This is a genomic window from Alcaligenes parafaecalis (assembly GCF_026344135.1).
In the GTDB taxonomy this organism is placed as follows: Bacteria; Pseudomonadota; Gammaproteobacteria; order Burkholderiales; family Burkholderiaceae_B; genus Alcaligenes; species Alcaligenes parafaecalis.
In genome coordinates this window covers 518,132-748,817 of record NZ_JAPKNA010000002.1, presented here as the reverse complement: position 1 = coordinate 748,817, position 230,686 = coordinate 518,132, and the positions used below count along the sequence as shown (strand labels likewise).

At 56.6% G+C, this 230,686-nt stretch carries 198 protein-coding genes and 2 tRNA genes (2 of these 200 cut by a window edge); 83 read left to right on the top strand and 117 right to left on the bottom strand.

The features are described 5' to 3' along the window. Positions 1-385: the end of an orotidine-5'-phosphate decarboxylase gene (gene pyrF / locus OSH09_RS10275; protein ID WP_207875667.1), read on the top strand. It extends 437 nt beyond the left edge of the window; the window shows 385 of its 822 coding nt (coding positions 438-822); its start codon lies off the left edge, out of view; it ends in the stop codon at positions 383-385. A 227-nt stretch (positions 386-612) separates the two neighbouring features. Here the strand turns inward: pyrF and OSH09_RS10270 are convergent, their stop codons facing one another. Further along, on the bottom strand, positions 613-1,857 hold the full coding sequence (locus OSH09_RS10270) for a CaiB/BaiF CoA transferase family protein (protein ID WP_266120917.1): 1,245 nt from the start codon (positions 1,855-1,857) through the stop codon (positions 613-615). 25 nt (positions 1,858-1,882) lie between these two features. After that, positions 1,883-2,869 carry a Bug family tripartite tricarboxylate transporter substrate binding protein gene (locus OSH09_RS10265; protein ID WP_266120916.1) on the bottom strand — a complete coding sequence of 329 codons (987 nt, stop codon included), beginning with the start codon at positions 2,867-2,869 and terminating at the stop codon, positions 1,883-1,885. 149 nt (positions 2,870-3,018) lie between these two features. Here OSH09_RS10265 and OSH09_RS10260 point away from each other — a divergent pair, with 149 nt between their 5' ends. Beyond that, the gene (locus OSH09_RS10260) at positions 3,019-3,819 is read left to right on the top strand and encodes an IclR family transcriptional regulator domain-containing protein (RefSeq protein WP_207871893.1); all 801 of its coding nucleotides are present in this window, start codon (positions 3,019-3,021) and stop codon (positions 3,817-3,819) included. Between the two features lie 17 nt (positions 3,820-3,836). Here the strand turns inward: OSH09_RS10260 and OSH09_RS10255 are convergent, their stop codons facing one another. Genes OSH09_RS10255 through ribBA form a run of 6 tightly spaced genes read right to left on the bottom strand, consistent with a single transcriptional unit; the run spans position 3,837 to position 8,015 of the window. Then, positions 3,837-4,343 (bottom strand): CinA family protein, encoded by a 507-nt coding sequence (locus tag OSH09_RS10255; RefSeq protein WP_207871895.1) that lies wholly within the window; start codon positions 4,341-4,343, stop codon positions 3,837-3,839. After that, complete coding sequence (locus tag OSH09_RS10250; protein ID WP_207871897.1) at positions 4,340-4,861, bottom strand: phosphatidylglycerophosphatase A family protein; 522 nt, start codon at positions 4,859-4,861, stop codon at positions 4,340-4,342. Before OSH09_RS10250 ends, OSH09_RS10255 begins: the two co-directional genes overlap by 4 nt. Before the next feature lie 9 nt (positions 4,862-4,870). Next, positions 4,871-5,833, bottom strand: a complete 963-nt coding sequence (thiL, locus tag OSH09_RS10245) for a thiamine-phosphate kinase (RefSeq protein WP_266120915.1) — start codon at positions 5,831-5,833, stop codon at positions 4,871-4,873. A gap of 13 nt (positions 5,834-5,846) precedes the next feature. Further along, positions 5,847-6,362 carry a transcription antitermination factor NusB gene (nusB, locus tag OSH09_RS10240; protein WP_042488795.1) on the bottom strand — a complete coding sequence of 172 codons (516 nt, stop codon included), beginning with the start codon at positions 6,360-6,362 and terminating at the stop codon, positions 5,847-5,849. Beyond that, complete coding sequence (gene ribH, locus OSH09_RS10235; protein WP_009454781.1) at positions 6,316-6,834, bottom strand: 6,7-dimethyl-8-ribityllumazine synthase; 519 nt, start codon at positions 6,832-6,834, stop codon at positions 6,316-6,318. Before ribH ends, nusB begins: the two co-directional genes overlap by 47 nt. A 14-nt stretch (positions 6,835-6,848) precedes the next feature. Then, positions 6,849-8,015, bottom strand: coding sequence for a bifunctional 3,4-dihydroxy-2-butanone-4-phosphate synthase/GTP cyclohydrolase II (gene ribBA, locus OSH09_RS10230; protein WP_207871899.1), 1,167 nt, complete (start codon positions 8,013-8,015; stop codon positions 6,849-6,851). Positions 8,016-8,130: 115 nt separating this feature from the next. On the opposite strand from ribBA, the gene OSH09_RS10225 reads away from it, so the two are divergent. Both OSH09_RS10225 and OSH09_RS10220 read left to right on the top strand, forming a co-directional pair. Beyond that, positions 8,131-8,958, top strand: coding sequence for an IclR family transcriptional regulator (locus tag OSH09_RS10225; RefSeq protein ID WP_266120914.1), 828 nt, complete (start codon positions 8,131-8,133; stop codon positions 8,956-8,958). Positions 8,959-9,077: 119 nt separating this feature from the next. After that, positions 9,078-10,607 carry a CYTH and CHAD domain-containing protein gene (locus tag OSH09_RS10220; protein ID WP_266120913.1) on the top strand — a complete coding sequence of 510 codons (1,530 nt, stop codon included), beginning with the start codon at positions 9,078-9,080 and terminating at the stop codon, positions 10,605-10,607. A 163-nt stretch (positions 10,608-10,770) separates the two neighbouring features. Here the strand turns inward: OSH09_RS10220 and ftsY are convergent, their stop codons facing one another. Then, on the bottom strand, positions 10,771-11,850 hold the full coding sequence (gene ftsY / locus OSH09_RS10215; RefSeq protein ID WP_323178749.1) for a signal recognition particle-docking protein FtsY: 1,080 nt from the start codon (positions 11,848-11,850) through the stop codon (positions 10,771-10,773). A 511-nt stretch (positions 11,851-12,361) separates the two neighbouring features. On the opposite strand from ftsY, the gene rsmD reads away from it, so the two are divergent. The 3 genes from rsmD (at position 12,362) to OSH09_RS10200 (ending at position 13,861) form a co-directional block, all read left to right on the top strand. Continuing rightward, positions 12,362-12,991, top strand: a complete 630-nt coding sequence (gene rsmD, locus OSH09_RS10210; RefSeq protein WP_207871905.1) for a 16S rRNA (guanine(966)-N(2))-methyltransferase RsmD — start codon at positions 12,362-12,364, stop codon at positions 12,989-12,991. Positions 12,992-13,011: 20 nt separating this feature from the next. Then, positions 13,012-13,518 (top strand): pantetheine-phosphate adenylyltransferase, encoded by a 507-nt coding sequence (gene coaD, locus OSH09_RS10205; RefSeq protein ID WP_266120911.1) that lies wholly within the window; start codon positions 13,012-13,014, stop codon positions 13,516-13,518. Between the two features lie 85 nt (positions 13,519-13,603). Next, positions 13,604-13,861, top strand: a complete 258-nt coding sequence (locus OSH09_RS10200) for a YfhL family 4Fe-4S dicluster ferredoxin (RefSeq protein ID WP_207871909.1) — start codon at positions 13,604-13,606, stop codon at positions 13,859-13,861. A gap of 74 nt (positions 13,862-13,935) precedes the next feature. On the opposite strand, the gene OSH09_RS10195 is transcribed toward OSH09_RS10200, so the two are convergent. Beyond that, complete coding sequence (locus OSH09_RS10195) at positions 13,936-14,334, bottom strand: MOSC N-terminal beta barrel domain-containing protein (protein ID WP_266120910.1); 399 nt, start codon at positions 14,332-14,334, stop codon at positions 13,936-13,938. Continuing rightward, positions 14,331-17,057, bottom strand: a complete 2,727-nt coding sequence (locus OSH09_RS10190) for an AsmA family protein (protein WP_266120909.1) — start codon at positions 17,055-17,057, stop codon at positions 14,331-14,333. Before OSH09_RS10190 ends, OSH09_RS10195 begins: the two co-directional genes overlap by 4 nt. Positions 17,058-17,330: 273 nt before the next feature. On the opposite strand from OSH09_RS10190, the gene OSH09_RS10185 reads away from it, so the two are divergent. After that, a complete protein-coding gene (locus tag OSH09_RS10185) occupies positions 17,331-18,611 on the top strand; it encodes a bifunctional O-acetylhomoserine aminocarboxypropyltransferase/cysteine synthase (protein WP_207871915.1) in 1,281 nt (426 codons plus the stop codon). A gap of 146 nt (positions 18,612-18,757) precedes the next feature. Here OSH09_RS10185 and OSH09_RS10180 read toward each other — a convergent pair whose 3' ends face one another. Next, on the bottom strand, positions 18,758-19,174 hold the full coding sequence (locus tag OSH09_RS10180; RefSeq protein WP_207871917.1) for a YidB family protein: 417 nt from the start codon (positions 19,172-19,174) through the stop codon (positions 18,758-18,760). A 222-nt stretch (positions 19,175-19,396) separates the two neighbouring features. On the opposite strand from OSH09_RS10180, the gene OSH09_RS10175 reads away from it, so the two are divergent. Continuing rightward, positions 19,397-20,317: a delta(1)-pyrroline-2-carboxylate reductase family protein gene (locus OSH09_RS10175; RefSeq protein ID WP_266120908.1), complete on the top strand. Its 921-nt coding sequence runs from the start codon at positions 19,397-19,399 to the stop codon at positions 20,315-20,317. 111 nt (positions 20,318-20,428) lie between these two features. Beyond that, positions 20,429-21,169: a flagellar brake protein gene (locus OSH09_RS10170; protein ID WP_266120907.1), complete on the top strand. Its 741-nt coding sequence runs from the start codon at positions 20,429-20,431 to the stop codon at positions 21,167-21,169. A 12-nt stretch (positions 21,170-21,181) separates the two neighbouring features. On the opposite strand, the gene OSH09_RS10165 is transcribed toward OSH09_RS10170, so the two are convergent. Next, positions 21,182-21,784, bottom strand: a complete 603-nt coding sequence (locus OSH09_RS10165) for a nucleotidyltransferase family protein (protein ID WP_266120906.1) — start codon at positions 21,782-21,784, stop codon at positions 21,182-21,184. 158 nt (positions 21,785-21,942) lie between these two features. On the opposite strand from OSH09_RS10165, the gene OSH09_RS10160 reads away from it, so the two are divergent. From OSH09_RS10160 to OSH09_RS10150, 3 genes are all read left to right on the top strand, one after another. After that, positions 21,943-22,197 (top strand): type II toxin-antitoxin system prevent-host-death family antitoxin, encoded by a 255-nt coding sequence (locus tag OSH09_RS10160; protein WP_266120905.1) that lies wholly within the window; start codon positions 21,943-21,945, stop codon positions 22,195-22,197. Between the two features lie 2 nt (positions 22,198-22,199). Continuing rightward, positions 22,200-22,619: a type II toxin-antitoxin system VapC family toxin gene (locus OSH09_RS10155; protein ID WP_266120904.1), complete on the top strand. Its 420-nt coding sequence runs from the start codon at positions 22,200-22,202 to the stop codon at positions 22,617-22,619. Between the two features lie 648 nt (positions 22,620-23,267). Next, a complete protein-coding gene (locus OSH09_RS10150; RefSeq protein WP_266120903.1) occupies positions 23,268-26,570 on the top strand; it encodes an autotransporter outer membrane beta-barrel domain-containing protein in 3,303 nt (1,100 codons plus the stop codon). 454 nt (positions 26,571-27,024) lie between these two features. On the opposite strand, the gene OSH09_RS10145 is transcribed toward OSH09_RS10150, so the two are convergent. From OSH09_RS10145 to OSH09_RS10130, 4 genes are all read right to left on the bottom strand, one after another. Continuing rightward, entirely contained in the window at positions 27,025-27,648 is a 624-nt protein-coding gene (locus tag OSH09_RS10145; protein ID WP_222668715.1) for an N-carbamoylsarcosine amidohydrolase, read from the bottom strand. Beyond that, the gene (locus tag OSH09_RS10140) at positions 27,635-28,687 is read right to left on the bottom strand and encodes a M29 family metallopeptidase (RefSeq protein ID WP_207871933.1); all 1,053 of its coding nucleotides are present in this window, start codon (positions 28,685-28,687) and stop codon (positions 27,635-27,637) included. The genes OSH09_RS10145 and OSH09_RS10140 overlap by 14 nt, the downstream gene beginning before the upstream one ends. An 81-nt stretch (positions 28,688-28,768) precedes the next feature. Then, complete coding sequence (locus OSH09_RS10135; RefSeq protein ID WP_266120902.1) at positions 28,769-29,593, bottom strand: alpha/beta fold hydrolase; 825 nt, start codon at positions 29,591-29,593, stop codon at positions 28,769-28,771. A 60-nt stretch (positions 29,594-29,653) separates the two neighbouring features. Then, positions 29,654-31,912 (bottom strand): xanthine dehydrogenase family protein molybdopterin-binding subunit, encoded by a 2,259-nt coding sequence (locus OSH09_RS10130; protein WP_266120901.1) that lies wholly within the window; start codon positions 31,910-31,912, stop codon positions 29,654-29,656. A gap of 401 nt (positions 31,913-32,313) precedes the next feature. Here OSH09_RS10130 and OSH09_RS10125 point away from each other — a divergent pair, with 401 nt between their 5' ends. Beyond that, complete coding sequence (locus tag OSH09_RS10125) at positions 32,314-32,790, top strand: (2Fe-2S)-binding protein (RefSeq protein WP_207871939.1); 477 nt, start codon at positions 32,314-32,316, stop codon at positions 32,788-32,790. Next, positions 32,787-35,627: a c-type cytochrome gene (locus OSH09_RS10120; RefSeq protein WP_266120900.1), complete on the top strand. Its 2,841-nt coding sequence runs from the start codon at positions 32,787-32,789 to the stop codon at positions 35,625-35,627. Before OSH09_RS10125 ends, OSH09_RS10120 begins: the two co-directional genes overlap by 4 nt. Before the next feature lie 228 nt (positions 35,628-35,855). Here the strand turns inward: OSH09_RS10120 and OSH09_RS10115 are convergent, their stop codons facing one another. The 5 genes from OSH09_RS10115 to OSH09_RS10095 form a co-directional block, all read right to left on the bottom strand. Next, positions 35,856-36,404, bottom strand: coding sequence for a DUF924 family protein (locus OSH09_RS10115; protein ID WP_266120899.1), 549 nt, complete (start codon positions 36,402-36,404; stop codon positions 35,856-35,858). A gap of 48 nt (positions 36,405-36,452) precedes the next feature. Next, the gene (locus OSH09_RS10110; protein ID WP_266120966.1) at positions 36,453-37,187 is read right to left on the bottom strand and encodes an ABC transporter ATP-binding protein; all 735 of its coding nucleotides are present in this window, start codon (positions 37,185-37,187) and stop codon (positions 36,453-36,455) included. A gap of 41 nt (positions 37,188-37,228) precedes the next feature. After that, entirely contained in the window at positions 37,229-37,996 is a 768-nt protein-coding gene (locus tag OSH09_RS10105; protein WP_266120898.1) for an ABC transporter ATP-binding protein, read from the bottom strand. Next, positions 37,993-39,888 carry an ABC transporter permease gene (locus OSH09_RS10100; protein WP_222668720.1) on the bottom strand — a complete coding sequence of 632 codons (1,896 nt, stop codon included), beginning with the start codon at positions 39,886-39,888 and terminating at the stop codon, positions 37,993-37,995. Before OSH09_RS10100 ends, OSH09_RS10105 begins: the two co-directional genes overlap by 4 nt. Before the next feature lie 67 nt (positions 39,889-39,955). Further along, entirely contained in the window at positions 39,956-41,173 is a 1,218-nt protein-coding gene (locus tag OSH09_RS10095; protein ID WP_266120897.1) for an ABC transporter substrate-binding protein, read from the bottom strand. Between the two features lie 475 nt (positions 41,174-41,648). On the opposite strand from OSH09_RS10095, the gene OSH09_RS10090 reads away from it, so the two are divergent. Further along, positions 41,649-44,081: a penicillin acylase family protein gene (locus tag OSH09_RS10090; protein ID WP_266120896.1), complete on the top strand. Its 2,433-nt coding sequence runs from the start codon at positions 41,649-41,651 to the stop codon at positions 44,079-44,081. 73 nt (positions 44,082-44,154) lie between these two features. Here the strand turns inward: OSH09_RS10090 and OSH09_RS10085 are convergent, their stop codons facing one another. Both OSH09_RS10085 and OSH09_RS10080 read right to left on the bottom strand, forming a co-directional pair. After that, positions 44,155-45,267 carry a GGDEF domain-containing protein gene (locus OSH09_RS10085; RefSeq protein ID WP_266120895.1) on the bottom strand — a complete coding sequence of 371 codons (1,113 nt, stop codon included), beginning with the start codon at positions 45,265-45,267 and terminating at the stop codon, positions 44,155-44,157. 115 nt (positions 45,268-45,382) lie between these two features. Continuing rightward, positions 45,383-46,297: a LysR family transcriptional regulator gene (locus OSH09_RS10080; RefSeq protein WP_207871959.1), complete on the bottom strand. Its 915-nt coding sequence runs from the start codon at positions 46,295-46,297 to the stop codon at positions 45,383-45,385. Positions 46,298-46,403: 106 nt separating this feature from the next. Between OSH09_RS10080 and OSH09_RS10075 the strand changes: the two genes are divergently transcribed. Together OSH09_RS10075 and OSH09_RS10070 are read left to right on the top strand one after the other, a co-directional pair. Next, a complete protein-coding gene (locus OSH09_RS10075; protein WP_266120894.1) occupies positions 46,404-47,993 on the top strand; it encodes a sulfatase family protein in 1,590 nt (529 codons plus the stop codon). Between the two features lie 37 nt (positions 47,994-48,030). Further along, a complete protein-coding gene (locus OSH09_RS10070; protein ID WP_207871966.1) occupies positions 48,031-49,002 on the top strand; it encodes a Bug family tripartite tricarboxylate transporter substrate binding protein in 972 nt (323 codons plus the stop codon). A 484-nt stretch (positions 49,003-49,486) separates the two neighbouring features. On the opposite strand, the gene OSH09_RS10065 is transcribed toward OSH09_RS10070, so the two are convergent. The 4 genes from OSH09_RS10065 to OSH09_RS10050 all read right to left on the bottom strand — a co-directional run bounded on the left by OSH09_RS10065 (position 49,487) and on the right by OSH09_RS10050 (position 53,069). Continuing rightward, positions 49,487-49,621 carry a hypothetical protein gene (locus tag OSH09_RS10065; RefSeq protein ID WP_266120893.1) on the bottom strand — a complete coding sequence of 45 codons (135 nt, stop codon included), beginning with the start codon at positions 49,619-49,621 and terminating at the stop codon, positions 49,487-49,489. Positions 49,622-50,253: 632 nt separating this feature from the next. After that, entirely contained in the window at positions 50,254-51,228 is a 975-nt protein-coding gene (locus OSH09_RS10060) for a Bug family tripartite tricarboxylate transporter substrate binding protein (RefSeq protein ID WP_266120892.1), read from the bottom strand. 21 nt (positions 51,229-51,249) lie between these two features. Then, the gene (locus OSH09_RS10055) at positions 51,250-52,143 is read right to left on the bottom strand and encodes an MBL fold metallo-hydrolase (RefSeq protein ID WP_222668726.1); all 894 of its coding nucleotides are present in this window, start codon (positions 52,141-52,143) and stop codon (positions 51,250-51,252) included. 179 nt (positions 52,144-52,322) lie between these two features. Then, on the bottom strand, positions 52,323-53,069 hold the full coding sequence (locus tag OSH09_RS10050) for a GntR family transcriptional regulator (protein ID WP_207871972.1): 747 nt from the start codon (positions 53,067-53,069) through the stop codon (positions 52,323-52,325). 195 nt (positions 53,070-53,264) lie between these two features. On the opposite strand from OSH09_RS10050, the gene OSH09_RS10045 reads away from it, so the two are divergent. Continuing rightward, positions 53,265-56,876, top strand: a complete 3,612-nt coding sequence (locus tag OSH09_RS10045) for an AAA family ATPase (RefSeq protein ID WP_266120891.1) — start codon at positions 53,265-53,267, stop codon at positions 56,874-56,876. A gap of 100 nt (positions 56,877-56,976) precedes the next feature. Here the strand turns inward: OSH09_RS10045 and OSH09_RS10040 are convergent, their stop codons facing one another. Then, positions 56,977-58,581 (bottom strand): phospholipase D family protein, encoded by a 1,605-nt coding sequence (locus OSH09_RS10040; RefSeq protein WP_323178747.1) that lies wholly within the window; start codon positions 58,579-58,581, stop codon positions 56,977-56,979. 152 nt (positions 58,582-58,733) lie between these two features. On the opposite strand from OSH09_RS10040, the gene OSH09_RS10035 reads away from it, so the two are divergent. Further along, positions 58,734-59,660, top strand: coding sequence for an EamA family transporter (locus OSH09_RS10035; RefSeq protein WP_207871978.1), 927 nt, complete (start codon positions 58,734-58,736; stop codon positions 59,658-59,660). Between the two features lie 9 nt (positions 59,661-59,669). Here the strand turns inward: OSH09_RS10035 and OSH09_RS10030 are convergent, their stop codons facing one another. The 11 genes from OSH09_RS10030 to OSH09_RS09980 form a co-directional block, all read right to left on the bottom strand. Then, positions 59,670-61,154, bottom strand: coding sequence for an NAD(P)H-hydrate dehydratase (locus OSH09_RS10030; protein ID WP_266120890.1), 1,485 nt, complete (start codon positions 61,152-61,154; stop codon positions 59,670-59,672). 184 nt (positions 61,155-61,338) lie between these two features. After that, positions 61,339-62,361: an XdhC family protein gene (locus OSH09_RS10025; protein ID WP_266120889.1), complete on the bottom strand. Its 1,023-nt coding sequence runs from the start codon at positions 62,359-62,361 to the stop codon at positions 61,339-61,341. Between the two features lie 24 nt (positions 62,362-62,385). Further along, the gene (locus tag OSH09_RS10020; protein ID WP_266120964.1) at positions 62,386-64,059 is read right to left on the bottom strand and encodes a TRAP transporter large permease; all 1,674 of its coding nucleotides are present in this window, start codon (positions 64,057-64,059) and stop codon (positions 62,386-62,388) included. 11 nt (positions 64,060-64,070) lie between these two features. Next, positions 64,071-64,679, bottom strand: a complete 609-nt coding sequence (locus OSH09_RS10015) for a TRAP transporter small permease subunit (protein ID WP_207871989.1) — start codon at positions 64,677-64,679, stop codon at positions 64,071-64,073. Between the two features lie 38 nt (positions 64,680-64,717). Beyond that, on the bottom strand, positions 64,718-65,479 hold the full coding sequence (locus tag OSH09_RS10010) for an ABC transporter permease (RefSeq protein WP_222668734.1): 762 nt from the start codon (positions 65,477-65,479) through the stop codon (positions 64,718-64,720). Next, on the bottom strand, positions 65,472-66,251 hold the full coding sequence (locus OSH09_RS10005; protein ID WP_207871996.1) for an ABC transporter ATP-binding protein: 780 nt from the start codon (positions 66,249-66,251) through the stop codon (positions 65,472-65,474). Before OSH09_RS10005 ends, OSH09_RS10010 begins: the two co-directional genes overlap by 8 nt. Continuing rightward, positions 66,251-67,270 (bottom strand): ABC transporter substrate-binding protein, encoded by a 1,020-nt coding sequence (locus tag OSH09_RS10000; protein WP_266120888.1) that lies wholly within the window; start codon positions 67,268-67,270, stop codon positions 66,251-66,253. The genes OSH09_RS10005 and OSH09_RS10000 overlap by 1 nt, the downstream gene beginning before the upstream one ends. 44 nt (positions 67,271-67,314) lie before the next feature. Continuing rightward, entirely contained in the window at positions 67,315-68,502 is a 1,188-nt protein-coding gene (locus OSH09_RS09995; RefSeq protein WP_266120887.1) for a xanthine dehydrogenase family Fe-S subunit, read from the bottom strand. Positions 68,503-68,505: 3 nt separating this feature from the next. Then, entirely contained in the window at positions 68,506-69,342 is an 837-nt protein-coding gene (locus OSH09_RS09990; RefSeq protein WP_207872006.1) for an FAD binding domain-containing protein, read from the bottom strand. Then, positions 69,339-71,741, bottom strand: a complete 2,403-nt coding sequence (locus OSH09_RS09985; protein WP_266120886.1) for a xanthine dehydrogenase family protein molybdopterin-binding subunit — start codon at positions 71,739-71,741, stop codon at positions 69,339-69,341. Before OSH09_RS09985 ends, OSH09_RS09990 begins: the two co-directional genes overlap by 4 nt. Before the next feature lie 24 nt (positions 71,742-71,765). Further along, positions 71,766-72,863 (bottom strand): TRAP transporter substrate-binding protein, encoded by a 1,098-nt coding sequence (locus OSH09_RS09980; RefSeq protein ID WP_207872015.1) that lies wholly within the window; start codon positions 72,861-72,863, stop codon positions 71,766-71,768. A 379-nt stretch (positions 72,864-73,242) separates the two neighbouring features. On the opposite strand from OSH09_RS09980, the gene OSH09_RS09975 reads away from it, so the two are divergent. From OSH09_RS09975 to OSH09_RS09960, 4 genes are all read left to right on the top strand, one after another. After that, complete coding sequence (locus OSH09_RS09975) at positions 73,243-73,557, top strand: non-heme iron oxygenase ferredoxin subunit (RefSeq protein WP_207872018.1); 315 nt, start codon at positions 73,243-73,245, stop codon at positions 73,555-73,557. Between the two features lie 33 nt (positions 73,558-73,590). After that, a complete protein-coding gene (locus tag OSH09_RS09970; protein ID WP_266120885.1) occupies positions 73,591-74,868 on the top strand; it encodes an NAD(P)/FAD-dependent oxidoreductase in 1,278 nt (425 codons plus the stop codon). A 66-nt stretch (positions 74,869-74,934) separates the two neighbouring features. Beyond that, the gene (locus OSH09_RS09965) at positions 74,935-76,224 is read left to right on the top strand and encodes an aromatic ring-hydroxylating dioxygenase subunit alpha (RefSeq protein ID WP_207872024.1); all 1,290 of its coding nucleotides are present in this window, start codon (positions 74,935-74,937) and stop codon (positions 76,222-76,224) included. Positions 76,225-76,237: 13 nt separating this feature from the next. Then, a complete protein-coding gene (locus tag OSH09_RS09960; RefSeq protein WP_207872028.1) occupies positions 76,238-76,756 on the top strand; it encodes an aromatic-ring-hydroxylating dioxygenase subunit beta in 519 nt (172 codons plus the stop codon). A 1,143-nt stretch (positions 76,757-77,899) separates the two neighbouring features. Here the strand turns inward: OSH09_RS09960 and OSH09_RS09955 are convergent. The 4 genes from OSH09_RS09955 to OSH09_RS09940 all read right to left on the bottom strand — a co-directional run bounded on the left by OSH09_RS09955 (position 77,900) and on the right by OSH09_RS09940 (position 81,442). Then, positions 77,900-78,523, bottom strand: a complete 624-nt coding sequence (locus OSH09_RS09955) for an N-carbamoylsarcosine amidohydrolase (protein WP_222668715.1) — start codon at positions 78,521-78,523, stop codon at positions 77,900-77,902. Beyond that, a complete protein-coding gene (locus OSH09_RS09950; RefSeq protein ID WP_207872034.1) occupies positions 78,510-79,562 on the bottom strand; it encodes a M29 family metallopeptidase in 1,053 nt (350 codons plus the stop codon). The genes OSH09_RS09955 and OSH09_RS09950 overlap by 14 nt, the downstream gene beginning before the upstream one ends. A gap of 81 nt (positions 79,563-79,643) precedes the next feature. Then, complete coding sequence (locus OSH09_RS09945) at positions 79,644-80,468, bottom strand: alpha/beta fold hydrolase (protein ID WP_266120884.1); 825 nt, start codon at positions 80,466-80,468, stop codon at positions 79,644-79,646. Positions 80,469-80,470: 2 nt separating this feature from the next. Continuing rightward, positions 80,471-81,442, bottom strand: a complete 972-nt coding sequence (locus OSH09_RS09940) for an amidohydrolase family protein (RefSeq protein ID WP_207872041.1) — start codon at positions 81,440-81,442, stop codon at positions 80,471-80,473. 290 nt (positions 81,443-81,732) lie between these two features. On the opposite strand from OSH09_RS09940, the gene OSH09_RS09935 reads away from it, so the two are divergent. Next, positions 81,733-82,293, top strand: coding sequence for a MarR family winged helix-turn-helix transcriptional regulator (locus OSH09_RS09935; protein WP_207872044.1), 561 nt, complete (start codon positions 81,733-81,735; stop codon positions 82,291-82,293). A 15-nt stretch (positions 82,294-82,308) separates the two neighbouring features. On the opposite strand, the gene OSH09_RS09930 is transcribed toward OSH09_RS09935, so the two are convergent. From OSH09_RS09930 to OSH09_RS09915, 4 genes are read right to left on the bottom strand one after another with little or no spacing between them, the layout of a single operon-like run. Continuing rightward, a complete protein-coding gene (locus OSH09_RS09930) occupies positions 82,309-83,076 on the bottom strand; it encodes an ABC transporter ATP-binding protein (protein ID WP_207872047.1) in 768 nt (255 codons plus the stop codon). Beyond that, positions 83,073-84,089, bottom strand: a complete 1,017-nt coding sequence (locus tag OSH09_RS09925) for a FecCD family ABC transporter permease (protein WP_266120883.1) — start codon at positions 84,087-84,089, stop codon at positions 83,073-83,075. Before OSH09_RS09925 ends, OSH09_RS09930 begins: the two co-directional genes overlap by 4 nt. After that, on the bottom strand, positions 84,086-85,165 hold the full coding sequence (locus OSH09_RS09920) for an ABC transporter substrate-binding protein (RefSeq protein ID WP_266120882.1): 1,080 nt from the start codon (positions 85,163-85,165) through the stop codon (positions 84,086-84,088). The genes OSH09_RS09925 and OSH09_RS09920 overlap by 4 nt, the downstream gene beginning before the upstream one ends. Positions 85,166-85,203: 38 nt before the next feature. Further along, complete coding sequence (locus OSH09_RS09915) at positions 85,204-87,249, bottom strand: TonB-dependent receptor plug domain-containing protein (protein WP_266120881.1); 2,046 nt, start codon at positions 87,247-87,249, stop codon at positions 85,204-85,206. Between the two features lie 363 nt (positions 87,250-87,612). Here OSH09_RS09915 and OSH09_RS09910 point away from each other — a divergent pair, with 363 nt between their 5' ends. Continuing rightward, positions 87,613-88,926 (top strand): short-chain fatty acid transporter, encoded by a 1,314-nt coding sequence (locus OSH09_RS09910; protein ID WP_207872059.1) that lies wholly within the window; start codon positions 87,613-87,615, stop codon positions 88,924-88,926. Between the two features lie 284 nt (positions 88,927-89,210). Here OSH09_RS09910 and OSH09_RS09905 read toward each other — a convergent pair. The 6 genes from OSH09_RS09905 to OSH09_RS09880 all read right to left on the bottom strand — a co-directional run bounded on the left by OSH09_RS09905 (position 89,211) and on the right by OSH09_RS09880 (position 95,630). Beyond that, positions 89,211-89,285: transfer RNA gene (locus tag OSH09_RS09905), tRNA-Val, on the bottom strand. Positions 89,286-89,379: 94 nt separating this feature from the next. After that, complete coding sequence (gene dnaQ, locus OSH09_RS09900) at positions 89,380-90,105, bottom strand: DNA polymerase III subunit epsilon (protein WP_207872072.1); 726 nt, start codon at positions 90,103-90,105, stop codon at positions 89,380-89,382. A gap of 90 nt (positions 90,106-90,195) precedes the next feature. Continuing rightward, positions 90,196-93,273 (bottom strand): efflux RND transporter permease subunit, encoded by a 3,078-nt coding sequence (locus OSH09_RS09895; RefSeq protein WP_266120880.1) that lies wholly within the window; start codon positions 93,271-93,273, stop codon positions 90,196-90,198. 9 nt (positions 93,274-93,282) lie between these two features. Further along, the gene (locus tag OSH09_RS09890) at positions 93,283-94,329 is read right to left on the bottom strand and encodes an efflux RND transporter periplasmic adaptor subunit (RefSeq protein WP_207872079.1); all 1,047 of its coding nucleotides are present in this window, start codon (positions 94,327-94,329) and stop codon (positions 93,283-93,285) included. Positions 94,330-94,428: 99 nt separating this feature from the next. Then, positions 94,429-94,872: a ribonuclease HI gene (gene rnhA, locus OSH09_RS09885; RefSeq protein WP_266120879.1), complete on the bottom strand. Its 444-nt coding sequence runs from the start codon at positions 94,870-94,872 to the stop codon at positions 94,429-94,431. Next, a complete protein-coding gene (locus OSH09_RS09880; RefSeq protein ID WP_207872085.1) occupies positions 94,869-95,630 on the bottom strand; it encodes a class I SAM-dependent methyltransferase in 762 nt (253 codons plus the stop codon). Before OSH09_RS09880 ends, rnhA begins: the two co-directional genes overlap by 4 nt. 23 nt (positions 95,631-95,653) lie before the next feature. Here OSH09_RS09880 and gloB point away from each other — a divergent pair, with 23 nt between their 5' ends. The 10 genes from gloB (at position 95,654) to OSH09_RS09830 (ending at position 106,430) form a co-directional block, all read left to right on the top strand. Next, positions 95,654-96,463 carry a hydroxyacylglutathione hydrolase gene (gloB, locus tag OSH09_RS09875; protein ID WP_376912182.1) on the top strand — a complete coding sequence of 270 codons (810 nt, stop codon included), beginning with the start codon at positions 95,654-95,656 and terminating at the stop codon, positions 96,461-96,463. Positions 96,464-96,473: 10 nt separating this feature from the next. After that, positions 96,474-97,883, top strand: coding sequence for a transglycosylase SLT domain-containing protein (locus tag OSH09_RS09870; protein ID WP_207872090.1), 1,410 nt, complete (start codon positions 96,474-96,476; stop codon positions 97,881-97,883). Between the two features lie 31 nt (positions 97,884-97,914). Next, the gene (gene fabI / locus OSH09_RS09865; RefSeq protein WP_207872093.1) at positions 97,915-98,700 is read left to right on the top strand and encodes an enoyl-ACP reductase FabI; all 786 of its coding nucleotides are present in this window, start codon (positions 97,915-97,917) and stop codon (positions 98,698-98,700) included. Positions 98,701-99,072: 372 nt separating this feature from the next. Next, entirely contained in the window at positions 99,073-100,044 is a 972-nt protein-coding gene (locus OSH09_RS09860) for a tripartite tricarboxylate transporter substrate binding protein (RefSeq protein ID WP_207872096.1), read from the top strand. A 9-nt stretch (positions 100,045-100,053) separates the two neighbouring features. Then, on the top strand, positions 100,054-101,046 hold the full coding sequence (locus OSH09_RS09855; RefSeq protein ID WP_207872099.1) for a substrate-binding domain-containing protein: 993 nt from the start codon (positions 100,054-100,056) through the stop codon (positions 101,044-101,046). 13 nt (positions 101,047-101,059) lie between these two features. Continuing rightward, positions 101,060-101,935, top strand: coding sequence for an FAD binding domain-containing protein (locus OSH09_RS09850; protein ID WP_207872102.1), 876 nt, complete (start codon positions 101,060-101,062; stop codon positions 101,933-101,935). Next, positions 101,928-102,437 carry a (2Fe-2S)-binding protein gene (locus OSH09_RS09845; RefSeq protein ID WP_222668761.1) on the top strand — a complete coding sequence of 170 codons (510 nt, stop codon included), beginning with the start codon at positions 101,928-101,930 and terminating at the stop codon, positions 102,435-102,437. The genes OSH09_RS09850 and OSH09_RS09845 overlap by 8 nt, the downstream gene beginning before the upstream one ends. After that, positions 102,430-104,790 carry a xanthine dehydrogenase family protein molybdopterin-binding subunit gene (locus OSH09_RS09840; protein ID WP_266120878.1) on the top strand — a complete coding sequence of 787 codons (2,361 nt, stop codon included), beginning with the start codon at positions 102,430-102,432 and terminating at the stop codon, positions 104,788-104,790. The genes OSH09_RS09845 and OSH09_RS09840 overlap by 8 nt, the downstream gene beginning before the upstream one ends. A 15-nt stretch (positions 104,791-104,805) precedes the next feature. Further along, the gene (locus OSH09_RS09835; protein ID WP_207872111.1) at positions 104,806-105,600 is read left to right on the top strand and encodes an SRPBCC family protein; all 795 of its coding nucleotides are present in this window, start codon (positions 104,806-104,808) and stop codon (positions 105,598-105,600) included. A 269-nt stretch (positions 105,601-105,869) separates the two neighbouring features. Beyond that, complete coding sequence (locus OSH09_RS09830) at positions 105,870-106,430, top strand: MarR family winged helix-turn-helix transcriptional regulator (protein ID WP_207872114.1); 561 nt, start codon at positions 105,870-105,872, stop codon at positions 106,428-106,430. 54 nt (positions 106,431-106,484) lie between these two features. Here the strand turns inward: OSH09_RS09830 and OSH09_RS09825 are convergent, their stop codons facing one another. After that, positions 106,485-107,825, bottom strand: a complete 1,341-nt coding sequence (locus OSH09_RS09825; RefSeq protein WP_266120877.1) for a sigma-54-dependent transcriptional regulator — start codon at positions 107,823-107,825, stop codon at positions 106,485-106,487. A gap of 2 nt (positions 107,826-107,827) precedes the next feature. Continuing rightward, positions 107,828-109,684: a sensor histidine kinase gene (locus tag OSH09_RS09820; RefSeq protein ID WP_266120876.1), complete on the bottom strand. Its 1,857-nt coding sequence runs from the start codon at positions 109,682-109,684 to the stop codon at positions 107,828-107,830. A gap of 268 nt (positions 109,685-109,952) precedes the next feature. Here OSH09_RS09820 and OSH09_RS09815 point away from each other — a divergent pair, with 268 nt between their 5' ends. Then, positions 109,953-111,350, top strand: coding sequence for a dicarboxylate/amino acid:cation symporter (locus tag OSH09_RS09815; protein ID WP_207872121.1), 1,398 nt, complete (start codon positions 109,953-109,955; stop codon positions 111,348-111,350). Positions 111,351-111,473: 123 nt separating this feature from the next. Here OSH09_RS09815 and OSH09_RS09810 read toward each other — a convergent pair whose 3' ends face one another. Then, complete coding sequence (locus tag OSH09_RS09810) at positions 111,474-112,157, bottom strand: glutathione S-transferase (RefSeq protein ID WP_266120875.1); 684 nt, start codon at positions 112,155-112,157, stop codon at positions 111,474-111,476. A 143-nt stretch (positions 112,158-112,300) separates the two neighbouring features. Then, positions 112,301-113,308 carry an oxygen-dependent tRNA uridine(34) hydroxylase TrhO gene (gene trhO / locus OSH09_RS09805; protein ID WP_207872123.1) on the bottom strand — a complete coding sequence of 336 codons (1,008 nt, stop codon included), beginning with the start codon at positions 113,306-113,308 and terminating at the stop codon, positions 112,301-112,303. Between the two features lie 213 nt (positions 113,309-113,521). Between trhO and OSH09_RS09800 the strand changes: the two genes are divergently transcribed. Then, positions 113,522-114,616 carry a metal-dependent hydrolase gene (locus OSH09_RS09800; protein ID WP_266120874.1) on the top strand — a complete coding sequence of 365 codons (1,095 nt, stop codon included), beginning with the start codon at positions 113,522-113,524 and terminating at the stop codon, positions 114,614-114,616. 162 nt (positions 114,617-114,778) lie between these two features. Here the strand turns inward: OSH09_RS09800 and OSH09_RS09795 are convergent, their stop codons facing one another. Both OSH09_RS09795 and OSH09_RS09790 read right to left on the bottom strand, forming a co-directional pair. Continuing rightward, positions 114,779-115,162: a DUF4168 domain-containing protein gene (locus OSH09_RS09795; RefSeq protein WP_222668768.1), complete on the bottom strand. Its 384-nt coding sequence runs from the start codon at positions 115,160-115,162 to the stop codon at positions 114,779-114,781. A gap of 116 nt (positions 115,163-115,278) precedes the next feature. Next, a complete protein-coding gene (locus tag OSH09_RS09790; protein ID WP_153230992.1) occupies positions 115,279-115,698 on the bottom strand; it encodes a DUF411 domain-containing protein in 420 nt (139 codons plus the stop codon). Between the two features lie 117 nt (positions 115,699-115,815). Between OSH09_RS09790 and OSH09_RS09785 the strand changes: the two genes are divergently transcribed. Next, the gene (locus OSH09_RS09785; RefSeq protein ID WP_207872125.1) at positions 115,816-116,301 is read left to right on the top strand and encodes a YbaK/EbsC family protein; all 486 of its coding nucleotides are present in this window, start codon (positions 115,816-115,818) and stop codon (positions 116,299-116,301) included. Positions 116,302-116,324: 23 nt separating this feature from the next. On the opposite strand, the gene OSH09_RS09780 is transcribed toward OSH09_RS09785, so the two are convergent. Genes OSH09_RS09780 through OSH09_RS09765 form a run of 4 tightly spaced genes read right to left on the bottom strand, consistent with a single transcriptional unit; the run spans position 116,325 to position 120,878 of the window. Then, positions 116,325-116,891: a cysteine dioxygenase family protein gene (locus OSH09_RS09780; protein WP_222668770.1), complete on the bottom strand. Its 567-nt coding sequence runs from the start codon at positions 116,889-116,891 to the stop codon at positions 116,325-116,327. A gap of 55 nt (positions 116,892-116,946) precedes the next feature. Further along, positions 116,947-117,699 carry an enoyl-CoA hydratase/isomerase family protein gene (locus OSH09_RS09775; RefSeq protein ID WP_207872127.1) on the bottom strand — a complete coding sequence of 251 codons (753 nt, stop codon included), beginning with the start codon at positions 117,697-117,699 and terminating at the stop codon, positions 116,947-116,949. A gap of 43 nt (positions 117,700-117,742) precedes the next feature. Continuing rightward, positions 117,743-119,845: an acetate--CoA ligase family protein gene (locus tag OSH09_RS09770; RefSeq protein ID WP_266120873.1), complete on the bottom strand. Its 2,103-nt coding sequence runs from the start codon at positions 119,843-119,845 to the stop codon at positions 117,743-117,745. A 34-nt stretch (positions 119,846-119,879) separates the two neighbouring features. Beyond that, positions 119,880-120,878, bottom strand: coding sequence for a Bug family tripartite tricarboxylate transporter substrate binding protein (locus tag OSH09_RS09765; RefSeq protein ID WP_266120872.1), 999 nt, complete (start codon positions 120,876-120,878; stop codon positions 119,880-119,882). 340 nt (positions 120,879-121,218) lie between these two features. Here OSH09_RS09765 and acuI point away from each other — a divergent pair, with 340 nt between their 5' ends. The 3 genes from acuI to OSH09_RS09750 are packed head-to-tail and all read left to right on the top strand — an operon-like array spanning position 121,219 to position 124,151. Beyond that, positions 121,219-122,205, top strand: coding sequence for an acrylyl-CoA reductase (NADPH) (gene acuI, locus OSH09_RS09760; protein ID WP_266120871.1), 987 nt, complete (start codon positions 121,219-121,221; stop codon positions 122,203-122,205). Positions 122,206-122,250: 45 nt separating this feature from the next. Next, positions 122,251-123,402 (top strand): CaiB/BaiF CoA transferase family protein, encoded by a 1,152-nt coding sequence (locus OSH09_RS09755; protein ID WP_266120870.1) that lies wholly within the window; start codon positions 122,251-122,253, stop codon positions 123,400-123,402. Then, a complete protein-coding gene (locus OSH09_RS09750; protein ID WP_266120869.1) occupies positions 123,399-124,151 on the top strand; it encodes an enoyl-CoA hydratase/isomerase family protein in 753 nt (250 codons plus the stop codon). The genes OSH09_RS09755 and OSH09_RS09750 overlap by 4 nt, the downstream gene beginning before the upstream one ends. A 182-nt stretch (positions 124,152-124,333) precedes the next feature. Here OSH09_RS09750 and OSH09_RS09745 read toward each other — a convergent pair whose 3' ends face one another. Further along, positions 124,334-125,083 carry an IclR family transcriptional regulator gene (locus OSH09_RS09745; protein WP_207872133.1) on the bottom strand — a complete coding sequence of 250 codons (750 nt, stop codon included), beginning with the start codon at positions 125,081-125,083 and terminating at the stop codon, positions 124,334-124,336. 283 nt (positions 125,084-125,366) lie between these two features. Between OSH09_RS09745 and OSH09_RS09740 the strand changes: the two genes are divergently transcribed. After that, the gene (locus OSH09_RS09740) at positions 125,367-125,912 is read left to right on the top strand and encodes a DUF2478 domain-containing protein (RefSeq protein ID WP_266120868.1); all 546 of its coding nucleotides are present in this window, start codon (positions 125,367-125,369) and stop codon (positions 125,910-125,912) included. On the opposite strand, the gene OSH09_RS09735 is transcribed toward OSH09_RS09740, so the two are convergent. From OSH09_RS09735 to OSH09_RS09725, 3 genes are all read right to left on the bottom strand, one after another. After that, on the bottom strand, positions 125,909-129,235 hold the full coding sequence (locus OSH09_RS09735; RefSeq protein WP_266120867.1) for an autotransporter outer membrane beta-barrel domain-containing protein: 3,327 nt from the start codon (positions 129,233-129,235) through the stop codon (positions 125,909-125,911). The two genes, OSH09_RS09740 and OSH09_RS09735, sit on opposite strands and share 4 nt — an antisense overlap. A gap of 225 nt (positions 129,236-129,460) precedes the next feature. Then, a complete protein-coding gene (locus tag OSH09_RS09730; protein ID WP_207872136.1) occupies positions 129,461-130,483 on the bottom strand; it encodes a zinc-binding alcohol dehydrogenase family protein in 1,023 nt (340 codons plus the stop codon). A 31-nt stretch (positions 130,484-130,514) separates the two neighbouring features. Beyond that, positions 130,515-131,615: an alkene reductase gene (locus OSH09_RS09725; RefSeq protein ID WP_266120866.1), complete on the bottom strand. Its 1,101-nt coding sequence runs from the start codon at positions 131,613-131,615 to the stop codon at positions 130,515-130,517. A gap of 182 nt (positions 131,616-131,797) precedes the next feature. Between OSH09_RS09725 and OSH09_RS09720 the strand changes: the two genes are divergently transcribed. The 5 genes from OSH09_RS09720 to OSH09_RS09700 all read left to right on the top strand — a co-directional run bounded on the left by OSH09_RS09720 (position 131,798) and on the right by OSH09_RS09700 (position 138,493). Next, positions 131,798-132,742: a LysR family transcriptional regulator gene (locus tag OSH09_RS09720; protein WP_266120865.1), complete on the top strand. Its 945-nt coding sequence runs from the start codon at positions 131,798-131,800 to the stop codon at positions 132,740-132,742. An 82-nt stretch (positions 132,743-132,824) separates the two neighbouring features. Then, on the top strand, positions 132,825-135,071 hold the full coding sequence (locus OSH09_RS09715; RefSeq protein ID WP_266120864.1) for an alkaline phosphatase family protein: 2,247 nt from the start codon (positions 132,825-132,827) through the stop codon (positions 135,069-135,071). Between the two features lie 11 nt (positions 135,072-135,082). Continuing rightward, a complete protein-coding gene (locus OSH09_RS09710) occupies positions 135,083-135,319 on the top strand; it encodes a hypothetical protein (RefSeq protein WP_207872140.1) in 237 nt (78 codons plus the stop codon). 73 nt (positions 135,320-135,392) lie between these two features. After that, on the top strand, positions 135,393-137,540 hold the full coding sequence (locus tag OSH09_RS09705) for a phosphocholine-specific phospholipase C (RefSeq protein WP_266120863.1): 2,148 nt from the start codon (positions 135,393-135,395) through the stop codon (positions 137,538-137,540). Positions 137,541-137,599: 59 nt separating this feature from the next. After that, positions 137,600-138,493: a LysR substrate-binding domain-containing protein gene (locus tag OSH09_RS09700; protein ID WP_207872142.1), complete on the top strand. Its 894-nt coding sequence runs from the start codon at positions 137,600-137,602 to the stop codon at positions 138,491-138,493. A 76-nt stretch (positions 138,494-138,569) separates the two neighbouring features. On the opposite strand, the gene phnX is transcribed toward OSH09_RS09700, so the two are convergent. From phnX to phnD, 5 genes are read right to left on the bottom strand one after another with little or no spacing between them, the layout of a single operon-like run. After that, positions 138,570-139,412, bottom strand: coding sequence for a phosphonoacetaldehyde hydrolase (phnX, locus tag OSH09_RS09695; RefSeq protein ID WP_207872143.1), 843 nt, complete (start codon positions 139,410-139,412; stop codon positions 138,570-138,572). Between the two features lie 46 nt (positions 139,413-139,458). Then, positions 139,459-140,571 (bottom strand): iron-containing alcohol dehydrogenase PsrA, encoded by a 1,113-nt coding sequence (gene psrA, locus OSH09_RS09690; RefSeq protein WP_207872144.1) that lies wholly within the window; start codon positions 140,569-140,571, stop codon positions 139,459-139,461. Between the two features lie 25 nt (positions 140,572-140,596). Beyond that, positions 140,597-141,412 carry a phosphonate ABC transporter, permease protein PhnE gene (phnE, locus tag OSH09_RS09685; RefSeq protein ID WP_376912170.1) on the bottom strand — a complete coding sequence of 272 codons (816 nt, stop codon included), beginning with the start codon at positions 141,410-141,412 and terminating at the stop codon, positions 140,597-140,599. 2 nt (positions 141,413-141,414) lie between these two features. Continuing rightward, on the bottom strand, positions 141,415-142,236 hold the full coding sequence (phnC, locus tag OSH09_RS09680) for a phosphonate ABC transporter ATP-binding protein (RefSeq protein ID WP_266120862.1): 822 nt from the start codon (positions 142,234-142,236) through the stop codon (positions 141,415-141,417). Further along, positions 142,233-143,084: a phosphonate ABC transporter substrate-binding protein gene (phnD, locus tag OSH09_RS09675; protein ID WP_266120962.1), complete on the bottom strand. Its 852-nt coding sequence runs from the start codon at positions 143,082-143,084 to the stop codon at positions 142,233-142,235. The genes phnC and phnD overlap by 4 nt, the downstream gene beginning before the upstream one ends. A gap of 152 nt (positions 143,085-143,236) precedes the next feature. Here phnD and OSH09_RS09670 point away from each other — a divergent pair, with 152 nt between their 5' ends. Then, positions 143,237-144,121, top strand: coding sequence for a LysR substrate-binding domain-containing protein (locus OSH09_RS09670; RefSeq protein WP_207872148.1), 885 nt, complete (start codon positions 143,237-143,239; stop codon positions 144,119-144,121). A 140-nt stretch (positions 144,122-144,261) separates the two neighbouring features. Continuing rightward, positions 144,262-145,908, top strand: coding sequence for a long-chain-fatty-acid--CoA ligase (locus OSH09_RS09665; protein WP_266120861.1), 1,647 nt, complete (start codon positions 144,262-144,264; stop codon positions 145,906-145,908). 245 nt (positions 145,909-146,153) lie between these two features. On the opposite strand, the gene OSH09_RS09660 is transcribed toward OSH09_RS09665, so the two are convergent. Both OSH09_RS09660 and OSH09_RS09655 read right to left on the bottom strand, forming a co-directional pair. After that, entirely contained in the window at positions 146,154-147,458 is a 1,305-nt protein-coding gene (locus tag OSH09_RS09660; protein ID WP_266120860.1) for a hypothetical protein, read from the bottom strand. 302 nt (positions 147,459-147,760) lie between these two features. Further along, the gene (locus OSH09_RS09655; RefSeq protein ID WP_266120859.1) at positions 147,761-148,378 is read right to left on the bottom strand and encodes a LysE family translocator; all 618 of its coding nucleotides are present in this window, start codon (positions 148,376-148,378) and stop codon (positions 147,761-147,763) included. A 363-nt stretch (positions 148,379-148,741) separates the two neighbouring features. Here OSH09_RS09655 and OSH09_RS09650 point away from each other — a divergent pair, with 363 nt between their 5' ends. The 5 genes from OSH09_RS09650 to arsH all read left to right on the top strand — a co-directional run bounded on the left by OSH09_RS09650 (position 148,742) and on the right by arsH (position 152,672). Beyond that, positions 148,742-149,599, top strand: coding sequence for a LysR substrate-binding domain-containing protein (locus tag OSH09_RS09650; RefSeq protein WP_266120858.1), 858 nt, complete (start codon positions 148,742-148,744; stop codon positions 149,597-149,599). A gap of 217 nt (positions 149,600-149,816) precedes the next feature. Then, positions 149,817-150,140 (top strand): ArsR/SmtB family transcription factor, encoded by a 324-nt coding sequence (locus OSH09_RS09645; protein ID WP_207872158.1) that lies wholly within the window; start codon positions 149,817-149,819, stop codon positions 150,138-150,140. An 83-nt stretch (positions 150,141-150,223) separates the two neighbouring features. Then, entirely contained in the window at positions 150,224-151,513 is a 1,290-nt protein-coding gene (locus OSH09_RS09640; RefSeq protein ID WP_266120857.1) for an arsenic transporter, read from the top strand. A gap of 24 nt (positions 151,514-151,537) precedes the next feature. Continuing rightward, complete coding sequence (arsC, locus tag OSH09_RS09635; protein ID WP_207872160.1) at positions 151,538-151,969, top strand: arsenate reductase (glutaredoxin); 432 nt, start codon at positions 151,538-151,540, stop codon at positions 151,967-151,969. Then, positions 151,956-152,672 carry an arsenical resistance protein ArsH gene (gene arsH / locus OSH09_RS09630; RefSeq protein ID WP_266120856.1) on the top strand — a complete coding sequence of 239 codons (717 nt, stop codon included), beginning with the start codon at positions 151,956-151,958 and terminating at the stop codon, positions 152,670-152,672. Before arsC ends, arsH begins: the two co-directional genes overlap by 14 nt. A gap of 59 nt (positions 152,673-152,731) precedes the next feature. Here the strand turns inward: arsH and OSH09_RS09625 are convergent, their stop codons facing one another. The 4 genes from OSH09_RS09625 to OSH09_RS09610 all read right to left on the bottom strand — a co-directional run bounded on the left by OSH09_RS09625 (position 152,732) and on the right by OSH09_RS09610 (position 158,235). Then, complete coding sequence (locus OSH09_RS09625) at positions 152,732-154,240, bottom strand: GMC oxidoreductase (RefSeq protein ID WP_266120855.1); 1,509 nt, start codon at positions 154,238-154,240, stop codon at positions 152,732-152,734. Positions 154,241-154,357: 117 nt separating this feature from the next. Beyond that, positions 154,358-155,608, bottom strand: coding sequence for an MFS transporter (locus tag OSH09_RS09620; RefSeq protein ID WP_266120854.1), 1,251 nt, complete (start codon positions 155,606-155,608; stop codon positions 154,358-154,360). 130 nt (positions 155,609-155,738) lie between these two features. Continuing rightward, a complete protein-coding gene (locus tag OSH09_RS09615) occupies positions 155,739-157,532 on the bottom strand; it encodes a thiamine pyrophosphate-binding protein (protein WP_266120853.1) in 1,794 nt (597 codons plus the stop codon). Between the two features lie 37 nt (positions 157,533-157,569). Further along, a complete protein-coding gene (locus OSH09_RS09610) occupies positions 157,570-158,235 on the bottom strand; it encodes a ThuA domain-containing protein (protein ID WP_266120852.1) in 666 nt (221 codons plus the stop codon). Positions 158,236-158,709: 474 nt separating this feature from the next. Between OSH09_RS09610 and OSH09_RS09605 the strand changes: the two genes are divergently transcribed. Both OSH09_RS09605 and OSH09_RS09600 read left to right on the top strand, forming a co-directional pair. Next, complete coding sequence (locus OSH09_RS09605; protein WP_266120851.1) at positions 158,710-159,798, top strand: LacI family DNA-binding transcriptional regulator; 1,089 nt, start codon at positions 158,710-158,712, stop codon at positions 159,796-159,798. A gap of 24 nt (positions 159,799-159,822) precedes the next feature. Further along, positions 159,823-160,626 carry a helix-turn-helix domain-containing protein gene (locus OSH09_RS09600; RefSeq protein WP_266120850.1) on the top strand — a complete coding sequence of 268 codons (804 nt, stop codon included), beginning with the start codon at positions 159,823-159,825 and terminating at the stop codon, positions 160,624-160,626. Between the two features lie 126 nt (positions 160,627-160,752). Here OSH09_RS09600 and hisD read toward each other — a convergent pair whose 3' ends face one another. The 7 genes from hisD to tyrS form a co-directional block, all read right to left on the bottom strand. Then, complete coding sequence (gene hisD / locus OSH09_RS09595; RefSeq protein WP_266120849.1) at positions 160,753-162,042, bottom strand: histidinol dehydrogenase; 1,290 nt, start codon at positions 162,040-162,042, stop codon at positions 160,753-160,755. A 300-nt stretch (positions 162,043-162,342) separates the two neighbouring features. Then, positions 162,343-162,433 (bottom strand) — tRNA-Ser (locus OSH09_RS09590). A 242-nt stretch (positions 162,434-162,675) separates the two neighbouring features. Then, positions 162,676-163,824, bottom strand: coding sequence for a bifunctional diaminohydroxyphosphoribosylaminopyrimidine deaminase/5-amino-6-(5-phosphoribosylamino)uracil reductase RibD (ribD, locus tag OSH09_RS09585; protein WP_207872170.1), 1,149 nt, complete (start codon positions 163,822-163,824; stop codon positions 162,676-162,678). Positions 163,825-163,828: 4 nt separating this feature from the next. Further along, on the bottom strand, positions 163,829-164,290 hold the full coding sequence (gene nrdR / locus OSH09_RS09580; protein ID WP_207872171.1) for a transcriptional regulator NrdR: 462 nt from the start codon (positions 164,288-164,290) through the stop codon (positions 163,829-163,831). A 36-nt stretch (positions 164,291-164,326) separates the two neighbouring features. Then, positions 164,327-165,577: a serine hydroxymethyltransferase gene (glyA, locus tag OSH09_RS09575; RefSeq protein ID WP_207872172.1), complete on the bottom strand. Its 1,251-nt coding sequence runs from the start codon at positions 165,575-165,577 to the stop codon at positions 164,327-164,329. Between the two features lie 183 nt (positions 165,578-165,760). Then, positions 165,761-166,396, bottom strand: a complete 636-nt coding sequence (locus OSH09_RS09570; protein ID WP_207872173.1) for a YbhB/YbcL family Raf kinase inhibitor-like protein — start codon at positions 166,394-166,396, stop codon at positions 165,761-165,763. Between the two features lie 19 nt (positions 166,397-166,415). Continuing rightward, positions 166,416-167,642, bottom strand: a complete 1,227-nt coding sequence (gene tyrS / locus OSH09_RS09565) for a tyrosine--tRNA ligase (RefSeq protein WP_207872174.1) — start codon at positions 167,640-167,642, stop codon at positions 166,416-166,418. Between the two features lie 380 nt (positions 167,643-168,022). Here tyrS and OSH09_RS09560 point away from each other — a divergent pair, with 380 nt between their 5' ends. The 4 genes from OSH09_RS09560 to OSH09_RS09545 all read left to right on the top strand — a co-directional run bounded on the left by OSH09_RS09560 (position 168,023) and on the right by OSH09_RS09545 (position 172,453). Then, positions 168,023-169,252, top strand: coding sequence for a M23 family metallopeptidase (locus OSH09_RS09560; RefSeq protein ID WP_376912181.1), 1,230 nt, complete (start codon positions 168,023-168,025; stop codon positions 169,250-169,252). A 4-nt stretch (positions 169,253-169,256) separates the two neighbouring features. Further along, positions 169,257-170,354, top strand: coding sequence for an anhydro-N-acetylmuramic acid kinase (locus OSH09_RS09555; protein WP_266120847.1), 1,098 nt, complete (start codon positions 169,257-169,259; stop codon positions 170,352-170,354). A 278-nt stretch (positions 170,355-170,632) separates the two neighbouring features. Further along, a complete protein-coding gene (locus tag OSH09_RS09550) occupies positions 170,633-171,589 on the top strand; it encodes a DNA cytosine methyltransferase (RefSeq protein WP_266120846.1) in 957 nt (318 codons plus the stop codon). Beyond that, the gene (locus OSH09_RS09545) at positions 171,590-172,453 is read left to right on the top strand and encodes an NgoMIV family type II restriction endonuclease (RefSeq protein ID WP_266120845.1); all 864 of its coding nucleotides are present in this window, start codon (positions 171,590-171,592) and stop codon (positions 172,451-172,453) included. Between the two features lie 126 nt (positions 172,454-172,579). Here OSH09_RS09545 and erpA read toward each other — a convergent pair whose 3' ends face one another. The 7 genes from erpA to pmbA form a co-directional block, all read right to left on the bottom strand. After that, positions 172,580-172,948, bottom strand: a complete 369-nt coding sequence (erpA, locus tag OSH09_RS09540; RefSeq protein ID WP_003801826.1) for an iron-sulfur cluster insertion protein ErpA — start codon at positions 172,946-172,948, stop codon at positions 172,580-172,582. 80 nt (positions 172,949-173,028) lie between these two features. After that, a complete protein-coding gene (locus OSH09_RS09535) occupies positions 173,029-173,766 on the bottom strand; it encodes a DUF6776 family protein (protein ID WP_207872177.1) in 738 nt (245 codons plus the stop codon). A 35-nt stretch (positions 173,767-173,801) separates the two neighbouring features. Continuing rightward, positions 173,802-174,866 (bottom strand): N-acetyl-gamma-glutamyl-phosphate reductase, encoded by a 1,065-nt coding sequence (gene argC, locus OSH09_RS09530; protein ID WP_266120844.1) that lies wholly within the window; start codon positions 174,864-174,866, stop codon positions 173,802-173,804. A 159-nt stretch (positions 174,867-175,025) separates the two neighbouring features. After that, positions 175,026-175,418: a 30S ribosomal protein S9 gene (gene rpsI / locus OSH09_RS09525; RefSeq protein ID WP_189392419.1), complete on the bottom strand. Its 393-nt coding sequence runs from the start codon at positions 175,416-175,418 to the stop codon at positions 175,026-175,028. 9 nt (positions 175,419-175,427) lie between these two features. After that, on the bottom strand, positions 175,428-175,856 hold the full coding sequence (gene rplM, locus OSH09_RS09520; protein WP_094197715.1) for a 50S ribosomal protein L13: 429 nt from the start codon (positions 175,854-175,856) through the stop codon (positions 175,428-175,430). Between the two features lie 330 nt (positions 175,857-176,186). Continuing rightward, complete coding sequence (locus OSH09_RS09515) at positions 176,187-177,290, bottom strand: TRAP transporter substrate-binding protein (protein ID WP_207872179.1); 1,104 nt, start codon at positions 177,288-177,290, stop codon at positions 176,187-176,189. A 283-nt stretch (positions 177,291-177,573) separates the two neighbouring features. Continuing rightward, on the bottom strand, positions 177,574-178,941 hold the full coding sequence (gene pmbA / locus OSH09_RS09510) for a metalloprotease PmbA (protein ID WP_207872180.1): 1,368 nt from the start codon (positions 178,939-178,941) through the stop codon (positions 177,574-177,576). 67 nt (positions 178,942-179,008) lie between these two features. Between pmbA and yjgA the strand changes: the two genes are divergently transcribed. Both yjgA and OSH09_RS09500 read left to right on the top strand, forming a co-directional pair. Then, the gene (gene yjgA, locus OSH09_RS09505; RefSeq protein WP_207872181.1) at positions 179,009-179,563 is read left to right on the top strand and encodes a ribosome biogenesis factor YjgA; all 555 of its coding nucleotides are present in this window, start codon (positions 179,009-179,011) and stop codon (positions 179,561-179,563) included. Beyond that, entirely contained in the window at positions 179,560-180,228 is a 669-nt protein-coding gene (locus OSH09_RS09500) for an alpha/beta hydrolase (protein WP_266120843.1), read from the top strand. The genes yjgA and OSH09_RS09500 overlap by 4 nt, the downstream gene beginning before the upstream one ends. Before the next feature lie 69 nt (positions 180,229-180,297). Here OSH09_RS09500 and OSH09_RS09495 read toward each other — a convergent pair whose 3' ends face one another. Together OSH09_RS09495 and OSH09_RS09490 are read right to left on the bottom strand one after the other, a co-directional pair. After that, the gene (locus OSH09_RS09495) at positions 180,298-182,376 is read right to left on the bottom strand and encodes a CocE/NonD family hydrolase (RefSeq protein WP_266120842.1); all 2,079 of its coding nucleotides are present in this window, start codon (positions 182,374-182,376) and stop codon (positions 180,298-180,300) included. 186 nt (positions 182,377-182,562) lie between these two features. Then, complete coding sequence (locus OSH09_RS09490) at positions 182,563-185,034, bottom strand: bifunctional acetate--CoA ligase family protein/GNAT family N-acetyltransferase (RefSeq protein ID WP_266120841.1); 2,472 nt, start codon at positions 185,032-185,034, stop codon at positions 182,563-182,565. Between the two features lie 749 nt (positions 185,035-185,783). On the opposite strand from OSH09_RS09490, the gene mgtA reads away from it, so the two are divergent. From mgtA to gltX, 4 genes are all read left to right on the top strand, one after another. Then, complete coding sequence (mgtA, locus tag OSH09_RS09485; RefSeq protein WP_207872184.1) at positions 185,784-188,486, top strand: magnesium-translocating P-type ATPase; 2,703 nt, start codon at positions 185,784-185,786, stop codon at positions 188,484-188,486. 130 nt (positions 188,487-188,616) lie between these two features. Further along, the gene (locus OSH09_RS09480) at positions 188,617-189,696 is read left to right on the top strand and encodes a sensor histidine kinase (RefSeq protein WP_207872185.1); all 1,080 of its coding nucleotides are present in this window, start codon (positions 188,617-188,619) and stop codon (positions 189,694-189,696) included. Then, positions 189,693-190,334 carry a response regulator transcription factor gene (locus tag OSH09_RS09475; RefSeq protein ID WP_266120840.1) on the top strand — a complete coding sequence of 214 codons (642 nt, stop codon included), beginning with the start codon at positions 189,693-189,695 and terminating at the stop codon, positions 190,332-190,334. Before OSH09_RS09480 ends, OSH09_RS09475 begins: the two co-directional genes overlap by 4 nt. 104 nt (positions 190,335-190,438) lie before the next feature. Then, a complete protein-coding gene (gene gltX / locus OSH09_RS09470; protein ID WP_266120839.1) occupies positions 190,439-191,848 on the top strand; it encodes a glutamate--tRNA ligase in 1,410 nt (469 codons plus the stop codon). A gap of 905 nt (positions 191,849-192,753) precedes the next feature. Here gltX and OSH09_RS09465 read toward each other — a convergent pair. The 6 genes from OSH09_RS09465 to OSH09_RS09440 all read right to left on the bottom strand — a co-directional run bounded on the left by OSH09_RS09465 (position 192,754) and on the right by OSH09_RS09440 (position 199,364). Next, a complete protein-coding gene (locus OSH09_RS09465) occupies positions 192,754-194,145 on the bottom strand; it encodes an amidohydrolase family protein (RefSeq protein WP_266120838.1) in 1,392 nt (463 codons plus the stop codon). Between the two features lie 17 nt (positions 194,146-194,162). Further along, positions 194,163-195,551, bottom strand: coding sequence for a nucleobase:cation symporter-2 family protein (locus OSH09_RS09460; protein WP_207872189.1), 1,389 nt, complete (start codon positions 195,549-195,551; stop codon positions 194,163-194,165). Between the two features lie 133 nt (positions 195,552-195,684). Beyond that, positions 195,685-196,494, bottom strand: coding sequence for an alpha/beta fold hydrolase (locus OSH09_RS09455; RefSeq protein WP_266120837.1), 810 nt, complete (start codon positions 196,492-196,494; stop codon positions 195,685-195,687). Continuing rightward, positions 196,494-197,558, bottom strand: a complete 1,065-nt coding sequence (locus OSH09_RS09450) for an aromatic ring-hydroxylating oxygenase subunit alpha (RefSeq protein WP_266120836.1) — start codon at positions 197,556-197,558, stop codon at positions 196,494-196,496. The genes OSH09_RS09455 and OSH09_RS09450 overlap by 1 nt, the downstream gene beginning before the upstream one ends. A 32-nt stretch (positions 197,559-197,590) precedes the next feature. Continuing rightward, entirely contained in the window at positions 197,591-198,346 is a 756-nt protein-coding gene (locus tag OSH09_RS09445) for an SDR family NAD(P)-dependent oxidoreductase (protein ID WP_207872191.1), read from the bottom strand. A gap of 43 nt (positions 198,347-198,389) precedes the next feature. Then, on the bottom strand, positions 198,390-199,364 hold the full coding sequence (locus tag OSH09_RS09440) for a PDR/VanB family oxidoreductase (protein WP_266120835.1): 975 nt from the start codon (positions 199,362-199,364) through the stop codon (positions 198,390-198,392). A 115-nt stretch (positions 199,365-199,479) separates the two neighbouring features. On the opposite strand from OSH09_RS09440, the gene OSH09_RS09435 reads away from it, so the two are divergent. Next, positions 199,480-200,385, top strand: coding sequence for a LysR family transcriptional regulator (locus OSH09_RS09435; RefSeq protein WP_207872193.1), 906 nt, complete (start codon positions 199,480-199,482; stop codon positions 200,383-200,385). Here OSH09_RS09435 and OSH09_RS09430 read toward each other — a convergent pair. From OSH09_RS09430 to OSH09_RS09420, 3 genes are all read right to left on the bottom strand, one after another. Next, positions 200,360-200,908 (bottom strand): YaeQ family protein, encoded by a 549-nt coding sequence (locus tag OSH09_RS09430; RefSeq protein WP_266120834.1) that lies wholly within the window; start codon positions 200,906-200,908, stop codon positions 200,360-200,362. The genes OSH09_RS09435 and OSH09_RS09430 overlap by 26 nt on opposite strands. Positions 200,909-200,984: 76 nt before the next feature. Continuing rightward, on the bottom strand, positions 200,985-201,497 hold the full coding sequence (locus OSH09_RS09425) for a hypothetical protein (protein ID WP_266120833.1): 513 nt from the start codon (positions 201,495-201,497) through the stop codon (positions 200,985-200,987). A 99-nt stretch (positions 201,498-201,596) separates the two neighbouring features. After that, a complete protein-coding gene (locus OSH09_RS09420; protein WP_009460635.1) occupies positions 201,597-202,055 on the bottom strand; it encodes an Lrp/AsnC family transcriptional regulator in 459 nt (152 codons plus the stop codon). A gap of 112 nt (positions 202,056-202,167) precedes the next feature. On the opposite strand from OSH09_RS09420, the gene OSH09_RS09415 reads away from it, so the two are divergent. The 4 genes from OSH09_RS09415 (at position 202,168) to OSH09_RS09400 (ending at position 209,048) form a co-directional block, all read left to right on the top strand. After that, on the top strand, positions 202,168-205,626 hold the full coding sequence (locus tag OSH09_RS09415; RefSeq protein WP_266120832.1) for an indolepyruvate ferredoxin oxidoreductase family protein: 3,459 nt from the start codon (positions 202,168-202,170) through the stop codon (positions 205,624-205,626). A 468-nt stretch (positions 205,627-206,094) separates the two neighbouring features. Beyond that, on the top strand, positions 206,095-207,000 hold the full coding sequence (locus tag OSH09_RS09410) for a histone H1-like repetitive region-containing protein (RefSeq protein WP_456151371.1): 906 nt from the start codon (positions 206,095-206,097) through the stop codon (positions 206,998-207,000). 114 nt (positions 207,001-207,114) lie between these two features. Continuing rightward, positions 207,115-207,678, top strand: coding sequence for a YggT family protein (locus OSH09_RS09405; protein ID WP_207872198.1), 564 nt, complete (start codon positions 207,115-207,117; stop codon positions 207,676-207,678). 137 nt (positions 207,679-207,815) lie between these two features. Next, a complete protein-coding gene (locus OSH09_RS09400) occupies positions 207,816-209,048 on the top strand; it encodes a methylated-DNA--[protein]-cysteine S-methyltransferase (RefSeq protein ID WP_266120830.1) in 1,233 nt (410 codons plus the stop codon). Between the two features lie 51 nt (positions 209,049-209,099). Here the strand turns inward: OSH09_RS09400 and OSH09_RS09395 are convergent, their stop codons facing one another. From OSH09_RS09395 to OSH09_RS09360, 8 genes are all read right to left on the bottom strand, one after another. Next, positions 209,100-209,591 carry an outer membrane lipoprotein gene (locus OSH09_RS09395; RefSeq protein ID WP_045929654.1) on the bottom strand — a complete coding sequence of 164 codons (492 nt, stop codon included), beginning with the start codon at positions 209,589-209,591 and terminating at the stop codon, positions 209,100-209,102. Positions 209,592-209,648: 57 nt separating this feature from the next. Further along, entirely contained in the window at positions 209,649-210,590 is a 942-nt protein-coding gene (locus tag OSH09_RS09390) for a carbohydrate kinase family protein (protein ID WP_266120829.1), read from the bottom strand. 8 nt (positions 210,591-210,598) lie between these two features. Beyond that, positions 210,599-211,900, bottom strand: coding sequence for a zinc-ribbon and DUF3426 domain-containing protein (locus OSH09_RS09385; RefSeq protein WP_266120828.1), 1,302 nt, complete (start codon positions 211,898-211,900; stop codon positions 210,599-210,601). A gap of 24 nt (positions 211,901-211,924) precedes the next feature. Then, entirely contained in the window at positions 211,925-212,845 is a 921-nt protein-coding gene (gene prmA / locus OSH09_RS09380; RefSeq protein WP_266120827.1) for a 50S ribosomal protein L11 methyltransferase, read from the bottom strand. A 95-nt stretch (positions 212,846-212,940) separates the two neighbouring features. Further along, positions 212,941-214,290, bottom strand: coding sequence for an acetyl-CoA carboxylase biotin carboxylase subunit (gene accC, locus OSH09_RS09375; RefSeq protein WP_207872201.1), 1,350 nt, complete (start codon positions 214,288-214,290; stop codon positions 212,941-212,943). 4 nt (positions 214,291-214,294) lie between these two features. Next, a complete protein-coding gene (gene accB / locus OSH09_RS09370) occupies positions 214,295-214,735 on the bottom strand; it encodes an acetyl-CoA carboxylase biotin carboxyl carrier protein (RefSeq protein WP_266120826.1) in 441 nt (146 codons plus the stop codon). 86 nt (positions 214,736-214,821) lie between these two features. Further along, positions 214,822-215,256, bottom strand: coding sequence for a type II 3-dehydroquinate dehydratase (gene aroQ, locus OSH09_RS09365; protein WP_207872203.1), 435 nt, complete (start codon positions 215,254-215,256; stop codon positions 214,822-214,824). 161 nt (positions 215,257-215,417) lie between these two features. After that, positions 215,418-215,915: a TlpA family protein disulfide reductase gene (locus OSH09_RS09360; protein WP_207872204.1), complete on the bottom strand. Its 498-nt coding sequence runs from the start codon at positions 215,913-215,915 to the stop codon at positions 215,418-215,420. 108 nt (positions 215,916-216,023) lie between these two features. Here OSH09_RS09360 and mpl point away from each other — a divergent pair, with 108 nt between their 5' ends. The 8 genes from mpl (at position 216,024) to OSH09_RS09320 (ending at position 224,542) form a co-directional block, all read left to right on the top strand. After that, a complete protein-coding gene (mpl, locus tag OSH09_RS09355; RefSeq protein WP_266120825.1) occupies positions 216,024-217,388 on the top strand; it encodes a UDP-N-acetylmuramate:L-alanyl-gamma-D-glutamyl-meso-diaminopimelate ligase in 1,365 nt (454 codons plus the stop codon). Positions 217,389-217,415: 27 nt separating this feature from the next. After that, positions 217,416-218,003, top strand: coding sequence for a YqiA/YcfP family alpha/beta fold hydrolase (locus OSH09_RS09350; protein ID WP_266120824.1), 588 nt, complete (start codon positions 217,416-217,418; stop codon positions 218,001-218,003). 41 nt (positions 218,004-218,044) lie between these two features. After that, a complete protein-coding gene (locus OSH09_RS09345; RefSeq protein WP_266120823.1) occupies positions 218,045-219,934 on the top strand; it encodes a ribonuclease catalytic domain-containing protein in 1,890 nt (629 codons plus the stop codon). Between the two features lie 5 nt (positions 219,935-219,939). Further along, positions 219,940-220,809 carry an energy transducer TonB gene (locus tag OSH09_RS09340; RefSeq protein ID WP_266120822.1) on the top strand — a complete coding sequence of 290 codons (870 nt, stop codon included), beginning with the start codon at positions 219,940-219,942 and terminating at the stop codon, positions 220,807-220,809. A gap of 106 nt (positions 220,810-220,915) precedes the next feature. After that, entirely contained in the window at positions 220,916-221,767 is an 852-nt protein-coding gene (gene aroE, locus OSH09_RS09335) for a shikimate dehydrogenase (protein WP_207872209.1), read from the top strand. Between the two features lies 1 nt (position 221,768). Beyond that, a complete protein-coding gene (gene mtgA, locus OSH09_RS09330; RefSeq protein WP_222668817.1) occupies positions 221,769-222,488 on the top strand; it encodes a monofunctional biosynthetic peptidoglycan transglycosylase in 720 nt (239 codons plus the stop codon). Positions 222,489-222,541: 53 nt separating this feature from the next. Further along, positions 222,542-223,702 carry an LPS export ABC transporter permease LptG gene (lptG, locus tag OSH09_RS09325; RefSeq protein WP_266120821.1) on the top strand — a complete coding sequence of 387 codons (1,161 nt, stop codon included), beginning with the start codon at positions 222,542-222,544 and terminating at the stop codon, positions 223,700-223,702. Between the two features lie 3 nt (positions 223,703-223,705). After that, positions 223,706-224,542 carry a symmetrical bis(5'-nucleosyl)-tetraphosphatase gene (locus tag OSH09_RS09320; protein ID WP_266120820.1) on the top strand — a complete coding sequence of 279 codons (837 nt, stop codon included), beginning with the start codon at positions 223,706-223,708 and terminating at the stop codon, positions 224,540-224,542. A gap of 19 nt (positions 224,543-224,561) precedes the next feature. On the opposite strand, the gene OSH09_RS09315 is transcribed toward OSH09_RS09320, so the two are convergent. The 4 genes from OSH09_RS09315 to OSH09_RS09300 all read right to left on the bottom strand — a co-directional run bounded on the left by OSH09_RS09315 (position 224,562) and on the right by OSH09_RS09300 (position 226,572). Continuing rightward, positions 224,562-225,323 carry a lysophospholipid acyltransferase family protein gene (locus OSH09_RS09315; RefSeq protein WP_376912180.1) on the bottom strand — a complete coding sequence of 254 codons (762 nt, stop codon included), beginning with the start codon at positions 225,321-225,323 and terminating at the stop codon, positions 224,562-224,564. Positions 225,324-225,349: 26 nt separating this feature from the next. Continuing rightward, complete coding sequence (ruvX, locus tag OSH09_RS09310; protein ID WP_266120818.1) at positions 225,350-225,781, bottom strand: Holliday junction resolvase RuvX; 432 nt, start codon at positions 225,779-225,781, stop codon at positions 225,350-225,352. Continuing rightward, entirely contained in the window at positions 225,774-226,295 is a 522-nt protein-coding gene (locus OSH09_RS09305; protein ID WP_376912179.1) for a YqgE/AlgH family protein, read from the bottom strand. Before OSH09_RS09305 ends, ruvX begins: the two co-directional genes overlap by 8 nt. 112 nt (positions 226,296-226,407) lie before the next feature. Then, positions 226,408-226,572, bottom strand: a complete 165-nt coding sequence (locus tag OSH09_RS09300) for a rubredoxin (RefSeq protein ID WP_009460582.1) — start codon at positions 226,570-226,572, stop codon at positions 226,408-226,410. Between the two features lie 140 nt (positions 226,573-226,712). Here OSH09_RS09300 and OSH09_RS09295 point away from each other — a divergent pair, with 140 nt between their 5' ends. From OSH09_RS09295 to hemL, 3 genes are read left to right on the top strand one after another with little or no spacing between them, the layout of a single operon-like run. Next, on the top strand, positions 226,713-227,522 hold the full coding sequence (locus tag OSH09_RS09295) for a bifunctional hydroxymethylpyrimidine kinase/phosphomethylpyrimidine kinase (protein ID WP_222668821.1): 810 nt from the start codon (positions 226,713-226,715) through the stop codon (positions 227,520-227,522). Next, entirely contained in the window at positions 227,515-228,201 is a 687-nt protein-coding gene (thiE, locus tag OSH09_RS09290) for a thiamine phosphate synthase (RefSeq protein ID WP_207872215.1), read from the top strand. Before OSH09_RS09295 ends, thiE begins: the two co-directional genes overlap by 8 nt. Positions 228,202-228,245: 44 nt before the next feature. Continuing rightward, positions 228,246-229,529, top strand: coding sequence for a glutamate-1-semialdehyde 2,1-aminomutase (hemL, locus tag OSH09_RS09285; protein WP_207872216.1), 1,284 nt, complete (start codon positions 228,246-228,248; stop codon positions 229,527-229,529). A 54-nt stretch (positions 229,530-229,583) separates the two neighbouring features. Here the strand turns inward: hemL and OSH09_RS09280 are convergent, their stop codons facing one another. Beyond that, positions 229,584-230,686 carry the 3' portion of an AMP-binding protein gene (locus tag OSH09_RS09280; RefSeq protein ID WP_222668823.1) on the bottom strand. 547 nt of this gene lie beyond the right edge of the window, so only the last 1,103 of its 1,650 coding nucleotides appear in the window; its start codon lies off the right edge, out of view; its stop codon occupies positions 229,584-229,586.

Below are 230,686 nucleotides of genomic sequence, written 5' to 3'. Positions count from 1 at the left end.
CACCTCCAACCCCGGTGGCTCGGACCTGCAATTCATGGAAATGGCTGACGGCACCCCTCTGTACCTGCACGTGGCCAGCCTGGTCGCGGAGAAATGGAACAAGAACGGCCAATGCGCCCTGGTTGTGGGGGCAACCTTCCCAGAGGAAATCGGCAAAGTGCGTGCCCGTATTGGTGATATGCCTTTATTGGTGCCCGGCATTGGCGCACAAGGTGGCGATGTGGTGGCTACTGTTGCAGCCGGTATGGACTCGCAAGGCAATGGCATGATGATCAACTCGTCGCGCGCTATTCTGTACGCCAGCCGTGGGCATGATTGGCGTGATGCTGCTCAAGCCGCGGCGATTGCTACACGCAATGCCATTAATGATGCACGGAACAAATAAGACTAAATGACGAACTTCCCGGTCTGATAAACAGAGCGGGAGGTGGCGGCAGCCTGTAACTGTAGCGACAGCGACAGCGACAGCGACAGCAATTAGTTTAAATACAAGAAAGCCCCGTTCATTTGGATTCAATCCTGAATGAACGGGGCTTTTTTATCGAACTACGAAGGCTAAACCCGGCTCCGCTTCAAGCAAATGCTCTGCTTGGCCCCAGGCTTTGCGTCCGCCTAGCGACTACGCCACTGCTTCAGCTCCGGGCTATCTACCCCCAGCAAACTCTCCAAAGCCTGATCGGTATGCTCACCTAACTGCGGCGGAGCCATGCGATAGGACACCGGACTATCCGAGAAGCGCATCGGGCTGGCCGTCATGCTGACCTTCCCCGCCTGGCTATGGTCCAGTTCAATCCGCATATTCCGCGCCTGAACCTGCGGGTGCGAGAACACGCCATGCAGATCATTGATGGGCCCGGCTGGCACGCCAATCTTGTCCAGCGTCTCCAACCAGTAAGCGCTAGGGTGCTTTTGCATTGCCGCGCTCAGAATCTGCTCCAGCTCATCCCTGTGCTTGACCCGTTGGCTATTGATGCGGAAACGCTCATCCTCCACCACTTCCGCGTGGCCAATCGCTTCGCAGTAAGCCGCGAACTGACGGTTATTGCCAATCGCCACAATGATGTGACCGTCCTGGGTCGGGAATACCTGATACGGCACCAGATTCTGGTGTGCATTGCCAGCCCGCTTCGGTGCCTGCCCGCTAACAAGATAGTTCATGTTCTGGTTCGCCAACATGGCCACCTGACAGTCCAGCAAGGCAATATCGATATGCTGGCCCAAGCCGCTGCGTGAACGCTCGAACAAGGCAGCCAGAATGCTGCTGGTGGCATACATGCCCGTCATCAAATCCGCGACAGCGACCCCGGCCTTCTGGGGGCCGCCACCGGGCTTGTCGTCACGCTCGCCGGTCAGGCTCATCATCCCGCCCATGGCCTGAATCATGAAGTCGTAACCGGGGCGCTCGGCATAAGGGCCAGTCTGCCCGAATCCGGTGATCGAGCAATAGATCAAACGGGGGTTAATCGCTTTCAGGCTGGCATAGTCCAGGCCGTACTTGGCCAGACCACCCACCTTGAAGTTCTCCACCAGAATGTCGCATTCCCGTGCCATGGCACGCACCACATCCGCCCCTGCCTGGCTGGCTATGTCCAGGCTGATCGACTGTTTATTACGGTTGGCCGACAAGTAGTAGGCCGCTTCAGCCGTATCTTCCTGCTCGGGCGTCTGCAAAAAGGGCGGCCCCCAGGCACGGGTATCGTCGCCGGTTTCAGGCTTTTCGATCTTGTAGACATTCGCCCCCAAGTCCGCCAGGTTCTGCGTACACCAGGGGCCAGCCAGAATGCGGGTCAAATCCAGAACCCGGATACCTTCCAAAGGGGCAGGACGACTGGCCTGCGGGGCGTGCTGATCGCTCACGTTAAGGTACTCCATTCAAAAACGATTAGTCCAACGTGATATCGGCTTGCTTGATCAGGCTGCCAAACTTCTCGTCTTCCTGGCGCAGAAACTCGGCGTACTCGGCAGGGGTCGAGGAAATGATATCCACACCCTGACGACGGAAGGTTTCCACAAACTCGGCGTTCTCGCTGACGGTCTTCATGGACAGGCTCAGGCGTTCCACGATGTCGGCGGGTGTACCACTGCTGACGTGAAAACCGAACCAGGCAGTGACGTTATAGCCCTGATCCAGACCCAGCTCTGCAAAGGTAGGCACATTGGGCAACAGCGAGGAGCGCTCGGGGCCCGAGACAGCCAAAGGACGCACGGTATTGGCATTGATATGCGTGATAGCTGTGCCCATGCTGTCAAACATGAAGGAGATATGGCCGCCCAGCAGATCTGTCATGGCAGGCGCACTGCCACGGTAAGGAGCGTGAATGACGTCGATATTCGCCATTGTGGTGAACGCCGCTGCCGACAAGTGGGACGAGGAACCGTTCCCAAAGGAAGCGTAGGTCAAGTCTTCAGGCTTGGCTCTGGCGTGGTCGATCAGCTCTTGCCCCGTGCTAAAGGGGCTTTGCTTGGCGTTAACCACCAGGACGTTCTGCCCTTCTGCCACCAACGAGACGGCGGTCAAATCCTGTGCAGGGTCATAAGGCAGTTTTTTGTACAGGTGATTATTGACGACCGCCTGACCCACTGCAGCCAACAGGACGGTGTAGCCATCAGGAGCGGATTTGGCTACGAAGTCGGTAGCGATAATGCCGCTGGCACCCGGCTTGTTTTCCACAATGATGATCTGGCCCAGATCCTTGGACATTTGCTGTGCAACACCTCGGGCGATCACATCGGTCACACCGCCTGGCGTAAAGGGCACCACCAGGCGAATCGGCTTGTCCGGATAGGCTGCTTGTGCAGTCAGGGAACAAAACATCAAGCCCATTCCGGCTAGAAGAGGAGCCACTTTATGGGCCAGAACTTTTTTCATGAATCACTCCAAACTTATTTTGTTCGATAATCGAACTTGATTATTAAATTGCTAAGTCTTGTTTTTTTTACAATTTATCATCGATAATTCTTGATAATCCCTACAGGTTCGGTAATCGAACAAAACTAGACTCTGAGCCCAATTCAGCCATGACGACCAACAAAGAGACAAGCCCCGCCGCCGACAGCTACAAAGGTGACCCGGATTACATGCAGTCGTTGGCCCGTGGCCTGCAAGTGATTACGGCTTTTTCAGACCGAAGACGGCCTTTGCGGGCAGCAGAAATTGCTCTGAAAACGGGCCTGGCGCGGGCGGTGGTTCAACGCTGCCTCTACACGCTGCAAGCCTTGGGTTATGCGGAACAGGAAGGTGCTTTCTGGAAGCTGCGCCCAGCGATTTTGCAGTTGGGCCATGCCTATTTTTCCTCAACGTCCATCGTCAGCCTGGCCCAACCCATACTGGATGATTTAAGTGACCGTGTAGGCGAGACCTGTGCTCTGGCTTTGCTGGATGGAGACGAAATTCTGTATCTGGCTCGTGCTCAGCGACAACGTGTTCTGACCGTATCCCTGGGACTGGGAAGCCGCCTGCCTGCGCACTGCACTTCGATCGGGCGCATGATGCTGTCCCAGCTTCCACAAAACAGGCTGGATGCGTATCTGGAACTGGCTCCCTTCAAGATCATGACGCAATACACCGCCCATACCCGCGAGGCTTTGCTACGCGAGTTAAAGCAGGTGCAGGAGAAGGATTATTCCTTGATCAAGGAGGAGCTGGAACTGGGTTTGACGGCGATTGGCGTGCCAGTACGCAGCGCCAGCGGACGTGTCGTCGCGGGGATGAGTATCAGCATCAAGGATTGGCAGGACTCTGAAGAAAAACTGATCCAGCGCTGCCTGCCCGAACTGCGTTCGAGCGCCAGGCAGCTAGGTTTGATGTTGCCAGCCTAAGGTGGGCGATCTGGCGATCAGGCAGGATTGAGCATGGTCAGTGCGCTGCTCAAGGCGTATTCCACGGCTTGCTGACGAATTTCAGCACGATCCCCGTTAAAAATACGGGCGGCTGCGCGGGTCACAATGCCATCGCCCCGGCGTTGCGCAAAACCGAAGCACACCAAGCCAACCGGCTTGCCCGGTGTGGCGCCATCAGGGCCAGCAATCCCCGTGGTGGAAATAGCCAGTTCTGCATCGGCTGTGGCTTCCAGCGCCCCTGCCGCCATTTCCATCGCGGTTTCTTCACTGACCGCACCAAAACGGTCCAGGGTGTCCTGGTTCACGCCCAGCTCCTGCACCTTGGCCTTATTGCTATAGGTGACAAAACCGCGCTCAAACCAGGCACTGGAACCGGGCAAATCCGTCAGGGAAGCAGCCAGAAGGCCACCCGTACATGATTCGGCGCAGGCGACCATCCAGCCTCGATCTTTAAGGGCTCGTCCTAATTCCAGGGCGGCATTGCCGTGCTCGTATTCGCTCATGAGAAGACTCCAAAACGTACCAAGACAGCCATCAGCAACAAGGTATAGCCTGCGGCCAGAAGATCGTCCCACATAACGCCAAAACCGTTATGCAGATGACGATCAAAATAGCGGATCGGCGCAGGTTTGAGAATATCAAAGAAACGAAATAACACGAATGCGATGCCCTGTGCCAGCCAGGTTTGCGGAATCAACCACAGCACCAGCCAGAAGGCGACCATCTCATCCCAGTTCATGCCGCTGTGATCGGACACGCCCAGATCGTACCCGGTGCGGTGGCACGCCCAGCAGCCAATGAAAAAAGTGACGGGCAGGAAGATCGCCATTTGCATGTCGGTCAGTACATGCAAACCCAAGACCCACAAAACCCAGGCCAGAACCGTACCCCAGGTTCCCGGCCCCGGACGCAATACGCCCGTACCGCCACCGAAGGCGATCAGACGCCAGGGCTTTTTAACCACCCAATCCAGGGTAGGACGCTGAATAGGATTCAAGGAAGGATCAGGAAATGTGCTCATGACACAGACTCAGCCACCAAAATGGTCGAAACCGCCCTGGGCAGGGGCAGGATGCAGACCCTGTTGATCACGCACATGAACCCCGTTGCCAGCGTGCATGGAGCCAATACGGCTTAGCTGAACGCCTTCGCGCTGGGCCAGCGCCATGATGGACTCCCGTTGTTGGGGAGCACCTGTAAAACACAGTTGAAAAACATCACCACCGACCAGGACTGCTTCACGTTGCAGCTCGGCAGGCAAATCTTGCAGGGATGGGTCCAGCGGCAAAGCATCCCAATCCAGATGGGCTGCGCATTGACTGGCTTTGGCGATATGGCCCAGATCTTGAACCAGGCCGTCAGAGACATCAATGGCCGCATGGGCCAAACCGGCCAGGGCATGGCCCAGACGATACGGAGGCCAGGGTTGCTCCAGAGCACCACGGCTGGCAGCCAGCCGCTGCGGATCAGCGCGAAGACGGCCTTGCAGGAGGCGCAAGGCAATATCTGCTGCTCCCAATGTGCCCGTCAACCAGATATCGTCACCAGCTTGGGCGGCACTGCGTTGCAAAGCTTGCCCTGCCGGGACTTCACCCAGAACGGTAATACTGATGACCACGCCCTGCTTGCTGCGCGTGGTGTCTCCACCGATCAAGGGGCATTGCGCCTGATCAGCCAGTTGGAACAAGCCATTTGAGAACGCTTCCAGCCATTCGGGTCGGACTTCAGGCATGGACAAGCCCAGGAGGCAAGCTCGTGGTTTGGCCCCCATCGCACCCAGGTCCGACAAATTCACGGCCAGTGCTTTATGCCCGAGCAGAAAGGGATCAACGTCAGGAAAGAAATGCTGCCCCTCGATCAGAAGATCGACGCTGCTGGCCAGTTGCCAGCCCGGCTTCGGGGTGAAAAGTGCGCAATCGTCACCCACTCCCAAATATCCTTCGGGAGCGGGGCGATTGAAATACTGCTGGATAAGACCGAACTCGTTCAGCACGGCACGCCCCGTTTTAGCGGCGGGCCTGCTTGGCAACTTCAGGAGCGCGTACGTCGGCAGCCAGCTTGTCCAGTACGCCGTTAACGAATTTAAAGCCGTCGGTACCGCCAAAGGATTTGGCCAGTTCGACTGCTTCGTTAATGGCAACGCGGTATGGCACTTCTACGTGATGCACCAGTTCGTAGCTGCCAATCAGCAAGATGCCGTGCTCGATGGGAGAGAGCTCTTCCAAAGGGCGGTCAACATAAGGCAAAAAGCGTTCGCGCAGCACTGGGGCTTCGCGCATTACGCCGAACAGCAAGGTTTTGAACCAGGCTGCATCAGCTTCGCCAAACTCCTCGTCGCCCCGGATATGGGCGTCGATGGAGGTGGCTTCCTGCAGGCCATCTGCCCCTCGCAAAAGCCAGGAGTAGATGCCCTGCAGGGCAAATTCGCGCGAGCGGCGGCGCGCGGATCGTCCGTTGGCCTTGCTGGCCGGGACTTTATTTGTCGTCGTCAAGATCTTCGTCCTCGTAATCTTCGTCCTCATCGTCGTCCAGCTCGGGTTCGAGGACGGCGATAAGATTGCCCAGCTCGACCGCTGTACGGGCGCAATCGCGACCTTTTTCAGCGGCACGAATTTCAGCCTGTTCATCTGTGTTGGTGGTCAGTACACCGTTAGCAACCGGAATGCCGGTAGCCAGGGAGACTTGTGTAATAGCCGAAGCGCTTTCGTTGCTGACCACTTCAAAGTGGTAGGTATCGCCACGGATGACGGCACCCAGTGCGATCAGAGCATCGAATTCGCCTGTTTCGGCCATTTGGCCCAGAGTAATACCCAATTCCAGCGCGCCAGGAACGGACAGAACCGTCACATCACGCTCGTCCACACCCAAGGCTTCCAGCTCTTTCAAGCAAGCTTCCAGTTCGGTCAGGCCGATGGATTCGTTGAAACGTGCACGCACAATACCAATGTGCAGACCTTCCCCGTTCAGGTCAGGGGTAACAATGTAAGGATTCATGTTGGAAGCTCCGCTTAGGATTGAGAATCTGGTTCGCTATGGTAACCCGTCACGGTCAATGCAAACCCGGCCATGCTTGGCATTTTACGTGGTCGCGACATCAAACGGGCTTTGCCAACATTGAGGTCACGCAAAATCTGTGCACCAATTCCATAAGTGCGCAAATCATTGCGGCTGGGACGACCGCGTGGAGTCTGTGCCGGGCTGTCCTCGCTCCAGGCGTGAATCTGCTCGAAACTCTCTTCTTCAGAGTTCTGGCAGTTCATCAGCAACACGACGCCGCTGTCGGATTTGGCGACAGTGCGCAGTGCCGTCGGCAGGGTCCAGCTATGGCCGACGCTATCTTCAACCAGGACGTCCAGAACCGTGGTGGGTTCGTGCACACGCACCAGCGTTTCAACATCAGGGCTGATTTGGCCGTGGACCAGTGCCAGATGCAAACCGCCGGAAGACAAGTCGCGGTAAGCATGGCACTCGAATTCGCCGTAAGGAGTCTTGACGGGTTTCTTGTGCAGACGCTCGATCATGGATTCATGTTCGCTGCGGTACTGAATCAGATCCGCAATGGTGCCCACCTTGATGCCGTGTTCGCGGGCAAACACCAGCAAATCGGGCAAACGGGCCATGGAGCCATCGGGATTCAGCACTTCGCAAATGACGGCGGCCGGAGTCAAGCCTGCCATCGCAGTCAGATCGCAACCAGCTTCGGTGTGACCGGCACGTACCAGCACGCCACCTTTGGCCGCTTTCAGCGGGAAAATGTGACCAGGTTGAACCAGATCAATCGGACGCGCATCGCGCGCAACCGCCGCTTGCACGGTGCGGGCACGGTCAGCAGCGGAAATACCGGTTTCCACGCCTTCAGCCGCTTCAATCGACACCGTGAAGTTGGTGCCAAAGCGCGTACCGTTGCGGGTAGCCATCAAAGGCAGGTCCAGTTGGCGGCAACGCTCTTCGGTCAGGGTCAGGCAAACCAGACCACGACCATGTGTCACCATGAAGTTGATCGCTTCGGCATTCACGAATTCAGCGGCCATGACCAGGTCGCCTTCGTTTTCGCGGTCCTCTTCGTCAACCAGAATAACCATGCGCCCTGCGCGCAGCTCTTCAACAATCTCTGGAACGGGAGCGATTGGACTGGCGCCCAGTTGACCAGCGTCGGACTGAATTTCTTGATTCATCGTGCTCTTTGCTCAGACAGATAATAATTAAGACCATTTTACGACACCCAGGCCCCGGCGGGCAGCTTCATTAGTCGGTACACTTGAAGACCGTGCCAAACCGCCCCAAGCCCCTATGACCGAACCCATTTTGCCTGCGCTGGACGAAAAACGTCGCCGTATCCAATCCATTGAAACGGGTTTTGGCCTGTTGAAGGTACTGGTAGACAGCGGCCAGCCCATGATGTTGCGCGATCTGGCGACCCAGGCGGGCATGAGCTCAGCCAAAGCCCACCCCTACCTGGTCAGCTTTACCAATGTAGGACTGGTACAACAGGCGCCCGCTACCGGTTTGTACGAACTGGGGCCCTTTGCCTTGCAGATGGGCCTGGTCAGCCTGCAAAGTCAGAACCCGGTCAAGATTGCCCTGCCACTGGTACAGTCCTGGGCCTCACGCATTGGGCATACCCTGGGTTTGGCCGTGTTGGGGTCACATGGCCCCACGATGGTGCATATCAGCGAGGCCAGCTACCCGGTCCACGTCAATATGCGCTGCGGCACGGTGATGTCCATGTTGCATACGGCCACCGGCCACGTCTTTGCCGCCTGGCTGCCGCCGGAAGTCGCTCGCCACTATATTGAGCGTGAAGCGGGCGACAGCGCTGTGGTCACCAGTATCAGCCCCTTGCGCCCCAGCCCTAAAGAACTGGCGGCCATGCTGGAGAAAATCCGCGAGCAAGGCGTGGCTCAGGCACTGGGTAATCCCCTGCCCGGCATCGATGCTTTGTCCGTGCCTGTGTTTGATCATTCCGGACAGATTGTGCTGGCCCTGACCAGCCTGGGCCCCAGCACCCTGTTTGATGCCAGTATCGACAGCCCTATCCTGGCGCAGTTGCGACAGTGCGCCAACAGCATTTCACATCAGTTGGGCTGGCGCGAGCCGCTGGGCACCCCCCCTTTATAAAACTTGACATGACTACACACATTTCCAGGGGTGTGACCACTTCAAGTTTGGCCGGTTTACATGCAAAATAATCGTTTTATCCGCCCACCTGTTGTGGGCGACATCTCGAGTGCGATGCTGTGCTAGAACAAGAGCTGAAATTTTTTGTGCCCGAGAGTGCCCGTCCCGGTTTGTTGACCGCTTTTGACGTTGTACGCACGGGTAGCATTACCTTAAACGCCATCTACTTTGATACGCCCGAACGCGATCTGGCGCGGACCAGTATCGCCCTGCGTTTGCGCAAGGAAGGCGAGCAATGGGTGCAGACCGTCAAACTGCCCGGTCCTGATACTCTGTCCCGAATTGAAATCAATCACTCCCGGCCTGGCCCGGAACTGGATCTGGACCTGTATCAAGGCACGGCCGCCTACGCTGCGCTGGCCCCTTATGCTCAACAGATCCAGGCCCGTTACCAGACCCGAATACAGCGCGAACTAGCGCTGATCAAGCAAGGCCAATCGGAGCTGGAGCTGGCCTACGATGTAGGTCACATCGAATCCAATGGCTTGAAGCTACTAGTTAACGAGCTGGAAATTGAGCTGATCAGCGGTGAGAGCCTGACCATGTTTGAGGTCGGCCAACGCTGGCTGTACAAGCATGGCTTGATTCTGGAGATGCGCAGCAAATCCGAACGAGGCGATGCACTGGCCAGTCTGGCAGATCGCCGCCGGGCCAAATCCGAGAGCCTGGACCTGTCGCCCGAGCAAGTGGCGGCCGCCTTGACGCGCAAAGCCTACGATCTGCCCAAACCGCATTTTGTTGATACCGAAGATCTGGAGCAGTTTTACAGCTTGAGCGCGACCATGAGCCTGGAGCAAGTGATCCGCAATGCCGCCCTGCTGGCGGGGGTGGATGGCATACGCCCGGACTCCTCCCGTCAGGCAGACTATCTGGCCTTGATGCGCGTGGGTCTACGCCGTCTGCGTTCCTGCCGCAAGCTGTTCAAAATGTGGCTGTCAGCTAGCGAAGGCTATGCCAATACTCGTCTGACGCATTATTTTGGTCTGTTTGGTCAGGCGCGCGATCAGGATCTGGTGCATCTGGAGATCACCCCCTTGCTGTTGCAAGCGGGCATGCCCGGCCCGGCGCCGGAGCCCGCACCTGCGCATCTTGAGCATGACCCGGTCCAACTGGCCAGCGCCGCCGAGTTTCAGTCTTTGCTATTAAGTAATCTGCAAAGCCTGATTTGTGGTCCCACGCTGGAGCTGCAAAGTGCACCACAAGCCGAGCATCTGGTTGAAGCACGCATCAGCCGTTGGTTCCAGACCATTCAACTGCGCAGCCAGCGCTTCGCACAGATCAGCCAGGACAAGCAGCACCGGCTGCGCAATCGCATCAAAAGCCTGCGTTACTGCCTGGAGTTTTTGCCCAGCGCCGCTGATAAACAAGGACTGCACCGGGTATTGCGAGAGTGTCAGGCCTTGATTGGCGCCGTTACTGATGTTGATGTAGCACTGGACTGGTACGCCCAACATGCCGCCAACCCTGAGCAAGCGCAGTTTGCACGCGACTGGCTGACCCATGCCCGCCACGGCCGTGCTGCCCATGCACAACATGCGCTCAATGCCTTGGATCAACATCAACCGCAAACCGAGTTGCTGCGGCGCTAAACGGTAAGGATCCCCAAGCTACGCCCAAGGCTTGTTGCCCCCCCCTAAAGGGACGCTTTTCACCGGGGGCGCCGAGCCTTAGGGCTGTCCGGCGGTCAAAAAAAACAAAAAACCGGCGATACCTTCAGTGGCATCGCCGGTTTTTTTATAGACAATCTTGGCCTTAAGCGTTCATACCCAACAAGGCGGACGCAAACTCACGGGCGACAAAGGCTTGCAGATCCTGCATACCCTCGCCCACACCAATCCAGTAGACCGGGATAGGACGTACGCCTTGGGCACAGGCAGCCACTGCAGCCAGCGTACCGCCCTTGGCCGTACCATCCAGTTTGGTGACAACCAGGCCAGTCAAGCCTAAGGCTGCGTCAAAAGCGCGGATTTGCGAAATCGCGTTCTGGCCGGTGTTCCCGTCAACAACCAACAGAATTTCGTGAGGAGCCTGGCCGTCTGCCTTGCTAATCACGCGTTTGATCTTCTTGAGCTCTTCCATCAAGTGCAACTGAGTCGGCAAGCGGCCAGCCGTATCCACCATGACCACATCCATATCGCGGGCACGGCCTGCGTGCACGGCATCGAACGCCACTGCGGCCGGGTCGCCACCATCTTGAGCAATGACGCTGACGTTATTGCGGGTGCCCCACTCGATCAACTGCTCACGAGCCGCGGCGCGGAAGGTATCACCGGCGGCCAATAGCACTTTGGCGCCCTGCTCCTGGAAGGTATGAGCCAGTTTGCCGATGGACGTGGTTTTACCCGCGCCATTCACACCAGCAATCATGACGACCAACGGCTTGCTGGAGCCCAGCGGAAAGGATTTCTCCAAAGGCTTCAAGTGATCCGTCAGGATGTCACAGAGGATTTGTTTGACCTGCGCAGCCTCGGTCACTTTTTCTTTGCGAACACGGGCACGCAAAGCGGTGATCAGTTTTTCTGTTGCTTCGACACCGGCATCTGCCATCAACAGGGCATCTTCCAGTTCCTCAAACAGAGCTTCATCAACCTTGGCACCGACGAACAGGCTGCTAAGACTTTGACCCGTGCGCGACAAACCTTGTTTCAGGCGGGACATCCAGGAGGTCTTGGTGACCACAGGAGCCTGCGCTTCTGGCTCGGGAGCTCGTACCGGCTCGGGCTCGGGCTCGGGCTCGGGCTCGGGCTCGGGCTCTGGAGCCGGGGCCGGCGTCGGCGTCGGCACAATTTCCGGTTCCGGTACGGGAACCACAACCGGCTCTGGTGCAGGCATCACCTCAGGTTGTGGAATTGGCGCAATCTCAGGCACAGGAGCCGGAGTCGGCTCTGGCATCGGCACAATTTCAGGCTCAGGTACGGGAACTACCTCTGGCTCAGGAGCAACTTCAGGCACGAAGGCAGGAGCAGGCTCCGACACAGGCGCTACTTCAGGTGCAGGCGCGGGCACAGGAACGCTGGCAGGCGCAGGCGGTGGCACCTCCAGCGGCGAGGGCGTAGACTCGGGGGCGGCTTGATGTTCAGCCTGGCTTTCAGGTTTGCCATCCAGAACCACGGCAGGCTGCACGGCCGGTGGCGTCACCGGTGCACTGGGTTCCTGCCTTACAGCGGGGGGGGGGGGCGCCGAGTCGGCCTGAGGCTCGGACTGGGCAGGAGAAAGCGGCTCGGTCAGCTCCGTAGGAGTGGCTTGCGGCTCTGGCTTGGCCTTCTTTCTTTTAAAAAAACTGAACATACGATTTACACTAGAAAATTCTGTTGAATGACCACATTATCCGATCAAAGCGCGAATGAGAAAACATGCTGTCCGTATTGTAGGTGGTGATTACCGCCGCACACCGATTTCAGTTGTCGATGCACCCGGCCTGCGGCCTACCCCGGATCGTGTGCGTGAAACCCTGTTTAACTGGCTTAACCACTTCTGGGGCGCACAGTTCAGCGATAAAAACGTACTGGACCTGTTTGCGGGCAGTGGCGCTCTGGGTTTTGAAGCAGCCTCGCGCGGTGTGGCCTTTGTACAAATGGTGGAGCGTCACGCTCCCGCTGTTGCCAATTTGCGCGCCCTGCGCACCAAGCTTAAAGCCGAACACGTCCGTATCCATGCAGGTGACGCCCTCCATATTCTGGAGCGCAGCCAGATGCGCTACGATCTGGTCTTCATAGACCCGCCTTTTGCGCGCGACTGGATGGAACGTATCTGGCCCTTGCTGCCCAATGTGCTGGCACCGGACGCACTGGTTTACATTGAGTCCGAAACCCCTATACAAGCCCCAGATCAATACGGGATACTACGACAGGATAAGGCAGGGCAGGTACATTATCATTTGTTGCGATTTGCTGCGATGCAAAAAACAGTCAATAATGCCGAATTTTCCGGGACGCCTGCGCCGCTCCCCCCGGACTCCGACCTGCCAACTTGAACCATTTACGCGGATGCACCATGATCACTGCTGTTTACCCCGGCACCTTCGACCCCCTGACCCGAGGCCATGAAGACCTGGTCCGGAGAGCCGCCAACCTTTTCGATCACGTTGTGGTCGGTGTGGCCTCCAGCCAGAACAAGCGCCCTTTCTTCACGGTTGAAGAGCGTGTTGAGATCGCTTCCGAAGTGCTCAGCCACTATCCCAACGTGGAAGTAAAAAGCTTTTCCGGCCTGCTCAAGGACTTTGTACGCGAACAAAATGGTCGCGTTATCGTACGTGGCCTGCGCGCCGTGTCTGATTTTGAATATGAATTCCAAATGGCTGGCATGAACCGCCACCTGCTGCCTGAAGTCGAGACCATGTTCATGACTCCTTCGGACCAGTACCAGTTCATCTCCGGCACCATCGTGCGCGAGATTGCCATTCTGGGTGGCGATGTAGGCAAATTTGTCTTCCCGTCCGTGGAGCGCTGGCTACAAACCAAGGCCAAAGAACGCAAGCAACAAGCGGTTTCAACCACCTGAACTCGCCCTGCGTAGCGGTCCGTACTACACTGTAAGGTGACCGACTGGTCAAATTCCAAGACCACGCTTATCAGGACACTGCGCTATGGCACTGCACATTACAGAAGAATGTATTAACTGCGACGTTTGTGAGCCGCAGTGCCCTAACCTGGCTATTTACATGGGTGAGGAGATCTACGAGATCAATCCCAACCTGTGTACAGAATGCGTTGGCCACTTTGATGAGCCACAGTGCGTCGTGGTGTGCCCGGTTGAATGTATCGAGATTCACCCTCAGCACCAGGAGAGCCAGGAAACCTTGCTGGCCCGCTATCACCGGCTGCAATCCGAGCCCACGACCTGATTGGAATCACAAAAAAAGCCCTGCCATGAGCAGGGCTTTTTTATATGCAGATGGACATGACAGCCAACACTGCGTTAAGCCGACTCTGGCAAACGCTTTAACAAACGCAGTGGCTGGCCTGCGTAGCGCGTAAACCACTCTGCAGGCAAATCCCCTTCATCGACCAATTGCACGGACTGACCATTCTCCTGCCAGGTGGAGAAGGAATCAGGATCGTCCTCGATCACATCCGCTTCTATATCCAGACGCAACATGCCGGGAGCACGCAGTACCAGTTGGCCAAAACGCAGCTCTATGCTCAGTTCTGACAAGGTGGGCAGCGCATCTGCTGCCAGAATCTGCCCCTGCTCGTTACCCAGTACCCAACGCCCCGTACAGGCCAGCGCCTTGCTATCACTCAAGGCCGGGCCACCTTGCAATAGATAGACCGCGTCCTGAGAGACTACCGTGTTCATGACTGGGCCTGTGCTCATGGCTTGAACCATTGCTTCATGGCCTCGCCCACGGTTTGCGGGACTTTGGCGCCCAGCTCGTCCTTGATGATCTGCTTTACCTCGGACTTGACGTCAACATTGGCATTATTCTTGGCTTCCGTGGCCTGCTGGCTCAACAAATCCAGCAAACCGTCTTGCAGCGCTTTTTTGATCGATGTGCTGGCAATTTCTTTCCATTGAATCTGGTAGGACAACTCGGCCCAAGGACCAGAAATATGGATAGGAATCAGGACATTGCGCAGATCCTGGAAGGATTTACGTTCCTCGGCGGCCAGATTGTTATGGTTCAAGCGCGCCTGCAAAGTCACATCCGCCTGTTGCGTCACCAAATCCAGTGTGGAGCCTTTCGCGGTTGTGACCGTCAGAATCGGGGTCGTAGCGCGGAAGTTACGGAAACTGGCTTGCCCTTTCTTGATATCCAGGCTGCCTTGCAGACGGCTCAGAACAGTACGACGCAAGGGGTCTGACTCTGGCAATAGCAAGGGAATCTGACCACTAAAGGCATTGCGTACCGCTTCGTTGATATCGCGCACGCTCTGGTCCAGATCAACGCTGCGCCAGCTACCTTCGTGCAAATCTACGGTCAGCCCGCCTTCCAGGGCATTCAGACGCTCTTCTTGTGTGGCACCTTGCGCCTTCAAGTTCAAGTCCACATTGCCCTTGCCTGCCAGATAATCGTTGCCGAAGGCATCCAGCAAGAGCGAACCCACTTGCATTTGCTGCAACTTCAAACCCAGTTCAAAACGCTTGCCGGGCTCGACCTTGGCCTTGGCCTGAAGCTGGCCTTCATAGGCCTGTGCATTGAACTGCGACAGATTAATGAGCTGACCTTGATTCTTGACCTGCGCCTTGACCTGCTCCAGCACCACACCCAGGCTGCGGAGTTTCTCAATTTCAAAACGCAGATCAAACGTCAGCGCATCCAGCCAAGCGTAAGACGATTCCTCGGTAGCAGGTTCTTCGGCTTCAGGAGTAGCTTCTGCTTGCTCTGCCTTGGGCTGCTCCGCCTGCTCAGCCTCTTCAGCGGCGGGCTCCTGCTCCGACTCAGCAGCCGCTTCTGGTGCTTCGGCAGCGGGTTCAGGATCAATCGGGGTGACAACTTCTGGAGCGGTCGCCCAGAAAATGGAGCGCAACTCGTCCAGATCCAGCCTGTCTGCCTTCAGCACTGCCGCCAGCAAAGGACCTTTACCCTTGTCTTGCAGTGTCAGATCCAGACTACCCTGGGCCTGCTCGGTGCTGCTACTTAGCTGTGCGCTGTATTCCTGTTTGCCTTTATTCAAATCCGCCTGACCCGTGACAGGCATCTCAAAGCGGCTGCCCGCATCGGCCTCGTCCTCGACTCGCACATTGGCTTGAATATCCGGCAAACGCAGCCACTCATTGGAGGGTTGCCATTGCAGGGGCGAAGCCGCCTTCAATTGGGCGACACGGCTACCTTGCTTCAGCGCCCCTTCCAGCTTGGCCTGCTCAAACAGCAGTTCTTGGCTGTTACCGGACAAACCTTGCAGGGTCAGGCCCAGCCCCAACACCTTGGGACCGCTAACTTTCAGGCTGGCGACCACAGGCGCACCTTCAGCTTCGGCGGGCGAAACCTGAATACGCGGGACGTCTAAAGCCAAATCCAGAGTCTGATCTTCATTCTTGCCACGGATGCGCAGCGCCAGTTTCTCGAAAGAAACCAGGTCACTAAAGCTGTCGATCTGCATCTTGGGCGTGTTCAGCGATGCATTCAAATCGCTGACCGGGTAAGCACCCAGCCACTGGCCTTGCAATTGTGTATCCAGGTTTGTGGCGCTGAACTGACGCTGGGCGGACTTATAGGTCACATTGCCTTTAAGCGTCAGGCTTTGCGCTTGCAGCTCGTCCAGATTACCCACAAAGCTCAAGTTCAGTTTTTGTGCACCATAGGATTTGGACGCAGGGTCCAGGCTCAATTGCCCTTGTCCTTCAAGAACGCCATCGGCCACGGGGTAATCCCCGGACAGACGGCTCTTGAAGGCCACATCAAAAGGCTGACCAAAGGTCATGCGGCCTGTGTTCACTTCCAGTTGCAACAAACGGCCAATCATATTGCTGCGTTTGCTGAAGTAATGGATTTCACCACCCTTCAAGCTAAGGCCAGCGATATCAATCTGGAAATCTGTTTCGCTGCCAGAACGCTTGGCAATCAATTCCGGGACGGGCAAGGATTCGGGAGCTGCTGCAGGCTCGGCAGGTTTATCCTGCGGGGCCTCGGCCGCTTGAGCGGCGGGCAGCAAGGACACGCCGGAGCGGGCTACAGGCAGTTGAGGACCGGCAGGCGGGGCTTGCAACAAGTCATCAAAATTGAGCTTGCCGTTTTCATCGCGCACAATCCAGGCCTTGAAGCCTGTGACCGCCACGTGGTCCACCACCAAGCGGTTATTGATCAAGGGCCACAAGGCCACCGCAAAACGGGCGCTCTCCAAAGAGGCGAAAGGATCTTCCGAATTACGGTCAGACAGGGACAGCCCCTGCACGGACAGGCCAATGCGGGGAAAGAGAGAAAGTTCGATATCACCGTCAATCTTGAGCGTACGTTGATACTTTTGCTGGACGATGTCCGCCAGCTTCTGTTTGTACGAATTGGGATTGAATGTCAGCAGGAAAATTGCCCCGCCAACCACCGTGACAATAGCCAAAACGACGAGGCTGAATAAGCCCCGCTTAAACCATACTTTCATGTAAGCCTCTAGGACCTCGGGGAAGGATGCAACACGCCATCTGCCCGGATACGAAATGCTAACCCATGTAGGGCCATTGCGAAGTAACGAAAATAAGAAATATCCACCTGCTATTTAAAAAGCAGAGCCCACCATCAATGACAAGCCCTTATTACCTTGAGGAATAAAGGCATAGTTTTAATGTCTGCGCCCTTAGATGTATTTCTCGGCATACAGGGGTTATGCTTGCTCTGTCTTATATAAGCCACTTGATAATCAATTTCAGAATTAACCATGAAACTAGAGACTCTTGCCATTCATGCTGGCTACCAGCCAGATCCGACCACAAAAGCTGTTGCTGTCCCGATTTACCAGACCACTTCCTACGCTTTCGACAATACGCAACACGGCGCGGATCTGTTTGACCTGAAAGTACCCGGCAATATCTACACCCGCATCATGAACCCGACCAATGCCGTGCTCGAAGAGCGTGTTGCGGCCCTGGAAGGCGGGATTGGCGGCTTGGCAGTAGCCTCTGGCATGGCGGCCATCACGTATGCTATCCAAACGATTGCTGAGGCCGGCGACAACATTGTGTCCGTCAGTAAGCTGTATGGCGGAACGTATAACCTGTTCGCGCACTCCTTTCCGCGTCAGGGCATTACCGTCAAATTTGCCCAGCCCAACGACATTGAAGCGCTGGAAGCCCTGATTGACGACCGCACCCGCGCCGTTTTCTGCGAAACCATCGGCAACCCGGCTGGCAACATCATTGATATCCGTGCGCTGGCTGATGCCGCTCACCGTCATGGCGTGCCCCTGATTGTAGACAACACGGTGGCATCCCCTGCCCTGTGCCGTCCTATCGAACACGGTGCCGACATTGTGGTGCACTCGCTGACCAAATACATGGGCGGTCACGGCACGACCATCGCAGGCATGGTGGTGGACTCTGGCAAATTCCCTTGGGCCGAGCACAAAGAGCGCTTTGCCATTCTGAATACACCTGACCCTTCCTACCACGGCGTGGTCTACACCGAAGCCTTCGGCCCGGCTGCCTTTATTGGCCGCTGCCGCGTGGCTCCGCTGCGTAACACCGGTGCTGCTCTGGCTCCCTTTAGCGCCTTCCAGATTCTGCAAGGCATCGAAACCCTGCCTTTGCGCATGGAACGCCACACGGAAAACGCCCTGAAAGTGGCCGAGTACCTGAACAAGCACCCGCAAGTATCCTGGGTCAAGTACGCCGGTCTGAGCGATCACCCTGATCACGAGCTGGCCAAGCGCTACATGGGCGGCAAACCCGCAGCCATTCTGTCCTTTGGTATCAAAGGCGGCATCGCAGCCGGTACACGCTTTATTGACGCGCTGAACCTGGTCCTGCGACTGGTCAATATTGGTGATGCCAAATCTCTGGCGTGCCATCCAGCCAGCACCACGCACCGTCAACTGAACGCCGAAGAACTGGCGGCTGTGGGCGTAAGCGAAGACATGGTGCGCCTGTCCATTGGTCTGGAACACATCGACGACATTCTGGCCGATCTGGAACAAGCGCTGGAAGCAGCCGCACGCGGCTAAAGACGGGAGAACCTGTACAGAGTCTGTACAGGTTTTGCTGCATCAAGCCATAAAAAAAGCCTGAAACCGGTATTGCACCGATTTCAGGCTTTTTTGTATTCTGTGCGCCGCAAACCATTAGCAGGCGGCGTCACCGTCGCAAGGGATCAAGACTTGCGAAACAACTGCGTCAAACCGCCCAGCAAGCTGCTGGCATCGGTAATGTGGGATGGATCAAACTGGCCATTCGGGCTGGCTTGATTGATCAGGGATGGCAGCATGATCTTCAGATTGTCCAGCACGCTTTGCTGATTCAAACCCGACAGATCCACCAATTGCTTGATGGCAGGCTGACCCATCACGCCCAGCAAATCCTGCTGACCGATTTCCTGATTGCTGCCCTGCGAGATCCAGGACGACACCACATCACCAAAACCGCCGGTACGAAAGCGCTCGATCAAGCCGCTCAAGCCACCGGGATAAGTGCTGACCACTTGAATCAAGGCAGGCAACAAAGCGCCCTGTTCTTTAGATTTAGCGTCCGTCGACGACAAGGCCGACACAACAGAATTAAGCAAACTCATTATTTTTCTCCCCAATGCACGGCACCGCGCGCGGGCAGGTGCGGATATCAGGCCTCATTATGCCGTGACAGCCCGCCAGAAGGGTCGGATTAATTGTCAAGGTGGGTCAATAGATCACTGGCGGAAAGGCCCTATTGCCCTGGGCTGGGCCTACGCTACACTGGATTATCGATAGTCCCGCACTATGCGCTGCCCACAGACCGACTCCATGGAGACCCTGGAATGACGCAAGCTTCCTATACCGTCCTGTCCTCTGAAGAGACTGCTCGTGCTCTGCCCTATCCCGAGCTGGTCGCCCAGCTAGGTAAAGCCATGGCCCAATATGCCGCTGGCACTATCGTCGCCCCAACCCGTCAGGTTCTGAACTATCCCCAAACAGGGCAAATGCTGTCCATGCCTGCCGTCTCACACGATATAGGGGTACATAAGCTGGCCAATGTGATGCCGGACAATCAGCAACAAGAGCAGGACATTATCCAGGGCTTGGTCAGCGTGTACGACGCCCAAAATGGCCTGCCTTTGCTCATCATGGATGCGCCCGTCCTGTCCGAACGCCGCACCGCAGCGGTATCCATGCTGGGGATTCAGGCACTGTGGTCCCAGGGCCCCGAGCACATTACCCTGCTGGGTTACGGGCGACAAGCCCTGGCGCACTGCGATGCCATCATGACGCTCTATCCCAAGGCTCGCGTCACCCTGACAGGTCGCAATCACGAGCGTGCTCAGTCCGTGGCCAAATCCCTGCAAGCGCAATTCGGAGACCGAATCCAGGCGGCGGCCGCTGTGCCTGACAAGACCGATGTATTGATTGCCCTGACATCCAGCCTGACACCCGTCTATCACGAGCCCGCCCGTCAGGATCGTCTGCTGATTGGCCTGGGAGCTTTCAAACCGGACATGGCTGAATTCGAGGCCCATACCCTATTAGCCAGCCGTCTCTATGCGGATGACGTTGCGGGTGCTCGCCAGGAAGCGGGGGACCTGATTCAGGCCCAGGTGGACTGGAGCCAGGTCCATAGCATTCACCAGGTGCTGCGAACCCCGGCCCCAAAAGACAAGCCGCTCTTCTTCAAATCCGTAGGCTCTGCTGCCTGGGATCTCGCCGCCGCACGCTGTGCCCTGCAGCATATAAACCAAGCCTAAATACTTAGGCAACTAACTAGCAGACTTCACCTTTCAAACCGCGCCCAGAGTGTTACTCTGGCGCGTACAATCCCTTACAGTCACTTACCGATCTTTTTTGCCTCGCCATCCATGACTTCTCCTCTTGATCCCATCGAAGACGATCCGTACCAGATCCAGTCCAAATTTGAAATTCTGCGTGTTTTACGGGCTATCGAAAAAGGGGGCCTGCTATTGCACATGGAAGCCAATCAGGGCAATGACCGGATTGTCACCACCATTCTGGACATTGATCTGGACAACAATGTTGTGGTGATTGATACCGCCAACAAAGAAGAAAAAACCCGCAATCTGCTGCAGTCCGAACGCACCAGTTTCGAGACCTCGCTGGACAAGATCAAGGTGACCTTTCAGGGGCCCACTCCCGAAATGGTTTCCTACGAAGGGCAGCCAGCACTGGCCATCCCCATCCCGGAATCCATTCGACGCTTGCAGCGACGCGAATTCTTCCGCGTCAATGTGCCCGTCAGCGAACCGGCCATGGTGATCTTGCGACTGAATAACGAAACCAAGAGCTTTTTACTGCACGATATCAGCGGCGGTGGCTTGTCCTTGGTGGACGAATCTCAAAGCCTGGCAGAAGTCATAGGCACGCATAAAACCGAGTCCCTGCTGGAACTGCCGCAAGCAGGTTCTTTCGTCGTTGCGCTGCAGGTAGCGCGTACAGAAACGCAGCAGCTAGCCAATGGCAAACAGATTCAGCGTTTGGGCTGTACCTTTATTGACCTGTCTGCCTCCACGCAGATGGCCATTCAGCACTACATCAGTCGCCTGGAACGTCAGCAGATCGCCAAACAGCGCGGGCACGGTTAATTGAGCAGATGCCTAGGACATCCCCAAATCACTTGGGGTGTCCACATCGCGCAAAATCCCCTCGTCAAGCAAAGGCACAAACAAAGTCTGATCTTTATTGGCTTGCAACAAACCACGCGCGCCCTGCTCATCTGAAAGCTCCAGAAGCTGTTGACGCCACGGCAGCCCAAAGCCAATAGGATTGCCGGGCTGAGTATTCAAAACGGGACGCACAATCCCTACCCCATCCTGCACCGCCTGAGCCACCGCTGCGACAGTGCTAGGCCTCACCCAAGGCATATCTGCCAGCAGCACCACATAGCCATACTGCGGCTTGCCAGCCTGTATCCCCGCTTTCAAACTGACGCCCATGCCTCGAATGGCGTCCGGAGCCTGAACGAACTGAATAGGCAGATCACTTAATTCCTGACGCAAAAGCGGCTCATGGACATCACAAACAAGCAGCACCTCGTCCAGAACAGACAAAGCCGTTTCACAGACACGGCGCACCATCGTTTTGCCGTCGTCCATCCTGGCCAACAACTTCAAGCATTGGCCCGAAGGATCGAAACGACGCCCCAGCCCCGCTGCCAGAATAATGCCCGTCACCCCTGATACATGCTGCTGCCCTGCCATTGATTCACCTTTCTAATCCGGTGTGAGCTCTTTGTCACACATAGTCTTTTCACGTCTCTGACTAAAGGATAAATTTATTGGTGCAAACAAGCACCACAAACCAAGTAAAACAAAATGTAGTAACATAGCTACATTAATAAACTACAGGAGGGTGCACCATGACTATCACCACTCTTTCAAGCCGGGAATTCAACCAGGCTACCAGTGAAGCTAAAAAAGCCGCTACCAATGGACCAGTCATCATTACAGACCGTGGCCGCCCCTCGCATGTACTAATGACATTCCAAAGTTACCTGCACCTGACTGAGCAGCGCCGCAACATCATCGATGAACTCGCCATGCAGGACGACGAAGCCGATATCGACTTTGAACCTACTCGAAGCACTATCACCACCCGCCCTGTTGATTTCTGACCATGTACCTTCTGGACACCAACGTCATCTCCGAAATACGGAAAATGAAATCCGGCAAAGCCGATGCGAACGTCACCGCCTGGATTCGCAGCGTCAACGCTGCCACCCTGTACATATCCGTCATTACCGTCCTGGAACTGGAACAAGGCATCCTGGGCAAAGAACGGGAGGATGCCGCCCAGGGAGCCATACTGCGCAATTGGTTTGAAAACCAGGTACTACCCACATTCTCCGACTTCACCTTGAACATCGACGCTGCCGTTGCACAACGCTGCGCCCAACTACATGTTCCAAACAAGAAAGGCGAGCGAGACGCTCTGATCGCGGCAACCGCCCTGGTGCACGACATGACCATCGTCACACGCAACACCAAAGACTTCAAAGACACCCCTGTCGCCCTGCTCAATCCCTGGGAGCGCTGACCCCGAACAGCTCTCTTTTCCTCCGCAGCAGTGCCGTTTGGGCTTTAACCCTAGCTGCGTGTTTTCTTGTGGGGCCCGGGTTCGGCTTGTCGGGCGAGTCAGGGCCCTTGCCGCGGGCAGGGTGTCGGGGCGGGATACAAGGGTCGTGCTGTTTGAGGAGCACGCTTGCGGTTTGTCCGGGGGACAAACCGCGCTCCGAGTTCACGACCCGCCCGCCCCGATGCTCTGACAAGGGCACCCACGCGCAGCGTGGGCAAGGTCCCCGCCAAGACAAGCCGAACCCGGGCCCCACAAGAAAACTACTCACCGCCCTCACGCAAAGCCCAAACGGCACGACCAGAAGAAAGCCGCCCCAAAAAAAGCGACTCCCCCTCAACCCTGCAACCCCAGAACTCAAAAAAAACTCAAAGCACAAAGCTCAAAAAAAGCAAATAAGCCCCGTTTAAAAACAAAGCCAAGGGTTTAAAACCATCAATGTCCATTTGACACCATCTGCTATATTTTCCCGACGCAGGCCAAGGGCATCCCCCTTCATCAGCCTTGCCTCAATGCAGCAACAATGAACGCCCACTCTAATCAAACTGTTTCCTCTACCTCAGGGGCCATTCAGTGCAAACAATATCTCGCGCATTCAACACCTGCTCAACAATGAAACTAACAAAACTGTATGCCGCCCTGGCACTCGCCATTGCCCCACTGTCTGCTCACGCCCTGGAAGACAGAGCCGTCACAGACGCATCGGGGCGCACCGTCTTTATCGCGCGGTTTTTTGACATGGGCGATGGCCCATTCGACGAACGCCACAACACGTCCTTCTGGAGCTGGCAAGGACATGATGCCTACAAAAACGAGATCGTTGACGGCCTGAGCTATTGGGCTGAAATACTCCAGATCCAGGGGAACAATCCCCCAACCATCGTCAATATCGGTACGAGTGACGAGGCAGGCAACGCCTACGGTGGCTCGCCCGCCGCCAATGACGGCCAAAGCTCCTTGACGCAAATGCAGCAGAACATCTTCGGCCTGTCGCCTGCCGAAGGTACGCTGCCACTCGGCGGACATGGTTTTTTTGGCCTGGGCCAAGACGACTACGCAACAAACCCGGCATTTACACAAACGCCCCTTACCGGTAAAGACAGCGTACTTCTGACGGCCATACACGAAATTGCCCATGGGCTAGGCGTGTTAAGCAGTGTGGAAGACAGGGGCGGCATAAATGACACACAACCGTATTTCGAAGACCAACTGAATAGCTGGACTCAACTACTAAGAGACGACAACGGCAATCCAGCACAGGCAGACCAGAAGATTCTGTGTAATGGCTGCAACACCTCCTACGACCCTGATGCCTTCGACTTGCGTCAGGACAAGGGCTTTCTGATCGGTGCCAATATCGAGCAAGTTCTGGCCGGTGGCCTGCGTGGTGTCCCCGTAAAAATACTGGGAGAAGACGGCAGCATCGATAACAACTTCATGAGCCATATCGAGCTTCGAAACAGCGTCATGAGCCATCAGAACTACCGCAACTATTCAGGCTTCATGGAAGCTGAACTGGCGGTACTGCAAGATATTGGCTACACCATTGACCGGGCCAACTTCTTCGGACGCTCGATCTACGGCGATGGCCTTGAGCTGGTGAATACACAAGGTTTCTTTGCACGCAATGCCGAGGGCACGCAATACCTTCCAGGCCAATACAACCAATCCACACTAGGTCTGGGCCTGCATATCTACGGCAGCAACAACCAGATCCGACAAGCTGCAGACCTGCTGGCAGCAGGATCAGGCGGTGCAGGCATACGGGTGGATGGCGAGAACAACACCCTTGTCATCGACCCAGGCGTCAAAATCTACGCCGATGGTTTGAACGGGCAAGGCATTCAATTTGCTTACGGCCGTGGACATACACTGGTTCATCGCGGTGACATCCAGGCTACCGGCCCTCAGGGCGTAGGCCTGCGTTTCGATTTTGGCACCAACTCACTGGGCAACGAAGTCGAGCGTCGTGGCTCCTACATACGCAGCAGCGGGGGCGCTAATCAAACCCTGCTGCCGGAACTGAACGGCCCATTGGTTCAACAAGCCGACATTAGCGGGCGAGTCGCAGGCAAAGAAGCGGCCATCCTGATTTCTGACAACGCCTACGTAGAGCGCATCAACCTGATGCAAGGCGCCCAGATCGAAGGCGATATTATTTCGCGCTATGCAGAACGTGACGACAACAATCAACTACGTCTGACCACCCTCTCTTTTGGCCAGACGGCTGACAGCCAGGGCCGCAGCATAGACCAGCCCGACGCAACATTCCACCTGAGCTACGCCGGTAACATCACCGGCAAAGACAATCTGGCCCTGTCGTTTGACGGCGGCACCACGCAACTGAACGGCACCTTGCAGGTCTACAGCGCCACCGTCCAGGAAGCAGCGACATTAGGTGGCAATGCCAACTTCGATCTGGCCAGCGGCAGCGCCCTGATCAACGCTGGCACCTTGACGCCCGGCAACTCAGCCGGACGCATCAGCGTCAACGGAGATTTCCAGCAAACATCGACGGGACGCCTGGTCGCCGAATTTGACGGCAAAGGCAGCCACGACGTGCTGGCCGTCAGCGGCCATGCAGACCTGGACGGCACGCTGAAGCTGGAACCCTTGGCCGACTGGTATCAAAACTCCTGGTCAGTCGACACTGGCTCGCTGGTAGAAGCAGCCAGTCACAGCGGCAACTTCAGTACTACCCAGATCGCTCATGTATCACCCACCTTGCGGTTTGATGCTGCGGCCCTAGGCAGTGAACGCTACCGCTTGTCTGCCACCCGTGCCGACAATGCCTACAGCCAGTATGGCAACGATGCCAACCAGCGAGAGGCCGGGAACGCCTTGTTCAAGCTGGCTGCCGCCGCGCCCGCATCCGCGCAAGCACTGTTTCAGGCACTCGACTTCTCGGCCACAGACGGCTCACAAATACCCACTGCCCTGGACCAGATTTCACCGGCTGGCTACAGCGCTGCCATGGCTGCTTCCCTGATGCATGAGCGCTCAATCATGCAAACTGCCCGTCAAGGCCTGAGCCAAAGCCTGCTGCGGCCTGGTACGGAATGGCAAGGCTACGCCTTGGTATTTGGCGCAAACGCCGATCAGAACACGCGTGGCTCCATGCTGGGCTACGACGCTAATAGCTATGGCTTGATCGTTGGAGCTGGGCGCGCGCTGGAATCGGCTCCCGACTTCGCCGTCGGCGCCCAACTTGATATTTCAGACCTGTCAGTCAAACCGGATGCCCCTTACTCTGGCAAGAGCAAAGCCACCGCATTTGGCCTTGCTGCCCACCTGCAATACCGTCCTGGAGCAAAAGAAGGCCTTGTTGCTTTCAGTGGGCTGCGTCTGGGCCTGGAGCAAGCTGATATGCGCAGACAGATTGCTATTGGTGACTACCAGGCGAGCCACTCATCCGACTGGACCGGGCGCAATCTGTCGCTTGATGCAGGCACAGGCTACCTTTGGGAGCTGAACCCCTCTTTATCGGTAGGCCCCTTTGTCAGCATGAACTATGCCTCGGTGTCCCGGCCCTCTATCGACGAATCGGGCAACGCGGCAACGCGCCTTCACCTGGACAGCAAACGCGTCGACGCCTTGCGCTCCAGCCTTGGGCTGACCGCCACCTGGAATCGCGCCCTGAACGATGGCAGCAACTTGGCCATGAATGTCGACGTGGGCTGGAATCATGAATGGCTGAACCGCGATCTGACTCAAGCGGCACATTTCGCGATTGCGTCCACGGATACCGCGTTTGATACCCGCAATAGCGTGCTGCCCCGCGACACAATGAACCTGCGAGCAGGCCTGACCTGGCAACGCAGTGAGCGCCTGTCGATTGGCACCGGCATCAGCTCACAGTTCGGAGGTGGATATTCATCGCTACAAGGACAGGTGAATCTGCGCTGGGCGTTTTAAAAGTCGACGCTTGCCAGGAAACCTGACAGTTGCTTGAAAAGGTTGGAAGCGCTGATGCGTATGTATTAAGCGCTTCCCCAACACCATTTGCACTTTCACTAATGCTGCTTGTTTTCTTGTGGGGCCCGGGTTCGGCTTGTCGGGCGAGTCAGGGCCCTTGCCGCGGGCAGAGCATCGGAGCGGGATACAAGGGTCGTGCTGTTTGAGTAGCACGCTTGCGGTTTGTCCGGGGGACAAACCGCGCTCCGAGTTCACGACCCGCCCGCCCCGATGCTCTGACAAGGGCACCCACGCGCAGCGTGGGCAAGGGACCCGCCAAGACAAGCCGAACCCGGGCCCCACAAGAAAACTTTCCACTGCCACGCAAAGCCAAAAAAAGCCCCTGGGAGTCGCTCGACTCCCAGGGGCACAGGTCCGATAGCCTGCCCCCAAGCGGCAGGCCACCGATACTCGATCAAAGACCGATCAGCTTCATCGCCTCTTCACGCGTCGCCACGGTGGCGTACTTCTGGCGCATGTCGAACAGGTTGGCCTCATGCGGGCCAATTGCACGATCACCCACGCAATCAGATACCACCAATGGGCGGAAGCCCAGTTGCATCGCATCGACCACGCTGGAACGCACGCAACCGCTGGTGACCGCACCGGCGACCAGCAGCGTTTGCACACCACGTTGAGTCAGCCAGGCCGCTAAAGGCGTACCGAAGAAGGCCGAAGGCACGTTCTTGCGAACCACAAACTCGCCCGGTGCAGGGGCCAGTTCAGGCACAATGTGGCTGTTGTGCGCGTCTTCTGTCAAACCCAGCATGCCAGGAACTTTGATGCTGAAGATATTGTTATCAGCGCCATCATCGGCATAAACAATGCGAGTATGCGCAACAGGCCAGCCCTGTTCGCGTGCCGTTGCCAGCAAGGTCTGCGTGTTCTCGATAGCCTCAGGGATATTGCCGCCACCAAATACCGCCGGGTCGGCAAAACCGTTCACCAGATCAATAATCAGCAGCCCATAGGGAGCTTTAGGCTCCAGTGTCGACCCAAACCCTTGTTGAGCGTAAACCGCTCCTTCATTCGTACTCACCAACGCCTCCGTCCAGTACTTTGCCATCACGCACTACGGCGCGGCCATCCAGGCTAACCGTGCAATTGCGCAAAGGAATATCAATGTGGCATGCCGTTGTCCGCTTGCCGCCAGCTTCATTATTCGGTCCCAAGGAGAACAGGAAGTTACCCTCGAAGGCGCGCGCATCCATACCAATCGTGTTCTCACGCGAGTACAGACCCAAAGTGGACCAGTGAGCACGCGGCTGCAGACCCCAACCAATATGGGAAATCGCGTAGCCTTCAGGATCGTTGAAAGTCTTCATGTACTCGTCCAGCAGCTCGGCTTCGATACCACCTTCAATCTTGGTGGCGTAGCCGTTTTCTACCGTCAGAATGATCTGCTCAGTCGAGTACTTCTTTTGTGGCAACAGGATGTCGCCCTTGTCGATCACGATGGTGCCGTTGGTACCCAACTCATTAGGCCAGGTCAGCACAAAGCCGCTAGGCCAGTGGTCCCAACGGCCGGGCTCGTCCACAAAACCGTACTCGCGAATCGCGGGGAATTCACCCAGCGGGCAACGCAAATCCGTACCGGCAGCCGAGGTAATGCTCATTTCCTTGGCGGCCTTGATCAAAGCGGCGGCTGCGGTCACGCGTGCACGATCTGCTTCGGTTGGCACAGTGCGAACCAGAATTTCGGGTGGCTCTACCGCCAACAAAATCTTGGTACCGGACTTCAGAATGTCGATCTGCTCGGGCGAGAACAACAGGGTCATCAAATCCAGAACCAGATCGCTGGCCTTCAAGGCCGCAATCGCCGCTTCATTACCTGTCAGCGGAGTCGTACCCAAGTAGGCCAACGAGTCACGGCTCAAGGCTTTTTCCGCATTGACCGGCAACAAATCCAGGCGATTCACAATCGCACCCATAGACTGAGCCGCAATCTGTGCACACTGCATCGTCTGCGGGTGTGTGGTCGAGCTGGTCAGCAAAGTCACTGTCTGACCGGCTTGCAGCTTGGACAGACGCAGCACTTCCTGCCACGCCTCGATAAGTTGGTAATCACTTACTGCCATCTTGTCTCTCCTTGTGAAAGGTTCCGACACTGACGCGGAACCTCTGCATCACGACGGGCCACCCATGTGGCCCTTTCAACATCACACCAAGCGCTGGCCCAGGAAATCACCGAAGGCTTCGTAGAAACCAGCTTCGTTATCCCAAGGAATCATGTGACCGGCATTGGGCACGCGTACGTGCTGAACGCCAGAGGCCAGTTGCTGAATCTCGGCTACGTCTTCATCACGCACCACGTCGCCACGCTCGGCGGTCATCAGCAAAGCGGGGACGTTCAGATGCGGGAAGTCGACGTGAATGTCGTCGGTGTGGAAACCTTCAAAGCTGGCCAGAATCGCAGGCTCGTGGCAGGTGTGCAGCCACTGAGCACGCAATTGCAGTTGCTCTTGGGTCCAGGTCGGGCAGAAGGCACGCATGTCTTCTGCGGTGCAGCCTTTACGAGCCATCGCCATGGAATCCACGTACCAAGGCAACTTGGAAGGATAGGCACGGCGATCTGGGCCGGAGACGGGAGGATCAACCATCACCAGACGGTTCAAGCCATCGCTGTTCTTATGCGCCGCACGCAAACCAATGCGCGCACCCATGGAGTGACCAACCACGATGTAGTCTTTCAAACCCAGTTCTTGGGCCAATGCGATCAAGTCATCCGCCTGTGCGTCCAGGCTGTAGTCCATACCTTCCGCTGCTTCGCTCAAGCCACGGCCACGCACGTCCTGAATGTAGGTGTCAAAGTGCTTGCCGAACTGCTCGCCCACAAAGCCCCAGGTCACAGCCGGGCTGGTGATGCCAGGAACGATGATGACGGCAGGACGCTGATCGCGCCCACCGACGGAACCGCCGAAACGCAGGTAATGCTGACGAATGCCATTGGCATGAACATGGCCGCCGTAAAGAAAGGTACTCATTAATCTGTCCTTGGATTGAAACCGTCAGGCCTGGGCCTGACCCATGAAAATTGCTGCTGCCTACGCCGTTTGAGGCGCAGCAGCCAGCGCGGCCCGGACCACATACGGTGTAAAAGGCACCTGCCGAAAACGTCGGCCAGTTGCATCAAATAAAGCATTGGCAATAGCCGAGGCACAGGGCACGGAGGCGGACTCGCCCGACCCCATGGGCGGCTCGGATTGCCTGTCCATCAAAACCACCTCAATAGGCGGGATGCGCGGGAAATCAACAATGGGATAAGCCCCCCACTCCGCGCTCACCACGCCTTGCGCGTTAAAGCGCACCTGCTCATACAAGGTCCGGCTCAAAGACTGAATCACATTGCCGTGAATCTGGTGACGCACACCCGCCGGGTTCACCATCTGCCCAGTATCCTGACCGACATAAATTTGCTCGACCTCGATCACACCCGTTTCGGCATGCACCCGCAGATCCAGCAACCAGGCGGACCAGGCTGCACCAAAACCGGGAAATTTGCTGTGGATATAGCGGGCGTACGACAAGCCACGGCCATACAAATATCCTTGCTCATCCGGCTGCCCACGCGAACCTTGACGCCCCAACTGCCATTGGCCCTTATCAGCCACTGCCTGCAGCAGTTCCTGGGCACGGACGTCCTTATCCAGATAGCGCAAGCGATAGGTCAAGGGGTCGACCTGAGCCTCTACCGACAGCTCGTCCAGAAAACAGTCATGCGCAAAGGAGTTCGGCATGGCCGACACGCCACGCAACCAGGACGCGCGCACAATCGCGGGCATATCCTGGCAAACCACTCGTTGTTTGGGATAGCTATAAGGCGGCAAGGCGGTACGGTCGCCCATTTCCAATTGACGCGGTGCCGCCGATTCACGGCCTGTTAGCAACAAGGCCAGATTCGGTGCATCGTTGGAGGGGTAATGCGTCACAAAATCGTAGTGACGCAACTGCCCTTGGGCATCAATAGAGCCTTCTACATCCATCAACTGGGCGGCCCCTTTGGGCTCCCAGCCGTGTTCCTGTTCACGGGTCAGTTGCACACGCACCGGCGCACCTACCGCCCGCGACATCAGCAAAGCATCGGAGCAAACATCGTCGGCACAATTGCGGCCATAGCATCCTGCGGCCTCGTGACGGATGATCTCCAGACCTGCCTCGTCTTCGTCCAGCAACTGACTTAAATGCACACGCAACATATGCGGGTTCTGCGAGCCCGACCAGATGCGGCTATGACCGGGCTGGTAATCGGCCACGGCGCAAGAAGGACCAATCGAGGCATGTAACTGGAAAGGCCAGATATACGTGCGCTTCAGGCGCTTGCCTTCCGGCGGCAACTCATCAAAACCCGGACCCGTATCTGTCAGCAAACGCTCTGTCATGGGCTGACGACGAATCAACTGCTCCAGATTGCTCATATCCTCCAAAGGAGGAATCGCTTTCCAGCGCACTTTCAATTCTCTTGCGGCACGCATCGCATGCTCTTCACGGCGAGCCACCACACCAATAAAGTCACCCAGCACGACAAGCTGCACATCATCGCCAATATGGCGGATGGATTGCTCGTCGACCGACTCCAGGCTGCAACCTACAAAATCCCCGCTGTCCCGCCCAATATAAGGAGGACGCACGACACGACCATGCAGCATGCCCGGCACGCGCACATCATGTACATAAACCCATTGCCCAGCCACTTTTCCGGGAATATCGACACGCGCCTGGGGTGTCCCTACAATGCGCAATTGCTCGGCCGATTTGGTGGGCGTTTCTTTATCCAGGTAGGCGCGTAGCTCCAGGCCTTCCAGCAATTGCCAATAGCTCAGGCTGCGCCCGTCAGAGGCAATAACGGTGCCGTCCTCGACTCGCAGTTGATCTGCATCCAGCGTCCAGCGCTGTGCGGCTTGAGCCAGCAATAATTGCCGTGCCTGAGCCGCCGCCTTGCGCAATGGCACCGCATGAATCTGGATGGAAGCACTGGCAATCGTGGGTCCCTGATTCGGGGACGCATCGGTATGGCCCAGCACCATTTGTACGCGCGACATGGGTACGTCCAGCTCGTCGGCCACAATCTGGCTCAGGGCCGTTTGAATGCCCGTACCCAAATCCACGTGGCCATGAAATGCGCGCACCCAGCCCTGCTCGGACACCGCGACAAAGATATCGTCGTGCGCCTGCAGATACTCGGACACCACGCCAGGCTGCCCAGGCGAGGGCTTGGGAGGCCGGGCCGGTGCCGCTAAAATCAGCAAGGTGCCGGGCGCCTTGAGCAAGTCTTGCTGCTGGTGGCGCGGCGCATCGTAAGACATCACACTCTCCTGGCTGGGCTTTATCAACAAGGTCTATGGGGGGCCGATACGGATCAGACCCTGGAAAACCCGCCTGAGGCACGCACTAGCAAAACACGAATTACTAGCGCACACGCCCTAATAAAATCAAATACAGTGCGCTAAAACTCATTTACCGCAACTACTATAAAGAGAAAATCAAGGGCTTAATAATCAGTGTAAACCCTATATTAAATAAGAAACACCCGAATTCAAGACCGCTTGCCAAGAGGGCTTTGATTGATGCCTCAAGGGAGTAGTAGAATCTATTTACTCAATAAATTAAAGTGTATACACTTAATTTAAGCATATCAATACCGAGCTGATAAAAGCACCGCACACGCTGTCAGACAACAAGGTGCGATCAACCAAAGGTGAAACCCATGAACCCTTGTACTCGCCCGCACACCTTGCGGGTCAATCAAGAGACCCACATCATCGAGGTGGAACCCGATACTCCGCTGCTTTATGTCCTGCGTAACGATCTGGAACTGAATGGTCCCAAGTTCGGCTGTGGCCTGGGCGAGTGCGGCGCCTGTACAGTGTTGGTAGATGGCGTGGCGGCACGCTCCTGTGTGGTGCCCGTCAGCCTGGTTGAAAACCGGCAGATCACTACATTGGAAGGTTTGGCCCAGGACGGCCAGCCCAATGACGTCCAGCAGGCTTTTATTGATTGCCAAGCGGCCCAATGCGGCTATTGCCTGAACGGCATGGTCATGACCGTGCAGGCTTTGCTGGACCGTAATCCGCAAGCCACTGAAGAACAGATTCGGGACGAGCTGCGTTATAACCTGTGTCGCTGCGGTACCCATGTGGAAATCATGCAAGCAGCACTGCGTGTCGCAAAGGCCCGGCAATGAGTCATTCAGTACAAGATACTTCCCGAGCGCAATGGCCAGAGCTGCCACCCGGCACCCATCTCTTGCACGGGGCGCTTGTGCGCCCTCCTTACTGGTCTTACAAAAACGGGCAGTACCAGGGTGCAGAATTACAAACCGTAGACAAGCAGGCTGCCCTGAAAGTGCCCGGTGTCGTTGCTTGCGTGCATATGGGCAACTTCCTGGGAGTGCTGGCCGTTCAAGTGGAACAAGCCCATCAGGGCGCCGCATTGCTGGATGCCCGCTGGGCCACCCCTGTCCCGTCGAATCAGGCGGCATTATCCGCCAATGAGGCAGCGGCCAAGACCAGCAGCACGCCCGATCACAGTTACGAATGGCAGGCGGCGGCAGATCATCAGGAAACCGCCTGGGCCCGCGCGTGCTATCACGACAAGAAACTCTATGTATGGGCGCATACTCAACGGCCTGCTGCGCTATTGATTGAGCTGCAAGCCCTTAGCGGCCTGCCAAGTGAACAAATCTGCCTGCTAGATATAGCGGGCAATCAGGCGGATGCCTATGACTGCGCAATGGATGCTGCTGTCATGGCCTTTGGTCGCCCCCAGGCGGTACAGGTACGGGCCAGCCACAGCGAAGCCATTATTCGTTTGAGCGTCTATCAGAACACGGCCACTCCCGGTGATCTGGGCGCACACTTGCAAGCCAGCCGCTGGCATCTGAATACTTTGTCAGGTGCCCGCCCCTCTTTGGCAGCCATTCTTTGTGGTCAGCAAGGTCTGCCCAGCAGCGGGCCGGAAGTCAAAAGCGATTACTTTGCGGCACCTGGCCCCAGCTATGATGGCGCCGCTGCCAGCAGCGACCCCGATAGCCTGGCCCAAGCCACCGTCTTTGCACAAGAATCGCAATTCGATCAGGACTGCCACATTCTAGGGCTGGACCCGTTGGAAGCGCGGCTGGAACAGGTACACAGCCCGCAGGGGCGCGATCTGCTGCAACGCGTTGCCGCACAATCAGACTGGTCCGAGCCTTTGCCCACACAACAAGGTCCTTTACGCAAAGGACGGGGACTGGCTTACAGTCATATTGTTGAGCAAGTTCCCGGTCAAGCAGCGCGAGAGCAATGGTCTGCCTGGGCGGTGGATGTCAGCGTCGATACCCGCCAGGGCACGCTTAGCATCGACAAGCTGACCATTGGTCACGACAGCACAGAACTGGGCAACCCCGCCCAATCATCGGAATCTGCACCGGCTTTGGCCGACAGGCTGGGCCGCTGGGCTCAGCAATTACTGAACAGCACCGCAGGCAATAGTGGTGATGCGGCGAACAACAGTGCAAATAAAGACGCGACAGCCAAACCTGCCGTCCAACTGGTCAAACGGGAATCTGCCGTAGGCCAGCCATTGGCCTGGAATCAGGGCGTAGAGCTGCCTGCTGCCGCCGCCATTGCCAATGCCATTTTCAATGCCAGCGGCATACGTCTGACCAGCGCCCCCTTTAGCGAGCAATCGCTGGCGCTGGGCTATCAGGAAGGAAAAACAGGCAGCAGCAAGAAACGCAAAGCCTGGTGGGGTGCCCTGGCCGCAGTAGCGACCGGCACCGTATTAAGCGCCCTGCCCTGGCGTCCAGCCATTGCGCCGGTGGGCCAAGTGGATACCTCCATCTTTTCAGAGCTGGCTATTGAGCGTGGCCGACTGGTTGCCATTGCAGGTGACTGCATGGTCTGCCACACCGCAGAAGGGGGCACACCCAATGCCGGTGGCCTGGGCCTGGATACGCCCTTTGGCACTATCTACACCACCAATATCACCCCCGATAAAGAAACCGGCATTGGCAGTTGGAGCTACAAAGCCTTTGAGCGCGCCATGCGAGAAGGCATTCATCAGGACGGCCGTCATCTGTATCCGGCCTTTCCTTACACCGCTTTTGCCAAGATCAGCGACGAGGACATGCAGTCTCTGTATGCCTACCTGATGACGCAGGAGCCGGTGAGGTCCGAGGTTCCGGAAACCAAGCTGCCTTTCCCCATGAATATGCGGCCTTTGGTGGCGGGCTGGAACATGCTGTTTCACCGCGACCCGAATGCCTACGTCCCTGACCCGACCCAGACGGTGCAATGGAATCGGGGTGCTTATCTGGTCAATAGCAGCGGCCACTGTGCCGCCTGCCATAGCCCGCGCAATATGCTGGGTGCAGAAAAAGGCGGCGAGGCCAATTTCCTGGCCGGAGGCTTTGCCGATAACTGGGAAGCGCCCGCTTTGAACAGCCTGTCCAAAGCCCCCATCCCCTGGACAGAACAGGAGCTGTACCAATACCTGCGCACCGGCTATTCACCCCGCCACGGTGTGGCGGCGGGCCCGATGGGCCCCGTCGTCGCTGGTCTGGCCGAACTGCCTGAGTCTGATGTGCGCGCTATGGCACATTATCTGAGCAGCTTGAATCCGGTTGAGAGTGAGCAAGAGCAAACGCACGCAGCACAAGCCGCCCGTCTGGAGCAGGACAGCCGCAGCAATAAAGAAGTGATGCTGATGCCAGGCGAGAATCTGTTCAACGGTGCCTGTGCTGTCTGTCACGATCCGCGTGGCGGCCCGGTTCTGTTTGGAGCGCGTCCTTCCCTGGCTCTGAACAGTAATCTGCATAGCGAGCACCCGGACAATGCGATTCAGGTCCTGATGCACGGCATTACCCGCCCCGCGCAGCCTACCCTGGGTTCCATGCCTGCGTTCAAGAACAGCATGAACGACGAACAGATGGAAGACTTGCTGAACTATATGCGGGCACGCTTTGCGCCAGAGAAGCCAGCCTGGACTGGCTTGAAAGACAAGATTGCGGCCATACGGGAACAGAAGGGGCACTTGTAGGCTGAGCTAGTCCACAGATAGTGTTGAACACACGGCAAAAAACAAAGGCGGCTTCAAGTTTTCACTTGGCCGCCTTTGTTTTATTGTTCATCGCACTCAGAGCTGGTTAAACCAGAGACTCTCAGTCTGCATTCTTGAGGTTTGAGTGTCTGTTCGGGTTTGAGATCGAAGCATAGATCCGACCCCCAGACTTCCGCTCAAACCCAAAGCTGGGCCCAATCACCCCCATCAACCCGAAAACCCACCTGCCTGCAGAAACTTCTGCTCTTCCTCTGTCGTGCTGCGACCAAAAATCGCATTGCGATGGGGGAAGCGGCCAAAGCGTTCGACCACATCCAGATGCTCTTGGGCATGATCCAGCCAGGGACGGCCAATTTCCTGATTCAAGCGCACGGCCTCTTGCTGATCTGCCAGATTTTCTGCATGGGAATATGGCAGGTAGCAGAACACACGGCGCTCTAGCGGGATCTGCTTATCCTGACCTTTGGCAACCATGGCCTTGGCAATCGCCAAACCTTTATCATCCGTTGCGTACATACGGGTGGTATTGCGAAACGAATTGCGCGGAAACTGATCCAGCAAGATCAACAAGGCATAGCTGCCTTCTGCCGTCTGCGCCCAGTCGTCAAACTCGCCCTTGGCCGCACGCTCGTGCCAATCTAAAAAGCGCTCGCGAAATTCCCGGTCAAAGTCATCGGACTTGCGAAACCATTTCTCCGGTCCTGCCTCAACCCAGAAATCAATCACTGCCTGCGGATTAGGACGTGCATCTGCCATGGTGTTCTCCTGAAGCCGGTCAGGCCTCTACTATCTGGAGGCCTGAAGTTAAACAGACAGGTAAGTGCGCCGCACCTGCTCGTTGGCACTTAATTCCTGCATCGCGCCACTGTACCGTATTTGCCCCTTCTCCAGCACATAAGCCCGATCCGAAACCAGCTCGGCAAAGTGCAGATTCTGCTCGGACAACAAGATACTGACTCCGGCCTGCTTCAGCTCCAGAATCATGTGCACCATCTGCTCCACGATCACAGGGGCCACCCCTTCGGATGGCTCGTCCAGCAAGACCAGATAGGGATTGCCCATCAAGGTACGCGCCACCGTCAGCATTTGCTGCTCGCCGCCGCTCATCTGTCCGCCCGGCCTGTCCTGCATCTGGCCCAGATTCGGAAACAGGCTGTACAAGCGCTCGGGCTGCCAGTGCGGAGCTGCTGTGCCATCCGGCCAGCGTCGTGCTGGTTGACGCCCCACTTCCAGGTTTTCCGTGACACTCAGATCGGTAAAGATCCGCCGGTCTTCAGGCACAAAGCCCAGGCCTGCACGGGCAATCTCAAAGGGCTGCTTGTCGTGGATAGTCTGTCCCATGAATTCGATATGGCCATTGGAGCGCTCCATCAAACCCATAATGGATTTCAAGGTGGTGGACTTGCCTGCGCCATTACGGCCCATCAGCGCAACCACCTCGCCGCGTTGCACGGTCAGAGACAGATCGAACAGAATATGCGCGGCCCCGTACCAGGCATTCAAGCCATCGACACTGAGCAAGGGTTCCTCTGCCGTCATGCCTGCGCTGCTCCGGTCAGAACCGGCTAATAAATCCTGCGTCATGCTGGCTCCTTGTTCTCGAATGTTTTGCCCGTGCCAAAGTAGACCTCCTGCACTTTGGGATGCTGGCGGATATAGTCCGCATCCCCTTCTGCCACCAAGCGACCACGGGCCAGCACCAGCATGCGGTCTGAATGCTCGAACACCACGTCCATGCTGTGCTCGGTGAACAGCACGCCCATATTGCGTTCAACCACCAGTTTTTTGGTCAGACGCATCAGCTCATTGCGCTCTTTGGGAGCCATACCAGCGGTGGGCTCGTCCATGAGCAAAAGACGCGGATCATTGGCCAGGGCAATTGCCAGCTCTACCCGTTTCACATCGCCATAAGCCAGCTCGCTGCAAGGTCGCTCCGCCTGAGCCAACATGCCCACTTGATTCAGCAGATCCAAAGCACGGGCACGCTCGAACTGTGCCGCCCGCCGCCAAAAGGAAAACAGCTTTTTCTGATGCGCCAACAAAGCCATCTGCACGTTTTCCACCACGGTCAAGGAGGCGAAGGTAGCCGCGATCTGGAAGGTACGGCCCACACCCATTGCAGCAATCTTGCGCGGAGCCAAACCCACCAGTTCCTGATCGCCCAAACGCACCGAACCCGCGGTTGGCGTCAACTGCCCGCCTACCATATTGAAAGTAGTGGTTTTGCCTGCGCCATTGGGGCCGATCAAGGCCAGGAACTCCCCGGCCTGCACATCAAACTCAATTCCGTCTACGGCCAGATTGCCGCCAAACGCTTTTTTAAGACCTCGTACTTGCAGCAAACTCATGACGATGCCTCCGGAGCGACGCGGCGATGCGCCCAACGTTTGAAAAAGCCAGCAATACCCTGCGGGAAAGCCAGAACCAGCAGTAGAATCACGCCGCCAAACAAGGCGCGCCAATATTGCGTAATCCCCAGGAAGAAGTCTTGCAGCAAGGTAAACACGGCTGCACCGACCACCGGGCCCACCAGGGTTTGCAAACCACCCAGCAAGACCATGACCAGGCCATCCACGGATTTATTCACCGCAATCACTTCAGGCGACACGCTGCCCTTGGAAAAGACAAACAAGGCACCGGCCAGACCCGCAAAGGTGCCCGCCAGGATAAAGGTCAGCCACTGCACGCGTTTCACAGGGATACCAATCGCCTCGGCCCGTAGCGCCGAATCCCGACTGGCACGCATGGCGTAACCAAAGGGCGAGAACAAAATCCGACGCAACAAGAAGGCGGCTGCGACGACGACAAACAAAGCAAAGTAATAGTAGCGATCACCCGACAGCCACTCGGCAGGCCAGATACCGACCACACCGTTGGAACCGCCAGTAAAGCTGTCCCACTGATACACAATCGACCAGACAATCTGTGCGAAAGCCAAAGTCAGCATGGCCAGATACACCCCAGACAGACGCACGCAGAACCAGCCAAAAACCATGGCTCCCAAACCCGCGACGGCCGGAGCCAAGACCAGAGACCAGCCCATCGACAAGGCGGCCGCCTTAAAGAGCAAGGCCGCCGCATAAGCGCCCAGCCCAAAATAAGCGGCATGACCAAAGGAATTCATCCCGCCTGGCCCCATCATGAAATGCAGGCTTAAGGAGAACAGGGCCAAGACCAGAATATCCAGAGCCAGCACAGGCGCATACGGGAACCAGTCACTCATCAAGGGCAAGGCCGCCATCACACCCAGAACCACCAGCACCATGATCTGGAACGCCCCGCTGCCCGCACGCAAAGGCGCTTCAATCGGAGCGGAGTTACGGCTGACCGCTTGAGCGCGTCCAAACAAGCCCCAAGGTCGGAACACCAGCACCACGGCCATGAAGATGAACTCCACCACCAGCGTCAGTTTCGGAAAGGCAAAGTCCACACCAAAGAAGGTAACGGTGCCCAGAGCGATACACAGAGCCTTCAATTCAGCGACGATCAGGGCAGCCACGTAAGCACCGGGGATGGAACCCATGCCACCGACCACCACGATCACAAAGGCATCCCCGATCACGCTCAAGTCCAGCAACAGATTGGCAGGCTGACGCGGTAATTGAACCGCACCGCCCAAACCGGCCAGAAAGGCACCCAAAGCAAATACACCCGTAAACAGCCAGGCCTGGTTCACGCCCAGCGCACCCAGCATCTGTCTGTCGTGGGTGGCGGCGCGCACCAGCACGCCCCAACGTGTACGAGTCAGCAAGAGCCACAACAAGCCCAGCACCACCGGGCCGATTACGATCAGCACCAGGTCATAAACCGGGAAGAAGCGCCCCGCAATGGAAATAGAACCGTTCAAACCCGGAGCCAGCGGCCCCAGCAAATCTTCCGGCCCCCACACCGCCAAGGCGCCATCGTTGATCACCAGCACCAGGGCAAAGGTGGCCAATAACTGAAACAGCTCGGGCGCTTTATAAATACGCCGCAGCAGCACAATTTCCAGCAAGGCCCCCAGTGCGCCCACCAGCAAGGCGGCCACAATCAAGCCCGCCCAGAATCCCAGTGCCGAACCACCCATGAATTGCACGGTGGAATACGCCATGTAGATGCCCAGCATGTACAGGGAGCCGTGTGCAAAGTTGACGATACGTGTCACCCCAAAAATCAGGGATAAACCCGCCGCCACCAGGAACAAAGACGATGCCTCGGCCAGTCCGTTAAGGAACTGAACCCATAAACCCGATAAGGCCATTACTGCCTCGCGTCAGAAGTGGCGCGCCACACGGCGCGCCGATCTACGAAATACTGCGTTCTTGGAATTATTGATTGGCCGCGGCAGGACGCCACTGGCTGACTTGCTCATCCGTAGGCTGTACATCTTTGCCATCGGCATAACGGATATTGGTCATGATGCCCTTGCCGTCCTGCTTGGCCAGCACACCCACATAGGCCCCCTGCGTGGATTGCTGATCTTGCGTGCGGTACGTGATGGGGCCAAACGGCGTGACCACATCCAGACCACGGAACGCTTTGATCATGGCTTCCGTGTCGGTAGAACCGGCTTTTTCAATACCAGCGGCAATCGACACAATGGTGCTGTAGCCAATAATCGTACCCAGGCGTGGATGCTCTTTGTACTTGTCCTGATAGGCTTTCAGAAAGGCATTGTGCTCGGGCGTGTCAATGGCGTACCAAGGGTAGCCGGTGACAATCCAGCCTTCTGGTGTTTCTTCACCCAAGGGGTCCAGATACTCCGGTTCCCCCGTCAACATGCTGACAACCGGCATGGCAGGGCCGAAGAATTGACGCTGGTTACCAGCACGAACCAGGCGGGCCAGATCAGAGGCGAACAGCACGTTGAAGACGGCATCAGGTTTGGCTTCGGACAAAGCCTGCACCACAGCACCAGCATCGACCTTGCCCAGCGGCGTGGCCTGTTCAGCCACGAACTCGATATCGGGCTGAGCTTCTTTCATCAAGGTCTTGAAAGTGGCGACGGCCGACTGACCATACTCGTAGTTGGGGTACACAATTGCCCAGCGCTTCTTGTTCAGCTTGACGGCTTCGGGCACCAGCATGGCCACTTGCATATAGGTGGAGTTGCGAAGGCGGAAGGTGTAGCGATTGCCATCGGCCCAGACAATCTTGTCGGTCAAAGGCTCGCTGGCCAGAAAGAATACTTTTTTGTGTTTGGCGAAGTCGGTAATGGCCAGACCGATATTGGACAAGAAGGTCCCGGTCAGCACATCCACTTTGTCACGCGAGATCAATTCCTCGGCAGCGCGTACCGCATCGCCGGGGTTGGAGTTGTCATCCTTGATGATCAACTGCAATTGCTTGCCGTGAATTCCCCCGGCTTGGTTGATTTGCTCTACGGCCAGTTCCATCCCGTTCCGGTACGGCCCCAAAAAGGCCGGTTGGGATTTATAGCTGTTGAGTTCCCCAATCTTGATCACCCCCTCGGCGGCAGCGGTGGCCCCCAAGGTTTGCAACATCATTGTTCCAGCCAGTGCTACCCCTGCAAATGTCTTATTCATTGTCTTCTCCGTGGGCTTGTGACGCGAAACACGACTCAGCGACTTGTCTTGTTTTAGTGATTTAAAGTGTACACATGGTATTTTTGCGAGTAAATCGGCCAAGACCTAGGGATATACCCTTGAACACTTTAAACATAAAGCACAACAAGCCACACAGAAAGCCATTAAAGCAAGGAGATCAAGAAAAAATGAGCAGAAAAAGTTGATAGCCTGGAAAGAGAGAAAGCACAGATATACAGTGACTACACTTAATAAGCCCAAAGATTAAAACGCTACCACCCCGCCTGGTTCCTGCACGCGCCGAATCATGGATTTCATAAACTGCTCCATCATATCCGGCAAGCCGCTTTTGTACTGGGGAAATCCTCTAGAAGGTTTCACCTGGAAATATCAAAACCTAAAGAACTTTGACGTTATATTCTCAAGAGATAAAAAAACGGTAGCCCCCCACGGCTACTCTTGAGGAGACCAGATTTTGACTTTCCCCCGTCGCTTCCCATCCCGACTGACCCTTAGCGTGTTGACCACCAGCGTCTTGCTGGCCGCCTGTGCCAGCGCCCCCGTAAGTGAGCGCAGCGTCACCATCAAGCGCGACAGCTATGGCACGCCGCATATCTATGCTGACAGCACCTATGGCCTGTTTTATGGCTACGCCTATGCCGTCGCTACAGATCGTCTGTACCAGATGGAAATTGCCAAGCGCTCTGGCTGGGGAACGGTTGCCGAGGTTCTGGGAGCGGATTTCCTGGAGCTGGATAAAGTCACCCACAACAATATCGACCCGGACTCCATCCGCAAGCAATTGGCCGCACTGTCCAAAGAAGACCGGGCCATGTTTGAGGGCTATGCCGCTGGCTTTACCCAGCGCGTGCGCGAGGTGAAAGCGCAGCGCGATACCCTGATGCCCAAGGAGTTTCTGGACAAAGGTTTTGAGCCTTCTGAGTGGCAGCCCGAAGATATTGCCATGGTCTGGGTGGGCCTGATTCTGAATCGCTTCTTTGCCGGTACAGCAGAAGTGGCCAACCTGAATCTGCTGGAAACCTTGAAGGCAGACCAGGGTGCAGAACGAGGCGAACAGCTCTACAAGCAATTGCGCTGGCTGAACGACCCCACCGCCCCCACCATCATTCCGCAGCCTGACGCCAAGACCGCACTGGCCGACTTGCCTACACATTTGCAGGCCCTGTCCTCACAAGCCGCACAGGACTATTTGCATAAGCAATCCATCGCCCTTGGCCCAACCGTCGCCGCAGGCACGCCTACCGCCAGCAATGCCTGGCTGCTGGGCCCGGAAAAGACAACTCACGGCCACGCCGTGCTGTACAACGGCCCGCAACAAGGCTGGTACACCCCATCCATTACCTATAGCGTCGGCCTGCACGGCGCAGGCTATGACCTGACCGGCAGCACCGCCGTTGCCCTGCCCGCTATTTTGTTCGGCACCAATGGCCAGATTGCCTGGGGCTCCACGGTGGGCTCGCTGGACACCAATGATGTGTACCAACTGCGCCTGAAAGAAGGTGACCCGCACAGCTACTGGTACAACAATGCCTGGCGCCCCATGGAGCATAAGCAGGTACGCATCAAAGTGCGCGGCCAGGACGATGTGATGCTGGACGTTTACCGCGCGGCTCAAGGCTACGTCAGCAGTTGGGACAAGAAGAACAACACCGCCTACGCCAACCGCCGTACCTGGGAAGGCCGAGAAATTGAAACGCTGCTGGGCTGGGCACATGCAGCCAAGGCCAAGAACTGGGATCAATTCATGGCCCAGGCCGCACGCGTCAGCGCGTCCATTACCTGGTTCTATGCCGATACCAAAAACAATATCGGTGCCGCTGCCCTTGGCCTCTTGCCACAGCGCCCTGCCAGCCAGGCCATCCAGTTTCCCGCAAGCGGCGATGGCAGCATGGAATGGCAAGGCTTCCTGAGCTTTGATCACAACCCCAAAGTGCTGAACCCGCAGCAAGGCTATATCGCTAGCTGGAACAACAAGGCCTTTGGCGCTTTGCTGGCCGACAACTCCAACTTCTCGTATGTGGACCGTGTGCAGGAACTGCTGGCACCGCTGCAAGCCAAGCAACGCCTCAGCGACCAGGAAATCTGGGGTATTGATTCCCTGGGAGCACGTTCCGACCTGAATGCGCGTTACTTCGCCTCCATCATCCAGGAAGCTGCCAAGCTGCCACGCGCCAGTGCCTTGGCCCGTCAGGCTGCCGAGCAGCTAAAAGGTTGGGACTACAAGCTGCAAGTAGCCAGCGATAGCAAACACTACGAAGGCAGTGCACCCGCCGTCATGCAGGCCTGGATGCAAGCAGCCGTACCGGTGTTTCTGAAAGGCCGTCTGCCCGACAGCGTCTACAACAACTACACGCAGAGCCTGTACCCCGCCGTGGATGACCCACGCAGCGCCCAGCCTGCTGCCGCTGCCAAACTGATCTGGAACGCTATCCAGGGGCCGGCTGCGGGCGTGCCGCAGACAATTGATTTCCTGCAAGGACGTCCTGCCCAGGAACTGGTGCTGGATGCACTGGAGCAGGCTGCGGCATCGCTGCAAAAATCGCAGGGTGCGCAAGCGCAGCAATGGCGTGCCCCCGCCATCTCCATGTTGTTTGCAGCGCGCAATGCGATTGGCGTGCCGTGGTCCGACCCGGCACACGAACGCCGCATCCTGCCCTATCTGAACACCGGCAGCGCCCGCTTCCAGTACGTGCTGGACCCGACAGGCGTGCGCATGTGCTCGGTCATGGCGCCGGGGCAAAGCGGTTTCATCAACCCCAAAGGCGAAGCAGACGCGCATCACTCGGATCAGCTTGAGATGTTTGCTGCTTTCAAATGCAAGAGCGAAGCCATTAGCGCTCAGGACATAGACAAGGCCAGCCAGGACAGCAAGACCCTGCGCTACTAAGCCACCAGTAGAAAACGGGGCCTGAAGCGTTTAGCGCTCCAGGCCCCGTTTCTTTTTGATCTGCCAGCAAGGCTCAATCCTGTGCCACCACCTGATTACGACCGGCACGTTTGGCTTGATACAAACGCTGGTCCGCCTGCATCAACACATCCTCAATAAGCTGGCCGGGCTGACACAAGGCCAGGCCCATGCTGGCTGTGATCTGGAAAGACTCTCGATCATGGTTATAAAACGTCTGCGCCTGAACCTGTTGCAAGAGCAAGCGGGCAAAACTCAAGGCCTGCTCATCCTTGCGGCCTGCCAGAATCAGGACAAACTCCTCGCCGCCATAGCGCGCGGCCAGATCATCCGGTCCCAGGTGCGCCCTGAGTAAAGAGGCGGTACGCATCAGGACCTCATCCCCCACCGAATGGCCGTGGGTATCGTTGATCTGCTTGAAGTGATCCAGATCCACCATCAGAACGTGCAAGCTCTCCTGCGCCGCCCCCTGCCCCAGTTGACGGCTTAAGGCGCCCCGGTTCAACAAACCCGTCAAGGTATCGTGCGTGGCTTGTCGGTACAAACGCAGCAAAAGCCCCAAGTGGAAATAATTGGCCGTCAAAGCCACCACCAGCAAGGCGCTCAAGAGCCAAAGATCCTGCAAGCCTTTCATGCTTAGCCAGGTTCCCGAACTGACACTGGCCAGTACCTGCAGAGCAATCAAGGCGCCCCCCACCAAAGCGGATTCCAGCAAGGTAAAGGGGAAAATGCTTAAGGTTGCCACCAACAAGAAAGGAATAAAGCCATAACCCAGCACCACGTAATGCCCGGCCCCCGCCAGGGTCAGCAACATATACGCATAAAAAGAGGCTGGCAAAATAAAGACCAGGCCACTTAAAACATAAATGCGAGTAATGCGCTGATGGCCATTAAAAGCCAGCCACACACACAAGATCAGACCACCCAGACTTAAGACACGCACCGCCATCAAGTGGGCGGGCCAACTGGGCAAGACCAGCCAATCCATCAAGGTCCAAAGGGGGGTGAGCAAGGCAAACAGCAAACCAACCAGGATGACGCGACTACGCAAATACTCCATTCGGGCATGTATGAAGTCGCGTGAATGATATTTCCCGCTCAGCGTGTCGCGCACCGAGCTAATACTGATCGCTTGCAAGTTTTTCCAGCCTTCCAGGATTGTTCCCATCAATCAATTCGCTTAGAAGAAACAAAGTAACATATCGGCAATTTTTAGTTACATGAGTTTGAAAAACAAGCTGTCAATTCTTTCAGGGTCAGCAGGCGCTGACCCTGACTTACAATCACGTTGCTTGAGCTTGTTTGCTCATCCAGCTAATTACCTCTTCCAACATCGGTTCGCCCGAATCTTGCGGGCGCCACAACAGACCAAGCTGACCGTGCAAGCGCGGGTCGCTCCAGTCCAATTCCAAAATACATAACTCCGGGTAAACCGGCACCATGCTGCGCGTCATCGGCACTAAAAAGTGGCTATCTACGGCAACACGGGCATTCGTATGTGCGTAGGCGGACTCAATCGCACAGGTGGGATACGGCAAACCCTTGGCATCCAGACTCAATTCAAAACTGCGCCGCATCGGGCTGTTTCGCGGTGGCAGAATCCAGGGGTAATCCAGTGTCTGTTCCCAGGTAACTTCATCTTGCTGTGCCAAAGGATGCTTGCGGCACGCCGCCACGCCCAAAGGCACCATGCCCAGCGGCAAATAGGCCATTGCCGGATTACGGCCTGCCTCATCTACACGGCCAATAACCAGATCCAGTTCACCCTGCTCCAGATTGCGGCTCAGAATATCCAGCGTCCCTTCCTGAATACGGATATGGCATTGCGGATCGCGCTCATGCAAATACACCAGCAACTGCGGTAAATAAACCGCAGCCACCATAGGCGAAATACCCAGGGTAAATTGCTGACGAAAACCTTGCCGGTATTGCTCCAGCGTCGCATTCATGCGGTCCAGACGATTGAGCACCCCTTGGGCCTGAGCCACCAGCGCCAAGGCGGCTGGCAAAGGCTCAATACCGCGAGCATGGCGCTCGAATAAAGGCATGCCTATATTGTCTTCAAAGTCCTTGAGCCATTTTGACAAGGCTGGCTGAGTCATATTGGACTGCCGGGCCACATCGCTCATGCTTTTCTGTTCGCACAAACGAATTAAAACCTGCAGATGCTTTAAGCGAATGCGTTCACTCCAGCTCATGACTTACCTATATGAAAGAGGTATATATACCTGCTAGTTATTCAATTTAACATTATGGCTACTGCTTCCATAATGGGGATACCCAAAGCTACAAAATAGGCACTTCATGTCTCAATCAGTACCCAATTTTTTATTGATTATTGCGGATCAGCTCCGCGCTGACCATTTAGCTTGCTATGGCAATAAAGAAGTAAAAACGCCCAATCTGGATGCTTTAGCGGCTCGCGGTTGGAGTGCTGATCGATTTTACGTCGCCACCCCCATCTGCATGCCAAATCGCGCGTCCTTGATGACAGGCCGCATGCCATCGGTACACGGCGCCCGTCACAACGGGGTGCCCCTGCCGCTGGACTCCAGCACCTTTGTGGATGTCCTGCGTCAGGCGGGCTGGAGTACGGCCCTGGTGGGCAAAGCACACTTGCAAAACATTACGGATACTCCACCGCTGTATCCACGCCCGGATGATCCTCCCACCCAAGGCGAAGCCCGCCCGCCCTTGCCGACCAATGACTACGGTCAGGAATGCGGCCAATGGTGGCGAGATCGCGCAGATCACGGCGTGCAACTGCCTTTCTACGGCTACGAGCATGTAGACCTGGCCATTGATCACGGCGATCAGGTCTGGGGCGATTACGGCCGCTGGTTGCAGGACGAACACCCCGAGATCGCCGCCTTGTCCGGCCCTGAAAACGCCATCCCGACGCCAGACTACGAATTAAGCCGGATTGGCCAAGCCTGGCGCACCCGTGTGCCAGAAGAGTACAGCACCACGGCCTGGATTGGTGAGCGCACCCGCGCAGTGCTGGACAAATATGCCCAGGAGCAACAGCCTTTCTTTATTCAGTGCTCCTTCCCGGACCCGCATCACCCCTTCACCCCGCACGGCCAGTACTGGGACATGTACAAACCTGAAGAGGTCAGCCTGCCCGACTCCTTCCACCTGGGCCCGCATCCCCTGCCCGCCCATCTGCAATTGCTGCATCAGTTGCGTGATGAAGGCAAAGCTATCAAGCACACACCGACGCTGTTTGCCTGCTCCGAGCGCGAAGCCCGCGAGGCAATTGCCTTGAACTACGGTTCTATTACGCATATTGATGCCGAGATCGGGCGCATTCTGGACCATCTGGAGCACACGGGCCAGGCCGAAAACACCATCGTCATATTCATGAGCGACCATGGCGACTTCATGGGCGACCATCAGTTGATGCTGAAAGGGCCTGTGCATTACCAGAGCATTATTCGCAGCCCCTTTATCTGGTTTGACCCCCAGGATGCGAAAGCGCAAGGTACAAGCCCGGCGGTCTGTTCTACCATTGACGTCGCGCCTACGGTTTTGCAGCGTGCGGGGCAGTTGCCCTACAACGGCATTCAAGGCCGCTCCTTGCTGAACGTCATGCAGAACGAGCCTGTGGATTGGCGCAAGGGTGTACTGATTGAGGAAGAAAACCAGCGCAAGCTGTTCAATACACCTATCCGCACCAAGCTGCGTTCGCTGGTCACGCAGCAGCATCGTCTGAGCTTGTATGAAGGTGGTCAGATTGGTGAGCTTTACGATCTGCAAGCTGATCCGCTGGAGCAACATAATTTATGGGACGAACCGGATGCACAGGCGTTAAAAACAACGCTTTTGTGTCAATTGATCGATACCATGATGGCTCACAGTGAAACCAGCCCTCTACCTCTGGCGATAGCGTGAGCTGAATACTTTTAACTACCCTAATCTGGAGACATCTATGCCCACCCTTTCCTTGCTGCGCAAAGTAAGCATTTGTGCGCTGATCTTACCTTTGGCTACGCCAGTCCAGAGTGCCGAGGTGGCCACGATTGTGGTCAGTTCCGTGGCAGGCGGCCCGCTGGATGTCCTGGGTCGTATGTTGGCCCGCGAGGCCACTGAAACTACCGGCCAGACGATTGTGGTAGAGAACCGCGCCGGTGCAGCAGGGACAATTGCTGCTGAAGCGGTGGGCCGCGCCAAGCCGGACGGCAATACCTTGCTGTTGACGCTGGATACGGTTGCCACCGCCAATCCGCATATTTACGTCAACAGCAAATTCAAGATTGGCGAGTCCCTGGAGCTGGTGTCCTTACTGGGGACGTTTGACCAGGTTCTGGTGGTTCCCAGCAAAACTGGCATCACCACACCTGCCGAGTTTCTGGATCGTGCACGTGCCAAGCCCATGAATTACGGCTCCGCCGGTATGGGTTCACCTGGGCATTTGATGATGTCGGCCCTGACGCAAGATAGCGGCATCAAGCTGGATCACATTCCGTATCGCAGCAATAGCGCTGTGGTCAATGATATGTATGGCGAGCGTCTGGACAGCGGCTTTCTGACGATTGCTGGTGTTTTGGGTCCGATCAAGGAGGGTTTGCTGACTCCCTTGGCAACATCTGGCGGCAAGCGCAATCCTTTGCTGCCTGAGGTTCCTACTTTGGCTGAGGCAAAGTTGCCAGGTCTGGAAAACTTTGACGAAAGCTTCTCGTACCTGGTGTTCACCACCAAGGGTTCGCCTCCCGAGAAGATCAAGGCTTGGAATGATTTGCTGAGCGATATCGTGAAGCGCCCTTCCACCGCCGAGACTTTGCGGATGCTGGATATTCAAGCCTACGATTCGTCCAAGGTTTCTCCAGCCCAATGGGTGCAGCAGCGTAGTGCTCGCTGGGAGCAGATTGTGCGGGATAACAATATTCGCTCTGATCAGTAATTGTTGGAATTACAGCCCCTGGTTTCAGGGGCCGTTTTTTTTTGGGGCTGCGTAGGTGTTGCTGAGGGCAGGCTTTCTTCGTGGAGTTGCTTCGGGGAGGCTCAATGCTTGATGGCGAGGCAGCTCGCAAAAAGAAGGGAGCAGGAGCAGGGAGCCGGTTAGTACAGGTGTAGCAGTGGTCGGGCTGAGCACTTGCCGGTGCTGCGCACCGGTGCCCTTGTCAGGAGATAGCTACGGGCGCATCCTGAACTCGCGGGGTGGTTCGTCCCCCGGACGAACCACAAGCGCCCCGCTCAAACAGCAGGATGCTTGCACCCCTACGCTATCTCCTGACCGCGGCAAGTACTCTGATCCGCCCGACCACTGCTACACCTGCACCAACCGGCAGACTCACACTACTCTGTTCCCTTCTGTTTAAGAGCCAACTGAATGGCTTAGTGCGGTATGAGATTTACTGTTTTTATGTCCCGTTGATAGTGCGAGGTCAATGGCGCCAGAAGTGACCACCGACGACAACAACAACAACAACAACAACAACAACAACAACAACAACAACAAATACCAAAGCCAAAGCCAAAGCCAAAGCCAAAGCCAAAGCCAAAGCCAAAGCCAAAGCCAAAGCCAAAGCCAAAAAGAGTAGCGCCCAAAAAACTTAAAGCCCCCTCCGGCATCATAAAAAAGCTACCTAACCCCCACCCACTTTTTCTTCAACTCCAATCACCTCGCCTGTCACCCACGTCTTCAAACCAGGCTCAAGACCCGCCTGAAGCATCCCAAAAAACACGAAATCACCGTTCAACAAATCCAAACCTTTTCTCCTCTCCAGTGCTGTTTGGGCTATGTACACGATGTGGCTTGTTTTCTTGTGGGGCCCGTGTCCGGCTTGTCGGGCGAGTCAGGACTCTTGCCGCGGGCAGTGTGACGGGGCGGGATGCAAGGGTCGTGCTGTTTGAGGAGCACGCTTGCGGTTTGTCCGGGGGACAAATCGCGCTCCGAGTTCACGACCCGCCCGCCCCGTCACACTGACAAGGGAACCCACGCGCAGCGTGGGCAAGGGGCCCGCCAAGACAAGCCGGACACGGGCCCCACAAGAAAACCCTCGCGCTCCCCCGCATAGCCCAAACAGCACGACCAGAAGAAAGCCGCTGCACCGCCCCAGTCACCTAAGTTCTGCCATGCCGCCGCCTTTTAGCTCATCAAGGTAATGACGCCCTTGTGAACCAACAGCAAAAGCAGAACCAGAAACCAGCCTTAATCCAGGCTGATCCCCGCCCGAGTCACAATGTCATGCCAGTAATCCGCCTCCGCAGGCAGCCCTTTCCGAAACTCCTCAGCAGACACCTTGGACAGCAAATACCCCTGATCCAGTAACTTCTTGCGAATCTCCGAATCAGCCAGCACTTTCTCCAAAGCCCCTTCAATCTTGGCCACAATCTCCGCATCCGTCCCGGCAGGAACTGCCAACGCCCACCAGTTACTGATGACCACATCCTTGTAGCCCAGCTCCTCCATCGTGGGGACATCCGGCAAGGCAGGGAAACGCTCCGGCAAAGCCACCGCCAACGCCTTCAAACGGCCTTCTGGCAAAAAGGCCGCCCCCAAACCATAGCTGCTGATAAACATCTGCACTTCATTGCTCAACAAAGCCTGAATCCCCGGCGCCGAACCCCGGTAATGAATACCCAGCATGTCGCCTTCCAGAGCCTCGGACAGCTTCCACGCAGATAACTCTGGCGTCGTCCCCGCCCCCGGCGTCCCGTAATTCACCTGCCCCTTGCGCTGCTGAACATAATCCCGAAACTCAGCCATCGTGTTGACCGGCAACTGCCCATTCACATAAACCAGGGCCGCCGCATCTGCGACCTTGTTGATGACATACAGATCCTTGGCCGGGTCATAGCCCATGTTCTTGTACAGGAACTGATTGATCACAAAATTATTGGTCGCTGAAAACAGCAAGGTGTAGCCATCTGGCTTGGAGCGCGCCACCATTTGCGTGCCGATATTGCCACCCGCCCCGGTCTTGTAATCTGTAATCACCGTCTGCCCCAATTCACGGGACAGCTCAGGCTGCAAAATACGGAAAATAATGTCCCCGGCAGCTCCCGGTGGATAAGGAATCACAACCTTCACCGGATGATCAGGGTAGTCCGCCCAGGCCAATCCCGCCCCTCCCAGGCAAAGGGCAGCCATCAGACCCAACACTGTTTTTTTGATTACTTGCATCTTGTCTCCCCCGCGCGCCTTTTACAGGTCTATGCGCATCAAGTCCGTTGCCAAACGCAAGTCGCCCTTGTAGCTCTTGCGAATATCCCGAGCCACTTCGTCCAGGCGTTCAGGCCCCATCAAATCAACCGGCAAATGATTACCCGCCGCACGTTTAATCACCGGGCTGGTGGAATCGTAATGCCCAAAGTGGGTGGCCACTAAACTCTTCACATTGGCTCGGCGGGCGATTTCACCCAACTGCAAAGGACTGGTATGAGCAAAAGTGCCCACCCCCGATTCCGCACGGTGTTTCAAGAAAGACTCAGGGAAAGTGCACTCGTGAATCAGCAAATCCGCATCCTGAGCCAAGCGGATCATGGATTCACACGGAGCCGTATCGCCACTGAAAGCCACCACTTTGCCCTCGGCCTCCATACGAATACCAAAACAATCCGTAATTTCCGTCGGAATGTGATCCACCACATCAATGTAGATTTTGACGTCCTCATCCTCGTACATCAGACCAGGCTCCACCTCGAACACCTCGGGGCGTACGGCTTCGATATTCTTTTTACGGGCCGGATACGCGGCACGGGCCTGAATATCCACACGGAAAGCGCCGTTCTCGAAAGAGTGATCCACAAAGTCCTGAGTCCCCTTGGGACCAAAAACCTTCAGCCTGCCTTCGCGGTTGAAAACCCAGCTAGACAAGACAAAAAACGGCAAACCGCAGACGTGGTCATAGTGCAGGTGACTTAGAAACACCCAAGGCACATCAGCCGGATTGATATTGGCCTTCACCATCTGACGCGTGGACCCTTCGCCGCAATCAAACAGGTAATTCTTGCCGTTATCCAGCGTCACCAAAATGGACGACTGGGCACGGTCCGGATCAGGCAACGCAGCGCCGGTGCCAAGCATGGTTATCTTCACGTAAAGCTCCTTCAATCAGATAAAAACATCCGGCACCAGAACAGTGCCTCTTCGATAAAGTCATAAAGTTCTATTTTTAGGACTTTATGAAAAAAGTGTACACCTCGTCTTCCAGACCGATAACTTGGTGTTTTTACCTAGAAGTGTCGTAAAGGCGCATGGCGCCTGGGGTGGCAGGCTTAAAAGCCGGGGGAGAGTTCTGTCTGAATGCTCAAGTATTTGGCGGGATAAAAGACCTGCGCCGCATACACCAGTTGATCAGCACGGTTCAGAATCAGGCGAATTACCCGTACAACAGGCATGCCTATGTCCATGTTCAGATGGCGAGCCAAATCCGCATCCGCCACTCGTACCGTCAGTGTTTGACGTATGGTGTGAATCTGCTCGCGAGCCAAACGATTCAGCACCAGCAACACAGGCTGCTGGCTTAATTCAGGCTGCAGGGTCTGCGCCAGGGTGTTCAGAACATAGACCGTGTTCAGGCTGTAAGCCACCCCATCCGCGTAATTGATGCGACTGGTCCACCAGTAATCATCCGGCAAGGACTGGCCCGTAATCTCTATGGGCAAGGCCCCTGTCCCCTGGCCCAGCTCCACCATGACCGAATCCAGACGCGTCAAATGTTCAATCAGAGCGTCCCAGTTGGTGGGTAGCATCAGCCAATGATCCTGGGCTACATCACCAATAACAAAGGTTCCTTTGCCACGCGTGCGTTCAATCAGGCCTTCATTTTCCAGTTCGTCCAGCGCGGCCCGCACAGTTGCACGCGAGACGCCGTATTCCTGCATCAGCTCTTCCAAGGTGGGAATACGCGTTCCCACTGGCCATTCGCCACGCTCCAGGCGCGCTCGCAAGGTATATTTCACCTTGAGCGACAGGGGCAATTTGGACTGTTTGCGCAGCGAAGAACGTGTGGGATCAGCCATACGAAGAGGCGTCTAAGCACAAGAAAGTGACAAGCCCACATCATAGCCTGCGACGGGATAAGCCGGAGATATCCCAAAAAGGTTTAATCTTGAACAAGCAAGGCGTTTATTTTTGCAAAAGTTGGTAAACGAAAATTAAACGGATCGGATACATTATCCCAATCATTGCTTAACTCTTGATACGAGCCCGAGCCCATGGATGTTTTGCCTTCCTCTGCTTCGCACTTGGCCCAAATTTACCTACTCGGTACGTACCGACTACTGGTTCAAGGACAATGCCGCGCACAAATCATTAATTACGATAAAGCGCGTATTTTGTTGTCCATGTTGGCGCTAGCGCAGGGCAAACCGATCAGTCGTAGCCGCCTGGCTGAAACGATCTGGCACGAAGACCCGATCAGTGTGGGCCGTGCTCGTTTGCGCCATGCGCTACATGCCTTGCGCCGCGCCTTTGAAGGCTGTGATCAGGCCCTGCACATTACCAATGACACCTTGGCCCTGGACCCTAGCCGGGCCCAGGTGGATGTGCTGAGCCTGCTGCAACACCCCAGCCAGCCCTCGCTCAATGACCTGGAACGCCTGAATCTGTATCAAGGCCCCTTGCTGGGCCAGGTCAAGTTGCATCATGGCGAACAGTTGCAGGACTGGTTGCAAGATACACAGCAAAACATTCGACAGACTCTGTCGCAATGTCGTGACCGTTACATACAATCCGGCCTGGCTGCGCTACCCACGCCGCAAGCAATCAGTTACCTTAAACGCTGGCTCCTGATCTGGCCGGAAGAAGAAAAGCTGCATCAGGAGCTGATTCGTCTGCTCAAGCAGGAAGGCCAACACGAAGCCGCCTTGCACGCCTACGAGCAATGCTCGGTACTGCTGGCGGATCGTCTGGGTTGTGAGCCTAGCGCCCAAACGCGCAGCCTGGTGGATTTGCCACAGCGCCCTGCAAATCTGCCCGCCACAGCTCTGCCCAAGTCGGTCTCCTTGCGTCTGCGTCCTTTGGCCGCAGTGGGTTTCTGCCTGCGATTTGAACCCGGCCACCGCCATGCTCGCGAGCAAGGTGGCCTATTGCTGGAACGCAGCCGCCAGACCTTGCACCAATTGATTGAGCATCATGGTGGCTGGCCCTGCGAGGCCGGTCCCAATCAGTTGATCGCTTACTTTGGCTATCCCGAGTTGCTGGAGTCGCCCGTCACCCAGGCGGCCCAACTGGCCCGCGTCGCCGCGACCTTGCGCATGGATGAGCACGTCAAGCTGAGCATCGCCCTTCATGCCGATCTGGCAATGGATGACCAAAGCGCTTATCCCGACCCATGGGGCCAATTGGCACAGATTGTGCTGCCCCTGAGTTGGGAGGCTGCACCCGGCGCACCGCGTATCAGTTCGCAAGCTGCGTTGCGTCTGGACATCAAGGATATTCAAGGCCCTCTGGGTCGCCACAATGAAGCCCTGTGGCTGAACCTCAGCCCCTCTGATATTGATCACAGCCGTTTAACCAGCCGCGTCTATGGTCGCTCCCAGGAGTTCGATCATCTGGTGCAAGCCTGGTCACATATCGGGCCTAATCGTGCCTTGCATCACATCGCCATTCACGGCCGCGCCCATATTGGCAAAAGCCTGCTGGTGCAGTCGCTGGCCGACTATGTACAAAAAACGGCCCACCACTGCATTGTGCTGCATTGTCGCGAAGATAAACGCCGCGTGGCCTGGCACCCGATTCGTCAATGGCTGCACGAGCAGATTGGCGATTACCTCACGTCGCAAAGCAGCAAGCCTAGCGACCCCTTTTCTGTGCAGACCTTGCAAGAGGCCCTGGAGATCAGCCCCAAACAGGCCCAGTCCCTGCATCAATGGTTGAACAGCGGACCTGACGAGCAGGACTTGAATGAGCCCTCTACGGCTCATATGGACCTCTTGTTCAATCTGCTCAGCGGCCAGGGCAATTCCCCCCGCCGCCGTTTGCTGATTATTGAAAATGTTCAGTGGGCCGACCCGCCTACCCAGCGTCTGATTCGCTTGCTGGCGCATACTGCACCGCGTCACCCGACCCTCTTGCTGACCACCAGCCGCAAGCCAGGCCATGGTCTGGAACGCGCCGAGCACTTGAGTTTGCGTGCCCTGGATCGCTCCAACATCAACAGCTTGCTGGGCGGCCAACGTGGCCAACGACTGGCCCGTGACAAGCGCAGCCGTCTGGTCAAGTTAAGCGCAGGCAATCCGGGCCACGCCAATGAGCTGCTGCGCTGCCACGAACTGAATATCGAATGCAGCGACGCGCTGTGCCTGACTGATCTGATCTGTACTCAGTACCACAGCCTCTTGCCCGCTACGCGCCACATCCTGCTCAGCATTGCCTTGCATGAGCAAACCATTGCCATCGACGAACTGGCCCTGATGTTGCGCCTGGACCAAGCCGCGCTGAGCAGTGGTCTGGACACACTGGCCACGCTGGACTTGATTGACCTGCATGACGAGAGCGTCTCCTGCCTGCCTCTGGCCGCCCAGGCGCTGGAGCGCGTGGCAATGCGTGAAGAACTGCGCCAGTCCCACCATGCCATCGCCCAGCACGGCATACGCCGTCGCCATGCCCCCGAGCAGATTGCTCTGCATCTATGTGAAGCCGAAAGCGCGGAAGCGGCTTTCTGGTGGCAACGCGCCGCCCGTGAGGCGCTGGCAAAAGACGATCTGCGTCAGGCCAGCCAATACCTGCAACGCTCCTTGAACCGCAGCGAACTGATTGAGGACCTGCAGGTTCGCCAAACCCTGCAGTTTGAATGTCGCATGTTGCAAGGCGCCATTGAATCGGCCCTGTACGGCCCGGCCTCTGCGTCTACCGCCATGGCTTACGAGCTGGGGCATGAGCTGCATGACGAGCATGACTCGGATCAGGTCATGATCAGCTTGTGGACGGCCTGGACGGCGTTTCAAGCCCAGGGCAACTTCGAGCAAGCCTTGCAAAAGGCGCGCCAACTGCTGGCCCTGGCCAATGAAACCAGCCACGATCAAAACCGGAGCTGGGCTCTGTACGCGATTGGCCAGCACGAGCTCTGGAAAGGCAATGTCAATAATGCCGTCCAGACGCTGAACCTGAGCCTGGCCGTGTTTGATGATCTGAAAGAGCAGAACAGTCGTCAGGCCATTGCCGAGCATTTCCCGCAGTCCATTACCTTTGGCACCTTGAGTGTCGCCCTGGCCTTGCAAGGCAATATGGACGCCGCTCAGCAACATGCGCACCTGGCCTTGCAAAGCTTGCGCGCCGATACCGCTTTTTCCCTGCGAGCCATTACCCATCTGTTCGTAATGCAGGCTTACTACCTGATGGAGCAACTGGAAGACTGCCTGCAAGTGGCCGAGCTGTCCTTGCAAGAGCTGCAAAAGTCGCACAACCCCGAGCCCTGGTCTGCGCTTAGCCGCTCTTACCTGCACTATTGCCATGTGATGCTGCATGGCCGCGAGACCAGCCTGCAATCCCTGCTCGACTGCGTGCAAATTGCTCAGTACGGTCTGCCCATCAGCACCGATGGTTTGATGAGCCGGATTGCTCGCGCCATGATTCGCCTGGGTCGCAGCAATGAAGCCATGCCCTGGCTGGACAAGGCTGCAGCACAAGGTCTGCGCTACGACACCAACAGCCTGGGCGCCGAGCTGCACTGTGTACGCGGGGATGCCTGGATGGCATTGGGCGAAAATGCCCAGGCCTTGCAGGAATGGAATTTGGCCGAGCAGCACATGGAAAAACACAGCCTGCATCGTTACGCGGACTGGATTCAGGCGCGTCGACAGGCTGTGCAGAAACTCAAGGTGTAGTTGGCCTCAAAAAAAATCTGCAGACGCATAACCATGCCCCCAAGGATTCAGCTTTATCCTTGGGGGCATTTCACATCCATTGCGCCTGGCAAAGCGTGACTTAGAGCAACCACTCAATCGGCAAGATAGACAGCACACCCACTCCGGCCCGTCGCCAGATACTGGCATTGGGTTCCGTCGTGAACAGGCGCTGGGTGCCGTCTTCATTCAACTGAATCCAGACCAGCTCCCCTTTATCATCCAGCTCGACGCGATAGCTGCGGTAAGGCAGGACTTCCTCAAAACTCTTGGACAAGGCTTGCGCCATTTCCGAGCTTTCAATAATGAAGCCCAGCTCGGTATTCAAATTGACCGAACGCGGATCGAAGTTGAAGGAACCCACAAATAAGCGCTTGCCGTCCACCGCAAAGGTCTTGGCATGCAAAGCCGAGCCGGAACTACCAAACGGCCCGGAGCCGTGGCGAGTCGGCTTATCGTGGGTAGGTCGCAGCTCCCACAACTGCACGCCTGCCTCCAGCAAGGCCTTGCGTCGTTTTGCATAGCCTGCATGCACGGCCGTCACATCCGTAGCAGCCAGGGAATTGGTCAGCACCCGTACCCGCATTCCGGGCCGGGCCATCATGTCCTCAAACGCACGAACGCCCGCAGCGGTGGGCACGAAGTAGGAGGACACCAGATCCACCTGACTAGTGGGTTTGCCCAGCACATGGTCCATTTGCCAGACCAGCAACTGCTCCGGGTTCACGGGACCCAAGGCCTTGGCAGGATCATCGCTGATCATGGTGGTGCGTGCCCACTGGAAGTCCAGCTCGCCCCGCACTAAATGGCTGACCAGATCCGATTCGCGCAACACTTGCTGATAGTCTTTGGCACGCGGTTGCGCTTCGGCTTCTTGCAACTGCTGTTGAAACTTGGCCAAGGCATCCGGGCCGCCCGTCTTGATCAGACTGTCTACCGGATAAGCGGACTGGCTGGCCCAGTAGCGATCAAAATCCTTGGACACATCCTGCACAACCGCGCCAATCGCCATCACATCCAGGTCTGCAAACAGAACGTCCTGGGTGGCACCGAAATACTCATCCCCCACATTACGCCCGCCAATAATGGTGACCTGGTTATCCACGGTGAAGGACTTGTTGTGCATGCGCCGGTTCAGGCGGGAAAAGTCCGTCAGAAAACCCAGCGGCTTGGGCCAACGCAGCACAAAAGGATTGAACAGGCGCACTTCAATATTGGGGTGTGCGTTCAGGGCGGCCAAGGTATCGTCCAGGCCCGTGATGCCATTGTCGTCAATCAGCAAACGCACACGCACACCACGCTCGGCTGCCTGCAACAAGGTGCCCAGCATAAGGGTGCCGGTGGTATCGCCCCGCCAGATGTAATACTGCACATCCAGGGTTTTTTGCGCGGCAAAGGCCAGCAAGGCACGGGCGGCATAGGCGTCGTGCGGATCGAACAGGGGATAAATTCCCGTCAGTCCGGGATGCTGCTGTGCCATGGGGTCCACAGCCTGACCAATCATGGTGTTTTGCGCCTGATCCAGGGGCAAGGCTTCAGTCTGGCTACGCCCTTCCAGCGAGGGCAAGGCACACCCGGTCAAGCCAGCCAGCAAGGCTCCACCGGCAATCAGGCTGCGCCAAAAGAAGGACAAAGGCTGCCCCTTGGAACGGGGAATTGTCGGCTTCTTGCTGGGGTCGATTTTCATGAAAGCATCTCTGTGGACATGGGCATCGCTGCACATAGTAGCACCGCCATCCCGGCAGACCGCTGGCACGTTTCGCAATCAATACTTGCAGCAAGTGACAGGGCGGACAACAATAAAGCACCAACCCATACTTTAAACCTGAAACAAATAGCATGCCGCCCGCAACGTCTTCCGCTTTACTGCCCCGCCACCTTGCCATTATTTTGCTGTTGATGCTGGGCAGCTCCTTCGCCGCCAACCATATTGCGGCCAAAGTGGCGCTGGACCACGGCACCGGGCTCATCATCTCCGTTATTTTCCGCTCGGCCGCAGCCACCCTGGCCTTGAGCATGCTGCTGATCTGGCGCAAGCAAGCCTTGCATGTGCCGCGTCAGTATCTGGGCTGGCAACTGATGCTGGGCGGGCTGATCACCCTGCAGTGCATGCTGATTTACTCCTCTATTGCCCGCATCCCGGTGGCCCTGGCCTTGCTGGTGGCCAATATGTACCCGATTCTGCTGGCCCTGCTGACCTGGGTACTGGGTGGGCACAAACCGACTCGCAAGACCTCCATCATCATGGTGGCGATTCTGGTCGGTCTCTTGCTGGCACTGGATACACCTAGCCTGATCAAGGGCGCAACGCTGGATGCGCAATGGGTGCTGGGCGTGGTATGCAGCCTGCTGACTGCCCTGACCTTTGCCATTGGCCTGTGGATTACAGAAAATAAACTGGCGCCCCTGCCCGGTCTGGTACGCAGTTTCTGTACCATCAGCCAAACTCTGGTCTGCCTGATTGCCCTGAGCCCCTTGGGGCTGCTGCCCGGTGGCTCATCCCTGCCCCACGATGCTGTTGGCTGGATTGCCCTGTCGCTGGTCTGTGCGCTGTACACCACGGGCTTTGTAACCCTGTTTGTACTGGCCCCACGGCTGGACATGACGCGCAACGCACCCTTCATGAATATGGAGCCGGTGGCTTCCCTGATTCTGGGTTGGCTGATTCTGAAGCAAACCTTGAACTCCACCCAATTGCTGGGTGGGGCCGTGGTGCTAAGCGGGATTATTGCCCTGGCTTACCAACGCGCACCCCGTAATAAATAACAGCAGAAACTAGGCTCTGGACAGAAGCCGCTGCCAAACGCGCGGCAGCACCTGCAACAGATCTTCTGGAATCAGGCCGGGGCCAAACTCCAGGGCGGCTTGTGAATGAAGCCAGACGGCAGCGCCTGCTGCCTCAAAAGCAGGCATGCCCTGGGTCAACAAGCCGCACACCAAACCGGCCAATACATCACCGCTGCCTCCTGTCGCCAACCAGGGGGGCGCGCAGGCATTGATCAAGGCTCGTCCGTCCGGCGCGGCAATCACCGTATCCGCCCCCTTCAGAACCAACACAGCCCCGCATTGCCGAGCCGCCAGACGCGCGGCTTCCAACCTATCTGCTCCGCCATCAAAAACACGAACGAACTCCCCGGCATGCGGAGTCAACACACATTGCTCGTGCAAAGCATCCAGCAATTCCTGCGGCTGTTCGGCAAAGCTGCTGATTGCATCCGCATCCAGCACACACGGTTTCCCGGTCGCCAACAAAGCCAAGGTCAGACGACGGGTCGCCTCCCCCAGGCCCGCTCCGGGCCCCACCAGCCAGGCACGAATCCGTTCGTCCGTGCTAATGGTTTCATCCAAAGGCGCCACCATAATGCTGTCCATTGCGCTGGCGTAAACGGGCCAGACTGAAGGCGGCACTGCCATGCTGACCAGCCCAGCTCCAGCGCGTTGCGCAGCACGGGCCGCCAGACGACTGGCACCCGTCATTCGTTCGCCCCCAACCACCAAGGCATGTCCACGGGTGTATTTGTGACTCCGGGCCCCCAACTGCGGCAAATGGCCTTGCCACAAAGCTGGTTCATTCAACCAGGTATTGGGCTCCTGCAAAGCGGGGGCAGGCATGCCTATATCGGCCAGTTCCAGCTTGCCGCACAAGGCCCGCCCTGGATACAGCACATGACCCGGCTTGTAGCGTACAAAGCTGATTGTCACCGTGGCAGGCGCCACCCCACCGCGCACCTGCCCGCTGGCGCCATCCAGACCCGACGGCACGTCAATGGCACACACAGGCACTTTGGAAGCCGCCAGGGACTGAATCAGGGCGGCTGTCTCGCCTTCTACGTCACGATCCAGACCCGCACCCAGCAAACCATCCACCACCACGGAAAAACGTCGGAAATCCGGGCACTGGCTTTCCCAGCGACCCTGCCATTGCGATTGCGCCCAGGCAGCCGTTCCTTGTCGCACGGACGGGTCCACCAGACTGAACACAGAAACAACCCGCCCCTGTTCGCGCAGAATTTGCGCGGCCACCAAGGCATCACCACCGTTATTACCCGGCCCGCACAAGAACAGCACGGCCCCTTGCGGCCAGTGCCTCTGCACAGTCCGCGCCACCGCACTGGCGGCGGCCTGCATCAATTGCTCGATGGATACCCCGAAACCCGGTGCCGCCGCGTCCATACTGGCGCATTGTGCCGGGCTGTACAGGGCCTGTTTTCCGGGAGCTGCGCTGAGGGGCAAAAAACCATATTGGGACACGAGGGGCATGGCAGGCTCACAAAGGCAGAAATAAAGACACCTGACCACAGACGGACTATCACCCGTTTGCGGTCCCGAAAAGGCGTTCGATACTGGACTGGCCGACGACAAAAAAAGAACGGGTCGCCGCCCGTTCTCTTATCTTAGTGCGAATTGTCTGAATGCAGAACTGTCGCTATCGCCAGCCACTTGCTTAGGCGGACTGCTGTTCCTGCCTATCCTTGACCGAGCCCACAGACAGCTCACGCGGCACATCCACCCCATTTTTAATGGCAATGATTTCAGCCATGATGCTGACCGCAATCTCTGCCGGGGTTTTGCTGCCTATATACAAACCAATCGGGCCTTTGAGCTTGTCGATTTCCTGGGCCGTCAAATCGAAGTACTCGGCCAGGCGTTCGCGGCGGCTCTGGTTATTACGCCGCGAGCCAATCGCCCCCACATAAAAGGCACTGCTTTTCAGCGCCTCCAGCAAGGCCATATCGTCCAGCTTGGGGTCGTGCGTCAGGGCCACAATGGCGGTGCGCCGATCTGGCACGCAGGCGATGACCTCGTCATCGGGCATGCCGCTGACCACACGTGCGCCCGCCACGCTCCAGCCCTGAATATGCTCGCTGCGCGGATCGCACACCGTCACATCAAAGCCATTGAACAAGGCAATGGTGGCCACGTATTCGGACAATTGCCCGCCCCCGATCAGCAGGAGCCGATAGGACGGGCCAAAGGTGACAGACAGGCAATCCTGGCTAAGGTGCAAAGCCGCTGGAACACGGGTGGTGCTGCCCCAGGCACGGCCAGTGTGCAGATCCACATGGCGTTGCACCAGATGACGCTGGTCCAGCAAACCCAGCACATCCGACAAGGCTTGCGGGCAGGGGTTGAACTCCACCAGCAAGCGTATCGTGCCCCCGCAGGGCAGACCAAAGCGGTGCGCTTCATCCGCGCTGATGCCATAGGTCAGCAGTTGGGGGCGGCCATCCCCATGCAGGCGTTTATCGCTCCCTTCAGGGTCGTGATAGGCGCGGATCAGATCGTCCTCGATACAACCGCCCGAGACCGATCCGACCACCGCCCCACCCTTTTCCAGAGCCATGATGGAGCCCTCTGGACGGGGGGACGAACCCCAGGTCTGCACAACCGTGACCAGAATGGCATCACGTCCTTGTGCGCGCCACTCTTGCAACTGGCGCAATACCCTGACATCCAGGCTCTCCATAGTCGTCTCCTGTCTTTCCTGTGTTTACTTGAATATCGGCATGCCGCTATCGCCCGAATCATCAAAGGGATTCAGGTTGTCGCCGTATTCATCCTGCATTTCGATCGTGACTGTATTGGGATCAATTTTGGCGCCCGTGCCCTTGTAGTGCGTCACCATGCCGGGGAACAGCAGCACTATGACAATCATCACAATCTGGATGCAGATAAAGGGTACGGAGCCCCAGTAAATGTCGCCTGTGGCCACACCCGGGATCTTCTTTTTGGTCACTTTGTCGATGTAATCATCCTTGGGCGCCACCGAGCGCAAATAAAATAGTGAGAAGCCAAATGGTGGATGCATAAAGGATGTTTGCATATTAACGGCTAAGAGCACGCCAAACCAGATTAAATCGATACCCATCTTGTCAGCCACCGGCCCCAGCAAAGGCACGATGATGAAAGCCAGCTCGAAGAAATCCAGGAAAAAGGCCAAGACAAATACCAGCACACTGACCAGAATCAGGAAGCCGTATTCACCACCTGGCAGGTCAATCAGCAGGTGCTCCACCCACAGGTCGCCGTCCACACCACGGAAAGTCAGCGAGAAGATGGTGGAACCGATCAGAATGAACATCACAAAGCAGGACAGCTTGGCTGTGGTGTCCATAGCCTGCTTGAGCAAATCAATGCTCAGTCGACCACGGCTGACGGCCATCAGGATGGCACCGACTGCGCCCATCGCGCCGCCTTCGGTAGGGGTAGCAATCCCCAGGAAGATCGTGCCCAGCACCAGGAAGATCAGCCCCAGCGGCGGGATCATTACAAACACGACACGCTCGGCCAATACCGACAACAAACCCAGCTTGAGCCACTTGTTGATCAGAGCCAGCAAGAAGGCCACACCACCTACCAGCAAAATTCCAATGATGACTTTCTCATCAACCGGGCCATTGGGGTCAATCCAGAACTCGTCCAGCACATAACCGGCAACCAGAGAGATCAGCAGGAGCACACACAAGGAACGGGAGCCCGAACGGCCATTGGCCTCCGAGTACGTACGATGCTCAACGGGAATGGGGGGCACATCCTTGGGACGCAGCACAGCCAGAATCAGGATGTAAAGCAGGTAGGCACCTGTCAGCACCAGACCGGGCACCATCGCGCCACGGTACATATCGCCGACCGAACGACCCAACTGGTCAGCCAGCACAATCAGCACCAGGGATGGCGGAATAATCTGCGACAGTGTTCCCGAGGCGGCAATTACCCCAGTTGCCAGTCGACGGCTATAGCCGTAACGCAGCATGATAGGCAGGGAGATCAGGCCCATGGAAATGACCGATGCCGACACCACACCGGTTGTGGCGGCCAGCATGGCACCCACAAACACCACGGCAATCGCCAGGCCACCAGGCATGGAGCCAAACAACTGGCCAATCGTATCGAGCAGATCTTCCGCCATGCCCGAACGCTCCAGAATCAGCCCCATAAAGGTAAAGAAAGGAATGGCCAGCAAGGTATCGTTGGCCATGATGCCAAACACCCGCAGCGGCAAGGCCTGGAACAAGGACCAGTTGAACAGGCCCATTTCCACACCAATCAGGCCGAACACCATGCCGTTGGCGGCCAGAGCAAAGGCAACCGGAAAGCCCAGCAGCAAGAAAACAATCAGTGATGCAAACATCACTGGCGCCATATTGGCGACAAATAAATCCATCATGATCTGGTTCAGCCTTTCTGTTGATGCACTAACTTGGCCTCGGCTTGCCGTGCAATTTCTTCAGCCAGCAACTCTTCGGGCGTTTTTTCCTGCAACTTCTTGTTGGGGTTGGGGCAAGCGCCACGCAAAAAACCAATGCACTTGATCAGATGCGAAATCCCCTGCAGGGAAATCAGGGCGAAACCAATAGGAATAATCAGTTTGGCGGGCCAGCGAATCAGGCCACCGGAGTTGGAGGACACTTCCTGCGTCAGATAAGAGTCCATGAACACCGGCCAGGACAAGGCCATGATGGCGATACAGGCAGGCAGCATGAACAGCACCACACACGCCGCTTCAATCATGATCTGCTTGCGCTCGGACAGGCGCGAGGCCAGCACGTCCACGCGTACGTGTTCGTTGCGCAAAAAGGTGTAGCCACCGGTCAGCAGGAACAAGGCGCCAAACAAATACCATTGCACTTCCAGCCAGGCATTGGAGCTGGAATCGAAAAATTTACGCGCAATGGCGTTATAGGAACTGATCAACACCACCAGCAGAACCACCCACATGACCACCCGGCCACATAGCTGATTCAGGCTGTCGATCGCCCTTGATAGTTTTAGTAAAGATTGCATCAATCCCCCAGATTTTCTGCGTTGAAGTTAGTTGAAATCTAGTTGGACCGAAAACGGGTAGCGCGCTTTTCAACTGCGTCCAGCAGGAAATACAACACCAGACCCATCACGGCCAAAATAAACAGGGCGGAGAACACGCGCACGGTGTCAAACACCCCCTGGGCGCTCATGATCACAAAGCCCAGCCCCCGCTGGGAGGACACGAATTCGCCCACAATGGCTCCCACCAAAGCCAGGGATAGAGCCACTTTCAGGCCTGCCATGATGGACGGCAGCGCCGAAGGCAAACGCACCTTGAAAAACAGGGCGACCGGCCCACCTTTCAGGACACGGCCCAAGTCCAGAATGTCCGGCGAGACCGAGCGCAGGCCTTGCACCGTATCCACAATCACGGCAAAGACGGCAATCAAAAAGGCGATAGCCACCTTGGGCTCGTAGCCGGTGCCCATCCAGACCACGAACAGGGGTGCCAGAGCGACTTTCGGAATACTGTTAAAACCCACAATCAGGGGATAGCAAAAACGCTCGAAGAGCGGTGAACCCACTAAAGCGACCGCGATCAGCACGCCGCCTACGGCGGCCAGTACAAATCCAGCCAGCGTGATGCCGAGCGTGTATAACGCTTGACCCATGTACCAACCCAGTTCGCCATACAAATCCTCCAGAATCAGCGAGGGGCGCGGCAAAATCACTTCCCGCACCTGCCCCAGCCAACAAATTAGTTCCCACGCCAACAACACCACGACGGTAGAGACCACGCCCGCCAACCAGGAGGGCATGGAACGCAAGGCTTTACTCATGGCTATCTCCTGCACCATCGGCAATACCAAACAATTGGCGGATATGAGCCACATGACGCCCGAACTCCGGGGTCTCGCGTAGAGACAGCGGGCGAGGACGGGGGAAGTCGATGTGGATCTGTTCCAGGATGCGGCCCGGACGGGAGGAAAACACCAGCACGGTATCAGCCAGAAACACGGCTTCGGCAATGCCGTGCGTCACAAACAAGGTGGTGTTGCCCGTTTTCATCCAGATGCGTTGCAACTCGGCGTTCATGTTGTCGCGCGTCAGTGCGTCCAGCGCACCGAAAGGCTCATCCATCAGCAGCAGGCGTGGGTCATCGACCAGAGCGCGGCAGATGGAAGCGCGCTGGCGCATGCCACCAGACAACTGGCGCGGATAGCTATCCGCAAACTGGGACAGGCCCGTCAAGGCCAGCAAGGCATCCACCTTGTCCAGATAGTCCGCCGTACGTTTGCCCGCGAACTCCAGGGGCAACAGAATGTTGTCGCGTATGGTGCGCCACTCCAGCAGGGCATCGCGCTGGAACACCATGCCCACCTGATCGGGCGGGCCGCTGACGGGTTGCTGGTCTACCGTCAGGGAGCCACTACTGATATCTTCCAGCCCGGCCACACAACGCAAGAAGGTGCTTTTCCCGCAGCCGCTAGGGCCCAGAATGCTGATGAACTGGCCGGGTTGAATATCGACATTAATGCCATCCAGGGCCAGCACATCCCGCGCACCTTCAAAGCGCTTGCGCACATCTTGAGAAAGAACCCGCGCCGCCATTACTTCTGCTCCAGCGCGGTCAGGGATTGCGTCGTCACCACGCCGGACTGGTAGAAATCCGTGGCTTTCTGACCAGCGGGAATCAACTCCACCCGCTCCAGCGTGGCAATCGTCTTGTCCCAATCCGCAGGCTGGTTCACACCAATGCTGCCTTGCCCGACGGCTGGGCCAAAGTAGGTTTTAAGAATGTTCAACTGGTCCAGCAAGATCGCTTTGTCCAAACGCGCATTGGGGCGTTGCGCCACAATCGCATCCACAGCTTCCTGCTCGTGACCGTTGTAAATGTAGTTCCAGGACTTGGCGACCACATTAGAGAATGCCGTCAGCTCCGCGCCACGACTGGCCAGCTTGGATTCGCTGGTGAACAGGCCAAAGCTGACCATATCCAGACCATGCTGGGCAAAAGGAATGGCATTGGACTCACGTTGACGCGACACCGAGGCCAAGACAAACGGAATAGTTGAAATAACCGCATCTGCCCGACCCACGGCATAGGTGGCGGCCTTGCCAGCCGCATCCACGCTCAGCAGATCCACATCACTGCGGCGCAATCCACCTGCTGCCAGGAAGGCATCCACAAACGGAGCTTCCAGCGAACCGGCGGTATAGGCGATCTTGCGCCCCTTCAAACCCGCCGGCCCCGTGATGCCCGAATCCTTGGGCACCAGCACGCCAATATCACTGGTCGTGGCAAAGGTAGCCAGACCTTTGACCGGCAAGCCTTTGCTGCGGGCAATGACCATAGAAGCCAGTGCGGCCTGGCCCACATCGAAGCGGTCGCTGCCACCCACGATCTGCACCGCCGTCACCGAACCGTTGCCATCTTCCAGGCGCACATCCAGCCCAGCCTGCTTGAACCAGCCCTTTTCCACCGCCAGATGAAACGGGGCATGAACGGCCCAAGGCGTCCAATCCAGCTTCACATTCAAGGGTTCTGCTGCCACCCCCCACGTGCTCAACAACAAGGTGGCCCCGATTGCGAGGCGCACACGTCCTCCCAAAGCTTTACGCTCCGTCATCTCCTTACCCCCGTTTTATTTATCGTCTTGCGTCGTCTAGGCGTTTATGAGCGCCGGAAAAGTCCCATGAAGCGGTCCCACAAAATGCTGAAGAACATCTTGACCGGATTGAACTCGGCCACGACAGGTTCTTCACCTTCGGCCAGCGGTTTTTCCAGGCGCAGGTTCACGTTCTTGCCGAACTCCGCAATCATGCGGCGTACGAAGTCCTGAACCAGCCCGGAGCGCGAAAACTGCGCCAGCGGCCCTTGCAGCGAATACACCAACTCGACTTCCACGCGGCTGCGTTCGTCGCCATCCGGATTGACCTTGAAGCTGACATCGCCACGAGCACGCGATTGGCTCAAAGAGTCCACACCTTCGCCGCGCAGCACGGCGGCACGGCGCTCGTTGTCTTCTTCCAGCGTGGCATTGCCCTTGAAAGCGGCCGACATGGGGCCGAACTTGATGGCGATCTTGCCCTGTACCGTAGCCCCCTCCTGGGACTCGATAATCGCACCGGGCAAACAACCCGCCACCTTGGGCAAATCTTTCATGAAAGCCCAGACCTGATCAGCCGGGAAGCGGGCATCAAAACCACCTTGAATCGCCTGGCCTTTGCCCTTGTCGGCACTGCCGGAGGCGGCAGGCGCAGCAGCCGCCACTGGAGCGGGAGCCTGTACTTCTTCCTGTACGGCTTCAAAGGTGGTGAAACCGTTCTGGTTCCAGTCCTGTTGCACGTTTTGCAGCACAGCGGCACGCAAGGCTTCTACCTGAGCATCGGGCTGATCGCGCAGGGCTTGCAGCACGGACAGAATGGCGGCCGTAATGCCCTGATAGCCGGTGCAGCGGCAAATATTGCCGGACAGCTCAATACGCACACGGGCTTCATCTGCATCCGGCAAACGCAGCACGATGTCACGGCTGGTGGCCAACATGCCAGGGGTACAAAAGCCGCATTGCAAGGCGTGTTTTTCAGAAAAAGCCTTACGCAGACGGCTCATGATCGGGTCGTCGTCATAACCTTCTACGGTGGTGACTTCGTGGCCATCACAGGCACCGGCAAAGGTAATGCAGGAGCGCACCGGACGGCCATCGACCAGCACCGTACACGCGCCGCACACACCGTGTTCACAGCTCAGGTTGGTGCCGGTCAAACGGCTTTTCTCGCGAATGAAATCACCCAGGTGGGTACGCGACTCGGCCTCATGCTTTTGCAAGCGGCCGTTAACTTGAATCGAGATTTCTGCCATGTCTTAACCTTTCACGCCCAGCGCTTGCTTCAGGCTGCGCTCTACTACCGTACGGAACAGCACCTGATGGGCTTCGTCCCGCTGTGCCAGATACGGCTGCAAGGCCGCTGCAATGGTGTCCCCTTCCAGGACGGCTGCCCCTTGTGCGGCCACTTTCACGGCCAGCTCCGGCAAGGAACGCGGTGCGCCTTCCATGGCACCAATGACCACTCGCGCCGTGCGCGTGGCCGGGTCGAAATAGCAGGCGCAACTGGCATCGGCAAACTCACCCACTTTGCGCGTGAATTTGTAGTAACCCCAACGAGCCGAACCGGACACTTCCGGCACATCGACGGACTCGATAAACTCACCGGCTTCCAGCACCGTGGTGTAGGCGGCCAGCATGAATTCGCTCATGGGAACGCTGCGGCTGCCTTGGGTTCCACGCACATTGACGTTTGCACCCAAAGCGGCACAAGTCAGCACCCAATCCGCTGCCGGATCAGCATGGGCCAGGCTGCCACCCAAGGTGCCGCGATTACGCACACCTCGGTAAGCAATGCGGCCTGCGACTTTCTGCATCATGTGGCCGCGCAGCAGTTCATGAATGCCGTCTTCGATCTGGGCATGCGTCACAGCGGCACCGATACGCACCTGCCCTTTATGGGCCGATACCTGACGCAGTTCGGGCACTGCCGACACATCCAGCACACGGCCTGGGCGTACCAGACGCAGATTCAACATGGGGCCCAGGGACTGACTACCGCCCATCAAGCGCAGCGCTGAAGGGTCGCTGCCATAGGCATCCTGGATCTGTTTCAGGCTCTGGGCCTGTTCGTACTCAAACTTGGCGGCCTTCATGCCTGAACCTCCGACACGGGCTGTTTATCTTGCTGACTAGCGGGCTGTGCTGCGGCGCGAATGGCGCTCAGCAGTCGATGCGGTGTCACTGGCGTATGCGAGACCTGTGCCCCCGTGGAGCGCAAAGCATTATTGATGGCGGACATGATGGCGGCGGGAGGCGCAATCGCCCCACCCTCGCCCATGCCCTTGGCGCCGAACTCGGTATTGGGCGACGGACTTTCCATGTGTTCGATATGAATATTGGGCACTTCGCAGGCACCGGGCATGACATAGTCCGCCAAGGTCGATGCCAGCGGCTGACCGAACTCGTCGTACGGCATTTCTTCGTACAAAGCGGTGCCAATCCCTTGGGCAATGCCGCCAATAGTCTGACCTTCCACAATCATGGGGTTGATCATGACGCCGCAGTCTTCCACCACCACGTACTTGAGCACTTCCACCCCGCCGGTACGCGGATCAACCGCCACCACCACGGCATTGCTGGCGTAGGTGAAGCTACCGGTATCGACTTTGGGCTTGTAGCCCACGGACAGTTCCAGACCTTGCGGGTCCACATCTTCAGGCAGATGTTGCGGGTTGATGTACCAGGCATCAGCCACCTGGGCGATGCTGACCTGGCGGTCATTGGTACTGAACATATCGCCTTGATGCTGCATGCTGTCCACATCGGTTTTCAGCATATGGGCGGCAATCTTGCGCACGCGTGGCAGCAGCTCTTTACAGGCCTTGGAGACTGCACCACCCGACATCACCAAAGAACGGGACGCGTAAGTGCCGGTAGAAAATGGGGTGCGGCCAGTATCTCCGTGCACCACTTTGATCTTGGCCACGGGAATACCCAGAATCTCGCTGGCGATCTGGGCAAAAGACGTTTCCATACCCTGACCGTGCGAGTGCACACCGACACGCACTTCCAGGCCACCGTCTGGCGTCATGCGTACAAAGGCCTGGTCGAAACCTGGAATAACAGCCGTCCCCCAGCTCGCAAACACGGACGTACCGTGTGCGGATTGCTCGGTATAGGAAGCAACACCCAGACCAATCAGACGACCATCCGCTTCGCCTTGGACCTGCCGTGCCATCACGGCATCCACGTCCACCGCTGCCAAAGCGCGACGCAGGCTTTCTGGATAATCGCCCGAGTCGTAATGCTTGTTGGCCACGTTGACGTAAGGCATTTGCTCGCCTTGTACCAGGTTCATCAAGCGAATTTCCCAGGAGGACTTGCCGACCGCCAAAGCGATCTGATCCATCATCTGTTCAATGGCCAGACAGACACCCGTACGGGCCACGCCACGATACGGCATGAAACCGGGTTTATTGGTGCCCACACCGCGCGTGCGGCAGCGGTAGCCACGGAAATCATAAGGGCCGGGCAAGTTACCCAAGGCCTGACCTACTTCCAGACCCACAGTAAAGGGCCAGACAGAATAAGCGCCGCCATCAATATCAATTTCAGCATCCAGCGCCAACAGGCGGCCTTCATTGCTGATATGTGCTTTCAGACGGTACTGGTGTTCACGTGTATTTGCGCCCGCAATCAAATGCTCGCGGCGATCTTCCATGAAACGGAAGGGCTTGCGGAAAGTCTTGGCCAGCCAGGCCACACACAGTTCTTCTTGATGCAGCACGCATTTGTAGCCAAAGGCACCGCCCACATCGGGGGAAATCACGCGCACCTGGGCCTGATCCATGCCCAGAAACTGAGCAATGCCAGTCCGGTGCATGTGCGGAATCTGACTGCCGCAATACACCACCAACTGATCGGCCTGAAAATCCCAATAGGCCAACACGGCCTTGCCTTCCATAGGCAACATGCATTGACGCGACAGGCTGACGGAATGCTCGATCACGCGGTCGGCACGGGCGGCGTGCTCTTCAAAAGCCACGTCCGAGCGCAGTGTCACAAACTCATTGTTCTGCCAGCCTTCATGCAACAGATCACCCTGTGCGGCCAGCGAGGCCTGCACACTGCCATAGACCGGCAGTTCGTCATACAAGGCTTCAATCTCTTCCAGAACGTCCTCGGCCACGGCGCGGCTTTCGCCAAAGGCCAGAGCCACCGGCTCGCCCACATAACGCACACTACCCGAGGCCAGCGGCGGCATGCTGGAGGCCTGATAACTGGGCAAGGTGGACGCGGCGTAAATATCCAGACAGTCCGGCATATCAGCGCGGGTAATAACCTGCGCGCGTGCGCTGTCTTCAATATTGATCTGACGAATACGGGCATGCGCCATAGGGCTGCGCAGGAAGGCGACTTCCTGCAGCCCTGGCATGGTCATGTTTCCGATGAAGTTGCCCTGGCCATTGAGATGGCGCGCATCCTCCTTGCGGAGAATACGCGCACCGACTCCTTGGCCACCCAGGCTTGACGGGTGACTGTGCTGACTCATTTCACTACCTTAAGAATGTGCTGCTTAACTGCGCTTGCCCAACTCGCTGAAGGTGAAGTTGTCCAGGGCGCTTTCAGCCACCCGGAACCAACTGGCTTCCTGCTCCTGGAAGGCCTTCCAGCTTGGATAAATCTTGGCAAAATCGGCGTTGCTGTCCGACAGTTCCTTCCACAGTTCCTGGGACTTGTCGTAAGCGGCCTTCATGACGTCTTTGGGGAAGTAACGCAGCTTGGCACCTTCAGCCACCAGCTTGCGCAAGGCAGCCGGATTCAAGGCGTCGTACTTGGCCAGGCTGAGCATGGTCTGCTCGTTACAGGCCGTCTCGAAAGCAGCTTTGAAATTGGCAGGCAAGGCTTCCCAGGCATCTTTGTTGACCATGGTAGTCAAGGATGCACTGCCCTCGAACCAGCCGGGGGAGTAGTAGAAAGGAGCCACTTTGTTCAAGCCCAGCTTTTCGTCGTCGTAAGGGCCAATCCACTCGGCCGCGTCAATCGTGCCTTTTTCCAGCGAGGAGTAAATATCGCTAGGTGGAATCTGCTGAGGCACAGCGCCCAGTTTGGACAGCACCATGCCACCAATGCCACCGATACGCATTTTCAGGCCTTGCAGGCTGTCCAGGTCCTTGATTTCCTTGCGGAACCAACCACCCATTTGTACGCCCACGTTACCTGCCACAAAGTTCACGATGTTGTACTGGCTGTACATTTCACGCAGCAATTTCAGGCCGCCACCGAAGTGCACCCAGGAATTGTGCTGGCGGGCGTTCATGCCAAAGGACAGGCCGGTATCAAAAGTTACGGCAGTGTTCTTGCCCACAAACGCGGTGCTGAGCACGTGGTTGCACTCGACCGTGCCGTTGCTGATGGCATCCATATTCTGGGCGTAAGGCACCAGCTCGCCGCCGGGGAATGCGCGGATCTCGAACTTGCCTTCAGTCAGTTCGCTAACACGTTTGCACAGCGCTTCCGCCGAACCGTAAATGGTGTCCAGGCTTTTGGGCCAGCCGGTGGACATGCGCCAGCGCACGGTAGGGCTATTTTGCGCAATCGCAGGGGCGGCTACTGCTGCCAGACCTGCACCCGCGACCGTTGCCGATTTCAGCAGAAAACTACGACGCTCCATCACTCACCTCTTTGTATTTTTTAATGTATTCACACCCCCTGCTCGATAGGGGCCTGGGTATTTTCCCGCCAATCTGGCCGTGCATTCAGGCGCACACATCATGCTCTTGCCAGACCGTCCCCCCAAGGGACCAGACGGATGTCCGAAGCCATGCTGCCGTGCTGTAAAAATCACATTCACGACTTCGATAATAGTAAGTGTGCTGATTAATTAATTTTTGGTCAAGCAGGGAAACTACTGACGCATGTCCTTGATGGGATAAAGGAAAGCCGCATCAATAGCTTAAGCCTCAACTAGCGCAATCCCTTATAAAAACGATATTTGATTTTATAATTTATACAGTATACTGACTAATTGAAAGCACAAACCGGAGACAACTTTGAACTGGATAAAAATTTCCGAAACCGATGCCATCGACAACGAAGAGTCCCTGGCCATCGAGTGGGAAGGCAAGAAACTGGCCCTGCACAAACTGGAGGACGAGTTCTACCTGACCGACAACGTCTGTACTCACCAATACGCCCTGCTGTCCGACGGCTATCTGGAGGATGGTTGTGTGGAATGTCCCTTGCATCAGGCCAAATTCTGTTTGCGCACAGGCAAGGCCATGAACGCGCCTGCCACGGTGGACATCAAGGTCTATCCGCTGCGTATTGAAGGCAGCGATATTCTGGCTGACTTCAGCCAGGCCTAAGCACTTTTTTTTGCTGACGAGACCTGCAACATCATGGCAAACCACACTTCCGTACTGATCATTGGTGCTGGCCAAGCGGCTTCGGTGCTGGCACGCGAACTGCGCAGCCTGGGCTATACCGGCAGCATCACGCTGGTGGGCGACGAAGCCCACTTGCCTTACGAGCGTCCGCCCCTGTCCAAAGACGTGCTTAAAGCCAGCGCAACGACAGACAGCGTGTTTCTGCAAAAGGCAGAGTTCTACCAAGAACAACAAATAGAACTGCTGCTCGGCACGACGGTGCAATCGCTGGACTGCAACACACGTCAAGCGACCTTGAGCAACGGCCAAACCTGGAGCTTTGAGCACGCCGTGCTGGCCACAGGCGGCGCTGCTCGCGAACTGGCTTTATTACCTGCCACTGAAGCCAACGCCCTGTATCTGCGCACGCTGGACGATGCGCTCAGTCTGCAAGCCCGCTTGCAGCCCGGCTTGCGCGCACTGGTGATTGGCGGTGGCTTCATGGGTTTGGAGCTGGCCTCTACCGCCAGCGAAACCGGCGCACAGGTCACGGTAATTGAAGCGAACGAACGCCTATTGGCCCGCAATGCCCCTGCCCTCTTGTCGCAATGGCTGCTAGAGCGCTTTGAATCCAAAGGCATCACGGTGCGTTTGGGTCATGGCGTACGTCAGGCTCACTTTGTGGCCGAAAACGAGCATCCCGTGCAGTTGGAGCTGAACGACGGTCATACCCTGAATGGGGATATGGCCATTGTGGCGGCGGGTCTGACAGCGAACTCCGCCCTAGCCCAGGCTAGCGGCATTGCAGTCGACGAGATGACAGCCGGGATTATTGTGGATCGCCAGGGTCGCACCCGTGTAGCGGGTATTTATGCGGCGGGCGATTGCGCCACGCAGATTTGCCCGGACACCTCCGTACGCACGCGCACCGAATCCTGGCAGAACGCCAATGAGCAGGCTCGTCAGGTAGCCCACGCCATTGCCGGGCAGGATGCCCCTGCTGCACCCGTTAGCTGGTTCTGGACGGATGTGCTCGGTTGCAACATCCAGATGCTGGGCCAAGGCAGCCCGGATCTGAACTATCAGGTACGCGGTGTCATGGACAGCCAGGGCGATGCCATCAGCTTCATGTTGCTGGCCTTTGAAGGTCAACATTTGCGACACGCGATTGCCGTCAATGCCGGAGCAGATTTACGCGCTTTACGCAGTGTCATGGAACAGGACTTGCCTGTGGATCCGGCCATCGTGCTGGACCCGGCAACCAAGCTGCGCCAGTACGTGAAAGAAGCGGCCCGTACGGCCTCAGTCTAAGAAAGAGAAGCGGCCTGCGCCGCCTCGTCATCACGAATCATTAAAGAGTTATCAGAGGAGATCTCCATGTATCAGACGCAAACGGTGATAGGCCAGACGGTCGGGTCCAAAGACCGCCCCGTTGAGGAATGCACCTGGCCCGAGGACGTGCTCAACACCATTCCAGACTGGGTCTACACCAGCAACGACATCTACAACCGCGAGATGGAACGCATTTTCCATGGCGACACCTGGAACTTTGTGGCGCTGGAAGCGGAAATCCCTGACTCGGGCGACTACAAGCGCTCGTATGTAGGTTCCACACCAGTGGTCGTCGCTCGTGCGGAAGATGGCAGCATCAACGTCTTTGAAAACCGCTGTGCACACCGTGGTGCGGAGTTTTGCCGTCACAACCAGGGCAATACCAATGAGTTTGTGTGTCCGTATCACCAGTGGTCTTACAGCCTGAAGGGCGATCTGCAAGGGATTCCTTTCAAGCGTGGTGCAAACAAAGAAGGCGGCATGCCGCGCAGCTTCAAGAACTCTGAGCATGGTCTGAAAAAGCTGCATGTGACCACGCACAATGGCGTGATCTTTGCGTCCTACAGCGACAAGGTCGAGCCGATTACGGAGTATCTGACACCCGAGATCCTGAAGGATTTCGAGGCCATTTTCCCCGGCAAGAAGCTGAAGATTCTGGGCTACTACCGTAACGAGCTGCCTTGCAACTGGAAGATGTACCACGAGAACCTGAAGGATCCTTACCACGCGACCTTGCTGCACTCTTTCCTGGTGGTGTTTGGTTTGCTGGTAGCGGGCAACAAGTCGCAGATGTATGTAGACCCGGTGCATGGTCGCCATGGCTATATGGCGTCCGCCAAGTCCGAGGACAAGTACGCCGAGGTCAGCGAGGACAACAAGAAGGAAATGCGTTCTTTCGTGGACGATATGCGTTTGCGCGACGAGCGTTTCCTGGATTACGTCAAAGAGTTTGATTCGCCCTGGTCGGTGACCATGCAGACGATCTGGCCCAACCTGATTGTTCAGCGCGAAATGAATACCTTGGGTGTGCGTCAGATTGTGCCCAATGGCCCGAACAGCCTGATCATGCAATGGACCATGTTTGGCTACGAGGACGATACCGAGGAGATGACGCGTCACCGTCTGCGTCAGGGCAACTTGATGGGTCCTGCCGGTTTCCTGGGTCTGGAAGATAACGAGGCCATGAAGTTTGTGCAGGAAGGGGTGCGTCGTTCCAGCAGCGAGGTGAACATCATCAAGCTCGATGAGAGCAAGCTGGGGACGTCCAATACGCTGATCTCGGAAGCGGCTATTCGCTCCATGTACCAGTACTACCGCCAAGTGATGGATCTGTAAGACGAGCTGACTTATGAAAATGGATTTTTCTTTCAAACCCGCCCAGGTTTCTGGTGAGCGCGCTTTGGCTCTGAAGGCGGAAATTGAGCTGTTCAATGCCGAGTACTGTGCCACTTTGGATCGTGGCAATGTTGAGGACTGGCCCATGTTCTTTGTGGAGGACGCCTTGTATCGCGTCACTTCACGCGAGAACGCGGATCTGAAGCTGCTGGTGGGCCTGGTCTATGCCGAAGGCCGCAACATGATGCACGATCGCGCGGTGGCTATTGCCCGCACGCAAATGTATGCGCCGCGCTACATGCTGCATCTGGTGACGGATGTTCGTGTGGTCAGCGAGGCGGACAACGGGGATATCGAGGCCGAGGCCAATTTCATGCTGATGCAGACTTTGGTGGAAGGGCCTTCTACAGTGCATCTGGTGGGTAATTATTTTGATACGTTCACCCGCGAGGAAGGCCGCTTGATGCTCAAGGAGCGTCAGGTGATTTTTGATACGTCGATTCTGGCGAATGATCTGGTGTTTCCAGTGTAAGACTTCTTTCTTATATCTGTTTTTTTTATAGCTGTTTCCGAGCCACTTGAGTCAGAGGGTCTTCTGATTCCTTTAAGCACCTTTCTTTGTTGAGGGGTGCTTTTTTTTGCTTATTTTTTGCTTATTTTTTGGAAAGTGGAATGAGGCTTTGGAACTGTTAGCACAGGTTGATGGGGAAGATTGATCCTGGAGATGAAAGAAGGCTCTGTGAAGACGCCATTCAGTCAGCCTGCTGAGGTGTTGGGGCTGAGCACTTGCCTGTGCTGCGCACCGGTGCCCTTGTCAGGAGATAGCTACGGGCGCATCCTGAACTCGCCGGGTACTTGGTCCCCCGGACCAAGTACAAGCGTCCGGCTCAAACAGCAGGATGCTTGCACCCCTACGCTATCTCCTGACCGCGGCAAGCACTCTGATCCGCCCCAACACCTCAGCAGGCTGACTGAACGGCTCACAATGGCTTTTTATCTACCAATCTCTTACAGACAGACTCTTTAAACAAACAGGGTCTCGTACCTTGCTCTTCTACGTTTCCTAAGCGCATTTTCCCCACCCACCCAATCTGAGCCCCTGCCGTTCACTCCCCCTCTGCAAGTGCCGTTTGGGCTTTAAACCGTGTTGCTTGTTTTCTTGTGCGGCCCGGGTACGGCTTGTCGGGCGAGTCAGGGCTCTTGCCGCGGGCAGAGTGCTGGGGCGGGATGCAAAGGTCGTGCTGTTTGAGGAGCACGCTTGCGGTTTGTCCGGGGGACAAATCGCGCTCCGAGTTCACGACCCGCCCGCCCCGGCACTCTGACAAGGGCACCCACGCGCAGCGTGGGCAAGAGACCCGCCAAGACAAGCCGAACCCGGGCCGCACAAGAAAACTATCCACCGCCCTCAAACAAAGCCCAAACGGCACGTCCAGAAGAAAGCCCTGACACCGCAATCCCACGACGCTGCCAGAAATAAAAAAGCCCCCGAGAGCCATACGGCTCCCAGGGGCACAGGTCCGATAGTCCGCCCCCAAGCGGCAGACCACCGATACTCAATCACAAGACTATCAAAACAGACTTGTTAACGACGAATCATGTCCATCAAGCACGGACGCCCATCCAGGCCATGATGGAACACATCGTTCTTCTCAAATACTCAAGAGCTTGACTGGCTTTAAAGACCAATCAACTTCATCGCCTCTTCACGCGTTGCCACGGTGGCGTACTTCTGACGCATGTCGAACAGGTTAGCCTCATGCGGGCCAATTGCACGATCACCCACGCAATCAGAGACGACCAAGGGGCGGAAGCCCAGTTGCATCGCATCAACCACACTGGAGCGCACGCAACCGCTGGTGACCGCACCAGCAACCAGCAGTGTTTGCACACCACGTTGGGTCAACCAAGCTGCCAAGGGCGTACCGAAGAAGGCCGAAGGCACGTTCTTGCGAACGACAAACTCGCCCGGTGCAGGGGCCAGTTCAGGCACGATGTGGCTGTTGTGCGCGTCTTCGGTCAGACCCAGCATGCCAGGAACTTTGATGCTGAAGATATTGTTATCAGCGCCATCGTCGGCATACACAATACGGGTGTGAGCCACAGGCCAGCCCTGTTCACGAGCCGTTGCCAGTAAGGTCTGCGTGTTCTCGATAGCCTCAGGGATATTGCCGCCACCAAATACCGCCGGGTCGGCAAAACCGTTCACCAGATCAATAATCAGCAAGCCATACGGAGCTTTAGGCTCCAGCGTCGACCCAAAACCTTGTTGAGCGTAAACCGCTCCTTCATTCGTACTCACCAACACCTCCATCCAATACCTTACCGTCACGCACTACGGCACGACCGTCCAGGCTGACCGTGCAATTGCGCAAAGGAATATCAATGTGACACGCCGTTGTACGATTGCCGCCTGCCTCGTTGTTCGGGCCCAGGGAGAACAGGAAGTTGCCCTCGAACGCACGCGCATCCATGCCAATGGTGTTCTCACGCGAGTACAGACCCAGCGTAGACCAATGACAACGCGGTTGCAGACCCCAGCCGATATGCGAGATAGCGTAGCCTTCGGGGTCATTAAAGGACTTCATGTACTCGTCCAATAGTTGCGCCTCAATACCACCTTCGATCTTCGTGGCGTAACCATTCTCCACCGTCAGAATAATCTGCTCGGAGGAATACTTTTTCTGCGGCAACAGAATGTCGCCCTTGTCGATCACGATGGTGCCGTTGGTACCCAACTCATTAGGCCAGGTCAGCACAAAACCGCTAGGCCAGTGGTCCCAACGACCGGGCTCGTCCACAAAACCATATTCACGAATAGCCGGGAACTCGCCCAAAGGACAACGCAGATTGGTGCCTGCGGGAGATGTGATGCTCATTTCCTTGGCAGCTTTGATCAGACCCGCCGCCGCTGTCACACGGATACGATCCGCTTCTGTCGGCACGGTACGGACCAGAATTTCTGGTGGTTCCACCGCCAACAGAATCTTGGTACCGGACTTCAAAATGTCGATCTGCTCGGGCGAGAACAACAAAGTCATCAAATCCAGAACCAGATCGCTGGCTTTCAGCGCGGCAATCGCCGCTTCATTACCTGTCAGCGGAGTCGTACCCAAGTAGGCCAACGAGTCACGGCTCAAGGCCTTTTCTGCATTGACAGGCAACAGATCCAGACGATTCACCACTGCGCCCATGGACTGGGCTGCGATCTGCGCGCACTGCATGGTTTGCTGATTGGTCGTGGAGCTGGTCAGCAAGGTCACTGTTTGACCCGCTTCCAGCTTGGACAGGCGCAGAACCTCTTGCCATGCCTCGATAAGTTGGTAATCACTCACTGCCATTTAGTCTCTCCTTGTGAGACACCTCGGCTTCAAACCGACATGCCTTATCACGACAGGGCCGCCCATGCGGCCCCTTCAACATCACACCAGGCGCTGGCCCAGGAAATCACCGAAGGCCTCGTAAAAGCCGGCTTCGTTGTCCCAAGGAATCATGTGACCAGCATTAGGCACGCGCACGTGCTGAACGCCAGAGGCCAGTTGCTGAATCTCGGCCACGTCTTCATCGCGCACCACGTCGCCACGCTCGGCAGTCATCAACAAAGCAGGGACTTTCAGATGCGGGAAGTCGACATGAATGTCATCGGTGTGGAAACCTTCAAAGCTGGCCAAAATCGCAGGCTCGTGGCAGGTGTGCAGCCACTGAGCACGCAATTGCAGTTGCTCTTGAGTCCAGGTCGGGCAGAAGGCGCGCATGTCTTCTGCGGTGCAACCCTTGCGAGCCATCGCCATGGAATCCACGTACCAAGGCAACTTGGAAGGATAGGCACGGCGGTCTGGGCCGGAGACGGGAGGATCAACCATCACCAGACGGTTCAAGCCATCGCTGTTCTTGTGAGCGGCACGCAAACCAATGCGTGCACCCATGGAGTGACCGACCACGATGTAGTCTTTCAAACCCAAAGCCTGAGCCAGTGCGATCAAGTCATCCGCCTGTGCGTCCAGGCTGTAGTCCATACCTTCCGCTGCTTCGCTCAGACCACGACCACGCACGTCCTGGATGTAAGTATCGAAGTGCTTGCCGAACTGCTCGCCTACAAAGCCCCAGGTCACGGCCGGGCTGGTAATGCCAGGAACGATGATGACGGCAGGACGCTGATCGCGCCCACCGACGGAACCGCCAAAACGCAGGTAATGCTGACGAATGCCATTGGCGTGCACATGAGCGCCGTACAGAAATGTGCTCATGCTTAGCTCCGGTCCAGCTTGAACAGACGGGCGGCGTTGCCGTAGCACACCAGCTCGCGTGTCTTGTCATCCATCGGTGCGGCTTCGATGAAATCAGCCGCCAATTCGGTGGATTCGTAAGGGTAGTCCACGGAGAACAACACGGCCTCGGCACCCATTTCACCAATCGCGCCCATCAGGGTCGGGGCGGAACAGACACCAGAAGTGGTGATCAGAATATTGCTGCCGATGTACTCGGACGGCTTGCGCTTCAGGGTGACACCGTGCGGGTAGACCGCAAAACGGCTGTCGTAGCGCCAGCGCTGGAATGGCAGGCCTTCACCCATATGACCCAGCACCAGCTTCACTTCCGGACAACGGTCAAACACACCACCGAACAACATGCGCAGTGCGTGGGTGCCAGTCTCTACGCCCCAACCCCAGGTTGCGCCCATCAGCTCCGGGTGGCCAGAGTATGCGTGAGGCATTTCGTAAGCATCAAACGGGTGCAGATAAAACGGCACATCCAGCTTCTGCACGGTTTCCCAGAAGGCATCGTATTCGCGGCCATCGTAGTACACGCCATGCGTGTGACCGTTCACCAAAGCACCTTTCAAGCCCAGATCCTGCACCGCGCGCGTCAGCTCTTGTGCTGCGGCAGCCGGGTCTTGCATGGGCAAAGTGGCAAAGCCACCCAGGCGATCAGGATGACGTGCAATTTGCTGCGCCAGGAAATCATTGTTCTGGCGTGAACGCTCGATAGCGACGGACACATCCTTTTCCACTTGTACGCCAGGACCGGTCTGCGACAGCACGACGTACTCGATGCCGGCACGGTCCATTACCTCCAGACGCTGTGCATCGAAGTCATGCAAACGAGCCATCAGTTCACGCGCGTCGGCACTGTCAATATGTTTGACAAAGGCCTTGGAATAATCCTCAAAGCCAACGGCGTTGAAGTGCTCCTCCAGTGCTATTTTTTTAATACGTTTCACCGTAAATTTTCCCTAAATTATTGATTTACTTAAGGTCAATCCTTTGACCCCCCAACAATATCTATCAGTATGCTGATTATTATTGTTTTCAGCAAGTCGGGAAATCACATATACTTTGGGGCGTGGACAGTGCCTGTAGAAATGACCACAAATCAGAAATTGGGGCTGCTGTTCACGCTAGCGTAGTCCTGCTTTCCTTGTAGACGCCGACCTTGCAGCCGTACCCTTTGCAGGTCGTCCCGCTTTCTGTTTGTTGCCTGTCGGGCAATGGGCAAAAGGCCACTCAATCGATGACTGACTTATCCATGAAGAATCACGCCGAGCTAAAGCAAGAAGAACGACTGGACGCCGACGGGGCCGAAATCCTGGGTCCAGTGGAAGAAGAAAATGCCGAGCTGTATCGACGCAAGCTGTGGTCCCGACCCGGTTTTCTGGTTCGCCGTCTTAACCAGATTCACTACGCCATGTTTTACGAGGAGTGCAAAAGTGACCTCACCCCTGTCCAGCACGGTGTTCTGTCTGTGCTGATGGGTTCGCCCTGGCTGGATCAAACGACTATTGGCTATGAACTGGGGCTGGATCGCACCACCTCGGCCGATGTCATCCGCAGGCTGGAAGAGAAAGGTTTGCTGGGACGCCGCATCAACCCCGAGGACCGCCGGTCCCGTCAGACTTACATCACCGAGGCAGGATTGGCGGCGATGAAGGAAATCAGCACCGGCATGAATCTGGCTCAGGAACGCCTGCTGGATCCGCTGACCGCCAAGCAGCGCCAAACTTTCATGACCATGCTGACGCGCGTCGTGGAGCACAACAACCAATACGGTCGTGCAGCGCTGAAGAATATGTGAGAGGTTCGGGGGGCTTCAGGCCCCTCGCGCGTACCAATCCGGTAGTTCAAAGGCATGCGCTGGCAGTTGATATAGCTGGCGCAAACTGGCCTGACTCAGCATGTCGCGGGGCTGGCCTTGCGCCAAGATGCCCCCATCCCGATACAAGATTACCCAGTCTGCCACGCGGGCCGCATGCTCGGGTTGATGCGTGCACAGCAGCACACCCAAGCCCTCCTGACGCAAGTGCGAGACCTGATCCAGCACGCGTAATTGATTCGCGAAGTCCAGACTGGATGCGGGTTCATCCATAATCAGAAACTGCGAACGCTGCGCCAAGGCACGGGCAATCACACAGAGTTGACGCTCTCCGCCACTGATCTGATCAATGCGTTTTTCAGTCAGATGGCCTATGCCCAGACGCTCCAGGCAAACCCCTACCCATTGCCGGTCTGCCGCACTCGGCTGGGTGTACCAGGCCAGCTCACTGGCACAACCTAGCAGCACCCACTGCTCTACCGTGAAGGCAAATGCAGAGTCCTGCGCTTGCGGCACATACGCCAGTTGTCGAGCCAGAGCGCGACGACTCCATTGCTCCAAAGGTTTGCCCTGCACCCTGACCTGCCCGCTTAACGGCGGCTGCAAGCCCAGCAAAGTCCGCAACAGGGTGGACTTGCCACTGCCATTGGGGCCCAGCAAACAGACGACCTGCCCGGTCTGCACACGCAAATTCAGATTGCTGGCTACTTGCTTGCGCCCATAGCCGACAGCCAGATCAAGAGCCTCCAAGCCTTGTTCGCTCATCGCTGCCTCGCACCACGAGCCAGCAACAGCAAGAAGCCGGGGGCACCCACCAAGGCCGTCAGCACACCTAAGGGTAGTTCCAATGTGCCTATGCTGCGTGCCAGCGTGTCCGTCAACAGAAGGAAGGCAGCCCCTACCAGCAAGCAGACAGGCAACAGGCGCGAAAAATCCGGCCCCACCAGCAAGCGAGCCACATGCGGAATCAACAAACCCACCCACCCCACAATGCCCGCCAGAGCCACGCACACTGCCGTCATCAAGGTGGCACAAATAATCAGCAGGCAACGCAAGGCGGAAACGGGCATGCCCAGGGAACGCGCCTCATCATCCTGCAAGGCCAGTACGTTGATACGCCAGCGCAGCAGCCAGACAGGGACGACACAAGCCAGCACCATCATCGCAGCAGGCCAGACTTCGTAGGCGCGCACCGCGCTTAGGCCGCCCAGCAACCAGAAGGTCATGGAAGGCAACTGAGAATAGGGATCGGCCAGAATTTTGATCAGCGATAAAGCGGCACCCAGCAAGGTGCCAACCGCCATCCCGGCCAGGACCAGAATCAAAATCGGCGGATGATGGCGCAACATGCGCGCCAGACTCAGAACAATGCCTACGGCCAGCAAACCGCCCACAAAGGCGGCCATCTGCACGCCGAACAAAGAGAGGTTCAAATAGATAGCCAGAATCGCCCCCAGGCCCGCCCCCGAGGACACGCCCAGAATGTCGGGCGACACCAGCGGATTACGAAACATGGTCTGGTAGGCGGCGCCTGCGGTAGAGAGCGCGGCCCCCACCACCAGAGCCGCAGCAATACGCGGCAAGCGTAGATCCCAGACGACACGCACCGCCTGACTTTGCGAGGTATCCGGGTCACTTGAAAAACCAGCCGCTAAAGCTCGCAGCACATCTGTCCCCGACAAAGGGTAAGCCCCCTGCCCCAGCGCAAATACCACCAGGACGGCCAGAATCAGCCCCAGAAAAAGCAGCAACAGCCCGTAGGGCAAACCCAGCTTCATGAGTTTTGTGTTGAACCCAAGGGGTCCAGCCCTTGCACCAGTCGCTTGATCTGCTCGCTGTCCAAAGACATGCCGTAAAAGGCTGAGTAGAAATCCTGCAACTCTGCCAGCATGCGTGGCATGGCCTCACTACCTTCCAGCAAGGCACTCAGCCAGATCACACCGGCCAGACGATTGATTCCCGGCGGGCCATCCAGCCAACCGAAAGGCAAGGCTGGAACACGATACAAACGCCCTTCCCGCACAGCCTTGAGCTGATTCCAGGGCGCCTGAGTCCTGGCCAATTCAAAAAAAGCGTCGTCCTGGGCGAACAGAATGTCCGGGTCCCAGGCTAATAATTGCTCGTAAGAAATACGGCCCAACCGATTATCGCTTTTCTCGTCGCCCATGACCGTCAAACCACACAGCCGCAGCACTTCGGTATGAATGGACTGACCCATACCAGTTTCCAAGCCATCATTACCGCGTGCCAAATAGGCTTTCAAGCCCTTGGCTCGGGGTCGGGCAGCCTGATGGGCAACGTCCAGAATAACTTGAGCGCGTAAGGCCAATTGCTGACCGCGCTCTGCCTGCCCCAGCAAATGCCCTGCCTGACGCAACTGCGCCGGGCTGTCATTCAAACGACCATCCAGCAAAACATAGGGCACGCCGGTCTGTTCCTGCACGGACTTGGCGGCCGACTCGTAATAGGGATTCACATCCCCTATATCCACCACCATATCGGGCTTCAAAGCCAGCAGGCTTTCCAGGGACAAGGTACTGCCCCGACCAGCCAGACGGCCCAGATAAGGCAAGGAGAAACCCGCGGCGGCCATCAGGCCCTGCGCGGCAGGCGCCAACTGAAAAGGCCAACCTAAAAGAGTATGCGGTGCCAGGCAATACACCAGCACAGAAGCGGGCGGACCAGCGGCCACCACCCGGCCCACCTTGGCCGGGTCGGGCAGCTTGCCCGCCACGCTGATATGCAAATTGATAGAGGTACTGGCCCCAGCCTCCCCAGACTGGGCCAGCAAGCGGGCATGAGGCGCCAAAATCGGCAGTGCCGCCAAGGCACGCAATATGTCACGACGCTTCATCCCGCCTCTCCCCCTTTAACTGCTAAGCACGATGTGCTTTAGAAACGATAGCTTCCGCCCACAAACCAGACACGTCCGGGCATGGGGTAGCCTTCTTTATATTGGTACAACTTGTCGCCCAGGTTACGTACACCCGCTTCCAGGGTGATGTCCGAATTCGGACGCCAGATACCCTTCAAGCCCAACAAGGCAAAGCCCGGTGTTTTTTCGTAAATCTGATCGCCCTTGCTATTGGCGTAGGAGTAGTAACGGCCACTTTCGGTTTCCACCGAACCCATTACTTCCCACTGTGCCGTCGGCTTCCAGCTCAAGTGAGCAAACAGACGGTGATTCGGCGTATCCACCAATTTGACGTCTGGATCAGACTGATTGCGACGATTCAAATAAGTGTATGCCAGGCCACCAGACCAGTGTGCCGAAAAATCCTGCTGCAAGGACAGTTCCAGACCCATTTGACGAGCCTTGCCCAAGTTGGTGGCCTGATCACAAAAGCCTACAGGACGATACTTGTCGCAGCCGGGTGCCTGGATAACGGTGCTTTGAATCATGTCACGCACCTGGCTCAGGAACAGTGCCGATTCCAGTTGAGCGCCTTCCCATGGCTGACCACGCAAGCCCAGTTCGTAGTGAATGGCATGCTCTGGTTTCAGATCCGGGTTGGGTTGGGCGTAACCCATGCGGCTGGAGTAACGATCTTTAATCGTGGGGAAGCGGGTTTTGTAGGCCACGCTACCGTAGACCTGCATCGCTTCGCTCCAGTCGTAACCCAGTTCCAGCAGACCGTTGGTGGCATCGGTATCGCCGGTTTCAAAGTTATGCGCCTCTTTGGCTTTGCGACGCTCGTGGCTGGCACCAACGCGCAGTTGCCACTGCTCGCCCAGAGCAATGCGATCTTCAAAAGCCAGGGAGGTGGTTACGTCTTTATAGTGTTCCGTGCCAGCGGGCTTGGGATCACGGTGCTGATCTTCCTTGTAGTGCAAGGCAAAGTGCAGTTCGTGATTGTCCAGGCTGGTGTTCACCCACTCCAGCGCCGCACCACGGGTACGGTCCGTGTACTCGCTTGTCGGCCCCGTCAGCGTGGCGTATTGCCCGTCGCTATACATATCCAGACCGTTCTTGTACTTGTCTTCATACACACGGGTCTTGATGGTGTTGCTCTCACCAATCCGGGTGGAGCTCAGGAAGTACAGGCTTTCCTTGTCCCAGTAAGGCCAGCGCCAGTAGCGTTGGCCCAGCTTGGCATCATTCACGCCGGTGTAGACCGGATTGTCTTTCTGCCCTTTCTGGTTCACGTAACCAATGACGTATTCATCCGTAGCATTGGGGGTGATACCCAGTTTGAAGGATGCTTTCTTGTCCATTTGCGAGGCATTGCTGCGCATGCCGCCGGTATCGGTAGGACGTGCTTTTTGATCCTCAAAACCACGGCCCAAAGGGAAAGTACGTTCGCCCGACCAGGACAGGCCAGCTTGCAAATACCAGGAACCCTGGTTAGTGCCCACGTTCAAGGCGCTGTAGCGCTGATCGCCCGTAGCGTAACCGGCGCGGAACTCACCTTCAAATTCTTTAACGGGTTTGCGCGTCACCAGATTGATGGCACCACCCATGATGTTGGGGCCATACAGTAAGGAAGCTGCACCCTTGGCCACTCGAATTTCGCTCAGGTCCATCGTGGTGAAACGGGTGAAGTCCACATAGCCGTCGTACGGCACGTACTGTGGAATACCGTCAAGGAACAAAGGCACCTGACGCGAATCGAAGCCGCGCACATAGACCATTTGTTCATTACGAGCACCGCCCGCCGAAACGGTCACGCCGGGCTGCACACTGACGGCGGCACCCACGTCGCGCAAATCAAAAGCCTGCATTTCTTTCTGGCTAACCGCGCTCTCTCCCAAGGGAGCTTCACGATTCAGATTGGACTGCACGACCACTTTGCCCAACTGGAAAACGCGATCCTCGTTTTCTTGAGCGTGAGCCTGGCTAACTGCCAAGACCCCCATCAGGCTCAAGACCAAAGCGCGAGGTACAAAACAAACGGATTGATGACGCGCTGCTGTGGCGCGTTTGGACTGATGTCTCATTCCACTTCCCTATTCGATCTTTCTAATTGGTTTATGAACTGGTACTACACAAAAATGCACTGCAAAAAAAAACGGGCCCCAGGGGGCCCGTAAATAGAACCCATCATCGAGCGATGAGTGATGGTTCTTTCGAAAACACCGCTATATAGTAAAGCATATAGCGAAGAACTACAACTAGCCAGAAACTTTAAGGTTCAGGTTTTCCCGTCTTCCCAATTTGCGGCTTCTCGCCAACAATACGGCTGTACTGAGCATTTTTATCAACATGCTGTCAGCAAGGTGCTCGCACAAATGAGCACCGAATCCAATCCCAAGACACAGGACCCGCGCAAATACTGGCGCAAATCCACAGGAGCACAATTTATGTTTAAAGCCATGACGCGCGGTTCGGTCCGCCTGGTTGAACGCTATCTACCCGATCCGTATATTTTCGTCATTCTGCTCACACTGATTGCCGGGATTGCGGCAATGGCCTTTGAGCAACGCTCTCCCATGCAGATCATCCAGTATTGGGGCAATGGCTTTTGGGGTCTGCTGACCTTTGCCATGCAAATGCTGCTGGTCTTGCTAACTGGGCACATGCTGGCCAGCACCCCTTTGGTAAAAAGCTGGTTGCGTGGTCTGGCCTCTCTGGCTCGCTCCGCAGGCTCGGCCATTATTCTGGTCACTCTGGTTTCTCTGGCTGCAAGCTGGATCAACTGGGGCTTCGGTCTGGTGGTGGGTGCCCTGTTCGCCAAAGAACTGGCCCGTCAGGTCCGTGTTGACTACCGCTTGCTGGTTGCCAGTGCCTACTCCGGATTTCTGGTCTGGCACGGTGGGCTGGCCGGTTCGGTTCCACTGACTATTGCCACCTCGGGGCACTTTTCCGAAGACAAGATTGGCATCATCGGTACATCCGACACTATCTTCGCTTTCTTCAATCTGGCCATTGTGATCGCCCTGTTTATCCTGGTGCCATTGATCAACCGCTTGATGCTGCCCAGCGATAAAGAAAGCATTTATGTGGATCCCAAGTTGCTGGAAGATGCTCCAGATGACACCACACAAACCACGGATCGCCCTGCGGACCGTCTGGAAAACAGCCGCCTGATCTCGATTGTGATTGGTGTCGCTGGCCTGGCCTACCTGTTTGACTACTACGTGCTGCGCGGTGCGACCCTGAACCTGAACGTGATCAACTTCACCTTCCTGATTCTGGCTATCTTGCTGCATGGCACACCACGTCGTCTGCTGAAAAGCCTGGATGAAGCCATCCGCGGCGGTGCCGGGATTGTGATCCAGTTCCCCTTTTACGCAGGCATCATGGCCATCATGATCGACTCCGGTCTGGCTGCCAGCCTGTCCGAGTGGATGGTGTCTTTTGCTACCGCCACCACCCTGCCTTTCTGGACCTTCATGAGCGCCGGTCTGGTCAATATTTTTGTACCTTCGGGCGGTGGACAATGGGCCGTACAAAGCCCGGTCGTGATTGCCGCTACTCAGGCGCTGGACGCCGATATGGCTCGCACCGCCATGGCTGTCGCCTGGGGTGATTCCTGGACCAATATGCTGCAGCCTTTCTGGGCCTTGCCAGTACTGGCTATTGCCGGATTGAAAGCCAAGGACATCATGGGCTTTTGCCTGATTCAGCTCATTGTTTCGGGTATCGTGATTTCGATTGGCTTGACCTGGTTGTAAGACGCAGAGCGATGCTCTGCACGAGTATCGCAAACGTCTTGAAAATAAAAACGCCCAATGATTTTCATTGGGCGTTTTGCATTGGCTCAACAGTATTTTTTCTGCACCCCGGAATGACTCCGTGTTGCCTCATGTGACGCTGCAGGCCTGTCTCTATCAAACCTCAAGGGGCTCGACCGAGCAAACACAAGCGTGGGACAACACAAACCATATGGACGCAAGAAAGCCGCCGCGATGTGTGGGCAATGAAATTTAAAGCAGGGGAAAAATAAGGAAGGTAGAGATGGTGGGCGGTACAAGGTTCGAACTTGTGACTTCCACCGTGTGAAGGTGGCACTCTACCACTGAGTTAACCGCCCGAAGCTTTCAAGAACTGAAAAGCTGCGAAGAAAGAAACTATAGCATGGCCCTGCTTGCCTGACAAGTTTTGGGCCTGCTATTTTTATGCGGCCATCACTCCGCCGAGGGGTTCAACATCTCGCGCCACAAGGGTGCTTTTTTATTCTGCTTTTCCAGCACATCCATATACTTTTCATGCTCGGCCTGATCGGCTTCCGAAGCACGCAAGACTTTCAGCACACTGGTATCAAACTTGCCCAGGCTCAAATCGCTGCCGTCGCCGCCTTCTCCGCCTGACTCGTCAAAGTCCATTAACAAGGCATCCTGACCGCGCGTCATGGCCAGCCAGACATCGGCCAGCAACTCCGAGTCCAGCAAGGCGCCGTGCAAGGTGCGGTGAGAGTTGGAGATACCGTAGCGTTCGCACAAGGCATCCAGCGAGTTGCGCTTGCCCGGATGCATTTCCCGCGCTACCAGCAAGGAGTCGGTAATGGTGTCGCAGTAATTGGAAAATGGCTTCTTGCCTACTTTCTGCAGTTCGGCGTCCAGAAAGCGCGTATCAAAGGAGGCGTTATGGATGATGACTTCGGCACCGTTCACAAAGTCCAGCACCTGATCCACTACATCCTTGAAGCGCGGGTGTCCGGCCAGGAACTCGGTGGTCAAACCGTGAATGGCCAAGGCTTCCGGGTCTGAATCCCGATCCGGGTTCAGATACAAGTGCAGGTGACGGCCCGTCAATTTACGGTTGAACAGCTCTACCCCGCCGACCTCGACAATACGGTGCCCCTCGCGCGGCTCCAGACCGGTGGTTTCAGTATCCAGAATAATTTGACGCATTTACTTTCCCTACAAATTCAATCAAGGCCACTGCCTTCAACAAGGTAACGGCACTATTGCCTGCCACCCCGGATACAGTGGTCCAGTCGTTTAGACAGACGCCTCGGGCTTATCAATCAGTTCCAACTGCTTGTCCTGCCCCACCTTCTTGCCTGCAATCAAGGTGTATGCCACCGGCACCACAAACAAGGTCAGCAAGGTCCCCAGGGACAAACCGCCCACCAGCACCCAACCAATTTGCTGACGGGATTCCGCACCGGCTCCGGAGGCATAGGCCAGCGGCAAGACACCCAGCACCATGGCGCCGGTTGTCATCAAGATGGGGCGCAGGCGCATCTCGCAAGCGCGCACCACGGCATTGTACAAACTGGCCCCGGCTTCGCGTTGCTGGGTGGCAAACTCCACAATCAAGATACCGTGCTTGGTAATCAGGCCGACCAGCGTAATCAAACCGATCTGGCTATAGATGGACAAGGTTCCGCCCGATAACCACAGCGCCAGCAAGGCCCCCGTCATGGACAAGGGCACGGACAGCATGATGATGAGCGGATTGCGCCAGCTTTCAAACTGCGCGGCCAGCACCAGATAAATAAAGGCCAGGGCCATCAGGAAAACCAGATAGATGCTGCCCGAAGAATCACGGAACTCCCGCGACTGCCCATCCAGGTCCGTCTGCACGGTTTCCGGCAAGGTCTTGCGGGCCACCTCGCTCATGTGCTCCAGCACTTCACCCAGGGCATAGCCGGGTGCCACCGAGGCTTCCACAATCACCGCCCGCAACCGGTTGAAGTGGTTCAGCGATTGCGGCGACACGCTTTCGCGCACCTTCAGGAAGTTGGAGGCCTGCACCATACCACCGTCTTTGGTGCGCACGTAAATATCCAGAATATTTTGCGGGCTGGAGCGAGCCAGTTTGTCGACCTGCACAATCACATCGTATTGTTCGCCATCGCTCTTGTAGCGCGTCACCTGACGGCCACCCAGCATGGATTCCAGTGTGCGGCCAACCGCTTCCACTGACACGCCTGTGTCAGCCAGCTTGTCGCGGTCTACATCAATGCGGATTTCCGGCGTGTTCAAACGCAAGTCGGTATCCACGTTCAACAAGCCTGGATAGTCCTTCAGCTCGGCCAGGAACTCGTCCACGATCTTGGCCAGCTCCGGATACGGGGCCTGACTCATGATCACGAACTCCACTGGCTTGGACGTAGCCCGCTGCCCCAAGGACGGCGGGTTGGTCGGGAAGGCGCGCGCCCCCGAAATCGCCGAGAAATGAGGCTGCAGTTCACGCGCAATGGATTGCTGATTGCGTGTGCGCTCTTCCCAGGGTTTCAGACGCAGAATCGCAAACGAGTCGGTCACAGTCGGGAAACCAATAACGGACTGGTAGCCCTCTGTTTCCGGTATGCCGCGATACAGCTCTTCCACCCGCTCCACATTGTGCAAGGTGTAATCCAGTGTGGCCCCCTCAGGCGAATTCACAATCCCGAAGATCACACCTCGGTCTTCAATCGGAGCCAGTTCGCTTTTGATGACGGTAAACAGCAGGCCACTGGAGGCCGCGACCGCGACACCAATAAGCAAGACCAGAAAGCGCCAGCGCAAGGCACGAATCAGAACGCGACGATAGCCACGGGTCAGCCAGACCAGGAAGTTCTCTATGCTCTGACTGACGCGGCCCACTTTTGCGCCATGTGGGCGCAACATGCGCGAGCACATCATGGGAGTCAGGGTAAGCGCCACAAAACCGGATACCAGCACGGCGGCAGCCAGGGTCAGGGCAAACTCGATGAATAATCGCCCGGTGCGGCCTGTGGCGAAAGCCAGTGGCGCGTACACCGCCACCAGCGTCAGCGTCATGGCAATCACGGCGAAGGCAATTTCACGCACACCCAAAAAGGCCGCCTGCATGGCCGTCTTGCCCTCTTCGATATGGCGGTACACGTTCTCCAGCACCACAATCGCATCGTCCACCACCAGACCAATGGCCAGCACCATCGCCAGCAAAGTCAGCGTATTGATGGAAAAACCCAGCATATACATGATGGCGAAGGCACCGATCAGAGAGATCGGAATCGTCACAATGGGGATGACACTGGCACGGAAGCTGCGCAGGAAAAAAACGATCACCAGCACCACCAGCAAGATCGCTTCGGCAATGGTGGTGTACACCGAATCAATGGATTTCTGAATGAAGATGGAACTGTCGTAAGACACGGCCAGCTTCATATTGCCCGGCAAGCTCTCGTTGATGCGCTCGACTTCGGCACGCACGGACTTGGACAGGTCCAGCGGATTCGCGGTGGACTGCTTGGTCACACCAATGTTCAGACTGTTCTGGCCGTTAAAACGGGCCAATACCCGCTCTTCGGCTGGCCCGATACGCACGTCGGCAATATCGGAGATACGTACCGGATAACCCGCCACCTGGCTGATGATGATGTCGCGAAACTCATCGGGCGTTTCCAGGTCCGTCGAGGACACCACAGAAAACTCGCGTGCATCGGACTCGATCCGGCCAGCCGGGATCAGCACGTTCTGCTTGCGCAGGGCATCTTCCACGTCCTGCACGGTTAACTGATACGCCCCCAGGCGGGTACGATCCAGGTCGATACGCATGGCGGGCAAGCGTTCGCCAAACACACGCACTTCGGCCGCACCGGGCAAAACCGACAAACGTGTCTTGATATAGCGGTTGATGTAGTCCGAGGCCTCCAGCATGCTGTAGTCGCCGGTGTCCACACCTACATAAATAATCGGGGTAGAGTCCGCCTCCACCTTGTTGATGATGGGTTCGTCCACCTCATCAGGCAAAAAGCGACGGGCCCGCGAGACCTTGTCACGCACATCCGCGGCGGCCGCATCAGGGGCTCGGTCCAGATTGAATTTAATGTTGATCAGGCTGCGTTCGGAACGACTGCGTGACGTCATCACGTTCACGCCTTCAATACCGGACAACTGGTCTTCCAAAGGCTTGGTGACCTGGGACTCGATCACCTCCGGTGAGGCCCCTTTATAGTTGGTGATGACAGACACCACCGGCTCATCGATGGCGGGGTATTCGCGTACGGTCAGGCGCTCATAGGAAATGAAACCAACCAGCACAATCACCAAAGACAGAACCGTGGCGAATACCGGGCGACGGATACATAAATCAGAGAGAACCATGATTGCGTCCTATTGCTGCGGCTGGGTTTGGACGTCGATCACTTCCTGAATATCGACCGGCACCCCATCACGGACTTTTTGCAGCCCTGCCACCAGCACATTGTCCCCGGCTTTCAGATCGCCTGTGACTTGCACCCAACCCTGCTCGCGCACACCAATCTGTACCTGACGGCGCTCTGCACGGCCGTCTTTCACAATATAGATGTACTGATCCTGGCCGGAAGGGGCCAGTGCGGTTTCAGGCACCATCAAGGCCTGATAGCGCGACAGCTCCAGCCGTACGCGGCTGAACAGGCCAGGGCGCAAGGCACCGTCTTCATTAGGCACTTGAGCCCGCAACAAAATCGAGCGACCTGCTGTATCCACCGCCGGGCTGACGGCCAGCACAGTGCCTTTGCGTGTCTCGCCCAGAAAGGCATCAAAGCGCAGCTCTACTGGCATACCGGGCTTCACATCAGCCAAGTATTGTTCGGGAATACGGAAATCCACATTCAGGATAGAGACGGCTTCCAATTGCACCAGATCGGTGCCCGGCCCCACATAATCACCCACCGACACATTACGCAGTCCGGTGACGCCATCGAAAGGAGCACGAATACGGGTTTTATCCAGATGCACACGCGCCAATTGCACTTCGGCTTGCTGGACTGCCAAGCGACTGCCGGACTCGTCTTTGGCTTGCTGGCTGATGAAACCCTGACGACTCAGTTCCGAAGAACGCTTGTGCTGGCTATTAGCCAGATTCAAATTAGCCTGCGCCTGATTCAACTGCGCCTGCGCCATCGCCGGGTCCAGTTGAATCAAAAGCTGACCTTTCTTGATGGGCTGGCCTTCTTCAAAACTGATCGCCGAAATACGACCGCTGATCTCGGGGCGCAAAACCACGGATTCCCTGGCTACCAGGGTTCCAACGGCGGCCACATCACGAATCAACTCACTTTGCCGCACTGGCAATACTTCCACCCGGGTGGCCTCAGACTGAGCCCAAACAGGTGTGCTGCTTGCAAACAGGACGAGAAACAGAGAAAAAATCGTGGGGCGCAGCGTGGAAATCATGGGCGGCTTATCCTGACCGGCCAGGCCGGTGAAGCTGTCTGACAAAATATGACGAGTGGCTAATAGTACTATCAGCGGGCTTAGAATCTGCCCAAGATCTTATAACTGCCTGGCTATTTCCACCCCTTCATTGGCCAGTTGATCCGCCCTTTCATTCCCGGGATCGCCCGCGTGGCCACGCACCCAACGCCAGGTCAGTTCATGCTTGGCCGCCTGCTTTTCCAGTTCCTGCCACAGGTCAGCATTCTTGACGGGCTTTTTATCTGCCGTGCGCCAGCCGCGTGCTTTCCAGCCGGGCAGCCATTCGTTCATGCCTTTTTGTACGTACTGGGAATCCGTATGCACGCGTACCTGACATGGGCGTTTCAGGACTTTCAAAGCCTCGATCACCGCCAGCAGTTCCATACGATTATTCGTGGTGTCAGCCTCGCCACCGCAAATGGCTTTTTCACGTCCGCCGTGACGCAGCAGAGCGCCCCAGCCCCCTAATCCCGGATTGCCCTTGCAGGCGCCGTCGGTCCAAATATCCACAACATCAGTCATATCTTGCTAATTCCTTCATCGGCAGCGCGTCCTGCCACCACCATAGGCCGACGCACACGCCGACGACTTTTTTTCCACTTGGGCCCGACCATGCGCAAGGCGGGCGTTCGCTTGACCGCGCTAATCATATAGACGGCCCCTGCAAAGCTCCACCAGCGCGCACCACTTTGTTCCATCCAGCCCCAGCGATCCAGCCAGACCTGCTGACGGCACAGGGGCGCATAGCAGCCCATCTGCGTGCTTTGCACATCAAAGGACAAGAGCTTTAACCAGTCTCGCAAGCGCGAGGTCGATAAGACATCCCCCGGCAAGGTGGGCGTGCCCCGCTCCAGGCCCGGAATCCAGTCATGGGCGCCCCACAAACTCAAAGGGTTGAAACCGGTCAGGATAATGCGACCTTCAGGCACCAGCACACGCTCGGCCTCGCGCAAAACCTGGTGAGGGTCGCTGGCGCTTTCCAGCGTATGAGGCAGAACTAAAAGATCAATGCTTTGCGTATCAAAAGGCAGATGTTCGGGCTCGGCATACACCAGATTCTTCTGGCTGGCTGGCAAGACCCCGGCCTGGGCCGTGCATACCTTGCAGGAGACCCGGCTATGCGCCAGCAGGTCCCAATGCGGCAATCCAATTTGTATGGCATGATACCCGAAGGCGTTGACCACCTCGGCTTCGACCCGGGCTTGTTCCCAGGCTCGCACATATCGCCCCGGTACGGTTTCCAACCACTGGGCAAATTGATCATTCAAAGTCTGCTCCACTGGCGCTCTCTCCCTCTACCATGATGAATACATTTACCTGGCCTGCGCCAAGCGATGTTCGCCTGATCCCACTGCCTGCCCTGAACGACAACTATATCTGGGCTTTAGCGCGCAATGGTCATGCTTTGGTTGTGGACCCCGGTCAGGCCGCCCCGGTTCTGGACTGGCTGGCAAGCGAGTCCTTACAACTGGATGCTATTTTACTGACACACCACCACGGTGACCATGTCGGGGGTGTCATGGATATCCTGGCCCAGCATCCGGCCCGCGTGTGGGGCCCGGCCCACGAGCGTCTGCCTGCCTGTGACGTGCGTGTCGGCCAGTCTGACAAGGTTGAATTACCCACTCTGGAATTGACGCTGGACGTACTGGATATCCCGGGCCATACCGCCGGACACGTTGCGTACTTTGGTCAAAATGAGGTAAAACAGCCCTTTGTTTTCTGTGGTGATACCTTGTTTGCCGCCGGTTGCGGACGCCTTTTTGAAGGCACCCCGGCACAAATGACAGATTCCCTGGGCAAGTTGGCAAAGCTGCCATCGGACACCCTGATCTGCTGTGCGCACGAATACACCTTATCCAATTTACGCTGGGCTCTACAGGTAGAGCCGGACAATCCCCAACTGCATGAGCGTTGGGAACAGGATAAGCTCAAGCGTCAGCAAAACTTGCCTACGGTGCCATCCACCCTGAAAACAGAATTGGCTACCAATCCATTTCTGCGTTGCGAGACGACTGCTGTTATTCACGCTGCCGAGCACTATGCCGCTCAGTCCCTGGATAATCCTGTCGAGGTATTTGCCAGCCTGCGCGACTGGAAAAATAATTTCTGAAGATTCCGCAATGAACCTACTGAGACTTTTCGCGCTGCTATGCGCTTTCGTGCTGGCAGGCTGCGCCACAGGCCCCAAGGTCAGTCCGCAAAAAGCCGCCAAGACCACCACCAGCATTGCCGCCGATACGTCTCGTACGATTGACCTGACCCACCCTCCCAAAGACGCCTGGGACCGGATGCGCCGCGGATTCTCCATCCCCAACCTGCATACCGATCTGGTCGATTACTGGACCAACTACTACGCTTCGCACCCCGAATCCATCCGCACCATGAGCCAGCGCGCCTCGCGCTATCTGTACCACATCATGGACGAACTGGATGCTCGCGGCCTGCCTTCCGAACTGGCCTTGCTACCGTTCGTGGAAAGCGCCTACAACCCCGTCGCGTATTCGCGCTCCCATGCCTCTGGCCTGTGGCAGTTCATCCCCAGCACCGGCACGCAATACAAACTGGAGCAGAACTGGTGGGTAGACCAGCGCCGCGACCCAGTCGAATCCACCCGCGCCGCTCTGGATTACCTGTCTTATTTGTACGAATTCCAGGGCGACTGGTATCTGGCTCTGGCTTCTTACAACTGGGGTGAAGGTTCCGTACGCCGCGCCATGGAGCGCAATGAACAGGCAGATCTGGGCGTTGACTACTTATCCCTGAAGATGCCGGACGAAACGCGCAATTACGTCCCCAAACTGCAGGCGATCAAAAACATTGTGGCCAACCCCGAGCGCTACGGCATCACCCTGCCTGCGGTCAGCAACACGCCTTACTTTACGGCTGTACGCAAGACCAAAGACATTGATGTAGCCCTGGCTGCCGAGCTGGCTGAAATCTCCGTGGACGAATTCAAGGCCTTGAATGCCGCCCACAACCGCCCCACTATTCCGGCTGATCGCAGCACCTTGCTGCTGCCTGCCAATAAAGTCGATATCTTCAACGCCAATCTGGCCGCCTACCAAGGCAAGCTCAGCAACTGGAAAGCCTACCAGTCCAAACGTGGCGAAAGCTATCTGTCCATTGCCCAGCGGCACGGCATTACCTTGTCGCAACTGCGCTCCATCAACGGCTTAGGTAGCAAGAGCACCAAGGCCGTCGCCCAGACCTTGCTGGTCCCCAGCACGACCCTGGGTGAAGGCAGCCTGCAATTGGCCTCCCTGACCAACACCCCCGCCGCCCCCGTGGCCCAGAGCACTCGCCGGGCCCGTACACAAACCGCCAGCATCAACCGCAATAACGACACCGTTGTGTTGCGTCGTGGCGCCAACGTACGTACCCATACGGTCCGGCAGGGCGATACACTTTACGCCTTGGCGAAACGCTACGACACTTCGGTGGCCGAACTGCGACGCCTGAACAATATCAAAGGCAGCTCTCTTTCCAGGGGTACACGTTTGCGTGTTCCCGGTTCCAATATTCGTGGCTAGTCCACCCACTATTACATAAAGGATTTTCAGCATGGGTTTCCTGCAAGGAAAACGCATCCTGGTCACAGGCGTCCTCTCGAACCGCTCTATTGCATACGGGATCGCGCAAGCATGTCGCCAACAAGGTGCTGAGATTGCCCTGACCTATGTGGGCGAGCGTTTCAAAGAGCGCGTTGAAGGCTTTGCCCAGGAACTGGGTACCGATATCGTGTTGCCCTGTGACGTGTCCGAAGACGATCAAATCGAGCAAGCCATTGCCTTGCTGGGCGAGCGCTGGGACGGTCTGGACGGCCTGGTGCATTCGATCGGTTTTGCACCGCGCGAAGCCATCGCCGGTAACTTCCTGGACGGCTTGTCGCGCGAATCGTTCCGTATCGCCCACGACATTTCCGCCTACAGCTTCCCCGCTCTGGCCAAAGCCGCCCTGCCTTTGCTGAAAGGTCGCAAAAGCTCGGTGCTGACACTGACCTACCTGGGTGCTGAAAAAGCGATCCCCAACTACAACACCATGGGTGTGGCCAAGGCGGCTCTGGAAGCCTCGGTGCGCTACCTGGCTGTGGCCCTGGGCGAGTACGGCATTCGTGCCAATGCAATCTCGGCCGGTCCTATCAAGACCCTGGCTGCCAGCGGCATCAAGGACTTCTCTACCATTCTGAAATTCGTAGAGACGCACGCTCCCTTGCAGCGCAACGTCACCATCGAAGAAGTGGGCAATGTCGCCTCCTTCCTGATGTCCGAATTGGCCAGCGGCATTACGGGCGAAATCACGCACGTGGATGCAGGCTTTAACTGCATCGTCCCCGGCATGCAGGAATAAGGCTTACCACCAGCAGACGCCACTAAGCGTCATGACGGTAAAAAGGAACAGACTTTCGCGCTGTTCCTTTTTTTTGGCCTTGAGTCAGCCCAGCAAGACCCAACACCACCCCTGCTCCAACTTGGCAAAAGTGTGTCATCAAAGCATTTTGCTTTACGCAGACAAGGCAGATAGCACCCGCGCTGGCGCGGCTGAAATTTGCTCTACAAGCTTCTTATATAAGCAATAAAAAACATAAACAAATCAGTACACTGACTTTCTCGTTTTCCCTAGTAGGATAAAAAAAATAATCTGTGAATAATATTTATGTCAGTGCACTGACTATTAAAGTATAAAAAATCAATCACAGAACTCGATTCTCGAGGAGACACAATGTTCCAACGCCAACCGCGTCTGCTGGCCCTGGCTGGGCTTTTGCTGAGCTGTGCAATGCTGGCCCCCTCCACCGCCAGCGCGAATAAACCGATCGAAATTATCGTCACCTTCCCACCTGGAGGGGGCACGGATTTACTGGCCCGCCTGGTCGGGAATTACTTCAACGAAGAGCTCGGCCAATCTGCGATTGTGGACAACCGTCCCGGTGCCAGCGGCAATATTGGTGCACGTATGGTGGCCCAACGCCCAGCCGACGGTCAGTCACTGCTGATGGTCAACAGCTCCTTCGCAGTCAATCCGGCCGTTTTCGACAAGCTGCCTTTTGACCCCAAAAATGACTTCACAGCCGTCTCCAATTTCGCCTTCGTTCCCTCTGTAGTGATTGTGCCGGCCAACTCCCCCTACAAGACACTGAAAGACATGCTCACGGCCGCCAAAGAAAAACCAGGGGAAGTGTTCTTTGGCTCTTGCGGCAACGGCACTCCACAACATCTGGCCGGTGAAATGCTCAACGAAGCAGCAGGTGTGGAAATGGCACACATTCCATACAAAGGCTGCGGCGGTGCTCTGAACGATGTGATGGGTGATCAGGTTGGTTCCGCTTTCGTCACCGCTTCCAGCACCCTGCCCTTCATTGAAAGCGGGAAGGTAAGAGCCTTGGCGGTGACCTCGGCAGAGCGTAGTCCCCTGCTCGCCGATGTGCCCTCCATCGCCGAGCTTGGCTACCCAGGTTATGAGCTGAATCAATGGCATGGACTCCTGGCACCCGCCGGTACTCCGGAGCCTGTGGTGCAAAGACTGCACGAAGCCATAGAAAAAATCATTGCGCGCGACGACGTGAAAGCAAAACTGGAAAGTTTGGGCTACACAGTCGCGCACGACGGCCCCGCCCAGTTCCAGGCAATGATCAATAACGACATCGATCGATTCCGGGAACTGGCACAAAAAATTGGACTGACCATCAACTAAGGATTCACCATGAGCAAACTGAAGTTAAGCGTATCGATTGGCAACTACGACCGTACCCAGGCCTTGAAAGACGGGCGTGTTGGAATTGAGGGGTGTGATATCAATGTTGTGTCCCTGGAGCCCGAGGAAGCCTTTCACCGCGCATTCCGCTACGAAGAGTTCGATGTAACGGAAATCTCCATGAGCAGCCACATGATGACTACCGCTCGTGGCGACAATCAGTACGTGGGTATTCCAGCTTTCCTGTCACGCGTCTTTCGCCATTCCGGCATCTATGTGCGCACTGATCGTATTCGCAAGCCCGAAGACCTGAAAGGCAAAATCATTGGCGTGCCCGAATACCAGATCACCGCCAACGTCTGGATCCGCGGCATCTTGCAAGATGAATTCGGTATCCGCCCCAATCAGATCAAATGGGTGCGGGGGGGAATTGAAGAACCAGGCCGGGGCGAGCGCTCTCCCATTGATCTGCCAGCGGACATCAGTCTGGAGCAGATCCCGGATGACCGCACCTTGTCGGACATGTTGGAAAAAGGCGAAATCGACGGATACATCGGAGCACGGGCACCCTCATGCTTCTTGCGCAACGCTCCCAATGTGGGCCGCCTGTTCGGGGATGAATACCTGGAAGTAGAAAAAGACTATTTCCGCCGCACGGGTATCTTCCCGATCATGCATATGGTTGGCATCCGCAAGTCTCTGGTGCAGGAGAACCCCTGGCTACCCGTCAGCGTGTACAAGTCCTTTCTGAAGGCCAAGGAGCTGGCTGTACATGAACTGAACGAGCTGTGCCATCTGGCCGTCACCCTGCCATGGATGGTGCACCATCACAACGAGGCCAAAGCCTTGATGGGTGAAGATTACTGGCCCTACGGTCTGGAAGCCAATCGCCACACAATCCAGACCTTTGCCCAGTACCACCACGATCAAGGTATGTCGCAACGCCTGGTCAAGCCCGAGGAACTGTTCGCGGCCTCCTCGCTGGATCTCTCCAAGATATAAGGCAAACACCGGCATGAAGGCTCCTGTTTTCAATTACTACGCTCCCGACACGCTAGCGCAGGCCTTAGAGCTACTGTCCATTAACGATAACGCCCGTGTACTGGCCGGAGGCCAGTCCATGCTGGCCATGCTCAATATGCGCTTCGCATTCCCCGATGCGCTGGTCGATATCAACACGCTGCCCGAGCTGTCTTACCTGCAAGAGCAGGACAATGGCGATATCGCCATTGGCTCCATGACACGCCAGCGCGATATTGAGTTCTCCGACCTGGTGGCAACACGTCTTCCGCTCTGGAAGGATGCCATCCTGAACGTCGGGCATCGTCAGACTCGCAATCGCGGGACCGTGGGCGGCAGTCTTTGCCAACTGGACCCTTCTGCCGAAATACCGACAGTCTGCATGGCAATGGACGCCGTACTGACGGTAGCCAGTACACGTGGAGAACGAACAATTTCCATGGCCGATTTCCCGGCAGCCTACATGACCCCCAACATGCAGGCTGATGAGTTGCTGACCCGCGTACAGGTTCAGCCCTGGCCCGCCAAGCACGGCTGGGCGTTCCTGGAGTTCTCCCGTCGTCATGGCGACTTCGCTATCGTGTCCTGCGCTGCCTTGCTATTGCTGGACGAGGCAGGTGCAGTCTGTCGCGCCAGCATCACTCTGGGTGGAGTGGGTGCATTTCCCCTTCGTATGACCGAGGCAGAAAACTCCCTGCTGGGCACCTCGGCCAGCCCTTCAGATATTGCTCTGGCCGCCGAACTATGTGGTCAGGTCGATGCCTCCAGCGACAGCTATGTCCAGGGCTGGTATCGCCAGCGACTGGCCAAAGAATATACGGCGCGCGCCCTGCGGCTAGCGCTCTCTCGTACAGGACAACGGCATGAGTAACCCCCTTCCTTCGGGCAGTCGCCCCATCACACTGTGTGTCAATGGTCGAAACCTGACAGCCAGTGCCGAACCTCGTGTCAATCTGGCAGATTTCCTGCGCCACAACCTGGGTTTGACAGGAACCCATGTCGGCTGTGAGCACGGCGTCTGCGGCGCCTGCACCGTACAGATCGACGGCCACTCCGCACGCAGTTGCCTGATGCTGGCTGTACAAGCTCAAGGCAAGCCTATCCGCACCATTGAAGGCCTTGCTGACGAGCAAGGCCGCTGGCACCCCATCCAGGAAGCATTCCGCGAACTGCATGCCCTGCAATGCGGCTTCTGTACACCAGGCATCCTGATGTCAGTGGTCGAGCTGCTGGAGAACCACAGCGACCCCAGCCCAGAGCTGATACGCGATGTGCTGTCTGGTCATCTATGCCGCTGTACTGGCTACCAAAATATTGTGCGAGCGGTACAAAAAGCCGCTGCCGCCATGAGAGCCAGCCATGCACATGAATGATCCCCACCAGATGGAACAAACCGCCCCCGGCATGGGGCACTCTTTTCTGCGCCTGGAAGATGAAGCCTTGTTGACTGGGCAAGCCCAGTTTCTGGATGACATTCCCATGGAGGGTGTATTGCATGCCTGCTTCGTACGCAGTCCCCACGCGCACGCACGCATTCGCTCCATCGACCTGTCGGCGGCCCAAGCGCTGCCCGGCGTACACGGAGCATTTACCGCTCAGGACCTGATGGGCGAATTAACCCATTGGCGCATGCCATTGGGCTTTGCTTTTGCCGTACTGCCCGAAAACACCGTCCCCTTTGTCCTGGCACGCGAGGAAGTGGCCTTCGTTGGCGAAGCAATCGCTGTGATCGTCGCTCAGTCCCGTCACCTTGCCGAAGATGCTGCTGCGCTCGTGGCTATCGACTACGAAGTCCTGCCCGCAATTTCTGACGTACGCCAGGCTCTCGAACCGGATGCTCCTCTGGTACGCACCGAGCTGCAAAGCAACAGCCTGCAAAACTACACGCTGGCCTATGGGGACATAGACGCCGCCTTCCTTGATGCAGACATCATTATCGAGGAATCATTTTCAGCCCATCGTGGCTGTGCTCACCCCATCGAGGGGCGCGGCGTGCTTGCACGGCTGGATCCTGCCGGCAACGAGTTGACTGTTTGGTCTTCCACCCAGATGGCACACGAACTGCATTACACCCTGGCCCTGATGCTGGGCCATCGTGAGGATCAATTGCGCGTGGTCACCCCTGATGTTGGGGGCGGCTTTGGCGCAAAGTTCATGATCTATCCTGAAGAGATAGTCATTCCAGCCGTGGCCCGTCTGCTACGCCGCCCTGTCAAATGGGTGGAGGACAGGCGCGAGAACTTCCTGACCTCCATCCAGGAACGTGATCAGTTCTGGTCCATTTCCATGGCGGCCAACAAGAGCGGCCACATACTAGGCCTGCGCGGCAACTTCATCCATGACCACGGAGCCTATACGCCGCAGGGCACCAATGTTCCCTACAACGCGGCCTCATCCATGACCGGGCCCTATGTCGTCCCGGCCTTCAGTCTGACGGTTGACGTGGCCTACACCAACAAGGTGCCTGTCGCTACCGTACGCGGCGCTGGCTATCCGCAAGCTGCTTTCGTCATGGACAGGCTAATGGACCGACTCGCGCAGCATATCGGTATGGACCCCATACGCTGCCGCGAACTGAACCTGATTCCAGCCGCCAAAATCCCCTACACCAAACCGCTGAAATCTCGGGCGGGGATACCACTGGTTATCGACAGCGGCGACTTCCCTCGCATGCAAGCCATGGCAGAGCACGCCATGGACCGCGACGGTTTTGAACAACGACGACAAGAAGCGCTCGCTCAAGACCGCTACCTGGGCCAGAGTCTGGCCAATGCCGTCAAACCTACGGGTCGCGGTCCCTATGAGTCCGCCACCGTCAAGATTTTCCCCTCAGGCCGAATTGCTGTTTTCACCGGCGCCCTGGCCATGGGCCAAGGTATCAAGACCTCACTTGCGCAGATCTGTGCAGCACATTTCGGGGTAGAACCGGAAGGGATAGACATTCATGCTGGCGACACACGCCACATTGGTGTTGGGATGGGTGGTTTCGCAAGCCGCCAGGCAATTATGGCCGGCACAGCCGTTGAACAAGCCTCCCGGCAACTGCGCCACAAGGTACTGCTAGCAGCAGCGGCGGTTCTGAAGGTCCCTCAAGATACCCTGGATATTTCTTATGGCATCGTCCGCAGCAGTGCGACTACGACGACCATCAGCCTGGCTAGGCTGGCCATGGAACTCAAGGGCGTGCCGGGCTACAGCTTGCCTATAAAGACAGACCCGGGCCTGGAGAGCACCGCCCATTTTCACTGCGACGAGCAAACCTACGCAGGCTCCACACATGCTTGTGAAGTGGAGGTCGATGCGAGCACGGGCGCTATCCACATCACACGCTATCTGGCTGTGCAAGATTGCGGCAAGCTCATCAACCCGATGATCGTGGAAGGTCAGGTCGTAGGCGGTGTAGTCCATGGACTGGGCAATGCCTTGTTCGAGCAGATGGCCTACGACGCCGAAGGTCAGCCTTTATCCACCACTTGTGCCGAGTATCTTCTGCCTACCGCCCCCGAGGTGCCGAACATCGAAGTGCTGTTCTGCCCCTCCCCCACGCACTTGAATCCGCTAGGAGTCAAAGGCGTGGGCGAATGCTCCACCATCGCCGTCGCCGCCGTCGTGATCTCAGCAGTGGAGCAGGCACTGGCACCACTGAACGTGCGTATCAATGAGTTCCCGATCAGCCCTATGCGACTACTGGAACTGATCGATCAGGCCACGCAACAGACACAATAAAACAGGAACGCTGCCATGAATTTCAAAAACCGGTTTCATATTCCTCTACCACTGGATCAAGCATGGGCACTGATGCTGGACGTGCCGCGCATCATGCCCTGCCTGCCCGGTGCCAAACTGACAGATGTATTGGACGGCAACAAATATCAGGGGTCAGTTTCGGTCAAACTGGGTCCAATCAAACTGTCTTTCGACGGAACGGCCGAGCTCGTAAAAACCGATGAGGAAAACCATATTGCTTATCTGCGTGGTGCCGGTCTGGACCCCAAGGGACGAGGCTCAGCCAGTTCAGACTTCAGCTTCGCGCTGACACCGTCAGCAGAAGGGGGGACCAATGTGGAAGTCAGCACAGAACTGACCTTGTCAGGCGCTGTGGCTCAATATGGACGCGGCAGCGGCATGATCGCCGAAGTGGCCGGGCAAATCCTGGGGCAGTTCGAGCGCAATCTTGCACGAATGGTGCAAGGTGACGCCAATCCTGCACCATCGTCTGACACTCCCATCCCCAGCAGCAACCAGACCATGACAGCGGCACCTGGCGGAGCAACTGCCAGTATTCCGTCAATGACGGCCACACCCGCTTCCACGCTGGACGCCCAAGCCATTCTCTATCAGTCCCAGGCCGTGCTGGCACAAACTCAGCAGTTACAGGCACAGATGCAACAGACCCTGCTGCGCCTGCAAACACAAAGACGACCGCAGGATGACGGCGCCGGGGAGTTAAACATGTTGTCTATCGGGCTCAAGGCCTTCTGGTCACAGATCCGCTATCGAGTGGGGAGACTGTTTGGGCGCAAGGACCCTGCATAAAAGCCGTAAACCTGCTAAGCGCCATAACCCGGCGCTTAGCAGGTCGTAGCATCAATCATTAAGCTCCATCCAGAAATCCACTGATTTAAATAAAAAAGTTTTTATTTAAAAATAAAACAGCATACTGATTATATTTTTCAGCAAGTCGGGAAATAACTTATACATTGAGCATGGACAGCACCGGGTAGAAACGAATACAAAATAAGATCCAGCCCCTACCGGGGCTTGCCCCATCACAAGCCTATAGCATCGCAAGCCATGGGTTCTTAATGCCTGACTTATCTATGAAGAATCACACCAAGTTAAAGCAAGAGGAACAATTTCAATCCGACAAAGCCGAATCTCTCGGCCCAATCAAAGAGGAAAATGCCGAACTGTTTCGGCAAAAGTTATGGTCGCGGTCCGGCTTCCTGATCAGGCGTCTGAACCAAATTCATTACGCCATGTTCTACGAAGAGTGCAAAAGCGATATCACCCCAGTCCAGCACGGGGTACTCTCCGTTTTAATGGGCTCACCCTGGCTAGACCAAACCACTATTGGCTATGAACTGGGCCTGGATCGCACGACCTCCGCTGAAGTCATCCGCCGTCTGGAAGAAAAAGGATTACTGAACCGGCGCGTAAACCCAGATGACCGCCGTTCGCGTCAAACCTATATTACCGAGGCGGGCCTGGCCATCATGCAAAAGCTGAGCGCTGGAATGAACAACGCACAGGAACGCTTGCTGGACCCTCTAACGGCCAAACAACGCCAGGTATTCATGGATCTGCTGACCCGTATTGTGGAGCACAACAATCAATATGGGCGCGCTGCTCTAAGGAATATGTAGTCCGACCATAACGTCCAGCACATACTCGACATATCCCATTTTTTACTCAAACCATTATTCGCCCTGCGCGCCCTCTTCGACAAAATCGCTACGCAAAATCCCATGGCGCTGCAGCTTGTCGTAAAAGGTTTTGCGCGGGATACGCAGATCCTGCAAGGTTGCCTTGATATCGCCACGGTGTCGCGCCAGAGCCTGGCGTATCTGCTGCGACTCGAACTGCTCAATCCGCGCAGGCAAGCTCAAATCTTCGGTATCCAGATCCTTGATATCCACATGCGGCACACCCAGCACTTCTCGTTGCGCAAAGTGGGCCAGCTCGCGCACATTGCCCGGCCAGTGATGCGTCTGCATATATGTCAGGCTGCGTGCATCGGGCATTTTCTGGGGCATGCCGTACTTTTTGGCCGCCAAAGCCGCAAAGTGCGCGAAGAGCATGGGGATGTCCTCTTTACGCTCTCTTAATGGCGGCAAGCGCAGGGTCACGACGTTCAGGCGGTAATACAGATCAGCGCGGAAATTCGCACGCTGGGCTGGATCAGCCAAGTCCACCTTGCTGGCGGCGACGACCCGAATATTGACCGGATGCTCTTCGTTAGAGCCCAGAGGGGTGACGCAGCGTGTTTCCAGCACCCGCAGCAAGCGCACTTGCGCAATCATGGGCATGCTCTCGATTTCATCCAGAAACAGCGTGCCTTGATGGGCATGTTCCACACTGCCGACACGCCGCCGTTGCGCTCCGGTGAACGCTCCCGGTTCGTGGCCGAACAGTTCGCTTTCAATAATGGTTTCGGGTAAGGCTCCGCAATTGAGCGCCACAAAACGATGCTGGGCTCGAGCGCTCCAACGGTGCAGCAACATGGCGACCACTTCCTTGCCGGTGCCCGTCTCCCCTTCTACCAGCACATCCACATCCGACTGGGCCAGATGCCGCAAGGTAGCGCGCAGATTGATCATGACTTCTGAATTGCCCAGCAGCGCCGGGCCTTGACCATCCTCGTCCAGTTCCTCGCGCAAGGCCCGGTTCTGCAAGACCAGGCTGCGCTGCATGGCGGCATGGCGTATTACTGTCAGCAAACGCTCGGCCTGATAGGGTTTGGTCAGAAAATCAAAAGCACCATCGTGCATGGCTTGCACGGCCATATCGATATCGCCATGGCCGGTAATCAGGACCACAGGCTGCTCGGGATCGCGGGCATGCAAGGCGCGCATCAGCGTCAGGCCATCCATGCCCGGCATACGGATGTCTGTGACCACCACGCCGGGATAATCCTTGGGCAGACGGCTCAAGGCCTCCTGACCACTGCCACAGGCCAGGACTTTCAGGCCCGCCAGTTCCAGACTTTGCACCACCGCGGCACGCAGGTCCGCGTCATCATCTACAAATGCAACTTCCATTCTTATTTCTCTCCCTGGCCCAAATCACTATCGGCATTGCGCAGCACGATATGAAACGTGGCACCGCCCAGACGCGACGGCCCTTCTTCCAAACGGCCACCCAGGGCCGCCACAATATCGTGCGAGATCACCAGCCCCAAACCCACGCCTTGACGGCGGCTGGAGCTAAAGGGGGTAAACAGACGCTGACGGATTTCCGGACTCAAGCCGGGTCCATTGTCCGACACAACAATGCGCACATGCCGATTTTCAGTCATCACTTCAAGACGAATATGCCCGTGCTCGCGACCTTCCAACGCGTCCAGCGCATTGCGTAACAGATTCACCAGCACTTGCTCCAGACGCACGGGCAAAGCCCACACCCGTACCGGCTCGCTCATATCGGCCAGTTCCAGATCCACGCCTTGTGCGCGTGCCCTGTGCTCCAGCAACTGCCAGGCGCTATCGACCGCCGCCCTTACCTGCACCGGGCCCTCTTGCTCCTGGGGTTTGCGGGCGTAATGGCACAGTTGGGAGGTGATGCTGCCTATACGCTGGGTCAGTGTCTGAATACGGGACAGATTCTGGCGAGCCGTCTCTAGCTGCCCCTGCTCCAGAAGGCGCGAGGTGTTATCGGCATACACCTCAATCGCCGCCACAGGCTGATTGATCTCGTGGGCGACTCCAGCAGTCACCTGCCCCAGAAAAGACAGTTTCTCTGCCTGCTCCAATTGCTCACGCAGATCACGGGCACGCGACCGGGCCTCATGCAAGGCCCGCATCTCTTGCTCCAGACGCAGGCGAGCCACCTGCAACTGGGCGGTACGCGATTCTACGGCGTCTTCCAAGGCATCCCGCAACAAGGCCTGCTGCTCCTGAGACTCACGACGCTGCTGATTACGCTGCAGCCCCAAAGCTGTCAGCACCAGCGCCGCAAACAGCAAACCCATCACCATCAAACGGGATTGGAATGCCTGGGTTTGCAGGGCGGCATTCATGGGGGCCATCGCATGCAAAGTCCAATCACTGCCCATCACGGGCTGCTGCACGTGCAAGAAGCGCTCCGGCCCCAGCGTCCAGAAAGAGGCTCGTCCGTCAGAGTCCGACCTGTTCAGGCCCACAGGCTCCAGGGGCTCATCCCCAAACTGCTGACTGGCCCGCACTTGAGTCAGTTGCTCCGAAGCCGCTTGATTCAGGCTATGCAAACGCCAGTCCGGTTCACCGCTTAGCAGAATCACCCCATGCGGGTCCGTCACAAACATGCGATCCCCGTAACCGCCCCACTCTTCTTCCAGCAAATCAAACACCAGCTTGATCACCACCACACCCACCGCTTTGCCGTCCTGATCCTGCACCATGCGGGAGATGTACAAACCGGCCTTGCCGCTGGCAGTCCCCAGCGCAAAGTATTCGGCATGCCCCTGCTCCAATGCTTTGGTGAAGTAGGGGCGGAAGCCGTAATGATTGCCCACGAAGCTGTCGGGTTCCTGCCAGTTACTGGACACCAGCGTCTGGGAGTGAATATCCAGCAGATACAAGACGGGGGCCCCTGTGTCCTCGGCCAATTGCTGGAACTTGCGGTTCAGGACCCCGGCATCGCTATAGGCAGGATTGCCCATCAGGTATTGGCGCAGAGCCTCGTCCTGAGCCAAGGCAAAAGACAAAGTGCGGAATTTGTCGCGAATTGTCCGGATCCAGCCCGCATTACCGCGCATCAGGGAATCCAGCCGCTGCTCGCTTTGTGTCAGCAAACGGGCCGTGCCCAAATCGGCCGAGCGCCAAAAGGCAAACAGCCCCAGCACTACAGCCAAGATCAGCAGCAATAACCATTCGAGTCTGAAACGACGCCGCAAACCCGAGGAAACCGGAATGGAGTTCATGAAACTTGTGCGAAATTTCGCCAAAAAATAATAAGTCCTGTGCGGATTTTCGCACACATTAGCCGCAAGCGGGAAAGCCGCCTGCCCACAAGCCGCTTATTTGCTGGTTTTCCTCGGTGGAGCAGATTGGCACGGATGTTGCTTTAGTCATGAGCTTATGGGCCGGGGCAAAGACTTCGGCGCGCGTAAACCGCCTGCCTACACAAAATTCCAAGCAGGCTATTAGCCGACTCCAAAGTCGGCTACATCAAGTCACGGAGACGACATCATGATGGATATAAGCACAGGAGACCGTTCGGTACCGCAGATCGTCCGCATCAAGTGGTATCGGATTTTGTACGTCCAAGTCATCATCGCCATCACTATCGGGATTTTGTTGGGCCACTTTTACCCCTCGCTGGGCGAGAGCATGAAGCCCCTGGGCGATGCCTTCATCAAGCTGGTCAAGATGATTATTGCGCCCGTTATTTTCCTGACAGTGGCCACCGGCATTGCCGCCATGACCGACCTGCAAAAAGTGGGCCGTGTGGTGGGCAAGGCCATGATTTACTTTCTGACCTTCTCCACGCTGGCCTTGATTGTGGGTCTGGTAGTCAGCAACGTGGTGCAACCCGGCCACGGCATGCACATCGACCCCAGCACCCTGGATCCCAGTTCCATCCAGGGCTATGTCCAGCAAGCCCATGACAGCACGCTGACGGGCTTTTTGATGAACATCATCCCGGCCACCCTGATCAGCCCCTTTACCGGCGGCGACATCCTGCAAGTGCTGTTTGTGGCGGTGTTGTTCGGTATTGCCCTGGCTGCGGTAGGCGATCACGGCAAACCCGTACTCAAGTTTCTGCAAGCCCTGATGGCTCCGGTCTTCAAGCTGGTTGCTATCTTGATGAAAGCCGCTCCGGTGGGTGCTTTCGGTGCCATTTCCTTCACCATCGGTAAATACGGTATTGAATCCGTATCCAGCCTGGCCCTGCTGGTCGTGACTTTTTACGTCACCTCCGTACTCTTTGTGCTGGTCATTCTGGGTGCGGTTGCCCGCTACAACGGCTTTTCCATTACCAAGCTGATTCGCTACATCCGCGAAGAATTGCTGCTGGTACTGGGCACCAGTTCTTCCGAGGCTGCTTTGCCTACCCTGATGCAGAAGATGGAGCGCGCAGGGTGTGCCAAGTCGGTGGTGGGCCTGGTTGTGCCAACCGGCTACTCCTTCAATCTGGACGGCACCAATATCTACATGACCATGGCGGCTCTGTTCATTGCCCAGGCTTGTGATATTCCACTGACCTTGCAACAGCAGATTCTGCTATTGCTGGTGGCCATGCTGAGCTCCAAAGGGGCTGCTGGTGTGACCGGTGCCGGTTTCATCACTCTGGCCGCTACGCTGTCAGTCGTGCCTTCGGTACCTATTGCCGGTATGACCTTGATCCTGGGTATTGACCGCTTCATGTCTGAGTGCCGCGCCCTGACCAATCTGGTGGGCAATGCGGTTGCCACTATTGTGGTTGCCCGTTGGGAAGGCGAACTGGATACCGATCAGCTCAACAGCGCCATGAATGGCGAATTGCCTCCACTGGATACCAGCATCACTGTGCATCAGCGTGGTGAAGTGGGGATTCCCGCACAAGAGGCTAGCGAGCCGCGCGCTACCGCTACCGCTACGGCCTGATCCAGGCACTTAAAAAGAAAGGCCGGTTTTCAATTGAAAACCGGCCTTTTTCTTGCCTGCTTATTCTTGCCAAGCTGCTCCTGCCCACCCGTTTTCTCCATATTGAGTTGAACAGCTAATCACTCAGGCAGGAGGAAACTGCACGATCTCGCTTTCTGGCGTCCAGGCAGGATATTTATCCATGATGCTCAGGAACAAGGGACTGGCCTGAAAGTTCAGCAACCAGGCCGACAGCGCCGCCCAAGGCTGCGCATCAAACCAGGCTCTGTCCACTTGTGCGAATTGCCGCACAAAGGGGGCAATCGCCAAATCCGCCAGACAAGGGCGTGCCCCCATCAAATAGCCATGCTCTGCAATTCGCGAATCCAGGCCCATCAATTGCTCGCTGGCCTGTGCACGATGCAGGGCCGAAAAACTGGCCGCATCCGTGAATTGTTCATCCTCGGTATGGCGATCCGGGTATTTGTAGCAATCCAGATTCTTTTTGAACGGCCCGTCGTTGGCCGTAATCAGGTCCAGCATCTGCTCGGCATCGCCCTGCTCAGGCTGCAAATAGTGTTTGGGATCTTGAATCGCCAAAGCCCAGCGCATGATGTCCAGACTTTCATCAATAACCTTGCCATCGGACAAGACCAGCACAGGGACGGTGGCTTTGGGAGAGGCCAGGCGCAAAGCCTCGGGTTTGTCGCGCAAAACCACTTCGCGCAATTGGCAACTTACGCCGCTGGCAGCTATAGCCAGCCGTGCCCGCATGGCATAGGGGCAGCGACGAAAGGAATACAAAATGGGCAGATCAGATAAGGACATGCTCGATACCGTTAAAAAGCCGCAGTCGCGGACTTAAAGCGCTGGCGTTTATACAAAGCGCCCTTCTGCTAAAGAAGGGCGGACTATAAACGACGCAGCGCCAGAATCAAGCTACTAGAGTTAACACAGCTACCCGATCAGGGCTAGGCGTCCTTGCCTTGTTGAGCCAGCAAACGCTGCTCTTCAGCTTTACGACGGGCGGCTTCACGACGCTCCGACAACTCGTCCATGCTGACGCCGATATGGCGCTCTTCACGCTCTCGGGCCAGGGCCACCTGTTTTTGACGCTCACGGAAGCGCTCGACTTGCTCGGGCGAGCTATGACCGTGGCAGTAGGGGCAGCTAACGCCTTCCTCAAACTGAGGCGAGGCTTTTTCTTCCTCGTTAATGGGCATACGGCAGGCACGGCAGAAGTCGTAATCGCCGGGCTCCAGACCGTGGCGCACCGAGACTCGTTCATCGAACACAAAGCAGTCGCCGTCCCACAGGCTTTCTTCAGCCGGAATCTCTTCCAGGTATTTCAGAATGCCACCTTGCAGGTGATAGACCTCATCAAAACCCTGGGAGCGCATGAAGGCCGTGGACTTCTCGCAGCGGATACCGCCGGTACAGAACATGGCAACACGCGGCTTGCCGTGCAGCACACCACCCTCTTTGGACTGCTCGGCCACCCATTGCGGGAACTCGGTAAAGCTATTTGTCTTGGGATTGATGGCACGGTTGAAAGTACCAATGCCCACTTCGTAATCGTTACGGGTATCAACCACCACCACGTTCGGATCGCTGATCAGGGCGTTCCAGTCTTCGGGGGCCACGTACTCGCCCACCATCTCGGCAGTTTTCAGATCAGGCACACCCAGGGTGACGATCTCTTTTTTCAGTTTGACCTTGAGGCGGTAGAACGGCGCCTTGTCCGCGTAGGACTCTTTATGCACCAGACCGGCAATGCGGGGATCGGCATTCAGGTGCGCCAAGACGGCACGAATACCTTCCTCAGGGCCCGCGATGGTGCCGTTAATCCCTTCACGCGCCAGCAACAAGGTGCCTTTGACCTCGTGCTGTTCGCAAAAAGCAAACAAAGGGTCGCGCAACTGGGCGAAATCGGGCAATTCCACGAACTTATATAAAGCCGCGATCAGGTAGGTAGACATAGGTAAACGAATTCTCTGGATGGAAGCGGTGGCGCAGCCCGCAGGCGGTAGGACAGCGTAGGCCGTCGTACACTATACGCGACTGATCCCCCTTGGCCTTTTGACGCCAGTCAAAAAAAGTAGGATGGCCTGGGGATTCAACTTTAAAATCATAACGCTAAAGCCGTCATGCCGCATCTGGCCACGGTCACTGTTTTACTTTGCACGAGAGCTATGGATTCCGTAACACAAGCAGTCCTCGGTGCCAGCCTCTGCGGCTCCCTACTGGGACGGCAGTATGGCCGCAAGGCGGTCCTGTCCGGTGCCATCATCGCCACCCTGCCTGATCTGGATGTCTTCATTCAATATGGAGACCCGATTACATCGATGGTCAGCCATCGGGGTTTCTCACACTCTTTATTTGTCTTGAGCGCTCTGGGACTGCTGGTCACCATTTTGTGGCGGCTGCTGTTCCCGCAAGCACGGGCCTCGGCGGGCCGGGTCGGACTGGCGGTCTGGCTGGCCCTGATTACCCATCCCTTGCTGGACGCTTTTACCAGCTATGGCACGCAGTTGCTCTGGCCGCTGGCCACCACACCGGCCACCTGGTCCAGCATCTTCATTATTGATCCGCTCTATACCGTGCCGCTGCTGGTCGCCACGATCATCGGTTTGATACGCGGTCCCGTGCCTGCCACAGTACGGGCCTGCGCCTGGGGGCTGGCGCTTAGCAGTCTGTATCTGGCCGCCTCTGTCGGTGCCAAGTTCTGGGTTGAGCAGCAAGCCACCGCCCAGCTCGAACAGCAGCAAATACAGGTAAAGCGCGTGTACTCCGCTGCTCAGCCCATGAACATTCTGTTATGGCGCGTGCTGGTACGCGACACGCAAGATCGGGAGTGCGAAGTGATTGTGGGCTTGCTGGACGGCCTGCGCGCACCTAAAGGGCATCAATACGAATCCCTGTGCCTGCCGGTCAACAGCGACTACACTTTGCTGTTCCCGCCCCTGAAGCAATTGGAGCAACTGCGCTGGTTCTCGGATGACTGGGTACGCTACGACATCATTGATGATTTGCTGGTGGTCAGCGATGTGCGCATGAGCCTGGGACCCGGCCAATACAGTTTCCGCTTCGTGGTGGCTGAACGCATTGCGGATAACACCTGGCTGCCAGTCATTCCGTATCGCTGGGCCAGCGGCTACGACCTGGACCTGCTCAAACCCGTGATGCGCCGTATCTGGGAGCCTTTGCCGCCCCTGCCCTTGCAGCAATGGGCCAAACGCATTGAGGCCGGTGTGCCCATCCCTCGTGCTGAAGCCGATTTCCCGTAAGCAGCTCCACGACTCTGCCACGTGGCAGAGTCGGCCTCCCAACGCAGTGCCGATCCATAAAAAAACCCCCGAACCTTTTCAGGTCCAGGGGGTTTAAATTTACCCACTACGGTCACTACAAAATGACACCCGGCGCTCTGTCAAACCCGAGGATCACAACACTTACTTCAGCATTCCTTCAACACGCTGGCGCAAGGCCGGGTCCTGTTGAATAGCCAGACTGATACCGTTGTAATCGGCCAGATCCATACCGTTAGCGCTGACTACGCCTACCAGGCGCTGGTCGGCTTCCTGAACGATGGACTGACGCTCTGCATCACTTTTGGCCGCATCCAGACGCGGCTGATACTCCGAAGCGGTCTGCGCTACCTTCTTGTAGGTACGCGCATATTGCTCCAGTTGAGAATCCGTAGGCTTAACAACCTGGGTAGCCGCAGGGGCTGCCGAGTTGGCCGGAGCCGCATTGCCCTGGGCCATCGCAAAAGGGCTGTACATGCCAAATGCGACTGCGGTAGCAGCAAGAAAAGCTTTAATTGAGGGCTGCATGGATAGAACCTCCTAAACAGAGTCAATGAACGATCATCATGACAAGAGCGGCGGCAGCTTACAAGTTTCGCTATGTAGTTTCGTGTATCTGCATGCCACCTGTCTCGTTACAGATTTCAGTCGCGCGAGTAAGGACGCCCGTCAAAGTCCACGGTGACCAGATTGCCATCCATCGGGCCCATGCCGGGTGAATTGGCAGGCATGCCAGGCGCGGCAACCCCACGCACACTGCCATCGTTCATCATGCGTTTGACGACCTTGGCGGGCACATGGCCTTCAATCAGTTGCCCCGTCTCCTCAATCATCGCGGTGTGGCAAGACGCCAGGTTCTCCGGGACTTTAAAAAGCCGCTTCACGTCTTGAATCTTCACGACCTTGACCTCTTTGACCTCAAAGCCCTCATCGCGCATGTGCTGTGCCCACCCCCCACAACAACCACAGTTCGGATCCTGATACATCGTAATAGCGGGACCCTCTGCCAACGCCATGGAACTGAAGGCCATCAGGCTGGCCGTCAACAATAAAGGTTTAATCACAATTACATTCCTGTTTTGCAGCGCCACGGCGCTCTGGTTGACACTCTCATGCACTTGACTAAGACTAGGCACTCGCAAAAAAGTTTAACAAAACACACTAATTCGTCCTGATCCGCCATGAGTCTTGATTCCGTCAAACAGTTTTTTAACGAACACGCCGCCGATCTTCAGGTGATTGAAACCACCGAAAGTACCGCCACCGTCGTGCTGGCCGCGCAAGTCCACCAAGTTGAACCGGGGCAAATTGCCAAAACCCTCAGTCTGAAAGTGGGCGATAAAGTGGTGCTGCTGGTCGCTCGGGGCGATGCCCGCCTGGACAACAAGAAGCTGCGCACCGCCTTTGGTACGCGCGTGAAAATGCTGGATCTGGAAAGCACCGAAGCTTTGACGGGCCACCCGGTAGGCGGGGTCTGCCCCTTTGGTCTGGCTACTCCGCTGGAGATCTACTGTGATCTGTCTTTGCAGGACTACGACACAGTCTTGCCTGCGGCGGGCTCTATTAATTCTGCGGTGCGCATCACCCCACAGCGCCTGGCCGAGCTGACCAGCGCGCAATGGATTGATGTGACCCAGCCGCCCGTTACAGTCGAACAGGCTTCCTGAGGGGCCAGGCCCCTGGGCAGGACTTAGACTTGTGCAGGCCGGTTGGCATAGCCGGAGACAAACTCCTTGGCCTGCCCGGTCTGCGGGTCAAACACATGGCGGCGTACCTTGCCGATATCCGCGCCATAAACGTGAATGCTGATGGAAACCTGGTCGTCATACACATTGGAGACCTCGTGTATATCGCCCACCGTAGGTGACACCACTTCCACCACGCCCGGCTCCAGAATCTGCGTGTCTTCTTCTGTCATATGGCCAGTCTGGGGATCACGCTCAAAAGGCCGGGAGCGTTCGGCACCACGCAACATGCCAATCAAACCCCACACCGTATGGTCATGGATGGGTGTTTTCTGGCCGGGGCCCCACACAAAGCTGACCACGGAAAAGCGGTCCTGCGGACAGCAATACAGCAAGTACTGCTGATAGAACTGCGGATGGGGCTGGGTGTATTCCGGGGCCAGCCAATCGTCCTGGGCCACCAGCTCACCCAGCAGGACACGACCATCACGCAAAATGTCCGCTTCGCCCACAGCAGGGCGCGCGGTCAATTCATTCATCCCTTGGATAAAGCGCTCAAAACGGGGGTGCATAAGGGGATGTCTCCATAGTTGACTGGGCCTTGCGGCCCAATTCGTGAATCAGTTCTTATTTGTTCAGATACACCGGGGCACGTTTTTCTTTGAACGCGTTCATCCCTTCCTTGGCATCATAACTATCCTCGATCGCTTTCAGGTGTCGCATGGTGCGCGCCATTTGCTCGGACGGGCCACGTGTCAGTACCTCATTATTGATAAAGCGCTTGAGGGTCTGCAAAACACGGGGCGACATCTTGGCCAGATCCTGTGCCATACGCAGCGCGGCGGGAACCTGCTCGCCCACCGGCACGATTTCATTGGCAAAACCCAGGTCATAGGCACGGCGCGCTTCCAGAGTGCGGCACAGCAAGATCACTTCCATAGCGGCATGATGCGGAATACGCGAGGCCAGACCCGAGATGATGCCGCCGGTAAAGCCCAGCTTGGCTTCCGGATAGGAGAACTTGGCGCTCTCGGAGGCCACCAGCAAGTCCGTCATCATGGCCATGACCAAGGCACCGCCCACGCACCAGCCACTGACGGCCGCAATAATAGGCTTGTCGGTTTCAAAACCCACGGTGGGAATGGCACGCCACAATTCGGGCCACTCATTGACGTCGGCACCGGCGGAAAATGCGTCGTTACCTGCCCCGGTCAGCACGGCTACGCGGCGTGTGGGGTCCTCATCAAAAGCCAGAAATGCCTGCTGTAATTCCTTAACCACGGTAGCGCTAAGCGCATTGCGGCGATCGGGACGGTTGATCGTGAAGACCGACACACCGTCATCGTGGTTTTCTACAAGAATGCACTGATAATCCGACATGGTTTACTCCTCCTGGGTATTTTTAAAAGAATAGGTCTCGGTTTTATGCGCCTATGGACAGGCGGGCATCGACGGCGTGACAACGGGTGGCCGCCACGATCAATGGGTTGATATCCAGTTCAAATTCGGTGTCGCGCAGGTCGTGAGCCAGAAAGCTGACACGCACAATCGCATCAAGCACACCGGCACGATCCAGCATGCGTCCCCGGTATCCCTTCAACAACTTGTCGATCATCAGGGTGGACAAGAGCCGGTCCGCATCGGCCAGGGTTAGCGGTGCAGCCGCAATCACCCGGTCTGACAACATTTCCACCAGAATGCCGCCTGCACCAAACACCACGACCGGGCCAAACTGCGCATCCTGACGTGCTCCGATCAGCAACTCCACATCACCTTTGGCCATGGCTTGCACCAAAACACCTTCCAGACGGGCGTCGGCTTTATAGGCTTTGGCGTTCGCGTAGAGCCGGGCAAAATCACGTCGCAAGCTAGCCTCGTCGGCCACATCCAGCGCCACCCCGCCCGCTTCAGTTTTATGGATAATATCGGGGGAAACAATCTTCATCACCACCGGATAGCCAATCTGCTCGGCTTGCTCCACAGCCTGTTCCACGTTCTCGCACACCTGCCCCAGATTCACCGGCAGGCCGTAATGCGCCAGCAAGCGCTTGGACTGGTCTTCATTAAGGACACCACGCGGCATCACGGTAGGAGCCTGACACGCGCTGGGGCGCATCGCTGCCTGCCGTGGCACGAACTGCCCATGACGTTTCCAGGCTGACAAGGCCAAGGCCGCTTCCAGACTGGAACTGGCATAAGCATGGCCATGCTGGGCCAGCTTCTGCCGCAAAGGCTCGGATGTCGCGCCCGCATCAAAGGCCACCATGACGGGCTTGGCCCAATGCGGTTCGGGATGGATGATTTTTTCAATCAGGGCCGCCATCCATTCCTGCGGACACATGGAGGCCGTAATCAATACCGCATCGCTTTGCTGATCCTGCATCAAGGCATCCAAGGTGGCGCGGGCGACTTCGGTGGAGTCTTGAGTCAGGCGTGCGCCCAGATCCACCGGGTTATCCGCCTGCCCGGCCGGGTAGTGGGCGGCCAAGGCATTCTTGGTCGAAGCGGAAAAACTGGACAGCTCCACGCCATGCTCTGCCAAAGCATCGGCGGCCAAGGCTCCACCGCCACCCGAGGGCGTCACAATCGCAACCTTGGAAATCTTGTTGCTGGTAAAGCGCACCATGCTGTTTGCCAACAGGAGCATGGCTCCCATATCGTCCATCAGGCTGATGCCTTCATCACGGCAGACACTGGCAAACACATCGTGATCACCCGCCACACTGGCGGTATGCGAGAAAGCAGCCGCCTTGCCCGCACTGGAGCGCCCGGCCTTGACGGCCAGCCAGGGCTTGCCCGCTGCCTGTGCCCGACGAGCCGTGCGACGCAAAGCCTGGGTATCTTTAATGCCTTCTATATAGGTACAGATCACTTGCGTCTTGGGATCATCAATCAGGAAATCCACAAAGTCGCACAGATCCAGATCCGCCTGATTACCCACCGAGAAGCCGTAGGTAAAGCCGCCGCCCATCGCCCAGGCCCGATCAAAGTAGGTGGTCATCAAGGCACCGCTTTGGCTGACAAAACCAATAGGCCGTTCCGGCAGACTGTCTCTGTCCAGCACCGGCGAAGAGCACAGCACCAGATTGCGGCTGGGGCTGATCATGCCCAGGCAATTGGGGCCGATCAGACGCATGCCCGAATCACGGCAAATACGCAGCAAGGCTTGCTCACGCTCCAGCCCACGCTCGCCTGCATCCGCAAAGCCCGCAGAGATCACCAGCAAACCGCGAACCCCCATTTGAGCCGCAATCTGCGCCTGCTCCAGAACGGTATCGGCCCCCACCGTAAACACGGCCAGATCCGGGGCGCTGTCCAGCGCAGCCAGACCCGGCACAGCGGGCAAGCCAAACAGGCTGCTGCGACTGGGATTGATGGGCAGGACCTTGCCGCCATAACCGTGCTTGAGCAGCATGCGGAACAGTCGCCCGCCGAACTTGGACTGATCTTCCGAGGCGCCGACCAAAGCTATGGATGCCGGGTCCAGCAAAGCGTCCAGCGTGCTGGCGCAAGTGACGGTTTCCATCACGTTTGTCTCCTGTTGGTGGTTCTGTGAGCGTTTAGTCATCGCTCATCTTGATGGTCTTGAACAGTTCGCTGTAATAAGCCCGACTCTGTTCCAGATCCTTGGTATAGGCCGCACCGTCTTTCCAACTGGCACTGACGCTGATGCGATGGAAACGCTCCTGGGTCTGCGGCTCGGCCAGGATTTCTTCGGTAGCCTTGGCCAGTTTCTTCATGACATCGTCAGGAGTGCCTGCCGGTACCGCCAGCCCCCAGAACCCTTCAAAGGGCAGGGCCAGATCAAAGCCCGCTTCTTTGGGTGTAGGCACATCCGGCAATTCGGGATGCCGCACGCTGGCATAGGTCACCAAGGCTTTGGCCTTGCCGCTTTTCACCAGTTCCAGTCCGACGCCATCAATAAAGAAGTCGATGTGATTGCCCATCAATGCCGTCATGGTGTCTGCCGAGCCTTTGAAGGGCACATGCAACAAGTCCAGCTTCTCAGCATTTTCCAGAATCTCTCCGGCCAAGTGACCTCCGGACGCAATACCTGCCGAGCCATAGGTCAGGGTGCCGGGCTCTTTGCGGGCCAGCTCAACAAATTCTTTCAGATTGGAGACTGGCAAGTCGTTACGGACCGTCATGATGGGCAGATAACCCGCCAGGCTGCCTACGAAATCAAAGCCTTTGATCGGGTCGTAAGGCACATCACGGATGTAGGGCAGCACGGTAAAGGCAGTGCTGGTGGCCAGCAACAAGGTATAGCCATCGGGTTTTGCGCGCCCCACGATAGACGTACCCAGCGAGGTAGTGCCGCCGGGTCGGTTTTCAATCACGATGGGAACGCCCAGCTTGGTACGCAGACGATCGGCAAACAGACGCGCCAGATTGTCACTGTTGCCGCCTGGGGGATAGGGAACCACAAAGGTCACTTCACGGCTGGGATAGGTATCGGCCGCGATGGCCGCCGGGGCAGAAAAACTGCTGATGGCTGCCAGCCCCGAGGCCAGTACGGTGCGTAGAAAACCTTGGCGCGAAAAAAAAGAACTGAACATAATCCTTGCCTCCTGTGTGAGAGTGAACCTCTCTTGGTGTTCCAACATATAGAACGCTGTTCTTGTTTTTGATATTAAAAATGCCGTATGAACGGCTTGAATACAACAGACAGCAACAACACAAGCAACTTAGGACAACGGTTCAAATAGTGGGATATTTGATTTCAAGTGTCAACTATTAAACCCCTTCGGGATTTCCCCAGTCCCCGCTTCCTGTCGCATTGGGCTTGACCAAAACGAGCTTCTGGATAAAATGAAAACATTGCTTTTGCATGTCATTTTTAAGAACGCTGTTCCAAATATCAGAACACAACCCCTAACTGATCGAAGGAATTCATCCATGTTCTCTGCTATCGTCATCGACAAAACCGACGGCCAATACAAAGCCAGCTTGCAATCCCTGGACGAGTCCTCCCTGCCCGAAGGCCAGGTTACCGTCCGCATTGACTACTCCACCCTGAACTTCAAAGACGGTCTGGCCATGACGGGTAAATCTCCCGTGGTGCGCCAGTTCCCCATGGTGCCCGGCATTGATTTCGCAGGCACAGTGACTGACAGCAACGACCCGAATTTCAAGTCCGGTCAGAAAGTGGTGCTCAATGGCTGGGGCCTGGGCGAAGTGCATTGGGGCGGTCTGGCACAGCAGGCCCGCGTCAAGGGCGACTGGCTGATTCCCCTGCCCGAAGCCTTCTCCACCCAGCAAGCCATGATGATAGGCACCGCAGGCTATACCGCCGCTCTGTGCGTACGTGCCTTGCAGCGCCAGGGCGTGACGCCGGACAAGGGCCCGATTCTGGTGACAGGTGCCGCTGGTGGCGTAGGCAGTGTCAGCGTGGCCCTGTTGCATGCTCTGGGCTACACCGTGATGGCCAGCACGGGCCGCCCCCAAGAGGAAAGCTACCTGAAAGCACTGGGTGCCAACGAAATTGTGGACCGCAACACCTTGAGCGAACCCGGTAAACCGCTAGGCAAGGAACGCTGGGCCGGTGCCATCGACAGCGTCGGTAGCCACACGCTGGCCAATGTTGTCGCAGGCACCCAATACCTGGGCGCAGTCGCCGCATGCGGTCTGGCTCAGGGCATGGACTTCCCTGCTTCCGTGGCCCCCTTCATTCTGCGCGGTGTGCAGTTGATTGGCGTGGACAGCGTGCATTGCCCCAAGCCTGAGCGTCTGGCGGCCTGGGATTTGCTGGCCAAGCATTTGTCTATCGAAGCCCTGGAGCGCATCGGTGCCAGCACCATCACGCTGTCCCAAGCCATTGATCAGGCCGGCCAGTTACTGGAAGGCAAGGTACGCGGCCGCATCGTGGTTGATGTGAACGCCTAAGGCCTTGTCGGCCCCCATCTACCTATCACGCTCTGGAGCTGATCCATGGATACGACATTGCCCCTGAACGGGGTTCGGATACTGGAATTTTGCAATGTGGCCGCTGGCCCGTACTGCGGTATGTTGTTGGCCGATATGGGGGCCGACGTCATCAAAATCGAACACCCTAAAGGGGGTGACACCTTACGAAGCTGGCCGCCCATCAACCAAGGGTATAGCGAGAACTTCGCTTCGCTGAACCGCAACAAGCGCTCGGTCACGCTGGATTTGAAGAACCCCGAAGATGTGGCCAAGGCACGTCAACTGGTGCTGGATGCCGACGTCTTGCTGGAGAACAACCGACCCGGCGTCATGCAGCGTTTAGGGCTGGACTACGAGAGCCTGAAAGCCCTGAACCCCAGACTGCTGTACTGCTCGATTTCCGCCTATGGACAAAGCGGCCCTCGCTCGCAGGAAGGCGGCTTTGACCTGACCATTCAGGCCATGAGCGGCGTGATGAGTGTCACCGGCGAAGCAGGTGGCGCCCCCGTTAAATGCGGGGTTCCGCTGGCGGACTTTGCAGCCGGTTTGTATGCCGCTTTTGCCATCAGTGCCGCCTTGCCACAGGCCCGCGCCACCGGCCAGGGCGCACATATCGACGTGCCCATGCTGGGAACCACCTTGGCCATCGCTGCGCTGCAAACCTCGGAGTATTTCGGCAGTGGTCGCGACCCGAACAAGCTGGGTTCCGCCCACCCACGCAATGCGCCCTACCAGGCCTTCCAGTGCAAAGGCGGTTATTTCGCCATGGCAGCGGGCAACGATGCGCTGTGGCGCTCCGTCTGTCAGGTTGTCGAACGCCCGGATCTGAGCGAAGACGAACGCTTTACCAGCACCACCCTGCGCGCCAAACATCAAGACGCCTTGCGTGAATTGCTGGAAGCCATTTTTGCTCAGCACGACTCCGAACATTGGCTGGCGCAATTCCGTGCCCAAGGCGTGCCGTGCAGCCCCATCAACCGCTATTCCGACGTCTTGCGCGACCCGCAAGTCGAGCACATGGAATGGGTGCAAAACATTCGCCTGCCGGGCACGGATACGGACACCCGCACCTTTGTCTCGCCTTTGCGCATCAATGGTGTGGGCCTACCCATCCGTCTGGCGCCACCCGCGCTGGGCGAGCATAACGACAGCATCTTGCACGGAGTCACCCCATGACAGCGTCGTATTGCAGCCGCAGTCCCAGCCTGAACGTGGACTGCGCAGGCAAAGTCTGGACCCTGACACTGAACCGGCCCGACAAGCGCAATGCCTTGTCGGCCGATCTGGTAGAAGCCTTGATCGCAGCCGTGCAGGCTGCGGAACAGGCCCAGGCCGATCTGCTGATATTGCGGGGTGAAGGCCGCAACTTCAGTGCCGGTTTTGACTTCAGCGACTACGAGCAACAAAGCGAGGGGGATCTGGTGCTGCGCTTCATCCGCATCGAAACCCTCTTGCAGAGGCTGGCCCATACACCTTGCGCCACCCTGGCCCTGGCGCATGGGCAAAACTTCGGCGCTGGCGTAGATTTGATTGCCGTCTGCCGTCAACGCGTCGCCAGCGCGGATGCTCGTTTTCGCATGCCTGGACTGCAATTTGGTCTGGCACTGGGAACCGGCAGACTGGCGGCCTTGATTGGCGGCCAGCAAGCTCATCAGCTCCTGGCAGGCAGCCAGGTTTTTGATGCCGCCAAAGCGGAGCAACTGGGCTTTATTGAAGGCATACAAGAGCCTGACGCATGGCCTGCTGTCATCGCACAAGCTCAAGAAACCGCGGGCTTGCTGGACGCGAGCAGTCGCGCCTATCTGCATCAGTTAACGGGTTGCCCGGAACAGGCGGATCGGGATATGGCGGCCCTGGTGCGCTCTGCTTCCGCACCCGGTCTCAAGCAAAGAATTGCGTCCTTCAGGCAGGCTGCAAAATCTTGAACACTGATATTGAACTGCCCCAAAAAAAGCCCCCACGCTGCGCCTTCGGCTTGCTGCCCCCCGAGGGGGAGTTTTTGCCTTGGGGCGGCCCGGCGACAAAACATAGGCGAAGCATCCAAGTTTTAGCAGCAGTTCAAATCCGGGCTGTTTCATCCAGCCCGGAACCTGTCTTCTAGAACGGCTTAGCGACCGCTATAACCCAAACGGCGTGAGATCTGCGCTGCTGCCACCATCAAGGTTTTCCCAGCCTGAATCAATCGGGCCTCTTCCAGACGCTCGGCAGGCCCGGAAATACCCAAAGCCGCCACCACCATTCCCCGACTATCGTAAATAGGTGCAGCCGCACCCACGACCTGCTCACGCCACTCGCCACGGTTAATCGCATAACCTTGCTCGCGCACCTGCTCCAGTTCACGGCGCAAATCACCAAACTTGACCAGACTGCGAGGCGTATAAGGCTTGAGGCGGTTCTTGACCAGATTCAAGGTGTCTTCACTGGCCCAGGCCAGCAAAGCCTTGCCAGTTGCCACACATTGCGCGGGCGAGCGGCCGCCCACCGTGGTGTAGGCACGCACAGGCTGCGGGCTGTCTATCTTTTCGATATACAGCACCTCTACCCCGTCCAGCAGGGACAAATGCACCGTTTCCTGGGTTTGCTCGGCCAACTCTTTCATGAAGGGCAAGGCCTCCACGCGTACATCCAGACGGTTAGCCAGGCCCGAGCCCAGTTCCCAGAGCTTCATGCTCAGCTCGTAGCGCCCGGTGTCTTCATTCTTGCGCGCAAAGCCCTGGTGAACCAGCGCTTGCAACAGACGATGCACATTGCTTTTATTGAGCATCAGTTGATTGGCCAGCTCGGTCACACCCGAGCCTCGTTCGTGCTTGGCCAGGGCTTCCAGGAGCACCAGGCCCTTAACAAAAGTCTTGTCCAATCGAATATCCCATCAATCACTAAAAGTGCATGAATTGTCTCATGGAACCGGGCTGCACCATAGCCAGACAAGCCCGTATAGCAAAGCAGCAAGCGGCTTTCGCAACATTCCCATCAGACATGCAGCCAGGCGGGCTTGCAGACTTGAACCCTCAACAACCAGCCCGCTACCAGCCCAGGCCGAATACCGGCCAGCAGCACAGGGGTTTTTCTGCTTTCCAGCACAGGTCAAAAGCGTGTACAAAGAGCCTTGCCCCTCTTTCTACCCCCGGAGCCAAACCCCGATGGACACCCCTTCTACGCCCTTGGCCCTTGCGGCCATCGTGCATGCAGGCAAAGGCAGCGCCGACGCCTTGCTGCTGGAATTCGTGCAGGAATTGCGCGCGAAGAACTACCGCGTTTGTGGTCTGGTGCAGGGCCCGGAAATTCAGAAGGAAGACCATAGCCTGCGTACCGTGCAGGATCTGGACAAGGGCACGCTCTATCCCATCACCCAGAATCTGGGTTCGGAATCCACAGCCTGTTGCCTGGATATTGGCGCCTTGCTGGAGGCCAGCGAAGTGCTGCGGCAGGCGCTGGAAAGCCCCGCCGATCTGGTGATTGTGAATCGCTTTGGAATTATGGAAGCGGACGGCCAGGGATTTAACAACGAGATCATGGCCTTGATCGACCAGGGCTACCCGGTACTGACCGTTGTGGCCCACACTTACCTGCCTGCGTGGCGAGAGTTTACGGGTGGCCTGGCGGTGGAACTGACGCCCGAGCGTCAGGCACTGTGGGACTGGTTCGAGAGCAGCCGTCAGACAGCCACCCCGACTAACCGAGCTTAGAACGCCCAGTTCAGCGACACATTGCCAGAAATATCGGCTCGGCTATTACCCAGCAAACGGGTCCCCGCAGACACCCCAAAACGCAAACGCTCGGAGCTTTGCAGCGTCAAGCCCGCCCGCAAGGCCAGCGCATGACTATCGACACGAGCATAGCGACCATCAAAACCTGTCTGTGGTGAAGCTTCAAACTGTGCGTACTGTGTCTGCTTGCGGCCCAGCAAGGCCTGTTCCCAGGATGCGGACACCTCAGCCTGTAAACGACGACCCTGCTTCAATTCCCAAGCCTGACTGACAGCCAGACCCAGCGACGCTTGCAAGGAATGAGCGCGGGTCGAATCCAGCTGCAAACGGCTACCCGCATCACCCTCTTCACTTAAACCAGGGCGGCTGTAACGCAGATAGTCCAAAGCCAAAACCGGACCTATGCTGCCTGCCTCGCCCAAGGGCCAGTTATAGGCTGTCTGAACACCCGCTGCAAAGGTATGGCCAGTCCAGTCAGATTTGGGATTGGCCTGATAGTCTGAAAACGCGATACGTCGGTTCAGCTTACCCTGCTCCAAGCCCATACGGACTTGCGCCAGACCTGTCCAACCCTCACGAGCATCAGCACGGTACAAGGCATGCACACCGGCCCCCAATCCCGTCAGCGTGCTTTTAGCCTGATAAGGGGCATCTATATTCAAGCTTTGCTCATTGGCAGTCGCATGGGCACCCAAGCTCCAATCACTGCCTGCAGCGCGATGTTCCGCACCGAACACGACCCCATAAGTCTGACTGCGGTGGTCTACATCATTGCTGCTTAACTGCCAGTGATAACGACCACCAAAAGGCTGGATGAAAGTCTGCCAGCCATCCTTGCCCAGACCAGGGCGCTGACGCAGTTGCTCGGACACCAACTGCTCTCGACGCAAGCTGGCCGCCAACTGAGCACCATAAGCACCGGCACTTAGCTGATTGAGTGCATCACCAATCTCGCTGCCATCCGCACTGGAGAAGTCCAAGGCCTGGTAGATAGAGGCCAAGGGGCGCTGATTGTCAGTGGAAGCCTGCTCCAGACTACGACCCACAGTGCTCGCATTAGGATTCACTGCATAGGGCGAGTAAGCCGCTGTCTGACGGCTGACCGACCAGCCACCGTTATTCACATGCACGCTCAGGCTGGGCGAGTTCAGGCTGGCGGTCAGCATCTCAAAACCACCCTGGGTCTGTGTGGCCTGAAAGACCGTATTCTGGCTCAAGGACCAGCCATCGGCATACCAGTCAGGCTGCAATTGCAGCTTCAATTCACCGGCTAGCTGGGCCAGTCCCTGAACCTCAATACGATCATGCTGGCGAGTGTCCGCCTCGATCAGAATGCGGCCTTCGGGCGCCTGAACAAAATCCCCCTGAATCGTCATCTGACCAAAGGAGTTGCCCGGACTCAAGGTGCCGTGGTTACTGAAATTGCCTTCCGGGTTGATGGCGTAACTGCTATTGCCGCTTAAGGTAGCGCCTGCATCCACACGCAGGCCATGCAGTTGATGCTGGCCGTTCAGCGAGCTTTCGCCCCCGGCAACCACCACGGCCAAATTGTCCACGCCCTGAATATTGCCGTCGTAACGCAGGCGGAAATCGGGATCGGCCTGTAGCGTGGCACGCCCTTGTGCATCTGCCTTTTGCCCGAAATTCACATGGGTGACAAACAGCTCGCCATTGCTTTGACGAGTGGAATAGTCAGACAGGATATCGCCCTGAATCCGGGCTCCCTGCATGATATTGATATTCTCAACCTGGGCATTCCTGGAAATCTGGATAGCGGCTTTCTTGCCCGACAAAAGACCGGCTAAATGGTAGTCCTTGATCAGTGCGCCCTGCAAAGCCAAAGGCAAACTCTCGGCAGGAACCAGGGTACCTCGGTAATTCAAGAGCCAGGAGCCACGATAGTCCCCGCCCTCAAGACCATCCGCAAAATTACCCATCACATTATTGCCAAAGTCGAACAGCGCAGCGACGCCGTCTTCGCCCTCAGCACGCACTTCGCCCCGCTGGACAATCGTGTGTTCACGACCGTAGCTGAACTGCAGGCCACGGCCATACCAGCCTTGTGCATGAATACGGGTACTTTCGGGAATGATGAGCGTGCTCTCGCTACCATCCACGCGCACACCCACCCCACCTGGGCCCGCACTCAACAAATCTGCCGCCTGGGTCAGGGTGTTGCGCTCACCATAAATATGCAGCCCCACGCCTTGAGTCGCCTGGTTGTACTGGCCCGGCAGGTAAGCAGTCCCTTCGCTATTACGAGCGAAAAAACCATTCTTGCTGGTCAGAGTGAGCCCATCGCCGTAGACGGAATAGCCATAAAAATTGCGCCGGTCGATCTGCAAGCCCATATCCTGCAAGGATGCCAGCTCCGCTTCCATCATATTGGTGTAATTGCGATAAGACTGGTGGCTCATCAAACTGTTGCGCAACTCCGAATGCCCCATGTAGTCAGTGTCCACATAGACCGGCTGCTTACCCTGATAACCCAAGATCCGAACCGGGATGCCAGGCATGGCACCGTCCAGCACTTCCTGCACATGCTGGCCCGTGAAATAGCCTTGGTCCTTGCGCAGATCAAACGCGTCCGGATCGTAAGCGTTATTGCACATCGAACACAGAATCGCCTGTCCGGGCCGGGCCTCATTGCCATTGTCATCGCGCAAACCCTGCGCCCAGGATGTCAGACTTGGCCGTATGTAAGGCGTATTCGACCCTGGCCCCAAGTAGTCGTATGCAACACCGATCATCCCCAACGTATGGCCAAACTCATGGAACATAACAGCTGAATAATCTGCTTGGTCATTCAAGGGAAGCTGGCTAGGCCGAAGCGCAGCGGTATCAAAGGTGATAGGTCCCACCACAACCTCGGCAAGCGGGAGCTTGAGCTGGTCGCTGTCCAGCTTATTGAGTAGTGCCGCTTGGGGAAGGAGCAGGTAAAGCGAGCCTGCTGAATCCGGGTCAGGCGTCACGGTGGTACCTGCTCGGGCATCCGGATGCCCTACTGTGCCGACATTAACGATTGCTGGCACATACCCTGGCTTCAAAGACAGAATCTCAGTCCAGCGACTGAGCGCACCTCGAATTTTAAGACGGGCATTGTCGTCCAGATCAAAAACGGATCGTGGACCACTGTCCGGATCATCCATGGAATAGGACCCATCCTGCGTACCGAAAATGCGCAGCTCAAAGACTGCTTCTCCTTTCTTGTTGTAGATCGTTTCGGCCTGATACGCTTGGGCGTTGGCCGAAGCCAACAGCAAGGCACCAGCGGTGAGCAGGGTTTTCGGGATCGCGGACATGAGCATCGACTCCAGGTCTGGAAAATACACAAGACGACCCTGCCATAAACGCCCGAGGGACAGCCTCCAAACAGGAACCTTAATGCAAATAGCGAATAGGAAACGTTTAATTCGCACAGCCAAGCAGCAAACAATTCTGTATTCGATGAGACGGGCTAAGCCAAACCCACGTAGTGCGTACATTGAGCGATACGCTGCCGATTACCCCCAAAGCTGGTGCTATTACTACTCGCCCCACCCCTCCAGAACCAGTTTGCCCCTTGCCTTTCCCGACTCGATCAAAGCATGGGCTTTCTTCATATTGCTGGCATTGATACTGCCAAAACGCTCAGTCAAAGTAGTACGTATCAGCCCCGCATCAATAAGGGCAGCGACTTCGCTTAGCAAACGGTGCTGGGCCTGCATGTCGTCCGTGCCAAACAAGGCACGGGTAAACATGAACTCCCAATGCAAAGACACGGACTTGCGTTTGAGCTTGCCCACATCAAGACTGGCCGGATCATCAATCAGACCGAACTTCCCTTGAGGGGCAATAAGCTGCACGATCTGGTCGAAATGCTGATCCGTATGCGTCAGGCTGACGACATAATCCACTTCCGGATGCCCGATCCGCTCCAGTTGCTCCGCCAACGGCTGGCTGTGATCAATGACATGATGCGCGCCCAGATCCTGCACCCAAGCTTGGGTTTCTGGACGGGAGGCGGTGCCAATGACGGTCAAAGAGGTCAAGCGGGCAGCCAACTGCGTCAAAATGGAACCCACCCCACCTGATGCCCCAATAATCAATATGGTCTGGTCCGAGGGAGCTTTGCCTGGGGCCACGCCCAAGCGGTCAAACAGCATCTCCCAAGCGGTGATCGTGGTCAGGGGCAAGGCAGCCGCCGCCGCAAAATCCAGCGTTTTCGGTGCATGGGCCACGATACGCTCGTCCACCAAATGCAATTGGCTATTCGTACCGGGGCGCGCAATAGAGCCGGCATACCAGACGCGATCACCTGGCTGGAACAAACTGACTTGTGGCCCTACCCCCTGCACAATCCCGCAGGCATCCCAACCCAGCACTTTGAATTCCTCTCCATCGGCTGGTAAGGCCGATTGGCGAACCTTGGTATCGACCGGATTGACCGAGACCGCATGTACTTGCACCAACAGATCACGACCTGTGGCCACCGGGTCGGGCAGCTCAATATCCATCAGGGACTCGGGCAGCTCTATCGCTTGAGGAACTTTGTAGGCAATCGCTTTCATCTCTTTTCCTTTTTAAAATCAGTCGTCTGTCTTAGCCCATGCCCGGATAATCGGTATACCCGTGGGCGCCACCCCCAAACAAGGTTTGGGGATCGAAGTTTGCCAAGGGAAGCTGATCACGCAAGCGTGCAGGCAAATCCGGATTGGCGATAAAGGGGCGACCAAACGCCACCAGATCAGCCAGGCCAGTCTTTACAATCTGCTCGGCCCTGTGTGCGTCGTACTTGCCCGCAACGATAATTCGACCCGAAAAGTGAGCACGCAAGGCATGGCGAAAATCATCAGGAATCTCAGGGGCATCATCCCAATCGGCTTCGGACAGATGGATATAGGCCAGACCCTTCCCATCCAGTACCTTCGCCAAATGCAAGATGGTTGGAATGATTTCGGAACAGTTCATGGCTCGCTGCGTAATAAAGGGAGCCAGACGGATACCCGTGCGCTCTGCACCTATCTCCCCCGCTACTGCTTCGACCACTTCTCTGGCAAAACGAATACGGTTCTCCACGCTGCCGCCATACGCATCTTCACGGTGATTGGATGTGGTACGCAGGAACTGATCAATCAGGTAGCCATTGGCACCATGGATTTCCACGCCATCAAATCCCGCTTGCATGGCTTTGGCGGCCGCTTGACGGTAATCCTCAATCACGGCTGCAATCTCTTGCTCGGTCAGTGCGCGCGGCACGGGGCAATCCAGCATCCGCCCCACCCCATCCTCCCCCACGACCCAAACCTGAGCCTGGGGTGACAAGGCGGAAGGAGCCACAGTCTGCCCATCTGCATGAAAGCTGGCATGCGACATCCGACCAACATGCCACAGTTGCAAGACAATCCGGCCACCGGCCTGGTGCACGGCATCTGTTACCAGGCGCCAGCCCTGCACCTGCTGCTGGGTGTAAATACCGGGCGTAAAGCTGTAGCCTTGCCCTTGTCGCGAAATCTGCGTGGCTTCGCTGATCAACAAGCCTGCACTGGCACGCTGGGCGTAGTACTGGGCCATCAGCGCGTTCGGAATATCACCCGGCTGGTCGGTACGGCTGCGTGTCATGGGAGCCATCACGATACGGTTAGGCAACTGCAAGCTGCCCACTTTTAATGCTGAAAACAAAGTAGATGTCGCTAAACCCATGATTCGTGTGCCTCATCAAAAAAATGAAAATGTGGATCACAGTGTGCCTTTTCAGACTCTTTAGAAAAACAGGCCTTTGCTTGAAACGATCTTCAAAAATATTTTGAAAATAGCGTCATAATTAATCCTATTAGTTCGCTTTTCAGCATAAAAACTCTGAACTCAGCCCAGCGAGACACGCCATGAAAGCCCTGCAGGATCTGGAAATTTTTGTTCGCACCGCTGACACGGCCAGCCTGTCCGCCACGGCACGGGGTCTGGGCATAACACCGGCAGCCGCCAGTGCGGCACTCAAACGCCTGGAGGCGGAAGTGGGGGTGCAGCTTTTTCTGCGCTCCACCCGCCATTTGCGGCTGACCTCTGAAGGCGAAGTGTTTCTGGCCCAATGCCGTCCCGCCCTGTCCGCCCTGCAGCAAGCCAGCCTGCAACTGGCCAGCGGCGGCCCCGGTTCCCGTGGCCAACTGAAGCTGGCCGCACCATCCGACCTGGGGCGCAATGTACTCTTACCGTGGTTGAACGAGTTTCAGGACGCCAATCCGGGCGTGGACATACGTCTGCATCTGTCCGACCGGCTGGCCAATGTCTACAGCGAACCTATTGATGCAGCCTTTCGCTATGGCCATCCGGCAGACTCCAATCTGGTGGCTCTGCCTTTAGCGCCGACACACCGCCGGGTCCTGTGCGCCGCCCCCTCCTACTTGAAGCAGCACGGCACCCCCACCTCCCCTCTGGAACTGCAGCAGCACGACTGTCTGTGCTTCATGCTGAGGGATGATGTGCATGATCGCTGGAAGTTCGAGCGCAGCGGCCAGCCCGCCACCTTTGTTCGTGTCCGGGCAGTGAATGTCTCCAACGATGGGGATGTGGTCCGACGCTGGGCTTTGCTGGGCAAAGGCATTGCGTACAAATCCTACTTCGATGTGGCCCAGGACCTTGCCAGTGGCCGCCTGCACGCTATCTGCGAGGACTGGCAAGGCGAAAGCACGCCCCTGTATTTGCTGGCGGCCGGAAGGCAGCAAATTACCCCCCTGCTGCGCCAGCTACATCAATTCATGCAAGAGCGTCTGGAACGGTGGGAACAGCAGCATCTGCCGAAAAAGCACACAGGAACGACGATGAACGTCTAGGATATCGACCCAAGGCCGTCATCCTGCCTTGCTCTAATTCGATCGACCCTTTCCCCAACATCAGTGACAAGGCTATCGAATCATGAGACATGCGCACACGGCCCGCTCCGCCTCCCAGCGGCCCGGTTTTCCCTACCCCTCTGAAAACTCGTATCCAGACAGCAATGTGCAGCCCTTCCAAGGTCTGTCCCGCCCTGCTTTTGGCAAACCCGGCCTGCTCAAAGCCCTTGCGGTGGCCACCCTGTCGGCTACCTTGGCTGCTTGTGGCGGGTCCGGCACAGGCAACGGCTCGGAAGCTGAACCCGAAACACCCGTCAACCCGGACAAACCGGATACCCCCAGCACCCGCCACGCCCTGATCATCAATCTGGACGGGGCTACCTATCAGGCCGTGCAGCAAGGCATTGCAGCTGGCAGCCTGCCCAATCTGGCCAAGCTGCATGTGCAGTTGGCCTACAGCGGAGGCGTCGCCGGTACCCCCAGCCAACAGGCCAATCTGGATATGCCCAGTTGGGCCAGCCTGCTAACCGGAACCTGGGCCAACCGCCATGGCGTGGTGTCTACTGCACCGGATCAAGTCCTGCGCCAAAACAGCCTGTTCCACTCCGCGCAAAACGAACAGAATGCTGCAGCCGTGGCATCCAAAGGCTTGGCACACTTGCTCAAGGCCGATCACGATGCCGAGCGTCTGCATAAGCTGGCCGACTGTTCGCCGCAGACCGTCACCTTGTCCTGCGTATCCAGCCAGGCCCTGGAGATGATTGAAGGAGACTATCGCAAGGTCCTGGTTCAGTATCGCTCCGCCAAAGACGCCGCACTGGACTTTGGTATTGAATCGCCCGACTACAACGCCACGCTTAGCAAGCTGGACAAGGAAATCGGCACTCTGCTGGACGCTGCCGCCAAACAAAAAGACCGCGAATGGCTGGTAGTCGTGACCGGCAACCATGGCCTGAGCGAACACGGCCAGGATAATGGCTTGCCGTTGCTGCCCCAGTCCACAACCTTCCTGGCTGTCAATCAGGCCGTCAACACAGGGGAGCACGGTATTGGCGCCAGCGTACCTGCTACGCTGCCCGAGCTGTATCAGTACAACAGCCTGGTGGATGTGGCCCCTACCATCATGCGGTATCTGGACAAGCTGCCCCCGGCTGCCGACTACAAGCTCGATGGCAGCAGCCTGCTGGGCCCTCAAGCCGTCACGGGTCTGCAAGCCACGGTGCTGGACAATCATTCCTCCACCGTTGCGATCAAACTGGACTGGAAAGCACCCGCCGATGCCCCTATCGACATCTTGCGGGACGGCCAGGTGATCGCCTCGCGTCTGCCTGCTGGCACACAAAGCTACACCGATAACCAGGCCACCGCTGGTCTGTCTGACCGGGGCACCTACCAGTTTGACTACACCGTGCAGGCCGGTTCAGGCACCGATGCAGCCTGGCGCAGTCTGTTCAGCCCGCCTATCTCGTACCTGCCTCCTGTCCCGCTGGAAGCCTCTCTGCTCAATGGCCTGGTCTCCTACTATCCCTTCAGCGCCAATTTGCCACCTGTGGACGCGCAGAAAAACAGCACCATGGCCCCCGCCTCCAAAGATCTGCCCAATGCGGCGGGCCTGGTCGTGCCCGGTCCCTTTACAGGCACGCATGGCTTGCTGGTTGACACCAACTATGTCACCGAAGAAGGTCTGGAAGGCTATCGCATGACGCCAGCTCAAGGCTTTGACATCTCCACGGGCAGCAACCCGCAATTCACCATTGGCTTCTGGTATCAGGTGCCCAAGTGCATTGATCGCAACAATGTCACCGTCTTGTCCAACAAGAACTACGTCAGCGGCGCCAATGCTGGTGTCGCCATTGGCTTGTTCAGCAGCGGCAGCCAGAACCAATGCGGCATTGCATTCAATATTGGCTCGGGTGGGGTACGTGCCGACGGCCCGACCAACCCTTACACCCAGATTCCGGTCGGTAAGTGGGTACACATTGCTTTCTCGGTCGACGGGGTTGCCAAGACCATGAATATGCGCGTGTTTGATCCCTCTACCGAGCGTGTCACGCATGTGGCTACCGACAAATCCACAGGCGCTGTTGATCTCTCCAAACTGTCGCCCTTCCCGCAATGGGGCATTGGCGATGATGGCACCGGCAAGTTCCTGATGAACAAATGCAATGGCTCGGTCACGCCTCCCTATACCGTAGGCAAATGCTCTGTTGCTCCGCCCACCCAGCAAATGTTTGGTGACCTGGCCATGTGGAACCGCGTCCTGAGCAACCAGGAGCTGAGCTCCATCTACTGGTCCAAAAAACCACTGACTAGCCTGAGCACACACTAAGCGAGCCCACCATGATTTTGAATTTACGGACTGTGCGCCACGCCCTGCTCGCTGGCATGACTGCCTTGTTGCTAAGTGCTTGCAGCAGTGGAAACTCCAGCGACTCCGAGGCCCCGCCCGGCACGGGGAGCTCGGGTAGCGAGCAAGTGCCCATTGTGACGCCCCCGGCCACGGGCTCTCAAGGCGAGCAAGGCACTGACTTGGGCACGCCCCCCACACCGAACTCGCAATTGGACTGCGCACCTTAAGCGCATGGTAGCCAGGCCCGACGAATGTCCTCGCCTGGCTCCACTCCAACCTCTTATCGACAAGGCTTTCCCCATGACTCACATCAATCGTCGTAATTTTCTGCGACTGGCTGCCAGTGCGGCCGCTTTGGGCCCCTTTCCACCTGCTATTCAAAAGGCGCTGGCTATCCCCGCCAATAACGCCACAGGAACGATTAATGACGTGGAACACGTCATTATCCTGATGCAGGAAAACCGCTCTTTTGATCACTACTACGGCACCATGCCGGGCGTGCGTGGTTTTAGCGACCGCATCACCATCCCTATGGCATCGGGCGAATCGGTCTGGCGTCAGCAGGGCACCAACGGCGTGGTACAGCCCTATTACCTGGATGCGACCAAAGGCAACGCCTTGCGTGTCGGCGGCGCACACGACTGGAACGACCAGCAAGAAGCCTGGGACGGCGGCCGCATGGCAGACTGGCCCAAAGCCAAGTACACCAATGTCGCCATGGGCTACCTGAAAGAGTCCGATCTGCCCTTTCACTGGTCGCTGGCCAACGCCTTTACCGTTTGCGACGCCTACCACACCTCTATCAATACCGGCACCTTCACCAACCGCATGTTCTTGTGGAGTGGCAGTAACGGAGCCAATCTGAATGGTCGCGCCTGCGTAACCAACTCCAACTGGGGAGGCCTGGGCCCGTCAGAAGATGGCCTGGACTGGACAACGTATCCGGAACGTCTGCAAGAAGCCGGTGTGCGCTGGAAGGTGTATAACCGCCCCGGCAACAACAGCAATAACAACCAGCTCGTCGCCTTCGCTTCCTACCGTAAAGTCAACGAGGAGCTGACCGCGCTGGGCTCGCCTTCTGCCGAATACTCCCATCAAATGGAAGCCCATTCCCCCCTGTACAAGGGCTTTGGCAACACCATGCCTGACGGTGGCTTTTTGCAAGCCATTGCCGATGACATCAAAATGGGCCAATTGCCGCAGGTTAGCTGGATTGTGGCCCCCGGCCCCTACAGCGAGCACCCCAGCATGGGCGTGCCCGGCCAGGGAGCCTGGTATCTGGAGCGACTGCTGAACATTCTTACCGAGAAGCCAGAAATCTGGAGCAAGACAGTCCTGATCGTGAACTACGACGAGAACGACTGCTTCTTTGACCACATGCCCCCACCTGCCCCACCCTGGCGCAACCAGGATGGCTCTTTGGAAGGCAAATCCACGGTGGATGTCTCCAATGAGTACTACACCATGCCTGCCCCGGATGGGGATTCCCGTAAACTCCCCCCCGATGGCCGCCCTTTCGGGGCTGGCCCGCGTCTGCCTACCCTGATTATTTCCCCGTGGAGCGTAGGTGGCTGGGTCAACTCCCAACAGTTTGACCACACCTCGGTATTGCGCTTTCTGGAGCAGCGCTTTGGTGTGCAAGAGCCCAATATCAGCCCCTGGCGCCGCGCCGTCTTCGGCGATATGCGTTCCTGCTTTGATTTCAAATATCCCAATGCTTCCAAACCCGCATTGAGCCCGGCACCCACACGTGACCAAGCCGATGCCACCCTGCGCCAGCAAGCCAGTGCAGGCAAGGTACCCATGCCCCCCGTTGGCACGGAGCCCATGCCCAGCCAGGATTTAATGCTGCGCCCTTCACGCGCCCTGCCCTACCAATTGCACACCAGCGCCAATGTGGACCTGGACAAAGAGCAGGTCTGGTTAACGTTCAGCAATACCGGCGCACAAGGCACGGTATTCCATGTGTACGACGAGCTCCAGCTCTTGGAATATCCCCGACGCTTTACGGTGGAAGCCAACAAGATCATCTCGGATGCCTGGACCATTCACGCGGATCACAAGGGCAATTACAGCCTGTGGGTGTTAGGGCCAAACGGCTACCATCGCCACTTCAAGGGCAACATTCACGCGCTGCGCCAGGGCCCCAAACCGGAGGTGCGCGTGTGCTACGAGCCCAAGGCCAATGCCGTGTCCCTGACCATCATGAATATGGGCGACCAGGCCGCTACCGTCACGGTGACAGCCAACGCCTATCGCGAGGATGGCCCCTGGGTCTACACCGTTGATCCGGGCATGCAAATAGATGCACGCTGGTCGCTGGAAGTCTCGGGCAACTGGTACGACTTCACCGCCACCATGGGCGAGTCCTTCGAGCGCCGCTTTGCCGGTCGCCTGGAAACTGGCCGGGATGGCATCAGCGACCCGGCCATGGGTGTCGCACGCTAGTCATACTGTCCAGGCACAATGACAAGGTCCGTTCCGGAAAGATCTGTTAGAGAAGTACGATGACGCTCAACCAAATACGGGCCTTCGTCATGGTGGCCCAGCACGGCGGCTTTTCAGCCGCCGCGCGGGCCTTGAACATGAGCCACACCACGCTCAGCTCACAAATTCAAATCATTGAACGCGAATATGGAGCCGAGCTGTTTCACCGGCGTGGCCGACGCGTAGAACTGTCCACCCTGGGTCTGGAAATGCTGCCCATGGCCAGGCGCATGATCTCGCTGGAATCCGACATGCGTCAAATGCTGGGTGGCAGCGGCAAACTGCACTACGGCACCTTGAAGCTGGGTGCAGTCAGCCCCTATCACGTCACCGAGCTGATCGAATCCTTTCATGCGGTGTATCCGCGCATCAAGCTATCCGTCAAACTGGGCAACTCGGAATTAGTGCTGGACGATCTGGACCAATACATCTGCGATGTAGGCGTGGTCGCCAGTTGCCAGCCACAGCGCCGTTACTACATGCAGCCCTACGCCCGTTACCCGGTCATTGCTTTTGTGCGCCATGATCATCCCTTTGCCCGACGCGAGACCATTGCGCTGGATGAGCTGGCGGGTGAACCCTTGCTGATGCGCGAAGAAGGCTCCACAACCCGCAAAGCATTGGAAGACGCCTTGCACGAGCGCAAGATCAAGGTGGATGTGGCCATGGAGATAGGCAGCCGCGAAGCCCTGCGCGAATCCGTGATTCGTGGCCTGGGTGTGGGCACGGTCTCCGAATCTGAATACGTGCCGGATCCACGCTTGCGTGTGGTGCGTATTCAAAACGAGCCGGTCTGGACGCAGATTCACGTCTGCTGTTTGCACGAGCGCCGGGAGTCACGTTTGGTAGCCGCTTTTTTTGATGCGATTGCTCACCATCAAAGTGCCCTGTCCGTCGCCAGTACTGCCGCCTGAAACAAGCAGGCAGCAAAAAGGGCGGGGTTTGTCACCCCGCCCTTCTTACCAGGCCTGATTCAATGCCCCCACAGAATCAGGGTGTCTCGCCTTGCGCCAGACGTGCCTGGATCGCCAGCACCACAGCCGGGAAATCGGCCACGGTTTCAATCACGTAATGAGCACCAGACTGACGCAAACGCTCGCTGGCACGCTCGACACGTGCTTGTACTTCTGCCGGATCAGTTTGAGCCAGCTCGTCCAGAGACAGACCCACTTCATTGCCCGACAGGCTCAACCCTACCGTCCACATACCGGCACGGCGGCCTTCCTCAATACCCGGCACGGTATCGTCCACTTTGATGCAACGGCGAACATCACCCACACCCAGAGCCAGCACATTGGCCAGTGCCATGAACGGGCCGGGGCGACCACCGGCAGGCAACTCGTCACCCGCAATAATGCAGTCTGGTGCAATGCCCTGGCTGGCAGCGACAGGCAACAGCACATCCAGCACCTGACGCGGGTAGCCCGAGCAAGAACCAATTTTGATGCCCTTGGCACGCAACTCTTCAAGCACTGCCGCAGCGCCTTCAATGGGGGCCGAATATTCCGCTACTTTCTCGATCTGCATAGGCATGAAACGCTCGTAAATAGCGTCAATGTCGGCATCGGTAGAAGCACGCTCGAACTGGGCCAACCACTGATCCTGAATCGACTCGGTAGCCAGCAAGGTACGGATGTGATCACGCTTGGACAAGCCCATCGGGCCGCGGGCCTGCTCCAGGCTGATTTGAATGCCAAAAGTGGCAAAGGCATCTACAAAAATCTGCGTCGGTGCCAAGGAGCTGAAATCGACCAGCGTGCCTGCCCAGTCAAAAATAACGGCTTCGACCTTGTCCGACATCAGCGTATTGAGCGCATTGAAATTCTGAGTCATTGTTTGCAACCTTCAGTCCTAAAAACAAGCCGGGTCAAGAACCGGCTTATACCTGCACTGCATCCAGAGCATGTGCACCAATAAAATTACGTCCGCGTGGTCCTTGCAGTGCCTGGGCGATGCGTTGCTGCCACTGTTCGGGTGATACCCCGTAGCTGGCCGGGTCCGTGCTGACCCCCAGGTTTTGCAGAAAGCCGCTCAAGGCAGAGACAGCTTGAGGGCCGTTGCGGGCATCAAAAATCGACAATAAAAACTGATCCAACTGCTCATCCTGACCCAAGGCCATCTGCATCACATGCGGCAGGCTGAACGAGCATGCAATACCGTGTGGCAAACCCTGCTCCAGAGTCAGGTCGTAGGACAGGGAGTGCGCCAGAGCCGTCTTGGTATTGGAAAACGCCAGGCCCGCCATGGCGGCAGCCACAGCCAGTTCAGTGCGCAACTCCAGGCTGGACAGATCCTGCATCAGCAAGGGCAAGCTGCTGATAATCTGCCGTGCCGCAGACACTGCCAGGCTGGCCGATACGGGGTTGCGATTCACATTCCATAAGGATTCCAGCGCATGCGACAAGGCATCCAGGCCACTGGCCAAGGTCGCGCCAGCGGGCAGGCTGCACATCAGGGCCGGATCAATAATCGCGGCCTGAGGCCAGGTCCAGGGCAGATGCAGGGAGTACTTGCGCCCCTGCCCCTTATCCCAAATTGTTGCCCAGGGGGTAACTTCGCTCCCGGTTCCTGCCGTGGTGGGCACGGCAATCAGGCTGCGCACCCGCCCTGGAGGCTGGCTCAGGCTGGTATTGCCCGACAAGCAGTCGAGCAGTTCGGCAAACGTCCCCGAAGGGGTGCTGGTCAACATGGCTTTAGCGCAATCAATGACGCTGCCGCCACCCAAGGCAATAATGCACTCGACCTCGGGGTGGTCACGCCACAGACGCTCGTACAAAGGCGCCAACCAGGACACATCCGGATTCGGTTGAATATCCGTTTCGATCGCAACCAACTGCTCACCCAGCAAGGCTTGCAGGCGCTCGCACTGTCCCAGCTCGCGTGCCTCCGGGAAAGCAATCAGAATGGCCCGTCGACCGCCCAAGCGCTCGGGCAAGCGCTTGAAAGCACCTTCACCAGCATCGATCTGAACGGGATTGAAAAAATGCCACATAAAAAATCTCGAATAAAAACAGCGATCAATCGCGCCCGTTGTTGCGAATGGCCTCACGCAGGCGATTGGAAATCAGGTCGGCTACCACCACCATCACCGTAATGACCACGATGCAGGTTGCGGTTTCCTGGTACTTGAACAGTTTCAGGCTGCTGACCAGTTCAAAGCCCAAACCACCCGCTCCCACCATGCCCAGCACGGTAGCCGAACGCAGATTGACCTCGAAGCGATACAAAATCACCGCAATCCAGGCCGTAATCACCTGGGGCAAGACACCAAACACAATCACTTGCAAAGGACGGGCACCAGTAGCGCGCAAGGCATCCAGCGGGCCTTGATCAATCTCTTCAATGCTTTCAGCAAAGAACTTGCCCAGCATCCCCACACCGTGCACAGCCAGAGCCAGCACACCGGGGAAAGGCCCAAGCCCCACCGCAGCTACAAAAACCAAGGCCAGAATCAGCTCGTTGATACTGCGTATCACGTTCAGGCTTTGACGGGTAAAGCCGTACAGATAACGGTTGACCTTCAGGTTACGGGCCGCCAGAAACGACACCGGTACGGCTCCCAGCACACCCAGCACCGTGCCCCAGATCGCGATCTGAATAGTCTCGATTGCGGGTGCGACCAGACTGCCCAAAATGCTCCAGTCTGGCGGGAAGGTACGGCTCAGGAAGTCGGCAATCTGCGGCAAGCCAGCCGCAAATTCGGCGACGCTCAACTGAGCACCTTCAGCACTCCATTGCAGCCCCACGACAATCGCAGCAAGCAGCAAGGCCGTAGTGACCCAGCCTTTCATACCCGTAGGCGTGGACATGACCCAGGAATATTTGTGTTCCATGATCAGGCTCCCTTGGTCGCAATGGTCAGTGGTTCGTTCAGGAAGGAAGCAGCGGCCTCACTTGCCTCTTGAGAGTGAGCACCGCCCTGCCCTGGCTCCGGGCCAGGATAGATACGGGCCAGATCATCTTCCGTCATCAGATCAGGGGCACCGTTATAAACCACGCGACCATGGGCCAGGCCCACAATACGGTCGGCAAACTCACGGGCGTAATCAACCTGATGCAGGTTGCACACTACGGTAATACCCAGTTCCCGACTGGCGTCGTGCAAATAACGCATCACCAGACGCGCTGTTTTAGGGTCCAGGCTCGCAACCGGTTCGTCGGCCAGAATAATGCGGGGACGCTGCGCCAGGGCACGGGCAATGCCCACACGCTGACGCTGGCCACCCGACAAGGAATCCGTGCGAGCCTGGGCTTTATGCGCCAGCCCCACACGCTCCAGACACTCTTTGGCCAGGGCAATATCAGCAGGGCTGAACAGTTGCAGGATCGAGCTCCACACGGGAACCGCTCCCAAACGCCCGGTCAATACATTGCGCAGCACTGACAAACGAGGCACCACATCGTGATGCTGGAAAATCATGGCAACCTGGCGGCGCAATGCCCGGGTATCCTGAGCCGACATGGCATCAATACCGGCCACCGACATCTCGCCCGTATCGGCCTGCGCCAGCCGGTTCATGCAGCGCAGCAAGGTGGACTTGCCCGCTCCGGACTGACCTAAGACAACCAGAAACTCACCGGCTTCTGCATCCATGTCCACACCACACAGGACATCATTGGAGCCATAACTTTTGTTCAGGCCACGCAAACGGATCATTTCATGCTCCGCAGATCCAGATTCAGTACCTTGGCGGTATCACGCACCACGTTGTAAGCGGCATCGTCGGTAGCCTGAAAGCCATTCAACATGCCCTGATCACCCCAAGGTACATCCTTGATATTGGCCAGGGCCTTGGCCACTTTCTCTTTGACGCTGGGGTCCAGATCCTTGCGCCAGACCATGGGCGACTCGGGGATATCGCTGGAGGACCACACCACTTTCAAATCATCCTGAGCCAATTGGCCTTTGGAAATCGCGCTGGCGTAAATACGGTCAGCCACAGCAGCAGCATCTACTTTCTTGTTGGCTACAGCCAGCAGGCTGGCATCGTGCGAACCGGAAAACACCACGCGGGAGAACAGCTCTTCAGGTTTATAGCCATCGTTTTCCAGGCCCGCTTTAGGGAACAGGTGGCCTGAAGTAGAGCTGGGGTCTACAAAGGCAAATGTGCGACCTTTCAACTGATCCACATTGTCGATCCCGCTATCGGCACGCACCACGATCAGGCTCTTGTAAGCGCTTTTACCTGTTTTCTTGGTGACGGCAACCGCAAAGGCCTCCACATCTGCCACCGAGCTGGCCAGCACATAAGAGAATGGTCCCAGGTAGGCCACGTCCAGCTTCTTGGCACGCAGAGCTTCGATAATTCCGTTGTAGTCCGTAGCCACAAAAGGCTCGACCTTCATGCCGGACTCGCGCTCCAGTTGCTCAATAACCTGCTTGCTCGATTCGATCATGGCCTGCGAGTCTTCGGCAGGGATAAGACCAATCGTCAAGGTGTCCTGGGCGGCGTGGGCGGCAGTCCCGAACACCGAAAAAATAATAGTGGCGGCGCTTGCCGCGATGAAAGAGCGGCGGGCTGTCTGAAATACGTTCTTGTTCACGGCAGTCGTCCTTGAGGTTTGTAGGAGGAATGCCGACATAGTAGAAAGGTCACATTGCCTTCATGTTATCGATTTAGCATTCAAAACATCAGTTATCTATAGATGGAGTCTATATGTCCGCCGCACGCCTACGTGCCTTCCTGGCTGTTGCCCGACATGGCAGTTTCAGCGCCGGGGCCCGCGCCCTGGGACTGGCCCAACCCACCGTGACCAAACAAATACAAGGGCTGGAACAGCAACATGATGTGGAGTTGTTTCATCGTCGGGGCAGAGGTGTCCAACTAACCCAGGTGGGGATAGCCCTGTTGCCGGTCGCGCAGCAACTGGGAGCGCTGGAAGTCGATGCCTTCAACCTGCTGCATGACAGTGGAAAACTGCATGTAGGCCGACTGCGTATTGGCGCTGTCGGGCCTTTTCATGTGATTGAGATGGTGGAGGCCTATCACCGGCTATTTCCCGGCGTGGATATCTCTATTCATATGGGGAACTCGGCACAGGTGCTAGCGGATCTGGCCGACTACGCCACCGATATTTCCGTGCTGGCCGGAGCCTGCGACGATCCGGCCTTTCACACCGAACATTACGCCAGCCATGCTGTAATTCTGTTCGCCCCCTTGTCGCACCCTTTGGCCCGGTACGACAGTGTGCCTTTATCTGCCTTGCAGGATGCTCCTTTGCTACAGCGGGAATCGGGTTCCACCACGCGTGCCTGTCTGGAAGCGGCACTGGAAAAGGAAAATATACGGCCGCGCGCAGTCATGGAGATTGGCAGCCGGGAAGCCCTGCGTGAAGCAGTCGCCCGAGGGCTGGGCGTGGGCACGGTGTCCGAAGCAGAGTTCATCCCGGATCATCGTTTCAAAGCGGTTCGTATTCAGGGCGATCCCGTGCGCACCGACACGTATTTGTATTGCCTGACCGAGCGCCGAGACAGCCGCATGATTGCCCAATTTTTCACAGAAGCTTTGGCATTACGCAAGCAAATACAAACGACTACATAGACGCATTTGTGAGTTTTAGGCTACTGTGCATCAGGAGGCCATGACAGTCAGTGATGTGTTTCGTCCATTTTCTGCGCGTAGACTCACAGTTTCAAGGCCCGTCAGTTCTGTTTGATTTACTCCCAGGGAGGACGAAAACCATGCTTGGCATGATGATGAATACCCCGCTGTTAGTGTCATCCATACTGCGTCATGCGGCCAACTACCACGCAGACCGTGAGGTAGTCTCGCAAACGGTAGAAGGCCACATCCACCGCTACACCTATGCAGACCTGTCCAAGCGCAGCCAGAAACTGGCCAATGCGCTTCAAAAAATGGGTTTGCAACAAGGTGACCGCGTGGGCACCCTGGCCTGGAACGGCTACCGTCACCTGGAGTTGTATTACGGCGTATCAGGCTCGGGCCTGGTGTGTCACACCATCAACCCGCGTCTGTTTCAGGACCAGATCGGCTACATCATTGAGCACGCTGGCGATAGCGTCCTGTTTGCCGACCTGAGCTTCATGCCGATTCTGGAAGCCTTGGCCGATCAGCTCTCCAAGCTGAAAGCCGTGGTCATCATGACTGACGAAGCACACATGCCCAAGTCGGACCTGCTGCCCAATCTGAAGTGCTATGAAACCCTGATTGCCGCCGAGTCCGATCATTTCGACTGGCCTGTGTTTGATGAAAATACGGCCTCCGGCCTGTGCTACACCTCTGGCACCACGGGCAACCCCAAAGGCGTGCTCTACAGCCATCGCTCCACTATCTTGCATGCCTTTGCCTTGAGCATGCCCGATGCCCTGTGTCTGTCGGCCTCCGACACCATCACTCCCATCGTCCCGATGTTCCACGTCAACGCCTGGGGCCTGCCCTATGCGGCATTGATGGTTGGCGCAAAACTGGTCTTGCCCGGCCCGAAACTGGACGGCGCCAGCCTGCACACCTTATTTGAAAACGAAGGCGTCACCATGACAGCGGGCGTCCCTACCGTCTGGCTGGGGCTGCTGGACTGGATGCAAGCCAATGGCAAAACCTTCAGCAGCCTGCAACGCCTGGTGATTGGCGGCTCGTCTGCGCCTCCGGTCATGATTACCCGCTTCCAGAAGCTGGGCGTGAAAGTACGCCACGCCTGGGGTATGACCGAAACCAGCCCAGTGGGTCTGGCGGCCGCCTTGCTGCCCAAACACGAATCCCTGCCTGACAACGAGAAGCTCAAGCTGCTGTCCAAACAGGGGCGTCCGCTGTTTGGCGTAGAGTTCCGCGTTGATGGCGATGATGGCAAACCCATCACCCGTGACGGCAAGATGTTTGGCGCCATGATGGTACGTGGACCCTGGATTGCGGGCTCTTACTTCAACAGCAATGACACCTCTGCCCACACCGAAGATGGCTGGTTCAACACGGGCGATGTCGTCACGATTGATCCCGATGGCTTTATTCAGATCGTAGACCGAACCAAGGACGTGGTGAAATCCGGTGGCGAATGGATCAGCTCGATCGAGCTGGAAAACATTGCCCAGGCTCACCCGGCGATCAAAGAAGCAGCTGTCGTGGCCAAGCCCGACGAACGCTGGGGCGAGCGCCCCGTCCTGGTGGTGCAATTGCAAGACGATGCCACCTTCACCAAGCAGGACATGATTGAGCTGTTCTCAGAGCAAGTCTCCAAATGGAGTATTCCTGACGAACTGATCGTGGTGGACGAATTGCCCCATACCGCCACCGGCAAGCTGCTGAAAACCGCTATTCGCAAGCTGATCCAAGAGGATCTGGACAAGCTGGCAGCACAAAACAAAGCGGTTTAATCAACACTGACAGCTGAATGAAGGAGCCAGCCTCGGCTCCCTTTACGTGCAATACCAAACGGCCCCCGAAGGTTTGGATATCCATCCAGGCCTTCGGGGGCCGTTCTTTTGCAAGAGCCTGAGCATGACGCGTCTCTTGCAAAGGCAGGGGCTTCAAACTGCTATTTCCGCTCCTGAAAACCCATGGCTCTTGTGCCGAAAAAACACGCTCAAGAACTGGCGGCAACACTCATAACAAGCCCGCCTTAAGGATGGACTGGCGTAGGAATATCCCAGATATTCAGATCCGCATTCTCGCGCTCCCAAGCGCGAACAGAGAACTTGGCTCGGTTGAACAAACGCACATAGTTTTCATGGCGAATCTTGTTGCCAATAGCGACAGGCAGCTCATCCAGGAAGTCCTTCATTTTGGACAAATCAGCGTGATACTGATCCGGTTGCATCAAACTGCCCGGCGTCACCGAGGTGGGCGGATTGGACTCAAATCGGTTACGCGTGAAGATCACCACATCTGACCCCCACAGAATCCGGTTCTGATATTCCTTGAAGAAATTCAACCAATCCTGGCGGCTGGGCATGCCCGGTTCGGGGTCCAGCATATAGTCCTGCACCAGATCCCAGGAGATATCAGTAGACCAGCTCGGGCACGCATCCAGCACTTTCTTCACCCGCGTAATGTGATCGCTGGTGGGTTTAACAAAACGACCCAAACCGGTGTGGGCCCACACCACCTTGGCATTAGGAGCGTGGCCGCAGACATGCTTCAAGCCCTTTACGTAATCCTGATTCGGGTAGGCGTTTTCCAGCTCACCCTTGTAGTTGACCTCGACCCGGTACATATCGTTGTGCAAAATCGCGACCAGACCGACCTCTTCGATGGTCTTGAACAGGTACTCCAAGGACTCGGAGTACAAGGACACCTTGCTGCCATCTCCCGCATCAGGGGGTAGGGGCACAGACGGCGCCTTGGTTTCTTCTACCGTTTCACCCGCCAGTTTGCTGGACACCAGTTCCTTGTGAATGGTGAATTCGCCTACCCCGGAAAACACGCCTGGAAAGCTCAACACAGCTCGCTTGATGTGCTGCGAAGCATAAACATCCATAGGATTGAAGGCCGTAATCATGACGTCCAGCTTTTCCTGGTACTGGGGTTCCAGCCTTTCGTACTCTCGCGCAAACATGGCATCGATAAACGAGTAGTAGTACAGGTCCGCTTTAGAGCCAATGTAGTAATTAGGGCCAAACATCTGATTATTGGGCCCTTGCGCCTGATACTCCTCAAAACCGTCCCAGCGTTGTTGCAAGGGAATCGGCATGATGGTGGAGCGAATAATCTGCTGCCGGTCTGCGCTCATGTATCGCTGTGCGTATTCCTTTAAAGGAATCCCTTGCATGGCGTAATTGGACGCATGGAAATGCACATCAGCATAAAGCTGGCTGGTATCCAAACGGGGCTCGGGGGTTTGCGCCACAGCGCTACCCTGAAATGCAGCCAATAATGCAAAGCAGGAACCAACAATCATGGTAGGACGGAGGTGATTGCAAGCCATTCTGGTCTCCCTATCGACAGGTAGTGTGCGAAACGAAATACAGTGACTTGCAAACTATAACCAGACATCTCTCAATTAATGACAAAAAATAACAGATATTCTTTTTTAATTTTCAATATCTATTATTTTTATATTTTTAAATTTCTATTATTAATAGCCATATAAAACTCATTAAAAAATAATTTTATAATTAGTCCCAATTAATTAAAAAATCAGGCTTTCTTAAAATCTTTAATCATCAGGCCACATAGAACAGGCCCTTGACCTTGCCTGCTCCAGCTTCTGCCATCCATTGCGCCCTTCTAGGACACCGAGTTGGTAAACAAGAGCGATGCACCCAAACCCAGCAAAGCAACACCAATCCCCCTATCCAGCAGCCTCTGCCTAGCCAGCATCGCCGCCCGCAACCGCCTGTTTGAAAACACGATGGCGACGATACTGAACCAGACCCAATGGGCAAACGACATAAAAAACCCATAAGCAAAATTCAGCCAGAACGGCGCATCAGGCTGCACCAACTGCGTAAATGTCGCCACTACAAACAGCATGGTTTTAGGGTTCAAGGCATTGGTCAAAAAGCCCATCCCAAAGGCTTGCCAAGCACTAGGCACCTTCCCTGGCTCACCATCCGTATTCAAGGGCGTACGATTCTGAAAAGACTGGTAGCCCAAATACATCAAGTACGCCGCCCCAGCCACCTTCATCACCCAAAACAAGGTGGGCGACTGGGTAATCAGAATCGCTACCCCCAGCACGGTGTAGACCACGTGCACCTGCACTCCGGCGGCAATGCCCAGCGCTGAAATCAAACCAATCCTGCGACCAAAGGAATAGCCATTACGAGTGACCATGGCGAAGTCCGGGCCAGGACTGATCACAGCCAGGATGGTGATGGTGGCAACCGCCAACAGTTCATGCATTTTTAACAACCTTAAGTTTGATGAAATCGGGGCTAAGCCCCACTCCGAAAGCCGCCAGGTCCCAGGCCCTGCCCTACACTTGAGAAGGTTCTGTGCTGTCTGGTGAACGGCTCAAGCTCAGCTAGATGCTCAATCGAAAACGACAGCCAAAAACCTAAAAAATAGTGTTTTTTACAGGCGCGAAATTCATTTATTTATTATTATTTTTCTCACCAAGGTGACTTACCCAGGCCCGATACCAAATCACTTCCATTCCCACTTATTCCATAAAATTATCGCCACTCACAGCATTTCATTATTGATAATCCTGTGCTAATTTAAAAACGATAATTACTGCGCCATTTCTGTGAGTTTTCATCGACCATGCAAATCCCTAATCTCACGGCCTTCCGCTACTTCGACACCGCGGCCCAGGCAGGTAGTTTTGTGCAGGCAGCCCAGCTACTGCATGTCACTCACGGCGCAGTCAGCCGCCAGATTCGAGCGCTGGAAGAATCCCTGGGAGTCGAGTTGTTTGAGCGGCGTAATCGGGCTGTCTTTCTGACGCCTGCAGGCCGCCAGCTTTTGCATGTCACCGCCCCCATGTTTGAACGGCTGGAAGATGTGGTGTATCAACTGCAGCAAACCCAGCGCGAGCATGCTCTGGCCGTCTCCTGCGAACCCACCATCGCCATGAAATGGCTGATTCCGCGCCTGGGGAATTTTCAGGCATTGCACCCTAATATCACCGTGCACCTGATCACCGCCGGGGGGCCGGTCAACTTCGCTCAAATGGGGGTGGATCTGGCAATACGTCGCGATGACTTCCATTGGGCCGACTCGGTCTGCGGCCTGAGGCTATGCGATGAGAAGATAGGCCCGGTCTGCCAGCCTCAATACCCATACACGCAGGAAGCGTCCAAACAGGTGCTGATACATAGCAGTTCCCGTGCCCAAGCCTGGGCTACTTGGGCACGGCTTAGCAACACCACCCTACGCTCCGCCAGCAAGCTGCAACTGGAGCATTTTTATTTGTGCATCCAGGCCGCCCTGTCCGGGCAAGGCATGGCGATGGTGTCGCAGCTGATGGTGGAAGATGAACTGCACAACGGCCAACTGATTGCCCCGCATGGCTTCATCCCGGACGGCTCGGCGTACTACCTGCTCTCGCCCCAAGCACTGGATCAGAACCCGCGTGCGGAGGTGTTTGCAGATTGGCTTTGTGAGCAGTTGGCGAGCTAGGCTGCGCTAAAGGGCACAGCGCGAACCCCAGCGTATCCTCCTGCCTTCAAACATCGCACTTTGCCAAGTCACATAAGCGCATAAATACACAGAAATACAGGCGCACGGGCAGGCAGACGTCGTCCTAGCGGCCCAATAAATGGGCTGACTCAACGAACTTCAAATACTAGTTAAAGCCCACTATTCAATAATTCAAGAATTGTTGTATTATTTGCTCATGGAAGAATCTCAAGTTATCCGTTCACTGGCCGCTCTGGCCCACGAAGCCCGCCTGCGGGTGTTCCGCGCCCTGGTCGTCGCAGGCCCATCCGGTCTGACTCCCAGCATCCTGGCTGAACAGCTAGGCATCGCCCCCAACGCGCTCTCCTTCCATTTAAAGGAGTTAAGCAATGCGGGGCTTATCCATGCCGAGCGACAAGGTCGCAACCTGCTGTACAGCGCCACCTTTCCCGCCATGAATACTCTGCTCGCCTACCTGACTGAAAACTGCTGTCAGGGGGAAAGCTGCAACACCGCGCCTACCTCTTGCCCGCCGTGTTAAGCGATGCACCGGCACCAAGTTGAATCTACGCCTCTTGGCGTGCCTTCTTTCTTACCTCAAGCCTCGAAACCAAGCCCTCTGTCATGCTAACGGCCGTTCTTATTTTCATTGCCACCTTAACCCTGGTGATCTGGCAGCCCAAAGGACTGGGCATCGGTTGGAGTGCATCATTCGGTGCCGCCGCCGCCCTGCTTTCAGGCGTAGTGCAATGGACTGATCTGGCTGTGGTCTGGAGCATCGTATGGAACGCTACGGCCACCTTTGTTGCCATTATCATCATCAGCCTGATACTGGATGAAGCAGGCTTCTTTGAATGGGCCGCCTTGCATGTCGCTCGCTGGGGAGCCGGAAATGGGCGCAAGCTCTTTGCTTTTATCGTGATCTTGGGAGCCGCCGTCGCCACCCTGTTTGCCAATGACGGCGCCGCCTTGATTCTGACTCCCATCGTCATGGCCATGCTGCTTGCCTTGGGTTTTTCACCCGCCGCGACCCTGGCCTTTGTGATGGCGGCTGGTTTTATTGCCGACACCGCCAGTCTGCCTCTGGTCGTCTCCAATCTGGTGAACATCGTCTCGGCTGACTACTTCAAGCTGAGCTTCACGGAGTACGCCGCCATCATGACACCCGTCACTCTGGTTTCCGTGCTAGCCAGCCTTATCGTCCTGATGCTGTATTTCCGGCGTGACATCCCCACTGACTACCGTCTTGAGCAACTGAAACAGCCCGCTGAAGCTATCAAGGACAAGGCCACTTTCAAGGCTGGCTGGATAGTGCTGGCTTTACTGCTGACAGGCTTTTTTGCACTGGAACCTTCAGGTATTCCCGTCAGCGCGGTCGCCGCCGTGGGGGCCATTATCCTTCTAGCCGTCGCGGCCCGTGGAACAGTAATCAGCACCCAAAAAGTGCTGCGTGGTGCCCCGTGGCAGATCGTCGTGTTCTCGCTAGGCATGTATCTGGTGGTGTATGGCCTGCGCAATGCCGGGCTAACAGATTATCTGGCCCTGCTCCTGGACAAATTCGCCCAGGCTGGCGTATGGGGTGCTGCAATGGGAACGGGCATCCTGTCGGCCCTGCTGTCCTCGGTGATGAACAATATGCCTACCGTGCTGGTCACCGCTTTATCGATTGATGCTTCCAGCGCGGAAGGTGCCGTCAAAGAAGCCATGATTTACGCCAATGTCATCGGCAGCGATCTGGGCCCTAAATTCACTCCCATCGGTAGCCTGGCTACCTTGCTGTGGCTGCACGTACTGGCCCAGAAAGGTACAAAAATTAGCTGGGGCTATTACTTCAAGGTAGGGGCCATCCTGACCACACCTGTACTGCTCATCACCCTTGCGGCCCTGGCCTTACGTCTGGGTACTACAAACTGATTTCCTGACAAAGAGCACGACACCATGACAGCCATCACCATCTATCACAACCCGGCCTGCGGCACGTCCCGCAATACGCTGGGCCTGATCCGCAATAGTGGTCAAGAGCCCACCATCATCGAATACCTGCAAACGCCGCCAGACCGAGCCACTCTGCTTCGCTTGATTGCAGACTGCGGTCTGAGCGTACGGGAAGTCCTTCGACAAAAAGGGACACCCTACGACGCGCTGCAATTAGGCGACCCGAAATGGCGTGACGAGCAACTGATTGATTTCATGCTGGAGCACCCGATTCTAATCAACCGCCCCATCGTTGTTACCCCACTGGGTACACGCTTGTGTCGCCCCTCTGAACAGGTACTGGAAATACTTCCCCAGCCGCAACAAGGTGCATTCTGGAAAGAAGACGGCGAGGCTGTCATTGATGCAAAAGGACAAAGAATTGAGCAAGTCTGAGCTACCCAATCTGGACGAACACGCTTTTAGAACCCCAGATCTGACAGAGCTGCTGCCTCAGAAACGTGCTTCACATCCACCCCGCATCCTGCTGTTGTACGGCTCCTTGCGAGAGCGCTCCTACAGCCGTTTTTTGACACAAGAAGCAGCACGATTGCTGGAAGCAATGGGTGCAGAAACCAGGCTCTTCGATCCCCATGGACTACCTTTGCCCGATGGAGCAACAGACGATCACCCCAAAGTGCAAGAGTTGCGCCAGTTAGTGCAGTGGGCTGAAGGCATGGTCTGGACCTCTCCCGAACGTCACGGTGCCATGAGCAGCGTCCTGAAAGCACAAATCGACTGGATACCGTTAAGCATCGGTGCGGTACGCCCCACACAAGGCAAAACACTGGCTGTCATGCAAGTGTCTGGCGGCTCGCAATCCTTTAACGCCTTGAACCAGATGCGCGTGCTGGGCCGCTGGATGCGCCTGATCACCATCCCCAATCAGTCTTCCGTCGCCAAAGCCTTTCTGGAGTTTGACGAAGAAGGCCGCATGAAACCCTCGTCCTACTACGAGCGAGTGGTGGATGTGATGGAGGAACTGGTCAAATTCACCCTGCTGACGCGTGACTGCGCAGATTATCTGGTGGATCGATACAGCGAACGCAAGGAGACGGCGCAGGAGCTGTCAAAGCGGGTGAATCAAAAAAACATTTAAACCGCCAAACCGCATCACCTGCGGAAGGGGCGTCACATAGCCCCCTTCCCAAAGGGACATCACGCAAAGGCGTCACTCTGTATCGCCGCCCCCGCTTTTAATGCCAAGGCAGCAATGGTCAAGGCGGGATTCACCGCCGCCGAAGTCGGTAGCACCGAGGCATCAGTGATATACAAATTGGATACATCATGAGTGCGGCAATCAGTAGAAACAACCGAGCTTCTAGGATCAAGCCCCATCTTGGCAGTACCACATTGATGCGAGGTCGTTTTCCGACCAAATGTATGCGTTAACACGACAGGAAAGCCCGCCTTGCGCATTACAGCGCGGGTACGTTTGATAAGGGCCTGATGAGCCCACATATTGGACCGAACCCAATTTACGACGATCTGCCCATCACGCACCATGACCCGGCTTTCCGGATTTGGTAAATCCTCGCTAGTCAGAAACCAGCCGTACGCATAGCGGGCAATCAGGCGAGTCAGCCAGAGCGGAAACGCGGCAGGCATATTAGCCTTCAAGATGTTGCCGGTAATGTGTCCTAGCAGTTGCACATTGCCCAGCGGATAACCTGCCTCATCATCACTGTTGTAGAAATCATTAAAAGCCAATGTTTTCTGATAAACCGCCGTATTGGGTTTGAAGAGATCCAAAGCCAACATGGCGGTCGTGTTGTGATTCATGAAGTTGCGGCCCAGTTGGTCCGAACTATTCGCAAGGCCACCAGGGTGTGCGCTGTTGGCCGAACGTAGCAACAGTGCCGCCGACTGCACCGCACCCGCCGCGACGGCAAATACGTCGGCCTGAATGCGGTGCTCCACACCGTCCTTCATGAATACCGCTGCGCTGACCCGCCCACCACTCGAATCCGTTTCCAGGCGCAAGACCTGCGCACCGGTAATCAAGGAAACATTGGGATAGGACAGCGCCCGACTCAGCGGCCCTACCTCAGCATCAATTTTCCCATTGCCGGTATTCGGGAAAGCGTCCCAGCCCGTGGGAGCCCGCTGCAGCCACTTATCGACATCAACCGACAAGGGCAAGCTCACCGGATTCACACCTGCTTTCTGCAAACGCTGCCGCAGCACGGCAATACACGGCTCATCCGGGACAGGGGGGCGAGAATAAGGCTTGGAACGCGGTGGCTCCGAGACATCGCCCCCTACGGCACCATGAACCTGAAATACCTCTTCTGCATATTCGTACCAGGGCTCAAGATCAAAGTAGGAAAGCGGCCAGCCCGGCGAGTGCCCTTGCATATGCAAGCGAGGTTCAAAATCCTCAGCTCGGTAGCGGTACATGACTCCACCGAAAAATTTCGAGTTTCCGCCTACACAGTAGTAGTTGCCTGGTAAAAACTTCTGCCCATCCGTGCCTTCCCATTGCTCGGCAGACTTGTAAAACCCATCACGGAAAATGGCCAGCTCGTCCCTGGCTTCCGGCGAGTCCCGCAAATACTGTCCTCGCTCCAGGATAACGATCTTTCTGCCACTTGCCGCCAAGCTGCAAGCTAATGAGCTGCCACCAATCCCGGAACCGATGATAAGGATATCTGCTGCTGTTTCCATACGTGTTTCTTCTTCATGTAAAAGGCGGTGCGCCCGGCACCAGACAAAGGCCGCTTCAACGCCAAGCCGCCATGCAGGGCGTTGAGTCAAAAGCGCTCAAGACGTGGGTGTGACGGTTTATATGGATGACTCAGGCATTCTTTTTTGCATAAGCCGGGGCCCGAAAATCGCAAGAATCCCAAGCAACATGAGGGGGATGTACAACAGCTTCCCAATACCAAAGGTATTAACGACCAAAGACAACAGAGCCGGGGCCGCCAGCATGCCTGTGAAGCCGATGCCATTGACGATGCCTATGTTTCTACCTGCATTCGCCGGATCTTTACGGCCCGCACTGGAGAGCATCATGGGTGCTATGCATGAAAGGCCAAGACCGAACAAGGTAAAGCCGATGATCCCCATGAATGCGCTATCACCAAAGACAACGACAAGCAGGCCCAGCACGGCACATAAGCCACAGCCCATTACAAGACGCGCCTGACCTAGCAACCTTGCCAGGTAATCCCCGGCAATACGGCCCAGAAATTGAGCGCCGGTAAAGAAACTGATGGCCATAGCAGCCGTCGCCGTGCTGGTGCCAACATGACGACTTAAATACTCTTGCCCCCAGTCCGCGACCGCATTCTCTCCCAGCATGGCACCTAGCAATAACAAACCAAAGCCCACCATCAGCAAGATGATGTACTCGCCCCCACCCGCCTTGGGAGGAGATTCTGGCGAGTTCGTTTCAAAGGCTGCTTGATCTTCCGACCCCGGAGCCAATGACAGTTCCTCTTTATTTAACAGGTAATGAAAGATAACCATGCTGGCAATTAGAAGACAGCCTGCACACAAGATGAATGGCACCGCCGCACTCTCGGTGTATTGGCCGGCGAAGTAACTGCCCAGCAGCCCAAACAACAGCCCACCCAGCGAGTAAAAGGCATGAAACCCCGCCATGATGGGGCGGCCGTAAAATCGCTCGACCTGGACACCATGTGCATTAAGCGCCGTATCGGTGGCACCGCGCAGCAGGCCAAAAACAAGGCCGAATGCTTGTGCAAAACCCAGGTCACTAACCAGCCCCAGTGGGATAATCGACAGTGGATACAGAATCAACGTTGTACCCACGGCCCGCTTGGGCCCCAGCACATCAATGAAACGTCCGACCAGCAGGCTGCCCACGGCCGCCCCCACTCCGATGCTGAAAGCAATCATCCCAAAGCTCAGATCGCCCTGCGCCCCTGTCAGCCCCAGGTGATAGCGCAAGGCACTCACGCTGGTAGACCAGATGTACATCATGGCCCCAATGAGGGCGAAGCCGCCGAACGTCGCCATACGAGCCTGGACAATCCGGGGGGTGACAAGAGCGTTCTCTTGTAGCGTCATATTTTTTTGCCTCATGCAAATAAAGGCTGCAAAAAAATCATCCGCACGAATGGCACATACGAATAAAAGATAAGCGGCCAGCGGGAACAGGTGGCACTCGCGCTACCGCACGAGCACCACGAGTCTTGCTTTACAAATGCTGCTCTGATTCGCGCAACACGCGATATTCGTCCTGCCGCTCATCATTGATGTACTCAGGGATAGGGAAATCCCACCAGCCAGGAACCCACGGCCCAGCGGCATCGCGATCTGTGGGAAGCTCAATCAGAGCTGGTGCATTGCTTTGCAGCGCTTGCTGCAACACCGGCTCCAGATCTTCATTACGCTCGACACGCCAGGACTGCAGACCAAAGGCCTCGCCCACCGCCTTGAAGTCAGGGGTGTAAGGCTCGCCATTGGGCAGATTGAACTCGGTGCCGATATGACGGCTGGTTTGCTTGCGCTGCCCGCCCCGGATCGACATATAGCCTGCATTGTTCTGAACCAGAAAAACCACTGGAATATTGTTCGTCACACAAATGGCAATCTCTTGCGACGTCATCAGAAAATCGCCATCACCGACGATGCACACTACAGGCTGGTCAGGGGCCGCCAGTTTGGCGCCAATCGCAGCAGGCACAGCCCAGCCCATCGAGGAGAACCCACCCGAAGTCAGGTGTGTGCGTGGCTCATAGACAGGAAAAGTCTGCTTCACGGCACCCTGTGTATTGCCCGAGCCCACCACCACAATGGTGTTACGCGGAAATACCTTGCGCAGCGCACCCAGTGGCCGTTGCGAGGTAAAGGGGAAACGGTCGGAATCACGCCGTTTGGCCAGGGTAGCCTCCCACTTCGCCTTGGCATCCTGCAAAACCTTCATATAGTCAGGACGGTCTGCAGTTTGACCACCCAGGGCTTGAACCAGTTGAGCCAGGGCATGCTTGGCATCAGCCACAATGCCCACTGTGACCGGGTAGTTTTTGCCAATCTCATGGGGATCAATATCGATATGAATCAGCCTGGAGGGAGGGATCGAAAAGGTCACCCCCTTGGCATAACTGGAAGAAGACCAATCGGTGAAACGGCAGCCCACGGCTAGCAATACATCCGCCTTGGAGGCGATCTCATTCCCGCACAATGTCCCGGTCTGACCGACACTACCGGCAAACAGGGGGTGATCTTCCGGGAAACCGCTCTTGCCGTTCCAGGTCGTCACCACGGGCATCTGCCAGGCTTCAGCCAACGCTCTCACCTCATTCCAGGCCTCGCCAGTGATGACGCCGCCACCGATGACCATCACTGGACGCTGTGCCGTCTTGAGTACATCGCATGCTGCCGCAATCGCCTGCGGATCAGGGAAAGCGCGTCCAACAGGCAGCCGCTCCTCAATCGGATGCAACTGAACATCTGCAGACTCGGCCTGCACATCCATCGGAATCTCGATGTGCACTGGGCCTGGACGCCCCGTTACCATCGCACTCCAGGCGCGGTGCATGACAAAAGGCAATTCCTCCACCCGAGTCACAACCCAATGGCGTTTGCTGACGGCTTCAGCAATCTTGGGAAAATCATTGTCGGTGTAGCGCTCCAGCTCCTGCAACAGCCCATGGCCACGCATATGCGTCGGAGGCCCGCCAGTAATCAGCATCACACTGGTGGAATCCGTAAAGGCGGTAGCCATACCAATCACGGTATTGCTGGCACCTGCGCCAATAGAGGTCAAGGCCGCCATAGGTTTACCGGCGACGCGGTAATAGCCATCAGCCAGATGCACCGCGCTTTGCTCGTGGAATACCTGGATAAACCGGAGCTTTGAGTCCTCTTCAAGAAAGGCATCGGTCTGTGTCCAGATGCCATGTCCCGGAATTCCGGCAACATACTCGACACCATAGTTTTTCAAGGTCTGGGCCACGATCTGGCCCCCAGTCAATTTCTTTTTCAGCATGGTCTATCCTTCATAAGAAAATGCGATGAGCGGCGTGTTACGCGCGGCGACGGGCAGCCCAGGCCAAGCCTTGCCTGGTCAGTCTGCGGATATTGGGGTTAGCAAGATTGCCGGTGTCATGGCCAATGGAGTGATAAAACACGCGGCCCAGGCCCCACTGCCGTACCCAGGCAACCGGCGAGGTGTGCCCTTTGAGCCAAGGCATGGGATTACCGTCGAAGGTAGTCTGTGCCAGCACCTGCAAATTGGGATCAACCTGCATGTAGTACTGTTCGGAACGGACTTCAAAGTCCTCTACGCCCTGACAGACGGGGTGGGAGCGGTCCACCATATTGACCATGTAGGGGTGTGGTACACCTTCTCCGGCGGGGTGCTCCAAAAAAGAGCCACCCAACACCATGTGGTATTTCAGACTACTTCTAAAAGCGGCACCCGCACCATGCCAGCCGACAAAACCTGTCCCACCTTCGATAGCCTCCAGAAGACGGTTCTCTTGCGCTGCGGTCAGCGTTTCCGTGGTCACCGCATTGTTCCAACCAATCACGATTAGATCGAAAGCAGTCAAATCGCGATCCAGGGTGAAGATGTCGTTGGACTCCTCCACACAGAATTCCAACTCTTGAAACAGCTCACGTGCCCAAGCAGCAATTTCATAGGGAAAATGGCCAGGCCAGCCACCGTAGAGATACAGAACGCGAGTCACGATAATCACCTCAGTTAAGATCAGAATCCAAAAAAATACCCATTAAGTTATACGTATAACCTCTGTAGTTTAAAAAAAAATACTCAACGAGGTGATAGGGTAAACACCAATAAATCCAAAAACATCGGGTTTGTCCTGATAGTCATAACAAGAATAAATAGGTGCTTCATGTGACGTAATTCGACGCAGGCCTGACGCAGTTTCTGTCCTAAAAATATCAAAAAAAGGATAGAATTCAGTACAAACGGCTTGAATAAGCCTAAAAACTCGATCTGTAGCCAGGCGGCATACAGCACCTACTTCACCAGCCCAATGGCTTTCATCTGGCAATAGCAGCCAATTTAAAACTGGGTTTCCCACTCGAAACAACACCGCTCCTCGCCTGCTTTAGCAAGGATCTTAGCAAGCTGATTTGGATAAAAAGGTTATACGTATGACATTGGATGCGAGTATGGCTCTACTGGAACAAAACACATGGTATCGATGAAAGATGTCGCCAAAGCGGCGGGCGTATCCCAACCTGCAGTGTCGTACGCTTACAGCGGTTCAAGCAAAATATCGCCTGCGGTGCGCGAGCATATTTTCGAAGTGGCGCAAAGCCTGGGATACCCCGGCCCGAATCTGCGCGCTGGCAGCCTGCGCTCGGGTCGTGTGGGTGCAATCGGACTCATCGTCATGGATCAACTGTCCTATGCCTGTGCAGATCCTTGGGCCATGGCTTTGCTGCAAGGGATCAGCAGTGTGAACGAGCTCTCCAATGTCGCCCTCACTCTTTTCCCCATGAATAACCAGCGTCTGATCGCAGATGGTGGCAGCGCATCCAACCTGGCGGTACGAGGCTTGGTGGACGGTCTTATTATTTCCACTTTGCCGGAAGACCACCCAACGGTTCGCTCTATCGTCCAGCAAAAAATCCCCTTGGTTGTGGTCGACTCCCCCAGATTGCCGCACGCGCATTATGTCGGTATTGATGACCGGTCCGCCGCCAAAGAGCAAGTCAAACACCTGCTAGCGCTGGGCCACCGTCGTCTGGGCATCATGGTTGAGCGATTACGCCCAGATGGTCATCGCGGCCTGGTTGACCAGAAACGCTTTGAACAATCGAACGAGATGATCGCGCGCGAACGTCTGGCTGGCTATATTGATGCCGCCCAGGAAGCAGGTATCGAGTTCAAGGACCTGCAAATTGTCGAGGCAGGCGGATTTGACAGTGTCTCCGGCCAAGGCGCAGCCGAAACCTTGCTGCTCAAGCAAGACGTGACAGGAATCATCGCCAGCTCCGACGTCATGGCACTGGCTTGCCTGACGGTCGCAAAAAAGCTGGGAATACGCGTGCCAGAAGATATTTCAATTATAGGTTTCGATGACATTCCCGAAGCGGCCAGGCAGGACCTGACAACGATCCGCCAACCCTTGGTCGAAAAAGGCGTGTGTGCAGCAAAATTCCTGATCGAAATGCTGGATGACCCTCACGGCAGTGCCGATCAGCCACCCAAATGCAAAATTTTCCCTACACGCCTGATCGTACGTAACTCCACCGCCGCTCCCCCTCACACTGCCTGAAACCAAACACAGCAAGGTGCCCCAATGACCTCTCCACTCGTTCAGAACCTGCGTCATATTTCCGATCAGTCCGGCTCTGTCGCTGAACTTTGTCGTCAGGTAGGTATTAATCGCCAACAGTTCAATAAGTACCTGGCGGGCACCCATACACCATCGCGGCAAAACCTGAGCAAAATAGCCCGATATCAGGCAATCAGTATTGAAGATCTGAGCCTGCCGCCCGTCCAGTTTCTGAAGCGGCTCCATGGCGACAGCCGGGCCGAAGAGCCCGTAGGTCTGGCTCACTTTCAAACGCTGGCCACCCTGGCCCGACAGTCTGTCACCCAACTGCAGCCTTTCCTGGGGACCTACTTGCGCTACCATCGCTCATCGATTTATCTGAACTCGATCGTACGCGCAGTAAGCATCCTGTATCAGCAAGAAGGACTTGTGCGCTATATCACACTGGAATCCATGGCGGTGCCAGATGACAGCGGCAATGTGGATCGGTACCACTTCACCTACCGCGGCGTCTGCTACTTTCTGGGGAATCGGCTCTTTTTGTGTGATTACGAAAGGCGTCAACGCAATGAAATCACCAACACCATTCTGATGCCGCAATTTCGTACGCCTATCAAGTATATGTATGGCTTATTGTCGGGCATTGCCTCTACCGCCTATGGTCAGCCCTACGCAGCGCGTGCCGTATTCCAGAAACTGGGAGAGAGCCAGCAGGCACGCCGTGCTATTTTGCGCCAAGCGGCCCTGATCTCCCCGGATGACAACTCCATCCCCGCAGCGATCAAAGCCTATCTGTGCCAGACGCCAAACTTGCTGGCAGAAGTCTAAGAACCCTTGCCTGCCCTGACAGGAGCCACATTCTGAACAGACGGCCAGCATCTACTTTTCCGCCGCGCCACCAGGCTTGCTACAAAGCGTACTGAAGCATCAAGACGGATGGCGCGTGCCAGGCAATCAGATCAAAGACTTGTTCCCATAACGGCGCACACGCAAATCAGCCTGCTCTTTATGCCCCGCAAAGCCTTCCATCGCGCACAAGCGCGAGCAGTACTGACCAATCAAGGCCGATGCCTCGTCCGTCAGCACTTTTTGATAAGTGCAGGTCTTGAGGAACTTGCCCACCCACAGACCGCCGGTATAGCGGGCAGCTCGCATGGTCGGCAAGGTATGGTTTGTGCCGATCACCTTATCGCCATAGGACACCGTCGTGCGTGCCCCTAAAAACAAAGCACCGTAATTTTTCATGTTCTGCAGAAAATAGTCGGGATCTTCCGTCAGAATCTGGACATGCTCCGAGGCAATACGGTCACCTTCGCTCAACATCTCTTCCAGGGTGTCGCACAAGATAATTTCGCCATAATCCCGCCAGGCAATCGAGGCCACGGGAGCCGTGGGCAGGACAGCAAGCTGGCGCTCAATCTCGGCTGGCAAAGCCTCAGCCAGGGCGGCACTATTGGTCACCAGAACAGTGGGTGAGTTAACCCCGTGTTCTGCCTGGCCCAGCAAGTCTGCTGCCGCCATTTCCGCGTCACAGCTCTGGTCTGCGATCAATAAAGTTTCAGTCGGGCCCGCGATCAGGTCGATACCGATCTTGCCAAAAAGCTGTCGCTTGGCTTCAGCCACATAGGCATTACCTGGCCCCACAATCATGTCCACGGGAGCAAACGAATCCGTGCCTAATGCCAGCGCAGCCACTGCCTGCACACCGCCCACACAGTAAATTTCGTCCGCCCCACCTAAATGCATTGCAGCCACAATGGCCGCATTGGGTTTACCGGCAAATGGCGGCGCTACCGCAACGATCCGCGGCACACCAGCCACCTTGGCCGTAACTACTCCCATATGGGCAGAGGCGATCAAGGGGTACTTACCACCTGGGACATAGCACGCTACCGACTGCACCGGCAGGTTCTTGTGTCCGAGCACTACCCCAGGCAAGGTTTCGATTTCAATATCGCGCATCGACTCTCTTTGGGCCTGCGCAAACCGGCGAACCTGCTCCTGGGCGAATTTGATATCCGAAAGCTCCTGGTCTGACAACTGGGCCACACATTGAGCGATTTGCTCATCCGTCAGGCGGAAACTGTCCGGTGTCCACTTATCAAACTTCTGCGAATACTCGCGTACCGCGGCATCGCCCCGCTCCTGGACATCCTGAATAATTTGTTTGACGACGCGCTCAACATCAGCCGCGATTTCTTGAACAGCCTCGACAGGCTTGGACGGCTTAATGACTCGAATCATGATTTAACTTACTCCGTGTGGGCCAGAGCTCGACGCAGCTTGAATCCGGCTTAGAGATAAAAGGAAAAATGAAAATACTGAGTACTGACAGGAAGCCATTATTTGTCCCGCATTTCTTTTTTTCAATTTCGCACGGAAGTCGAAAATCGCAGCAAAATGAAGCAGTTGCGTATCGCAAGATGACGCACTCTTCAGCCCATCGCACATGTCATAAGGCCCATCCCGCCTGAGTAACGTTTACTGCAGACGACAAAAAACCCGCCAAGCTATGCGCTGGGCGGGTTTTTTGTACTGAATTCTTGGCGGACAGAGGGGGATTCGAACCCCCGATACGCTATAAACGTATACACGCTTTCCAGGCGTGCGCCTTCAACCACTCGGCCACCTGTCCTAACTGTTCTTTTTGGCCAAGCAATTTGAAGCTGCTAATGCCAAGTCCATAATAATAGCAGCACTTGTCCTTGTAACGCAAGCGCTCAAATTTTTTCCGTGGCTAATTGTTGGTGGCAACTAAGCAGCAACATCCATTTATATTGAACATGGCCTCTTGGCTTGTGTGCATAGGGGCCATTGCCATGCTTGCGCGGGTCTCTTGCCTTCTTTCCAGGCCAAGCCGAAATACAGAAAAAAATTTTATTCAGAGTCCGGCGGATAAGCCCCGCCTACCGCTCGCAGCAAGGCTTCCCAATGATCGCGTTGGCGCGCCAGGACACGCAAGTCAGCACCCAGCAGGCGCACATCGGTAAACTCGAACGGTTCTACATCGTCCAGCCCGGCCAGCTCGGTAATATCAGCCACGCCTCGCCCCTGCCCCAGAATTTTGGGAGCCAGATACATCAGCAATTGGTCGACTACACCCGCGTCAATCAAGGCGCCGGAAAGACGGGCACCGGCTTCTGCATGGACTTCATTGATCTGTTGATCCGTCATCCAATCCAGAACGGCACGCACATCCACTTGGCCTTCGTGCAAAGGCATGGGAATGACTTGTGCATTGCGATCTGCCAATTCGGCCTCGCGTTCGGGATCTCGACGGTGGCTGAATACCCAGCATGGCGTGCCGTCCAGCATGGCGGCCTTCGGGTCCATGCGCAAATGCGTGTCCAGCACAGCCTTGATCGGTGGCCGCGGTGTAGAAACCGCCCGCACATTCATCAGCGGATTATCGGCGTGCACGGTGCCGATGCCAGTCAGCACCACACAACTGCGGGCGCGCCAATGATGCCCATCATCACGGGCCTGAGGTCCGGTAATCCATTGAGAGCGACCATCTGGCAAAGCACTGCGGCCATCCAGCGAGGCGGCCATTTTCATCCACAACCAGGGACGTCCACGCGTCATGCGGGCAAAGAAACCGGCGTTGATCGCCAATGCCTGCTCTACGCACAAAGGTCCATCTACAGTAATTCCCGCCTGACGCAGACGCGAAACGCCGTTGCCTGCCACCAAGGGATTAGGGTCGTACATGGAAAAGACGACTCGACCGGCTCCCGCCTTGACCAAGGCATCTGCACAAGGAGGCGTGCGCCCGTGGTGGCTGCAAGGCTCAAGGGTGACGTAGAAGGTGGCACCCGCCACATTGACGCCGCGCTCTTTGGCCTGACGCAAGGCCATGACTTCGGCGTGAGGGCCACCCGCCTGCTGCGTCGAGCCCGAGGCCAGTAACTGGCCGTCGCGCACAATCAGGCAGGCGACTCGCGGATTGGGGGCGCTGATATAAAGGGATTTTTCGGCCAGCTCCAGGGCTTGCCGCATCCAGATGACGTCTTCTTGCTCGACCATAGCCTTAGCCGCGGCCGGGATCGTTCATTTCGTCGATCGCCTGCACGAACTCGCGGATATCTTTAAAGCTCTTGTAGACCGAGGCAAAGCGCACATACGCGACCTGATCCAGCTCTTTGAGCTCGGCCATGACCAGCTCGCCGATGGTCTCGGAGGAGACTTCGCGTTCGCCCGTCAGTTGAAGTTTTTCTTCGATGCGCTGCACAGCGGCATCGACCTGAGCCATGGGAATAGAACGTTTGCGTAGCGCAACGCCCATACTCGCCCGCAGTCTTGCGGGGTCAAATTCCATACGAGTGCCATTGCGCTTAGCCACAACGGGCAGGCTCAGTTCAGCACGTTCGTAGGTTGTGAAGCGCCGTTCACAGGCCGAGCATTTACGACGTCGCCGTATGGCGTCGCCTTCTTCGGTGATTCGAGAGTCGATCACCTGGGTATCGGCATGGTGGCAGAACGGACACTTCATTCAAGATCGCGGGCCTTGCGGCCCGCTCCGGCTGGATTACTTGGAGGAGTAAACGGGCAACTTGGCAGTCAGCTCGTGTACACGGCGACGAACGTCCGCCAAAACGGCTTCGTCGTGAGGATTGTCCAGTACATCAGCAATCAGGTGTGCCGTCAATTCCGCTTCCGCTTCTTTAAAGCCGCGAGTGGTCATGGCAGGCGTACCCAAACGCACACCGCTGGTGACGAATGGCTTTTCAGGGTCGTTAGGAATGGCGTTCTTGTTGACCGTGATGTGGGCTTTGCCCAGCGCTTCTTCGGCCACTTTACCGGTGATGCCCTTGGGACGCAGGTCCACCAGCATGACATGGCTTTCGGTACGACCGGACACGATACGCAGACCGCGCTCGACCAGCGTGCGAGCCAGCACGTCAGCGTTTTTCACGACCTGAGCCGCGTAGGTCTTGAATTCAGGAGCCAGGGCTTCTTTGAACGCAACAGCCTTACCAGCGATCACGTGGATCAGTGGGCCGCCTTGGATGCCGGGGAAAATAGCCGAGTTAATGGCTTTTTCGTGTTCGGCCTTCATCATGATGACGCCACCACGAGGACCGCGCAGGGACTTGTGAGTCGTCGACGTTACGAAGTCAGCGTGAGGAACGGGGTTGGGGTAAGCACCACCCGCCACCAGACCAGCGTAGTGAGCAATGTCCACCATGAACAGGGCGCCGTTTTCATGGGCAATACGAGCCATGCGCTCAAAGTCGATGCGCAGGGCGTAAGCCGAAGCACCACCCACGATCAGCTTGGGCTTGTGCTCTTTGGCCAGGCGCTCCAGCTCGTCGTAGTCCAGCTCTTCGTTTTCGTCCAGACCGTAGGACACGAAGTTGTACAGCTTGCCCGATGCGTTCACGGGGGAACCGTGGGTCAAGTGACCGCCTTCAGCCAGGCTCATGCCCAGAACGGTGTCACCGGGTTTGAGTACAGCCATGTACACACCCTGATTGGCTTGCGAACCGGAATTGGGCTGTACGTTGGCAGCTTCAGCGCCAAACAGCTCTTTCAGACGGTCAATAGCCAGTTGCTCGACCACGTCCACGAACTCGCAACCACCGTAGTAGCGCTTGCCTGGGTAACCTTCCGCGTATTTATTGGTCAGTTGTGTGCCCTGGGCCTGCATCACGGCAGGGCTGGTGTAGTTTTCCGAGGCGATCAGCTCGATGTGCTGCTCCTGGCGCACATCTTCGTTTTGAATCGCAGCCCAAAGATCGGGGTCAACTTTGTCAAGAGTCGCAGAACGGTCAAACATGAGGGTTCCTAAGGATAAAGTGGTAGCAAACTAAGAAAGCGGTATTTTAGCGCGGAAGCACGGGAAACCACCGAGACAAACGCCTCTGGTGGCAGAAACCCCAAAAAAAGTGAAAATAAGTAAGGCGGCGGCAGGCGGACTCAAGAGAATATGAAAAAAACTCAAGCAGTCCGCCTTGGGGAATCAGGATTGCTGGATCAAACGGGGATTCAGGGTGTACACGCCGGTCAAGGCGGCACGTCCCAGGATATGACCTTCCATGGCGCGCAATACGTCCTGACCATTGAAGCGACCTTCCAGAGGCAGCTCGGCAATATCCAGGGCGTAAACAGTAAAGACATAACGGTGCGGCAAGGCGTCGTTCCACGGGGGGCACGGGCCGTCGTAGCCGAAGTAGTCACCGTTCATGTCGCGGTCACTGGCAAACCAGTTGGTATAGTCGTTCACGCCCTGACGAGTATCGTCCAGAGCCAATGGACCGGCTTTACCGCGTGGCGTAATGCCCTTGGAATAAGAGCCTTCTGCCAGACTACGCAATTCGGGCGAGACGTTGATCAAGACCCAATGGAAGAAATCCACCCGTGGCAAATCTGCCGGTACCTCGCGTCCGTCCTGATTCACATCATCCGGCTTGCTAGGGACATCGGGGTCGTGGCAAATAACCACGAAGGATTGGGTCTGCTCGGGAACATCGGACCATTCCAGATGCGGATTGGCGTTACCAGCCAAGGCGACTCTTGATTGAGCGTCGTAACGGCAAAATGCCAGACGCTCAGGAATCACGCTCTGATCTTGAAAAGAATCACTACGCAGTTTCATTGCAGACCTCCACAATCAATCAGCCGGTCAAAGTGACGCGCGCAAACTTGCGCTTGCCCACTTGCAGCACATAGCTGCCCGGCTCCAGTTGCAAACCTTTATCGTCCACACGCTCGCCATTAATGCGCACACCGCCCTGCTCCACGTTGCGCTGGGCTTCGCTGCTGGAAGCAACCAGACCCGCTTCGCGCAAGACACGCAGCAAGACCAGTTCGCCAGCCACGGTGACCTCGGGCATATCTTCGGGCATTTCGCCACGACGGAAACGGGCATCAAAGGTTTCCAGTGCCTGCTCGGCGGCTTGGGCATTGTGGAAACGCGTGACGATCTCCTGTGCCAGCTCCACTTTCACTTCGCGTGGGTTACGGCCTTCTTCAATCTGCTTTTGCAGACCGGCAATGTCTTCCAGGCTGCGGAAAGACAGCAGCTCGAAGTAACGCCACATCAAGGTGTCGGAGATGGACATCAACTTGCCGAACATGGAGTCCGGCGTTTCACTGATACCAATGTAATTGCCTTTGGACTTGGACATTTTCTCTACGCCGTCCAAACCCACCAGCAATGGCATGGTCAAAATACATTGCTGTTCCTGACCATATTCTTTTTGCAATTCACGGCCCACCAGCAAATTGAATTTCTGGTCGGTACCGCCCAATTCCACATCGGCTTTCAATTGAACGGAATCGTAGCCCTGCAATAAGGGGTACAGAAACTCGTGCACCGAGATAGGCTGATTCGCTTTGAAGCGTTTGGTGAAATCATCACGCTCCATCATGCGGGCCACGGTATAGCGGGAAGCCAATTGAATCATGCCGCGCGAACCGAGCTTGTCGCACCATTCGGAGTTGTAGCGAACTTCCGTACGGGCGGGGTCCAGAACCAGCGAAGCCTGCTCGTAGTAGGTCTTGGCGTTGGCAATGACCTGCTCGGGCGTCAAAGGCGGGCGGGTGGTGTTGCGGCCGCTGGGATCTCCGATGGTCGAGGTGAAGTCGCCAATCAAGAAGATGACGGTATGCCCCAGATCCTGTAGCTGGCGCATCTTGTTGAGCACCACCGTGTGCCCCAGATGAATATCGGGAGCCGTGGGGTCCAGACCCAGCTTAATCCGCAAGGGCTGTCCTGTTGCATGGCTGCGCGCCAGTTTGCGGGCAAACTCGGATTCGACGAGCAATTCGTCGCAACCACGTTTGACAATGGCTAAATCAGCCAGGACTTCTGGAGAAAGGGGCTCTGAGGGGGATGACATAACAAATCTGGTGACAAACTAATGAGTAAAAATGCTCGAAAAATTAAGCCTAATGCGCTAGGATAGCCTGCTATTGCGACACGTGCTTAAGAATTGAGCAAAGTTTCGTAAACCCAATTATTTTATCATTCCCGCGCAGGTCAGATTGCCAGGGCTGGAATGTTCTGTCCGCCCAGTACAACTGACCTCCGCCTGCCAGCCGGGTGGACGGTGAACCGTACATCCAACAAGGTTCTGGTTTTATGTTCAGCAAAGGGAAACGCTCCTCCTCCCACCTCGACATCCACCAGCCTCGGTCCGCCCGAGCCCTTTTTATCCGCGCCGGTTTAATCACGCTTGCCCTTGGCTCTTTCGTCGCCGCTGGTGCCCTTGCCGTGGTGATGCCCAGCAGCCCCGAACCCCTGATCTACCAAGCACGCACGGCCTTGACTTTGCCGTCAGACCTGACCGTGCTGCAGGCTCAGGACCAGCAAGCCTACATTACTGAAACCCGCATCCGCCGTGGCGACACCCTGTCCGCCCTGCTTCAGCGCATGGAAGTCAGCGAAGAAGGTTTGCTACAGTTTCTGACGCACGACAAGCAAGCGCGATCTATCTACAAGCTGTATCCCGGCCGTACCGTACAAGCCGCGCTGGATGCCAATGGCAACTTGCAGTGGCTGCGCTACCGTCACACACCGTACTCCGAACAATCTGGCCAGGGCCTGGCCCGCTGGCTGGAAGTCCGTCCCAATGGCGAGGATGGCTTTATCGCCCAGGAGCAGACCGACCTCACCCAGACCCGAGTGCGCGTGGCTCAAGCCACTATCAATAGCTCGCTGTTTGGTGCCAGCGATCAGGCCGGTATTCCCGACAACATCACCTTGCAAATGGCAGATGTGATGGGCAGCAAGATCGACTTCCTGAAAGACCTGCGCAAAGGCGACAGCTTCCGCGTGGTCTACGAGTCCTATGGCCACGAAGGCCAGGACGTGGGTTCGGGCCGCTTGCTGGCGGTGGAGTTCATCAATCAGGGCAAAACCCATGAAGCCGCCTGGTTCCAGCCTGACAATGGCTCCGGCGGTTACTACGACTTCAGCGGCCAAAGCCTGAAAGGCGCTTTCCTGCGTACCGCCCTGAAGTTCACCCGTATCAGCTCCACCTTTGGCGGTCGCCGCCATCCTGTACATGGCGGCTGGCGCGACCACAAGGGCGTGGACTACGCAGCCCCTTCTGGCACCCCTATCCATGCAACAGCGGACGGCGTCGTTGAGTTCGTAGGGCGCCAGAACGGTTACGGCAACACCATCATTCTTAAACACCACGGTGAGTTCACCACGCTGTACGCCCACCAAAGCCGCTTTGCAGCAGGCCTGCGCAAGGGTGATCGCGTCGAGCAAGGTCAACTGATTGGTTACGTCGGCTCAACCGGCTGGGCGACCGGCCCGCACCTGCACTACGAATTCCGCATTGCACAAAAAGCAATTGATCCGCTGTCGGTAGACCTGCCCGTGGCACGTGTACTGGATGCTCCACAACGCAAGCAGTTCCAGCAAACACTGGCTTCCTACCAGAACAGCTTTGCCTTGCTGCACACAGGCGACGAGCCTGTAGCGTTGGCCAGCCGCTAAGCCTATGCAAGCCCCCCTGTTTATCGGACTGATGTCTGGTACCAGCATGGACGGTGTAGATGCCGTGCTGGCATCCTTCGGCCCGCAGGGGGCACAGATACACCAAACCCACAGCCTGCCCATGCCAACCGCTCTGCGAGACGAGCTGCTGGCTTTGCAGCACCCCGGGCACAATGAGCTGGCCCGCGCCAGTATGGCCGCCCTGCAGCTTACCAAACTCTACGCCCAGGCTTGCCTGCCCTGGACTCAAGGCCCGGAAAAAGACCTGATCCGCGCGATTGGCGTACATGGACAGACTATCCGCCATGCGCCTGACCAAGGCTATACCCTGCAATTGAATGCCCCTGCCCTGCTGGCCGAGCGCTGCGGGGTGGATGTAATTGCGGATTTCCGCAGCCGGGATATCGCAGCGGGTGGCCAAGGTGCGCCTTTGGTGCCTATCGTTCATGAGGCGCTTTTCCGCCACGAGCACGGACGCGTCATTCTGAATCTGGGCGGGATTGCGAATATCTCCCTGCTGCTGCCTGGGTGTGATGTGTTTGGCTTCGATACCGGCCCGGCAAATATGCTGCTGGATGCCTGGGTGAACAAACATCAAGGCCAGCCCTACGATAAAGATGGGCAGTGGGCCAATAGCGCCGCCTCTGACCCCGCCCTGCTTGCCAGCCTGTTAAGCGAACCCTGGTTTGCTCTGCCTGCGCCTAAATCCACAGGCCGTGATCTGTTCAACCTGGGGTGGCTGCAGGAGCATCTGGATCGTATTGATCCTAAAAGCGAGCTTCAGCCTGCTGTGGTGCAATCCACTCTGATGGATCTGACTGTTCATAGCATTGCACAGGCTATCCGCTCTTACGCAGATCAGACTCAGGAATTGATTGTGTGTGGCGGTGGCGCTGCCAATCCAGCCATGCTGAAACGCTTGGGCAATCTGGTGGCGATGCCCATCCGCTCCAGCGCCGAGCTGGGCATGGATCCGCAATCCATCGAAGCCCTGGCCTTTGCCTGGCTGGCTTACGCCCATATCGAACGCATCCCTGCAGGGCTGCCCGCCGTGACAGGTGCGCGACGTGCCACGGTGCTGGGTGCTTGTTATCCGGCATAGACAGCCTTCGTAATAAGTACAACGCTGTACCTCAGCACCTCCTCGCCCTGACAAGCGCCAACAACGCAAACCTCCAAGCAGCCATTAACCATTAGCCAGTCGGTCTCCAGTCATAAGGCAATAGAGACCAGATGCACCACCGTAGTATTGATTGATCACAAAAAACTGTATATATAATCAGCACTGATCCACCAATTCAGTAGACTGTGCCATTTAGCGCGCATGCTACAGTGCAGAGCAAAAAGAGCTTAGGCTCAAGCAACTCTTAGAGAAAGACCATGAATAGATTTATGTCATTAGAGCTATGCGCCGGTGCTGGTGGGCAGGCTCTAGGACTTGAAATGGCTGGTTTCAATCATGCTGCCCTTGTAGAGATTGAACCTCCCGCTTGCGCCACATTACGACTAAACCGCCCAGACTGGAATGTTGTTGAAGGCGATTTACGCCAGTTCGATGGACGCCCTTATCTCGGTGTCGATTTAGTCGCCGGAGGCGTCCCTTGCCCTCCTTTTTCCAAGGCAGGTAAACAGCTAGGCGCCGACGACGAGCGCGACCTGTTTCCCGAAGCCATACGCATGGTTGATGAATGCCGACCCCAAGCAGTCATGCTGGAGAACGTGCGTGGCCTGCTTGATGCCGTCTTTCAGGATTACCGTAACAAGGTTGAAAAGCAGCTAAAGAAACTGGGTTATGTACCAAGCTGGAAACTTCTTAATGCCTCTGACTATGGCGTATCCCAATTACGACCTCGTGTCGTTTTTGTCGGTATCCGCAAAGAGTTTGCTGACAATTTCACGTGGCCTGAAGCAAACCAAATTGCACCTGTCACAGTCGGCGAGCTCCTGTACGATCTCATGAAAGCCAATGGCTGGCGCGGCGCTGACCGCTGGCGTGACCAAGCCAATGCTATTGCCCCCACATTGGTTGGCGGTTCCAAGAAACACGGCGGCCCCGACCTTGGCCCCACGCGGGCCAAACAAGCATGGGCAGGTCTAGGGGTTGATGGCATGGGTTTATGGGACGAGGCACCACCCAAAGACTTCGTAGGAATGCCTCGCCTAACACCACGCATGACGGCACGTATCCAGGGATTCCCTGATGAATGGGCCTTTCATGGTAGAAAAACCGCCATGTACCGCCAAATTGGTAATGCATTCCCTCCGCCTGTGGCTGCTGCTGTGGCACATCAAATCTTCAAGGCATTAAGCACAAAGCGAATTTTCAAGGTTGCATAAATGAGCGAACTCATCCAGTTTTCCGAAGCTCGTAAAGCATTCCATGCCGAACTACTCAAAACCACACTAACCACCAACCCCCAAGGCATAGTCAGTAACGCAGACAGTAGCAGCAAGCCCAGCATTCGGATTGCCAAAGGCATTGCCGACCTGCTGAAAGCAGAAACGCAAGGCGAACGCATTGCAGGACAAACCTCGGGCAAGCAATTTGAATGCGCCTGCGCTAACTTTGTACGCAATACCTTTTTGCTACTTGGACACCTACGCCCCGGCAACTGGGATATTCATCAAGTATCAGGTCGAGACCGCCTCGAAATTGCTCGCTATGAACAGTACGCGCACTTGGTAGCCCTGGATAGCGCAGCCAAACGAGACCCTGAGTTAGCCGCCGCCCTGGGCAGCGACTACACCATTACGCCTGACGTTGTTGTGGTGCGCGATACCGTTGATGACGCCACCATCAACGCACACACCACTCTTGTCGACAGCTCTGTAACAACGCTAGCCAGCCTACGAAAGCAAAACCAAGGCCGTCCGCTACTGCACGCCAGTATTTCCTGCAAATGGACGATTCGTAGTGACCGCGCCCAGAACGCACGCTCTGAAGCACTCAATCTGGTGCGCAACCGTAAAGGGCGACTCCCGCATGTCATGGTTGTCACGGCAGAACCAACACCAAGCCGCTTAGCGTCTATCGCCCTGGGAACCGGCGATATTGACTGCGTCTATCACTTCGCCCTTTACGAGCTGCAAACCACCCTGCAAACCCTAGGAATGGATGATGCCGCTGAGATGCTAGCCATCATGGTGGACGGAAAGCGGCTAAAAGACATTTCTGATTTACCGCTTGATCTGGCTATTTAAACCAAACAGACAAGTAGCCACCGCAAACCGACCAGCCTACAAAAAACCCCGGGCTCTGAACATCAGAGCCCGGGGGTTTTTATATAAAGTGATCAGCGCTGAACAATCAGCGCCAGCCCTGCCCTCTTACATCGTGAAGGAAGAGCCGCAACCGCAGGTAGTTGTCGCATTAGGATTACGGATAACGAACTGAGCACCGTCCAGGTCGTCTTTGTAATCAATCTCTGCGCCCACCAGGTATTGGAAGCTCATGGCGTCAACCAGCAGTTGCACGCCATCTTTATCAATAATGGTGTCGTCGTCGTTAACCAGTTCGTCAAAAGTGAAGCCGTACTGGAAGCCGGAACAGCCGCCACCTTGCACGAAGACGCGCAGCTTCAGTTCGGGGCTGCCTTCTTCAATCAGGAGCTCACGGACCTTCTCAACCGCTGAATCAGTAAAGATCAGTGGGGAAGGAGGGGCTTGCAGATCAACGGATTCGGTAAGAGTGCTCATGTGGTTCTCCTGCCGGCCCCCGCCGGCATGAATAATTATCATGTGATCGCCTTGCACATGACCACCCGTGGGTTGGGTGATTAGTCTGGCTGGGCGATTTTTTCCTGGCGGGAGGCGCGGATAACGCTTCCTTCCAGGACGTTCAGCGTCAAGGCGGTGGGCTCAAAGTCTGGCGGTAAAGCCAGCCAGCCCATGGCGCGCTGAAACTGGTTGAAGTTTAAAACCAAGGGATCAATCTGTTCTACAGATGACTCTGCCAGCGCCGAGTCCGGCCCGGAACTGGGTGATAGATCGATTTTAACGGTTTTTCCGCCTTGCCGCCCAGTCAACTGAAACTGAAGACGACCGGAAAAAGTCTTTCCTTCTGGGGCGTTACGTTGCAGCACCACCTTGTACTCCAGCAAATCGCCCCGTTTGCTAACGTCCAAGGCCCGGACAGTGACAGAGCCGCTGGGGCCTGGAGGGAGCAACTGCTCGTAAAAGGCCAGTTGTTCGCGTGTCTGCGCCAGCTCAGTCTGGGTAGCGAGCAAGGACTTTTCCAAACCCTTGCGGGTGCTCTCTTCCAGAACCAGTTGCCCGCGCAAGCCTTCAAACTCGCTTTGTATCTGCTGCAAGGATTGCTGGCTACGCGTCAAATTCTGCATCGCCAACTGAATTTGTTCGGACTGATCGGCCGGTTGCGTCAGACTGCGATATAGCCACAGGCCTCCGCCGCCCAACAGCACGCCGACTAATACAGCTAATGCAATGATAGACGCCCCGCCCCGCGAACGGGAGGGAGCGACAGTCTGAGAAGTGGTTTGCGGTGATTCAGCCATAAACATTTGACCTGTTCACCAAGACCAAGTTCCCTTTAAGGCAAAATAGCAACGTGATTCAAACCTGTTTGCTCTGGCAGACCAAACAAGATGTTCATATTCTGCACAGCCTGGCCCGAAGCACCTTTAACCAGATTGTCCTGCACCACCAGAATGATCAGTTGGTCGCCATTACCGGGGCGTTGCACGGAAATACGCAACTGGTTGGAAGCACGTACCGAGCGGGTTTCTGGCAAAGTACCGGCAGGCAACACGTCCACAAAGGTTTCCTGAGCGTAGCGCTGCTCGTACAAAGCCTGAAAATCGATATCCATGGCTTCGGGCTTGATACGCGCGTAGATCGTGGAGAACATGCCGCGAATCATGGGCACCAAGTGAGGCACAAAGGTCAGACCGACCGGGCCGCCTGCCAAGCGCTGCAACTGCTCCACAATTTCTGGATGGTGACGGTGCCCCGACACGCCGTAGGCCTTGAAGTTGTCGCTGGCCTCGGCAAACAGATTGGGAACCGAAGCCCCTTTACCGGCACCGGACACACCCGATTTGCAGTCTGCAATCAGATGCTGGGTATCAACCAGCGCTTTACCGCCTTCCAGCAAGGGAGCCAGGCCCAGCAACACGGTGGTGGGGTAGCAACCAGGATTACCAATTACCTTGGCTTGGGCAATTTTGTCGCGCAGCAGCTCGGGCAGACCGTAAGCCGATTGGCTCAGGATATCCGGGCAAGTGTGCTCCATCTTGTACCACTTCTGGAATACGTCCGTATCTTGCAGACGAAAGTCGGCAGCTAGATCAATAACGCGTACGCCTGCTTCCAGCAGACGCTCGACCTGGCTCATGGCTACGCCGTGCGGAGTGGCAAAGAACACCACATCGCACTGTTCCAGATTCGCGTTTTCTGGGGTAGAGAACTTCAGGTTCACATGGCCACGCAAGTTCGGATACATATCCGACACTGGCACGCCGTCCTCTTTACGCGAGGTAATGGCGACCAGCTCAACCTGAGGGTGCTGACTTAACAGACGCAGCAACTCGACCCCGGTGTAACCTGTACCGCCGACAATCCCTACCTTGATCCGGGTATCGCTATGTGTAGCCATGAACTTTCCTGAAAGAGAGACGAGCAAAAATTCTATCTTAACGTAGTCCTGCCTGTTCTCAACTACCAGACCGAGCAAAGCAGGACAAATGTAGCCAGCAAACAAAAACCCCGGACAAGTCCGGGGTTTTTGAGCACCATAAACAGGTCGCGAGGCGAATTAACGCTTGCTGAACTGTTTGCGGCGACGTGCTTTGTGCAGACCGACTTTCTTACGCTCAACAGCACGAGCGTCACGAGTCACCAAGCCAGCTTGTTTCAGTTCTGTCTTCAGTGTTGCATCGTAGTCGATCAGAGCGCGGGTGATGCCGTGACGGGCAGCACCGGCTTGGCCGCTTTCGCCGCCGCCATGCACGTTGATCTTGATGTCGAACGATTCAACATGGTTGGTCAGCACCAGTGGCTGACGCACAATCATGCGACCCGTTTCGCGAGCAAAGTATTCGTCAACAGGCTTGCCGTTGACTACGATTTGGCCCGAACCCTTCTTGATGAAGACACGAGCAACGGAGGTCTTGCGACGGCCCGTACCGTAATTCCAGTTACCGATCATGACCTATCCTTAGATGTCCAGAGTTTTAGGCTGTTGAGCACTATGAGGATGCTCGGCACCAGCGTAAACCTTCAGTTTCTTGGCCATGGCGTAGCCCAGAGGGCCTTTAGGCAACATACCCTTGACGGCCTTTTCAACGGCACGGCCAGGGAAGCGCTCTTGCATGGTTTGGAAGTTGGTTTCGTAAATACCGCCTGGGTAATTCGAGTGACGATAGTACTTCTTATCCTGCGCTTTGTTACCGGTCACGGCAATGTCAGCAGCGTTGATGATAATGATGTAATCGCCGGTATCAACGTGAGGGGTGTATTCGGGTTTGTGCTTACCACGCAAACGGCGTGCGACTTCGCTGGCCACACGACCAAGGACTTTGCCTTTAGCGTCAATCACAAACCAGTCACGTTTGACTTCAAGCGGCTTGGCCACGAAGGTCTTCATGATGGTTCCTAAATATTAAAATTCTGGGTCAAAGCAACATGCTTGGCCCATACAATCCACCCGCTTTTACAAGCTGGGCAGCTCCATTCAGCCCTGCCAAGACGTTATATTCCGCCCGTGCATTTCTGCCAAATAGCTCGCCATAATAACATAAATAGTGGATAACACTAGGGTTTCGTGTGAAAACACGGGCTTTTTGCCACACCCAGGCCCCCTCTCATAGAGGGAAAGCACATTAAAAACCCCTGCTTTCCAATTGGAAAACAGGGGTTGATAAGACAGGCCTGTCGAGCCGGAACAGATTGCTCTGCCCGGTCCAAGCTACGGGAATCAGCCTTTTTTCTGGTTTGCCAGAGCAATGCCCAGGTAGTTGTCGTAGGAACCTTCAGCGACACGGAACCAAGGCACGATCGCGTCACGGAAGCCCATGTAGTCGTCGTGAATCTTCTTGAACATAGGATCCTTGTCGCAGAATTCCTTGTACAGAATGTTGGAAGTCTTGAAGGACTCGTCCATCACGTCGCGCGGGAAGGCTTTCAATACAGCGCCGCTGGCAATCAGACGACGCAAAGCGGCGGGGCTTTGAGCATCGTACTGGGAGATCATGCGCTCGCCTGCGGCACGCGAAGCAATTTCAATCAGGGACTGATATTGCTTGGGCAGTGCTTTGAACGCAGCATCGTTCACGTACAAGGACACTTGGGCCGAACCTTCCCACCAACCGGGGTAGTAGTAGTATTTGGCCACTTTCTGGAAGCCCAGCTTCTCGTCGTCCACAGGACCCACGAATTCCACGGCGTCCAGCGTACCTTTTTCCAGCGAAGGATAAATATCGCCTGGTGGCACTTGCTGAGGCACCACGCCCATGCGGGCCAGCACTTCACCGGCAAAACCGGCTGTACGCATCTTCAGACCTTTCAGGTCTTCCAGGGAATTGATTTCCTTGCGGTACCAACCACCCATCTGGGTGCCGGTGTTACCGAACGCAAAGTTGACGATGTTACGAGTCGCGAACAGTTCACGCAGCAGCTTGGTGCCGTTACCTTCCTGCATCCAGGCATTCATCTGACGCGCGTTCAGGCCGAAAGGCACTGCCGTGTCGAAGCTGAAAGAAGGATCTTTACCGTAGTAGTAATAGGAAGCTGTCTGACCACACTCCACCGTGCCGTTGCTGACCGCATCCATCACGCCAAAACCAGGAACGATTTCACCAGCAGGGTACAGACGGATGTTGAAGTTGCCGTCCGAGGCCTCTTCCACCATCTTGCAAAACGCCTGGGCTGTCGAAAACAGAGCCGGGGTAGCGGGACCGTAAGTCGATGTCAGCTTCCAATTAACCTTGGGATTGCTTTGGGCAATAGCAGGAGCAGCAATAGCGGCAGTGCTGGCGACGGCGCCAAGACCTGCCTTTTTCAGAAACGAGCGACGCTGCATGAATAACCTCCTTGTGGGTATTCGACGATAATTGGGAAATATTTTTATGCTATGGATAGTACACTGGCGCGCCCCGAATGGGGGGCTGGGAAAGCCCGGATTATCCCGCAAATCAGGCCCTATCTTGTCGGCTCCTTGATCTGAAACACCGGATCGGTTCCCCATAGAAAACGGCCTGAGCAGGAAGCAACTCCTAACTCAGACCGTAATCCTCTGGTTTCTGACAACCCGCCTACCTATGACAAGGCATGGCGGGCTGACCCGGTATTCCAGACAGCCGGGATCAGGAACCGGCCACCGACATCTGCTCGATCAGGATGGAACCCGTACGCTTGGAGCCCGCCGCAAAGGTATCGGCACCTACCGCCACAATCTGCGCGAACATCTCGGCCAGATTACCGGCAATCGTGATCTCTTCCACAGCGTGCTGAATACGGCCGTTTTCCACCCAATAGCCAAAAGCACCACGCGAGTAATCGCCTGTCAGGTAATTAATACCCTGGCCGATCAGCTCGGTAACCAGCAAACCACGGCCCATTTTCTTGAGCATGGCCTCCAGATCGTCCTCGGGACGAGTCAGACGTGAGCTGAGCAGCAGATTATGCGAGCCACCCGCATTTCCTGTGGAAGGCATGCCCAGCTTGCGGCCGGCATAGGAGGACAGGAAGTAGCCTTTCAGCTCTCCGCCACGCACCACATCACGATCACTGGTACGCACCCCTTCCGAGTCAAACGGAGCACTACCCATGGCAGCGGCCAGATGCGGGCGCTCCAGCACATCAATGTGCTTGGCCATGACAGATTTACCCAGGGAATCCAGCAAGAAACTGGTTTTGCGATACAGCGCCGAGCCGCTGGTGGCCTGCACCAGGGCACCGATCAGGCCCACAGCCAGCGGGGCCTCGAACAAGACCGGATAGCGGCCAGTAGGAATACGTCGTGCCGACAGGCGCGACAAGGTGCGTTCAGCCGAATAGCGTCCCACCGACTCCGGGCTGGCTAAACGGGAAGGGTCACGCGAGCTGCTGTACCAGTAATCACGGTGCATATTGTCGCCCTTGCCTGCAATCGGGCTGACACTGAGCGAGTGACGGCTATATGGGTAGCCACCCAAGAAGCCACGGCTATTACCCATCACAAAATGCCCTTCAAGCGTATCTACCGATGCGCCTTCGGAATTGCTGATCAGCGGGCTCAATTCCAGCGCAGCCTGCTCGGCACGAATCGCCAGCTTGGCCGCCTGGTCAGCATCCAGCATCCAGGGGTGATGCAAGTGCAGATCGGGATAGCTTTGGGCCAGCATGTCTTTTTCAGGCAAACCGGCAAAAGGATCTTCGGCGGTATAGCGGGCAATATGCCAGGCAGCCTCCACCGTTTCACGCAAGGCTTTGACGGAAAAATCCGACGTCGAGGCCGAACCACTGCGCTGACCGGCAAACACGGTCACACCCAAGGAGCGATCTTGCGTCTGCTCTACCGTTTCCAGTTCAAGCTGGCGCACGGAGACCGCCAAACCTTTGTTTTCAGAAATATCGACGGCCGCATCACTGGCGCCCAGTTTTTTGGCATGCCGCAGCGCTTCGTCCACCAATTCGCAAAACTGGAACTGATTGGCGCTGATCGACAATTGAGAAATAGTTGGTTGACTCATTGCTACTCTTTGAGGGTTAGGCGGTTATCATAGCCAATTGGCGACAATCTTTGCTATTTCACTTCTTATGTCCCGTCCACGCACTGAAATCGATGAAAACGGTTACGACCGCCCCAGCAAATCGCAGGTAAAACGCGAGATGCACGCTCTGCTTGATCTAGGCAAACGCCTGATCGAGCTCTCGGACGACCGACTCAAACAACTTGATCTGGGTGAGCCTTTGATGGCCGCCATCAAGGATGCCAAGCGCATCAGCCCGACGGCCCGCGAAGGTCGCCGCCGTCAAATCCACTATGTGGGCAAGCTGATGCGCAATGTGGAACCGGAACCGATCCTGAAACAACTGGATGTCTGGGAAAACGGCTCCAAGGAAGACACCCGTGCCATGCACAGGCTGGAAGCTCTGCGCGACCTGTTGTTGCGTGATGACGACGCTCTGACCGAATTCATGAATGAATTTTCCGGCGCCGATATCCAGCAGTTGCGCACCCTGATTCGTGCTGCACGCAAAGAAGCGGAGAAAAATTCCACACTGGTACAAGGCCAGGACCCACAGCGCAAGCATTACCGTGCCCTGTATCAGTACATCAAGACCTTGGTAGATCTTTCGGAGTCCGCATGAACCCTCTGCTTGAGTCGATTGAGATTGAAACCGGTGCCAATCCCCAGCACGCCGTTATCTGGCTGCATGGTCTGGGTGCCGATGGCCACGATTTTGCCCCTATAGTGCCCGAACTGGGCCTGCAAGATGCCCCCGCCATCCGTTTCATTTTCCCGCACGCCCCCATCCAGCCCGTCACCATTAACGGCGGCATGGCCATGCGTTCCTGGTACGACATTTATGTTGCCGATCTGGTGCGTCACGAGGACGAAAGCGGCCTGCGTCAATCGCAGATCGAGGTGCAGAATCTGATCGCCCGCGAGAACGCCCGTGGCATCCCGACAGAAAACATTGTGCTGGCCGGCTTTTCGCAAGGCTGCGCCATGACGCTGCAAACCGGCTTGCGCTTGCCCGAACGTCTGGCAGGCATGCTCTGTCTGTCCGGTTATCTGCCCCTGGCCGCTGCGGTAGCCAAGGAGCGCCACCCGGCCAATCAGGACACACCCATTTTCATGGCTCATGGCAGCATGGACCCGGTGGTGCCTCTGACCCGCGCAGAAGCCAGCCGTCAGCAGTTGGAAGCCATGGGCTATCAGGTGCAATGGAATGTGTATCCCATGCCCCACGCCGTCTGCCCGGAAGAAATCACGGCCATTGGCCAGTTCTTCAAGCAAATACTGCGCTAAGTTCGCCACACACAAAAAAACGCCGCTGTGATTACAGCGGCGTTTTTTTTGGTTCTGGCCCGTACAGACTTACTGATAGACCCGTGCAATACGGTCCTGCCACGTCTTTTCCCGGACCAAAACACCGTCCTGTTTCAGTACCCGAGTGAAGGTGAGGTAGAAATAGGATTCATCAGACTCGATCCTGGCCTGGGCCGACAAATCTATTTCCCTCCCCTGAATGGTAAAGACATTGCGCCGATCACCCTGATAACGCGCCTTGGCGGGCGTAGCATCGTTGACCTCCCAGCGATACATCTCCTCGGACCGGTACAGATTGTCATGCAGGACCCAGCTAAGCTCATTGCTAGTCGTAAAAATCGAATCGCCCGTCTCTTCGTTGCGGACACTGCTGAATACAGGGCCGTCGCCATCAATAGTGCGACCAAAAGGAGCCGCTTCACTAGCCTGGGGTGGCGACATCACGCAAGCCTGCGTACCCTGCTGCCGTACCGGCACCACGGGCAAATCCACCCACGTATCAGCGCCCACAAACAGACTGGTCACACCGGGTGTAGGACTAGGCCAAACCATGGGGAACTGGGCATTGCTTACAGCTAAACGAATACGGTGTCCCGGCTTGAAGCGCCACGTAGTGAAATGAATGGAGGTCTCCAGCTTGGTCGCCTCACCTGGCACCAAGGCTTGGGGTTCCAGGCGCGAAACACGCTGAGAGGGGTTGATAATTGCTCCGCTGACCAAAGACACCTGACCATCCGGGGCCACATCTTCCAGTCGCACCGTCCATTGATAAAAAGGTGCATCAGCCGCGACCTTCAAGCGCACCTTGGGCATGCCCATTATTTCCATGGCCTCGGCCAAGGGTGCCGAGTCATAGACCAGGCTATGAGCATCATCGGCAGACATATCCCCCGTCTGTTCACCCCACCAGCCACCACCCGCCAAGCCCGCTCCGGCCTTGTACTGCAAAGTCCGAGCCAAACCCGAGGCAGGTGAGATAGACGCCAGTTGAGGCCCAGCTTGAGGATGCAGGCGTTGAGTCTTCGCACCGTCTACCGGCCATTGCGGATCACAGCGCCAATAGCCGGGCACGGTTTTCAGGTCTGTTGCAGGTGCATGACCCGTGCGCATGAAGGCCATTCGGCGGGGTTCATCCAGCACCCCGGTATCTATGCCTTTGAGCCAGTAATCCCACCAGCGCACCGCCTTCTCGCGCCACTCATAATTGGGACCTGGCGCTCCATACTCCGGCCAGGCGTGATTCCAGGGGCCCATTTCCACAATCACAGGCGCCTTGGAGGTCCGACTGACATCCAGAGCGAAGTCACGGTAACCATCCAGCAAGCCCCCGATCAAATAAGCCGGAACTTCCAAAGGCTGTTTTTTGAAGGCCAGGGACTCGGCGCGCCAGAACTCGCCATCCTGCTGTTGGCGCAGCCAGGTGAAGATCCAGGGCTCACGATCAAAACGGTTCTTGAAGTATTCCTCATCAATCCTATATTCCGGGCTCTGCGGCATGGCATTGTCGGTATCGATCTGGTGCGCATAGGAGTCAATATGCAAGGCACCATCAATGTAGTGAACATCGTTGTAGAACAGATCGGTGGAGCCGTGCGCCGCAATAATGGCCTTGAGCGCAGGCGGCTTTCTGTGCGCCGTCATCAAGGAATTGAACGCGCTCCAGGACAAGCCATACATGCCCACCTTGCCATTGGACCAGCTCTTGCGGGACAACTGATCAATCAGCTCCTCGGCATCGGCAATCTCGGCGGACGAATACTCACTGACGGGGACAGGGCCAGTGCTGCCTCCGGTACCACGCACATCGACCCGAGCCAGCACATAGCCTCGCTTGGCAAAATAAGAACCGTAGTCGTAGTCACCCAGAGCGAAAAAATCGTCCTTGCGATAAGGCAGCATTTCCAGGATGACCGGGAAGGTTTCCCCTGCTGTTCTGGCTGATGGCCGATAGTAAGTTACCGCCAGCCGCACACCGTCCCTCATCTCCAGGCTGTCCTGCTCCATGGAAAACTCGTAGTGGGCCTTGTCTGGTGACACCGCAGTCTGTCCAGAGCAGCCTAACAGACCACCCACCAAGAACAAGCTGAACACCCATCGTTGCAAAACAGCCAGATTCAATCGCATCATTGTGACCCCGGTATATGGCGCCAGCGGTGGCAGACACCATCTATTGATGCGGCGTCAGTCAGCGCTCCAGCGCCGACCTGCCTGCCATCACGACCGCATCATAGTCTCGCCACCGTTGAGTGAATCGGGACATCAAGAAACAATTAAACGCTTACTTCCCTGTAGAACCAGCTAAACCGCCCGCCTTTAATCTGAACGACGTGTCTCACCCAGATCCAGCCAGACACGGCGCATGCTGGGATCCTCAGGGTCAGCATCATTCTGGAAACCCAAACGCTTCATCAAGGCTTGCATGGGGGCATTGGAAGCCAGCACATAACCGTCTATATAGGTCAGCCCCTGCTCGGCGGCTGCCTGGATCAAGGCTTCCATCAAGGTGAACCCCAGGCCACGTCGCTGCCAGGCATCCCCAATCACCAGGGCATACTCCGCCCCCCGGCCATCGCCATTACGCAGATAGTGGGCAAAGCCAATAATCTCGTCACGCGGATGGTTACGGTTGTCGGGATTAGGCGAGCGCACCGTCGCGATCAGCGCCAGCTCCCGGTCGTAGTCGATTCGGGTATAGCGGGACAACATGCGTGGTGTCAGTTCGCGCAGCATGGACACAAAGCGCATATAACGGCTTTCATCCGACAGGCCGCGCATGAAGGCTTGCAGCGCCTCGGCATCTTCCGGGCGGATAGGTCGCAAGGTCCAGCGCTGATCATCCTTGAACTGACGCCGCTCGATCAGATGACGCGGGTAAGGATGAATCGCCATGTGGCGATAGCCTGCCGTTTCGGGCAGCACCAGCATGGACTGCTTGCTCAGGGAAATAGAAATGCTCTTGATGTACAGGCTGTTTTCACCCGCCATGATCGGGTCCAGAACGACACGACGTACGCCGGGCAGCTCGCTCATCAAGTCCGACAAACGCTCCAGCACCTGCAGAAGTTGCGTCAGCACCAAGGGCGTCAACTGCGAGGACAAGCTCTTGCGCCACAGCGGACTACGCTCAACCAACTGACGCGCCAAATAACGGTTCAGCGGTGGCAGCTCGACCGCCGGATAGGAAGAGGACAACCAATCCGCATGGTCTGCCCCGCCAAACACGGCATAGGGCCCGAGCTTGTCGTCGGTCTCGAAACGCAGGCCCATAGCTGAAACATCGGGATCCGGTTCACCCTGATCGTGGGTGACACGCAGATCCACCACAGGCACGTGAAAGTAGCGCAGCAGATCACGACACTCCTGCTCGCTGGCCTCGCGCCGTTCGCTTTGAATCTGACGTACCAGTTCGCGGGCCGGTTCCACTTCGGGCAGAGTCCCCAGCGGCAAGGGCGGCAAAGTTTGCTGCGACAAGTGCTGGTTGTAGTGATATCGGGCCAGCAGATCAAAGGCGTTGGCAGCCGTATCCGGAGTACGGAAAGCGGGGGTTCCTACCCCGTCCAGCAAATGACGCAAAGGCCGCATATCCGCATCACCAATCAGACACGTGATGATGGGTTTACGGGCACTGGCCGATAGCATGGCCAGCTCTCGTGAGACCGCAGGCATATCGGCCAAGGGATCAGGGGTCAGCAAGACCAGTACCCCGTCGATATCCTTGTCATCCAGCAAGGTGGAGATAACCGAATCGATACGCATGGGCGTCAGCGGCACATAGGTCACCACCGGGTTTTGTACCTGATCACCAGGAGCCAGCAGATTATCCAGCGCACGTTGGGTCGAAGCAGACAGCTCCGGGCAAGTCACCGCCGCATCCGAGCCCAATACATCCAAAGCCATCTGCGCTGCGCCATTGCCATTGGAGAACAAGGCAATACGCCGCCCTTTGGGACGACGGGTATAGACCAGCACTTTCAAGGCCGAAAACAACTGCACAAAATAACGAATGCGCACCGCGCCTACACGTCGCATCAAGGCATTGAACACCGCCTCGTGGGCCTCGCCCTGCTGACGCTGACCACCTACCTTCAAAACCACCACGGGCTTGACGGCTGCCACCGCGTGCAAAGCACTGGTAAAACGACGAGAGGCCGGTGTGTGTTCCAGATACAGCGCGATACTGTCAGTACGCGGGTCCATTGCCAGATATTCCAGCACCTCGGGCACATCAATGACGGCCTCATCCCCGACCGACACAATGGCGGAAAAACCCAAACTGACATCATCCGCCCAGTCCATCAAGGCCGAGGTAATCGAGCGCGACTGGGATACCAAGGCCACTCGCCCCGCCAAGGCCATTTGTGGCTCATGGCTAAGGTTGATGCCCATATGTGGCCGCTGTATGCCGAACGCACGCGGCCCCAGCACCAGGCAATTATTGATACGCGCCCAGGAGCGTGCATACACCATGTCTTCCATGGGGTCGCGGGAGGCCAGGTTCGAGGGCAACAGCAGCACCACGCGCGGCTTGTGGACCCGGATGGCATCCAGAGCCTGCGGCAAACGCACCGGCTCAATACACACCAGCGCCAAATCCAGGCGCTGGGTATCGGTCAAGCCTTCCAGACGGTCTGGCACCAGAACCTGCGTGGCCGTAATGCGCGCCTGGGTGATCCGTCCAGCCAGCCGAGCTGGCATATCCTTGATCAGCGGCAAGGGTAATGTGGAAACGACCAACACCGAACGGGGCTCAAACAATGCTGTCAGACGATGCCTTAGGGCTGCCATGATTGTTCCGCCATAAGAAGATCACGCACCAAAATAATGAATCCCCCATCTTAAGCACAGCCGCCCACAAATAAAAGGGACTTGGCTGGCTATATCTGTCTTGCATCATCTGCCCGCTTTTTACCCTGCCGCAGGCCATTCATATACTTTCGTATAAACCCCATACGCCAATGCCTGGGCAAAAACGGCGCAAAGCCAGTCGCAAAGCCGCTTGCAGACCGTAAAATAACATCCGTTCGGAAAGCAGGACCTTTCGTTCTCTCTGACAGGAAAAACACACACTATGTCCAGCGACGACAGTCGAAGAAAGATGCTGCACAGGCTCCTCAGACACCACTGATCCACCGGGTCGTCTGCTGAAGTGGCTTGCGCAGCACGACCAGGAGCCACCCATGCACCGCATTATTCATACTGGACCGATCCGGGCCTTTGCGCCTTGCCGATCGCCACTTGCTACACCGTGCCATACCGAGCGCACTGTCCCCAGCCATCGCCCCGCTCTTGCCTGGCGTATCAACACGGCCAGTCGCAAACCAGAGATCCACTGGGTTGCAGACAGTGAAAAACCACCCTCAGCGCGAGTGTGGCGCTGCACCTTGCCCAGCCACTAAGCGCTGGCCTGACGCTGACTAAATAAATCCGCTTGTTCTTACCTTTAGTTTGCCGACCCTGAAACAGGTCGGCAGGACCTGCTGCGTCCGCCTTCAAGGACGGACAGCATTGTCACGCCTGTACCCCAGGAGCATTACATGAGCATTCAACAACACCGTCCGCCACTGCGCTCAGTGGATCACGACGCCAAACTGCGCACGGCCACCGAAACCGGGCTTAGCCTGGAGACGACCCTGGCCTCTGTACAAGCCAATCTGAACGGCCTGACCGACGCCGAGGCCTTGAGCCGCCTGACCGAATACGGTCCCAACGAGGTCGCCCGGGACAAGCCTGCCCACGCCCTGATTCAGTTGGCCCTGGCCTTCAAAAACCCCTTTATTGCGGTCTTGATGGTGCTGGCCGCTGTCAGCGCCGTCACCGACATTATTTTGCCCATGCGCTCGGGCGAAGAAGTGGATTACACCGGCGTGCTGATCATTGTGATCATGGTCACACTCAGCGGCCTGCTGCGTTTCTGGCAGGAATACCGTTCCGGCAAAGCCGCCCAGGCACTGAAAGCCATGGTGCGCACCACGGCCAGCGTGCAACGCCGCTCCACAGTATCCAGCTCCACCGTCATGCGCGAAATTCCCATGAGCCAGATCGTGCCCGGCGATATCGTGCGTCTGTCGGCAGGCGACATGATCCCGGCTGATCTGCGCCTGATTGAATCCCGCGATTTGTTCGTCAGCCAGGCCGCCCTGACTGGGGAAGCACTGCCGGTTGAAAAATACGATGTCTTCAGTGCTGTCAGCAGTAAAAGTGCCACCGCCTCCAGTGATCAGGCTGGGGTACTGGAACAAAACAATATGTGCTTTATGGGCACCAATGTGGTCAGCGGTACAGCCACGGCGGTCGTTATCGCCACGGGCTCCAAAACCTACTTTGGTTCGCTGGCCAAAGCCATTGTCGGCTCACGCGCTGAAACGTCGTTTGACCGGGGCGTGAATAGTGTCAGTTGGCTGCTGATTCGCTTCATGCTGGTCATGGTGCCTATCGTGCTGCTGATCAACGGTTTTTCCAAAGGCGACTGGACGGAAGCCTTCCTGTTCGCACTGGCTGTCGCCGTGGGCCTGACCCCCGAAATGCTGCCCATGATTGTGTCCTCCAACCTGGCCAAAGGCGCGGTGGCCATGGCCAAGAACAAGGTGGTGGTCAAACGCCTGAACGCCATTCAGAACTTTGGTGCGATGGATGTGCTGTGTACCGACAAGACCGGCACCCTGACACAAGACCGCATTATTCTGGAACACCACCTGGGCCTGGATGATCGCAATAGCCCACGCATTCTGGAATTGGCCTTGCTAAACAGCCTGCATCAAAGCGGCGTCAAAAATCTGATGGATCAGGCTGTGCTGCGCTTTGCAGAAAAAACACCGTCTGCCCGCCAGGCCATTGGCTCTTACCGCAAGATTGACGAGCTGCCTTTTGACTTTGTGCGTCGTCGCCTGTCGGTTGTCGTACAAGACACGCAGGGCGAACAGTTGATGGTGTGCAAAGGTGCGGTGGAAGAAATGCTCAGCATTGCCACCCACGTACAGGACGGTGATCAGCGCTTGCCTCTGGATACCGAGCAACGCGCCCGTCTGCTGAAAATGGCTTACCGCTACAACTCGGACGGCTTCCGTGTCTTGCTGATTGCCACTCGCTCCATTTCTGTTGAACAGGCCAAGAGCCGCTACGAAGCCCAGGACGAGCGCGAGATGACCGTGCAAGGTTTGCTGACCTTCCTGGACCCACCTAAAGAAAGTGCCGCCCAAGCCATTGCCGCCCTGACCGAGCACGGTGTAGCTGTAAAAGTGCTGACTGGCGATAACGAAATCATCACCGCGAAAATCTGCCGTGAAGTGGGTCTGGAACCTGGCAAGCCTTTGCTCGGCCCTGAGATCGAACTGATGCAAGAACCCGATCTGCGCTGCGCGGTCGAGCGTCACTCGGTTTTTGCCAAGCTCACTCCACTGCAAAAATCGCGTGTTCTGAAAGCCTTGCAGGCCAATGGTCACACCGTCGGTTTTCTGGGTGATGGCATCAACGACGCCCCCGCCCTGCGCGATGCTGACGTGGGCATTTCGGTTGATAGCGGCACGGATATTGCCAAGGAATCGGCAGACATCATCTTGCTGGAAAAGAACCTGCTGGTGCTGGAAGAAGGCGTGATCAAAGGCCGCGAGACCTTTGGCAACATCATCAAGTACCTGAACATGACGGCCAGCTCCAACTTTGGCAATGTGTTCTCGGTACTGGTGGCCAGTGCTTTCATCCCCTTCCTGCCCATGTTGGCCATCCACTTGCTGATTCAAAACCTGCTCTACGATATCTCCCAACTGGCTTTGCCCTGGGACCGCATGGACAAGGACTTTCTGCGCAAACCCCGTAAATGGGACGCCAAGAATATCGGCCGCTTCATGATCTGGATTGGCCCTACCTCATCCATTTTCGACATCAGTACCTTTGTCTTGATGTGGTACGTATTTGGCGCCAATACGCCTGAACTGCAATCGCTATTCCAGTCCGGCTGGTTCATCGAAGGCTTGCTCTCGCAGACCCTGGTGGTTCACATGCTGCGCACGCAAAAGATCCCCTTCATTCAAAGCACGGCCGCCCTGCCTGTCATGCTGATGACCTTGCTGATTGCCGCTGTGGGTATTTACCTGCCCTTCTCCGGCGTGGGCGCCATGGTGGGTCTGCAACCACTGCCTTGGGAATACTTCCCCTGGTTGGTCGGCACCTTGCTGGCCTACTGCCTGGTCGCACAGGGTATGAAAATGCTGTACATCCGCCGCTTTGGTCAGTGGTTCTAAGTCTGACAGGCCTGGACTCCCGGCGCTCCTTTCGGGGGTCCGAGCCTTGAAGCACGTTCTGAAAGAACCGCGGGTATATGATGGCCACACTACAGACTCAAGCCTGCAGCCTGGTCCATACATGAAAGACATGAAAGCACCCCTTCACTTCCTATCGAGCAAAACGTACCGAGCCCTGGCCTTGACCGGCATTTGTATTTTGATGGCGCTGGTCTTCATTGCCGATACCGTCACTAACTACGCTATCGCTGCCGCGGTGTTCCATACCCCGCTGCTGCTGATAGCGATTCGTTTTTTATCGGCCCGGCAGGTTATTGCGCTAACCAGCATCAGCATGGTGCTGACCGTTGTCAGCTTTGTGCTGACTCGATCGGGTGACTACGATGTGGGGCTGGTCAATACCGGCATCAGCATTATTGCGATTGCCATCACCTCGTATCTAGGACTGAAGCTCAAGTCCGTGCAGGCAGCCGCTCATGAAACGCGCGAGCACTTGCTGCGCCTGTCCCGTTTGACGACTCTGGGGCAACTCAGCACCTCGATTGCTCACGAAGTCAGCCAGCCTTTGGCTGCCATCAATAGCAGTGCGGGTGCGTGTCAGCGCTGGCTGGAAGCCTCGCCGCCTAATGTAGAGAAGGCGCAGGCGGCCGCACAGCGGATTGTGTACGACGCTCAGCGCGCTAAAGATGTACTGGACCGGGTACGCAGCATTACCCGTAACGAAGCCCCCACCAGCAGCGCTTTTGATCTGAACCAGGCTTTGACAGAGCTGCTGGGCCTGTCCGGTGGCGAGATGCGACGTCAGCATATTGATCTGCGTCTGGCCTTGCAGTCCGATCTGCCTCAGGTCTATGCCGACCGGGTCCAGATTCAGCAGGTCATGGCAAATTTGCTGCTCAATGCCATCGAAGCCTTGTCGCCGCCTTCGGACTACCATGCGGCTCACATCACCATAGAAACCAGCCTCTTGCCGGGCGACAAGCCGCAAGCCAACAAGGTGCTGTTTTCCATTAAAGACAATGGCCCTGGCTTGTCGGGTACGCAGTTGTCGCAGTTGTTTGATACCTTCTGGACCACCAAGGCCAGCGGGCTGGGGCTGGGTTTGACCATCAGCCGCACAATTATCGATGCCAATAACGGCCATATCTGGGCCACTGACCAATCCGATGGCGGTGCTGCCTTTCATTTCACCTTACCTTTGGCGCCATGACAGACAATCCGGATTCCTCTCTGAACACGCCCACGGTCTACATCATTGATGATGACCCTTCCGTTCGCGCCGCCCTGGACGATTTATTGGCCAGCGTGGGCTTGAACGCACTTAGCTTTGCCTCTACGCGGGACTTTCTGGCGCACCCTCTATCCAACGCGCCAGCCTGTCTGGTACTGGATGTGCGCATGCCTGAACAAAGCGGCACGGACTTTCATTTGCAGATGGAGTCGCGCGGGCTGCATATGCCAGTCATCTTTATTACCGGGCATGGCGATATTCATATGGCGGTCAAGGCCATCAAGCATGGGGCCTGGGATTTTCTGACCAAGCCGTTTGTGGATCAGGCCCTGATTGATGCGGTGCAGTCGGCTCTGGCAGCCGATGCGCAGCGCAAGGAAGAAGCCAGAACCCGCCTGACCTTGCAGCAGCGTTGGGACAGTCTGAACGCGGGCGAGCGTGATGTATTCATGCGTGTGGTGCAGGGTTTGCTGAACAAGCAGATTGCTGCCGAGCTGGATGTGAAGGAAGTAACCGTCAAGGTTCGTCGCGCCCGTGTGATGCAGAAAATGCAGGCCGGTTCGCTGGCGGAACTGGTGCGCCAGTTCGATCAACTGAATACAGAAACGGGGCATTAGGACACTTCTGCGCCGCCATTCTTTCCTAGTTGGCGGGCTGAGTTAAAATACGCAGATTCGGTCCCGTATCCGGGCGTCCCCAAGGTCAAGGCCACACACAAGTTATGAGCACGTCTACTTCCAACGTCATTCGCACCCGTTTTGCCCCCTCGCCCACTGGGTATCTGCACCTGGGCGGTGCGCGCACGGCACTGTTTTCCTGGGCTTTTGCCCGTCATCATCAAGGCACTTTTGTGCTGCGTATTGAAGACACGGATCTGGAGCGCTCCACCCCCGAGGCGGTGCAGGGCATTCTGGATGGCATGCAGTGGTTGGGTCTGGATGCGGATGAAGGCCCGTTCTACCAGATGCAGCGTATGGATCGTTACCGCGAGGTCATCGCCCAGTTGCTGAAGGACGGCCATGCCTACTACTGCTACAGCAGCCCCGAGGAAGTGGAAGCCATGCGCGAGAAGGCGCGTGTTCAGGGTTTGAAGCCTCGTTATGACGGCACCTGGCGTCCTGAGGCTGGCAAGGAATTGCCTGCTATCCCGGCTGACCGCAAGCCTGTGGTTCGTTTCAAGAGCCCGCAATCCGGCGCGACGAGTTGGGACGATATGGTGAAGGGCCGCATCAGCTTTGATAACAGCGAGCTGGACGATCTGGTGATTGCGCGTCCTGACGGCACGCCTACCTACAACTTCTGCGTGGTGGTGGACGATTGGGACATGGCCATCACTCATGTGATTCGTGGTGATGACCACGTGAACAACACGCCGCGTCAGATTGTGATCTTGCAGGCCTTGGGTGCTACCTTGCCCGAGTACGGTCATGTCCCCATGATTCTGGGCCCTGATGGCGAGAAGCTGTCCAAGCGCCATGGCGCGGTCAGCATCATGGATTACGACAAGGACGGTTATCTGCCTGAAGCCATGATCAATTATCTGGCTCGTTTGGGCTGGAGTCACGGTGATGACGAGCTGTTCACCCGCGAGCAGTTGGTGGAATGGTTTGATACCCGCAGTCTGAGCAAATCTGCTTCGCAGTGGGACCCCAAGAAGTTGAACTGGGTGAATGCGCATTACATCAAGGCCAGCGACAATGCGGATCTGGCCGAGCGTGTAGCTCCGCGTATTGAGGCTTTGGGTGGCAAGACGGATGGTCAGGATGTGCCTGGCATCATGGGCTTGCTGAAAGACCGTGCCGAGACCTTGAATCAGTTGGCTGAAGGTGCTTTGCTGTTCTGCCGTCCTTTCGAGCCTGCCAGTGATGAGCTGATGGCCGAGGTGTTGACGCCGGAAGCGCGTGTTTTGTTGCGGGACTTTGCCAGCAAGGCGATTAGCTTGCCACAGTGGAATACGGAGAATCTGGCTGCGTTGATCAAACAGGTTCTGGCGGATCATGAGGTCAAGATGCCCAAGTTGGCTATTCCTTTGCGGGTGGCGGTGACGGGGCAGAAGCAGACACCTGCGGTGGATGCTGTGCTGGCTTTGGTTGGTCGCGATAAGGTATTGGGGCGTTTGGCTGGGCTCTAAGAGGCTTAGCTAATTGCTTGAAGGGCATCTCATTCGAGATGCCCTTCTTGTTTTGTGCTTTGTTTTGTCCTGCAGAGTACTGGTTTGATCAGTGTTGGTTCTAATATCTTGTTGCAGCTTGAAGCAGCCTATTTAAAGCGTGGGGTTTGAGTGAGAACGGTTGGACACCATTAGGGGCTTGGTACCGCCTCTGGATTGAAGGAAGGCGTTCTGAAGACGTCGTTCGAGTGGGGGGGGCTCCGGCTGGGCTGATAGCTTGCCGGTGCTGTGCACCGGTGCCCTTGTCGAGTGATTGCTACGGGCGCGACCTGAACTCGCCGGGTACTTGGTCCCCCGGACCAAGTACAAGCGTCCGGCTCAAACAGCAGGTCGCTTGCATCCCTACGCAATCACTCGCCCGCGGCAAGCCATCTGAATCGCCCCGCCAGAGCCCCCCCACTCGAACGACTCAGAATTACTTCAGATTCCAGAGACTGTTTAAAAAGGAACTCTTTTGGGTTGGATGACAATTCTCGAAGCTGGAAGCTGGGCTCGTTTGGGAAGCCGAAGAGGTCGGAGGGAAAAGCAAAATTTAAAACCAATTTCTGCTGCTTTGGCTTCATCTGAGTGGAGCACTACCACCACAAACAACAACAAACGACACACGACAAACGACAAACGACAAACAACCCAGCTACTCAAAAAGTTATGACTCTGGAAAGAGTCATTAGTGACACTCTCACTAAAGGTCGGGATCAAGGTAGAAGCTAGCTCTATCTTTAGGAGCATCAGTTTCTCTTCACTATGTATGGTCTATCTGTATTGACCCCCAGGCCCATGAAACAAAGGCCGAGGGGGTTTGCCCCTCGGCCTTTGGCCCTCATCCCCTTCTACTCTTTTGTGTCAGCTTTTTTCTTATCCGCTTTTTATGCTGGCATCAGGCCTGCTGGTTGCAGGACTCCCAGGCGGGTAATCAAGGCAGTGCAATGTTCTCTTGCTTTGGCCACGACTTCTTGTTTGGAGACGCATTGGCTTTCGCCGTTTTCGTAGATAACTTTGCCGTTCACGATGGTCATGGAGACATCGCGGCCACTGGCACAGTAGACCAGGCTAGCGACCACATCGAAACAGGGGCTCAGGTGGGGTTGATCCAGGTTGACCAGCGCCATATCGGCCAGTTTGCCTTCGCTAAGTTGGCCTGCGTCTATGCCCAGCATTTCTGCACCGCCTCGGGTGGCCAGCCAGAAGGCGTCCTGGGCATTGCTGGCTTGCGGGTCCAGGCGTGCCAGGCGTTGGACGTAAACGGCTTGGCGCATGATCTGAAACAGGTCGACCTGGTGGCCTGCTGCGCCGTCAGCCCCAAGGCCTATGCGTACTCCGGCTTCCAGCAGCTCTTTTAAGCGGATGGGGCCGGAGGCCAGGTATTCGTTGGACATGGGGTTATGGGCGATGCTGCATCCGGCGCGGCCTGCGCGTTCGATTTCATCGTCGTCCATCCAGATGGCATGGGCAAATCCGGCTCGTTCATCCAGCCAACCTTGTTCGTCCAGCCAGCGGAAAGGACGTGCGCCGTAGGCTTTCTGGAAGATGTCCGGGTCTACGGGTGCTTCTGAACAGTGGGTTTGCCAGCGTACATCGAATTTGCGGGCCATCTCGGCGGAGCCTATGACCAGGTCCAGGTCGTTGTAGATGATGTTGATGGGCGATGGCCAGATTTGCACGCGGCCTTGCTGCCAGTTGCTCAGGCATTCGTGCATGGTATCCAGCTCGTGTTTAACGCTATGGCGAAACAGGGTGTCCTGCAATCCGTTGTCGCGGGCGACAGGTGTGAAAGGGCCGAACATGCCGCGGGCCACGATGCCGCGCAGGCCGGTGTCTTGCAGTGCCTGGGCTACGGCAAGGGTGGTTTCCGGATCTGCGGGGGCGTAGTGGTTGTCCAGCACGGTGGTCACGCCAGAGGAAGCAGCTTCAAGCGCACCCAGGCGTACGGCGGCCAGCGCTTCTTGCGGACGGATATCGGCAGCGAGTGGCAGCATGAACTCACCCAGCCATTGCCACAGGGCCATGCCGTCGCCCAGGCCACGTCCGGCCAGTTGAAACAGATGGTTATGCGTATCGATCAGACCGGGAATCAGGGCCTGCATGGGGGCATGAATGGTTTTTTTGCCCTGCCAGTGTTGCATGTCCTGGGCCTCGCCCACGGCACAGATTCTGTCACCACGGATGGCGACGACGCCGTTTTCGATCACCTCGTTCTGATCGTTCATGGTGACCACTTTGCCTGCGTGAATCACGATGTCGCATAGTTGGCTTGTCATTGTCTCTCTCCTTTTTCTTATCCTTGCGGTGTCACCCGCACAACGCTCAGGGGCGCTTCTTCCTGTGTTTCCATCATCAATGCTTCGGACTGCTGCCGTCCACTGGTTCCGTTAAAGAACAGATTCAGCACGACCGATGAAATGACCGTCAACAGTACGCCACTGTGCAGCAAAGGAATCAGATATTCGGGAAACTGATCAAAAAAGGTCGGGGCAACGGCAGGAATCAGGCCCACGCCCAGGCTGATCGCAAAGATGAAGGTGTTGTGCTTATTGGTTTTGAAGTCCACGGTCTGCAAGATACGCACGCCCGACGCCGCGACCATGCCAAACATCACGATGGCTGCGCCCCCCAGTACGTAGTGCGGCACCAAGGCCACCACATGGGCAATACGCGGCACCAGTCCCAGCACAATCAGGATCAGGCCCGCGACCAGACAGACGTAACGGCTGCGTACGCCCGTCACCCCGATCAGGCCGATGTTCTGGGCATAGGAGGAGTACGGAAAGGTATTGAACACGCCACCAATAACAGCCCCCAAGGCATCGGCACGCAAGCCGCGGGCGAAATCATCGTGGCTTAATGGGCGATTCAAAATAACGGCCAGGGCATAGAACAGACCAATGGCCTCGACCATGGTCACGATGACCACCAGCAGCATGGTGAAGGTAGCGCTGAAGGAGAAGGTAGGCATACCAAAATGGAACGGGGTGACCAGTTCCAGCCAGGGCAATTCATCCAGCCCTTCGACTGTGACCCGCCCCATCAAGGTAGCCAACAACATCCCTGCTGCCAGACCAACCAGCACAGCGATACTTCCGAAAAAACCACGCCCGAAACGGGCGACCAGCAAGGTCACCAAGAGCACGGTTCCGGCAATGCCCAGGTACACCAGGCTGCCAAAGTCTTTGGCACCATGGCCGCCGCCCGCCCAGGTAATGGCGACACCAAACAAGCCCACCCCCAGCGACACCAAGGTGGTGCCCGTGACCAAGGGCGGGAACAGCCACAGCAGGCGAATAATGACGGGCACCATCAGCACGGCAATGAAACCGGCCGCAATAATCGCGCCATACAAGGCGGGCAAGCCCATGCCAGGTGTCAGCCCGATGGCAATCATGGGGGCGATGCCCGCAAAGGAAATTCCCATCATGACGGGCAGGCGTATGCCAAACCAGCGCCCGACTCCCATGGATTGAATGATGGAAATGATCCCACAGCACAAAAGATCCGCATTGATCAGAATGGCGATGTCTTCCTGGCTCAATCCCAGGGCATTGCCCAGAATCAAAGGTACAGTGACGGCACCGGCATACATGACCAGCACATGCTGTAGACCAAACAAGAAAGAGCGTCCAACAGGCAGCCGCTCGTCAATACTGTCCTGAATCTGACGGGTGTTCATAGGTTTGTCTCCTCATCTTTTTCCCGTTATTTTTTTGCTCAGTACATCGGGTAGCGGCGCCGTCCCCCTTATTGCCTGTCCGGGCCGCTGAATGACATGCCCCTGCCGGTGCAGGACCCAGGGGCATGGTGCATCAATTCCTTGTCAGAAAACCCTCCAAATAGGCGGCCACAAGCTCGGGTGCCTCCAGGGGCAATAAATGGCCTGTGTCGGGCAGTTCGTGCAAACCCGCCGGATGCCGTAATCGCTCCTGCATCTCCTTCATGATGGCCAGCCGCACAAAGCTGCGTTCGCCATGCAATAACAAGGTCGGACAGCGCAGCTCCTCCAACTGCGCCCAGACATCGTCATTGCGAAATGGCCACCGCGACAAGAAGTACGGGTCATGTCGCCGCTGCCACAGGTCTTGATCGACCTGATTAACAGACTCGTAGGCAAACTGCTGCAGCAAGGACTGCGGTGCTTGTGGATTGGCTTTACGCTCGTATTCCAGCACAGCATCCCGACTGGGGAAGTTGGCCGGTCGTGGCATGACCTCGCGTTCACCTTGCAGGAAGCTGGGCTCTACATCCAGTACCGCCAGGCGGCGGACCCGTTCCGGATAACGGGCCGCATACTCCAGGCCGACCAACCCCCCCCAGGACAAACCAGCCAGATCGTACTGTGGCAAACCCAAGGCATCGAGCAGGCAAGCCAGATCCTGCACATGGGCCGATGTGGCGTAGTCTTGCTGGCTACACCAGTCGCTCAAGCCATGCCCGCGCATGTCCAGCGCAATCACTGCCCGGTTCTGCGACAAGGCACAGGCCACCTGATGCCACAAACCAGCATGGCCGGTGACGCCATGCATCACGATCAGGGGCACCTGTGCGGTACGGATAGCGCCGTACTGGCGGGCGTGCAACAAACCTGTGCCGCCCTGTACATAGATGGACTGACTCATCACAAGCTCTCGACCTGCGCGACCAGGTCATTGAGCCAGCGGCGGTACTCCACCGTGACAATATCCGCACCTCGCACAGGTGTCTCGCGCTCTTCGGGCAAACCACCTTGCAAATTAATCCACACGGGTCGCTGCGATTCAATGATGGGCTTGTCCTGACCCAGCACCTCGTCCTCGAAGTCCATGAAGAAGTCGTCGTACATGGGTTCGGTCCCGAAATCGCGGGCCTGCCACCAGAAACTGCGCGTCGTGAACTCGTCCACTGGACAGGCCGCCATCAGCAATACGTAACGCTTGCCGTTGGGGAAAGTACGCTTCAAATGCACGGTGTGCGGCATGGTGACGTGGTACTCGTTAACTGGCTCGATCAGTTCTTCTTCAATACCCAGCAGTTTTTTCTTCAATCCTACGCCGGGTTCTTTGACGCCGCTGCGATCAAAGCGCAAGACATGCTCTTCGCGCCAAACCTTGACCGGCTCGACACGCGGATTGTCGCGGCTGCCAATCGTACCGTCATGCACGTAGGCAAAATGGCTGAAGTCCACAAAGTTTTCCAGACGACGCGGCGAACTGGTACGCCAGTCGTAAGTCTTGCCTTGCAGAACCCGGTAGCTAGGGTCATTCATCTCGGGGAACACGGGCACGGCCATTTGCGGGGTTTCCAGTGCAACCCAGACAATGCCACCGGATTCAGTGACGTTAAAGCGTTTCACGTTCACCCGCATGGCACAGGTCAGCTCTTCACGGGCGGGAATGCGCACACACTCACCCTGGGCGTCAAAGCGCCAGCCATGGTAAGGACACTCGATCGTGGCATCGACAATTTCACCCAAGGCCAGATTGGTCCCTTTGTGCGGACAGCGGCTGTCCATCGCCACCAGCTCGCCATTCAGGCGTGCCAGCACCAGATCCTGACCCAGCAAACGTGCCCCGAAAGGCTTGTCCAGAACCTGACTGCTATAGGCCACGGGGTGCCAGAAATGCGCCAGGGCACGATACAGGGGATTGCTCTGCTCCTGCGGATGGCGGGCCTGGATCATTGGCACCTCATTCATGACTATCATGATCTACTCCTGAAAATTCCAGCTAATTCTGTTTACAGAAAGTGGGCACCGCCGTTCACCAGCAGGCTCTGCCCCGTCACAAAGTCCGAACCACTGCCCAACAGAAACAAGGCAGCGCCCACCATGTCTTCGGGTGTTTGGGTGCGTTGCAGACAACGGCCCGCCACGGTTCGGCGGTCGGCCTCGTCACCCTGGGTCGCGGTAATACCGGCATCGGGAATCAGGTCCGGGCACAGGGTGTTGACCTGGATATTGAAAGCCCCCACTTCACGGGCCATGGCACGGCTCAGACCCACCACCGCCGCTTTGGACGAGACGTAATGCAGGAAGTTGGGTACGCCCTTATAGGGAGTATTGGAGGAGACATTGATGATCTTGCCGCCCCCTTGTTGTTTCATGGCCGGGATCACAGCTTTGCAGCACTGCCACAAACCACGCACATTGATGGCATAGCAGCGGTCCCATTCCTCGGCAGGAATGTCCATCAGCGAACCAAAAGTACAGCCACGGAAAAAGCCCGCGTTATTGATGATGCCGTCGATAGAACCAAAGGCATCCAGGGCTGCTTTGGCCATGGCCTGGGTATCGTCGTTATTGGACACATCTACTTTGACGGCAATGGCCTTGCCACCCTGATCGCGGTACTGCTGGGCCTTGTCGCTTAAATCGCCCAGGTCCGCCATGACCAGATTCGCGCCCTGTGCCACCAAGGCATCGCAGTACGCCAAACCAATCTGCCCCCCGGCTCCGGTGACGATAACCGTCCTGCCTTTTAATGAAGCATTCATTTCCCTATCTCCTCCGTATGTGGGCGTCGTTTGCGCCCTGCTCTTATAAATCCAGCGTCAGTGCCTCGCCGCGACTGCGGGAGACGCAAATCATCATGCTCTCTGACGCGGCCCGTTCTTGTTCGCTCAGAACGTGGTCGCGATGCTCGGGCGTGCCTGCCAGGACTTTGGTTTCACAGGAACCGCAAATCCCCTCGCGGCAGGAGCAGTACACCCGTATGCCCTGATCCAGCAGACAATCCAGAATGCTGCGGCCTGCCGGAACCTCTATAGAGCCGCCCGTGCGAGCCAGGTGAACGGTAAACGCGCTGTCATCGCCCAGATCAGCCGCCGCCACAGGCGCGGCAGCGAAGTACTCGAAATGCACGTGTTGATCAGGCAGGTCTGCACAGGCCTGCTTATAGGCTTGCAACATACCGGCCGGTCCACAGCAATAGAAATGGCTACCCTGGCTTTTATAAGGAGCCAGTGCGGCGTCCATATCCATGCGCGCACCATTCATTTCGTCTTCAATCAAGACATCCAAGCGCCCCAAGCCCTGACTGTTCGCTGCTAATTGTTGAAGTTCGTCCAGAAAGGCCGTTCGGCTACGGCTGCGCACACAGTAGAAAAGATGCCAGGGGCGGCCCAGGGCTTGTAGCCGCTGTGCCATGGCATGAATCGGTGTAATACCGATGCCACCTGCCAACAGAACGCTGGTAGCCGCTTGCGTTTCATCCAGTTTGAACAGATTGCGTGGCTCGGAAATCTCCAGCGCATCGCCCACGTTCAAAGCTTGATGAACGGCTCGGGAACCACCCCGGCTGGCCGGATCCAGGCTGACGCCGATCCGGTACTGCCCTTCGTGGCTACCCGCCAGCAGTGAATACTGCCGGACTAGGCCCCCTGGCAAATGCACATCGATATGGGCCCCCGCCTCCACGGCTGGGAAGCGGCCTTCCTGTGGACAGAGCTCCAGTGAACGGATGCCCTCGGCCTCGATGCGTATGCTGCGTATCCAGGATTTCATGATGCTCATGCCTCCTTTTCTTATCTGACCTTTGCAGCCCCCGCTGCGGTCTATGAAAAACATTTAAGCACCCGCCATTTGATAAAACAATTGAATTTATTTGATTTATTAGTAAGATAATCTGATGAATATAACCCTCAGACAACTTCGCGCTTTTGTCGCTGTGGCGGAAGCAGGCCAGTTCACCCAGGCAGCGCGCAATCTGCACGTCACCCAGTCAGCATTGAGTATGTTGATTCGGGAACTGGAGTCCCAGACCGGGCTACGGCTGTTCGATCGGCACACCCGCAAAGTGGTGCTCAGCGAACCGGGTCAGGAGTTGTTGGGTACAGCGCGGCGCGTACTGGCCGAGGTGGAAGAGGCCGTGCGCCATTCCAGGGAGTTGACCAGTCATCAACGTGGCCGGGTGTCCATTGCCAGTGGCACGGTGTTGTCCTCCAGCTTGCTGATTCCGTTTATTGCTCTGTTTCAGCAACGCTATCCCGGCATTCGGGTGGAGTTGCTGGATATGGCAGAGCAAGACATCAGCCGCCGCCTGGAGCAGGAGCCTATCGATTTTGGTTTGGGAACAGACTGGAATCGGCCCGACACGATTGAGGCGCATCCGGTCATGCAGGATCAGTATCAGGCCCTGTTGCCCCACAACCATCCGCTAACGGCCAAATCACAAATACGTTGGCATGATCTGGCGGCGCATCCGTTTATAGCCTTGTCCTCGCACAGCCCCTTGGGACAGGCCATACAAAGGCAATTGACGGCCCTGGACATACGGTTTCCGCAGGTTCACGAAGTGTCCTTGCACACCACGGTACTAAGTATGGTCAGGCATGGTTTGGGGCTGGCGATCCTGCCTGCCAACACCCAAAGCCTGCCCGAGGCGGCACAGATTATTTTTCGCCCTTTGAAGGCACCGGTTCTGCCCCGGCAAGTCAGCCTGATGCAATTGCGTCAGCGTTCACTGGCCCCGGCGGCAAGCTTATTCCGCAGCGAGTTGCTGGCCCATATCAAGCGGCAGCATTCAGGTGGCTGACTTCAATAGTGGCTTCGCCCTTTTCACTGCTGGCCCAGACCGTACCATCCTGAACATTCAAATTGATTGTCATGCCTCGTTCAGCCAAGGCGGCTAACGCGTCTGTACCCGCCACATCCAGCGCATAGACTTGCAGGTTACGGGCACGGCTGATCTTGTCTTTGATGCCATTCCACCAAACCGAGACGTTACGTCCATAAGCCAGCACGGTCACCTTATCAGCGCGGCCACTGGCCTTGATCAAACGACGATCGTCGGGCAACCCCACTTCCAGCCAATGCAGCAGATTGCCGCCCAAATCATGTTCCCACAGGGCGGGCTCATCCGAATCGCTCAGACCGCGAGAAAAACTCAGGGCCTCGTCTGATTGCACATACAAGCCATATGCCAGCAAACGAGCCATCAGACGCTCTTCGGTCTCCGAAGGATGACGGGCCAGCGTCAAGGTATGACTGCCGTAATAGGCCCGATCGTTATCGGCCACATTCAATTCAACTTTATAAATCGTCGCGCGCAAAGCCATGGAGCGTCCAGCAAAAGAAACAGACAAAAAACTGGCCGCCCCCAGGACGGCCAGGAATCATTCAACTACGCAGAGATCAGAATGGCAGGCGGTAGCCAGGTGACATTCTGGTCAGGCGGTAAGTGGTACCACTTTGGTCACGCAGCACCAGATTACGGGCTGTCAGACTGACGATGTTGTAGTTGTTTTCGTAAATCGGATCGCCTGGTTCGGTAGTGACCCCATTGGACTCTTGCGTGCTGATCTGCACATTATTGCCTTTACGTACCCAGCAACCGCTTTCGTTCAAACCTTGTGACGGCTTGTTAGGGCGTTTGACCTGTTCGGTGTACGCCATGGAGCCATCCGTTTGCAAGGTGAACAAGGTACGAAGCTCGCCCACAACACCTTTCTGGCGGTGCTTGCTTAACCAGTTACCTGCCAGCTCATCCCCGGCAGCAGCAGGCTGGCAGGCAGGATGAACCGGCTTGGCGGCCGCGGTCTGCGCAGCAGGCTCGGGAGCCGGCGCTTTCACGGCGCAGGCGCTTAAAAAAACTGTAGCCAGCACAGCGACCCAGGAAGTGCGTCGCAAGATATTCGCCTTCGTCATAAAACCCCGTCCTTCATGCTTACATACCGACCCACGACAGGCCACCGAATCCTGAATATTCTACCTGAAGGCGCTTGTTTTACCCCATAACAAGATGCTTCAAAGTGGCAAAGGCAGGCGGGTCACGTTCTTGATTTCTCGCATGGCCACAATGGTGCGGGTTTGGCGCACGCCCGGCATATTAAACAGAAAGCGGTGCAGGAAATCGTCGTAGGACTCGGCGCTGGGCACCATGATCTTCAGCAGAAAATCCGCATCGCCGGTCACAGCATGGCATTCCAGAATCTCGGGCGCATCGCGCACGGCACGGATGAAGTTATCGACAATTTCACCCGAATGACGGTCCAGACTGATCTGGGTAAACATGCAACTTTGCAGGCCAACCTGACGGCGATCCACACGCGCATAATAGCCCTGGATGACCTTGTTTTTTTCCAGGTTTTTAATGCGCCGCCAGACGGGCGCAGTGGACAAACCCACCTGCTCGGAGACCTGCTGAGCCGAGGCCCGACCGTCCAATTGCAAGGCATCCAGGATTTTTAAGTCAGTTTTATCCATATTTGAATATTTACGAAATGAACATTTCAAAGAATAGGGAATATCCGCAACTATAACGCAAAAAAAAGCGAGGACAGACTCTCTATCATGATCTCTATCTGGAGGTTTCATCATGACGCAGTCCGTCGACACTCAATACAAGCTCAGCGACAACCTGACCGCACAATCAGGACGCATCTTTTTAACGGGCACACAGGCCCTGGTGCGCATGTTGCTGACCCAGGCTCGCCTGGATAAAGAACACGGTTTGAACACCGCTGGTTTTGTCTCTGGCTACCGTGGCTCGCCACTGGGTGGCGTGGACATGATCATGTGGAAGGCCCAGAAGCATCTGGACCAGGCCAAGGTACGTTTTCAACCCGCCATCAACGAAGATCTGGCCGCCTCCATGATTATGGGTACGCAGCAGGCCGGTGAACGTGCAGACCGCACCGTCGATGGGGTGTTTTCCATGTGGTACGGCAAAGGCCCCGGTGTCGACCGCGCAGGCGATGCCTTGCACCACGGCCATGCCGCCGGTGCCTCCCAGCACGGTGGCGTCCTGATGATTGTGGGTGATGACCACGTGGCCTCGTCCTCGTCCATCCCCCACGCCAGCGAACAATCCCTGATTGCCTGGGGTATCCCGGTCGTCAATCCCTGTTCGGTCGAAGAATACGAGCGCTTTGGTATCTGGGCCTGGGCCTTGTCGCGCTACTCGGGCTCCTGGGTCGCCTTCAAAGCTATTACCGAAACGGTAGAAAGCGGCCGCTCTTTTGAAATTGCCCCCCTGGATGATCTGGCCCCTGCACTGGCTGATCAGCAAGGCGGCAAGTATTCCTACGATCCGAGCAAATTCCTGACCCCGTCCATGGAAGGCACCCTGGATGCCCGTCTGGATAGCGTGCGCGAGTTCGCTCATAAATACAGCCTGGATCGCATCCTGGAAGCCGCTCCTGATGCGCGTATTGGTATTGTCTCCACCGGCAAAGCCACACTGGATACGCTGGACGCGCTGGAACAGCTCAGCAGCCTGAAGGATCTGCCCGCCATTCGCCATCTGAAGATTGGTTTGAGCTGGCCAGTTAACCCGCAATCGCTGAACGACTTTATTGAAGGCCTGGACCACGTTTTGGTCATTGAGGAAAAGGGCCCGATTATTGAAGACCAGTTAAAGAACCTGCTCTTTAACCGTGCCCAGCGTCCCACTGTCTCGGGCAAGCGCGATATTGAAAATGAAGTGCTGATTCCTGCTGATGGTCAGCTCAGCCCCGCCCGTGTGGCTGTGGGCCTGCGCCGCTGGCTGGGTCACCATGCCAATGTGCAACTGCCTGCCTGTACGGTGCAGAATCTGGCTCCCATTGATACCAATGGTCTGACTCGTCGCCCCTACTTCTGTTCGGGCTGTCCGCACAACACGTCCACCAAAGTCCCCGAAGGCAGCCAGGCCATGGCGGGTGTGGGTTGCCACTATATGGCGACCTGGATGGACCGCAAGACTCGTGGTCTGACTCAAATGGGGGGCGAAGGCACGGACTGGGTCGGCCTGTCTCCGTTTATTCAAACGGGCCACATGTTCCAGAACATGGGTGAAGGCACGTACTTCCACTCCGGCTATCTGGCAATTCGTCAGGCCATTGCGGCGGGCGCCAACATTACCTACAAGATCCTGTTCAACGATGCGGTTGCCATGACAGGCGGCCAACCCGTTGACGGCCCCATCTCTGTACCCCGCATTTGCCAACAAACCATTGGTGAAGGTGCGCGTCGTGTGGTCATCACCACCGATGAGCCCGAGCGCTATCGCGGCATCAGCCTGCCTGCCGGTGTGGATGTTCACCACCGTCGTGAACTGGACCGCCTGCAGCGTGAGCTGCGCGAGATCTCCGGCGTGACTATCCTGATTCACGATCAGACGTGTGCTGCTGAAAAACGCCGTCGCCGTAAAAAGAATGAGTATCCCGATCCTGCTCGCCGCCTCTTTATTAACAAGGCAGTCTGCGAAGGCTGTGGCGATTGCGGTGTGCAATCGAACTGTCTGTCTCTGGTTCCCGCCGAAACCCCGGAAGGCCGCAAGCGTCAGATCGACCAGTCCAGTTGCAATAAGGATTACTCCTGCGTGGATGGTTTCTGCCCCAGCTTTGTATCAGTGATGGGCGGTGCCTTGCGTCGTGGCGACCAGAACGGTCAAGCCGACATGAAGGCGCAATTGCTGGCCAAACTGGAAGGTCTGCCTCAGCCCGCCATTCACGCACAGGAATGCAATGTGATTGTGGCCGGTGTCGGCGGTACGGGTGTGATTACGATTGGTGCCGTGCTCTCCATGGCCGTGCACCTGGAAGGCCGTTCCAGCTCGGTACTGGACATGACAGGTCTGGCACAAAAAGGCGGTACCGTCATCAGCCACATTCGCCTGTCTGCGGATAAAGAAACAACTGGCGCAGTACGCGTTGACCCCGGTCAGGCCGACCTGGCTATTTTGTGCGACGTGGTTGCGGCTGCCCATCCGAACGCGCTGTCCTGCCTGCGCCCTGGTCATACCCACGCCATCATCAACGAATACCTGGCCCCCACTGCAGAGTTCACCCGCAACCCGGATGCACCGTTGGATGCCCAACACTTGTTGAGCCAATTGAAAGCCACCGCCGGGGACAACCAGGTGCGCTCCTTCAATGCACACCAGGCCGCCACTTTATTGTTTGGCGATAGCCTGCTGTCCAATATGCTCTTGATGGGTATGGCCTGGCAACAAGGCTCAATGCCGGTCAGCAGTGCCGCTATTGAACAGGCTATCCGCCTGAACGGTGTGGCCATTCAAGCCAACCTGGATGCCTTCCATTTGGGTCGCGTGCTGGCTCATGACGAAAAAGCGCTGAACAGCCTCCTGGCCCCCGCGGCTCAAGTCGTGACCTTGCAGCGCCGCGAAACGCTGGAACAAATCATGCAGCGCTGCACCAGCAGCCTGGAGCAGTATCAGAACGCCGCCTATGCCCAACGCTTTGCCAGCACCATCAATGCGCTGCGTGACGCCGAGCAAAAACTGCGTCCTGGTCAGCGCCCTGCCTTGACTGAAAAAGCCGCACGCAGCTTGTACAAGCTGATGGCTTACAAGGATGAGTACGAAGTGGCTCGCCTGTTCAGCTCGCCTGCTTTCCGTCAGGATCTGGAGCAACAATTTGAAGGCGACTTCTCCTTGCGCTTTCACTTTGCACCACCCTTGTTGGCGCGTCGTGATCCTGCTACAGGCCGCCCACGCAAAATCACCCTGGGTCCACGCACCGCCACCTTGCTGCGCTGGATGGCTAAAGGCAAGGGTCTGCGCAACACCGCGCTGGATCCATTTGGCTACACCCATGAGCGTCGTATGGAACGCCGCTTTTGGCGTGAGTACCAGAACCTGCTCAACAGCCTGAGCAAAAATCTGGATCAAGCCAACTATGCCAGCGCCCTGGAACTGGCCGAGCTGCCACAACAATTGCGTGGTTTCGGCCCAGTCAAAATGGAATCGGCCAAGAAATACGAAGCCCGTTTTGCAGAGCTGTCGCAACAGTTGAAAAACACAGGACCGAATATTCAGGCGGTCCCCGCCTAAGCCTTAGTGGCTGCGGTTCTCCCAACGATTAACCTGCCCTTTCAGCCCTGTTTATGCAGGGCTTTTTTTTGGTCTGCACCCTATCCAGAAACGCGATGTACCACAGGCAAAACAGCAGCTTAATCACCGCTTTTTTCTGGCCCCATTTTGATGCCTCACATCATTTTTTAAAACAGCAAAATATCAGCACAAGGCATCCAGCAATGCGTAAAAAATCAGGGACTTGGATGCGGCTTGCTATCAAGCAAGCGTGTCCAGAACGCAACTTATTGGAGACAGCCAGCACTGATTCCTAAATCCATAAGCCCCAAGCTATGATTAATGCTTGACTGTAGAGGGGCTTACGTTAGACTTCTAAGCGTATAAGGTATCGACCTTAAACGCCTGCGTCATTTGAAAAAGGCCATTGCAGTTTTCCAGGCCAGGTCAAATGGGTGTGGACAAACTAAAGACTTGTTCTCGAGGAGCATGATCATGGCAACAGCCAAGAAAGGCGCAGCAAAAGCAGCAAGCAGCAAAACCGTCAGCCCTAAAAAAGCAACGCCAGCCAAACCAGCCGCAGCTCCAGTCAAAGCGACTGCTACCAAGACCAGTCCCAGCAGCAAACCCGCTGCCACAAAGTCCCCCGCTAAAACCACTGCCACCAAGACCAGCAAGGCTGCTGTAAAAGCCCCTGCCAAGTCTACGGCCAGCGCTGCCGCCAAGAAAACGGTTGCGAAAAAAGCAGCGGTAAAGAAAACCACTCCGGCAAAAACCACGGCTGTTAAAGCCACCGCGACCAAGACAACTGCCACCAAAACCGTAGCAAAAAAAGCAGCCGCTAAAAAGACGGTCGCCAAAAAGGCCGTGGCCAAGAAAGCCGTTGCCAAAAAGGTCGTCGCTAAAAAAGCAGTAGCCAAAAAGGCTGTTGCCAAGAAAGTCGTCGCCAAAAAAACAGTGGCTAAAAAAGTAGCTGCGCCTAAAACGGCCAGCACCAAAGCTGCCACTGCCAAGCCTGCCACCACGGCTGCCGCAAAAAAACCGGCTAGCACAAAGGCAAGCAAACCCGTGGCCAAAAAAGCCACTCCCAGCAAAGCGGCAGCAAAACCTGCCACTAAAACCAGCACCAAGGCAGCAGTAAAGACAGCGGCTAAAAAAGCCAGTCCTGCTACCAGTGCCAAGAAACCCGTAGCTCCAAAGAAGAAAGAAGTTAAATCCGTGACCGCAGAAACCAAGACCCAAAAGACCAGTACCACGACTAAAGCTGCCGCCAAGGTTGGCAATAAAACCGCTGCCCGCAAAGCGACTAAAACCGCCGCGGCTCCTGCCGAGCCTCGCCGCGAAGACGTCAACCCTGCTGGCTCCTGGCCCTTCCCGACCGGCAAGCGTCCTTAATCGCACGCTGCTTTTATGTTTCTCCCCAAAGAGCCACCCTGATCAGGGTGGCTCTTTGGTTTGTAGCACTTGCATGCGACAATTCCCTCTCCTATCAATTCATACCAAGCCACTATGTTCAGTGAAGTCGCCCTCTTCCTAATCCATATTGTTCTGTCGCTGCTGGGCACAATTTTGCTGCTGCGTGCCTGGGTCTATGCGCTCAGAATTCATCCTTTCAACCCCTATTCGCAAGCCATGTTCAAAGTAACGGACTGGCTGATCATGCCCTTGCGGCGCGTGATCAAAAGCGGCAACCGTTGGGACTGGACGTCCTTGGTCGCGGCCTGGCTAAGCGCGCTGGTGTACCTGGTCCTCAGTGCCATGGTGCTGACCGGCTCGGTGTCCATGCTCTCGAACTTCCCCATGTTCTTGCTGGCCGCCGTCTTTACCGTGCTGCGCTGGAGCTTGAGCCTGATTTTCTGGGTCGTGCTGCTGCAAGCCCTGCTGTCCTGGATTCAGCCACAATCGCCCAGCATGCCTTTGCTGCGTTCCATTACCGCCCCCTTGCTGGATCCGATCCGTCGTGTCTTGCCAGACCTGGGTGGCCTGGACCTGTCGCCACTGGTAGTCCTGCTGCTGACCCAAGTGCTGAATATGGTCATCACCCGTACGGCTTTTAGCCTGGTGCCAATCTAAGCACGACACGCTGCACACTAAAAAAACCTGGGTATAGCCCAGGTTTTTTTCACTCCGAATTCAAGAGCAAGAATCAGGGTGTCTTGTGCAGAAGCGAACTTTATACTGACTCCATCATCAATCTGCAGGCCGCTTCCATGACTCACCTTCCATCAAAACCAGACCCAGCCAACCGCTACCGCGAGGCTGAACAATTCCTGGCCGCCCTGGACACGGACTGGCAAGCACTGGTCGCCCATGTTGGCCCTTGCATCCATCAGCCACGTCCAGAACGCGACCCGTACGAAGCATTGATTCGCTCCGTTGTGTATCAGCAATTGCACACCCGTGCTGCCGAGCGCATCCTGCAGCGCCTGATTGATATCTATCCACACGGCCACTGCCCAAGCCCTGAGGAAGTGCTGGCGACGCCTTACGAAACCCTGCGTGCTTGCGGTTTGTCCGGTGCCAAGGCCAATAGCATTCTGGGTCTGGCTCAAGCACGTTTGGACGGCATCATTCCCGATCAGGTCACTGCCTTGCAAATGCCTGATGAAGAACTGATCAAGCGACTAACTACCCTGCGCGGCATCGGTCGATGGACGGTGGAAATGATGATGATGTACACGCTGGAGCATGAAGACATTCTGCCCGCGGACGACTTTGGGGTACGTGATGGCTATCGCAATTTAAAGCGTCTGGACACCGCACCCACAGCCCGCGCCTTGCGTGAAATTGGTCAGGCCTGGGCACCGTATCGCAGCGTGGCTTCCTGGTACTTGTGGCGCATGCCCAAGCAAGCAGCCGCACTTTCATATCAAAGCGACACACAACACCAACAAGCCAAGGCATTGCGTAAACAAAGCCAAAGCAACCGCATTCGCTTTGCCATTGCCCAATGCAGTCTGGGCGCACTGCTAATCGCGGAAAACGAACGTGGGATTTGCGCCATTTCTTTGGGTGATGATTCCAGTGTTTTACTGAAGCAATTACAGGAACGCTTCAAGGCAGCAGACTTGATTGATGCCGATCCACAACTCAATCAGCGCGTCGCCCAAATTGTCGCCATGGTGGAAAAACCCGCCTTGGGTTTAAGCCTGCCCCTGGACATTCAAGGCACCGCTTTCCAACAACGAGTTTGGGAACTGCTCCGTCATATCCCCGTGGGCCAGACCTTGAGCTATACCCAGATTGCCGAACGCCTGGGGATGCCCAAAGGTGCCCGTGCCGTTGCCCGTGCATGTGCAAGCAATACGCTGGCTATTGCGATCCCCTGTCATCGAGTCGTACGTCAAAGTGGCGATCTGGCAGGCTATCGCTGGGGCCTGGAGCGCAAGAAAGCCTTGTTGGAACGTGAGCGTTCCAAGGCCACACGCAACAAACAGGCATGAAAAAACCCGGCCATTGGCCGGGTTCTTTTGCACAAAACCAGTAGGCTTTGATTACAGAGGCACCACGCGGGTTGGGCCGTTACCACTAAGCATGCGTACACGCTGACCAGCGGACAGTGGAACGTCGGCTTCCTGGGCCACTACACGAGTTTCGCCGTTATCCAACTGAACCGTGATTTCCAGACCCTGGGTTTTGCCCATGCGGTTTTCAACGGCATTACCGACCAAACCACCCAGAATGGCACCACCAATACTGGCCAGGATGCTACCGCGACCACCACCAATGCTGCTGGCAGCCACACCACCCAAGGCAGCGCCACCCACGGTGCCCACGCCCGAGCTCTGATCTTCCTGAATAGTAACGGCGCGTACCGAAACAACGGTACCCAAACGCACGATTTGTTCGCGCTGAGCCTGACCGTAGCTGTACACCGAGCTGGATGCCGATTTATTGGCACAACCTGCCAGCAAAAAAACAGGTGCTGCCAGACTCGCCACTACCAGCAAACGTACTTTGGGACGATCGAAAAAAGAAACGTACATACGGTTTACTCCAAAAAACGTAGCTGGCCGAATCATAAAAAATTGTCGAGCGCTCTCTTACAAGCTGCGCTCAATACCATAGTGCTCTTTTAGCATGGCCGAGATATCTGACCGTTTAAATTCATGATTTTGCGGGCCATCCGCTTGGATTTTAATACTGCCCATCAAGTTACCCAAGCTGCAAGCCTCCTGCCAGCTCCAGCCTTTTGTAAGCCCATATAACAGGCCCGCGCGATGCGCATCGCCGCAACCGGTGGGATCAACCACCCTTTCTACAGGCACTGGTGCAATTTCGTAGGTCTGGCCGTTGTGGTAAAGCGTGCTGCCATGCTCTCCGCGCGTCACGATAGCGGCATGCAAACCTTGGGCGATCTGCGCCATACTCTTGGAAGTGCGCTGCTCGATCGCTTCGGCTTCGTATTCATTAGCAGTAAGAACTTGACACAGTTCCAGCATCTCCAACAAGTCCCCGCCTTCGTACAAGGGCATGGCCTGGCCCAGGTCAAAAATAAAGGGCGTGCCTTGCGCGTGCAGACGACGAGCATGAGCAAACATACCGTCTTTGGAGTCGGGAGCCACAATACCCCAGGCGGCTTCCTGACCGGACAAATCGATCTGGGCCGAGTTCGCCATGGCGCCTGGGTGGAACGAGGTAATCTGGCTAGCGGCCAAGTCAGTGGTGATAAAGCACTGGGGGGTGAACATTTCAGGCATCACACGCACCATGCTGGTATCAATACCCTGGTCCTGCATGTGCTGCACATAATCCACACCGTCACTACCAACGGCACCCACAGGAACAGGCTGGCCACCCAGCATGTTCAAGGTATAGGAAATATTACCTGCACAGCCGCCCCACTCTTTACGCAAGCTGGGTACAAAGAAGGACACGCTCAGGGTTTTAATGCTGTCGGGCAAGATGTGATCTTTGAAGTACCCCTCGAAAACCGCGATCGTATCAAACGCGATCGAACCACATACCAGCACTCGCTCGGTCATAAATTACCTTATGGAAAAAAAGGGCTAATCTGGTAGCCATTAACTTGGAGCTGCCCTGTATTCAAAGGCAGGCGCACCATAATTTCACTGCGCGCTGCAAAGGCAGGCTCACGTCGCTCGGAAGCCAAGTACTGAGCTGGCGTGATATTGCGCCTGGCGATCAAGGCTCCGGAAAAATCTTTTAAATCTAGAACCAGCGTAGGCCATTCCTGGGGCCGCTCAAACTCGTTGCGCAGCGTGAAACCCAAGGTAGATTGCCCTGGCTGGTTGGGGGCTTTATGCAAGGCAGACGCCTGCACTCGAATCTGGTCCAGGCGGCGCTCGTAGGGCACCTTGCAGGACAAGGTTTCGCAGGTGCGCTCGAACACAGGACGCAGCATGGGGATTTGGCTAACAATCTGTACGCGATACACATACATCAGTTGCAGTACAAACAGCACAACTCCCAGGACGCACAAGCTGGTCCAGATCAGCGAACCGACGCGCTGACCGAAGCTGGCCTCGCCTTCGTAACGGGTTTCGCGCTGCAAGGCAGGGTTGGGATCAATAAGCCATTCCTGCTGTACGGGATCGGTATCATCGCCATGCGTGCCGTCGGCCTGACGCGAGGGGAAAGAGGCGCGCAAGGTACTGGCGCGGTCCCCCACACTGAATTCAGGCTCAGCCGTCGACCAGGAAGCCTGACCAATATGGTGATCCCCTTCTGGCTCTGCAGCAGAGCCGGTCGACACAAAAAAAGAGGTGTCCTGATCATCCTGCGACGCAGGCTCGGGTCGAGAGCGTGCGCGAATGACTGAGGGCTCGGGAGGCCGGATAGAGGGTTCAGTCGACACAACAGGAGGTTCGATAGACGGCTCTTCCAAGCGAACAAAAGGCTCTGCTGCGATGACAGAAGGTTCTGCAGGCGTGACGGAAGGCTGTGCCGGCGTGACAGGTGCCTGTGTCAGGATGGAATCGGGGAATTTGCGTACCTGCAAGGATTCGTGAGCAGTCCCTTCATCACGCGGCGGGGCGTGGCGGGAATGCTCTACAAACCGTGGCCCCGGAATGGGAGCCTGCAAATCCACTGTCTGCGCCTGCTCCTGTCGTGGAGACGGCGCTTGATCTTCTTCTATGGCAGGCTGAACCTGCACGGGGGCAGAAGGTGGGATATAGGAGGGCTCAGGGGCTTGCTCATCAATGACTTCTTCAAAGCCATCAAAGATATGCGCACATTGAATGCAGCGGATATAGCCCCGGCGGCGTTGCAGCGCTTCCACACTGGCTGCAAACGATGTCCCGCAACGGGGGCAGCGAGTCTTTAGCTCCATGAACTCACCTTAGGTTCTGCCGTCTTACAACGGGCGTTGTCCAGCCAGACACACCCAGCCATCGCGCTCTTGCCAGACCGACAAAGGCAGGTAAGAGGAATAGACCTCGATCATTTCCTCGGCCTGCCAATCGTAAATGCCGGACAGGATCAGATGTCCGCCCGGTTTGACGCGGTTGGCCAGCATGGGAGCCAGCATACGCAGGGGATTGGCCAGAATATTGGCAACGACCAGATCGGTTTGCCCGGCGGGCATGGCATCGGGCAGCAAGCCTTCAACCTCGACCTGATTGACTTGCGCATTGTAGCGCGTGGCAATCACGGCTTGCTCGTCGATATCCACGCCGACGGTATGGCCTGCGCCCAGCTTGCGGGCCGCAATCGCCAAAATACCGGAACCACAACCGTAGTCCAGGACGGTCTGACCGGCCTGCACATGGTGAGCCAGCCAATCCAGACACAGATGAGTCGTCGGATGACTGCCGGTACCAAACGCCAGGCCGGGGTCCAGTTCGATGCGAACCAGACCGTCTTCACCCTCTTGGGCGACCGGCAGATCCTCATCGTCCTTGTGCCAACTGGGCACAATCAAAATACGGTCGCCCACCGGGATGGGGCCGAACTGCGATTGCGTCAAACGAACCCAATCCTGATCGGGCACTTCGCGCACGCTCCATTGGGCTTTTTCAGGTGTCAGCACACCGGCTTCAAAGAGCGGTTGCAGCAACTCTTCAGGCTCCAGCTCCTCGGGCAGCAAAGCGACAACCCGATTGCGATCCCAGGCCAGCACATCCGGTTCAATACCGGGTTCGCCAAACAGGGGCTTTTCCTGCTCGGTATCGCCGTCGGCATCTTCCACCGACACCGACAAGGCGCCAGCTTCAAGCAAAGCATCGGACAAGCGCTCGGCCTCGTGCTCCTGGCAGCTCAGTAAGAGTTCACGCATACATAGTTTCCATAAAGCAAAACAGGGGCGAGCCCCTGTTTTACATAATCATCATTCTTGACAGGTCAGACCGGTGGTCTGACCTGTTGCCGCCCTTACTTGTTACGTTGGGCCAGCTTTTGTTCCAGGTAGTGAATGCTGGTGCCGCCTGCCTTGAAGCTGGCGTCCTTCATCAATTCCCGGTGCAGATCCACGTTGGTCTTGATCCCTTCCACCACCATTTCGGACAAGGCAATGTCCATACGGGCAATGGCTTGCTCACGCGTTTTACCGTAGGTAATCAGCTTGGCAATCATGGAATCGTAGTACGGAGGCACGGTGTAACCGGTAAAGACATGCGAGTCGATACGCACGCCAGGGCCGCCGGGAGTGTGCCACTTGCTGACCAGGCCTGGGCTTGGTACGAAAGTGAACGGGTCTTCCGCGTTGATACGGCACTCGATCGAGTGGCCTTCAAATTCAATGTCACGCTGGCGCAGCACGAATTTCTCGCCTGCCGCCACTTTGATCTGCTCTTGAACCAGATCAATGCCAGTGATCATTTCAGTGATGGTGTGCTCAACCTGAATACGGGTGTTCATCTCGATAAAGAAGAACTCGCCGTTTTCGTACAGGAACTCGAAAGTACCTGCACCGCGGTAACGCATCTTGCGGCAGGCGTCAGCACAACGCTCGCCAATACGTTCGATCAGGCGACGGGCAATACCAGGAGCCGGTGCTTCTTCAATCACTTTCTGGTGACGACGCTGCATGGAGCAATCGCGCTCGCCCAGCCAAATAGCATTGCGTTCACCATCAGCCAATACCTGAATTTCGATATGGCGTGGATTCTCGAGGTACTTTTCCATGTACACCTCGGGATTGTTGAACGCGGCTGCGGCTTCGGTTTTGGTCGTGGCAACCGCTGTCAACAAGGCTGCTTCGGTGTAGACCACGCGCATGCCACGGCCACCACCACCGCCAGAGGCTTTGATGATGACTGGGTAGCCTACTTCACGCCCGATGCGAATAATTTCAGCCGGGTCGTCCGGCAAGGCGCCGTCCGAACCGGGAACCACAGGCACACCGGCCTCGATCATGGCTTTTTTGGCCATGACCTTATCGCCCATCGTACGGATGCTCTCGGGACGTGGACCGATAAAGACAAAACCGCTCTTTTCGACACGATCAGCGAAGTCCGCGTTTTCAGCCATAAAGCCGTAGCCAGGGTGAATGGCTTCCGCATCTGTGACTTCTGCTGCCGAGATAATGGCAGGCATGCTCAGGTAGCTGTCACGTGCCTGGGCGGGGCCAATACACACGGCCTCGTCAGCCAGACGCACGTACTTGGCACCACGATCAGCTTCAGAATAAACGACGACTGTCTTGATACCCATCTCGCGGCAAGCGCGTTGGATACGCAAGGCAATTTCGCCCCGATTGGCGATTAGGATTTTTTCAAACATATCATCAACCGATGACGAACAGAGTCTGACCGTACTCCACCGGTCCGCCGTTTTCAACCAGAATTTCTTTGATGACGCCGGACTTGTCGGCTTCAATCTCGTTGAGCAGCTTCATGGCTTCGATAATGCACAGGGGCTCGCCTTCTTTGACCGATTGGCCAACTTCTACAAAGGGAGCGGCGCCTGGGCTAGGAGCACGGTAGAAAGTACCGACCATCGGAGCCTTGACAGCATGGCCCTCGGGAACGGCGGGTGCAGCGGGAGCACCTGCGGCCGGGGCTACTACCTGGGCTACAGGAGCCTCGGGAGCATAGACCACGGGAGCTGCCGAGCTTTGCGAGAATTTAACAATACGAACCTTGTCATCACCTTCAGTGATTTCCAGTTCGGCAATGCCAGACTCGGCTACCAGATCGATCAGGGTTTTGAGTTTTCTAAGATCCATGCGTACTTCCCGCAACGCCGCACTAGCCACTGACTGGGTCAGGACGGCATTAAAAAAATATTGGTCAAAAAAACGAAACGAACCGCCTAACTATTCAAAGCAAACCGCAGAGCGGCTTCATAACCGTAGGCCCCCAAACCAACAATGACACCGCTAGCGATGTCAGAGAGATAGGAGTGGTGACGGAACGGCTCACGACGGTGAACATTGGACAGATGAACTTCAATAAACGGAATACCGACACCGGCAAGTGCATCCCGTATCGCCACACTGGTGTGCGTATAGGCCCCAGCATTGATAAGGATGTAATCGACGCCCTCGGCACGGGCTTGATGAATTCGATCGACGAGCCCGCCTTCGTGATTGCTCTGAAAAAAATGACACTGCGCGCCATGCTGATCGGCCAGCACCTGTAAACCGCTGTTAATGTCATCGAGCGTCTGATGTCCGTAGACATCGGGTTCTCGTGTTCCCAGCAGGTTGAGGTTAGGCCCGTTAAGGACCAGGACATGTTTCGCCATAGCGGATTTTTCGTCAAGACAGACCGCCTTTTTACGCTAAATAACGTCATTTGTCCATAAACCTGCTTGGCTTACAAACGGTTAGCATTGGTTCTATCCCGTTTTAAACAGGGACCCGGCTGAGCGGCAATTTGACGAAATTAAGCGAAAAAGTCGGCCAGTTAGCGTTGAGCCTTAATAACTTCGTCCAACTTTTCTGGATCTATCTGGCCCAAAATGCGTTCGCTGACCCGGCCATTGCTGCCAAAGACCACGGTAAAGGGCAAACCGCCCTTTTTATTACCCACGCTGCGCATTTGTTTCAGGCCACCTGAACCGGCCAGCAAGATGTCGTAGCTGACTGGCACGCGGCTCAAGAACTCCGTCACATTATCCAGCGAGTCCACGGCAATGCCGACAAAGCTCACGTCCGGATAGCGTTTATGCAATTCCTGCAGGTCCGGCATTTCCTTGACGCAGGGGGCGCACCAGGTCGCCCAGAAGTTGACCACCAGGGGCTTGCCTATATAAGTAGAGAGAGCGCGATCCTCACCTTGAAGATCCTTGAAGCTTTGTGCGAGAAAAGGGTCTGAAGGCAGCAAACTGGCCCAAGGGGCAGGATGCAGGGCCACAAGACTGGCACACACTAGCGATTTCTGCAGAAAAAGACGCCTACTCATACCGGCTCACACCTGAAAAAATATCATCTGAGGATGATAGCACCGGCTCTAACCAAAGCTCACGCATCAGATCAAACAGTCGTCTAGAATACAGGCCGGAGGATTGTCATGCACATACATATACTAGGAATTTGCGGCACATTCATGGGCGGTCTGGCCCTGATTGCCCGTTCGGCTGGCCATACAGTTACAGGTTGCGATGCCGGGGTCTACCCGCCCATGAGCACGCAACTGGAAGAACAAGGCATTGCCCTGATTGAAGGCTTTGGCGCGGAACAGACCAGCCTGTCCCCTGATCTCTATATAGTGGGCAATGTGGTGACACGCGGTAATCCTCTGATGGAAGCCATTCTGGATCAGGGCCTGCCCTACACCTCCGGTCCCCAATGGCTGGGTGAAAACATCCTGCACAAGCAGCACGTTCTGGCGGTGGCCGGTACGCACGGCAAAACCTCCACCAGCTCCATGCTGGGCTGGATTCTGGAACAGGCCGACCTGTCGCCCAACTTCCTGATTGGTGGTGTGGCTCCCGGCCTGGGCGTATCCGCCCGCTTCAACCCCGAACAATCCCTGTTTGTGATCGAGGCTGACGAATACGACACCGCCTTTTTCGACAAGCGCTCCAAATTTGTCCATTACCGCCCCCGCACGGCCATTCTGAACAATCTGGAATACGATCACGCTGACATCTTCCCCGATCTGCACGCTATCCAGACCCAATTCCACCATCTGGTACGTACTATCCCCTCCACCGGCCTGATTCTGCGCCCCACCCACACCCCCAGCCTGGACGAAACCCTGGCCCGAGGTTGCTGGACGCCGGTCGAGCAGTTTGGCCCCGAAGGAGATTGGGACAGCAAGGCACTCGGCCCCACCTCTTTTGAAGTGATTTTCAAAGGACAGGTCCAAGGCATTGTTCAGTGGACGCTGACTGGCGAACACAATCGCCTGAACGCCCTGGCCGCGATTGCTGCTGCCCACCATGTAGGCGTAAAGCCCGAGCAGGCTTGCGCGGCACTGAGCCAATTTGCTGGCATCAAACGCCGTATGGAAGTGCGTGGTGTAGTCAATGACATTACCGTCTATGACGATTTTGCCCATCACCCGACTGCCATTGCCACCACACTGGCCGGTTTACGCAGCCAGACAGGTAAAGCCACCCGGATTCTGGCCGTGCTGGAGCCCCGCTCCAACACCATGAAGCTGGGCGCGATGGCCGCCCGCCTGCCGGGTTCACTGGAAGAGGCTGATCTGGTGTTTTGCTATGGCGAAGCACAAGGCAAGCACGCGCTGGGTTGGGATGCAGCCCAAGTCCTGGCTCCTTTGGGTGATCGCGCCACAGCGTGGACTGATTTGGATAAAATGGTTCAGGCCATTGTTCAGGCCAGCCAGCCCGGCGACGCCATTGTCGTGATGAGTAACGGCAGTTTTGGCGGCATTCATCAGCGCCTGCTGGATCAACTGTCACGCTGACCCTCTCTATATATAGCAGGTGCTCCCATGATCCTCTATCTACACGGCTTTCGTTCCTCGCCTTCGTCCTATAAAGCGCAGCGCCTGAAACAAACCCTGGAAGACAGAGGCTTGTTGCACCTGTGGCGCTGCCCGCAGTTGCCCGCCAGCCCGGCCCAGGCCATTGCCATGTGCAAGCGGATTGTGGACACGGAAATGCAGGCAGGTATGGGGGCTGATCAATTATGTGTGATCGGCTCCTCATTGGGCGGTTACTATGCCAGCCACCTGGCCCAGTTCTATCACAGCCGAGCCGTCTTGCTAAACCCGGTGGTCTACGCAGGACGGGATCTGGCTACGCAGGTAGGCGAGCATGTCTGTTATCACTCGCCCGACCCGTTTCACTTCCTGCCCGACTATGTGGATGAGCTTAACGACATTCACGTACCGCGCCCCAGCGATCCCCAGCGTTTTTACCTGCTGGCCGCCAAAGGTGATGAAGTCCTGAACTGGCGCGAGATGGCGGACTGGTACAAAGGCAGCCAAGGACACATTCTGGAAGGCGGAGACCACGGCCTGACCGACTTTGATCCCTGGATCGACGAAATTTTGCGCTTTGCCCTGCAACAACCTTAACTATCTTTACCGGATGGCCAGCACCATCCAGATGGAAAATCATGTACGTCCTTTTTGAAGACAGCGGTAATTTCAAAGCAGAAAAAATATTTTCTGACAGCGATACCACCATGCAGGTGGAATCCGCGTCTGGCAAACGCAGCAAAATAAAGAAAAACAGCGTTCTATTTACCTTCGAGCAACCTGCCCCGGCAGAGCTGCTGGAAAAAGCGCAAGCGCTGGCCGAATCCCTGGATATCAACTTTTTGTGGGAATGCGCCCCCCAGGACGAGTTTGAGGCATCCACGCTGGCACAAGAATATTTCGGCCACGCACCCAGCGCCATCGAAAAAACCGGCACCATCTTTGCCCTGCACAGCGCACCAGCCTACTTCCACCGCCGTGGCAAAGGTCTGTACCGCCCTGCTCCTCCCGACATTCTGCAAGCTGCCCTGGCCGCGATTGAAAAGAAGCGCCTGCAACAAGAACAAATCCAGACTTGGGCCGAGCAGATGATCAAGGGCGAGTTGCCGCCCGAAGTTGCCGAAAAAGCAGGCACCTTCCTGACCCAGCCAGACAAGAACACGCTGGAATGGAAAGCCTTTGATCAGGCCCAGAAAGAACTGGGCGTCAGCACCGAGAAACTGTTGCTGTCGCTAGGCGCCTGGTCCAATCCCCTGACCTTGCACCAACACCGTTTCCTGGCCTCCCATTTCCCCAAAGGAACAGGTTTCCCCGCTGTTGCCCTGCAAAGCTGGGGTCAGGACTTGCCTGAAGCCAATGTCACCGCCTACTCGGTGGACGATGCCAATACCATTGAAATTGACGATGCCCTGTCCGTCCAGCACCCGGAGCCGGGCCGTCTGCGTATCGGGGTTCATATTGCCGTGCCTTCGCTGGCGATGGCACGTGGCAATGAAATTGACCAGATCGCGCGCAACCGCATGGCTACGGTGTACACACCGGGCTACAAGATCCCCATGTTGCCGCCCGAACTGATTGCGCACTTTTCCCTGGATCAAGGGAAAACTCGCCCTACCCTGTCACTGTATGTAGACGCAGACATCAGCACCGGCGAGATTCTGTCGCACCAGACCCGTCTGGAACGCATTACCGTGGCGGGCAACTTGCGTCAGCACGAACTGGACCCGCTGATCAGCGAAGAAGCCCTGGCCGACGAAAATGCCGAGCTGCCCTATGCAGAATGGCTGCGCCCGCTGTGGAATTTCTCGCGCCAACTGTCGGCCCAGCGTGAAGCCGTGCGTGGCAAGCCTGAAAACAATAATCGCGTGGAATACAGCTTTGAGCTGGATGGCCCGCACGATGATCCTAATTCCATCATTCGTCTGGTGCCTCGCGTGCGTAATGCGCCGCTCAGTCTGCTGGTGGCCGAATACATGATTCTGGCCAATCAACTGTGGGGCGGCTTGCTGGCCGAGCACAATGTGCCCGGTATTTACCGCTCCCAACAGTTCATGCGTACGCGCATGTCCACCACACCCGGCCCGCACGACTCCATCGGCGTACCGCAATACATCTGGTCCACCTCGCCATTGCGTCGCTATGTGGACCTGATCAATCAGGGCCAGATTCTGGCAGCTGCCGAACACGGAATTTCTGCGCGTCTGGCCGCCCCCTTCCAGCCCAAGGATGCTGATTTGTACGCCATTATTGGCGCCTTTGAATCGCAATACACCCAGTGGTCGGATTACCAGTCCTCCCTGGAGCGCTTCTGGTGCCTGCGCTGGCTGCAACAAAACGACATCAAGCAAGTTCAGGCCAACTTCATCAAGGAAGACCTGCTGCGTTTGAGCAATGCGCCTCTGGTACTGCATGTCCCCGGCCTGCCAGCGCTGGAGCGTGGTCAGGAAGTGACGCTCGATCTGCTGTCTTTTGATGAGCTGGCTTTGACGGTGGAAGCTCGTTTACGCTCGGTCGCCACGGCTGACTGACGACCATGGCCACGCTCGACCGCCGCCACGCACCCAAAGATTATCTATGGTTGGCGGTCGCCCTTTCGGCCCTGATCCACCTTTTGCTGATTTTCTGGCCTGCTCGTGCGCCCTTGCCCGCCGCAGCCCAGAGTCTGGATGTGGCGCTGGTCAATTTCAGTACCGACTCGGTGCCACTGCACCCCCAACTGCTGGCCCAACTGAATCTGGACGGTGGCGGAGAGCATCAGCAAGGGCAAGCCAGCAACCCTCTTCCGCTCACTGATCCCAATCTGCCCAATCAATTAGTGCTGGAAGCCTTGCGCGCGCGCCAGCAAAGCCTGGAAGCGGAACAGCAGCGTCTGCTGGGCGAACTGGAAAGTCAGGATAAAGCGCCCCCCTCGACACCCAGCCCTGAATATATTGGTGCGTCCATTGAGCCTGGCCCCGACGACCACGATCTGGACCCGCAAGTTCAAAACAGCCAGCTGGCCATTTTGCGCGAGCAAATTCGTGAACAGCAACGCCAGCCCCGCTACCACTACGTAGGCCCCAGTGCCAAAGCCAGTGATCAAGCCCAGTACCTGGATCAATGGCGTCAGAAAATTGAGCAGACCGGCACACGCCACTACCCCAAGCAAGCAGGCGAGCAGCTCTATGGCCAGCTTCAGATGACCGTCTATATCCGGCGCGATGGCAGTCTTTTACGTGCCCAGATTACCCAAGCTTCTGAGCAGGCAGCCTTGAATCTGGCTGCCCGCCGCATTGTGGAACTGGCCGCCCCTTTTGCACCGTTGCCCGAACAATTGGCACCCGGCTCGGATGTGCTGGTGATCACCCGAACCTGGAGTTTCACGCATGACAAACTCAGTATGCACAGCCCGGGCTCACCCTAAGACCGTATTGTCCACAGCAAGCTCTAGTTAAAGCAGACCCTGGGGTAAAATACGTCCTTTCAGCCTCGGTGCTGACACCTCACAACAAGACACGCATCGCTTAACCATGCCCGACACGACTCCTGCCAAGCGCTACGGCGTTATTGGTCACCCTATCGAGCACAGCCGCTCGCCACAAATCCATACGCAGTTTGCCAGCCAGTTCAATCTGGCCCTAAGCTACGAACGCATTCTTGCACCCCTGGATGGCTTTAGCGCCACGGTGGAGGAGTTCTTCAAAGACGGCAGCGGCCTGAACGTGACCTTGCCGTTCAAAGAGCAAGCCTATGACCTGGTGGGCTCGAATCTGAGCCGCCGTGCCCGCATGGCCGGGGCCGTCAATACACTGTGGCTGGAAAATGGCCAGTTGCATGGCTGCAATACGGACGGCGTGGGCCTGTGCGCGGACCTGCTGCGCGTCGGCCATAACCCGGAAGGCAAGCGCATCTTGCTGATTGGTGCGGGCGGTGCCTCGCGTGGGGTCGTGTTCCCCTTGCTGGAAGCGGGTTGCGAGCTGCTGCACATTATCAATCGCACCAGCGCCAAGGCCTACGACATCCGTGAACAAGTGGTTGCCCTGGACCCGGATGCCTCGCGTCGTCTGAGCGCAGGCGGTCTGGATGACCACTGTGGCGACTGGGACATCGTGATCAACGCTACCTCGGCCAGCCTGAACCAGAATCTGCCCGAACTGCCGGACGCCCGCTACCGCAGCAACTCCCTGGCCTACGATATGTTCTACGCCAGCGAACCTACCGCCTTCATGCGCGCTGCCGAACAGGCTGGTGCCACCCATAGCAAAGATGGCTTGGGCATGCTGGTCGGCCAGGCCGCAGCCAGCTTTCAGATTTGGCATGGTGTCGAGGCCGATGTAGAACCCGTACTGGCCAGCTTGCGCCAGGCTATCGGACAAGTCTGACGTGCGTCGCCTTCTGGCCCACCCCTGGAAACTGGCTGGCCTGGCCGTTCTGGCCGTGGCCGCTGGTGTCCTGCTCTATCAGATCGCCCTCTTTTTGATGGTGCTCTGGTATAGCGTGGTGCCGCCCCGCATGACCACCTTTATGGCGGCAGAACAGGGCCAGTTGCGCAGTACCAATGCCGACGCTGAATTACGCTACCAATGGGTCCCCTACGACCAGATCAATGCGAACTTGAAGCGCGCGGTGATTGCATCCGAAGACTCGAACTTCCTGAACCATTCCGGAGTCGAATGGGATGCCATCCGTAAAGCCTGGGAATACAACCGTCGCCAGTCGGAAAAGGGCTCTGCCCGCCGCCGCGGTGGCTCTACTATTTCCCAGCAGTTGGCCAAGAATCTGTTTCTATCGGAATCACGCAGTTATTTTCGTAAAGGCCAGGAGTTGATTCTGACCTATATGATTGAAACCGTCATGAGCAAGGAACGCATCCTGGAGCTGTACCTGAACGTGGCCCAATGGGGAGAAGGAGTATTTGGCGCCCAAGCCGCTTCGCGCCATTACTTCAAAATTGATGCCGCCAAGCTCAGCGCCCTGCAAGCCGCCAAGCTGGCGGGCATGTTGCCCAACCCAGCCTACTATGACAAAAACCGTAACAGCCCCTATCTGCAATCGCGCACGCGCACCATCAGTCAACGTATGCGACAAGTCGCTATTCCCTGACTGCAATCCGCATTTTTGTTAAGCTAGCCACGTCTTTCCTGGGCCCTATTTTCATGCGCACCGCTCGCCGCTATCTCGCTTCCGAAATCTATCGCTCCAGCGCCGTGGTGCTGATTGCCTTGCTTGGCCTGTTTACCTTTTTCGCCCTGATCGAAGAGCTGGACAAAGTCGGCTCCAAATTTACCTTGGCCAATCTGTTCTACATTCAGGCGCTAGAACTGCCCACCCGTTTGTACGATTTGCTGCCCATCGGTTTGCTGATTGGGGCCACCCTGGCTTTGGCCAGCCTGGCCCAGCGCAATGAGCTGGTTATCTTGCGAGCCTCGGGCGTCAGCGGCCTGCACATGATGCTGATGCTCTGGACCATCACACTACCCCTGGTAGGCGGTGCCTTTGTATTGTCCGAGTATGTCACCCCAATGGCCGAGATCAAATCCAGCGAACAAGGCATGGCCCTGCTGGGCCGCTCAGGGGGTGGACGGCTCGAAAGTGGATATTGGTTCAAAGAGAGCAATGACAGTGGTGGCGTACGCATCATCAATATTGCCAATCTGCAGGGCAATGGCAACGTGACAGATGTCAGTGTGTTTGACTTCACTGACGGACAACGCCTGAACACCATGACACAAGCACCCACTGGCCAGTTCCACAAGAACCAACTGGACTTGCAGGACGTTACCGAAACCCATTTGAGTGAACAGTCCCACAAGGCCCTGGCGCAAGACAAAGCACCCGATCAGCCTTTGGTGCGTATTGAAAAACGCCCGGACCTGACACTGACCACCACACTGACGCCCGACCGTCTGATTGCCCGTGTGGTCACCCCCGAGCGCATGTCCATTCTGGATTTGAAGGACTACATCGGCTATCTGGACGCGAACAAGCTGCAAACCAAACGTCAGGTTGTGGCCCTGTGGCGCAAAGTGGCTTACCCCTTTACCTTGCTGGTCATGATTACCATTGCTGCACCTATCGGCTTCATGCAAACCCGCCACGGCGGTGTGGGAACCAAGGTCTTTACCGGCATCTTGCTGGGCGTGGGCTTTTTCATGATCAACCAGCTTGCCCTGAACGTAGCCATGCTTAGCAATCTGGCGCCGTGGGTCACGGCACTGGTGCCGAACTTGGTCGCTATGGCTATGGCCTTGAGTGCTCTTATCATGATGGAAAACCGGCACAACCGGCGACGTCGCAACTCCAGCACAACCAACTAAATCATGTCCCTAGCAACTTCCCCCGCCATCTGGGCGATTGGTGATATTCAAGGCTGCTGCCGCCCCCTGGACAGCTTGCTCAGCCATCCTGATGTGGCGGCTGACAGCCAGGCCACCTTCTGGTTTGCGGGCGATCTGGTCAACCGCGGCCCGGACTCTCTGGGTGCCCTGCGTCTGATTCGCTCTCTGGGTGATCGCGCTGTTTGCGTGCTGGGCAACCACGACATTCACTGCCTGGCGGTTGCTGCCGGGGTACGCAAGTCCGGCAAGCAGGATACCTTGCAGGAACTGCTGGCTGCGCCAGACGCGCAAGAGCTGCTGGACTGGCTGCGACACCAGCCCCTGGCTCATTACGAGCATGGACATTTGATGGTTCATGCCGGTGTGCATCCTGACTGGAGCCCAGAACAGGCGCTGGAATACGCCCACGAACTGGAAACGCTGCTGCGTGCGGATGACTGGCAAGACAAGATTATCGAATTGTTCGGCAACAACCCCGACCGCTGGGATGCCGAACTGCAAGGCTACGACCGTCTGCGTGCCATTGTCAGCACCCTGACCCGCATGCGCATGTGCGATGTGAATGGCCATATGGACTTCAAGCACAAGGGTGCGCCTGATACCGAGTCCGGCTTGCTGCCTTGGTACGAACTACCGAATCGCGCCTGTGCCCACGTGCCTATTATTTTTGGTCATTGGTCTACCTTGGGCTTGCTGAACACGCCTACCGTGATCAGCCTGGATACGGGTTGTGTCTGGGGACGCCAGTTAAGCGCGGTCCGTTTGCAGGACCGTCATCTGGTACAAATTCATTGTCCAGAAAGCAAAAAGCCGACCTGAACCCAGGCGGCCTGGCCCTTTAGACTTCTACTGCAAGCTCTTCAGGACACACAATGGCGCGGACTTGCTCCCTGGCCTGCTGCGCCGTCTGTGAACGCCCCCACTCCGTACAGGACTGAGCGGGAATCAATTCCAGAAAATGACAATGCACGGACACCTTGCGGGCGCTTAACAAGACCCAGATATTCGCAACCAGGGATTGTTCACCCACAAAAGCAAAACGCTCGGTGCGTTGCCCTGCGTGTTCAAACACCAAGGCCATAGGCTGAATATCCACATTCAAGGCAATGGCAGCCTCAAACAAACTGGCATGAAAGGGCCGCACATCCAGCCCCGTGGATGTTGTGCCTTCAGGAAAGAGCCCAACCGCATCACCCCGCTCGAAGCAGGTAGCCATTTGCTGGCTGACAATCTGAATGGCGCGACGCTGGCCACGCTCGATAAATACGGTCCCTGCACCGGCAACCAGCCAGCCGATGACAGGCCAGCGCCGAATATCGCTTTTGGCAATAAAAGACGTGCAGCGCACACTATTGATGACGAAGATATCCAGCCAGGACACGTGATTGGAGACATAGAGCACGGCGCGATCCTGCACAGCCTGACCATGCGCAATAACACGCACACCGCAGATACGCATCAACAGGCGTGACATCAGCAGTACCATGACGCGACGCCCACCTGGGCGCAATACCGGAAAAACCAGGCCGACGCTGAACAGACCGAATAAGATCCACACAATCAGGGCGACGGCGCGCCAACTAAAACGAAATAAACTAATCAAAAGGCTGCAACCTTGTAGAGGGCTCAGGCCCGTGGCAGGCTATCCAGATATCGCTGCAGGATTACGCAGGCTGCCATGGCATCATCATCGTCATTATTGCCCAGCAATTCTTGAGCTTCCATACTGGAGCCCCGCTCATCGACCAGGTCTACTGCTACGCCGTAGCGACCATGCAGTTGGTTGGCGAAACGCCGACACCGCAGCGAAGCATACTGCTCGCCACCATCCAGGGTCAAAGGCAAACCCACCACGACGCGATCAGGCTGCCATTCTTTTAGCAAAGCCTCGATAGCCGCAAAGCGCTGTTCCCGCGTGACGGGCCGCAAAATCGTATAAGGGCGGGCCTGGCGCGTCAAGGTATTACCTAAAGCCACACCAATTTTTTTCAGGCCATAGTCAAAGGCCAGCAAGGTTTGCGCCGAGCTGACCGTTGACGGGGTTTCGTGTTCAGGCATGGCCCGCAGCACCTGTCAGGGTAAAAGGACTGATTCCCAGCAGAGCAAGGGCACGATCGTAGCGCTCGCCGACTGGCGTAGAGAACAAGATTTCATGGGTGGCTTTAATGCTCAGCCAGGCATTGTCAGCCATCTCGCTTTCCAACTGACCGGCACCCCAACCGGCGTAGCCCAGCGTAACCAGCATATGCACTGGTCCCTGGCCTTGAGCCACATCCTGCAAAACATCGCGGGAAGTCGTCAGGGTCAGATCACCCACCCCCAAGCTGGAGGTATAGATTTTATCGGAGTCATGGAGAACAAAGCCGCGGTCCGTTTGCACAGGTCCGCCAAAGTAAACGGAGGTCGCGGCCAGATCCGCCCGGTTTTCTACGTCCACCTCGATACGAGACAGAAGCTCAACCAGGCTTAGATCCGTTGGTCGATTAATGACCAGACCCAAGGCGCCTTGTTCATTATGTTCACAGACATAAATCACCGTGTCGGCCAAGCTGCCCGATACCACACCGGGCATGGCAAGTAACAGGTGGTGCGTTAAATCAGCGCTTTCTTGGATTAGCGGGGACTGGCTAGTGGCACTCATACACACCTCCCGTCAAAACAAACCACCTTGGAACTTGAAATGATCACACCTGGATCATTTCAAAGTCTTCCTTACGAGCGCCGCATTCGGGACAGACCCAGTTTGGAGGGACATCTTCCCAGAGTGTGCCCGGCGCAATGCCTTCCTCAGGCAAGCCTGCTTCTTCATCATAAATCCAGCCGCAAATCAGGCACATCCACGTACGCATAGTATTCCTACTGTATTTGTAAACATAGTCCGATCCGCGTGCAAATCGGGGCAATCCATTAAAATGGGGTTCATATTACTAAATTACTCAACCCGTGACATCCAGAGCCGTGCTGGCCCTGCATGTGTAACCAAGACAAGATGGCTGCTGAAATCAAAAATTCAAGTCCTGCCCTGGCCCTCGTGCTGGCTCCCTATGACCCCAGCGGTGGGGCTCACCTGCCTGCGGATGCGATCACTGGCGCTCGTCTGGGCTGCCATATTGTCAGCGTTCCGACCGCCTTGCTGGTACGCGATAGCGCCCAGCAGGAAAACATCCAGACTCTGGCTGAAGACATTGCCGACGACCAGGCACGCTGCTTGCTGGAAGACATGAATATTCAGGCCATCAAGTGCGGCCCCGTCTACAGCCCCGAAATCGCCAGCATGGTGGCCGAGCTTTGCTCCGACTACCCCGAACTGCCCTTGGTCCTGCATTTAAGCGCCATGCCCACAGGCCTGGACGAGCTGGATGCAGACGACGCCCTGGATGCCAGTTTACGCCTGCTGCTGCCGCTCAGTTCTTTATTACTGATCGACCACCCCAGCCTGGAGCGCTGGCAAGCCGACGAACTGCTGGGCGACACCCCCGACGCCGTGGAAACCTTGCTGAATAACGGCGCCAATGCCGTACTGGTAACGGGCGTACCGGGTGCCGCCGGGCAGTGGCATACCCGTTTCCAGGGGCATCATGGCCGACTGGACTACAGCATTCCGCTCGATGGCGGTGTGCGCCAGCAGGACAGCGATAGTTTGCTGGCTACGGCTTGCCTGAGCTTTCTGGCTCAAGGCCACGAGCTGGATAACGCGGTAGAATCAGCCTTGCTGCATCTACAGGCACGCGCCACCGACACCTTCCAGCCCGGTATGGGCCACCGCCTGTTCAACCCTGTTGCTCCCCAAAATGACTGACGCCACCACCCTGCGCTTTCCTGCCGGTCTCTACGGCATTACTCCCGAATGGGACGACACCGCCCGCCTGTTGAACGCAGTGCGCGCCGCTCACGAAGGTGGTTTGCAGGTCTTGCAGTTTCGTCGCAAGAACGGCCCGGAACCAATCCGCCAGCAACAACTCAAAGAGTTGATCAAGTTATGCCTGTCTTTGGATCTGCCGTTATTGGTGAACGATCATTGGAGTTGGGCGCAAGAGTTTGACGTGCAAGGCGCACACCTGGGTAAAAGCGATGGCGAACTGACCCAGGCCCGTCAGGCACTGGGGCCGCAAGCCCTGCTGGGACGCTCCTGCTACAACAGTCTGGATCTGGCTCGCCAGGCCCTGGCGGACGATGCAGACTACATTGCCTTCGGGGCCATGTATCCATCCAGCGTCAAACCCGAAGCCCCACCGGCTGAACTGAACACCTTGCGACAAGCAAGACTGCTTTGCCAAGAACAAGAACACGAGGGACGGCGTGCTGCCATTGTGGCCATTGGCGGCATCACACCCGAGAAAATGCCCGAACTGCTGGAAGCAGGGGTTGATAGCGTTGCCGTTATCAGCAGCCTGTTTGAAACCAGCGATATACGCGCTACGGCGCAACGCTTTACCGACTACTTTCACGCCCAGGACTCATCGCGCTTTGTGCGCTGATCCCTTGCCTGGCCTTGACCTTTTCACATCTGGATTCTTGCCTCATGTCCCGTAACTCCGAACTTTTTGAACGTGCCTGCAAAGTCATCCCCGGCGGCGTCAACTCGCCTGTCCGTGCCTTCGGTTCCGTGGGCGGTACACCTTGCTTTATCGAACGCGCCCAAGGCCCTTACATCTGGGATGCAGACGGCCAGCAATACACGGACTACGTAGGTTCCTGGGGGCCGGCTATTCTGGGCCACTCCGATCCGGACGTTATCAAAGCCGTACAGGAAGCCGCCGTACACGGTCTGTCCTACGGCGCGCCTACCGAAGGCGAGGTCGTGCTGGCTGAAACCCTGACCAAGATGCTGCCATCCATCGAGCAAGTGCGTCTGGTCAGCTCCGGCACCGAAGCCACCATGAGCGCCATTCGTCTGGCCCGTGGCTTTACCGGCCGCAACACCATCATCAAATTTGAAGGCTGCTACCACGGCCACGCCGACAGCCTGTTGGTCAAAGCCGGTTCCGGCCTGCTGACCTTTGGCAACCCCACCTCGGCTGGCGTGCCCGCCGAATTCGTGGCCCACACTCTGGTGCTGGACTACAACAAGCTGGACGCCGTACGCGACGCCTTCAAACAAAAGGGCGATGAAATCGCTTGCGTGATCGTTGAGCCCTTTGCAGGCAATATGAATCTGGTACGCCCTGCCCCCGGTTTCCTGGAAGGCTTGCGCGAACTGTGTACCGAATACGGTGCCGTGCTGATTTTTGACGAAGTCATGACCGGCTTCCGTGTTGGCCCCCAAGGCGTGCAAGGTCTGACCAACATCCGCCCCGACCTGACAACACTGGCCAAAGTCATCGGCGGCGGTATGCCCGTTGGTGCCTTCGGTGGTCGCCGCGACATCATGCAATGCGTAGCCCCCGTAGGCGGCGTATATCAGGCAGGTACTCTGTCCGGTAACCCCGTAGCCGTGGCCGCCGGTCTGGCTACCTTGAAAAAACTGGCTCAACCCGGTTTCTACGACACCCTGACGGCCAATACCGCCAACTTGATCCAGGGCCTGAAAGCGGCTGCCAAAGAAGCAGGCATCCCGTTCACCGCCGACCACCAGGGCGGTCTGTTCGGTATCTACTTCAGCGAGAACGTCCCCACTTCCCTGGCCGAAGTCTCGGCTGGCGACATCGAACGCTTCAAGCAATTCTTCCACGCCATGCTGGACAAGGGCGTGTACTTTGCACCCTCGGCCTTTGAAGCCGGTTTTGTGTCGGTGCAGCACACCTCCGACATTACCGACGCAACCGTGCAAGCAGCCCGCGAAGTTTTTGCTAGCTTCAAAAACTAAAAACGCCGGACACAAAAAAGCGGGCCTAGGCCCGCTTTTTTATTGCCTGATGACTCAGTCCTGAGCCATCTGACGCAGCACAAAGCGCTGCAACTTGCCCGTTTCAGTACGAGGCAAGGAAGCTACAAACTCGATGGCACGCGGGTATTTGTACGGAGCGGCATTCTCCTTTACAAAATCCTGCAGCTTTTTCTTGAGCTCGTCACTGCCAGTAAAGCCGGGTTTGAGCACAATGAACGCCTGCACAATCTGGCCACGCTCTTCATCCGCAGCACCCACCACGCCGCACTCGGCCACAGCCTCGTGCTTGAGCAAGGTGCCTTCCACCTCTGGACCGGCAATGTTGTAGCCCGAAGAAACAATCATGTCGTCGTTACGGGCCTGGTAGTAGAGGTAGCCGTCTTCGTCCATCTTGAAGGTATCGCCAGGGAAGTTCCAACCACCTTGCACAAATTGCTTCTGACGTTCGTCGTTCAGATACTTGCAGCCCGTTGGGCCTTTAACGGCCAAACGGCCTACCGTACCGACCGGCACAGGATTGAGATCATCGTCCAGAATCGTGGCGACATAGCCAGGGACCACTTGGCCAATCGCACCGGCACGCACTTTTTCTGGCGGGCTGGACACGTACACGTGAATCATTTCCGTGCCACCAATACCGTCCGTCATCTCGATGCCGCTGGCCTGTTTCCAAAGCTGACGCGTCGCATCTGGCAAGGCTTCACCTGCCGATACGGTGGCACGCAAGCTGGCCAGGGAGTAACGATCCACCAAACCAGCCATCTGACGATAGAAGGTAGGTGCGGTAAAGCTCATGGTGACCTTGAAGCGATCAATCATGCCCAACAAATCCGAGGGTGTCAGACGCTCCAGCAAGACGGTAGACGCACCCACGCGCAGCGGGAAGCACAGCAAACCGCCCAGACCAAAGGTGAACGCTAAAGGAGGCGTACCGCAGACCACATCATCTGGCGTCAAACGCAGCACATGACGCGAGAAGGTGTCGCACATGGCCAGCACATCACGGTGGAAATGCATGCAACCTTTAGGCTGGCCAGTCGTTCCGCTAGTGAATGCGATCAGGCAAATATCATCAGCCGCCGTATCGCAAGCGGTGAACTCTTCAGGCTTGTCTGCCAGCAAGGCCTCCAGACCTG

Bases quoted from the DNA above. Each gene is read 5' to 3' on its own strand.
- OSH09_RS10265 (WP_266120916.1), bottom strand. From the start codon at position 2,869: ATGAAAAAAGTTCTGGCCCATAAAGTGGCTCCTCTTCTAGCCGGAATG.
- OSH09_RS10260 (WP_207871893.1), top strand. From the start codon at position 3,019: ATGACGACCAACAAAGAGACAAGCCCCGCCGCCGACAGCTACAAAGGT.
- OSH09_RS10255 (WP_207871895.1), bottom strand. From the start codon at position 4,343: ATGAGCGAATACGAGCACGGCAATGCCGCCCTGGAATTAGGACGAGCC.
- OSH09_RS10250 (WP_207871897.1), bottom strand. From the start codon at position 4,861: ATGAGCACATTTCCTGATCCTTCCTTGAATCCTATTCAGCGTCCTACC.
- nusB (WP_042488795.1), bottom strand. From the start codon at position 6,362: ATGAGGACGAAGATTACGAGGACGAAGATCTTGACGACGACAAATAAA.
- ribH (WP_009454781.1), bottom strand. From the start codon at position 6,834: ATGAATCCTTACATTGTTACCCCTGACCTGAACGGGGAAGGTCTGCAC.
- ribBA (WP_207871899.1), bottom strand. From the start codon at position 8,015: ATGAATCAAGAAATTCAGTCCGACGCTGGTCAACTGGGCGCCAGTCCA.
- OSH09_RS10225 (WP_266120914.1), top strand. From the start codon at position 8,131: ATGACCGAACCCATTTTGCCTGCGCTGGACGAAAAACGTCGCCGTATC.
- ftsY (WP_323178749.1), bottom strand. From the start codon at position 11,850: ATGCCTGCACCAGAGCCGGTTGTGGTTCCCGTACCGGAACCGGAAATT.
- rsmD (WP_207871905.1), top strand. From the start codon at position 12,362: ATGAGAAAACATGCTGTCCGTATTGTAGGTGGTGATTACCGCCGCACA.
- coaD (WP_266120911.1), top strand. From the start codon at position 13,012: ATGATCACTGCTGTTTACCCCGGCACCTTCGACCCCCTGACCCGAGGC.
- OSH09_RS10200 (WP_207871909.1), top strand. From the start codon at position 13,604: ATGGCACTGCACATTACAGAAGAATGTATTAACTGCGACGTTTGTGAG.
- OSH09_RS10195 (WP_266120910.1), bottom strand. From the start codon at position 14,334: ATGAGCACAGGCCCAGTCATGAACACGGTAGTCTCTCAGGACGCGGTC.
- OSH09_RS10190 (WP_266120909.1), bottom strand. From the start codon at position 17,057: ATGAAAGTATGGTTTAAGCGGGGCTTATTCAGCCTCGTCGTTTTGGCT.
- OSH09_RS10185 (WP_207871915.1), top strand. From the start codon at position 17,331: ATGAAACTAGAGACTCTTGCCATTCATGCTGGCTACCAGCCAGATCCG.
- OSH09_RS10180 (WP_207871917.1), bottom strand. From the start codon at position 19,174: ATGAGTTTGCTTAATTCTGTTGTGTCGGCCTTGTCGTCGACGGACGCT.
- OSH09_RS10175 (WP_266120908.1), top strand. From the start codon at position 19,397: ATGACGCAAGCTTCCTATACCGTCCTGTCCTCTGAAGAGACTGCTCGT.
- OSH09_RS10170 (WP_266120907.1), top strand. From the start codon at position 20,429: ATGACTTCTCCTCTTGATCCCATCGAAGACGATCCGTACCAGATCCAG.
- OSH09_RS10165 (WP_266120906.1), bottom strand. From the start codon at position 21,784: ATGGCAGGGCAGCAGCATGTATCAGGGGTGACGGGCATTATTCTGGCA.
- OSH09_RS10160 (WP_266120905.1), top strand. From the start codon at position 21,943: ATGACTATCACCACTCTTTCAAGCCGGGAATTCAACCAGGCTACCAGT.
- OSH09_RS10155 (WP_266120904.1), top strand. From the start codon at position 22,200: ATGTACCTTCTGGACACCAACGTCATCTCCGAAATACGGAAAATGAAA.
- OSH09_RS10150 (WP_266120903.1), top strand. From the start codon at position 23,268: ATGAAACTAACAAAACTGTATGCCGCCCTGGCACTCGCCATTGCCCCA.
- OSH09_RS10140 (WP_207871933.1), bottom strand. From the start codon at position 28,687: ATGGCAGTAAGTGATTACCAACTTATCGAGGCGTGGCAGGAAGTGCTG.
- OSH09_RS10135 (WP_266120902.1), bottom strand. From the start codon at position 29,593: ATGAGTACCTTTCTTTACGGCGGCCATGTTCATGCCAATGGCATTCGT.
- OSH09_RS10130 (WP_266120901.1), bottom strand. From the start codon at position 31,912: ATGTCTTACGATGCGCCGCGCCACCAGCAGCAAGACTTGCTCAAGGCG.
- OSH09_RS10125 (WP_207871939.1), top strand. From the start codon at position 32,314: ATGAACCCTTGTACTCGCCCGCACACCTTGCGGGTCAATCAAGAGACC.
- OSH09_RS10120 (WP_266120900.1), top strand. From the start codon at position 32,787: ATGAGTCATTCAGTACAAGATACTTCCCGAGCGCAATGGCCAGAGCTG.
- OSH09_RS10115 (WP_266120899.1), bottom strand. From the start codon at position 36,404: ATGGCAGATGCACGTCCTAATCCGCAGGCAGTGATTGATTTCTGGGTT.
- OSH09_RS10110 (WP_266120966.1), bottom strand. From the start codon at position 37,187: ATGACGGCAGAGGAACCCTTGCTCAGTGTCGATGGCTTGAATGCCTGG.
- OSH09_RS10105 (WP_266120898.1), bottom strand. From the start codon at position 37,996: ATGAGTTTGCTGCAAGTACGAGGTCTTAAAAAAGCGTTTGGCGGCAAT.
- OSH09_RS10100 (WP_222668720.1), bottom strand. From the start codon at position 39,888: ATGGCCTTATCGGGTTTATGGGTTCAGTTCCTTAACGGACTGGCCGAG.
- OSH09_RS10095 (WP_266120897.1), bottom strand. From the start codon at position 41,173: ATGAATAAGACATTTGCAGGGGTAGCACTGGCTGGAACAATGATGTTG.
- OSH09_RS10085 (WP_266120895.1), bottom strand. From the start codon at position 45,267: ATGGGAACAATCCTGGAAGGCTGGAAAAACTTGCAAGCGATCAGTATT.
- OSH09_RS10080 (WP_207871959.1), bottom strand. From the start codon at position 46,297: ATGAGCTGGAGTGAACGCATTCGCTTAAAGCATCTGCAGGTTTTAATT.
- OSH09_RS10075 (WP_266120894.1), top strand. From the start codon at position 46,404: ATGTCTCAATCAGTACCCAATTTTTTATTGATTATTGCGGATCAGCTC.
- OSH09_RS10070 (WP_207871966.1), top strand. From the start codon at position 48,031: ATGCCCACCCTTTCCTTGCTGCGCAAAGTAAGCATTTGTGCGCTGATC.
- OSH09_RS10060 (WP_266120892.1), bottom strand. From the start codon at position 51,228: ATGCAAGTAATCAAAAAAACAGTGTTGGGTCTGATGGCTGCCCTTTGC.
- OSH09_RS10050 (WP_207871972.1), bottom strand. From the start codon at position 53,069: ATGGCTGATCCCACACGTTCTTCGCTGCGCAAACAGTCCAAATTGCCC.
- OSH09_RS10045 (WP_266120891.1), top strand. From the start codon at position 53,265: ATGGATGTTTTGCCTTCCTCTGCTTCGCACTTGGCCCAAATTTACCTA.
- OSH09_RS10040 (WP_323178747.1), bottom strand. From the start codon at position 58,581: ATGAAAATCGACCCCAGCAAGAAGCCGACAATTCCCCGTTCCAAGGGG.
- OSH09_RS10035 (WP_207871978.1), top strand. From the start codon at position 58,734: ATGCCGCCCGCAACGTCTTCCGCTTTACTGCCCCGCCACCTTGCCATT.
- OSH09_RS10030 (WP_266120890.1), bottom strand. From the start codon at position 61,154: ATGCCCCTCGTGTCCCAATATGGTTTTTTGCCCCTCAGCGCAGCTCCC.
- OSH09_RS10025 (WP_266120889.1), bottom strand. From the start codon at position 62,361: ATGGAGAGCCTGGATGTCAGGGTATTGCGCCAGTTGCAAGAGTGGCGC.
- OSH09_RS10020 (WP_266120964.1), bottom strand. From the start codon at position 64,059: ATGGATTTATTTGTCGCCAATATGGCGCCAGTGATGTTTGCATCACTG.
- OSH09_RS10015 (WP_207871989.1), bottom strand. From the start codon at position 64,679: ATGCAATCTTTACTAAAACTATCAAGGGCGATCGACAGCCTGAATCAG.
- OSH09_RS10010 (WP_222668734.1), bottom strand. From the start codon at position 65,479: ATGAGTAAAGCCTTGCGTTCCATGCCCTCCTGGTTGGCGGGCGTGGTC.
- OSH09_RS10005 (WP_207871996.1), bottom strand. From the start codon at position 66,251: ATGGCGGCGCGGGTTCTTTCTCAAGATGTGCGCAAGCGCTTTGAAGGT.
- OSH09_RS10000 (WP_266120888.1), bottom strand. From the start codon at position 67,270: ATGACGGAGCGTAAAGCTTTGGGAGGACGTGTGCGCCTCGCAATCGGG.
- OSH09_RS09995 (WP_266120887.1), bottom strand. From the start codon at position 68,502: ATGGCAGAAATCTCGATTCAAGTTAACGGCCGCTTGCAAAAGCATGAG.
- OSH09_RS09990 (WP_207872006.1), bottom strand. From the start codon at position 69,342: ATGAAGGCCGCCAAGTTTGAGTACGAACAGGCCCAGAGCCTGAAACAG.
- OSH09_RS09985 (WP_266120886.1), bottom strand. From the start codon at position 71,741: ATGAGTCAGCACAGTCACCCGTCAAGCCTGGGTGGCCAAGGAGTCGGT.
- OSH09_RS09980 (WP_207872015.1), bottom strand. From the start codon at position 72,863: ATGGAGCGTCGTAGTTTTCTGCTGAAATCGGCAACGGTCGCGGGTGCA.
- OSH09_RS09970 (WP_266120885.1), top strand. From the start codon at position 73,591: ATGGCAAACCACACTTCCGTACTGATCATTGGTGCTGGCCAAGCGGCT.
- OSH09_RS09965 (WP_207872024.1), top strand. From the start codon at position 74,935: ATGTATCAGACGCAAACGGTGATAGGCCAGACGGTCGGGTCCAAAGAC.
- OSH09_RS09960 (WP_207872028.1), top strand. From the start codon at position 76,238: ATGAAAATGGATTTTTCTTTCAAACCCGCCCAGGTTTCTGGTGAGCGC.
- OSH09_RS09950 (WP_207872034.1), bottom strand. From the start codon at position 79,562: ATGGCAGTGAGTGATTACCAACTTATCGAGGCATGGCAAGAGGTTCTG.
- OSH09_RS09945 (WP_266120884.1), bottom strand. From the start codon at position 80,468: ATGAGCACATTTCTGTACGGCGCTCATGTGCACGCCAATGGCATTCGT.
- OSH09_RS09935 (WP_207872044.1), top strand. From the start codon at position 81,733: ATGACTGACTTATCCATGAAGAATCACGCCGAGCTAAAGCAAGAAGAA.
- OSH09_RS09930 (WP_207872047.1), bottom strand. From the start codon at position 83,076: ATGAGCGAACAAGGCTTGGAGGCTCTTGATCTGGCTGTCGGCTATGGG.
- OSH09_RS09925 (WP_266120883.1), bottom strand. From the start codon at position 84,089: ATGAAGCTGGGTTTGCCCTACGGGCTGTTGCTGCTTTTTCTGGGGCTG.
- OSH09_RS09920 (WP_266120882.1), bottom strand. From the start codon at position 85,165: ATGAAGCGTCGTGACATATTGCGTGCCTTGGCGGCACTGCCGATTTTG.
- OSH09_RS09915 (WP_266120881.1), bottom strand. From the start codon at position 87,249: ATGAGACATCAGTCCAAACGCGCCACAGCAGCGCGTCATCAATCCGTT.
- OSH09_RS09910 (WP_207872059.1), top strand. From the start codon at position 87,613: ATGTTTAAAGCCATGACGCGCGGTTCGGTCCGCCTGGTTGAACGCTAT.
- dnaQ (WP_207872072.1), bottom strand. From the start codon at position 90,105: ATGCGTCAAATTATTCTGGATACTGAAACCACCGGTCTGGAGCCGCGC.
- OSH09_RS09895 (WP_266120880.1), bottom strand. From the start codon at position 93,273: ATGGTTCTCTCTGATTTATGTATCCGTCGCCCGGTATTCGCCACGGTT.
- OSH09_RS09890 (WP_207872079.1), bottom strand. From the start codon at position 94,329: ATGATTTCCACGCTGCGCCCCACGATTTTTTCTCTGTTTCTCGTCCTG.
- rnhA (WP_266120879.1), bottom strand. From the start codon at position 94,872: ATGACTGATGTTGTGGATATTTGGACCGACGGCGCCTGCAAGGGCAAT.
- gloB (WP_376912182.1), top strand. From the start codon at position 95,654: ATGAATACATTTACCTGGCCTGCGCCAAGCGATGTTCGCCTGATCCCA.
- OSH09_RS09870 (WP_207872090.1), top strand. From the start codon at position 96,474: ATGAACCTACTGAGACTTTTCGCGCTGCTATGCGCTTTCGTGCTGGCA.
- fabI (WP_207872093.1), top strand. From the start codon at position 97,915: ATGGGTTTCCTGCAAGGAAAACGCATCCTGGTCACAGGCGTCCTCTCG.
- OSH09_RS09860 (WP_207872096.1), top strand. From the start codon at position 99,073: ATGTTCCAACGCCAACCGCGTCTGCTGGCCCTGGCTGGGCTTTTGCTG.
- OSH09_RS09855 (WP_207872099.1), top strand. From the start codon at position 100,054: ATGAGCAAACTGAAGTTAAGCGTATCGATTGGCAACTACGACCGTACC.
- OSH09_RS09850 (WP_207872102.1), top strand. From the start codon at position 101,060: ATGAAGGCTCCTGTTTTCAATTACTACGCTCCCGACACGCTAGCGCAG.
- OSH09_RS09845 (WP_222668761.1), top strand. From the start codon at position 101,928: ATGAGTAACCCCCTTCCTTCGGGCAGTCGCCCCATCACACTGTGTGTC.
- OSH09_RS09840 (WP_266120878.1), top strand. From the start codon at position 102,430: ATGAATGATCCCCACCAGATGGAACAAACCGCCCCCGGCATGGGGCAC.
- OSH09_RS09835 (WP_207872111.1), top strand. From the start codon at position 104,806: ATGAATTTCAAAAACCGGTTTCATATTCCTCTACCACTGGATCAAGCA.
- OSH09_RS09830 (WP_207872114.1), top strand. From the start codon at position 105,870: ATGCCTGACTTATCTATGAAGAATCACACCAAGTTAAAGCAAGAGGAA.
- OSH09_RS09825 (WP_266120877.1), bottom strand. From the start codon at position 107,825: ATGGAAGTTGCATTTGTAGATGATGACGCGGACCTGCGTGCCGCGGTG.
- OSH09_RS09820 (WP_266120876.1), bottom strand. From the start codon at position 109,684: ATGAACTCCATTCCGGTTTCCTCGGGTTTGCGGCGTCGTTTCAGACTC.
- OSH09_RS09815 (WP_207872121.1), top strand. From the start codon at position 109,953: ATGATGGATATAAGCACAGGAGACCGTTCGGTACCGCAGATCGTCCGC.
- OSH09_RS09810 (WP_266120875.1), bottom strand. From the start codon at position 112,157: ATGTCCTTATCTGATCTGCCCATTTTGTATTCCTTTCGTCGCTGCCCC.
- trhO (WP_207872123.1), bottom strand. From the start codon at position 113,308: ATGTCTACCTACCTGATCGCGGCTTTATATAAGTTCGTGGAATTGCCC.
- OSH09_RS09800 (WP_266120874.1), top strand. From the start codon at position 113,522: ATGGATTCCGTAACACAAGCAGTCCTCGGTGCCAGCCTCTGCGGCTCC.
- OSH09_RS09795 (WP_222668768.1), bottom strand. From the start codon at position 115,162: ATGCAGCCCTCAATTAAAGCTTTTCTTGCTGCTACCGCAGTCGCATTT.
- OSH09_RS09785 (WP_207872125.1), top strand. From the start codon at position 115,816: ATGAGTCTTGATTCCGTCAAACAGTTTTTTAACGAACACGCCGCCGAT.
- OSH09_RS09780 (WP_222668770.1), bottom strand. From the start codon at position 116,891: ATGCACCCCCGTTTTGAGCGCTTTATCCAAGGGATGAATGAATTGACC.
- OSH09_RS09775 (WP_207872127.1), bottom strand. From the start codon at position 117,699: ATGTCGGATTATCAGTGCATTCTTGTAGAAAACCACGATGACGGTGTG.
- OSH09_RS09770 (WP_266120873.1), bottom strand. From the start codon at position 119,845: ATGGAAACCGTCACTTGCGCCAGCACGCTGGACGCTTTGCTGGACCCG.
- OSH09_RS09765 (WP_266120872.1), bottom strand. From the start codon at position 120,878: ATGTTCAGTTCTTTTTTTTCGCGCCAAGGTTTTCTACGCACCGTACTG.
- acuI (WP_266120871.1), top strand. From the start codon at position 121,219: ATGTTCTCTGCTATCGTCATCGACAAAACCGACGGCCAATACAAAGCC.
- OSH09_RS09755 (WP_266120870.1), top strand. From the start codon at position 122,251: ATGGATACGACATTGCCCCTGAACGGGGTTCGGATACTGGAATTTTGC.
- OSH09_RS09750 (WP_266120869.1), top strand. From the start codon at position 123,399: ATGACAGCGTCGTATTGCAGCCGCAGTCCCAGCCTGAACGTGGACTGC.
- OSH09_RS09740 (WP_266120868.1), top strand. From the start codon at position 125,367: ATGGACACCCCTTCTACGCCCTTGGCCCTTGCGGCCATCGTGCATGCA.
- OSH09_RS09735 (WP_266120867.1), bottom strand. From the start codon at position 129,235: ATGTCCGCGATCCCGAAAACCCTGCTCACCGCTGGTGCCTTGCTGTTG.
- OSH09_RS09730 (WP_207872136.1), bottom strand. From the start codon at position 130,483: ATGAAAGCGATTGCCTACAAAGTTCCTCAAGCGATAGAGCTGCCCGAG.
- OSH09_RS09725 (WP_266120866.1), bottom strand. From the start codon at position 131,615: ATGGGTTTAGCGACATCTACTTTGTTTTCAGCATTAAAAGTGGGCAGC.
- OSH09_RS09720 (WP_266120865.1), top strand. From the start codon at position 131,798: ATGAAAGCCCTGCAGGATCTGGAAATTTTTGTTCGCACCGCTGACACG.
- OSH09_RS09715 (WP_266120864.1), top strand. From the start codon at position 132,825: ATGAGACATGCGCACACGGCCCGCTCCGCCTCCCAGCGGCCCGGTTTT.
- OSH09_RS09710 (WP_207872140.1), top strand. From the start codon at position 135,083: ATGATTTTGAATTTACGGACTGTGCGCCACGCCCTGCTCGCTGGCATG.
- OSH09_RS09705 (WP_266120863.1), top strand. From the start codon at position 135,393: ATGACTCACATCAATCGTCGTAATTTTCTGCGACTGGCTGCCAGTGCG.
- OSH09_RS09700 (WP_207872142.1), top strand. From the start codon at position 137,600: ATGACGCTCAACCAAATACGGGCCTTCGTCATGGTGGCCCAGCACGGC.
- phnX (WP_207872143.1), bottom strand. From the start codon at position 139,412: ATGACTCAGAATTTCAATGCGCTCAATACGCTGATGTCGGACAAGGTC.
- psrA (WP_207872144.1), bottom strand. From the start codon at position 140,571: ATGTGGCATTTTTTCAATCCCGTTCAGATCGATGCTGGTGAAGGTGCT.
- phnE (WP_376912170.1), bottom strand. From the start codon at position 141,412: ATGGAACACAAATATTCCTGGGTCATGTCCACGCCTACGGGTATGAAA.
- phnC (WP_266120862.1), bottom strand. From the start codon at position 142,236: ATGATCCGTTTGCGTGGCCTGAACAAAAGTTATGGCTCCAATGATGTC.
- OSH09_RS09670 (WP_207872148.1), top strand. From the start codon at position 143,237: ATGTCCGCCGCACGCCTACGTGCCTTCCTGGCTGTTGCCCGACATGGC.
- OSH09_RS09665 (WP_266120861.1), top strand. From the start codon at position 144,262: ATGCTTGGCATGATGATGAATACCCCGCTGTTAGTGTCATCCATACTG.
- OSH09_RS09660 (WP_266120860.1), bottom strand. From the start codon at position 147,458: ATGGCTTGCAATCACCTCCGTCCTACCATGATTGTTGGTTCCTGCTTT.
- OSH09_RS09655 (WP_266120859.1), bottom strand. From the start codon at position 148,378: ATGCATGAACTGTTGGCGGTTGCCACCATCACCATCCTGGCTGTGATC.
- OSH09_RS09650 (WP_266120858.1), top strand. From the start codon at position 148,742: ATGCAAATCCCTAATCTCACGGCCTTCCGCTACTTCGACACCGCGGCC.
- OSH09_RS09645 (WP_207872158.1), top strand. From the start codon at position 149,817: ATGGAAGAATCTCAAGTTATCCGTTCACTGGCCGCTCTGGCCCACGAA.
- OSH09_RS09640 (WP_266120857.1), top strand. From the start codon at position 150,224: ATGCTAACGGCCGTTCTTATTTTCATTGCCACCTTAACCCTGGTGATC.
- arsC (WP_207872160.1), top strand. From the start codon at position 151,538: ATGACAGCCATCACCATCTATCACAACCCGGCCTGCGGCACGTCCCGC.
- OSH09_RS09625 (WP_266120855.1), bottom strand. From the start codon at position 154,240: ATGGAAACAGCAGCAGATATCCTTATCATCGGTTCCGGGATTGGTGGC.
- OSH09_RS09620 (WP_266120854.1), bottom strand. From the start codon at position 155,608: ATGACGCTACAAGAGAACGCTCTTGTCACCCCCCGGATTGTCCAGGCT.
- OSH09_RS09615 (WP_266120853.1), bottom strand. From the start codon at position 157,532: ATGCTGAAAAAGAAATTGACTGGGGGCCAGATCGTGGCCCAGACCTTG.
- OSH09_RS09605 (WP_266120851.1), top strand. From the start codon at position 158,710: ATGGTATCGATGAAAGATGTCGCCAAAGCGGCGGGCGTATCCCAACCT.
- OSH09_RS09600 (WP_266120850.1), top strand. From the start codon at position 159,823: ATGACCTCTCCACTCGTTCAGAACCTGCGTCATATTTCCGATCAGTCC.
- hisD (WP_266120849.1), bottom strand. From the start codon at position 162,042: ATGATTCGAGTCATTAAGCCGTCCAAGCCTGTCGAGGCTGTTCAAGAA.
- ribD (WP_207872170.1), bottom strand. From the start codon at position 163,824: ATGGTCGAGCAAGAAGACGTCATCTGGATGCGGCAAGCCCTGGAGCTG.
- nrdR (WP_207872171.1), bottom strand. From the start codon at position 164,290: ATGAAGTGTCCGTTCTGCCACCATGCCGATACCCAGGTGATCGACTCT.
- glyA (WP_207872172.1), bottom strand. From the start codon at position 165,577: ATGTTTGACCGTTCTGCGACTCTTGACAAAGTTGACCCCGATCTTTGG.
- OSH09_RS09570 (WP_207872173.1), bottom strand. From the start codon at position 166,396: ATGAAACTGCGTAGTGATTCTTTTCAAGATCAGAGCGTGATTCCTGAG.
- tyrS (WP_207872174.1), bottom strand. From the start codon at position 167,642: ATGTCATCCCCCTCAGAGCCCCTTTCTCCAGAAGTCCTGGCTGATTTA.
- OSH09_RS09560 (WP_376912181.1), top strand. From the start codon at position 168,023: ATGCCCAGCAGCCCCGAACCCCTGATCTACCAAGCACGCACGGCCTTG.
- OSH09_RS09555 (WP_266120847.1), top strand. From the start codon at position 169,257: ATGCAAGCCCCCCTGTTTATCGGACTGATGTCTGGTACCAGCATGGAC.
- OSH09_RS09550 (WP_266120846.1), top strand. From the start codon at position 170,633: ATGAATAGATTTATGTCATTAGAGCTATGCGCCGGTGCTGGTGGGCAG.
- OSH09_RS09545 (WP_266120845.1), top strand. From the start codon at position 171,590: ATGAGCGAACTCATCCAGTTTTCCGAAGCTCGTAAAGCATTCCATGCC.
- erpA (WP_003801826.1), bottom strand. From the start codon at position 172,948: ATGAGCACTCTTACCGAATCCGTTGATCTGCAAGCCCCTCCTTCCCCA.
- OSH09_RS09535 (WP_207872177.1), bottom strand. From the start codon at position 173,766: ATGGCTGAATCACCGCAAACCACTTCTCAGACTGTCGCTCCCTCCCGT.
- argC (WP_266120844.1), bottom strand. From the start codon at position 174,866: ATGGCTACACATAGCGATACCCGGATCAAGGTAGGGATTGTCGGCGGT.
- rpsI (WP_189392419.1), bottom strand. From the start codon at position 175,418: ATGATCGGTAACTGGAATTACGGTACGGGCCGTCGCAAGACCTCCGTT.
- rplM (WP_094197715.1), bottom strand. From the start codon at position 175,856: ATGAAGACCTTCGTGGCCAAGCCGCTTGAAGTCAAACGTGACTGGTTT.
- OSH09_RS09515 (WP_207872179.1), bottom strand. From the start codon at position 177,290: ATGCAGCGTCGCTCGTTTCTGAAAAAGGCAGGTCTTGGCGCCGTCGCC.
- pmbA (WP_207872180.1), bottom strand. From the start codon at position 178,941: ATGAGTCAACCAACTATTTCTCAATTGTCGATCAGCGCCAATCAGTTC.
- yjgA (WP_207872181.1), top strand. From the start codon at position 179,009: ATGTCCCGTCCACGCACTGAAATCGATGAAAACGGTTACGACCGCCCC.
- OSH09_RS09500 (WP_266120843.1), top strand. From the start codon at position 179,560: ATGAACCCTCTGCTTGAGTCGATTGAGATTGAAACCGGTGCCAATCCC.
- OSH09_RS09495 (WP_266120842.1), bottom strand. From the start codon at position 182,376: ATGATGCGATTGAATCTGGCTGTTTTGCAACGATGGGTGTTCAGCTTG.
- OSH09_RS09490 (WP_266120841.1), bottom strand. From the start codon at position 185,034: ATGGCAGCCCTAAGGCATCGTCTGACAGCATTGTTTGAGCCCCGTTCG.
- mgtA (WP_207872184.1), top strand. From the start codon at position 185,784: ATGAGCATTCAACAACACCGTCCGCCACTGCGCTCAGTGGATCACGAC.
- OSH09_RS09480 (WP_207872185.1), top strand. From the start codon at position 188,617: ATGAAAGCACCCCTTCACTTCCTATCGAGCAAAACGTACCGAGCCCTG.
- OSH09_RS09475 (WP_266120840.1), top strand. From the start codon at position 189,693: ATGACAGACAATCCGGATTCCTCTCTGAACACGCCCACGGTCTACATC.
- gltX (WP_266120839.1), top strand. From the start codon at position 190,439: ATGAGCACGTCTACTTCCAACGTCATTCGCACCCGTTTTGCCCCCTCG.
- OSH09_RS09465 (WP_266120838.1), bottom strand. From the start codon at position 194,145: ATGACAAGCCAACTATGCGACATCGTGATTCACGCAGGCAAAGTGGTC.
- OSH09_RS09460 (WP_207872189.1), bottom strand. From the start codon at position 195,551: ATGAACACCCGTCAGATTCAGGACAGTATTGACGAGCGGCTGCCTGTT.
- OSH09_RS09455 (WP_266120837.1), bottom strand. From the start codon at position 196,494: ATGAGTCAGTCCATCTATGTACAGGGCGGCACAGGTTTGTTGCACGCC.
- OSH09_RS09450 (WP_266120836.1), bottom strand. From the start codon at position 197,558: ATGATAGTCATGAATGAGGTGCCAATGATCCAGGCCCGCCATCCGCAG.
- OSH09_RS09445 (WP_207872191.1), bottom strand. From the start codon at position 198,346: ATGAATGCTTCATTAAAAGGCAGGACGGTTATCGTCACCGGAGCCGGG.
- OSH09_RS09440 (WP_266120835.1), bottom strand. From the start codon at position 199,364: ATGAGCATCATGAAATCCTGGATACGCAGCATACGCATCGAGGCCGAG.
- OSH09_RS09435 (WP_207872193.1), top strand. From the start codon at position 199,480: ATGAATATAACCCTCAGACAACTTCGCGCTTTTGTCGCTGTGGCGGAA.
- OSH09_RS09430 (WP_266120834.1), bottom strand. From the start codon at position 200,908: ATGGCTTTGCGCGCGACGATTTATAAAGTTGAATTGAATGTGGCCGAT.
- OSH09_RS09425 (WP_266120833.1), bottom strand. From the start codon at position 201,497: ATGACGAAGGCGAATATCTTGCGACGCACTTCCTGGGTCGCTGTGCTG.
- OSH09_RS09420 (WP_009460635.1), bottom strand. From the start codon at position 202,055: ATGGATAAAACTGACTTAAAAATCCTGGATGCCTTGCAATTGGACGGT.
- OSH09_RS09415 (WP_266120832.1), top strand. From the start codon at position 202,168: ATGACGCAGTCCGTCGACACTCAATACAAGCTCAGCGACAACCTGACC.
- OSH09_RS09410 (WP_456151371.1), top strand. From the start codon at position 206,095: ATGATCATGGCAACAGCCAAGAAAGGCGCAGCAAAAGCAGCAAGCAGC.
- OSH09_RS09405 (WP_207872198.1), top strand. From the start codon at position 207,115: ATGTTCAGTGAAGTCGCCCTCTTCCTAATCCATATTGTTCTGTCGCTG.
- OSH09_RS09400 (WP_266120830.1), top strand. From the start codon at position 207,816: ATGACTCACCTTCCATCAAAACCAGACCCAGCCAACCGCTACCGCGAG.
- OSH09_RS09395 (WP_045929654.1), bottom strand. From the start codon at position 209,591: ATGTACGTTTCTTTTTTCGATCGTCCCAAAGTACGTTTGCTGGTAGTG.
- OSH09_RS09390 (WP_266120829.1), bottom strand. From the start codon at position 210,590: ATGACCGAGCGAGTGCTGGTATGTGGTTCGATCGCGTTTGATACGATC.
- OSH09_RS09385 (WP_266120828.1), bottom strand. From the start codon at position 211,900: ATGGAGCTAAAGACTCGCTGCCCCCGTTGCGGGACATCGTTTGCAGCC.
- prmA (WP_266120827.1), bottom strand. From the start codon at position 212,845: ATGCGTGAACTCTTACTGAGCTGCCAGGAGCACGAGGCCGAGCGCTTG.
- accC (WP_207872201.1), bottom strand. From the start codon at position 214,290: ATGTTTGAAAAAATCCTAATCGCCAATCGGGGCGAAATTGCCTTGCGT.
- accB (WP_266120826.1), bottom strand. From the start codon at position 214,735: ATGGATCTTAGAAAACTCAAAACCCTGATCGATCTGGTAGCCGAGTCT.
- aroQ (WP_207872203.1), bottom strand. From the start codon at position 215,256: ATGGCGAAACATGTCCTGGTCCTTAACGGGCCTAACCTCAACCTGCTG.
- OSH09_RS09360 (WP_207872204.1), bottom strand. From the start codon at position 215,915: ATGAGTAGGCGTCTTTTTCTGCAGAAATCGCTAGTGTGTGCCAGTCTT.
- mpl (WP_266120825.1), top strand. From the start codon at position 216,024: ATGCACATACATATACTAGGAATTTGCGGCACATTCATGGGCGGTCTG.
- OSH09_RS09350 (WP_266120824.1), top strand. From the start codon at position 217,416: ATGATCCTCTATCTACACGGCTTTCGTTCCTCGCCTTCGTCCTATAAA.
- OSH09_RS09345 (WP_266120823.1), top strand. From the start codon at position 218,045: ATGTACGTCCTTTTTGAAGACAGCGGTAATTTCAAAGCAGAAAAAATA.
- OSH09_RS09340 (WP_266120822.1), top strand. From the start codon at position 219,940: ATGGCCACGCTCGACCGCCGCCACGCACCCAAAGATTATCTATGGTTG.
- aroE (WP_207872209.1), top strand. From the start codon at position 220,916: ATGCCCGACACGACTCCTGCCAAGCGCTACGGCGTTATTGGTCACCCT.
- lptG (WP_266120821.1), top strand. From the start codon at position 222,542: ATGCGCACCGCTCGCCGCTATCTCGCTTCCGAAATCTATCGCTCCAGC.
- OSH09_RS09320 (WP_266120820.1), top strand. From the start codon at position 223,706: ATGTCCCTAGCAACTTCCCCCGCCATCTGGGCGATTGGTGATATTCAA.
- ruvX (WP_266120818.1), bottom strand. From the start codon at position 225,781: ATGCCTGAACACGAAACCCCGTCAACGGTCAGCTCGGCGCAAACCTTG.
- OSH09_RS09305 (WP_376912179.1), bottom strand. From the start codon at position 226,295: ATGCCCGGTGTGGTATCGGGCAGCTTGGCCGACACGGTGATTTATGTC.
- OSH09_RS09300 (WP_009460582.1), bottom strand. From the start codon at position 226,572: ATGCGTACGTGGATGTGCCTGATTTGCGGCTGGATTTATGATGAAGAA.
- OSH09_RS09295 (WP_222668821.1), top strand. From the start codon at position 226,713: ATGGCTGCTGAAATCAAAAATTCAAGTCCTGCCCTGGCCCTCGTGCTG.
- thiE (WP_207872215.1), top strand. From the start codon at position 227,515: ATGACTGACGCCACCACCCTGCGCTTTCCTGCCGGTCTCTACGGCATT.
- hemL (WP_207872216.1), top strand. From the start codon at position 228,246: ATGTCCCGTAACTCCGAACTTTTTGAACGTGCCTGCAAAGTCATCCCC.